Below are 224677 nucleotides of genomic sequence, written 5' to 3'. Positions count from 1 at the left end.
TACCAATATGTCAATGAACTTGTTTACTTTTCTTCTCGTCTAAGAGCACTTACTGTCTCTCAAAGCGGGTGCAAATATACAACCGTTTTTCTCTCCGCCAAACCTTTTTGAAAAAATATTTTTTTTTCTTTTTGTCTGACCTCAATAAGCTTCAAAGAACGCGGCATCTCTGCCTTCACTACCCGACAACCTTCGTTGTTAGGGGCTGCAAATCTACAACCATTTTTTTCGTTCCGCCAAACCTTTTGGGAAATAAATTTTTCCCTTCAGTGCGACTTCAATAATGATTCAATGAACGTAGCATTGCTGCCTTTAATTCCCACAACCTTTCGTTGTAACGGGCTGCAAAACTACAACCCTTTTTCATTTCTCAAGCAATTTTTTGCAAGGTTTTTTTCAAATAAAACCCATGAAATTTTTAATTCGCTAAGAGTGAGATTATTGCCTTAAAGGCTTAACCGAAAAAGGAAGGAAAAGATAAGTGATTTTCCCAGAACCAGCAAATTAATTTTCCGACTTTTTTACTGAAGTCCATTTGTTGGTGAGGGTAGAAAAGTCGTAATCCACTTTTGCCTCCTGCCTTTCCAGGTGGCGGGCAGCAAACGCCCGTTGCAAAATATCCTCTATAAGGTAATCTTCGTGTACCTGGTCCGGGTGATATTCCTCCTTCAGGCTGATGTCAAAAAGACTGGCGGTAGTGTTATACCAAAAAGCCCTCCACCCATTCCTGAGTTCCTTTACCAGGTCAAAGGCGGTGATCCCGGTCTGCCGGTAGATGAGTTTTACCAGGATCTGCCCCTCGGTCCGGGTCAGCTTCTTCAGCTCTTCAGAGAACTCCTGTTCAATGAACTTCTGTACCTCCCGGGTATATCTTCTGCGCTTCCGCTTGGATTGCAACTCTCCTAACCGGCTGTTGAGTTCCACAAGCCGATCCGACGCCAGCTTGGCATAAGGATACACCTTGTGCGTTTTGCGTCTTAATATATAGTACCGCAACTTATCTTCGTAAGACTTGAATTCCAGCGGACTGAAAACCACCACTTCTTCTAATGCGATCGATTCCCGGAACGTACTGTCACCTTCCATGATGATCAGCTTCTCTGCCAGGGAATCCAGTTCTATTTCTTCTACCTGGGCCGATACTGTGCTCCCAAGCATCATAATAAGAATAAATATACCTGTATATCTCATGCGCCTTCTTAAACAAAAGTCTTGCCAAAAGTAAAGATAAACCCCTGACAGCCCTATTAAATAAAAGTGAATTATACTTAGATTTGTACAAAACACAGATACATGACCGCAAAAAAGATCCTTACCAAAAAATCGATCGATTTTTTTGAAAAATACCTCAATAACGCCTCCCCTACCGGTTACGAGTGGGAAGGTCAGAAAATATGGATGAATTACCTGAAGCCTTATGTGGATACCTTTATTACGGACACCTACGGTACCGCCGTCGGGGTGATTAACCCGGACGCTAAATACAAAGTAGTCATTGAAGGACATTCTGACGAAATTTCATGGTATGTTAATTACATCACGGACAACGGACTCATCTACGTGATCCGCAACGGGGGGAGCGACCACCAGATCGCACCTTCAAAATGGGTAAACATCCACACTAAGAACGGTATAGTTAAAGGAATATTTGGCTGGCCGGCCATTCATACCCGTGATAAAAGCAAGGAAGAAGCACCCAAAATTGAGAACATCTTTATAGATATAGGAGCTAAAGACAAAGCTGAAGTGGAAAAAATGGGTGTGCACGTTGGTTGTGTCATCACTTACCCGGACACCTTCCACATCCTTAACGAGGATAAATTTGTCTGCCGCGCGATCGATAACCGTGCCGGCGGATTTATGATCGCCGAAGTTGCGAGATTATTACACGAAAATAAAGTAGAACTTCCGTTTGGACTATACATTACGAATTCCGTCCAGGAAGAGATCGGGCTCAGGGGAGCTGAAATGATCACCCAGAGGATCAAACCAAACGCCGCCATCGTCACCGATGTCTGCCACGATACCACTACCCCGATGATCGACAAGAAAAAACAAGGTCATACAGAGATCGGTGCAGGACCGGTGATCTCTTACGCGCCTGCCGTTCAGAATAAGTTACGGGAACGGATCATTGAAACAGCCGAGAAGAAGAAGATCCCATTCCAGCGGATGGCTGCTTCCCGCTCTACAGGAACAGATACAGATGCTTTTGCATACAGTAACGGGGGCGTTGCATCCGCATTGATCTCCCTCCCCCTGCGCTATATGCACACTACCGTTGAAACGGTGCATAAGGATGATGTGGAAAACGTGATCCGGCTCATTTACGAGACCCTGCTAACTATTAAGGAAGGCGAAACCTTCAGTTATTTTGACTAATATTATAATCCCCCGTTCTTGCGGGGGATTTCTTTATATTACATAATGGATGAGCGCGTAGCAATTTGGGATGAGAATGGACAACCGACCGGACGTGAGGCTTTAAAATCTGAAGCCCATAAAAATGGTTGGTTCCATCCCACCGTACATATCTGGTTTTACACCCAGGATGGTCGGATACTTTTACAGCAGCGAAGCGCAAAAAAGTTGACCTACCCCCTGCTCTGGGATGTCTCTGTAGCAGGTCATATCAGTGCCGGTGAAAGTATCGAAGAGGCTGCGGTAAGGGAAACCGCAGAAGAGATCGGCCTGGATATCAATTTCAGCGAACTGGAGTCGATCGGGGTCTTTAAATCTGTCAGGAAACATCACGAAGAACTGATCGACTGTGAATTCCACCATACCTTCCTTTGCCTGTTACGCAAGCCTCCCGGTGAACTTAAGAAGCAGGATGAGGAAGTAGCTGCCCTGAAACTGGTTCCACTGATCACTTTTGCGGAAGAACTCTGGGGCCTTGCTAACCCCGGTAAATACGTTCCCCATGAGCCGGCTTATTACAAGACCGTGATCCGGCAGGTTCAGAAAAGACTATAAGCTTTTTATGAAAGCTTCCGGGTTTTCCAGGGTGTAGGACTGCTGGGTACCGCTTTTCATGTCTTTTACTACAAACTCACCTTGCTGCAGCTCTTGCTCCCCAATAAGAATTACATAAGGAACATTCCTGTTATCCGCATACTTGAATTGCTTCTGGATCTTGGCTGAAGATGGATAGACCTCGGATTTCATGCCCGCCCTTCTTAGTTGCTGAACTAATTTGGTAGCGGCCAGCGCTTCTTTATCGCCAAAATTGATACAGAGCACATCAAGGGCCCGATCTAAGGTTTCAGGGAAAAGTCCCAGCTCTTCCATCACCAGGTAGATCCTGTCAAGGCCAAAAGAAACTCCAACTCCGCTGATATCCTTAAGTCCGAAGATTCCGGTAAGATCATCGTAACGGCCTCCGCCTCCTATGGATCCCATAGACACCTGTTCCGGGGCAGCTACTTCCAGGATAGCCCCGGTGTAATAATTGAGCCCTCGCGCCAGGGTAACATCCAAACGCAAGGTACAACTCGCTAACCCCAGGTCATCGAGCGCTTCGGTTATGTACCGCAGCTCCTCCACTCCTTTGGTTCCCTCTTCAGATGTGGTGAGGAAATCACTTAGCTGGTCCAGAATCTCAGCATTAGATCCTTTTAAAGCAAACAGGGGTTGTGCCTTATCGATTGATTCCTGCGGAATGCCTTTCACCCACATATCATTTCGAACTCCTTCTTCGCCGATCTTGTCCATTTTATCCAGGGCCACGGTGAAATCTACGAGCTTATCTCCCGCACCGATAACCTCGGCTATACCCGCCAGGATCTTACGGTTGTTCAGCTTAATGGTGACTCCTTCCAATTTCAGATCGGTAAATACAGTATCGTACAACTGCACCAACTCCACTTCCTGCAGAAGGGAATCGGAACCTACAACATCCGCGTCGCACTGGTAAAATTCTCTGAATCGACCTTTTTGCGGACGGTCTGCTCTCCAGACCGGCTGAACCTGGTATCTCTTAAAGGGGAATTGCAGCTCGTTCTGATGCATTACCACGAAGCGGGCAAAGGGCACAGTCAGATCATACCTAAGTGCCTTCTCGCTTATATGTGGATACAGCGATTTGGAATCCTGCTGTTCGTAAATGGCCTTGTCTACCTTTTCGGCAAAATCACCCGAATTCAGGATCTTGAAGATCAGGCGGTCGCCTTCCTCCCCGTATTTCCCCATCAGGGTGTCCAGGTTCTCAAAAGACGGGGTTTCTATGGGCTGGTAACCATAGTGTTCAAAATGCTTTTGAATAATGCCGATGATATAGTTCCTCCGGGCTACTTCTGATGGTAAAAAATCTCTTGTGCCTTTAGGTATTGAGGGTTTCTGTGCCATAACTGCTGTTAATGCTGCAAATATACTTGATTGATAATTTCTTCTGAAAAAGCCTTATGCTTTATTCCCCTATGATCTGGTCGAACCAACGGTAAAGATCTCCACGGGTGATCACCGCTCCTTCCTTGATCAGCTCAAACTTATCCATGTGCGGGTCATCTGTATAAGCCTTCGAAGCCACGAGGTATTCCACGAAATCTGACTGCCAGTTCTTTTTAAACCAGCTGAAACCTTCATCGGTCCTCAGGTCGACCTCGGGATTCATCACCTTTACAGAGATCAGTTTCATTTCTTTTTCGGCCATATGGAAAAGATGCATCTGCTGCTCCGAAATATTCTCCAGGTAATCTACTTTTTTCAGGACCCCTTCCCAGACCAGGTCACTGAAAACATCCAGTTCTTCTTCTGCCACCTGTGGCTTCTCCTTTTTGATACTCTCCCATTCGTCTGCCGTAATAGATTGCGTGGCCAGGAAATTTATAAATTCGGGATGAAGTTCTTCTAATTGTTCTTTTGTGAGTCTCGCGTATTTCATATGCAAAAAAAGCCGCCCTGTAAGAGGCGGCTTGGTATTAAAAATTACTGTTTAATTAAAGATATACCGCACTCCAAACTGTGCTCTCCACCTGGACCTTACATCCGTAGCTGCAGTAAAGGTGCTGGTACGGTCAGGATCAAAGGTGTAAGTCGGGTTGTTGCCGGCGTCTACGGACACCCCTAACAACTGGTTAAAGGCCGGCTCCTCGACAATTCCCCAGTTCGAGTTTATCAGGTTACCAACATTCAGTACATCAACACTTAACTGAAGTACGTTGTTCTCTGCCAGTTTAAAATCGTGCAGGGCTTTCAGGTCCCAGCGGCCTTTCCAGGGAGCCTGGGCGCCATAACGCTCTGCGTAAGAACCCCGGTTTTCGCTCAGGTAATCATCCTGCTGGATAAAAGCCTCAAACGCTTCTGCCTGGCCAGCACCACTGAAATTCATCTGTCCGACTTCCGAGGATGTAGGGATGTATAATAGGTCATTGATACTGGAGCCATCATTATTGATATCGCCCCCGTAAATATAATTGAAGCGGTTACCACTGGTATATTCAAAGAAGGTAGATATGGTAGTACCAAAATCGAAGGCTTTTGAAAGTACCCCGATAAAACGGTGAGTATCACCATAACGAGAGAAAGCCAAAACATCTTCATTGGCATTCCCTACGATCGCGTTCCCTACAAAGGCATCCCCTGTGATCTCCGCTTCAATTGAGTTCACCTCTTTTGAGTTCAGGTAACTGTATGCCAACAGGGTATACAAGCCATTATCAAAGTTCTTCTGGGCTTTGAAAGAGGCGTTCCATACACGTCCTTTATCTGAATTAGTAAACACAAATGCACTGGTTGGTCCGCCAAAGATCTGGGACTTATCATCATTAGTGTATACCGCCCTGTTATCTACCCCGTTCAATGTGGCAGAAGGAGTGTCAAGCCCCCAGTTCTGTACGTGGGCAGCATTCAGGTCTTTGGTATAGGCCAGGTCAGCAGTCAGCACTATCCCGTTCTCAAGACTCTTGTCAAGACCGATATTGGTTCTCCAAACCTGTGGGAATTTGAAATCAGGATCCACTAACTGGTAGAAGAAGAAATCCACTCCTTGTACCTGGTTACCCAGCCATACAAATGGGAATCGTCCTGTAAACACCCCTGAACCACCGCGGATCTGGAGGGTGTTATCATCATGTACATCCCAGTTGAAACCTACCCTTGGAGAGATCAGCCAATCATTGGTCGGCATCTTTTCAGAATCCAGGAATACGGCCTCCCCTGTCTCAGGATCCGTGTACTCAATTGATGGGATATAGGTTCCGTTGGCTCCTCCTTTACGATCAATATTCTCACGCACTTTAGCAGCAGTGTCAAAGTACAGCGGTTTGTCAAAACGCAGGCCATAGGTCAGCTTAAAGTTCTCCGCGATATTCCATTCGTCCTGTGCATAAAAAGCCATCTGGCCTACATTGGTTTCAGCCAGAGACCAGCCTCCGGGATTACCTACACCATTTGCTTCCAGGCTCCTTTCAGCACTGATGGCTGCATCAAAAGCTGCCTGCAGGTCACCGGAGCTGGCAAAGTTCGGGAAATCAGCAATAGTTGTTGTCGGGAAGAATACTCCCTGCGCCCCGTAAGCCCCAAGGTTGAACGAGTTGTCGAACTGGAATTTCTCAAAAGAGAAACCTACGGTATATGTATGGTCTCCTTTAAAGAAGCTCAGGTTGTTGGTCAGCTGGAAAACTTTCTGATCCAGGGTATTGTTGATAGAGAATGGCTCGTGCCCGGCGATAATGTAATTAGAACTACCACTTGCATCCAGGATAGTAATTGTCGGTGCAGGTGTGGACAGAGGATTTCGGAAATCATCGAAATGCGTGTACCCGACCTGCAGCTTGTTAGTTGCGTTATCCGAAAGGGTACTGTTTAATTCGATCTGTACAGAGCGGATATTGTTATTGATCTCGTATCCTGTATTCTCAAATTGTAAAGTACTCTGGTTTGGCCCCCTGAATCCAAGTGCCGAAGGGTGTGCAGGCTTTTCCTTGGAAGCATTCAGGAAATTATAAATAACCGCCAGACGGTTCTTGTCATTGATGTTCCAGTCGATCTTAAAGATTCCTTTAGTCGATTGCTGGTCAAAGTTGAATCCTTCAAACCTTCCCGGATTGTAAAATATATCATTACCCTGCTCATCCTGCCCGATCACCACCTGGCTCAATAGGTCCTGTACCAGCTGGAAATCAGAAGCAGATACCCTGGACTCATTAATAGCACCTGTTCCGCGGTTCGGTACAAATCCGTTTGTACCCAGGGAAGTCAGGTCGTCTTTTTCAAAGTTTACGAAGAAGAACAATTTGTTCTTGATGATAGGACCCCCTATACTGGCACCATATTGTACCTGCTCCAGTCCTGTTTTGAAGACATCATCCCCGTTGATCTTGCCACCGGTGAGATCATCATTCCTGAAGAACCCGTAAGCGGTTCCGTAAAATTCATTGGTACCACTTTTGGTTACCGCGTTAACGGATGCTCCTGTAAACCCTGACTGGGTCACATCGTAAGGAGCTGTAGTTACCTGGATCTGGTCTATCGCATCCAGGGAGATCGGCTGGGCACTGGTCTGCCCTCCGGGGGTTGCAGCATCCAGTCCGAAAGGGTTATTAAAGATGGCCCCATCCAGTGAAAAGTTGTTATACTGGTCATTCCGTCCCCCGAAAGAAATTCCCGAAGCACCAGAAGATGCCGTTGGCTCCAGCCTGGCAAAATCTTCGGCCGATCGCGAGATGGTGGGTAACCTTGTCAGTTCCCTGCGCCCTACACTGGTCTCAGCCCCGGTACGGTCACTCCCGAAGGTTCCGGTTCGGTCCGATACGACGACTACTTCATCAAGTGCCTGACTTTCCTCTACCAGTTCCAGGTCAAGGTTAAAGGTTTTACCCAGGGTCAGGAAAATATCATCAACAGTCTGGGTTTTGAATCCAACGTAGGAAGCTGTCAGTACATAGGGACCGCCAACCCTAAGGTTCAAAAGGTTAAAACGTCCGTCTTCATTGGTAATAGCACCGTACTTGGTGCCGGTAGGCGTGTGAACGGCAACAATGTTAGCACCGAACAAAACTTCACCTTGTCCATCCGCTACGGTCCCACGGATGTTAGATGTCGTAACCTGCGCAATGGCAGCATACCCTGTGAAAAGTAGGGTCACAACCAGTAATAATCTGGATTTCATAAGTGTTAATTTAAGTTAGCTAGAGGATAAATATAAAATAAAAAAGGAGCTATGCGCACATAACTCCTTTGTATATTCAGGGGACATATAGACTGTAAACTATTGTTTATCAGCCACAACCTCGAACGGAAACTCCACGATCACCTCGCGGTGCAGTCGGATCTCGGCCTCGTATGGCCCAGCCCTTTTAATGGCGCCTCCTTTGATCATAATATATTTCTTGTCGATCTCGTGTCCTTCCTTTTCCAAAGCCGCAGCCAGGTCCATATTTGTAACGGAACCGAATAATTTATCGGCCGCTCCAACTTTTGCAGGAATTTTGATCTCCAATGTCTTTAATGCTTCAGCCGTTTTGTTGGCAGCATCAATAACCTTCTTTTCTTTATGTGCCTTTTGCTTTAAGTTCTCTGCCAACACTTTCTTTGCAGAAGGAGTTGCGAGGGTGGCAAGGCCGTTAGGAATAAGGTAGTTTCTACCGTATCCATTCTTAACATTAACCACATCGTCCTTAAAGCCAAGGTTCTGTACGTCTTCTCTTAAAATAAGTTCCATGATCCTTTTCTTTATTACTTTAATAAATCACCAACATAAGGCATCAGAGCCAAATGACGAGCACGCTTAACAGCTTGTGCTACTTTACGCTGGTACTTTAATGAGGTTCCTGTTAGTCTTCTAGGTAATAACTTACCTTGTTCGTTTACCAATTTCATGAGGAAATCCGGATCCTTGTAGTCGATATATTTAATACCAGACTTCTTAAACCTGCAATATTTCTTCTGCGTGTTGGTCTCAATATTCAATGGGGTCAGATACCTGATCTCCCCATCTTTTTTACCTTTCGCCTGTTGTTGTAACGTTGCCATAATCCTTACGCTTTAGCTTTTAACTTTGTTCTTCTTTTTTCTGCCCATGCGATTGCATGTTTATCCAGCTTAACGGTCAGAAAGCGCATAATGCGCTCATCTCTCCTGAACTCCTGCTCAAAAGGACCAATGGCCTCTCCTGGAGCTTGGAATTCGAATAAGTGATAAAAGCCACTTTTCTTGTGTTGGATCGGGTACGCCAATTTTTTCAGGCCCCAGTTCTCTTTAGAGACCATCTTGGCCTCAAATTTGCTTAAGAAATCCTCGAATTTCTTAACTGTTTCCTCTATCTGTGTGTCAGATAGAACGGGATTCAGAATGAAAACAGTTTCGTAATGGTTCATATTAATTTACATTTTTAAGGAGCGCAAAAGTAATAATTATTCAGTCGATTCACAAGAAATAGTAAAAATGTTCGTTATAAACAGAAGAACCGTCAAATTAAACTTAACCTAAAACCCAAATTCAGATCATGACAAGATACCGTATGGGGATACAATGTTTAAAACTTTTATTGCCGTATCCGTCGAATTTTCAGTAATTTGTCTATGATTTAACCCCACAAATCAACCCATTTATGAAACTAAGAAGCATTGTCGTTGATGATTCATCAATGCAGCGTATGGCAGTTGCCAAGTTGGTGAACAATCATCCAAACCTAGCCCTTGTTGCCGAGTACAGTAATGCTATTGAAGCTAAAAACGGACTCAAAAACAACGAAATAGACCTTATTTTCCTGGATGTTGAAATGCCCATCATCAGCGGATTCGACCTACTCGAGTCCCTGGAGAACAGACCACAGGTAATTCTTATCACAGGGAAACCCGATTATGCCTTAAAGGCTTTTGACTACGACGTCACCGATTACCTGCACAAACCCATCACCATGGCGAGGTTTGATGCCTCCGTGAAAAGAGCTGTTGCTAAATTTGAGCAGTTACACCAGGTAAACGAAGATGAAGAGCACATTTTTGTAAAGAGTAATCTTAAGAAACGTAAAGTCATTTTAAATGACATCAAATGGATCGAAGCTCTTGGAGACTATATTAAACTGGTAACAGACGAAGCCAACATCGTTATCCTATCTACCATGAAGGCTTTTGAAAAGCAATTACCGGAAGATAAATTCCTGAGAATCCACAAATCTTACATTGTGAACCTTGAGAAAATCGAGAAGTTCAACAGTAAGAATGTTGAAGTGGGGGGAAGATCTATTCCACTAAGCCGAAATAAAAAATCGGAACTTGCAGAAGCTTTGAGCAACGTTTAACTAAAATCATACATAGTCGACATTATAAATTACTCTGACCGATCTGAATTTAGAAATAGCATTAAAGGAACGTTCAATTCTTTTAATGCTTTTTTTTGTTTGAGCAAGTGACTGGCCACCCGGGATCTTCAGTAAGACATTCTTAATGTACTGGTTCCTGATTCGGGATACCGGGGGGAATTCCGGGCCGAGAACCTGGGAGCGAAACGCATTTCGCAACCCCTGGGAGAACCATTCGGCCGCTTCATTCACTTGGTCGTAATTCTTATGCTTAAAGGTGATCTTGATGATCCGGTTCACCGGGGGGTACTTATATTGTTCCCTCTCGTATAACTGTTCTTTATACATCGCCTCGTAATCCCCTGAACTCACCTGTTGCAGGATCTGGTGGTAGGGATTATAGGTCTGTATCAGAACTCTTCCGCGATCCTTAGTTCTGCCGGCTCTCCCTGCCACCTGGGTCAACAACTGGAAACTGCGTTCGTGCGCCCTGAAGTCAGGAAAATTCAGCAATGCATCAGCATTCATGATACCCACGAGTCGAACATTCCGGAAATCGAGCCCCTTGGTGACCATCTGGGTCCCCACAAGGATATCCAGTTCCTGCTCTTCAAAGGCGTGGATGATCTTGGCGTATGAATGCTTTCCGCGCGTAGTGTCCAGGTCCATCCGGGCCACCTTGGCTTCCGGGAAAAGTTCCTTCACTTCTGCCTCCACCTGTTCTGTCCCGAAACCTTTGGTGTCCAGGGTTGCGTTTCCACAGGCCTCGCAGGCCTCCGGCAATCCGTAGTGGTGCCCACAATAATGACAGCGAAGTTGTTTACTGTATTGATGAAAGGTCAGGCTGACATCACAATTAGGGCATTGGGGAGAATGTCCGCATGTGGTACATTCCACGATGGGGGCAAACCCTCTCCTGTTCTGGAAAAGGATGATCTGCCCGGAGTGCTCCAGGGCATCGGCCATCTCCTCTACCAGGCGTTCGGAAAAATGTCCTTTCATTCGCTTTTTACGATACTGTTCGGAAATATCCACCAGTTCAATTTCCGGCATCAGCACCTCACCATAGCGACGGTCTATCCTGGCATAGCCGTATTTTCCTGTCCGGGCGTTGTGAAAACTCTCTACGCTGGGGGTAGCAGAACCCAGCAAGATAGCTGCTTTGTGAAGATGTCCAAGCACGATAGCCGCATCCCGGGCATGGTACCGGGGCGCCGGGTCATACTGTTTAAATGAATTCTCATGTTCCTCGTCAACGATCACCAGTCCTAGGTCCTTGAAAGGAAGGAACATGGCCGAACGTGCCCCCATGACAATACTCGCTTTTTCCCTGCACTGCAGTACATTGTTCCAGGCCTCTACCCGCTCCTGTAAATTATAACGTGAATGGTATACCGTGATCCGGTGACCGAAATAGGATTGTAACCTTTCGATCAACTGGGTGGTGAGTGCAATCTCAGGTAATAAATATAAAACCTGCTTCCCCTGCTCCAGGGTCTCTTCTATTAATTTGACATATACTTCGGTCTTGCCCGAAGAGGTTACCCCATGCAGAAGAGTCACCTTATCCTGGTTAAACTGCTGCTTTATATTCTCAAGGGCATTCGATTGTATAGGATTAAGGTCTTTACTGCTTTCTGTGCCCGAATCCTTATCATAACTTACCCGGTCCTTACGCAATTGGTATTCTTCCAGTACTCCCTTCTTCACCAGGGAGCGAATTACAGTGCGGGACACCCCGCTTTCCTTCTCCAGTTTTTCTAACGAGACCGGCTTCTCTGTGGTACCCTGCAGCTGGAACAAAGAAAGAACCGCCACGCGCTGCTTCGGGGCCCGGGACAATTCTCCTATCAACGCTTCCAGGGCATTTTCTTCACCATAGGCTGCATCCAGCCTGATGTAGGAAACCATTTTGGGGCTGTACTGTTCCTGCAGGGTCTCGTGCACCTGTATCACCTCTTTGTCTATCAGGCGGTTCAGCAACTGCAATACATTCTTTTTTTCCACTATGGCCATGATATCCTGTACCCTCAGTGAAGACTGGTGCTGAAGGGCTTCAAATACCAGGAATTCATCATCCCTCAGCGCTTCCTCATCCACCTCTGCCTCCTTGTTGGCCGTGATCACGGTTTCACTCTCCAGCAAGAATGCACCGGGCAAAGCTGCCCTAACCACTTCGCCTAAAGTGCACATATAGTAAGAGGCTATCCATTCCCAATGCTTTAGTTGGGTTTCGTTGACCGTTGGCACCTCGTCCAGTACCAAATCTATTTCTTTTGCCTCGTAGGCTGTAGGAGCAGTTACTCCAAGGGTATAAACAAGGCCGGTGTAGTGTTTGGACTTTCCAAAAGGGACAGCAACGCGCATGCCTACCCGAAGCCGTGCGGCGTACGCAGGGTTTATTTTATAAGTGAATGCTTTCTCTATGGGTATAGGAAGTACAACTTCGATATACTCGTCCATACTGAGTTAAGGATATTGGCTGTTGTCAGTTATATTCAGCCCTGACCCAGGTTTGGGTGCGGTACAAGAAGGCCATATACCCCCGGACCTTCAATTTATCAGGATCTTCCGGGTCTAACCAAATCTTGCAGCGAAAGGTCATTGCTTTTTCAGGATCAAAGATAGTACTCCCGGACCATTCTCCATCCCCATCCGGTTCAAGACCTTGTATTATCTGCATCCCTTCTATAGGTTGGTTCTTCTTTTTACCTTCACAGTTCTCACAGACAGCACCTTCACGACCTTCTTCCAGGATCTCCTGCACGCGGCCGTACATCCGGCCGTCTTCCTCGTAGATCTCTACCAGGGCTTTCGGTTTTCCTGTACGGTCATCGATGGTCTTCCAGAGTCCAAAGCAATTCTGGGCGCTGGCCATGTACACGGCAGCGAAAAATATTCCAACGGTCAGGATCAATTGCTTCTTCATGGGTTTCTATGCTGTTTCTTTAAATAATTCAGGGTTGCATTAAGTTCAAATCCCAACAACAATATGTTAGAATTCAGCCATATATAGACCATCAGTATTAATAATCCTCCAAGGGCTCCATATAATTCATTGTAACGGGAAAAACTGTCTACGTAGATCCCGAAAAGATACGAGGTAATAACGAACAAAATTGTGGTCATCAGTGCTCCGAACGAAAAAAATCTTGCCTTCTTCCCTTCAGCTGTCCCAAAATAATAGAGGATCGCAGTGGTGAGATAAGACAACAGGATGAAGAACAGCGCTTTACCAACCCTTGCCCCCACGATCTTATTTTCAGTGAGATCATATCCCCGGGTCCTGGCTGCCCAGACATTCAGCGAATCCAGGACATAGAATTCAACGTAAACGTAGACCACAGCTCCAAAGATCAGTAAGACTGATAGTATCAGGCCTACCATGAGTGCATAGGCGTACTGCTTAAAAAAGTTCCGGGTCAGTTCTATATGGTAAGAATTCTCAAATCCTCCAAAAATCGAATTAACTCCGTTTGCCATTAAGAATATGGACAAAAGGAAAGCGGATGACAGGACTCCCCCGCTCTTCTGGTCCTTGATCTGAAGGTAGATATCGGAAAAATATTCACTGGTGGCCGTCGGGAGGAAAGATTCCAGGAAATGCAGGAATTGGGTATCAAAGGTTGCCTCCCCTACATTGACCAGCGGGATCACGAAAGGGATCAGCGTTACCAGGAATATGAGTAAAGGAAAAAGAGCCAGGAAAAGGCTGAACGCAATAGAACTGGCCCTGGTTGACAGCGCTCCCTGGAAAATTCCCACGATGTACATTTCCATCAGGTCATATAGGGTAAGACCTTCAAAATCAGGTAGTTTTATGCGTTTAAGTCCCCGGGCTATGGTATTAAGAACAGGGATTTTATCAATTCGTTCTTCAATTTCCCTGGACATTTAAACGGCTTTTAAGCTGAAGTCCATATTATAAACCGAATGAGTAAGTGCTCCTGAAGAAATATAATCCACCCCACATAGGGCGTATCGCCTGATCGTATTTTCATTGATCCCCCCGGAAGACTCAGACTGACTTTTATCCCCTATCATCTTCACGGCCTTTTCGGTCTCCTGGAAATTAAAATTGTCGAGCAGGATACGGTGAATACCTCCTGCTTTCAAAATTTCTGCAACCTCGTCCAGGTTACGTGCCTCAACAATGATCTTCAGGTCACGGCCGGTATCTTTCAGGTATTGCTTGGTTTTCTCAATGGCCGCGGTTATACCCCCTGCAAAATCGATATGGTTATCTTTTAACATGATCATATCGTACAATGCAAAGCGGTGGTTCTGCCCCCCGCCAATTTGGACTGCCCATTTCTCCAGTGCCCTGATCCCGGGGGTAGTCTTCCGGGTATCGAGGATCCGGGTATTGGTCCCTTCTAATAACCGGACGTATTTACGTGTCTTGGTAGCAATGGCACTCATTCGCTGCATCCCGTTAAGGACCAGTCGTTCTGCTTTAAGAATACTTTGTGAGCGTCCGCTGACATAAAAAACGATATCCCCGAACTCTACGGGGGATCCATCAGGGATCAGGGTCTCCATTTCCAGCTCTGGATCCACGTAGGCGAATACTTCCCGGGCAAATTCAACCCCGGCAACTATACCTTTATCTTTTACCAGCAACTGGGCCTTCCCGACGGCATCTGCAGGGATACAGGCCAAGGAGCTGTGATCCCCGTCACCGACATCTTCCCGCACCGCGTTGGCGATTATACCTGCAATCTCTTCCCTGAATTGTTCTTCTGATATCATATAATCTGGATTGTTCCTCGCTAAATTAGTAAAAACTAATACCACCGCGGAAATTGAATTTACCTAAAATTCTATATTTGCCCTATGACCATAAAGCTGCTTGCCGTCGGAAAAACGGACCGGAACGAACTTTCAGAGCTGATCGCGGAATACGAAAAAAGGTTGCAACATTATGTGCGGTTTGAAACTGAGATCATCCCGGACCTTAAGAATACAAAGAATATCAGTCCCCAACAACAAAAAGAGAAAGAAGGCGAGGCTATCCTGAAGCGGTTAAAGCCCACCGATGTACTGGTGTTACTGGATGAGAACGGTAAACAGTTCACTTCTGTAAATTTCGCAGGATACCTGCAAAAACAAATGAATGCCGGAATCAAAACCTGGGTATTGTGTATAGGAGGCGCCTACGGTTTCAGCGAGGCCGTGTACAGTGCTGCCAGGGGCAAGATCAGCCTCTCTAAAATGACCTTCTCTCACCAGATGGTGCGGCTATTTGCCGTAGAACAGCTTTATCGTGCTTTTACTATCCTGAGAAATGAACCCTACCACCACGAATAAATTAGTAGAGCACGCGGAATTTAATGGTATTCTCTACCTTTTTTAAAGCCTGTATCACTTCCTTGTTGTATTCCTTGTTCAGGTCAGAGATCACGTACCCCACATCGCTGTCCGTAGACAGGTATTGCCCTGTAATATTCATCTCGTACCTGGCCAGCACTTCGTTGATCTTTGCCATAACTCCCGGCACATTCTTATGAATGTGAAGGAACCTGTGCGCATTGTCTTGTTTTGGCAGGCGTATATTCGGGAAATTCACGGCATCGACCGTATTCCCTGAATTAATATATCCCATGATCTTATTGGGTACAAAATCGGCAATATCACGCTGGGCTTCTTCCGTACTTCCCCCAATATGCGGGGTAAGGATCACATTATTCAAACCGCGTAATTCCGTTTCAAACGGGCCGTTACTCCTGGGTTCTTCCGGATATACATCAACAGCTGCACCGGCAAGTTTACCTGACTTCAACGCCTGAACAAGGGCAGGAATGTCTACCACGAAGCCACGTGACAGGTTCAGCAGTACTGCCCCCTCGCGCATCTGACGGAACTCGCGTTCCCCTATAAAATTCTTATTGGCCTTATTGTCATCAATATGCAGGGAGACGACGTCAGAAACATTCAGCAGGTCTTCCAGCGTAGCACACGACTTGGCATTTCCAAGGGCCAGTTTTTCTTCGATATCATAGAAGTAAACTCGCATTCCCATAGCTTCTGCCAGTACCGACAATTGTTTCCCGATATTACCATACCCCACGATCCCCAGGTTCTTGCCCCTGACTTCCCTGGAATTCTCGGCGGTCTTGTTCCACTGCCCTCCATGTATCTCGGTGCTCCTTGGAAAAATGCTGCGCATCAGCATAATGATCTGCCCTATGGCAAGTTCCACAACCGAGCGGGTGTTACTGTAGGGTGCGTTGAAAACTACCACGCCCTTCTTCTTGCAGTAATCGAGATCAATTTGCGTGGTACCGATACAAAAAGCACCCACCACCAATAATTTATTAGCAGCATCGAGTACTTTTTTTGTTACCTGTGTCTTGGAGCGGATCCCCAGCACATGAACCCCTCTTATTTTTTCAATAAGTTCCTCTTCGGAAAGACTGTGCTTTACCAATTCAACAGAAAAACCATCTTCTGCCAGGTTATCAAAGGCAGCGGGGTGCACATTCTCCAGTAACAGGATCTTAATACGGTTCTTAGGGTACGAGATATTTCTGGGCAAATCGTTCACAAATAAAAATTCATCAAGGTTAGGAGCCACGTGATCTGCAGCCTGGGTAGCTTTTTCACGGTGCACATTTTCTGTATAAGCAAAGAATTTATCAGCGATGCCGGCTTCACGCATAACATAATCACTGTATCCATCACCTATAACCTGCACTTCCCCATCCAGGTCCAGATCCTTTAGACATTGAATCTTCCCGTTGTGGCTCGCCAGCACGTTACCTTTGTCGAAACCAACAATCCGGCCATCTTCATCGAATTCGAATGTATTGGCAAAAACCCGTTCTGATGGTATATTATATTCAGCTACGATAGGATCTATAAATTCTTTGAACCCACAGGAGATCACATAGATATCCTCCGAGAATTTATCGAAGAATTCTTTATTAGACGCGATACTTTTGGAGATCTTCTGTCTCAATTCCTCTACCAGCCTGGGCAGGTCGTCCCTGTGCGCTTCCAGTAGGCGGATACGCCGCTCCAGTGACTCTGTAAACGAGATATCCCCGTCTATCCCAAGGTTGGTGATCTTCTGGATCTCCCTGATCACTTCGTCCCGGTTAGATCTGTCTTTCAAGCTCATTTCCGCCAGCACGTCCAGGGCCTCAACCCGGGTAAGGGTGCTGTCAAAATCAAACACGTATTTTCTTCCCGCTTCTATCATGGATCCAACTTTTATTAAGGGCTAAAAGTAAAAATTAAATTGGACGGAAATGAACTTAAAACATTAAAACTATGTTTGATCCAAGCGATGATGCAGATTTGTGCAGGATTCATTTTTTATGCCTGCCTAAATTCAGAATTCCTCAATCGCGGCTATTTTTTATCAGGCAAAATTATAGATGAAGTAGTTATATAACAGGCCTGTAAGAATAGCGAATCCAAAACTCAGCAAGGTTCCTATTAGGATATACTCGGTAAGTTTACGGCTGTTACTTTCTTTGAGATCATTAAAACGGAAGACGGATTTGGCCGTGATTAACAAACCGATAGCATCCCATCGCCCGATCACAATGAAAACCAGCACAAACAAACGCTCCAGGATCCCTATATAGCGCCCGGCGTTAGGCAGGGATTTATGATCGGTCTCTATCTGGTCAGACATTCCTTCCAGTAAGTAAGCCATCAGTACGGCTACTGGCTGGGTCACAAAGACAAGGGCCGTCAGTAATGCCCAGTTAAATCCGGAGAATAAGTCCCCGAATACCACCCGGGGAGTGGCCATGTAATATGCTACTAACCCAAGTACAGCTACATGCAATAACTGGCCCAGCATAAAAGGAATACGGCGGTATTGGAACTTTCCCTGGATATACAGGCGCAGCAGGTCTATCAGGTAGTGACTGACAGCTATCGCTGCTGCCAGGTACCAAAGTGAGAGGTCCCAGAGGACCAGCCATACCAGTACAAAATGGAGGAATATATGCAGGTAAAGGTATTTGGAAGTGATTTTATTGGCGTCCTGGTGGATGGTCCATCGCTGTGGCTGCAGCAAAAAATCCCCCAGCAAATGGGCGAGCAGCAGTTTAAGGAATAGCATCATTGAATAAGATCTTTTAAGGTGGAATTATAATGGCGGAGGACTGACAGGACCAGGTCTTTCCGGGCTCGTTTGAATCGCTGGCTTACTGCAGACTGCTTGATCCCTAACTCTTCGGCAATCTGGTTCTGGGGGGCGTGAGGGTCCTTCAGGAGAAGCACCATTATCTCAGCAGAAACCTGGCTCCAGTCGTTCATAAAGTCGAGCGCCAGCAGCAGGATAAGGTTTAACGTCCTGTCTTGCCTTGCATTACCACTGGATATAGCCAAGTGTACCTTCTCATCTTTAAGGCGTTCAAAGGTCCGTCCGGATCTCTGGTAGGCTGTTCCATTAGATTCACTAACCTTCGGGCCCCTGTAGGTTTCGTCTCCAAGTCCGATCCCCATCCTCACATCCAGGTTTTTAAACATTTTTATCCGAGCCTTTATAGCAATTGCAGTTTTTAAAGCACGCTCTGCCGGGAGTCGAATCTGGAACTCATCACCCCGGTAAAACTCCCAGTCGGCCGGGGAGTTGCCCAATTCCAGAAAATAATTTTTCAGCACCTCCATCCATTCCGAGGCACGGTATTCTTCAGAATTAATAATATCACCGGTGATAATGGCGATCATACTGGTCTTTATTAATGATAACGCTAATGTAGTAAAATATTACCTAAATCGATAATAAAATAAATTATTACTGGATTAGCTTATCATCTATCAGAACCATCTCCGGACAGCCATACAATAGGTACGATACACCTGGCCGAATTCCTTTTCCAGGCTCTCTTCTTCAGGAAGGATCTGGAACCGGTTCATATACGCGACAAATAGCGCTGCGAGTAAGGTATTGAATGCATTACCGAGGTAGAGCCCCCAGGCAAGTAGTAAAAGAAGCAACGCAAGGTACATGGGATTCCGTGTGTAATTATAGATACCCGTTGTTACCAGCACCTTAGATTTAGCGGGATCCCTGGGATCGATTGTGGTACCGGCTCGTGAGAATTGCAAAAGGGCTACCAGGCTTACCAATATAGCGATCCCTGTTAAGGCGTATATCATCCATTTCCTGCCAAAGAATTCGAACTCCCCTACCGGCAACCAAAAATCCAAGAGGTACATCAGGATCGCAAAAGACAGGAAGACAAGTGCAGGCGGAATTTTCAGTTTCATAGTCATGCCTCAAAATTACTATTTTTGGACCACTAATACCCCGGCCCATTTAATTCATAAATATGATCAACCTGGTATTTGCCACGCATAATCCCAAGAAACTGGAGGAGATACAGCGTATGCTTCCCGAAAACATTCACTTACAATCCCTCGACGATATCGGTTGCCTGGAAGAGATCCCGGAAACCGCCGAAACGCTGCAGGGTAATGCTATTCTTAAGGCCAACCATGTCAGTCATAATTATGGCCTCCCATGCTTTGCCGATGATACAGGACTACTGGTCGCTGCCCTGGATGGAGCCCCAGGGGTATACTCCGCACGCTACGCCGGGCCGGGTAAGAATTCTACTGATAATATCCACCGGCTTTTAAAGGAATTAGAAGGGAAAGAGGATCGTTCTGCCCATTTCAGGACCGTGATCGCCCTTAACCTGGATGAGGAACAACACCTGTTCAGCGGCGAAGTACACGGGGTGATCACCGGCGAACTCGCCGGGGAAGGAGGATTTGGTTATGACCCGGTTTTCCGTCCTGATGGATACCAGAAGACATTTGCCGAATTACCTGCAGATGTTAAAAACAGTATCAGTCACCGCGGGAAAGCATTCCGGAAATTGGTCGAATTCCTCGATTCCCGGAGCACAACTCGGATAAAAAACTGATAATCGTACCCAGGCGTGGCAAACACAAAGGCCCGGAGGCCCCTGAGTCATTAGGTATAATGTTGATTAACAATAAGATAACACAATATACCTGTTGTATGGATAATTAACAGTACCTTTGCGGCCGAATTAACGCCGCCGGTAGCGCAGGTGTTGTAACGGGCAAACAGGTTCTTATAAGAAGATCGCTCTAGACAACACAACTATTTGCGATTTATAAGAATTACCTATTATGACAAAATTTGAAGCACTGGGGCTGGATATGCCCCTGTTGAATGCTATTGCAGACCTTGGATTTGAATCACCTTCCGAGGTTCAGGAAAAAGCCATCCCAATTCTTTTACAGAACGAGACCGACCTGGTAGCCCTTGCGCAGACCGGGACGGGAAAAACTGCGGCCTTTGGTTTCCCGCTGATCCAGAAGATTGATGCGGCCAGCCGGACTACCCAGGGACTTATCCTTTCCCCTACCCGGGAACTCTGTTTGCAGATCACCAATGAAATGCAACTCTACTCCAAGTACGTAAAAGGTCTTAACACCGTAGCTATCTATGGTGGAGCAAGTATTACGGAGCAGGCAAAGCAGGTGAAACGCGGCGCACAGATCGTGGTAGCCACTCCCGGAAGGATGAAAGATATGATCAGCCGCGGGATGGTTGATATCTCTAAAATTGAATACTGTATCCTGGATGAGGCAGATGAAATGCTGAACATGGGATTCTACGAGGATATCAAGGATATTCTTTCCAATACCCCTGAAGATAAATCTACCTGGTTGTTTTCGGCAACCATGCCTAAAGAGGTGGCTACCATCTCTAAGAAGTTCATGCATAAACCCAAGGAGATCACCGTGGGTACCAAGAACTCGGGTACAGACAATGTACAGCACGAATATTACGTAGTCGGTGGTCGCGATCGTTACCCTGCCCTGAAAAGGCTTGCAGACGCTAACCCGGACATTTTCTCGGTTGTCTTCTGCCGTACCAAGAGGGATACTCAGAAAGTTGCGGAAAAACTGATCGAAGACGGTTATAATGCAGGCGCACTGCATGGCGATCTCAGCCAGAACCAGAGGGATATGGTCATGAACGCCTTCCGTAAGAAGCAGATACAGATGCTTGTCGCTACAGATGTTGCTGCGAGAGGTATTGATGTGGATGATATCACCCACGTGATCAATTACCAGCTTCCTGACGAAATAGAGACCTATACTCACCGTAGCGGGAGAACGGGCCGTGCCGGGAAATCAGGGATCTCTATGGTGATCATCACCCGCAGCGAGATGCGGAAGATCAGCGCCATCGAGAAAAAGATACAGCAGAAATTCATCGCCAAACCGATTCCTTCGGGAATGGAAATCTGCGAGATACAATTGTACCACCTGGCCAGCAAGATCAGGGATACGAAAGTGAACAAGGAAGTTGAAAGTTACCTACCTGCTATCTACGATGTGTTCGAAGGACTGGACAGGGAAGAACTTATTAAAAAAATGATCTCGGTAGAATTTACCAGGTTCTTTAACTACTATAACAAATCCAAGGACCTCAATACCGATGCCGGTAAGCGGGATGGTGCCGCCGGAAACGGGCAGATCCCAAGTGATGGCTCTGTACGCTACTTCATTAATGTTGGGGAGCGTGACGGGTACGACTGGATGTCTCTTAAAGATTTCCTGAGAGATACCCTGGGTCTGGAAAAAGACGATATCTATAAAGTAGATGTAAAAGATAGTTTCTCTTTCTTTAATACAGAAGCACAGCTAACCGAATTTATCCTGAGTCATTTTACCGACTTTAAGGTGAAAGGTCGTTTTGTAAACGTCGAGATCTCAGGTGCCCCGGAACAAGGCGGTGGACGCAAGAAAAAGAAGGGTGGCCGCAGGATGAAGGATCGCGATCGCGGACCTAAATCCAAAAAGAGCTTCAGCAAGAGTGATTCCGGCAAGCCTGGAAAAAGGAGAAGTAAGAAACGCGACGGTTACTTTTAGTTAATTGTATTCTAAAATATACCAGAAGGGCTAAAATTTTGTTTTATTCGTAGTTGATTACCATTCATGAAAAAAACGATCGCCTTACTGTTTACCTGTATCGGCCTGGTTGCCTTTTCCCAGGAAAAGGCCCAGGATCCACAGGAAATTGAAGCTATAATTGTCAATGCCCAGACCGATGAACCACTGGAAAGCGTGCACGTCATCAACCTTAACCAGGTAAAGGGAACCATCTCTGATTCTAAGGGGAAATTCAGGATCCCGGCAGCCGTAAACGACACGCTCTACCTTACCTACCTCGGCTTTAAACCTCAAAAAGTCCGGGTGACCAATGATATGTTCAAGTTTGCAGATACCCGTATCGCGCTGACAGAACTTGCCTATGCTTTGGAAGAGGTGATCATCAGGCCCTACCAACTCACAGGTTTCCTCGAGATCGACGTAAAGAACCTCCCGATCAATACGGCTTACCAGTACAGCATTTCTGGTCTCTCCAAGAGTTATGAAGCCGGGAACAAGAATCCCAGCGCAGTCACCAAGGTATTAGGAGCTATCCTGAATCCTGCCGACCTGCTTCGCAACCTTTTCGGGAAAAGACCCCGTCAGATGCGTAAACTGCGGCAGATGAAAGAAGACGACCAGATCCGTGACCTCCTGGCATCCAAATTTGACAGGGAAACCCTTACCGAACTCCTCCAACTGGAAAAAGTGGATATAGAGGACATCCTTTCTAATTGTAATTACTCCGAATCTTTTATCCAGACAGCAAACGATCTGCAGATCCTCGACGCTATCAGCAGTTGTTATGAAGAATACAAGGTCCTGAACCGGGGAAATTAAAAACTGCTCTTTCCGGCAATTCACTCAATTTTACGATCTTACAGCAGGGCAACCACCCTTGCCTGGAGACCCTATTTAAAGGGAAATATATTTTATAGTTCTCTTAACATTTTATAGTTTTAGACAAAATCTGGAATTATGAAGAATCTGTTTATTGCCGTGGCAATTTCCTGTTTCCTTTTTAGCTGCAAACAAGAAAAGAAAACGACGGAAAATGATACGACCATGGTCATGGACAGTGTCGAGCAAATAAAGGAAAACAATGCTCCTTTCACCTGGGAAGGCGCCAATGTCTACTTCCTCCTCACCGACCGTTTCTTCAATGCCAATCCGGAAAACGACATCAATTTTGACCGGAACAAGGAAACCGGGAAACTACGCGGTTTTATGGGCGGGGATATAGCCGGGATAACCCACAAGATAGAACAAGGATATTTTGATAAACTGGGCGTTAATGCCATTTGGTTTACCCCTGTCGTAGAACAGATCCATGGAGCAACTGATGAAGGCACCGGGAACACCTACGGTTACCACGGATACTGGGCAAAAGACTGGACAGCCCTGGATCCTAATTTCGGAACCAGGAAAGAACTGGCGAAGCTGGTAGAGACTGCCCACGATCATGGGATTCGTATCCTGATGGACGTGGTGATCAACCACACCGGCCCGGTTACCGAAGAAGACCCGGTATGGCCGGATGAGTGGGTCAGGACAGGTCCTCCCTGCCAGTTTACCACTTACGAGAATACTACAGAATGTACGCTGGTCGAAAACCTGCCGGACATTTACACGGAATCTGATGAGCCTGTTGTACTTCCGGATGCGCTTTTAGCTAAATGGAAGGAAGAAGGCCGGCTGAGCACGGAACTCGATGAACTGAACACCTTCTTTGACAGGACAGGGCATCCGAGGGCGCCGCGTTTTTACCTCATCAAATGGCTTACCGATTACGTGAACGATATGGGTATAGACGGTTTCCGGGTGGATACCGTAAAACATGTGAACGAAGAATCATGGCAGGATCTTTATGAAGAGGCATCCTACGCTTTCCAGAACTGGAAGAACAAGCACCCGGATGAAGTCCTGGATGATGAACCTTTCTTTATGGTTGGGGAAGTGTACAACTACGGTGTCTCCGGCGGGCGCGAATTTGACCTGGGAGATAAAAAAGTGGATTACTTTGATCACGGTTTTAAAAGCCTGATCAACTTTGAACTGAAGTCCGACGCCGATAAAGATTACGAAACCATCTTTAGCAAGTACAGTGACCTTCTCCACACCAAGTTCAAGGACAAAGGCTTTATGAACTACCTCTCCTCACATGATGATGGCAACCCCTGGGACAAGGAGCGGGAAAAACCTTTTAAAGCAGCTAACGTCTTGTTACTGACCCCTGGTGCCTCGCAGATCTATTACGGGGACGAGACCAGCAGGGACCTTACGATTGAAGGCACCGAAGGGGATGCTACCCTCAGGTCTTTTATGAACTGGGAAGATATAGACAGCACAGCCACCAAAGAAATATTAACCCATTGGCAGAAACTGGGGCAGTTCCGCCGCAACCACCCTGCCGTGGGAGCAGGCAAGCACAAACGATTAGGCAAATCGCCTTATGTGTTCAGCCGAACTTACACTGATAGTGATTTCAAGGATAAAGTAGTGATCGGTCTAGATCTTCCGAAAGGTAAAAAGTCACTTTGGGTAAAAGGTTTCTTTGGGGATGGCACCACCTTATACGACGCTTATTCCAACACCGAGGTAGTGGTGAAGAATGGTAAGGTTATCCTGGATAACCCTTACGATACAGCCCTGCTCGAAGTGCCTTCCAGCTAAGACCTATTTCCGAGAATGCAGGGCGATCCTGTTGCCCTCCGTATCCCTGAAGACCGCCATATACCCCACATCTTCTTTGATCAGGGTTTTGGGGTTCATGATCTTCCCCCCGGCGCGTTCCACCCGATCCAGTTCTTGTTGTACATCGGCCGAAGAGAAATAGACCAGTGGCCCATGCGAATCACTCGGTTTATACCAATCCTTGTGCAACACCAGGGAACCGGTAGAGCCGGGTTTATCCTCGGCAAAAGGAAACCAACCCATCACCAGGGGGCCCAAATTATGTACCTGTATATCTATCTGGAAAACGGTATCGTAGAATTTCTTGGCGCGGTCCATATCGGTTACGGGAATCTCTACCCAGCCTATCATATTATTTTTCATAGGTGGCGCTTGTTTTAACCGTGGGCGATCTTTTTATCCGTCCTGGGCCTGGATGGTTCTTTCTCCAGCCTGGCCTTTAAACTGCTGAGCCCTTCTTCAAAATCCTTCCCGACGGCTTTATCCATATTCATGAACAACATCATGATACTCATGGGAAATTTGTTCTTACCACTGAACCCCCAGGTCACCTTCGTACTGTCTTTCCCTGCATCTTCCGTGATCAGGTAGCAGGCAGACTGTGATTTCCATGGTTTAAAGAAGCGCAGCTCCCCGTCTACCCGTTCTCCTTCATGGATAGCAGTAATCTCCTGCTCCCCTTCTCCCACATCTTTATTTCCTTTCCAGGAACTGATGGCTCCCACTGTACCGTCCGTACCGGTAAATTTCTTTTCCATGTTGGGGTCTTTTTTTTCCCAGGGAGACCATTCGGCCTGGTTCTTCAGGTATTTCAGGTATTCAAAGACGTCCTTGCGGGGACGCTTTACCGTGATACTCCGGTTTACATCATAACTTTTTGGAGCGATTACTGCCAGGACGATGACTAACAGTACGATCCCGCCGAGAATATATAGTGCTGTGATCATGAGGAATAAGGTGTTGGTTAGACTATTAAAGATAAGAAAATATGCGGTTGACCTCTCAGCACTACTACTAAATTGTTCAGGTACTGGCTCCCATCTCTTCCGTGCTGATCATCCACTGGGTACCAAATCTGTCTTTCACCATCCCGAACTTCCCACCCCAGAAAACATCTTTGAACGGCATATTGATCTCTCCGCCCTCAGCCAGCCCGTTAAAAACCGCCGCAGCTTCCTCGGCATCGAGAATATTAAGACTTAGGTGCAGGTCATTTCCCCGAACCAGGTTGGGTTGCATGGTGTCACAGGCATAGATCTTCTGGTCCCCGAATTGCAATTGGGCGTGCATGACCTTTTGCATCATAAAATCAGGGGTCTCCATGGTCTCCGGCGCATCTGCAAACTTCTTTACGTCCAGGGTTCCGTTCAACAGCTCTTTATAATATTCCATAGCCTCCTGGCAATTGCCGTCAAAGGCGAGGTAAGGGGTAAGTTTCATGATTTGTTCATTAATGGGTTAATGAACTAAAATTAACGGAAATCCAAGTCTTTACCTAGGGCAGGAAATAAAATTATTTGTCGCTTTTTGAATCCCGTTCCCGCTGGAATCGTGCTTCTATAGCCTCCAGGCTTTTAATTGATTTGCGGGTCCAGTCCATCCGTTTTTCAAGCTTTTCTGCATCGCTGAGTTGCCAGGGTAGATCTGATGATCGCAGCCGGTTAGTCAGCTCGTGCAGGATAATAGCAGCGGAGACAGAGATATTAAGGCTTTCTGTGAATCCGGCCATCGGGATGGCGAGATAGGCATCTGCATTCTGCATTACCTCCTGGCTTAATCCCTCTTTTTCCGTACCGAAGAAAAAAGCGGTGGGTCGATCCAGCTGAAAATCGGCCAGGGAAGATGAAGTGGCATGGGGTGAGGTTGCCACGATCCTGTACCCCGATGATCGTAAATGCTGCATGCAGGACGTGGAATCCTCATGCCGGTAAACATCGACCCATTTCTGTGCACCCCTGGCGATCTTTCGGTCCAGCTTATCCCCGAACTTGCCTTCGATCAGGTGGGCCTGCTGAACACCGAAAGCCTCACAGCTGCGGATCACTGCGCTTGCATTGTGCATCTGCCAGACATCCTCGGTAGCCACGGTGATAAAACGGGTTCTCTTCTCCAGGATCTCCTCGAATCTCGCACGGCGCTCCGGGGACAGGAAGTCTTCCAGGTATGTTAACAATTCCATATCGACCATAGGCCGAAATTAAGAAAAACGTATCTTTAATTATGATGAAAAAGAGAGTGATTGCATTAACAGGCGCCGGGATCAGTGCGGAAAGCGGACTTAAAACATTCCGGGATGCCAATGGGCTTTGGGAGGGCCACGACGTCATGGAAGTCGCTTCTCCCTCCGGCTTTGCCAGGAACCCCGAGCTGGTGCTCGATTTTTACAACCAGCGACGACGGCAGTTACTGCAGGTACAGCCAAATGCCGCGCATAAAGCACTGGTAGCCTTAGAAGAATACTACGAAGTACATATCATCACCCAGAACGTGGATGACCTGCACGAAAGAGCGGGCAGCAGCAACGTGCTGCATCTTCATGGAGAACTACTCAAGGCACGCAGTACCGGGCCCGGGTCAGAACCGTTCCACTGGGCAAAAGATATATGCTGGGGAGACCGGTGTGAACGGGGGCACCAGCTTCGGCCACATATTGTCTGGTTCGGGGAAGAAGTACCCCTGATGCCCGAAGCTGCGAGGCTCACCAGCGAGGCGGACATTCTTATTATCGTTGGTACTTCCATGCAGGTATACCCCGCCGCCGGGTTGGTACATTATGCCCCGGACGATACACCTATCTACTTTGTAGACCCAAAACCCAGCGTGTCTGAAAGGGATTTCAGGAACCTGGAGATCTATGCAGAAAGTGCCGTCAGTGGGGTTCCCAAGATCTTGGATGCCCTTGCAGATCGTTGAAAATATTTCTACAGCAATGAGCAACCATGACACTATCCCGGAAGACCTGCAGGCCTGGGTTGCCGGCACCCTGGTTTCCAAAACCAACCGCTTACAAAAGGCAGGGGTGATCTTTAGCAACCCCGGGATGGTAGCTCCTCTTTTTAACCTGGCTTTTAGCCCTGAAAAATTAATGAGCTACAAAGCTCTTCTGATCCTTGAACAGGTCGCGGTAAAAAAACCGGAATACCTGCTGGAATCCTACCATGCCTTCCTGGACCAGCTGGATACTATTACTGAACAGCGGGCCATCAGGCCGCTGGCCAAGATCACGGAGCTTATGTTGTTGCAATGTTTTAAGAAGAAAGACCCGCTGTTCCTGGAATGGTTCCGGGAAGAAGACCTCGGGAAACTGACCAGCCAGTGCTTTAGTTGGTTACTTGGCCCGAATAAACCGGCAGCAAAAGCCTTTGCCATGAGCAGCCTCTACCTGCTCGGAATTCGTTTTCCCTGGATCCATACGGAACTTAAGGCGCTTATAGAAAACCGCTATGCCGGAGAATCCCCGGCCTTCAGGGCCAGGGCGCGCCATATCCTCCCCAGGCTATCTGACAGCTAAATCCTATATCCTTTTTGAACTGAGACCGGAATGGTTATCTTTGCCTTTTTCCTGTAAAACACAACCTAAAAGTACCGATAATGGGCCTTAGTCAATTGAATGCCATCTCCCCGCTGGACGGGCGCTACCGTAACAAGGTAGCCCAACTGGAAAATTATTTTTCCGAATACGCACTGATCAAATACAGGGTCCGGGTAGAGATCGAGTATTTTATCGCTTTATGCGAACTTCCCCTGCCACAACTGAACGGGGTAGATAAAGGCACATTCCCTTCTTTGCGGGCCATCTACCAGGATTTCAATACCGCTGATGCGGAGCAGATAAAAGAAATTGAAAGGACTACCAACCACGACGTAAAGGCGGTGGAATATTTTATCAAACAAAAGTTTGATGTCCTGGGCCTTTCCGAGAGTAAGGAATTTATCCATTTTGGCCTTACCTCCCAGGATATAAACAATACCGCTATCCCATTGTCTATAAAAGAAGCCCTGAACGAGGTTTACGTGCCACTTTACCAGGAACTGGAGGCGTTGCTTGCAGAAATGGCAGAACGATGGGCAGAGGTACCCATGCTGGCCCGAACCCATGGGCAGCCCGCTTCCCCTACCCGCCTGGGTAAGGAGATCGCGGTATATGTCACCCGGCTGAAGGAACAATTTAACCTATTGAACGATATCCCGTCTGCAGCCAAATTCGGTGGCGCAACCGGGAACTACAACGCCCATAAGGTGGCTTACCCGCAGACGGACTGGCAGGCATTCGGACGGAATTTCGTGCAAGACCGCCTGGGACTGCACCACTCCTTCCCTACCACCCAGATTGAACATTACGATCATATGGCTGCTCTTTTTGACGCCATGAAGCGGATAAATACCATCGTCATAGATATGGACAGGGATTTTTGGACCTATGTCTCCATGGACTACTTTAAACAAAAGATCGTCGCCGGGGAAGTTGGTTCTTCTGCCATGCCACACAAGGTGAACCCGATCGACTTTGAAAATTCCGAGGGTAACCTGGGGATTGCCAATGCGCTGTTTGAGCACCTGGCTGCCAAATTACCCGTATCCAGGCTGCAACGCGACCTGACCGACAGTACTGTACTCCGAAATGTGGGTGTGCCTTTTGCACATACCGTGATCGCTTTTAAAGCCAGTATGAAGGGCCTGAACAAATTATTGCTGAACGAGGAGAAAGTAGACCAGGACCTGGAAAATAACTGGGCCGTGGTCGCAGAAGCCATACAAACGATCCTGAGAAGAGAAGGGTATGCTAACCCTTACGAGGCCCTGAAAGGCCTGACCCGGACCAACCAGGCGATCACCAAGCAGGTGATGGCGGACTTTATCGATACCCTGGAGGTGGAGGATTCGGTTAAAGCTGATCTCAAAAAAATATCCCCGCAGAATTATACAGGGATATAAGAATAAGTGTATCTATCTGGCAGTTTAATCAGAAATAAAATCCTTCAGGGCGCCTAGCTGCTCTCCCTGGAAATCCGATTTCTGAATGGCTTTGACCAGGTTCATCAGGTGTGCCGGGTTCATATCTTCTCCCAGTACGCGTACCAGGGCAAAACCTTTTTCATTGTTATTCCCGTAGATGACCACTTCGTCTATGGCGTCGTCATCCCCCTGGTACTTCACCATGCCCTTCATTTCCGGTGAATTGATCTTCATCAGGTCTTTATAGCGACTCCCTTTCAGGATCTCGCTCACCTTCCCTTTCTCCAGTTCAAATTCGGCCTGGTTACTGCCGGTTCTTTTAAAAGCAAGGATGTTTAGTTTTCTCAGGGAACGCAGTGCTTCCCGCTGCTCCTCCGGTAATTCGGCTTCTTCGATATTCAACAGGCTGGCCGGCAGGTCTATCGCAATGAAATTGGGATTTTCAGAATTGTCCACGTAATACTCCTGCAGGCTCGGCGATGAATCGCAGGACACTACGCTCAGTAACAGGGCCATGCCCAGAAATGCGGTTATAATTTTCATCTTAATCAGGGTTAGGTTATAGTTGTAATAGCCTGCCCCCGTTGAAGCGGGAGCAGGCACTCTAATTACTTGTTACTCTTCTGTGCTTTATTAAGCTCCTGGGGCAGGTCCATCTTCTTGGTCAGGGCCCCGATCTTGGTAAGGTCGATATCACCGGTCAGGGAGAGCAATACGGTCTCGATCTCGCGATCCTCGATCTTGACTCCCGTGTTGTTGATCCCGGTGACGAACATCAGCAGTTCACTGACATGATCTTCGTCCTTGCCCTGTTTAATGTAGAACTTAACGTTCGCATCCTTATCCTTTACCCGCATCAGTTCTTCCAGGGAAGAAGACTTGAGGTATTTGTCCACGGTGGTCTTCATATCCGTGCTTACCTTCGGACTCTGGGTCACGAAGACCTTCAGCCCGCTCAGGCTTTTGGCGATGTCCATGAATTCTTTGGCTTCAGGATCATCGACATCCACGTCCATCTTTACCAACAGGTTGAACATATTCTTGTTCACGACCACCGAGGTGACCCCGTCTATATCTTCAAACCTGTCAAAGACAGACTGTGCTTGCATGGCCAGGGGGGCAACGGCCAACATTACTACCAATACTAATTTTCTCATGATTGCATTTTTAAGGGTTGTTATAAATTTTTTCAGTGGCTATTTCAAATTCTTGCAGGTAAGCGACCTTCTCTGTACCTCTTTCCAGGTTACTGGCCAGTAATTGCAGTGCTTTCCTGGTCTGCTGGTAGGCATATTCTGCCTGTTCCTGTTCCTGTTCCTGTTGCTGTTCACTGTACCGGTTCTCGAGGAAGAGCCCAAGTCCTAACCCGATAACAGCCGCAACCGATAACCAGGAATATATCTTCTTCCTGGACCTCCGGGGCATACTGCCGGTATAGGTCTCTTCTTTAGCCTGGGCGAAGTGATCAAACATCGGGCCGTATTTCTGCAGCTCGGGGGCTACTTCACCTTTCCGGAAATACTCCCGGATCTCCTGCTCTTCAGCTATCGTGGTCTCTGCCTCGAAATAGCTGTCGATTAATTTTTTTATTTTATCCGATTCCATAGCTGTGTTTTTCTAATAATTTCTCTCTGACTGCTTTACGCGCCCTTGACAGGGCCACTCGTACGGCGGTGGGGTTCATTCCCAGCATTTCGCCGATCTCTTCAAATTCATATTCCTCTACATCTCTTAACTGTAATACCAGTTTCTGTTGTTCGGGTAACTCTTCCATGATCCGGCTTACCCACCCGGCACTGTCCCTGGCCTCTACCTGCTGCTGCAGGGATGGGGACGAGTCCGTGTAATTGGTATGCACCAGTTTCAGGTTGCCGGCCGACTTTGATTTCAGCCGGTCAAGGCAGAAATTCTTGGTCATGGTCATGGCAAAGGCCTCTACACTGCGGTAATTAGACATATTCTTCTTACCGGCCCATAATTTCATCAGCACCTCCTGGGTGGCGTCCTCGGCTTCTTCTTTGGACACCAGCAGCCGTTTGGCTAATCGGTAGAGCTTGTCCTTGACAGGCATTACCGCTTGAAGGAATTCTGATTGGTTCATTTCAGGTTGATTCGCTATCGTAACCATCTTCAGGTGGTTTTACACTAGGATGACGAAGATGGACGAATTTTGTTACAAAATATTTTTTTTTATTCAGGATGTGAGTAAATTGGGGGACTTTATTCAATTTAAAAGGCATCGATATACGTTCAGAATTTTACTTTCCCCATTTTGGAACGATAATTGAATTAAATTGCAAAAAAAACCGGAACCGGGAAAATGCCCCTTTTTAAACCTTTTTAGACTTTAATATAAATTAAACCTTATGGCAAGAACCGCGGTTCCCCCAAAAAAAACAATTGTGAAAAAGATGAACTATTTAACCGGGTTCCTGTTGGGGTTCGGGTTGCTCCTCTCAGGATGCAACAAAGACGATGACGGTGTCACCAAACCGGATGGTCCGGATCCGAATGCCGCTAACCTGGATGTACAGGATTTTATGTACAAGGCCATGAACCTATGGTATTTCTGGCAGGGGGAAGTAGATATACTGGCCGATGACGCATTTGCGACGGACGCTGAATACACCGACTTCCTGGAAGCTAATCCAAATCCGGAAACTTTCTATTTTGATGTGCTGTTATTTTCAGATGATCGATTTAGTTTTCTCAGTGAAGATTATAAAGAACTTACCCAGAATTTATCAGGTATCTCCCAAAATAACGGGATGGAATTCGGCTTAGTGGCTTTTTCTAATAGTGATGACATATTTGGTTATGTAAGATATATCATCCCGAATTCTGATGCTTCTACCAAGAATATTGAGAGAGGTGATATTTTTATAGGGGTTGATGGTGTTACCCTGACCAGGAATAATTATACCGAATTACTATTTGGTGATAATGCTACGTATACGCTGACCATGGCCAATATTACCGATGGACAGATCAGTGCGAACGGCGAAGAAGTGACCCTTACCAAGGAAGAAGGTTTCCAGGAGAATCCCGTCTTTATAACTAAAACCTTTGACGTTAGTGGCACCAAGATCGGTTACCTGATGTACAATGGCTTTACCAATGAATTCGACGAACAGCTGAATGAAGCCTTTGGTCAGCTGAAGGCCGATGGAGCTACCGAGCTGGTAATAGATTTCCGTTATAACGGCGGAGGTTCAGTGAATTCCTCCAGGCTGCTCTCCAGCATGATCTACGGTACCAATACCAATGAATTATATATCCGCCAGCGCTGGAACGATAAGATCCAGGCAGCTTTCAGTCCTTCAGACCTGGAAGACTATTTCGCGGCCACTACAGGGAGCGGCACCCCCATAAACACCCTTAACCTTAGCAGGGTTTATGTACTGACGACCAGTAGCACAGCGTCTGCAAGCGAATTGGTGATCAATGGATTAGATCCGTACATTAACGTGATACAGGTAGGTACTACCACCAGGGGAAAGAACGAATTCTCCCTGACCATGGTGGATGACCCTAACAGGCAAGGAGCACCATATATCTATACCCCATCACGGGAGAACAATATCAACCCGGACAATAGCTGGGCGATCCAGCCATTGGTAGGAAGAAACGAGAACTCGGTCGGATTCTCGGATTACACCGGGGGATTTGCTCCGGAGATCGAATTACAGGAAGACCTGGAGAACCTGGGCGTACTTGGGGAGCTCGATGAACCCCTGCTGGCCAGGGCTATCCAGGAGATCACCGGTGCCGGTGCCAAGTTTGATTTCACGGTAGAGATGCCTGCAGAGGCTTTCACCTCCAGCAAAATGTTCAGCCCGCTTAAGGACAACATGGTACTGGACAAGGACTTTTACCTGCCCGAGATACAATAATTACTATCGAGCAACAGAATTAAGACGGCCCGCAATTGCGGGCCGTTCCATTTTTAAAGGTCCAGGATAAACCCGAGCCGGAGATTCCGTCCCCGGGTACTGAATCCCAGGACTTCTGTATAATCCTCATTCAGGATATTCTCGGCATTCAGGAAAACTTTCAGCCTGCCGGGGATCAGCTCCTTTGAAGCATAAAGATGCAGCAGGGAAAAAGGTTGCAGTTCAACATCGGTAAAAGTGCTGAAATCCGTGTCCCTCCTGCTCCCGGTGTAGGCATAACGAAGCGACAGCACTCCCTCCTCCCCGAAGCTGTAATCTATACTGGCATTCAGCTTATGTTTTGGGATCCGGATGGCACTGTCCCCGCTGCGTTCGGTGAATGTATAATTACCGCTGACCGACCACTTTTCCGAAGCAAGCCAGGAAACCTCCAGTTCCACCCCCTCGGCTTTGACCGTATTGGCAGCATTGTTATACACAAAAGCTACGTTGTCAAAGAACACGAAGTTCTCTTCTTCCCGGTTAAAGTAAAGTACCGAAGTACGGAATCGGTCTGATGCTGCCCATTCCAGCCCCCCTTCAAGGGTCCGGTCGGTTTCCGGCTCCAGCTCCGGGTTGGCACCAAAGGCCCCGAAAAGCTGTGATAAGGAGGGCGTAATATAAGAGGTGGCCCAGGAGGCCAGTACTTTTACATATCCTTCCCCTGCAGCGATGGAATAAGAAGGATTTAGGTTGTATACCATTTGCTCCCCGTATTCCGAATGCGTATTTAGACGAAGACCCGCGTTCAGGTTCAGTCCTGTGCCGGATACATACACCGCGTTCACATAAGGATCCAGCAGGGTAAAAGACTGATCACCTTCCAGCACTGCCTTCTCCTTGTTATAGTTGATCCCGAACAGCGTATAGAACTTATCGTTAAATGTGTACTTATTAAAAGCATCGACTACCCAGGTCTGCCCCCTGAAGGTTCCCGGGAAAGCACTGATGTTCTCAGATTCAAATTCGGATACCGCGGCATTGATATTTATGTCTCCATTCCTGTAGCCGATTATCCCGGCCAGGCCGGCTCTTTTCTGTTCACTGCGAAACTGGTAAGGTGCATCCTGTAAGCCAAAGGACTCATCGTAATCTGATCGCAATTTGCTCTGGTTACCATATACCCTCAGGCTGCTCTTAGGGGAAAACCGGTACCCCAGGCTAAGGTTGGCCTGGAAACGTGAGAACTCATCTTCCTCGTCTCCCGGGGTGACCAGCGATGAAAGGTTGTCCGAATAGGCGCTAGAGAAACTGGTCTTGTAGCTGAAATCACCAAGGGTACCATCTACCCGGGCATTACTGCTAAACTCTGCCAGCTTGTATTGCTGTTTGTCATGCGACTGGTTGGTGCCCATGCTGCTCTCAAAGTTCCCGCTGGCAGTCTCCCCCGAGGCTTTCCTGGTGGTGATACTGATCACTGCCGTGGCAGCATTGGAACCGTATAAGGTACTGGCAGCTCCCTTGATGATCTCTATGGACTCGATATTATCGGTACCCAGGTAGCGCAGGTCGTATTCCTGTGCAAAAGAAGAGGGGTCTGTAACCCTCACCCCGTCGATCAGGACGAGGACCTGACGCCCGCGCCCTCCCCGGGCATAAACGCCCAGCACCTCGCCGGGCCTGCCCCTGCTGCCTGCAATCTCCAGCCCGCTGCGGGTATTGATCACCTCGGCCACAGAACGGCCTGAATATTTTTGTAATTCTTCCGGACCGATACTGATCACGGTCTTTCCGGAATACTCCCTTTTCAGGGCAAAGCGGCTGTCACTGACAACAACCTCATCCAGGATCTCTACCTTGGCAGAGTCCCCGGGGATCTCCTGTGCATATACACAGGCGTACGCCAACAAGGCGCTACAAAAGATAATTGGTCTTTTGTTCATTTGGTGTTTGATTTAACGGGAGTATGGGTGTATGACCATACCTAAACTTTTTCCCGAAGTTTAATGATGATTTGTTTGAACAAGGCAGGTCTCCTGGCTTGCGTCCTGTCTGCATACCTTCCCGCCATTATCACGGCAGTGGTGTTGAAGTTGCAGCAGGCATCCCCTTAACAGGGGACTGAGCTTACAGTTGCGGGAACAGCTCCGGATTTTACAAGGCATTACGCCTGGTATCACCGGATTCCCTTTTAATCCCAATACTCAGAAAAGCATTGCGAACCAATATTCGGCAGCCAAGGTAAACAATTTTGTTCAACTTTTATTTAATATTACTTTTGGTACCGATCCACAAACAACGCTTTGAAAAGACTCCTAATCCTCTTTGTTCTCGTCAGCATTATTTCCTGTAAACCGGAAAAGAAGCAGGAAAGTATAGCATCCCCCTCCTTGCAGGATACCACTGTTGTGACCTATGCCGATGGCTTATCCATCAGCCGGGAAGCCAACGGGATAAGCCTGGTGGAAGTAAGATCTCCCTGGCCAGGGGCGGAGAAACCATTTCGTTACCTGCTGGTCCCACGGGAACAACTGGCCTTTACCACCTTTGACAAGGACGCCTATGACGCTATTATCGCAACCCCGGTGGAGCGTATTGTTGTAACTTCTACTACCCATATCCCTGCCCTGGAATCCCTGGGTGTGGAAATTAAATTGGTGGGTTTCCCGGAAACAAGGTACATCTCTTCAGAGAAGACCCGGAAACGTATCGAGGCGGGACAAATAACCGATGTGGGTAGCAACGAGGCCGTAAACACAGAAAAACTGCTGGCCCTGCAGCCCGACCTGGTGGTAGGATTCTCTATCGACAACAGGAACCAGGCTTACGATGTGATCCAGCGATCCGGGATTCCGGTAGTCTACAACGGGGACTGGACCGAAAGTTCCCCCCTTGGAAAAGCTGAATGGATCAAATTCTTTGCCCCATTTTTCGGTAAGGAACAGGAAGCTGACAGCATCTTCAGCCAGATAGAACAGGATTACCTGGCAGCCAGGAAACTTGCTGCCGATGCCCCGGAAAGACCCACAGTGCTCTGTGGTGCACTATATAAGGATATCTGGTACCTGCCAGGGGGTAACAGCTGGATGGCGCGCTTCCTTGAAGATGCCAATGCCAATTACCTCTGGAGTGATAACGAGGATAGCGGCAGCCTCTCACTGAGCGTTGAAAGTGTGCTGGAAACTGCCAAAAATGCAGACAGCTGGGTTTCCCCATCACAGTACACAAGCTATAAAGAAATGGGTGCCGCCAACCGGCATTACAGCCAGTTCCGGGCTTTCCGGGAAAGGCAGGTATATACCTTTGCACGTACAACCGGGGAGACAGGCGGTCTCCTGTATTATGAACTGGCCCCCAACCGTCCGGACCTGGTGCTGAAAGACCTGGTGTCCCTGCTACACCCCGGCTTACTGCCAGATCACCAACCCTTTTTCTTTAAACCCCTGGCCGATTGAAACCCGTAAGATCATACCGAATCCCGTTCCTTTTACTGCTGTTGCTTTTGGTCGCAGCCTTTCTCCTTAATACGGGTTTAGGTTCGGTGGCCATACCTCTGAAAGATACATTTAACGCCATCCTGGGGAGGGCGGTGGAAGAAGAATCCTGGCGTTACATCATCTGGAATTACCGTTTACCAAAAGCATTTACAGCCATCCTTGTAGGCAGTGGCCTCTCCCTGAGCGGGCTGCTGATGCAGACCCTGTTCCGCAATCCCCTGGCCGGGCCTTTTGTACTCGGGATAAGTTCAGGGGCCAGCCTGGGTGTAGCCCTGCTCATCATGGGATCGGGGCTGATCTCCGGGTGGGTAGGCAGCCTGTTGATCAATGATGTTACCCTGGCCCTGGCTGCCAGCGCAGGAAGTTTCCTGGTTTTGCTTGCCGTGATAGGCGTTGCAGCCCGGATCAAAGACACTATGGCCCTGCTAATTATTGGGCTGATGTTCGGAAGTGTTACCACCGCCGTAGTTACCGTACTCTCTTACTTTTCTAATGCAGAGAAATTGCGTCAGTATATTTTCTGGTCCTATGGCAGCCTGGGGAACCTCTCCTGGCCGCAATTGGGCTTATTAGGCCTCATCCTGCTGGTGGGCACCGGGCTGAGTATCCTCTCCATAAAACCGCTAAATGCGCTGTTGTTAGGCGAACATTACGCCCGTAGTATGGGAACCTCTCTTCAGCGTTCACGGTATATCATTATAGGTGCCACCGGGTTATTAGCTGGTGCGATCACTGCCTTTGCAGGTCCAGTTGCCTTTATTGGCCTTGCCGTGCCTCACCTGACCCGGCAGATCTTTGATACTACGGATCATAAGGTCCTGGTCCCCGCCGTCATCCTGTATGGTGCTATTCTGTTATTGCTCTGTGATACCCTGGCGCAGGTACCTTCATCTTCTTACGTATTGCCCATAAATGCCATCACCTCGGTCATCGGTGCCCCGGTAGTCATCTGGCTGCTGGTCCGCAAACGGAAAATGATTTTTTAATGCCACAAACACAGCCCTCTTACTTCCCGACATTAAACCGTATTTTTGTCTCGTACCATGAACACAGAACAGAAAGAATTTGCCCTTGAAGCCGCACAATTAGCGGTAGGGTACCCGGCAAAACAGGGTGCCAGGATCGTAGCGGACAAGATTTCCTTCGGGCTGCAGGCCGGAGATTTTGCAGCTATCGTGGGGGTAAACGGGATCGGGAAATCTACCCTGCTCAGAACGCTGGGGCAGGTCCAATCCCCGCTGTCCGGACAAGTAAGCCTTATCGGCCGGAACCTCGATTCTTTTAAGAACCGCGAACTGGCAGAAACCGTCAGCCTTGTACTTACGGAACCCCTGGCCACCAAAAACCTGGCGGTCTGGGAATTGGTGCAATTAGGCAGGCAACCCTATACCAACTGGATCGGCAAACTGGAAGCTGCAGATAAGGAAAAGATCGCCGAGGCACTGGCCATGGTCGGCCTGCAGAATTCGCACTCCAAGAAATGCTATGAACTCAGTGATGGGCAGATGCAGAAAGTACTGATCGCCAGGGCCCTCGCACAGGACACCCCGCTGATGCTGCTCGATGAACCCACCACCCACCTGGACCTCTACCACAAGGTGCAGATCCTTAAATTACTGCAGCGCATCTCGCACGAAATGAAGAAGACCATCCTCTTTACCACCCACGAGATCGGCCTGGCTATACAGTTGTGCGACCGGATGCTGATCCTCGATAACCAGGAGAACCCCTTTGGGGCTCCCTGCGAACTGATCGAACAGAAACGCTTTGAGTCCCTGTTCCCGGGAGATATCATCTCTTTTGATTCACAAACCGGGAATTTTAAGATCGTATCCTAGCGAAATGGCCCGCAATTTTAGCGGCAAACTCCTATCTTTACCCATACCAAACAACCCGCTGATGGACCCGACTACAATTTATATCCTTATCGCCTTTATCACCCTGCTCCTGGGCTTTTTCCTGGGGAACTATATCCGTGCCCTGAAAGTAAAAAGCAGCCAGAGTGCCCTGGTAGAGCGCGAACAGCAATTGAGGTATGCCCTGGGAGAGGCTGAAAAACGAGCAGAACAACAACTGAACGAGATCAGGGAACTCCGTTTGCAGAAAGAACAACTGAGCATACAAAATACCAGGTACGAATCAGACCTGGTCAACCTGGAACGCAAAAACCAGGAACAACAGCAGGAAGTTGCCAAGCTGCAGGAGAAATTTACCAAAGAATTTGAGAACCTGGCCAATAAAATCCTGGACGAAAAGAGTTCCAAGTTCACAGAACAGAACAAGGAGAACATTAAAAATATCCTGAGCCCTCTGCAGGAAAAGATCCTGCATTTTGAAAAGAAGGTAGAGGACAGCCAGAAGGAGAATATCAGCATTCATTCAGCACTTAAAGAACAACTGCTCAACCTGCAGAGCCAGAACCTGAAGATCACCCAGGAGGCCGAGAACCTGACCAAGGCCCTCAAAGGAGACAGCAAAATGCAGGGGAACTGGGGAGAGCTGGTACTGGAACGGGTCCTCGAAAAATCCGGCCTGGAAAAAGACCGGGAATACACCGTGCAACAAAGTTTCCAGAACGAAGATGGCAGGCGTGTACTGCCCGATGTGATTATCCACCTGCCCGATGGTAAGAAGATGGTAGTGGATTCCAAAGTGTCCCTGACCGACTACGAGCGTTTTGTCAATGCCGAAGAAGATGAGGACAGGGAGCGTTTCCTCAAGGCTCACATCAATTCCCTCACAAGGCATGTGGACCAGCTTTCCGCCAAGAAATACGAGGACCTCTACGAGATGGAGAGCCCGGATTTCGTGTTGCTGTTTGTTCCTATAGAAACTGCTTTTTCTATTGCCATCAACCGTGACACCTCGATCTACAATAAGGCATTCGAGAGGAATATCGTGATCGTAACCCCTTCTACCCTGTTGGCTACTTTAAGGACCATAGACAGTATGTGGAGCAATGAAAAACAACGCCGGAATGCCATCGAGATCGCCCGGCAGGCCGGAGCACTCTACGACAAGTTTGAAGGCTTTGTCACAGACCTGACCAAGGTGGGCAAAAAAATGGAAGATGCCCGTACGGAGTATCGTGGTGCAATGAACAAACTGGTGGAAGGTCGTGGGAATATCGTTACGACCATCGAAAAGCTGAAAAGAATGGGCGCGAAAGCCAAAAAGTCCCTTCCTGAAAACCTGTTAAAACGAGCCGGGGAGCAGGAAGAGGATGAAGAACAACAAGAGGTCCGTAAACTCAATTTATGAAAAAAGCCCTGGGAATTTTCCTCATAGTGGTATTTGCCCTGATGGCAGCCATATACGCCTTCGTTTATTTTGTACCCTACAGTGAAGGTGTACGCTCCGGGGAACTGATCAAGATCAGTCGCAAAGGAGTGATCGCCAAGACCTGGGAAGGGCAGATCAGCCAGGGGATCTCCGGGGCGCAGATCTTCAGTTTCTCCGTACTGGACAAGGACCAGGAAGTGATCGAAAAATTAAAGGAATACCAGGGAGAATATGTAAAGCTGCAATATACAGAGCGCTATGCCACGTTTTTCTGGCTTGGCGACACCAAATACTTTATCACCGCGGTAGAGCCCGACAGTTCACCCCATTTCAGAAGATAATAATGAAAGATTTTAAGACCGTTAAAGAGACCAGGGTCTCCCTTACAGAACTGATGCTCCCCTCCCATTCCAATTTCGGGGGCAAGGTGCACGGGGGGTATATTCTGAACCTGATGGACCAGATCGCTTTTGCCTGTGCATCCAAACATTCCCAGAGCTATTGCGTTACGGCTTCAGTAAACCGGGTAAATTTCCTGAACCCAATAGAAGTTGGAGAACTGGTTACCCTTAAAGCTTCGATCAACTATACCGGGAAGACTTCGATGGTAGTCGGAGTCCGGGTAGAGTCAGAAAATATCACTACCGGCAAAAAGAAGCATTGCAACTCCTCGTATTTCACCATGGTGGCCAAAGACGCGGATGGAAACAACATCAAAGTGCCGGGGCTGCTGATCGAGGATGCAGACAGTGTGCGCCGTTTTGCCCGGAGTAAATACTACAAGGAACAGGCCCATGACCGGGGCAATAAATTTGAACGCAAAGGATTTGATATCTCAGAATACCTGCCGCTTATCGAGGGTGAGAATGTCAGTGTCAATCTTCGTTGACCCCTTTGGCTGCTGCCTTATCCAGGAACCAGAATAATTCCCCGTCTACAGGTTGTACCCTGTTGGCGGGATACGCTTTGTAATTACCTTTTTTCTCCAGGATCTCTTCTACTTTTTCTGCTTTGTTTGCCCCTGTGACCAGGAAGGCTACGATCGCGGCATTGTTGATGATCTTTCCGCTCAGGCTGACACGGTTCTGCCCGGTTTCCGGGTGATCGGCCACCACGCATGGCTCTTCTGCATCCCAGAGTTCCATCTGGTGAGGGAATACAGAAGCGGTATGCCCGTCATCCCCCATGCCCAGCATCAGCAGGTCAAATCTTGGCAGCTGGTTAGCCTGTGGTAATTTTTCCTCAAGGAAACGGCTGTACCTCCAGGCCTCCTGGCTGGGAATATCTTCCCCCCGGATGCGGTGAACATTCTCTGCCGGGATATTGATCCCGGACAACAGGTGCTCCTTGGTCATCCTGTAATTACTTTGCTCATCGATGGGAGGCACACAGCGTTCGTCGCCCCAGTAAAGGTGTACCCCGGACCAGTCTATATCTTTGTATTTATCCGTTGCCAGCAGGTCAAAGACCCCCTGTGGTGTGCTCCCTCCGGAAAGGGCGATATGATACATTTTCTTCTGGCTGAGTTCCTCCTGCAGAAAATCGCAGAAAGCGGCCGCAACATCGGCCTTTGATTCGTATATCTTTACTTCCATAAAATCTATTTTATCACGCAGAAACCGGGGTCATCCGCAAGGTGTTCTCCCGGGTTCCGCCACATGTATAATCCGTCTATCAGTTCATCTGCATTCTTGGGGCCCCATACTCCTGCTGAATAGCCGTATGTGACCACGTCCTCGCCATTCTGCCAGTAGTCCAGGATAGGATCCACGAACTCCCAGGCTGCCTCTACTTCATCCGCCCGGGCGTACAGCGTAGCATCGCCCTGCATGGCGTCCAGCAAGAGACGTTCATAAGCCGTCATCAGGTTGGTATCGCTGAGGCTGGAATAGTAAAAGTCCAGGTTAGTGCGCTCTACCTTGAACCCCTGCCCGGGAACTTTGACCCCGAACTTGATAAGGATACCTTCATCAGGCTGAATTCTTATGATCAGCTGGTTATCCTTATTTGTGATCCCGGCAGAATCAGTAAATATCTGGTGGTGGGTCGATTTAAAATGGATGACGATCTCCGTTACCTTGGTCGGCATACGTTTTGCCGTCCGTACGTAAAAAGGAACATCTTTCCATCGCCAGTTATCGACGAAGAACTTAATGGCCGCATAAGTCTCGGTGGTAGAATCTGGATCTACTCCCTCCTCTTCACGGTAACCTTTCACTTTCTCTCCATTGATCTCGGCCGCCAGGTACTGCCCTCGGATGGTATGATCGTGGATTGTTTTGTGGTCCTTCATGATCCGCAGGGATTTGAGCGCTTTCACCTTCTCGTTGCGGATCTCCTCTGCCTCGTCCCCGATCGGGGGTTCCATGGCTACCAGGGAAACGATCTGCAGCAGGTGGTTCTGGAACATATCACGCAGGGCCCCTGATTTATCGTAATACCCGCCGCGTTTCTCTACGCCTACGCTTTCCGCGTTCGTAATCTCAATATGGTGGATATAGTTCCGGTTCCATAAAGGTTCAAAGATACTGTTCGCAAAACGGGTCACGAGCAGGTTCTGTACCGTTTCTTTCCCCAGGTAATGATCTATACGATAGATCTGGTTTTCTTTGAAATACTGGTGTAGTGCATTATTAAGTTCCCGGGCAGATTTCAGGTCGTAACCAAAAGGTTTTTCCACAATAAAGCGTTTCCACCCGTTTGATTCCTCCGTCAGGCCTTGTTTATGGAGGTTCTTGGCTACCGTCTCATAAATATTGGGTGGTGTGGAAAGGTAATAGATGTAATTATTCTCTGTGCCGTACTTGGTATTCAGATCCGAGATGCGGTGCGCCAGGTTGGTATAATCGGTGTCATAGGATTTACCGAGGTCCTCGTAAAAGATCTTGTCTGCAAATTTATCCACATACTCCTTCTCTTCCTTCCCCAGATCCTCTTCCAGGTAACTGCTTTCGGTTACCACCTTCTTACGGAAGGAAACATCCGTAAGATCACTCCTGCTCACCCCCAGCACCACGAATTTTTCAGGGAGGTGATCGTCCTTGTACAGGTTGAACAGGGCCGGGATCAGTTTCCTGGCAGTCAGGTCTCCCGATGCCCCGAAGATGATTAACATTTGATTGGAAGTTTTATTCATGCAGTGCTCTTTTTTTATTGACTGTAAACCGGTGCTCCCGAAATAGGAAAGTAGGCCGAAAGGAACAGATAAATTGGTTACTTTTGATATTCGCCAGACTAAGATAAAGTTATTTTAGTTTCTTTAGGGATTGTTCCCGGGCAAAGCGGCAAAAATGTATTGAAACAAGAACATTATGAAGGAAAACACGTATGATTTTGGATTGATTGGACTGGGTGTGATGGGCAGGAACTTTATCCTGAATGTTGCAGACAACGGATTTACTGCCTTTGGGTACGACCTGGACGCTGGCCAGGTACAGGCCCTGCAGGAAGAAGGCGGGGACAGGTCTAAGGTAGATGCTACTACAGACCTGCCTACTTTTGTAAAGTCGCTCAGTACTCCAAGAAAGATCATGCTGCTGGTTCCTGCCGGGAAGATCGTGGATGCCGTTATCGATAACCTTCTTCCCCACCTGGACAAAGGCGATATCATCATTGACGGTGGAAATTCCTTTTTTACCGATACAGACAGGCGCGAGGCCTACCTGAGCGAGAAAGGCATTAATTTCTTTGGCGCCGGGGTTTCAGGGGGTGCTAAGGGAGCCCGACGCGGGCCGAGCATTATGCCTGGGGGTTCTAAACAGGGATACAGCGAAGTAAAACCTATTTTCGAGGCCGTTGCCGCCAAATTTGAAGGAGAACCCTGCGTAGCTTACCTGGGGCCCAAATCGGCCGGAAACTACGTGAAAATGGTACACAACGGGATAGAATACGGCCTGATGCAGCTCACCTCGGAAATTTATGACCTGCTTAAGAAATCGGGGGGACTGAGCAACGAGCAACTTCACCAGACCTTTTCCGAATGGAACCGGGGAAGGCTGCAGTCTTTTCTCGTGGAGATCACGGCCCAGATCTTTGATCAGAAAGATGATTTAGGAGAAGGATCGCTGGTTGATAAGATCCTGGATAAGGCAAAACAGAAGGGAACAGGAAAATGGACTTCCCAGAATGCCATGGACCTGGGTATCCCCATCCCGACTATCGATATAGCCGTGAGCATGCGTGAGATCTCTGCCCTGAAAGACGATCGCGTTGCTGCCGATCAGGTCTATGACCGCCCGGAGATCCAGCCTATGACCGAAGGCGCCCTGGAAGAACTGGCCGAAAATGCACTTTATTTTGCTTTTATTATAACCTACGCCCAGGGAATGCACCAATTAGCAGAGGCTTCCAAAGAATACGGGTACGAATTAGACATGACCACCATTGCTAAGATATGGCGGGCCGGATGTATCATCAGGGCAGGCCTGCTCGAAGATATTGCCAGCGCTTACTCCCAGGATAAGAAGCTGGTAAACCTGTTGATGTCTCCCGAGTTCACAGGGAAGGTTCAATCTACCGTAAACGCTGCCAGGACCCTGGTAAGTTACGGCGCGTTGAATGGTATCCCGTTGCCGGGACTATCCAATGCCCTGACGTATTTTGATGCATTTACCTCCTCCAGGTTGCCGCTCAACCTCATCCAGGCACAGCGCGATCACTTCGGTTCCCACACTTACGAACGTACGGACCGGGAAGGTATATTCCATACAAACTGGGAAGTCTGAATCAAAAATTAAAGACCCGGCTCAGGTTAAATCCGAAGTAGATATCCCCTGAACCCCAGTCCCCGACTGCATTACCGAGGAACCCGCTCTCAAAAGTGGGCTGGGCGTTGGTAAAATGCAGCTGGAATACGTGGCCGCCCGTCTCTATGTCGACCCCGATGGAAAGCGGGTTCACGAAGGGCGAACCATCGGCCCGGTTAAGGTGCCAGCCATAGTCTACGTTAACGCTCCATCGTTTCCCTAACTTATACCGCCCCCCTAGCCCCAGGGCGTATTGCGAATTTTCCTGTGGCGCATAAGCGGTGTATCCCTCGTGGAAATACGTAGGCATTAATTCCAGCGAAAGCTTATCATTGAATTTCCTGGAGATCAGCAACTGTTGTGTAAACGACAGGCGGTCCGAGAAATCGACCGGTCGGAGGATCAGGGCCTCTTCCAGCAGCGTATTAACGGCTAGCTGGCTGTAACCTACAAGGGTGACCGGACTTTCGCCAGCTCTTTGGTTCAGCAGGCGGTACTTTAACGAAGTATCATAGGTCTTGTTAAATGAACTCCTCGCTATTGAAATATTGAGCCCGTCACTGATCCCATACAGGAAATGAAGGCGGGTATTTGCAAAATCGAGCCCGAAAAAATCGTCGAACCCATTCTTTATACTACCAAACCGGTGCGCTACGATGAAATAGAATTCACGTTTGCTGAGCATCTTGGTCGACTCAAAGTTGACGATCTTTAAACCCTTAAATGCCGCCTCGGCCACCATATCATTGTCCTTCTTGTCTATTTCAGCGAGCAGATCATCCTGCGACCATAAAAACACAGGGAAGAATAACATTAAAAACCAGGCATATCTTTTCATCGTATATAAGCTTTTACAGTGATCCTATTTACTATTAAACATACGAAATATTTTAGTCGGCCAGGTATGCAGGGTAACCGCCAACTGGAAACCTTCCTTTAAGGATCCTGAACAAGCAACCTTTCCTGTTAGCGCCCATCTTGTTATAGACCTCATACTTTTCACTATCTTTAATAGTGAACTGCGGAAGCTACACTCTAAGAAGTGTTTTAATACGCCTAACCCATCTAAATGTTCCGATCATGATACGATATCTGACCAGGCCCGCCATTCTTTTCCTTGGGGCAATCACTATAGGCTGTTCCAGCAGCGATAACTCCGATGGGGTGATACCCCCGGACGACCCGGATAATGAAAGCGTCACTTACACCGCAAATATCCGACCTATAATCCAGTCAAATTGTACAAGTTGCCACGGCAACCCGCCAACCCAAAATGCTCCTATGTCTCTCACTACCTTGCAACAGGTGAGAAGTGCAGTGCAAAGCAGGAACCTGTTGGGCAGGATCAACAGTACAACCAACCCTATGCCTCCGGACGGGCGATTACCGGTTTCAGCCAGGAATGCCATACAGGCATGGGTAGATGCAGGATTCCCGGAATGACGAGGCAACTCACCATAATCTGGTATCTCCTGGCTGTACTTTGTGTACAAGCCCAGGCTACCTACACCACGCGTACAGGGGAGATTCGCTTTAATGCATCAACCCCCCTGGAGGACATCAATGCAATAAATTCCGAGGTCAATGGCATTTTCAAAAAGGATAATGGTGATATTGGAGCAGTGTTACTGATCCGGGATTTCCGGTTCCGGAAAAAACTGATGGAAGAACATTTTAATGAGAATTACATCGAATCCGGGAAATTTCCAAAAGCCACTTTCAGGGGAACATTAGCAGGCTTCCGTAATGATAGTATACTGCGGGAAGAGTACCCTTTAAATGGTGTACTGACGATCCGGGAGATCGAAAGGGAGATCAGTACCGTGGCCGCTATACGGCAGCGAGGCGAGAACCTCGTCCTGGAAACTGAATTTATAGCCAGGCCCGAAGATTTTGATATCAGGGTCCCCCGGTTATTGTTTAAAAAGATTGCACAGGAAGTGAAGGTGTCAGTCAGCATGGAGCTGCAGCCTTCAGAAAAATAATACCCCTTGCTCACTGGGAACAAGGGGTTGTATATTTTAAGAGTATTGCTCTTATTTACTCAGGTACATCTTCCTCCTGGTATAGAGATTATAGAATTCGTCGTCCTTCAGGTTATCGATGAACAGGATACTTTCCCCTGTACTCTTCATTTCAGGCCCCAGGTTCTTGTTCACATTAGGGAACTTGTTAAAGGAGAATACAGGCTGCTTGATCGCGAACCCTTCCAGTTGTGGATTAAATTTAAAATCCTTTACCTTCTTATCACCCAGCATCACCTTGGTCGCATAGTTTACATATGGCTCCCCGTAGGCTTTGGCAATGAACGGTACTGTTCTCGAAGCCCTTGGATTGGCTTCAATGATAAACACCTTGTCATCTTTGATGGCAAACTGGATATTAATAAGTCCAACGGTTTTAAGTGCCAGGGCTATCTTACGGGTATGGTCCTTGATCTGTTGCATCACGAACTCTCCAAGGTTAAAAGGTGGGAGGGTCGCATTAGAATCCCCGGAGTGGATCCCACAAGGCTCTATGTGTTCCATGATACCGATAATGTAAACATCCTCCCCGTCACAGATAGCATCTGCTTCGGCCTCGATAGCTCCATCCAGATAATGATCCAGTAATAGCTTGTTGTTCGGGATCTTGCGCAGTAGGTCAACTACGTGTTCTTCCAGTTCTTCCTTATTGATAACGATCTTCATTCCCTGTCCTCCCAGTACATAAGACGGGCGAACCAATAATGGGAATTTCAGTTTATCGGCCAGCTCAAGAGCTTCATCCGCATTTTCGGCTACACCAAATTCCGGGTAAGGAATATCATTTTCCTGTAATAACCTGGAGAAACTTCCACGGTCTTCGGCCAGGTCCAGCGAATCAAAACTGGTACCGATGATCTTGATCCCGTATTTATCCAGTTTTTCTGCCAGTTTAAGAGCAGTTTGCCCTCCCAGCTGTACAATAACACCCTCCGGTTTCTCGTGCAGGATAATATCGTAGATATGTTCCCAGAACACCGGCTCAAAATAAAGCTTGTCTGCCGTATCAAAATCGGTGGACACAGTTTCCGGGTTACAGTTGATCATAATGGTCTCGTAACCGCATTCGGCCGCTGCAAGTACCCCGTGAACACAGCAGTAATCAAATTCGATCCCCTGCCCTATCCTGTTTGGCCCGGAGCCCAGGACGACGATCTTCTTCCTGTCGGAAACATCGCTGTCATTTGCTACATAACGCTTCCCGTCTGCAGTTTCTATCTCTTCTTCGAAAGTCGAGTAGTAATAGGGAGTTACCGCTTTAAATTCGGCCGCACAGGTATCAACAAGTTTGTACACCCGCTTTATGTCCTGCGACATCCTTTTTTTATGTACCTCGCTCTCGTAACAGTCGAGCATATGGGCGATCTGCCGATCGGCAAAACCTTTTTGTTTAGCTTCCAGTAGTAGCTCTCTTGGCAGGCTTTCTACCGTGTACTTGGTTATCTCTTTCTCCAGGCAATGGAGTTCTTCATACTGCTTCAGGAACCACATATCTATCTTGGTGATATCGTGGATACGGCTCAGCGGGATGCCCAGCTGTATTGCGTCGTAGATCACGAATACCCTGTCCCAGCTGGGAACGGTGAGTTTCTGGATGATGGTCTCGTAATCGGTATATCCTTTACCATCAGCCCCAAGGCCATTTCTTTTGATCTCCAGGGACTGGGTCGCTTTATGGAGTGCTTCCTGGAATGAGCGTCCGATTCCCATCACCTCGCCCACCGACTTCATCTGTAAGCCCAGGGTCCTGTCAGAGCCTTCAAACTTATCGAAATTCCAGCGTGGGATTTTCACGATCACGTAATCCACAGATGGTTCAAAGAGCGCAGAGGTCGACTTGGTGATTTGGTTATCCAGTTCATTCAGGTGGTAGCCCACGGCCAGTTTCGTAGCCACTTTTGCAATAGGATACCCGGTCGCCTTGGAAGCCAGTGCGGAAGACCTGGAAACCCGCGGGTTGATCTCGATTGCGATGATATCCTCTTCATCATCAGGACTTACGGCAAACTGAACATTACATCCCCCGGCAAAATCACCGATACTCCGCATCATTTTGATCGCCATATCCCGCATCCGCTGGAAAGTACGATCCGAAAGTGTCATGGCCGGTGCCACAGTGATAGAATCCCCTGTGTGGATCCCCATAGGATCCATATTCTCAATAGTACAGATGATCACTACGTTGTCATTGGCATCGCGCAGTAATTCGAGCTCGTATTCCTTCCACCCGATAAGGGCTTTGTCGATCATCACCTCGTGGATGGGTGATACTTCCAGTCCGATACTGAGCAGTTCGTCAAAATCTTCCTGCCGGTGCACTATAGAAGCCCCTGCACCACCCAGGGTGTAGGAAGCCCTGATCACCAGGGGAAACCCGAATTCCTGGGCGATCTCTTTACCTTTCAGGAAAGAGGTAGCCGAAGCCTGTGGCGGTACCCCGATCCCGATCTTCTCCATCAGTTCACGGAACTTCTCACGATCCTCGGTAATATTGATGGCGTCGATATCCACACCGATGATCTCGGTATCAAAATCTTCCCAGATTCCTTTTTCTGCGGCTTCAATACAGAGGTTCAAGGCTGTCTGCCCTCCCATGGTAGGGAGCACAGCATCGATATTAGGGTGCTTTTTCAGCACCTTTATAATAGACTTGGTTGTCAGGGGCAACAGGTAGACATGATCTGCCATGGAAGGGTCTGTCATGATGGTCGCCGGGTTACTGTTGATCAGGATGGTTTCGATACCATCTTCTCTCAGGGAACGAAGCGCCTGGGATCCGGAGTAATCAAATTCGCAGGCCTGGCCGATGATAATTGGGCCGGAACCTATAATCAATACACTTTTTAATTCTTTTCTTTTTGGCATAGTACGGGATTATTCTGGGGGTAACTACAAAACAAAAAAAAAGGTGCTACTTTTAAAAAGTAACACCTCTTTATTTATGAATATTTATTCATTATTTCTTGTGTCTCGGCTCAGAGGATACAGAAAGCTTCTTTCTTCCTTTGGCTCTTCTACTAGCCAGCACCTTTCTTCCATTAACGGTTGCCATGCGTTCTCTAAAACCATGTTTATTCCTTCTCTTCCTTTTTGAGGGCTGATATGTTCTTTTCATTCTGGAAAAATTTTGATGCTGCTGTTATGTCGAGGAGACTTCACGCTCCTCAAAATCTGGGCGCAAATATACGAAGACTTTTCGCTTTGCCAAATGGAATTAGAAAATATTTCCGATAGTTTTTATTACTTTTGCGGCTGCATTCCTGCAGTACCCGGAACCCATGATCAGATCAGTCTCCATATGCCTTCTTTTATGCCTTGCCAGCCTGGGATTTGGTCAGACAACCCTGCGGTATTCCCTGGAGAAAGGCGATGAGTTTATCATCCGGCAGGAAGCCCGGCAGCAGATCGTGCAGGAAATGCCACAGGGGCCACACGTAGTCACCAATACCATGGAGAGCGTGATGAAATTCACAGTGACCGGCATGCAGCAGGATCACTACCAGATCACCGTTACTTTCAAGGAGCTCAATATTGCCTTATCTTCTAACCTGCAAGGCAGCCTTTTAGAGGTCAATGCAGGCAATCCCGCAGAAGACGACCAGGATTCAAAGGTATTTCATTCCCTGCTGGAATCCCCCATAAAAATACTGATGTCACGCAACGGGAACGTGCTGGAAGTCAGTGGCGGGGATGCCCTAACTCAAAAAATGGTCGATGCATCCGGCCTGGAAGACGAATATTCGAGGATGCTGATGCAGGCCTCCCTGGAGCGGGATTTCGGCTCCCAGGCGCTGGCCAATAGCTTTAAACAACTGACTTACTTTTATCCCGATCATGAGGTTAAGGTCGGTGATCACTGGTCTAACCAGTACCAGGGAAAATTGTCGGCCAGGAATGACTGGACCCTGGAAGAACTACAGCCTTCAAAGGCCACAATCCTGGGTAAAGCCCGGATAAAAATAAAAATTGACCAACCGGACAGCCCCATTGAACTGGAGGGGCTACAGCATACCAGGCTGGTTACCCTGCGCGAATCGGGCTTTGTACGTTCCATGAACGTGGAAAGCAATTCCAAAGGCTACTCCTCCCCCATGGCCCTGGGCGAGGTTGCCGTACCTACATCTATAAAATCAACAATAACCTATACATTAATACAAGACTAACATGTTCAACAAAAACATCAAACTCGTTATAGCCGCCCTTATCATCGCTTTTGCCGTATACCAGTTCATTGAAGGTGAAATCGGTAACGGGATCTTCCTTATCCTTTTTTCCCTGATCTTCATATTTCTTTATTTCAGGAACGAGTTCTTATTGTTGGCTTTCCTGAGGATGCGGAAACAAGACCTTGCCGGTACCGAGAAGTGGCTTGGGCGGATCAAAAATCCTTCTGCAGCCCTTACCGAGAAACAAGAAGGATACTACAATTATCTTTTTGGCATCATCTACTCACAAAAGAACCTTACGCAAGCAGAAAAGTATTTCAGAAAGGCTTTGAAACTGGGACTTAATATGGACTATGACCTGGCCATGGCCAAACTGAGCCTGGCGGGAATTGCAATGCAGAAAAGGCGCAAGAGAGAAGCCCAGACCCTTTTATCAGAAGCGAAGAAACTGGACAAGAATAACATGCTGAACGAGCAGATAAAGATGATGCAGCAGCAGATGAAGAAGATCTGATCAGAGCAAAGGTGCCCATAAGCGGTTAAAGGATTCCTGCAGCTTCCTGCGGATCCCCCTCTCTAACCACCTGTCAAGGTCTACCACGTCACAGTCTTCCAGGTCTTTTTCAAAGAGTTCTTTCATTTCTAATGCCTTGTTACGGTTGTAAAGCAGGGCGTTGATCTCAAAGTTGATGGAAAAGCTGCGGTAATCGAGGTTTGCGGTCCCAATACTGGAAAAGATATCGTCTAAGACCATGGTCTTGGAATGTATAAATCCCTTGGTATACCTGAATATTTTCACCTTTGATCTCAGCAATTCCTCTATGTAGGAATCTGTAGCGTACTGTGCTGCCCAGGAATCCGATTCGTAGGGAATTATGATCCTGACATCCACCCCGCTGCGACCCGCCGTGGATAAGGCTGTGAGCATGGCGTTATTGGGTATAAGATAAGGCGTTGTAATGTATATATATTCCCTCGCAGTATTGATCGCAGTGAACATAGCCTCCATGATATTGGCCCAGTCGGTGTCCGGTCCGCTGGCCGCGATCTGCACCCCTACCGGGTCGCTGCATTCCGGTTTGTGCTCCGGGAAAAACTCGTTGATGAGTTCTTCTTCCTCATTGTTACAAAAATCCCAGCTCAGCAAAAATGACGCCTGCAGTGAACCTACTGCCGGCCCTTCTATCCGCAGGTGGGTATCTCTCCAGTACCTGGGGTTATCATAGCTGTTATCGTATTTCTTATTGACGTTGATCCCGCCCACATAGCCAACAGAACCATCTATCACCACGATCTTTCGATGATCCCTGTAATTGAGCTTACTGGCAAATTTGGGGAGGTGTACGGGCATAAAGGGAAAATGGGCAATCCCACTTTCGTTCATTTTTTTCTTTGTAGCCGCAGCGAATTTACTTCCTACATCGTCATAGAGCAGGCGAACTTTTACACCATCTGCAGCCTTTTCTACCAGGATATCTATCAGGTCTCTCCCTAGTTCATCATCGAGGAATACAAAGTATTCCATGTGAATATGTTTTTTAGCCTTTCTAAGATCTTGCCGAAGGCGTTCAAATTTCACTTCCCCATTCACCAGGATATCTACCTCGTTATCAAAGGTAAGTACAGATCTCTCGTTATAACGCAGCAACCTGTGGATCTTGGCCAGTCCTTCCCCAAATTCCTCTTCAAAGTCTTCCCGTTCATCCCTGTCCAGCTTAAATCGCTCCCGCCAGCTTTTAAGCTTGGCATCGTCCAGGAAATATTTCTTTTCAAAGATCTTGTTCTTCCTGTAATCCTGTCCGACAAAATAATAGACCAGCAGCCCCAGGAATGGGAGCGTTGCTAGGGCAAAAATATAAGAGAGTGTTTTTACCGGGTTGCTGTTCCGCAATACAATGAGAATGGAAAATACGATCACCAGCAGGTAGTTCAGCACTAACAACAACTTCCACCAGTGATCTTGAATGTATTGCACCATCAGGGCTTCATATTGTAGTAACCTTCCTTGGGGATCTCGATACTGTATTTCTTCCTTGAGCTGTTATTCAGGTGTGGTTCCCTGAGCCAGGGGTTGTGTCTTTTAAGTATTTTATAATTGATCCCGTACATCTTCGCAAATTTTGCAAAATTGCTGACAGGTTCATCTACCTCTACTTCATAGGTGGGAACCTGGGTATAATAATCGTCCTGCTCCAGTTTAAAACCATATTTTTCAGGGTTGCTGAGAATTTCCTTGATCGCCATGATCCGGAAAACGTAACGCCCGGTCTCTTCACCCAGTAAGAGGTCGTAATAATCATCTACTTCCTGTATTCCCATGAATTTATCAATAGACCCTGTCCCTGCATTATATGCAGCCGCAGACAGGGTCCACGTACCGTACTTATTCTTATACTTCTGCAGGTACTTACATGCAGCTTCGGTAGCCTTGGCAAGATGGTACCGCTCATCAACGTTATCGTTGATCTCCAGCCCGTATTCGCGACCTGTCGCCTTCATGATCTGCCAGAACCCGGTAGCTCCTGCCGGGGAAACCACGTTCTGCAGCCCGCTTTCTGCCACCGCCAGGTATTTAAAATCGTCAGGAATACCGTTGCGGGCAAGGATAGGTTCTATAACGGGGAAATACTTATGTGCCCTTTTCATCAGCAAGAGGGCATTAGACTGCCAGTAGGTATTCACCAGGAATTCCCTGTCTACTCTTTCCATGATCTCCGGGTCCTCCTGGGGCACAGGCTCTCCTGCAAAATTCAGGTCTTCGGGAATATCGATCGGGGTGATCGTATAACTCTTGGCAACATTCTTATCTACAGTTTGCTGCACCTCGTTTTCCGAACGCATTTCCATGGGATCCTGCTGTTGAACTGCAAACACCAGGGTGCTTATCACCATCACTATTCCCATTCCCATCAGTATATTTTTCAGTAAGCGCATTTTTTATTTTATTTTGTCTTTCAAAGGTATTAAATAGTCCTTCCCTATTTCAAAATAATTTCAGGCAGGTTCTCATTGAACCAACGTGCACGATGCAATATCATTGTGTGTGTCCCGCCTTTTACCGTGATACATTCCCCGATATGTTCCTTAGGGAAAACAGCATCCTGGTCCCCATGGATATGAACTACCCCCGGCATACAATCTTTCTGCTGCCAGTTCACGATCTTATCAATAGACCAATCTATATAATACTTATCCCTCAGGGAAAGGTATTGTTCATAAAGTTTCAGCCGCTTGGTCACGGTCTCCCCAAAAGCATATTTTGCAAGTAGTTCTACATTATTGATCAGGCCGGTCGGTAATAATTTATGGATATGGGTGTAGCGAGCGAATATCAATCGCCTGGGAAGCTCTCCCTTGTTTTTGACACTGGAGACTATGATCACTTTCCGGGGATCAAGGAAGCGCGCCATCTCCTGGACGAGCAGCCCCCCGAAGGAAACTCCGAGCAGTACAGGATGTTCTCCCTTTACCTGTTCGGCCATTTTTTCTGCATACTGCTGCAGGCTCATTCCCCGCTCCGGGACAAACCACTCCAGCCGATGTATTTCGAAGGTATCATCCGGTAGCCGGATATTTTCAAAAATACTGGGATTAGCTGCCAGGCCAGGCATCAGATAAACCGGGATACGCGTTTGGGGTATATCGCTCAATATCTTGATTTTACTAGGAAATTAGCATTTTTTTGATTACTTTTGTGCTGGATTTGTAAAAAGATTCGGCTAAAAATATAAATACACCACACCCCTTACCAATACCAAAGTTACGATACTTTTCGATCGTAATTTTTTTTCTGAGGATACACTAAAAATAAACCATATGAATGAAGTAGCAATTAAGGACAACAGCTTCCTGCGTCAATTTGAAACAACAGTTGATGGTCACTTGGCTAAGATTGAATATTCTTCACAAGAGAGGAAAGTATTTCTTACCAAACTGGTAGTTCCGGAAGAGATTACGAAAGAAGGGTTTACAGAAGATTTTATCAAATCAGTACTGCACCATATCCAGGAGGAGAATTTAAGAGTAGTTCCAACTAGTCCTGAGATTGCAGGCTTTGTTCGAAAGAACAGACAATACAAAGAGATGCTGCCCGTTGGCATCAGGATATGATCCTATCAACCTCCCAATCGGGAGGTTTTTTTTTATACTACCCTGGCGTGTTCCCGCGCAAATTCAAATCGCACCAACCCGTCTTCATCTATACGATCCAGGACAACCTCGTGCAGGGTATTGACAAGGGCAGGATCCCAGGGCGCCTTCACCTTAACGTAATTCTCGGTAAAGCCATGGATATACCCCTGCTTATTCTCACCTTCAAAAAGTACGGTCTGACGGCTTCCCAACTGGCTTTCGTAAAATGCACGGCGCTTTTTCACAGATAACCCTCTCAGCATCTTACTTCTTTTTGCCCTGACCCTTTTAGGAACCGGGTTCTCCATATTCGCTGCAAGAGTATTGTCCCTTTCAGAATACGTGAAGACGTGGAGGTAAGAAATATCCAGTTCATTCAGGAAATGGTAGGTCTCGAGAAAATGTTCGTCTGTTTCGCCGGGAAAGCCCACAATAACATCCACTCCTATACATGCATCCGGCATCACCTGCCGGATCCGGGCAACCCTGTCTGAATAAAGATCAGTCAGGTAGCGCCGGCGCATCTTTTTTAGGATGTCGTCACTCCCACTCTGCAGCGGGATATGGAAATGAGGCACAAAGGTGTCGCTTTCCGCGACGAAGTCGATCGTCTCGTTCTTCAGAAGGTTGGGCTCTATGGATGAGATGCGCAGCCTGTGAATTCCCTCAACGGTATCCAGGGCCTTGACCAGGTCAAGAAAGGTATGGTCATGTTTTTTGTTACCGAATTCTCCTTTTCCGTAATCGCCAATATTTACACCGGTCAGCACTATCTCCTTGATCCCCTGCGAAGCGATCTCCGAGGCGTTCTTCAATACATTGGGTAATGCATCACTACGCGAGATTCCACGGGCAAGCGGGATAGTACAGTAGGTACATTTATAATCACAGCCGTCCTGTACCTTCAGGAATGCCCGGGTCCTGTCTCCTATGGCATAACTCCCTATATACTGGTCCACATCCTCGATCTCGCAGGCGTGGATCTCGCCAAAATCATTCTTACTGAGATCGTTGATGTAATCGGTAAGCTTGAATTTCTCTGAAGCGCCCAGTACCAGGTCTACCCCGTTCACAGCGATCAGTTCCTCGGGTTTCAATTGGGCATAACAGCCAATTGCCGCAATAAATGCATCCGGGTTCGCCTGCTGGGCCTGCTTCACGATAGTTTTAAATCGCTTGTCAGCATTCTCTGTAACGGAACAGGTATTGATCACGTACATATCTGCCGGGTCTGCAAAAGAGACTTTCTCAAATCCCTCTTCCTCGAAACCACGAGCAATGGTCGACGTCTCTGAGAAGTTCAGTTTGCAACCCAGGGTATAAAAAGCGACTTTCTTTTTCAATTTCTGATGCTTTTCCGATTAAAGGACTGCAAATATACCACCTTTGATCCGAAGGACGAAGACAGAGGTGGTCTTAAAAATTCCTAATAAACAGGCTGGCAGGACTTAAGACTCGTCTTTCCTGTATTTACGTGTCTGCTCAAACACAGCTTGCAGGATCCGCGCTTCCATGTCTGAGAAATCTATATTCCTCCTGGCCATCACTACCTTGGCGGTCTCAAAAGCCTTGGAAGTCTGGTATGTCGTAAATCCAGAGGCTCCTCCCCAGCTAAAGCTTGGTACAAAATTCCTGGGGAAACCGGCAGAGAAAATGTTGGTACTCACCCCCACTACAGTTCCTGTATTGAACATGGTATCGATGGCGGATTTACTGTGATCCCCCATCATCAGGCCGCAGAATTGCAGCCCGGTCTGTTCAAACCGCCCCGTATTATAGTTCCAGAGTTTTACTTTGGCGTAATTGTTCTTCAGGTTAGAGGTGTTTGAGTCGGCCCCTATATTGCACCATTCTCCCAGTACGGAGTTTCCAAGGTAACCATCATGACCTTTGCTGGAGTAGCCAAAGAGTACGGAGTTACTGATCTCCCCCCCTATCTTGCAGTAAGGTCCTGCCGTTGTGGGGCCGTAGATCTTGGCTCCCATCTTCACCACGCCGTGTTCGCCCAGGGCAAAGCCCCCACGGATATTACAGCCTTCCATCACCTCGGCATCCCTGCCAATATAGATAGGTCCCTCTGTAGCATTCAGGATACAGTATTCTACCCTGGCTCCTTCTTCAAGGAAGATGCGTTCAGGATTGATCAGTCCGTTGGTTGATGAAATTGCTGCACTTTTACGGCCTTTGGTCAGCATTTCAAAATCGGCTTCGAGGGCGATCCCGTTCAGGGAAAAAATATCCCAGGTATTCCTGATCCTCGTGTATTCAGAACTGAACTCGATGGTTTCCAGTTTTTCCAGTTCTTCCTCCGGCATAATACCCTCGGCACGGTAAGCGATCCGTTCTCCATCACGACTTAAAGCCTGGCCTGTTTCAAGATCTTCCAGGGCCTTCAGGAGTTGGTCATCGGGCAGCACGCCACCATTGATAAAAAGGTTGTCTTTTTGCAGTTTCAGGGGAAATTTCTCAGCAAGGTATTCTTCTGTATGGCAGGAGACCCCGGTCTTCAACCGGTGTTCCCATTTTTCACGGATGGTGAGGATCCCGATCCGTACATCACATACCGGGCGGGTAAATGTAAAAGGAAGCAAGGAGCCGCGTTCCGGCCCGTCGTAAAGAATACAGTTCATGGAAGAATTTTGGGATAAAATTAAAAAAATAACGCCCCCGATGTTCTATCGGGGGCGTACATTCTTTCAGGAATGAAGAATTATTCCCTTATTTCTTCTCAGATTTAGCGTCAGCTTCTGGAGCTTTAGCCTCTTCTTTCTTGAATTTCTTGTACTTGCTCTTGAACTTATCAATTCGTCCAGCGGTATCAATAAGTTTAGACTTACCGGTGTAGAAAGGATGCGATGTTCTTGAGATCTCTAATTTCACCAGAGGATATTCAACACCATCAACCGTCAATGTCTCTTTGGTTTCCGCAGTAGATTTCGTAATAAAAACATCCTCGTTAGACATGTCTTTAAACGCTACTAATCTATAATTTTCTGGGTGTATACCTTTTTTCATCGCAAATCTGCTTTAATCTATCTAAAATTTAAGGCTGCAAATGTAATCTTTTTTTGAGGAAACAACAATCTTTATCAAAAAAAAGAACACAAAAAAAATGTACCTTTAATCTGTAACAAATGTAAAGGTTCAAATACTAACTAACCAACTGATCAACCTAATTTAATTATGGAAACTAAACCACCAACCACCGGAAAATTCTCATTAACCTATGGCGCCATCCTCGGCGGCCTGAGTATCATTTTTGCACTCATGCTCTTTTCCATGGATGCTCATACCTCCCGTGAACCCCTTAACCAGGTAATTTCCGTAGTGATGTCTGCCGCGGTGATCGTCTTTGGTATCCATGCGTATAAGAAAGCGAATGAAGGATACCTGACGTTGAGTGAAGCCCTGAAACTGGGTGCAGGAATTTCCCTGGTCTCCGCCCTGATCTTTATTGTGTACCAGCTTATCCTGACCAATTTCCTGGATCCTGATTTTGCCTCCAAGGTAATGGATATCCAAATGGCAGAACTGGTAGAATCCGGCCAGCTCACCGCTGACCAGGCTGCGCAACAAAAGGAAATGGGAATGAAATTCTTCTGGATCGGTTACCCGGTGATCCTTATTATCAGCATCATTTCCGGACTGATCATAGGTCTTATCGCAGGCCTGGTCATGAAGAAATCCCGGCCCGCCTATTAAGAAGTAATATTGTACTTTTGGGGAGAAATAGGCGAAATACATTATGAACATATCGGTAGTTATTCCCCTGCTCAATGAAGAGGAGTCCTTAGAGGAATTACACGATTGGATCGTCCGGGTGATGAAATCCAATCAGTACTCATACGAGATCTTATTTATTGACGACGGTAGTAACGACGGTTCCTGGGACCGGATAGTTTCCCTGGCGCGCAAGAATCCCTGTGTAAAAGGGATTCGTTTTTCCAAGAATTTCGGAAAATCGCAGGCCTTGCACGCCGGGTTCCTTCAGGCCCGCGGTGAAGTGGTCATCACCATGGATGCCGATCTGCAGGATAACCCCGAGGAGATCCCCGAGCTTTTCGAAATGATCAGCAGGGACTCTTTTGACCTGGTTTCCGGCTGGAAAAAAGTACGCTACGATTCTGTTTTTAGTAAAAACCTGCCGTCGAAGCTTTTCAACTGGGCTGCACGTCGTACCTCCGGGGTGCGGTTGCACGACTTTAACTGCGGGCTGAAAGCGTTCCGTTCTGATGTGGTTAAGAACATCGAGGTCTCGGGCGAAATGCATCGCTATATCCCGGTATTGGTCAAAAATGCCGGCTACCCGAGGATTGGCGAAAAAATAGTACAGCACCAGGCCCGTAAATACGGCAGGACAAAATTTGGTATGGAACGATTTATCAACGGTTTCCTGGACCTGATCACCATCTGGTTTGTGTCCAAATTTGGGCGCAGGCCCATGCACCTCTTCGGCGCCCTGGGTGTTCTCATGTTTATTATCGGCTTTGGATTTGCCCTTTACCTGGGCATAGACAAGCTTTTTATCAATCCTTATGACAGGCTGATTACGGATCGCCCACAATTTTTCGTGGCCCTTACCGCAATGATCATCGGGACACAGTTTTTCCTCGCCGGTTTTCTTGGGGAGATCATATTGAGGAACAAGAAGCAGGGCCCTAGTTACAAGATCATCGATCGCCTTAACGAATAACCGGGCTGGCCCTGCCCAGCCGATGAATATCGGGGGAAGCCCCGTAAATTCAATTTTCTAACGTAATTTTATACTGTTCAACTCCAAAGTATATCCATGAATTCAGTAATAGATACCGCAAAGACCTGGCTCACCGATTTTTTTGATCCGCAGGTAAAGAAAGAAATACAGGACCTCATTGAGAAGGACCACGAAGAACTCAAGGAACGTTTCTATAAGAATCTCGAATTTGGTACCGGCGGTATGCGCGGTATCATGGGAGTAGGTACCAACCGCATCAATAAATATACTCTTGGCAAAAGCACCCAGGGACTCAGTAATTACCTGGAAAGAGTATACCCCGATCAAGAACTGAAGGTGGTCATCGCATACGATTGCCGACACAATAGCGATACCCTTGCCAAGACCGTAGCCGAGGTACTATCGGCTAACGGGATAAAAGTATACCTGTTCTCGGAACTGCGTACTACGCCCGAATTATCCTTTGCCGTAAGGCACCTGGACTGCCAGGCCGGAATTGTGTTGACTGCTTCACACAATCCGCCGGAATATAATGGCTACAAGGTGTACTGGACCGATGGAGGGCAGATCGTCCCGCCACAGGATAAGGAGATCATCGAAGAAATAGACAGCCTGCGATATGAAGATATCAACTTTAAGGCGAAGGAAGAGCTGATCCAGCTTATCAGCAGCGAGGTTGATGATGCCTTTATCAAGGCCTCTGTAAAGAATGGGGATTTCAATGCCCCCGGGAAAGACGATTTTAAGATCGTTTTTACTTCCTTGCACGGCACATCCATAACCGTCATTCCCGAAGTGTTGAAACAAGCCGGTTACAAGCATGTTACCGTCATAGAGGAACAGGCCAAACCCGACGGCAACTTCCCCACGGTTAAATCACCCAATCCCGAGGAACCCGAAGCTTTGGAAATGGCGCTGGCTAAAGCCAGGGAGTTGCAGGCTGATATTGTCATCGGTACTGATCCCGATAGCGACAGGCTGGGAATCGCTGTGCGTAACCTTGAAGGCGAAATGCAGTTACTGAACGGGAACCAGACTATGATCCTGATGACCGAGTTCCTGCTCGAGGAAAGAAAAAAACAAGGTTTTGAAGGCAATGAATTCATCGCCTCCACCATCGTTTCCACCCCGATGATGCACTCCCTTGCAGACGCCTACAAAGTAGAATGCAAGACCGGGCTCACCGGCTTTAAATGGATCGCTAAAATGATCAAGGACCACCCGGATCAGCACTTTATCGGTGGCGGTGAGGAAAGTTTTGGATTTATGGTGGGCGATTTTGTCCGCGATAAGGATGCCGTTACTTCTACCCTGCTTGCTTGCGAGATCGGGGCTATGGCCAAGGCCAACGGAAGTTCTTTTTACGAAGCACTTATCCAGGCCTATGTGAAATACGGGTTCTATAAAGAGAAACTTGTTTCCCTGACCAAGAAGGGAATCAGCGGAGCTGAAGAGATCAAACAAATGATGGTAGACCTGCGCGAATCCCCTTTCAAATCCATAGACGGATCAGAAGTAGTGCGAATAGAGGACTACAACAGTGGGGAAGCCAGGAACCTTAAAACCGGGGAGACCGAGAAACTGGACCTGCCAAAGTCTAATGTACTGATCTACGTGGCCGCAGACGGAACACGGGTGGCAGCCAGGCCCAGTGGTACAGAGCCTAAGATCAAATTCTATATCAGCATCAACGCGCCCCTGCAAAGGGCGAAAGATTTTGAGAAGGTAAGTGCAGAACTGGATGCCAAGATCGACAGGATCATCGCGGAAATGAAAATCAGTTAATGGAGTATTTTAAAAAGATCCTTCGCTTTGCGAAGCCATACAGTACTTACGGGTACCTCAATATTTTCTTTAACGTGCTCTATGCCTTGTTCAGTGCGCTTTCCTTTGCCGCCCTGATCCCGATGCTGGATGTACTGTTCGACAAATCCAGGAAAGTTTATGAAGCTCCCGTATATACGGGGATCGGGGATTTAAAGACCTTCGTACAGGACTACCTGAATTACCAGGTTACGGGCTATTCCGGTGATGACGAAATGAAAGGGCTGGTGCTGGTGATCGGGCTGGTACTTTTCCTGTTCCTGCTCAAGAACCTGTTCAATTACCTGGCGATGTATTACATCACCTTCCTGAGGAACGGGGTCCTGAAAGATGTCCGGAATGCTATGTACCGTAAGATCGTGGACCTGCCGGTTTCTTTCTATTCAGAGAAGAGGAAGGGCGATGTCATTGCCAGGATCACTTCAGATGTGCTGGAGATACAGCATAGCTTCCTCTCAATACTTGAGCTGATCGTGCGGGAACCGCTGACCATCTTGTTTACTATCATCGTGATGTTCTTTATCAGTGTAAAGCTTACAATATTCGTATTTATCTTTATTCCCCTGGCCGGGATGATCATTTCAGCCATCGGGAAATCACTGAAGAAGAAATCGGACCGGGTGCAGAAAGAACAGGGTAATTTCCTCTCTATCGTAGAAGAAACCCTGGGTGGACTAAGGGTCATCAAGGCTTTTAATGCCGAAGATCGCTTTTACCAGATGTTCAAAGCATCCACTACCCGCTTCTTCCGTTTTTCCAACACTTTGCTGAACCGGCAGAACCTGGCTTCACCAACGGGTGAATTCCTGGGTATCCTTGTCATAGGGGTATTACTGTGGTTCGGAGGTAAGATGGTATTGGTAGACCAGACCCTGGACGCTTCTTCCTTTATCGCATACATGGGCCTCGCCTACAATATTCTTACCCCGGCTAAGTCGATCAGCAAGGCCTCCTACGGGGTGAAAAAAGGAAATGCTGCCGCAGAACGGGTCCTGGAGATCTTGGAGACCGAAAATCCCATCAGGGACCAGCCTGCAGCCATCCGAAAAGAGAGCTTTGAACACGGCCTTAACCTGGAAAATGTTTCCTTCAAATACGAAGACGAATACGTCCTGAAAGATTTCAGCCTGGAAGTGCCTAAAGGCAGTATGGTTGCCCTTGTGGGGCAGTCCGGGAGTGGTAAAAGTACCATTGCCAACCTGCTAACCCGTTTTTACGACGTTAACGAGGGGAGTATCAGGATTGACGGAACTGATATACGGAGTATAGAAAAAATATCACTACGCCACCTGATGGGCCTGGTTACCCAGGATTCCATACTTTTTAATGATACGGTGAGGAACAACATCGGCCTGGGAAAAGAAAATGCGACAGAAGAAGAGATCATCGAAGCCGCCAAGATCGCGAACGCCCATGAATTCATCACTTCGCTTCCCAAAGGATATGACACTAATATCGGGGACAGTGGAAACAAACTGAGCGGGGGTCAGAAACAAAGACTTTCTATTGCCAGGGCAGTACTGAAAAATCCGCCGATAATGATCCTGGATGAAGCTACCTCTGCATTGGACACCGAAAGCGAACGACTTGTACAGGATGCGCTGGAGAAAATGATGCAGAACAGGACCTCCGTGGTGATCGCCCACCGGTTATCGACCATACAGAACGCGCATAAGATCATCGTAATGCAAAAGGGAAAGATCGCCGAACAGGGCACCCACAATGAATTACTGGCTAAGAACGGGGTGTATAAGAACCTGGTGGAGATGCAATCCCTCAGGGGATGATCATAAATCACTGGTTGCAGGCATAATAGATTTTTCCTGGTACACGAAATAAAAAATTAAGCCGTTTTAAGATCACCGGATTAAACCTTTTCAGAAAGGAGTTGTCTCATTAGTATAACAAACCAGGATTTGATCGCCGAAAAGACCTTAGTAGACCAACTACAGAATAAGGATACCCAGCCGCAGGCTTTTGAAGTACTTGTAACGACCTACAAGGAACGACTGTACTGGCATATCCGGAAAATTGTCATGGACCATGACGATGCTGATGATGTACTGCAAAATACCTTTATAAAAGTCTTTAAAAATATTGAAGGGTTCAAGGGCGAAAGCAAACTGTTTTCCTGGATGTACAGGATCGCCACCAACGAAGCCCTGATGTTCCTCAAGACCAAATCAAGGAAACTTGGAGTCACAGGAAATGAGCTGCAGGAGCAACTGGCAGAAAACCTGAAAGCAGATGTATATTTTGAGGGAGACGAGATTCAACTGAAACTTCAGAAGGCCATTGCCACCCTGCCGGAGAAACAAAAGCTGGTGTTCAACATGAAATATTTCGAGGAGCTGAAATACGAAGAGATCTCGGAAATCCTGGAAACTTCTGTTGGAGGACTAAAAGCCTCTTACCACCTGGCTACCAAAAAAATAGAAGCATTCCTGAAGGAAGATTAAACCTTTTGTTCTAAATGGCATCAAAGTAATACACATGAAGAAAAAACCTGAAAATAGCGGGTTCAAAGTTCCTCACAACTACTTTGAATCATTTGAAGCCAGGCTGAAAGCCCGTATGGAAGAATCCGGGGGAAACCTCCCGGCTGAGACCGGTATGGCTGTTCCCGACGGATATTTTGAATCCTTTGAAGAACGGCTGAAGGCGAAAATGCAAAAGCCCGAACCTAAGGTGATACAATTAAAAAGCTATCGCAAGTATTGGGTAAGTGCCGTTTCGGCAGCAGCCATTCTCCTCCTTACTTTCTCCCTCTTCGGACCCGGGAATAACGAACTTGGTTTTGATGACCTGGCCAAAGGAGAGATTGAAGCCTATTTTGAGAACAAGGATATAGAACTAAATGAATACGAGATCGCCCAGGTAATTCCTGTGGACGAACTGGAGGTACAAGACCTGTTGGATGATAATATTGACAGGGAACAGCTTATGGATTACCTCGATGAATCTCTTGAAGATATAGACGATTTAAATTTTAGTATTGATGAATAAGATATTATACATAGGGCTGTTCTTGCTGATGCTAATGACATCAACGGTCTTTTACGGGCAGAATAAACCTGACCGCAGCAAGCTGAAAGCGCTGAAAGTGGCTTTTTTCACTGAGCGTTTATCTTTGTCTGCGAAGGAAGCTGAAGTATTCTGGCCGCTCTATAACGAGTACGAGGAGAAGAAAGAAGCGCTCCGGGAAACGGAAAAGAAGGAGATCTATGAAAGACTGAGAAGCGCTGAATCTATTGGCGAATCAGAAGCCCAGAAGTTGCTGGAGCGATACCTGGAACTGGAGGAACAACAGGAAGAACTGGACAAGGAATACTTTAGCCGGATCGCCAGGACGATCTCGGCCAGGAAGACCCTGATGATGTTCCGTGCAGAATATGAATTCCGTCGTCAACTGATCAAACGATACAGTGAGAAGCAAGCCGGCAGGAGGAATTAACGCTAATTCGATGAACTGCATAAAAAAGAAGCCCTCGGGCTTCTTTTTTGTTAAACCCTTCTGCTTTAATCGAATCAAAGAAACAGTAACCATTAAATCTTAAGTTATGAAAAAGCTCACTTTAGTATGGATCATCAGTTTGTTCTTTGTTTCAATAATGTCATTACAGGCCCAGCGGGTTGTGAAAGTTTATCCCAAGCAGGGTGTTGTCGTGACGAAAATCCATAAGCCGAAGCTTGTGCATCATCAGGGAAAGGCATTCCATTTTTCAAAAGGCGTATGGTATGCCAGGCACAACCGGGGATACGTGGTTGTCGCTGCTCCCAAGGGGATCAGGATCAAAAGATTACCACGGGGCTACACCAAAGTGGTAGTGAACGGGAAGAAATTCTATCGGTTTAACAATATTCTCTACAAAAAGCACCGGGGGTATTATATCGTAGCCTAACGGAGACATCATAAGGGAAGCCTGACAGGCTTCCTTTTTTTATGGCCACCTCTTTTACAATTTCAATAATTTTATAAAGCCTTCAGTTCTAAAACGGTACCTTTGCGGCCTAAATTAAAAAAGCATGCGCCTGCACAGAAACCTGGTATTTGCCGTAATAGATGGACTCCACCTGATCTTTAACGAAGGGGAATACGCCGATAAAGTGGTACAGAAACTTTTAAAACGCGATTCGCGATGGGGATCAAGGGACCGCGGATTTATTGCGGAAACCACCTACGATATTGTCCGATGGAAACGGCTCTATGCCGAAATAGCAGAGATCAAGGAACCCTTTGACAGGCCGAAACTCTTCCGTATGTTTTCTGTATGGGCCGTACTGAGGGGAATTCCCATCCCGGACTGGAACCAGTTTGAACCCACCCCGGCCAGGCGGATAAAAGGAAGGTTCGATGCCCTTTCCAAGGAAAGAAAATTCCGGGAATCCGTTCCGGACTGGCTGGATGAACTGGGAGTTGCTTCCCTTGGGGAAAAGGTCTGGACCAAAGAGTTAGCGGCATTGAATGAACAAGCCGATGTTATCCTTCGCGTCAACACCTTGAAAACCACCACCCCGCAATTAAAACAATTCCTGACCGGCGAAGGGGTGGCCACACAAACCATTCCCGGCTATCCCCACGCCCTGAAATTAGTGGAAAGAGGTAATGTATTCGTGACCCAAGCCTTTAAAGATGGCTTGTTCGAGGTGCAGGATGCCTCCTCCCAGCTGGTAGCACCATACCTGGAAGTTTCCCCGGGGATGAGGGTGGTAGACGCCTGTGCAGGAGCCGGGGGTAAATCCCTTCATCTTGCAGCTCTTATGGAAAATAAAGGCCAGGTGATCGCCCTGGATATCTATTCCGGGAAACTAAAAGAATTAAAAAGAAGGGCAAGGCGTAACGGTGCCCACAACATCGAGACCAGGGTCATAGACAGCTCTAAAGTCATCAAGAAACTACATGGCTCTGCCGACCGGGTCCTGATCGATGCTCCCTGTACCGGGTTGGGCATACTGAGACGAAACCCGGACGCAAAATGGAAGATGGAACCGGGCTTCCTGGAGAAAATCACCAGGACACAGCAGGAATTACTGGCCGATTATTCTCAAATGGTCAAGACTGGTGGGAAGATGGTCTATGCTACTTGCTCTATCCTGCCACAAGAGAACAGGCAGCAGGTGCAGGAATTCCTCGCCTCCGAAAGAGGATCCGAATTTACCCTGCTGCGTGAACAGCAGATCTACGCTCATAAAAGCGGGTTCGACGGATTTTATATGGCAGAACTTGAGCGTAAGTAATTAACAATACAGGGGCAAGGCTGTTAACTTTTAGCACTATGAAATACGTTTTAAAGGTGTAAATTTGTGCTTTCTTAAAAGCAGCCTTGTCATGATCCATTTTTTCGGGGACCCTCAATCAAAGATATTCGCAGTTCAGACCAAGCAACCGCTAAGCGCAGAAGACACTGCTAAACTGGTTTGGCTTTTTGGTAATCAACCCAGTATGGACAGGGCGTCAATTGACGCCTTTTTTATTGGGCCCAGGGCAGCCATGATCACTCCCTGGAGTACCAACGCCACCGAGATCACCCAGAATATGGGCATCAGCGGGATCATAAGGATAGAAGAATTCCATGCTTCGAGCGCAGATGACAAGAAGTTTGATCCCATGCTTTCCCAGAAATACGAGGCCCTCACACAGGATATATTCACTGTAGATCTTAGCCCGGAGCCCGTAAAAGATATTGAAGATATTGCTGCTTACAACCAGCAGGAAGGACTGGCACTGAACGAAGAAGAGGTATCCTACCTGGAACAACTTTCCGAAAAACTGGGTCGCCCCCTTACTGATTCTGAAGTATTTGGTTTCAGCCAGGTGAATTCAGAACATTGCAGGCACAAGATCTTTAACGGCACATTTGTCATTGACGGGAAGGAAAAACCCAGTTCTCTTTTTAAGATGATCCGTAAGACATCTGAAAAGAACCCGAACAGCATCGTTTCGGCTTACAAAGATAATGTGGCTTTTGTCAAGGGGCCCGTTGTAACCCAGTTTGCACCCAGCCGTGCAGACCAACCCGATTATTACACCGAGGAACCCTTTGAATCGGTATTATCCCTGAAAGCGGAGACTCACAATTTCCCTACGACGGTAGAACCCTTCAACGGGGCAGCGACAGGATCCGGGGGAGAAATCCGTGACCGCCTCGCAGGTGGAAAAGGCTCCCTGCCCCTGGCAGGAACAGCAGTTTACATGACCTCCTACCCCAGGCTTGCAGAAGGCCGGTCCTGGGAAAACGGGATGGAGGAACGGCCGTGGCTGTACCAGACACCACTGGATATCCTGATCAAAGCTTCGAACGGGGCTTCTGATTTCGGGAATAAGTTCGGGCAGCCCCTAATTGCCGGTTCGCTATTTACTTTTGAACATGAAGAAGACAACAGGAAACTCGGTTTTGACAAGGTCATTATGCTCGCCGGGGGTATCGGCTATGGGAAAGCCGACCAGGCCCTGAAAGATGTCCCTGCGAAGGGAGACAAGATCGTGATCCTTGGGGGTGATAATTACCGTATCGGGATGGGCGGGGCCGCCGTTTCCAGCGCCGATACAGGAGCTTTCAGCTCTGCAATCACCCTGAACGCGGTTCAGCGATCCAACCCCGAAATGCAGAAAAGAGCAGCTAATGCCATCCGCGGTATGGTTGAAGGGAAAGATAATCCAATAGTATCCATTCACGACCACGGAGCCGGGGGACACCTGAATTGCCTTTCTGAACTCGTAGAAGAGACCGGGGGCGCCATTGAACTGGATAAACTCCCGGTGGGAGACCCTACCCTCTCTGCCAAAGAGATCATCGGGAACGAATCCCAGGAACGGATGGGACTGGTACTGGGCGAAAAAGACCTGGACCTGCTGCAACGCATCTCTGAGAGGGAACGTGCACCGATGTACGTGGTGGGCGATGTAACCGGGGATCACCGTTTTACCTTTAAGGCCGGGGATGGCATTAAGTCTCCAATGGATTTAGAACTGTCTGAAATGTTCGGCAGCTCACCTAAGATGGTCATGACAGACCAGAGCGTGGAACGAAATTATAAAGCCCCGGAGTACCAGTCGGAAAAATTACACCAGTACCTGGAACAGCTGCTGCAGATGGAAGCGGTGGCCTGCAAGGACTGGCTGACCAATAAAGTAGATCGATGTGTGGGCGGTCGGGTAGCAAAACAACAATGTGTTGGTCCTCTGCAGTTACCCCTCAATAATTGCGGGGTAATGGCGCTCGATTTCAGGAACGATGCCGGGATAGCGACCTCTATCGGCCATTCGCCCGTATCTGCACTGATCGATCCTGCAGCCGGTAGTCGCAACAGTATTGCAGAGGCACTGACCAATATCGTCTGGGCTCCCCTGGAGGAAGGCCTCAGGTCCGTTTCCCTGTCTGCCAACTGGATGTGGCCCTGCAATAATGAGGGAGAAGATGCCCGCCTGTATGAGGCGGTGGAAGCCGTATCTGACTTCGCTATAGAACTGGGTATAAATGTACCTACAGGAAAGGATTCCCTTTCCATGAAACAAAAATATAAGGATGGGGAAGTACTATCCCCGGGAACGGTGATCATCTCTGCAAGCGGGCATTGCAGTGATATCAACAAGGTGACCGAACCCATGTTGCAGAAAGATGGGGGCGCCCTCTATTACTTCAACCTCTCTGCGGATGACTTTAAACTTGGAGGTTCTTCCTTTGCCCAGCTACTGAACAGCGTGGGTGACCAGGCTCCTACCATAAAAGACAGTGCACATTTTTCCAAGGCATTTAACGCTATACAGGCAGCTATCCGAGCGGGTCATGTACAGGCCGGGCATGATGTAGCTTCTGGCGGACTTATCACTACCCTGCTCGAAATGTGTTTCCCTGACACCGGAACCGGGGCTGAAATAGACCTGAGCTCCCTGGGTGAAAAAGACAGTATACGCGTACTTTTCGCGGAAAATTCCGGGGTAGTCCTGCAAAGTGACCAACCCGACCTTGAGAAGTCTATGCAGGATGCCGGGATAAAGTGTTACCACATAGGTAAAGCAACCACCACCCCGGTATTAAAGGTAAGGAACCAGGATTCTGAATACGAGTTTGACATAGCACAGCTGCGAGATAAATGGTACAGGACCAGCTACCTCTTAGACAATCAGCAGACAGCTAACGGGCTCGCTGCTGACCGGTACAAGAATTACAAACACCAACCCTTAAATTATACTTTTCCCGAGGTATTTACCGGGGAATTACCCAAGAGACCTGCAGAAGGAAAAAGGCCAAAGGCAGCCATCCTCCGGGAAAAAGGGAGTAATTCTGAAAGGGAAATGGCCAATGCGATGTACCTGGCAGGCTTTGATGTGAAGGATGTGCATATGACAGACCTTATCAGTGGCAGGGAAACCCTGGAGGATATACAATTTATAGGAGCTGTAGGCGGCTTCTCTAACAGTGATGTACTGGGAAGTGCCAAAGGATGGGCAGGTGCCTTTAAATACAATGAGAAGGCCAGGAAGGCCCTGGATAATTTCTTCGCCAGGCCGGATACATTATCTGTAGGTATCTGTAACGGCTGCCAGTTGTTCATGGAACTGGAATTGCTGTACCCGGAACATGAAACCCACGGAAAAATGACCTATAACGATTCCCACAAGCACGAAAGCGCTTTTACCTCGGTCACCATACAGGAGAATAATTCCGTGATGTTATCAGACATGGCCGGCACCACCCTGGGTGTCTGGATATCACATGGTGAAGGTAAATTCCGCTTGCCTGAAGACAGGGACAAATATAATATTGTCGCCGGGTACGGGTATACAGAATATCCCGCCAACCCCAATGGCAGTGATTACAATACAGCTATGTTGTGCGATGCCAGCGGAAGACACCTGGTTACCATGCCTCATATAGAACGGTCTGTCTTCCCCTGGAACTGGGCCTATTACCCGGGCAGGGAAAATGATAAGGTAAGTCCGTGGCTACGGGCATTCGAAAATGCCCGCAAGTGGCTGGAAGCCTTATAATTTCAAGTGACCACTAGAACCCGGAGGATTGCTCTTCCGGGTTACCATCTTTTTTTAATATGCCGTTGGCATTTTAAAATTCAGGTTCTTTTCCTATTTTGCAGGGATTATCTTTTACTACCCTATGCAAACCATAAGCCGACTCTTTGATTTCCCGTATTACCAACTGGAACGTTATAATATGGATAAGTCCCTGGTTACCAAATACAACGGTAACTGGGTAGCAACATCAACCCGGGAATATATAGACAAAGCCAATACGATTAGCAGGGCTTTGCTGAAGATGGGCGTAAGAGCTGATGACAAGGTTGCCATCATATCCCTTACCAACAGGACGGAATGGAATATCATGGATATCGGGGTATTACAACTCGGTGCCCAAACCGTTCCGATCTACCCCACCATTTCCGAAGAGGATTACGCCTATGTGCTAAACCATTCAGAGGCAAGACATTGCTTTGTATCCTGCGGAGAGGTATTTGAAAAGGTCCAAAGCGTACGGGACCAGGTACCGGGGCTAAAAGAAATTTACTCTTTTGATGACATACCTGGCTGCAAAAGCTGGGAAGAGGTACTGCAGCTCGGTGCCGATACCGAAAACCAGGAAGATGTAGAAGCTTGCAAGAAAGCTGTTAAACCCGGAGATGTAGCTACCCTGATCTATACTTCCGGAACCACCGGTAAACCGAAGGGAGTGATGCTTTCGCATGACAACATCGTCTCTAACGTGCTCGCGAGTGAAAAACGGGTACCTTTTGAAGCGGGAGCCACTTCGCTTAGTTTTTTACCTGTGTGCCATATATTTGAACGGATGATCCTCTACCTCTACCAATACTGCGGGATCACCATTTATTTTGCAGAAGGTATAGAAGCGATCAGCGATAACCTTAAGGAAGTAAAGCCTAACGTAATGACGGTCGTTCCCCGCCTGCTGGAGAAGGTCTATGACAAGATCATTGCAAAAGGCGCAGACCTCACTGGTATCAAGAAAAAACTATTTTTCTGGGCCGTAGAACTCGGACTGCAGTACGAGCCTTACGGGGCCAACGGCTGGTGGTACGAATTCCGGCTGAAAATTGCCAGGAAACTCATCTTCAGTAAATGGCAGGCAGGCCTCGGCGGAAACCTAGAAACCATGGTATCCGGAAGTGCTGCCCTGCAGCCCAGGCTGAGCAGGATCTTTGGTGCCGCCGGAATCCCTGTAATGGAAGGCTATGGATTAACGGAAACTTCCCCAGTTATTTCTGTAAACGACCAACGCAACAAGGGTTGGAAAATAGGCACAGTAGGCAAGACTATAGGAAAAGTGGAAGTCAGGATCGCCAAGGACGGTGAGATCCTTTGCAAGGGGCCAAACGTAATGCTTGGTTATTATAAAGATCCTGAGAAGACCGCAGAAGTGCTCAAAGACGGCTATTTCCATACCGGTGATATCGGGGAGCTGGATGATGAAGGTTTCCTGAAGATCACAGACCGGAAGAAGGAAATGTTTAAAACTTCCGGAGGAAAGTATGTTGCCCCTCAGCTTTTGGAAAACCGCATGAAGCAATCGCGCTTCATAGAACAGGTTATGGTGGTGGGTGAAGGTGAAAAAATGCCTGCTGCCCTGATCCAGCCGAATTTCGAATTCCTGGAGGACTGGGCAAAAATTCACGAACTTAACTTTAACGGTACCGAGCAGATGGTTAATGACCAGCGTGTCATAGACCGTATACAGGAAGAAGTGGACCTGGCCAACGAGAATTTCGCCAAATGGGAAAAAGTAAAGCAATTCCGGCTGACTCCGGATGCGTGGACGGTAGACAATGGTTTGCTTACCCCTACTATGAAACTGAAAAGAGCCCAGATCAAACAGAAGTACTTCGGTCTTTATGAAGATATCTACGGCAGGTAAGCAGTGATCAACTCCCTTTCCCCTGGCCTTAACCGGGCATAAAACCTACATAAACAGGACCTTACCAAAATAATTGCAATTTATTATGCATGCATAATAAATTTTCCTATATTTGGTTTCCATCAAACCATTATGAAGGAAATCACCATTGATTACGCCCTCAGGGCTACCTGGCAAGCCGTCGCCAGGATGTATAATGAAGAGGCTAAAGAATTCGGGTCGACCATGGCGGTAGGTTTTACACTACTGAGCCTGGACCCTAAAAAAGGAACCCCGTCTACGGCCCTCGGTCCAAGGATGGGAATGGAAGCGACAAGCCTTTCCCGTATCCTGAAGAGCATGGAAGAGAAAGGCCTGATCACCCGTCAGCCAAACCCTGAAGATGGTCGCGGGGTCCTGTTATTCCTGACCGAGTTTGGACTTGAAAAACGGAAAGATTCTAAAGACGCCGTACTGCGGTTCAATGAAGCCGTCAGGGCGCAAACCTCCCCCGAAAAGTTAGATCACTTCTTTGAAGTGATGGAGATCATCAATAAAGTGGTCACTCAAAAGAAAATATACCATAACAACACTAAATAATCCAAAGCTGCAATGAACAGACACATCAATAAAGTAGCCGTAATCGGTTCAGGGATCATGGGAAGCGGTATCGCCTGCCATTTTGCCAATATAGGAGTAGAAGTTCTTCTGCTCGATATCGTTCCGAGGGAGCTCACCGATGCAGAAAAGTCAAAGGGACTCAGCCTGGAAGATAAAGTGGTTCGCAACAGGATCGTAAATACCTCGTTGGCCACCGCTTTAAAATCCAGTCCCTCCCCTATCTATCACAAGAAATTCGCAGACCGTATTACCACTGGGAACCTGGAAGATGACATTTCCAAGGTCGCGGATACAGACTGGATCATAGAGGTGGTCGTTGAACGACTGGATATTAAGAAACAGGTATTTGAGAAGCTGGAGAAACACCGGACCCCGGGTACCCTGATCACGACCAATACCTCCGGGATACCCATTGCTTTTATGAGTGAAGGACGGAGTGAAGATTTCCAGCAGCATTTCTGCGGAACCCATTTCTTTAACCCGGCCCGGTACCTGAAACTGTTCGAGATCATTCCCGGTCCGAAAACGAAACCTGAGATCCTTGCCTTCCTTGAAGGATATGGCGAGAAATTCCTGGGTAAGACCTCGGTGCTGGCAAAAGATACCCCGGCCTTCATCGGCAACCGGATCGGAACATTTGGCATACAAAGCCTTTTCCACCTGGTGCGGGACCTTGGTCTAACCGTTGAGGAAGTGGATAAGCTGACAGGCCCGGTGATAGGCAGGCCTAAATCGGCCACCTTCCGGACCGTGGACGTGGTGGGGCTGGATACGCTGGCCCACGTTGCCCAGGGAGTTTACGAGAACTGTCCGGACGATGAGCGCCGCGAGGTTTTCCAGCAGCCCGATTTCATCAATGCCATGTTAGAGAAGAAAATGTACGGCAGTAAGACCGGGCAAGGTTTTTATAAAAAGGAAAAAGGTAAAGACGGGAAGAGCACTATCCTCACACTGGACCTGGATACCCTGGAATACCGGGAGAATAAGAAAGCAAGCTTTGCCTCTCTGGAACGAACCAAGCCGATAGACAAGGTAATCGACCGTTTCCCTGTACTGATCGATGGGGACGATAAAGCCAGTAAATTCTACCGCCTGAGTTTTGGTGCCCTCTTTGCATACGTGACGCACAGGGTTCCCGAGATCTCTGATGAGCTCTACAAGATAGACGATGCAATGAAAGCCGGTTACGGCTGGGAGCACGGACCTTTCCAGGTCTGGGATGCCATAGGGTTTGAAAAAGGATTAGAGCTGATCAAAGAATCGGGGCAGGAAGCTGCTTCCTGGGTCGGCGATATGAAAAAGGCAGGCATCGGGTCTTTCTACTCCGTAAAAGATGGTGCCACCTATTATTATGACCTCGATAAAAAAGATATGATCGCGGTCCCGGGACAGGATGCATTTATCATCCTTGACAATATCCGGGAATCCAAAGCTGTCTTCAGGAATAAAGGAGTGGTGGTGGAAGATCTGGGAGACGGGATCCTGAACGTTGAATTCCAATCTAAAATGAACACCATCGGCAGCGATGTCCTTTCAGGCCTGAACAAGGCTATAGACCTTGCCGAAAAGGATTTCCAGGGACTGGTGGTAGGCAACCAGGCGGCTAATTTTTCGGTGGGTGCGAATATTGGAATGATCTTTATGATGGCGGTGGAACAGGAATATGACGAACTGAACTACTCTATAAAAGCCTTCCAGGATACCATGATGAGGATGCGGTATTCATCTATCCCCACCATTGCGGCGCCCCACGGAATGACCCTGGGGGGAGGTTGCGAACTGAGCCTGCACGCCGATAAAGTGGTTGCAGCCGCTGAAACTTATATCGGCCTCGTGGAATTCGGTGTCGGTGTGATTCCCGGCGGAGGCGGATCCAAGGAGATGGCGCTAAGAGCCTCGGATACCTTCCGCAAGAACGATGTGGAGCTGAATGTGTTGCAGGAGTACTTCCTGGCCATCGGGATGGCCAAGGTGTCAACCTCGGCCTACGAAGCATACGACCTTGGGCTGTTACAGAAAGGAAAAGATATCGTAGTGGTCAACAAGGACCGGCAGATCGCCACAGCCAAGGCCCACGCCCTGCTGATGGCCGAGAGCGGGTATACCATGCCCCCTAGACGTAAAGACGTCAAGGTACTAGGGAAACAGGCCCTGGGGATGTTCCTTGTAGGAACAGATTCCATGGAAGCGGGCCACTACATTTCTGATCACGATAAGAAGATCGCCAATAAACTGGCCTACGTAATGGCCGGTGGGGATCTTTCCGAAGCCAGCTATGTCAGCGAACAATACCTGCTGGACCTGGAAAGGGAAGCCTTCCTCTCCCTGGCAACCGAGCGAAAAACACTGGAACGAATTCAACATATGTTAAAAACGGGTAAACCCCTAAGAAACTAAGACATGAAAACCGCATATATAGTAAAAGCATACAGGACTGCTGTCGGGAAAGCCCCAAGGGGATTGTTCCGCTTTAAACGCCCCGATGAACTGGCTGCAGAAACCATCAGTTACATGATGGAGCAATTGCCCCAACTGGATAAAAAACGTATTGACGATGTCATGGTCGGTAACGCCATGCCTGAGGCTGAACAAGGTCTGAACATGGCCAGGCTGATTTCGCTCATGGGTCTCGAGATCGAGGATGTCCCCGGGGTAACCGTAAACCGCTACTGCGCTTCGGGCCTGGAAACTATTGGTATCGCCACCGCAAAGATACAGACCGGCATGGCCGACTGCATTATAGCCGGGGGAGCCGAGAGCATGAGTTTTATTCCCATGGGAGGGTATAAGCCTACCCCGGATTATGAAACAGCGAAAGAAGGTCATGAGGATTACTACTGGGGAATGGGACTCACAGCAGAAGCTGTAGCCCAGCAGTACAAAGTATCAAGAGAGGACCAGGATTCCTTTGCGTATAATTCTCACCAGAAAGCGCTTAAAGCCCAGGCAGAAGGCCGCTTCCAGGACCAGATCGTTCCTATCGAGGTTAAAGAGAATTACGTAGATGATTCCGGCAAAAAAGCAACCCGGACCTATACCGTCAATAAGGATGAAGGACCTCGTGCCGATACTTCCCTGGAGGTACTGGCTAAGCTGAGACCCGTTTTTGCTGCCGGCGGAAGTGTCACTGCGGGGAACTCTTCCCAGATGAGTGATGGGGCCGCTTTTGTCATGGTGATGAGTGAAGAAATGGTCAAGGAACTGAAACTGGAGCCTATCGCCAGGCTGGTAAGCTATGCCGCAGCCGGGGTACCCCCGCGCATCATGGGGATCGGCCCGGTAAAAGCCATCCCAAAGGCCTTGAAACAAGCCGGGTTAAAACAGGAGGATATCGGACTTATCGAACTGAACGAGGCTTTCGCATCCCAGTCACTTGCCGTGATCAGGGAACTGGACCTCAACCCCGAGATCATCAATGTAAACGGGGGCGCCATCTCTATGGGTCATCCCCTGGGATGTACAGGAGCTAAATTATCCGTGCAGGTATTTGATGAAATGCGTAAGCGGGATATGAAAGGTAAATACGGCATGGTGACCATGTGCGTCGGGACCGGGCAGGGAGCTGCCGGAATCTATGAATTTTTAAACTAACCGAAATGAGTACGGAAACAGAAAAGAAATCAATTTTAAGAGGCGGGCAGTTCCTAGTTAAGGAAACAGCCTGCGAGGAGATCTTCACCCTGGAAGACCTGAGTGAAGAACAGCGCATGATGCGCGACAGCACCAATGAGTTTGCCGACCGTGAGCTATGGGCCAACTGGGAACGGTTTGAAAAGAAAGATTATGCATTTACCGAGGCCTGTATGAAAAAAGCAGGGGAACTGGGCTTATTGAGCGTCGCCGTACCCGAAGCTTTCGGGGGTATGGGAATGGGTTTTGTATCTACCATGCTGGTCTGTGATTATATTTCCGGGGTAACCGGCTCTTTCAGTACGGCATTCGGAGCGCATACAGGTATTGGTACCATGCCGATCACACTTTACGGCACCGAGGAACAGAAGCAGAAATACGTGCCTAAGCTGGCTACGGGCGAATGGTTCGGGGCTTATTGCCTTACCGAACCGGGAGCAGGTTCTGACGCCAATTCGGGCAAGACCAAAGCTGTGCTATCCGAGGATGGAAAATACTACAGCATCACCGGGCAGAAAATGTGGATATCGAACGCGGGGTTCTGCCAGCTATTCATCGTGTTTGCAAGGATCGGGGATGACAAGAATATTACCGGTTTCATCGTAGAGAACGATCCTGAAAACGGTATCACCCTCGGGGAAGAAGAAAAGAAATTAGGGATCCACTCCTCTTCTACCCGCCAGGTATTCTTTAACGAGACCAAGGTGCCGGTAGAAAATATGTTATCTGAGCGTGGCAATGGTTTTAAGATCGCTATGAACGCCCTGAATATTGGCCGTATTAAGCTGGCAGCTGCATGTCTCGAAGCCCAGAGAAGGGTGGCCGACGAGGCGGTTAAATACGCCAAGGAGAGGGTGCAGTTTAAAACTCCTATCATCAATTTCGGGGCAGTAAAAGCCAAGATCGCCAGGATTGCCGTGAATGCCTATGCCGGGGAATCCGCTTCTTACCGTGCTGCCAAGAATATTGAAGACCGTATCCATTTACGCCTTGCAGATGGGAATAGCCTGCAGGAAGCAGAACTTAAGGGTGTGGAAGAATACGCTATAGAATGCTCCCTGTTAAAAGTTGCCGTGTCCGAGGATCTGCAGATCAGTGCGGATGAAGGATTACAGGTTTTTGGGGGGATGGGATTCAGTGCAGAGGCACCGATGGAATCGGCCTGGCGTGATGCGAGGATCTCCAGGATCTACGAAGGAACCAACGAGATCAACAGGATGCTCGCCGTGGGTATGCTGGTCAAAAAAGCCATGAAAGGTCATGTAGACCTGCTGGGACCGGCTACAGCCGTGGGCGAAGAACTGATGGGTATCCCTTCTTTTGATACCCCGGACTTTTCAGAAACCCTGGCCCAGGAAAAAGATCTCATCAAAAGGATGAAAAAAGTATTCCTCATGGTGACTGGGAGTGCCGTCAAGAAATATGGGCCGGAACTGGAGAAGCACCAGCAACTGTTGCTAGCTGCCGCAGATATCCTGATCGAGATCTATATGGCAGAATCTACGGTTCTCCGTACCGAGAAGAATGTTAAGCGTTTTGGCGAGGATAAGCAGGCCATACAGATCGCGATGGCCCAGGTTTATGTGTACGAAGCCGTTGACATCATTATCCAGAAAGCCAAAGAAGCCATCCTGGTTTTTGCTGAAGGGGACGAGCAGAAAATGCTGCTGATGGGGCTTAAGCGTTTCACTAAATACCAGGAATACCCCAACGTGGCGAAACTGCGGGAGCAGATCGCAGACAACGTAGCAGCTGAGAATGGGTATTACTTTGATACTATCTAATTACTTATTCACGGTATTTATCAAGAACCGCTTTTCACAGGCGGTTTTTTTATGCCGCTGCCGTATCTTGTCAGCCATGTCTTAACTGGGAATACCTATGAGCACAAGCCTTCTGAAAAAAGCATATGATCCCGAGAATTTTCGCCGGGAAGGACATCAATTGATCGACCTGCTGGGCGACCATTTAAAGGAAGTTTTTCAAGAAGAAAAGGAAAAGGTTATCGATCATGCTACTCCGACGGAAGAATTGCAATACTGGAAAAATTACCTGGAAGAAGGGGTAGCCGGAGCCTGGCCGGAAAAATTACTGGAGCACAGCATCCATCTCCATAACCCCCGCTATATGGGCCACCAGATAAGTCCGCCTGTCCCCCTTACCGGCCTGACAGGCCTTGCCAGTGCCCTGCTCAACAATGGTATGGGAGTCTATGAAATGGGTGCAGGACCCACAATAATGGAACGATTGGTAACGGATACCTTGTGTGAAACCCTGGGATATCCCGGGGAAGCCGCCGGTTTCCTAACCTCCGGGGGAACTCTTGCCACACTTACCGCACTGCTCAGCGCGAGGAAGCGGAAAGTAGGGCATAATGTATGGGAAAATGGTTCCGGGCCCGCCCTGGCGATCATGGTCTCTGAAGAAGCACACTATTGCGTGGACCGTGCAGCCAGGATCATGGGGCTGGGCACCAGGGGAATATTGAAAGTGCCGGCGGGTAAGGATTTCAGAATCCGGACCAATCTACTCCAGGAAGTGTATGATAAGGCAAAGGCAGATGGCCTGCAGGTATTTGCCCTGGTAGGCAGCGCACCCTCCACGGCAACCGGGATCTACGATGACCTTGAGATCCTGCAGAATTTTGCCGCGGATAAGAACCTTTGGTTCCATGTAGATGGAGCCCACGGGGGAGCCGCCATGTTTTCGGGCAAATACCGACAGCTTCTCAAGGGAGCCGATTTATCAGATTCTATCGCTATAGACGGTCACAAGATGATGATGATGCCCGCCATCACTACTGCCCTATTATTCCGGGATAAACGCGACTCGCACAATACCTTTGTTCAGAAAGCCGATTACCTGCTGCAGGACTCATCTGATGAGGACTGGTACAACCTGGCAAAGCGCACCTTTGAATGTACCAAGTATATGATGAGCCTTCACTGGTTTGTCCTTCTTAAAACCTATGGGAAAGGCTTATTCGATGAATTTGTTACCACGCTCTATGACCTTGGGCATACCCTTGGTGAAATGGTTGCCGCTGAGCCTATGCTGGAACTTGCGGTAAAACCCATGTCTAATATCGTTTGTTTCCGCTACGTGGCAGGGGAAAGTGATGCGGCTACATTAAATAAACTGAATTCGGACATCCGCAAAAAGCTATTGGAATCAGGAGAATATTATGTCGTACAGACCACCCTGGGTGGTACCTTTTACCTGCGTACCACCCTGATGAATCCTTTTACTACGAAAGAGCACCTGCAAGGTATGCTTAACAGGGTTAAACACCTCGGATCAGGGTTCCTTGGAAAATAATCCTTTTATTCTTCCATATTAGCGCGAACCTGCTCTTCACTTGCTTTCCTGGAGAAGTTGATAGCGCATTCGATCAAAGCTAGGTGCGAGTAGGCCTGAGGGAAATTCCCCAACAGCCTCTTGGTCTTAAAATCGATATCTTCGCTGAACAATCCCAGGTGGTTGCTGTAACCCAGCAACTGGTCGAAGAGTTTCCGTGCCTTGTCCACTTCGCCGATCTTGAATAAACTGTTGATGAACCAGAAGGTACAAATAGTGAACGAGGAAGAAGGCAGTCCAAAATCATCTTCATTCTTGTACCGGTATAACAATCCGTCATTGCTGAGTTCCCGTTCCACGGCATGTACCGTACTGACGTATTTGGGATCTTTCGCGTCGATAAACCCGTAGGATTCCATCAGCAGAACCGAGGCATCCAGGAATTCAGAACCATAGGACTGCGTAAAGGCCTGGGCCTTCTCACTCCAGGCATTTTCATGAATGTCTGCCCTGATCTCCTGTTCAAGCAGTTTCCATTTATCGATCTTGTGGGTCTTGCCAAAGATCCTGGCCACCTTTATCGCCCGGTCCACTGCCACCCAGCACAACATCTTGGAGAAGGTAAAGTGACGGTCCTCCGTACGAAACTCCCAGATCCCCTTATCGGGCTCCTGCCAGTGTTTCCCTACGATCCATACGATCCCCTTGGTAATGGTCCATAATTCCTCCCCGTTTTCGATATCGGTCTGGAACCGAACCAGTTGTGCGTGGATCACGTCCATCAGGATTCCGTATATATCGTTCTGTCGCTGCGCATATGCGGCATTCCCGATGCGGACAGGTTTAGAACCTTTATAACCACTGAGATGGTCCAGTGTCTCTTCGGTCAGCTTCTTTTCCTTGTTGATCCCGTACATGATCTGTAGTTTTTCGTCCTTATCGGGAATAAGGTCGATAATAAACTTCAGGTATCTTTTGGCAATGTTCTTATGACCCAGATCTGATACCACCTTCACCACCATGGAAGCATCCCTGATCCAACAGAAGCGGTAATCCCAGTTCCGGACCTCCCCTATCGTTTCGGGCAGGGACGTAGTCGCTGCGGCCAATACAGCCCCCGACCGGTCGTAACTGAGCATCTTGAGGGTTATCGCACTCCGGTTGATCTGCTGTGTATATTCTGTATAGCGGGAGGTGCGGCTGCTCCAGTTGAGCCAGTACACCTTGGTCCGCTCCATATCCAGGTAGGCCGAATTAACCGTGGATTTGAAAATCTTTTCGTTATAAGCCATTGAAAAATAACCGTCTTCTGTCAGTTCGATCTCCCGTCCTTCAATTACGGCATTCTTGTTAAAGCTTGTATAGAGAAAAACCGTATCGAACTTCTCCCCGTAGGTCAGGCTGGCCACAAAATTCCGTTTCACATAAGTTTCAGTTTCCCCCATGGCATATTCCAGTTTGGGATCGTATTTCACCCTGAACTTAGGTCTCCCTGAGAGCGGTATAAAGTACCGGATCAGTTCCGGGGGTGCATGGTAGCCTCCGCCCTCCTTGTGGTACCGGGGCATAAAATCATATACTTCGAAACTGTCCTCCCCGTTAGAAAAAGTGGTGATCAGTAAAGCCGTCCGCTTTAAATATTTCTGGCTGATAGAATAATCGTCCCCTACCAGGATTTCGAAACTGCCGCCTATCTCCTCGTCCAGTAATTTTGCAAAGACCGAAGAGGAATCAAATTCGGGTAAACAGCACCAGTCTATGGAGCCGGTCTTTGATACCAGTGCCGCACTCCTGCAATTCCCTATTATTCCATAATCCAGATTGTCCATATCGTTTTAAAATTATCTTTATCGGTGTCATTAATTGTTATTACCTCTGATTTTACCGAAATTTAGAGAAATTTCAAAAGGAATCACCGGAAAATAAAGGGCTTTATGGGTAAAACTATCATAATATCAAACAGACTCCCCGTCCAGTTAGAAATCAGCAACGGGACGATTAATGCTATCCCGAGTGTAGGAGGGCTGGCCACGGGTATGAAATCCGTGCATTCTGACGGTGACAGTCTCTGGATCGGATGGAGCGGACTGGTCGAGGAAGATATTTCTGAAGAATTGGAACCCAAAATAGACCAGGCACTTGCAGAACACGGATCCTCAAAAGTACAGCTGACCAAGGAAGATATCGATGGATTCTACTATGGTTTCAGTAACCGTACTATCTGGCCACTATTCCATTATTTTATGGAGTATACCGAGTTTGAGTGGGACAGCTGGGAGTCCTACCAGGCCGTAAACCAGAAGTTTGCGGATGCCATCGTTGAAAAAGCGGATCCGGATGACACCATCTGGGTTCACGATTACCAGCTGATGCTGGTGCCCCAGCTGGTCCGGGAACAATTACCGGATATCTCTATCGGGTTCTTCCTGCATATCCCCTTTCCTTCCTACGAGATATTCCGGACTCTGCCCTGGAGGAAAGAGATCCTTGAAGGTTTGCTGGGCTCAGATCTCATCGGCTTTCACACCTATGATTACGAAAGGCACTTTCTCAGTTCTGTACGCCGTTTATTAGGCCTGGAAGTGAGTTTTAACGATATCTATTACGAAGACCGCATGGTAGAAGTAGACTCCTTTCCGATGGGCATCGATTATAAAAAGTTCAGTGAGACTGCTGCCAAACATGCCAACAGGAAAGAGGAGGAACTCTCTGAACTCCAGAAAAGGCTGAATCTCCATAAGAACCTAAGTCCGGATGCTAAGTTTCTGCTTTCCATAGACCGGCTGGATTATACCAAAGGGATAGCGAAAAGGCTGAATGCCTTTGAATATTTCCTGAACAAATATCCCCAGTACAAGGAAAAGGTCCGGCTTATTATCCTCGCTGTACCTTCCCGTTCTAACGTACCCCAATACCAACTACTTAAAAGAGAGGTAGATGAGCTCGTAGGCCGTATTAACGGGGAATTCGCTACGGTGAACTGGACCCCCATCTGGTATTTCTATCGCTCTATGCCTTTTGAGAACTTAATTGATCTGTATACGACCTGCGATATTGCCTGGCTGACACCCATCAGGGACGGGATGAACCTGGTTGCCAAAGAGTACATTGCTACCCGGACAGACCGGAGCGGTGTGCTTATCCTGAGTGAAATGGCAGGTTCTGCCAACGAGATGAACGAAGCCCTGCTGATCAACCCCAACAATTTTGAAGAGATTGCCGATACACTGGACCGCGCCATAAACATGCCCCTGGAGGAACAAAAGTCCAGGAATGCCGTACTTCAGAAACGCCTGGAGCGTTACAACGTGGAGAACTGGGCAAAGGATTTCATGGGATCCCTCACCGAGCAGGGCCAGAAAGAGAAATCTTACGTAGCCCGGAGGTTATCGGTAGACCTGATGAATATTGTACTGAACGATTTCCAGGATGCCGAGAGGCGCCTGTTGTTCCTGGATTATGACGGAACCCTGGCCGGGTTCCATAACGATCCCCAGAAAGCAGGGCCCGATGATGAATTATACGATTTACTGGATTCCCTGAATGCACTCCCGAATACTGATCTTTACCTGGTCAGCGGAAGGGACAAAGAAACCTTCTCCAAGTGGTTCCAGCCTAAAGGGTACAACATGATCGTTGAACACGGGGTGTGGATCTCCAGGGATGGAGAAGACTTTAAAATGCTGGAAAACGTAAAGAAAGACTGGATGTCTAAAATCCGTCCCGTCCTGGAATCCTTTGTTGACCGTACCCCGGGAAGTTTTATCGAAGAAAAAAATTATTCCCTGGCCTGGCATTACCGCAAAACGGACCCCGACTTTGGACAGAAGAGGGCAGCAGAACTCAATACGGTGCTCCGCAGCCTGATAGCAAATGATGACCTCAGCGTACTGAACGGGAACAAGGTGATGGAGATCAAAAGCAGTAACGTGAATAAAGGCCGGGCGACAATGCGGGTTTTTGCAGAAAAAGAATACGATTTTGTATTCGCCATTGGAGACGACTGGACCGATGAGTTCATGTTCCAGGAACTCCCGCCTTCCGCTGTAACCGTCAAAGTAGGCAGGCAAAAAACCCAGGCGAGGTACTTCTTAGACAGTATAAAGAATGTCCGTGGTTTACTGAGCAGGTTTGTAATGAATACATAAAGCGAAAGAGGAGCCATCTCAAAACCTTAGCCTTATAATCAGTACTGCAATCCACTCTTTTGGAGAATTTGATTATTCGTTATCTTTAGCGAATGAGAAAAATTATACTATCCCTATTTCTCCTGGTTGGAATGCACACTTATGCTCAATCAGAGGCAGACATCTACGACATTATCAATAATGTATCAGCAGAACGCATCGGGAACGATGTGGCGAAACTCGCCAACTTCGGAACCCGGCATACCCTGAGTGACACCGTATCTGACACCAGGGGAATCGGGGCTGCCCGGCGCTGGATCAAAAGCGAGTTCGAACAGATCTCTTCAGATTGCCAGGGTTGCCTGGAAGTGTTCTACCAGAAAGAACTAATAAAGAAAGGCACCAATGCCCGCATCGTAAAAGATGTGGAAGTGGTGAACGTAGTAGCCGTTAAACGCGGGAAGAAATATCCCAACCGTTACGTGATCATGAGCGGGGATATTGACAGCAGGGTAAGCGACCCCACGGACTTCACCTCGGAGTCTCCCGGGGCCAATGACAATGCCAGCGGTATGGCCGGCACCATCGAGGCCGCTAGAGTCCTTTCTAAATACGATTTTGAGAGCAGCATCATCTTTGTCGGTCTGTCCGGGGAAGAACAGGGACTCTTTGGTGGAAAGAGCCTAGCCGCCTACGCTAAAGAGAAAGGCTGGGAGATCATCGGGATCCTCAATAATGATATGATCGGGAATATAACCGGGGTAGACGGGGTGGTGAGTAACAGGGATTTCAGGATCTTTTCTGAACCTGTACCACCTAACGAAACCGAGGAAGAGCGCAGGGCCCGCAGGTTTTACGGGGGTGAAGTAGACGGTATCTCCAGGCAACTGGCGCGCTATGTTCATAAAACCACCCGGCGTTTTATGCCGGAGATGAACCCGACGATGATCTACCGGCTGGATCGGTTTGGCCGGGGTGGGCATCACAGACCTTTTAACGATGCAGGGTTCGCCGGGATCCGGATCATGGAATCCCATGAGAATTATACCCAGCAACACCAGGATATACGGACAGAGAACGGGATAGCCTACGGGGATGTGCTGGAACATGTCAATTTTGATTATGCCGCCAAGCTCACCGCTGTAAATGCCATAAACCTGGCGTCCCTGGCCTGGGCACCCCCGGCACCGGAAACTGTGAAGATAGGCGGGATCGTAGAGCCATCGGCAAAGCTGGCCTGGAACGAAGTGGAAGGAGCTTCCGGGTATAAGATCTATTGGAGAGACACCACCTCTCCTACCTGGGATCACAGCAGGCCTGTTTCCAATGCTACCTCGCACACGCTGGAAGGCATAGTAATCGACAATTACTTCTTTGGTGTTGCAGCAGTAGGTGCCAATGGATTCGAAAGCCTGGTGGTCTTCCCCAACCAGATCATGAGAGACTGAACCCGGGCCGGGCAGCGAATGGAACATGACAAAGAATAAAGCCAAGATGGCTGCCGGGCACTAAATCTATATATGATGAAAAAGCTAAGTTTTATTATTCTTATCGGATTTCTGGTCTTTGGATGCAAGCAAGAGAAGAAGAATACCGTGATGGCCCAGCAGGAAGAAACGGCTGACCAACTGTCGGCATCTGTCCGCCATCATGAATGGGTAAGCCTGGAAAGGGAAGATGGCTCCGTTCTCAAAGCATTCCTGGTATTTCCTGAGCGCAAGGATAACGCAGATGCGGTGATCGTCATCCACGAGAACAGGGGGTTGAACGACTGGGCCCGGAGCTTTGCTGATTCCCTGGCCGCACAGGGATTCCTGGTAATTGCACCGGATCTCATCTCGAATACTGTAGAAGGTGTTGAACGCACTACAGACTTCGAAAATTCGGACAAAGCAAGGGAAGCGTTATATAACCTGGATCCGGACGGGGTAACCAGGGACCTGGACAGAGTTTTTCAACATGTAAGAGGATTACCATCTTCTACCGGCACGGTGTCGGTCATGGGATTCTGCTGGGGAGGATCGCAGACGTTTCGCTATGCAACCAACAACAAGGAATTAGAGAGGGCCTTGGTTTTTTACGGGACCGCACCGGAGGACAAATCTGTATTACAGACCATACAGTGCCCGGTATACGGCTTTTATGGGGGCGATGACAACCGCGTAAATGCAACCATCCCCGAAACCAAAGAAGCCATGGAAAAATATGGCAAGGTTTATGAAACCGTTATATATGAAGGTGCCGGGCATGCATTTATGAGAAGGGGTGCGGAAGAGACATCCGGACCAAACAAAGAGGCACATGTTGCAGCCTGGAAATCGCTGTTAGAAAAATTACAATGAGAAAACTTTACATCGCACTGCTGGCTTTAAGCATAGCAGCTGCCGGCCATTCCCAGGAATTTACCATGCAGGATACCCTGAGGGGCAGTATCACCCCGGAAAGAGCCTGGTGGGACCTGGATTATTACGACCTGCAGGTAGCCGTAGACCCTGAAAATAAATTTATCTCGGGGAGTAACCTGGTACAATATAGAGTGCTGGAGGAAAATGACAGGCTGCAGATCGACCTGCAGCCCCCGATGAAGATCACCCGGGTGGTACAGGAAGGAAAGGAACTCGAGGTTGACACCAGGGGAAATGCCCATTTTATAACCCTGCAAGATCCTCAGGAAAAAGGGGCATTGAAACAGCTTACCGTTTACTTTGAAGGAAAACCCCGGGCAGCCAGGAGGGCTCCCTGGGACGGGGGATTCTCCTGGAAGACAGATGCCAACGGGAAGCCCTTCGTGGCCACCTCGAACCAGGGGCTGGGTGCCAGTGTCTGGTGGCCCAATAAAGATCATATGTATGACGAAGTAGATAGCATGGCTATCAGGATTACCACTCCCAAAGAACTGGTAGGAGTGGGTAATGGTCGACTGCGTAAAACCGAGGTGAAGGGGGAGCAGAAAACCTACCACTGGTATGTAGACAACCCTATCAACAATTACGGGGTAAATGTAAATATGGCGGATTATGTACATTTTGGCGACACTTACCAGGGCGAAAAAGGCAAACTTGACCTGGACTATTACGTCCTTCCGTATAACAAGGAAAAGGCCAAAGAACAGTTCAGGCAGGTACCCATGATGCTCGACGCCTTTGAACACTGGTTTGGCCCCTACCCTTTTTATGAAGACAGTTTTAAACTGGTAGAGGTACCTTACCTGGGAATGGAGCACCAGAGCTCTGTGACTTACGGGAATGAATATAAGAATGGCTACCTCGGCAGAGACCTCTCCGGTACCGGCTGGGGATTGAAATTCGATTTTATCATCATCCACGAAGCCGGACACGAGTGGTTTGCCAATAATATCACCTACAAGGATATCGCTGATATGTGGATTCACGAAAGCTTTACCGCCTATTCAGAAAATCTCTACCTGGACTATCATTACGGGAAAGAGGCTGCGGCCGAATATGTTGTCGGGACACGGGCTAACGTACAGAATGACAGACCCATTATCGGTCCTTACGGTGTAAATGCAGAGGGATCCGGGGACATGTACTACAAAGGAGCTAATATGCTGCACACGCTCCGGCAGCTACTGGAAGACGATGAACTGTGGAGGTCTGTCTTAAGGGGCCTGAACGAGGAATTCTATCACCAGACCGTCACCACGCAGCAAATAGAGAACTACCTCAGCAATAGGACAGGGAAAGACCTTTCTGCATTCTTTGATCAATACCTGAGAACGACAGATATCCCCGTGTTACAGTACGAATTAAAAGGCAACAACATCCGGTACCGCTATACCGATATAGTGGAAGGTTTTGATATGCCAATCCGAATTTTTCTCGGGGAAAAAGAGTATTGGTTATTTCCTTCCGCTGAATGGAAATCAGAAGAATTACCAGGCACAGGAGAACTGCAGTGGGATCCTAATTTTTACATTGAACGGGAGGAACTCTGATACGACCGGCCTAAAAAAAAGGGTAGCCATGTGCTACCCTTTTCTATTTACTGGAAGATGATCCTGGCGAAGACCAACGGACTTTCCGGGGCTTCATCCATGCTGAAGGTGACAAAGAGGGATTGTTTTCCGTCTGCAGGTCTGGACAGTACCAGGGGCACAGCAGTTCCTTCCCCTGCCTGCGGCATCTGCAGTGTACCTGCAGCCAGCACCTCTCCATCCGGGGATCCCTTTCTTAGCTTTAGTTCCATTGCTCTTACAGGTGCTTCCTGCCATCCCAGGGCAAGGATCACGGCCTTGACACCGATAAGATCTGCATCCTTGAGCTGGAACCATCCTTCTTTACCCTCGATCAGCAGAAGATCGGCACCGCCATATTTTACAAATGTCAGGCCTTCCCCTGCCATATTTTCCTGCATGTTCATGCTGTTGTCCGGGATCGCTACGGAACTAACTCCCGTAAGAGGTAAGGCATTCCCGTTGCCCGGATCCGTGTAACTGGCCGTGATCACCATATGGTGTCCGGGTTCTTTGCGCTCCGGGATAATAGTACCTTTTGCCGGCAAGGATCTTTTCCTTTCTTCGCCTGAAAGCGACATGATATAAGATGCGATCTGCCGGGTCTCCTCCGAAGTGAGTTTAGGGTGTGCAGGCATCATCACTTCGCCCCATACCCCGGAACCTCCTTCAACTACTTTTTTCTGCAGGTAGACCATAGCATTGGAATCCCCTTTATACTTCGCAGCGATCTCGCTGTATGAAGGTCCGATAGACTTCTCCTGCTCCTTATGACATGCCCTGCAATCCATACCTTGCGTCAAAGCTTTCCCGGTGATCGCGGCTGAGACCTGCTGGTGACCGAGCGACTTGTTTACCTGGTCCATCCCCTGCATATAATCTACGGAAACATAGATGTCTCCCGGGTTCACCGGCTGATCCTTATCCGGGTCGGTCACATGGACCTCGTATTCCAGGGCTCGTCCCGGCAGGTAAAATGCCGGCATACCACCTTTGAAGGTAATATTAACTTCGGGCATGGTATTACCGGCCACCACTTTAATACTTTCACTTGCCGTTTCTCCTCCATTCCCGTCAGAAACCTGTACACTGATTTTATAGGTACCTGCAGTCTCGTATGTATATTCCAGGAAAGGTGAAGCGGTTTGCTGTTGCTCACCGTTCCCAAGGTCCCACAGGTAGCTGAGTTCCTGCCCTTCCCCATCGCTGGCAGTAACCTCTGCCCTGACCTGCAGGGGTAATTGACCGGATATTTTATCTACCTCCAGGCTGCTGATCTCCGGGGCAAGGTTGCCCGCATTATACGCGATATAACTGAGCGCTGAATTATCGTTTCTTGTGAACCAACCGGTACCGTATTCAAGAAGATAAATAGTCCCGTCCGGCCCGACCTCCATATCGATAAGGTTATTCAATTGTATGTTCGGTGCAAAAGGCTCCATTTTATTAAAGGTGTCGTCCTTAAACAAGGAGACAGCCTTCATCCAGCCCCTCATCCATTCATAAATGATCACCTTCCCGTCGTAGTATTCAGGTAGGGCATTTTCTCCCTGGTACAGATCGCTGTAATACACAGGACCGGCCATCGCATTTCGCCCGCCGGAGCCCACTTCCGGGAAGGTTCCAAATTCCCCGTACGGGTAATAGACATAGGCAGGCTGCGCTGGCGGGAGAACTTCCAGTCCGGTATTGTTCCTGGAAGTGTTCACAGGCCTGGCTGGATCAAAGGATTTTCCGCTTTCCCCGGTGGCGTAATTGTATTCCACGTAGGGCTGATTATCGGCAATAAAAAATGGCCAACCGAAGTTCCCTGCCTTCCTTGCCTGGTTCATTTCATCATAGCCCATAGGCCCCCTGGTCACCAGGCTGTCAACCCGGGCATCCGGCCCAACATCGCCCCAGTACAGGTAGCCATTCTTAGGATCCACAGAGATGCGGTAAGGGTTCCGGTGCCCCATGGTGTAAATTTCCGGCCGGGTCTTTTCTGTCCCTTCCGGGAAGAGGTTACCCTCGGGAATGGTATAGCTTCCGTCTTCCTCCACCCTGATGCGTAAGATCTTGCCCCGGAGGTCGTTGGTATTCCCTGAACTCCTGCGGGCATCGTATTGTTCATGCCCCGGTTCATCATTCAGTGGGGCATAACCATTATTGACATAGGCAGCGCCTTTTTCATTGAAAGGGGTGGAATTGTCCCCGGTGGATAGGTATAGCAATCCATCAGGACCAAAGGCGATTGAACCACCCGTATGGCAGCAGATCTCTCTCTGACTTTCCACTTCAAGGATCACTTGTTCTGTATCCAGCCTGAATTCCCCGTTCTCGAACTTAAAGCGAGACAGCCGGTTAACCCACTTATCCCCGGTGGGAGCATAGTAAAGGTAAACCCAGTGATTCTTTTCAAACTGTGGGTCTTTTTGCAGCCCCATCAGTCCTTCTTCTGCATTAACTCCCGGGGTTTCCAGGGTCTTGTGGTATACATCCAGCAATGCTACCTGGGAGAGCTTCCCACTGGCGCGATCATAATGCATAACCTCTCCCCTGCGCTGGGCTACCAGTACATCCCCATCCGGGAGTACGGCCATCTCCGTAGGCTCAAAAAATTCCCCGTTAACAAGGGGCACTTTTGTAAAACGCTCTTCCTTGGGGGGAAAAGAACTTGTAACATGCTCCATGTCTGGCTCCAGGTTCTCCCCTATGGCATACTGTATACCCCCGAGAAGATGCTTCAGGAATAACGGATCTTCAAAACTTTCTTCTGTATGCCCCAGGGCTGTGTAAAAAGATCTCCCGCCATCATATTCATGGTACCAGCTCATGGGATGAAAATCCCCGTTGGTGCCTCCTTTATAAGTACTTTCATCCACAGTCATCAGGATGTTTACATCCGGGTTGAGTTTCTTGAAATTATAAAGTTCGTCGGTCCTGGTCCAGGTACTGTCTTTGAAAAAGTCGGTGGCTGCAAAATCGCGGTTCTTAATGATAAAATCGGCCGTTGGCGTTCCGCTGGGATGACTTTCAAAATATCCGCCCACCAGGCGGCCATACCAGTTCCAGTCGTATTCGGTATCGGCAGCAGCGTGTACCCCGACAAAACCCCCACCTGACTGTATGTACCGCTCAAAGCCGGCTTCCTGCCGGTAATCGAGAACATTCCCGGTGGTACTCAGGAACACCACGGCCGCATATTGGTTTAAAGAATCTGATTCAAAGACCGCGGCATTGGTGGTGGTATCCACCGCGAAAGTATTCTCCTTTCCTAATTTATATATAGCCGAAATTCCTTGGGGAATAGAGGAATGTTTAAAACCCATGGTTTTTGAAAATACCAGGACCTTCGGGTTACCCGGGCGTTGACGATCACAGGAATTCAATATCAAAAGCCCCGCCAGGCCTATAAGGAACGACTTAAATTTCATTGTATTTACTGTTTTTGAAGAAGCCTTAAAGATACAAGAATACGTGCCTAGGGAAGGCACCGATTTTTTCAATTTAACATGCTTTTTTTTGAAAACACCTTTATTACCAAGAATCATTATCGCTCGCCAATTTCAAACTCGTAGTGCTTTGTACTAAATAATCAACCGGGTTTTGGGCTTGAATTCCCATACAGGCAGATCACCCGGAATGCCATAAAACAATTAGCGGTTTGTTTGACAACGCTTCTTAAATTGTTTAACTTTAAATTTCTAACAAAACCTGAAAAAATGAAGACACTAAGAGTACTGATAGCAGGATTATTCCTGTTTTTGACCTATCAATGTAAAGACGCTAAAAAAGAGAATGATGCGTCTGCGGATGATATGGAAATGAAAAAAGAAAAAGTAATCAAAGAAGTTAAAGTGGTGAAGTTTACCATGGAGGCAAAAAGTGACAGTGATGTAAAAGGAGATGTCACTTTCCGGGAAGAAGACGGGAAGGTTATGATGACCGCAAACCTGAGCGGGCTGTCGGAGGGGGAACATGCTATTCACATCCATGAAAATGCAGATTGTTCTGCAGCAGACGGTACATCTGCCGGGGGACATTGGAACCCGACCGCAGAACCACATGGTAAATGGGGAGCTGAAGAAGGGTTTCACCGTGGTGATATAGGTAATTTCACCGCCGATGCTGAAGGTAATGCCACGGTAGAGTTCTCTACAGATATGTGGTGCCTGGGTTGCGAGGATGAAACCAAGAACCTGATGGGCAAAGCCGTTATCGTACACCAGGGAGCTGATGACTTTACTTCTCAGCCAAGTGGTGCTGCCGGTGCCCGGGTAAGTTGTACCGGGATCATCCAGTAAAAACACAGATCACAATAGTATTAAAGCTGCCATACAGGCAGCTTTTTTTATATATTTAATGAAAATTTGCTAATGGAATTAGATCTGCTGGTACAGCGATTCCAGGAAAAGGATCGCAGGGCTTTTGAGAAGCTGTACGAAATGTACCACGTCAATATACACGGTGTGATCCACACCATCGTCCGTGACAGGGAACTCGCAGAGGAACTGGCACAGGATGTCTTCATAAAGATCTGGAACAATGCTGCGAGTTACAACTCTTCTAAGGGCAGGTTCTTTACCTGGATCCTTAATATAGCTCGCAATACTGCGATCGATGAACTGCGTTCCAGGAACTATAAGAACTTAAAAAAGAACCTTTCCGCCGATTACTTCGTAGGTATTTTGGAAAGGGCAGATTCCGAGGATACTGAAACCCCGGACACAAAAGGTTTGAAGAAACTTGTCAACGGACTTAAAGAAAAATGTATCGAACTCCTGGAGTTGTTATATTTTAAAGGTTTCACCCAGAAAGATGCCTCTGAAGAACTGAAAATACCCTTAGGGACTGTTAAAACAAGGAACAGGAACTGCATCTCTAAACTGAGAGATAATATTGATTTGGAATGGATATAGAAAAATACATTTCGTCCGGAATACTGGAGCTCTATGTTGCCGGCCTTCTTACAGAGGCTGAGAACAGGGAGGTGTCCGAATACGCCAAATCTCACCCTGAAATTGAAAAAGAAATCAGGGCAATAGAAGCCGGTGTACTGGCACTGAGCAAAGCAGCTTCTCCCGGCATTACCGAAAAAAGTAGAATAGAACAACTATGGGCAACCATGGATGAACGGGAAAACAAGCCGGTAATTAAAATGGAGAAACCGCGCACCAATTGGTTTGCCTATACCGGGTGGGCCGCAGCTCTTGTACTGCTTGCAGGCCTTTGGTGGGTATATAATCAAAACCAGGAGCTCCGCACAGATATGCAGACCAGGGTGAATGAAGTCCAGCAACTGGAAAGCCAGATCGAGGCGGCCCGTAACTCCCTCGTTCAAACCCGAGAACTGTTTAACCAGTTACGGGATAAGGATGTCACTATCGTGCCCCTGAGCGGGCAGCAAGTTGCACCTGACGCATATGCCCGGGCTTACTGGAAAAAAGATACACAGGAGGTCTATATAGATGCACAGGGATTACCTGAACCCCCTCCGGGGATGGTTTACCAGGTGTGGTCCTTAAAGCTGTCGCCTCTTACGCCGACCAGCATTGGTTTGCTGGAGTCGTTTGCCACAGATGACAACAAGGTTTTTGTGCTGCCAAACGCCAACGAGACAGAAGCCTTCGGTATTACACTGGAACCCGCGGGAGGAAGTGAATCCCCAACCCTGGAACAATTGTATACCCTGGGAGCAGTAGCCACATCCTGATCTTTTACCGACTTACTCGGGCTTTGAGGCGTTCCTTTAATTTTGCATGGGACGCCCAAGGGTCATTTTTCCTGATCAGCCTAATGGTTTCTGGTATTCCGTTTTGAGCATAAAATCATGTATCCCTTTCAACCTCCTGGCGGGGGCTCCCATACGGAACATGACGACCAGTAGAAGATTGGTCAGGTTGATCCTCAGGTATGAGTTCAGCTCGTATTTACGCGCAGACACCAGGAGGTCATTCTTAATTATGGTATAAGAGACCCGATTCTTCTTCATTCGTTCAAAAAATTCAAAATCCTCCATCAGTACCTGCCGGGAATCAAATTTGCCAAGCGCCTGGAAACAAGCTTTCAGGATAAAGAGACACTGATCCCCACCCCCGGTAAAAAACCCGTCTTTCCCTGTAAAACTGGCATTCACCCTTAGCAGTGGGCTATTTGAATCAAATCGGTAGGAAAAGAAACCCGCATCGTATCCATTATCCATGGCATCCCGGATATTGACGAGGAAATCTGACGGGGGACGCACATCGGCATGCATGAAAGCGAGGATTTCTCCCTTCGCTACCTCCGCACCTTCATTCATCTGCAGGGCCCTGCCGTTGGCAGAACAGCGGATGACACTGAAATTACTTTCCAGCTGATCCCTTGTCTCGTACCCGGCAGATGTGGCCGATAAGGCTACAACGACCTCCATCAACCCGGTAGAATTATTTAAACGGTCCAGGCATGGCAAAAGTTCATCCAGGTTCGCAGTTTCGTTATGAGCGGGAATTATTATACTGATCATCGAGGTGCAGGAAAGAGAGTATTTTGGTTATCCAGAGCGAAGGCCGGAGATTTACACGTATTTTTAAAACATAAAGTAACTATAAGCATTACTTCACGACCAAGTATGTGTATGACCGTTTAAGCCTGCCTTAATATACCATAAAAGTGAATAGCTATGAACCTTGATCTTGTAAAATATTCGGTATTCCTGACAGTAATCGTAATGCTCATGAATCCATCCCCCCCTCTACCCCCCGTACAGAAAGAGGTTGATTTCAACCAGCTCTCAGAGACCTTTCTAAAACGGATTAAAGCCGGGCAGGACACCGGGGAAATCCGGGAAGCGTTAGAGAATACAAGCCTGGAGGCCCTCGAAAAGGGTTTAAGTACAGATGCGGAAAAACTGGCTTTCTGGATCAATATCTACAATGGATATATCCAGGTGATCCTCTCTGAGAATCCGGAACGCTACGAGGACAGGGGAAGCTTTTTCGCTGCCGATCAGATTCCCATCGCGGGGAGAAAGATCTCATTTGCAAAAATTGAGCACGGTATCATCCGGAAGTCCCAGTGGGAATACGGGTTGGGATATATCCGGAAATGGTTTCCCGGTAAATTTGAAAGAAAGCTGCGGGTAGAAGAGCGGGATTTCCGCATCCATTTTGCACTGAATTGCGGGGCCAGGGATTGTCCCCCGGTAGCTATCTACGAGCCGGAAAGGCTGGAAGCACAGCTGGATAAAAGTACAGCACGCTACCTGGAGAGAACTACGGAATACCAGCCGGAAACCAAAACCGCCAGGGTCACTTCACTCTTTAATTGGTTCAGGGGGGATTTCAACTGTAAAAAAGGAGTCAAAGAGATCCTCGTAGACTACGGGATCATACCCACAAGCAAAGGAGTTGATCTTAGTTATAAAAATTACGACTGGACCCTGGATCTCGATAATTTCATCGATATCTGATACATTTTTAGCCCGCGGAAAGGTGCTGCCGCAGGCTATATTGTTGAAGATCGATCAGGGGTTAAGTAAAATCAGGCTATAGGCTCATGTTTTTTAAGAGAATTTTGTAATGCTTTGTGTGCCGCCCAGATCTTGTAGATCACAAAACCCATTGCGGCCGTCCAGATAAAAAATAATAAATACGCCATACACGTTGACTTGGGGGTTACTTCTTTATAAATCAGAACATTAGGACAATAGACCCGCTTTTAAAGGCAAGAATCACATAGTCCCACTATGTATTTAAACGTAAAAATTAGGCATTTCATCTATGAAAGCCTAAAAAAAGGTTAAATACTCGATGAACTGAAAGCGCCGGAACATCCCTGTTCCGGCGCCAACCAAAAAAACAACAAACCTCAATTGTCAGGCAGCCCCCTGAGGGCAAGCCTTTTATGCTAAAGCCTCCGGATCTCCTGTTCCGTTACAGGGCCTAATTCATAGGTTGCCTCTAAAAGCTCCTCTTTCAATGTTCTGACCTCTTCTTCCTGTCCGTTAGCTTTATATATCGCTGCGGTCTGCAATAAGATACCCGGTTCAAAGGTCTTCCCTTTAACGTGGTCTTCCACTATCCGCCTCGCAATCTTTTCTTCACCGGCTTTCAGGTGGGCATAGGCTAATAACCCATAGGTTTCAGGAGTAGGCCGGTTGTTGACTTCCCGCCTGGCTATATCCAGAGCCTCGGCAATTTCGTCGGTTTCGTCAAGGTACAGTTTAATGTTATAAGCATTGTACATCTCGCCGTAAGCATCATTCCGGACAAGGCTCATATATTTCTCCAGGTTTTTTAATTGTTTCTGCCGGTCATCCATGTAGTTGGCAATTTCAGATTTAAGCAGGAAGTAATCCGGGGACTGGTGAGTCCTGGTCACCGAGTCCAGTATCCTCATGGCTTCCTCAGCATCCTTTTCATAGGAGAAAACGATCCAGGCAATTCCCTTCTTGGCATAACTGCTACCGGGGTTCAGGTTCAGGGATTTCAGGTAATAAGTATAGGAATCTGAAATTCGTCCCGCATGCCCGTAATAATCGGCCAGGTTGGTATAGGACCATTCCATCAGGGAAACATTTTTAGCATCTTCTGCTTTGGCAGCAGCCTGTTCCATCAACCGGATGGTGGTGTCCAGGTCGCCTTTATAATCGTTCCATTTTGCCAGGCGGATGAGATACCCGTAATCTGACATATTCTTTATACTGTCCAGGTAGACCTCAGCACGCTCATAGTTCCCCAGCTCCATGTGGATGTCAAAAAGTAATGATTGGGATTCCCTTACCCCACTGCCTTCTGCCCTTGCTTTCCCGGCCAGCTGCAGCGCTTCTTTAAAACGGTGTTGTGAAATGTAATTCCTGGCCAGGGCACGGTAATATCCGGATCTGCCCACATGAGCAATTTCCACGGCTTTTTCCAATGCTTGTTCGGCTTTCTTGAGATAGGTGATATCCCCGGTTTCTTTAAAGTACTTATCGTACTGTTGGGCAACGATCCCGAAGCTCATCAGCTGTAAGCTGTCCGGTTTTATTTTGGAATTCCAGAGTTCAAAATACTTGGAAGTTGTAGGAGCAGGCGCAGATCCTAAAAAGGATTCGTAGTCTGCAGGGTTTGTTATGGTCTCCTTCTGCTCCGAGGTACACGAAGCCAGCAGGAATAATACCATTGCGGATAGTAATAAATTTTTCATTGTTGTTGTTTTTTAATAGTTAATGACAGAATAAGTGCGGGGCCGTGGTAACAGGCCCCGACTTACTTTCTTCAACTAGCAATTCTTTCCCACCAGTCATGGGATTGAAAAATGAGTCCCCGGGTCTTCAGGACCCGGGAACAGCATTTTATTATTGAGGGTTACTCACGTAAGGGAACTCAGCATCTATGGTAGCGGTTAAGCTTACGCCATCAGAGGTCAGTCTTGGAAGATCGGCCATGCCGTCGTTATCGGTATCCTGTCCACTGAAGCGGTCACCGGTTTCTCCTCCGAACAACAGGATCAGGGAGATATCAATGACATCATCCGTTAGCGCACGGCCGGTAAGGCCCACAGTCCCATTGTAATAGGTAGTTACTTCATCCGGTGCTACCTGTAAAACATCTGCAGCAAGAACAGTAGTCAGCGTGGTGGCATCCAGGTTCAGGATGTTATTCTGGTAATTCACATCAGCGGGGTCCAGTCCCAGTTTGATAGCATATACATCGTGGTATTGCTCTAAGCGGGCTTCAAATCCAGCCTGGAATTCGGCGACCATCTGTGATGGTACTGTAACGTTGAATGCATCCTTAACACTTGGCATTCCTTCCATATCAGCACTTAATACCGTATTGATCCCCGGGCGCCCCATATGGTCTACCTGGGCGTAAGTGCCGCTAAAATCGGGTGCCATAGCCTCCCCGTCATCACAAGGTGCACAGGTGCCCCCACAGTCTACCCCGGTTTCATCACCGTTCATGATCCCGTCATCACAGGTAGGCATAGCTATCTGCTCCGGATCCATTCCGTTATCGTCGTTGTTACAGGATGCCACTGCGAAGAGGAGCATACCTGATAAAAAGATATATTTTAAATTATAAAGTCTCATTTTATTATATTTTTTCTAAGGTTATTATTGTTTTCTGTTGGTAGTCACCCATGTATTATATACAGGGATATTAAAGGCATTTAGCGCTGTGGTGGTTCCTAACATTGCATTAGGCATTTCTACGACTATAGACATGGTGTTGGCACCTGCAAAAGTGTTCTCTGCTTCTGATGGTGGCAGAAATCCAAGGGGAGCGGACTCCGGGTCAGGATTGATCACAGCGTTAAACTGGAAGAAATCGAAGAAGAAAGGATCCTGCCTCGGCCCTGCGAAGATGCGGGCTCCGCTATCGGTGGTTTCCACTGTAGCTGTTTCTGCAGAGATAGCGACATCTCCCAGGGGAGCATTTACCAGCACTTGACTGTTTAATCCCAGGTCGGCTGCCTCTCCGTAAAAGAAATACATACGCCCGTCCCTTGGGATAGCTTGTATGACGAGATCCTCGACCAGGTCTCCATCGGTATCAATATTGATCTCCGTGAGGATATCTTCATCAAAAGTGCCGTAAGCAAGATCTGGCAGTACATTGGATTGCAAGTCTACCACGAAAGTGGTATTGGCAGAACCTGTCTCAGGTTCAAAAGCAAAGAAGTCCGCAATATCAGCAGTGGTTCCCCCGCTGCTTGGTGCGTCTAAATGGTCTGCGGCCACCAGGACAACTCCTGTCACTGCCAGTGCAGCCATACCCAGTAAAAGTTTTGATTTTTTCATGTTATGTTTTTTTAGAATTTAAGGATTAGTAACACCCTTACCTACGCACCTTTTATCGGGGGGTTTCCTTTTAAATGTTAAATTCTTGTTAACTGAATCTGCCGAATAAAGTGAGGGTAATCAAATATTGCGTTTCTTTGGATCGTAATATTCAATGGTATGAATCCTTCAGCAACAGGCTGGATCGATAAATTCGGGCACCTTGTTAAAGAGCGCCCACCCGGCTACCCGGATTTCCCTGCGCTTTATGAAAAACTGAAGAGGACAGGGTTTATCTATGGTTTCAATATCGGGATCCCGGATTTTATCAAACCCGAACACAAGTTGTCCGAGGATGAGAAAGCTAAAATAAACCTGCTGACTGCTTTATATTTCACCTATCGTTTTAAGAACCCGGATGAATCCTTCAATGCTTTCCTGGATTGTATATTTAATTTTTACCAGAAGCTGGATGTTGCGAGCATCTCTTTCCTGAATAAAATACTGACAGGTAAAAAGACCTCTTCCCAGCTCGAGAAACTAATCGATTCCAGGGTTTACCTGGAAGATAATGTCATCAGTAAGACCTTTAACCGGGTCATTACCAATTCGCTGCTGGTCATTGACGTGCTAACCTTTAGGCGCTACCTGGAAAATGCCACGGATATCAGGCAACACGCCCAGGACCTGGAATATATCACCATCAATCTCACTTACCACGCCTTTACCGCGAAGGAGAAGAAGAGGAAGAACAAGAAACTGGAACAGCTCTTTGCCACCTCCCTCTCCTTTATAGAAAGTGACCAGGAACAATACGACGCATCTTACCGGGAAAAACTGGTGGCCCAGTTTCACCCGGAAGAGAACCAGTATTTTCTGGATGTGGCCTGCCTCACGGTCTGGGAAGACCATACCCTGGAATATATTGAGTCCGAATTCATCTACAAGGCAGGAAGGGACCTGGGCATGGAAGAAGAGCAGATCGTAAAATCCCTGGTGGATGTAACCCGGTTTTTTAACCAGCACCTTTCCAAAATTCCGCAACTCAAAGACCAGCACCTGGCAGGACAATTCTACGACAGCATGTCCAAGGTGGTGAACAAACTCATCCTGAGAAACAGCAAGCGGCTGCAGAAGGAACTTTCGGAGAGCAAGGAACTGGTATACCTCTTATCCAAATCCACGGTAAAAGACCTGAGCCCTGAAGAAAAAAAGAAAGTTCAGAACCAGCTTATCGATATCTTCAAAAGCATTCCTTCCCTCGCCATTTTTATCTTACCAGGTGGCGCTGTCCTGCTTCCTATCTTTATAAAACTTATCCCGAAGTTGCTCCCGTCAGCTTTTGACGAAAACCGGGTCGATTAAAAAGAAAAAAGTGGCTAAAAAGCCACTATAAGAAATATTTATACTCAGTTATTGATTAATTTATCTAATTTTAAATCAGACATTTAAATAATTCTATTCCAACCAAAGCTTAAAGTCTTTAACCCGCTCCCTGCTGACGATCACATCTTGTTCCTTGAAACGATTTAACTTGATCTGAAGTCGCGAATTGGTGTAAGAAATGATGTCCTGTATATGTTTTACATTGACATAGAACTTCCTGCTGACCCTGAAAAAAGTTTCGGGCTCCAGTTCTTTTTCCAGTAACTCAAGGGTAGTGTCCAGCAGATAATTCCTGCCCTCAATAGTCGCCGCATAGGTACCCTTGTTTTCACTGTAAAAACATTCGATCTCATCTGCGTTCAGGATCTTCAGGTGTTGCCCAACCCTGGCCACGAAACGTTTTTTATATTCTCTTTCCAACGGGTTGACCAACAGTTTCCTGATATCCTCGAAGTGCACAGCAAGCTGCCCCGTACCGGGCCGCATCTCCTCGTATTTCATGACAGCCTTCTTCAATTCCTCCTCGTCGATCGGCTTAAGGAGGTAGTCAATGCTGTTCAGTTTAAAAGCCTGCAAGGCATATTCGTCATAAGCTGTCGTAAAGATGATGGCACTCTTAACAGTGACCAGGTCAAATATCTCGAAGCACAAGCCATCAGACAATTGTATATCCAGGAATATCAGGTCGGGATGTGGATTTGAGTTGAACCAGTTGACCGCTTCTTCAACGGAGTGCAGCATAGCCGAAGCTTCCAGGTCAAGATCCCCCAGCATGCGGGAGAGTCTTCGTGCTGCGGGCTTCTCATCTTCAATAATAATTACGTTCATGATTGGTGTTAAGCGGTTGGTTTACTGATATTTCTTTGATTCTTCTTTATCCTCTTCCATGAATTTACTGATCTTTTTCTCCTCCCAGTCCTTTCCGAAAAAAGGGTTGAACTCAAAGGTGTAAGCCGCGTGGAATAGAATACCAATTCCCCAGAAGAACAGGGTAAAGAAATGTCCTGCCTGCCAGAAGCTCTGATCTGAATCCCGCACTTCCAGGTAGATATTGGCCAGGATAAAAATATTAACCCCGAGGTAAACCAAAAGGTGGATATAGAAGCCTTTTAATTCATCGACCTTCTTCTTTGCTTTAAGATACTTTTCGTGATTCTTGTGTTCCATGCTGTTATATTTTATAAAGTTTACTCCCACCGGCCTTCCTGCCGATCCTTTTCCATGAATTCCCTGATCTTACGTTCCTCCCAGCCGGGCCCGAAAAAGGGATTCAGGTGGAACACACCGATGGCATGAAATATAACTCCTATTCCCCAGCCGAACGCTGCCCAGAGAAACCACATATACCTCCATTCGTTACTCCAGTAGTTGATAATCGCCAGGAAGGAGATCACCAGGATGTACGAGGTGAGATTATTATAGAACTTTCGCAGGTGCTCTACCCGCTCCTTTGCGCGCAGGTATTTGTTCTCTTTATTAAAATCTTCCATGATATTATTTTTAAAGTTTTAGTTGAAGCTGTTTATTATAAAATATTATAATTCAATATTTAATGATTTTTACAATGCATCGTTCTCCATGAATTCGCGCATTTTCCTCTCCTCCCATTCCCTGCCGAGGATGGGATGAAAATTAAAGGCATTCATTCCCTGGAAAATCAACCCTATACCCCATCCTATTGCAGGAAAGATTGCCCAGGTAATACTGGTGGTTCTCCAATTGATATAGGCCAGTAAGGGAATTACGATGCAGTAGGCCAGCAGGCTGGCATAAAAGTCCTTGATATCCTTTACTCGCCTGGTCGCCCTTTGGTACCGTACATCCTGATCTTGATTTTTCATGCTCATTATTTTTGATTAGTGATGTAAATTTCTGCTCTTTTAGACAATCCCCATAAAGAAGGAGACCCAATTGTCAATTCTGCAAGATGAACTGTATTCTACTAAAGCATATCTTCCGTCAGGATTTATCTTTCTGTATGAACTCCTGTATCTTTCGCTCCTCCCACTTCTTACCTAATACCAGGCCCCGGCCGAAAGCTTCTGAGGCATGGAATACCAGTCCTATCCCCCATCCTACGGCAGAAAACAGGGACCAGGGAATATCGGTAGTGGTTTTATAATTGATAAAGACAAGAAAAGGTATCACCAGGCAATACGCCGTAAGATTACCGTAGAAGCCCTTTATCGCCTCTACCCGTTCCTTGGCCTTCAGATATCTTTTGCTTTCTATATAGGTCTCCTGAGACACCGCATCGGTGACTTTCCGGGTAAGCAATGGCAGCCTCACTTCAAAACTATCAGCGGTCTGCCGGATCTCCATTTTCCGGGAACTCAGGATCTCGTATCGCTGACGGATGTTACGAAGCCCCACTCCACTGCTTTTCTTGATTACCTGTTTAGGCTGCAGGTTGTTGGCAATGACCAGCACCCCATCCTCTTCATATACCCTGATCAGCAACGGCCTCGAAGCCGTAACGACGTTGTGCTTAACAGCGTTCTCCAACAGGAGTTGCAGGGAGAGGGGAACCAGTTTTGCATCGGGGTTCTTTACCTCCTCGGGCATCTCAAAAACAATACTGTCTTCGAATCTCATTTTGAGCAGGGATACATACGTCTTCGCAAACTGCAACTCTTCACTCAGGCTGACGACATCCTTATGTTTTTGTTCAAGTATATAGCGGTAAACCTTTGATAGTGAAGTGGTGAAATTCTGGGCCTGTTTCGGATCTTCCTCGATCAGGCTGGTGAGCACATTAAGACTATTGAAAAGAAAATGCGGATCCAGTTGATTTTTCAGGGCATCAAATTTGGCCGATGCCGTACCGGCGATGATCTGTTGTTCCTTTACTTTACTTTCCTGCCAGTGCTTATAGAAATAGAAGGTATGAAAGATCATGGAAGCAACCAGGGTAATGATCAGGGCTATGACGTAATGTATTCTTTTCTCCGTAGCGACGAACTCGCTCCAGGTCTCTCCACCCATAGTCATTTCTACCGCAACCCTTATCATGAAAATACCCCCCATGGTCAGCAGTATACTCCCCAATATTCCTATCCACAGGCGGAACCGTTTGTATTTGCCCCATTTGACCTTATGATTCAGGTAATTAAAGAAAGAAGCATTAATAAATGTCAATACCACCGAGTAGAGGAAATTATAACCAACCCCGGTCCAGAAGCTGTCATTGAGCTCAATGGCCCTGCCCATGATCAACTCGATCCCCATGAAGACCAGGGTGATCAGGAAACCTATCAACAGGCCCGCTCTGAAGATTTTACCAATAGAATCCATATATCGTTATTGTGAGATCGATTGAGCATCCATACCGCCAGAGATTAAAGGTAGCAAAAAGCAGCTTTCCAGTTTCCGGCACGAGTTATTGCTCTTGGATCTCATTTTTCCGGTAAAGATGGTACCAGGGATTTACAACTAAAAGAACTTCTTGCCCAGTTGTCACATTTTGAAGATGAATTGCGGCAGGAAATTAAATTTTGCCCTGGGGAACCCAGGATTCACATAGTCCTGTCCTTGCCCGCAGATTATTGAATATTATGCTTTAGCTTTGTTCAGCAGTAACTCTAGCTTTCAGATCCGGTAATGTATATACCCGCTCACTACAAAAACGAAAACCTGGATGAGGTCAGGCAATTCCTCCGGGAGAATGCTTTCGGGATTCTCGTCAACCAGGTTTATGATAAGCCCTGGGCCACACACCTTCCCCTGGAACTCTTTACAGATCCACAAGGTAAGGATTGGCTGGTAGGCCATGTTGCCAAAGCCAACCCCCAGTGGAAATCGTTTTCAGAAGAGAAAAAGGTGCTTTGTATCTTCAACGGTCCCCACTCCTACATTTCATCATCCTGGTACAAAGAGGAAGAAGTCCCCACCTGGAACTATATCGCGGTTCATGTATATGGGCGTATATTCCAGCTTACTGAAGAGGAGCTGCTGCACAGCCTTGAGAGGTTGATCGACAAATACGAACAGGATTCTGCCAACCCGGTCGTCATGAGCGACCTGTCTGCCCGAACTATGAAACAAATAAAAGGTATTGTCGGATTTAAAGTAGCCATAGAAGATATCCAGGCTGCCTATAAACTTTCCCAGACAAGAAAAGAAGATCATCCCAGTATCACCAGTGAACTGGAAAATCGTGGAACCGCTGCACATTGTGCTATGGCGGACCTGATCCGGAAGCATTCCGAATAAAATGCGATACTGGGTTAAATGGTGTGTAACCTGCCGACCAGGGATTCCCGGTGCGACCTGCTTACGGGAATAACTTTCCGCGAGATCTCCAGGTGTCCTTCAGCCAGCACATCCAGTTTGGAGATATTTACCACATAAGAGCGATGAACCCTGAGAAAATGGGAGGAGGGTAATTCCTTCTCCAGGGTTTTCAGGGTACTCACAACAAGGAAACGCCCGTTATCTGTTACAATGTTGCAGTAATTCCTTTCTGCCTCGATATACAGTATATCCTGTAACATTAACTTGACCATTCTCCCGTGATGCCGAATAAATATCCTGTCTTCAAGGAAACGTAGCCCGCTCGGAACAACGTTTTCCGGAATTGTCCGGCCTTTTATCTGCTCGGTCACGAGCGCCACCGTCCTTTCTAAATTCAGCTTTCCGAAAGGCTTGGATACGAAAGCATGGGGATGGGTAATACGAGCCCGGTTAAAAGTCACTTCGTCATTATTCGCGGTGAGATAGATAATGGGAATGTCCTGCTCTTCCTGAATCAGTAGGGCCGTTTCTATACCGTCCAACTCCCCTTTCAGATGGATATCCATCAGGATGATATCCGGGGCATTGCGCCTGGCATGCAGTACCGCCTCTTCCCCCCTGGATTCTATCCCGGTGATCTCGTAACCAAGCCGGCTGAGTTGTAGGGAGATATTGGCAGCGATGATCATATCATCTTCTACGATCAGTACTCGTGTTGTTTCTTTCATGATTAAGCTGCTTTTGGTGGGTTGAATTCGAATGTAAATGAGGTTCCCGGCCTTTGGTTAAGCCGCATTTTTCCATCCAGTTGCCGGGTGAGTAACTCGATCAGCTGGGTACCAAATCCCGTTCCTGTATTCGGGGTATGGGTGCTTTTACCTATTCCGTTATCAGAAATCTCCAGGTAGACGATTCCTTCTATCTGTTGCAGGGATATCACTATGATTCCGGGCCTGTTACCCGGAAATGCATATTTTAATGAGTTTGTCAGTAATTCATTAACGATCAGACCTATAGGGATTGCCAGGTCTATATGAAGTTCATGTGGTTCCATCTTGCACATGACACGCACCCTGCCATCTGCCCCGTGGGTGTTCACAATATGCTCGCCCAGGTTTTCAAAATACTCTTTCATTTCTATGGAGGAAAGACTTTTCCCTTTATAAAGTTTTTGATGGATCAGACTCATGCTGTGCACCCGTTGCTGACTTTTATCCATAGCTTCAGCGATCTTAGGATCGTTTATTTTGGCCGATTGCAGGGAAAGAAGACTGGAGATGATCTCGAGGTTATTTTTGACCCGGTGATGGATTTCCTTGAGTAAAAATTCCTTTTCCCGGTTCTGTTGCTGCAGTAAGCGATTTTTCCGGCTGTTGCTCTTGACCGATTTGTAAAGTAACAACAGGAATAAAAACAACAGTATTGCCACGATGATGATCAGGGTCTGGCGTGCCTGTTGCCTCTGCAACCTGTATTGTTGTTCCTGGATGGTCGACTCTTTCTCGGCAAGTTTATATTCAGTTTGCAGCACAGAGGTCCTGTTATCCGCTTCGGCCGTGAATACTTCGTTCTTGTACTTGTCATACATCTCCAGTGCAGCATAGGCTTCCTGGTACTGGTGATTACCCGCATAAGACCTCCCGAGAGCCTCATAAGCGTGGGAGAGGTAGTAAGAATCGTGAAAGTCTATGGTGGCTACCTGTATGCATTTTTCCAGGCTTTCTATGGCGGAAATATATTTTCCCTGTAAATTCTGCATCTTCCCTATTGCGAGGTAGCAGCGCATCACCATAAAATTGTTGTCTAGCAGGTTGGCATATTCCAGCGCCTTTACACCTGAGAGCTCAGCTTGCTCGTAATTATTGGAGAGGGAATAGAGATCGACCATGGAAATATATACATCACTCAGGTTGTTAAAGAACCCGTATCGTTCCCCGATGGCTATGGCATGCTCGTAATAATTGCGTGCCTGTTCGCGGTCACCAAGCGCCAGATAACTATTACCGACCACGTACAGGGTAAAATCGTAATCGAGGTCCTGCAGTCCCCTGGATTCAAACAGGCTGACCGATTCCAGCCCGTACCGGAGTGCCTGTTCATATTTCTGTTGTTTCCAAAAAATATTGCTGAGATCGCTGTAGGCGACTGCCATAGCGCGTTCATCCCCTAGCTGATTTCCCAGTTCAAGAGTTTTTAAAGCGTAATCCGTCGCCAGGTCTAACTTACCTTTTCGCTCGTAGACGTAGCCCATCTGGGTATAGAGGAATGGTTTTTCGGACTCTGGTAACACCTGGGCTGCTTCTCTCAATATGATCATAGCCTCGTCCAGGGCTTCCATCCTGAGAAGAACAGCAGCCATTACCCCCTGGAATTTAGCTTTCCATACCGTATCCTTTTGCCGGATGGAACGGCTGATTCCCAATTCTGAAAATTGCAAAGCCTTCTTCAGGTTCCTGCTGTGCCAGTAATAAGCGAGGTCGTAAAGGATAAGGGTACGGACAGAGTCGGTGATCGGCGCAGACAGCGCAGCTTCAAGGCTTTCAAGGTAAGAAGGACCAAAATTATCCGTTTCGGTGAACACTCTTTGGTATACCGGTTTCCGGTCCGGATCTACAAGCTGAGCCATTCCCTGAATACCGATTATAAGGCCCAGGAATAACAGGATACAACGATTTACAGTAAGTGTTCTCATTTCGGTTGATTGCTCACCGGGGGAAATGAGGATAAGTAAGATACAAAATATCTTGATTCCTCCGGCCCCGATAAGTTTTTTAAATGCTTCGGACATAATTAGATACGGTTCGTCCAATGCATCTTTAAGCAGAGTTATGAATGTTATTGCTTAGCGGTGCGGGAAGGCTCAGAACGATACATATAACCGTTTACAATGAAAATCGCCAGAGGATTAGCTATTTGGATGGGCTGTTTCCTGTATTGCTGTGGTTCAGGGGAAAATAACCGCGATGAATTCGCAAGTGAGCAGCCACAGGACAGTATTGTGCAACATACGTTGAGGGCCTATGTGGAAAAAAGCTGGAATCTTAAGGATACACTGCTCCTGAAAGAATTGACCAGTTCCGGTTTTAAAAGAAGTATGAATGGCATCAGGGTGAGCTCAACCCAGCGGGAACTGCAGTCTAATATGCAGGTCTTTTTTAAAGGCTTTCCAGACCTGGAAATAAAGATCACCGGCCTGGCCGGCAAAGACCGGGACAGGATCGTAGAATGGAAAGCAGAAGGAACCAATACCGGAGTATTCGGGGAAACACCTGCGACCGGCAAAAAGATCAATGTATCCGGCATTTCCTGGATACGATTTGACCCTAATGGGAGAATGACAGAAGAACAGGTCTATTACAATGAATTAGAATTACTGCAGCAACTGGGGTATACCCTTACCCCGCCAATGCTGGAATAAATACCAATAATAACAGATAACTAATTAATAAACATTCAAGATCATGAGAACACCATTCAGACTTTTATTAGCCCTCCTTTTTCTCTCCTCAACATTAATGCAGGGGCAATCAGATGCCGATTACCAGAGTTTCTGGGTTCACGAAGACCATGTAAAACCAGCCATGGTGAACAAGTATGAAAATGTTAATAAGAAACTTGTCAGCGAGCTCAAAGCTCATAATATCCAGGACGAGCAGTGGATCACAACCCAGACCGATGATTACCGTTATCTCTATGTGGGACAAATAGACAATATGGCTTCCCTGGACCGGCCCGTATTTGCCTCCCTGGCAGAGAAGATGGGTTCAGACAAGATGGGCAGTCTCTTCAGCGAGATGAACGACTATTACGACAAGCATTTTGATTACGTCATCCACCTGGATAAAAAACTCACCTATATGCCAGAAGGAATCAACCAGACCCCCGAGGGGCAGGATTTCCGGAAGTTCTATTATGTCTATACTACTCCTGCTAATCGTGGGAAATTAGCCGAAAACTTCAAAAAAATCAAGAAGCTCTACCAGGATAAAGGATCTAAGGTAAGCTACCGGGTTTACCGGAGTGGTTTTGGTGCGCCGGAAGACTATTTCCTGGTTGCCATTGCCGCCAAGGATGCCCTGAGCTACGAACAACAGGCCGTAGCCAATCGCAGCTTGTTGGGAGAAGAGGCCAAACCCTTGTTTGACGAGATGAGCCAGTATATGAGCGGAATGGAAGTTGTAACCGGAACAATGCGTTCAGACCTGGCCTATAGTCCTAAACAATAAGTCAGACCTCTTTATTTACCTGGAGAAGCAAATCACCTGGGAATAGCTTGAGCTGCCGACCATGGCTCTGCTATCCCGGGAAGGTTTTCCAGGTGAAATAAAGTGTAATGCTCACTATTTAATTTTTAATCAAACTACACTATGAGAACATTAAAATTCGCACTGCCGGGTGTGTTGCTGTGCTTAATCGGATTCTGGACACCGGAAATACAGGCACAGGATGCGGTAGAGGCAGATCCTGAGCACTACTCTGTAGAATTCGAGAACGACCAGGTCCGGGTACTGAGGATAAAATATGGCCCGGGCGAGAAATCGGTCATGCACCAGCATCCGGATGCAGTAGCCGTAATGCTTACGGAAAGCAATGGGATGATGACCTTACCTGATGGGAGTATGATAGAGGACAAGAATAAAGCGGGGACGGCCATGTTCACACCGGAAGCCACCCACCTTCCCCAGAACAATGGCAGTGAACCCATGGAGCTTATCCTGGTGGAACTGAAATCCTGTGACCATAAAATGCACAAACCTAAAAACTAAACATATGAAAACTTTAAGTGTTCTAGTATTATCGCTTCTCCTTTTATGGGGTTGCAAGGAAGAAAAGCCTGATCGTTATTTTTCTTCCTCACCTGAAATAGACCAGACCAAAGCCCTGATCGGGGATTATGAGAAAGGCGATTGGAAGGCCATGCAAGCCCATTACGCCGATACGGCAAAGATCTACCACAATAGTACCCGTGCCATCTCGGCTTCTGACTTCGTTAAAAGTTTTCAGGAAGGCACTGCCGGTTACCAGAGTTACGGCTTCCAGGATAACGATCAGTATTATGAAATGATCATTGATGATAAAGATGAGAGATGGGTGAATTTCTGGGGTAATTGGGAAGCCACTTTTAAAGAGAAGGATACTTCCCTGGTGGTTCCTGTACATGTTACGCTCGAATTCAAAGACGGGAAGGTCGTGGAAGAACACGCCTACTATGACACCGCGGGGCTCATAAGGATCATGAACAAGATCGCAGCCGACAAAGCTGCCGCAGAAGAAATGAACAATTAATCGCTGCTGTTCCGATGAAGGTACTTACCAAAAAAAAAGCCGAAACAAGGCAGGCGCCCAACCCGGCAAAGATCATGGAGACAGGGATGGCTTTCTGGGCCTCCAAAGTATTGCTTACCGCGGTAAAACTGGAACTATTTACCTATCTCTCTAAGGGGAAAGTCCCTGCGCATAAGATCCAGAAGAAATTACATCTGCATCCCAGGGCAGTCTACGACTTCCTGGATGCTCTGGTGTCACTCGGATTTCTTGAAAGAGAAGGTTTAAAGGAAAATGCCCTTTACAGTAATACGGCAGATACAGACGCCTTCCTGGATAAACATAAAAGGAGTTATATCGGCGGAATGCTGGAGATGGCAAATAACCGGTTATATCCTTTCTGGGTGCACCTGGAGCAGGCGCTTAAAACCGGGGATCCGCAGAATGAAACTGCCCAGGGTGAAAAACCATTCTTTGAAACGCTCTACGAAGACGAAGACCGTTTGCGTGAATTCGTCAGTGCTATGGGAGGCTTCCAGATGGGTAATTTCATGGCATTTTGTAACCGGTTCGATTTTTCGAACTACAATACCTTTTGTGATATCGGTGGAGCCGGGGGATTCTTGTCGGCTCAGGTCGCTATTCAGCATCCCCATATGAAATGCATCACTTTTGACCTGCCAAAGGTAGCCCGTATAGCGAAAGAGAACATGGAAAGGATAGACTGCCTGCCACGGGTAGAAGTGCGGGCAGGGGACTTCTTTAAGGACGATTTCCCAAAGGCTGATATCATCGCCATGGGTAACATCCTGCACGACTGGGGTATTGCCGATAAAAAACTCCTGATCCGCAAAGCCTATGATGCTTTGCCGGAAGGGGGGGCATTCGTGGCGATAGAGAACGTTATCGACAACCAGCGCCGAAAAAACAGCTTTGGGTTATTAATGTCCCTGAACATGTTGATCGAGACCGCTGATGGTGCAGATTACACCGAAGAAGATTTTACGCGCTGGACCAGGGAAGCCGGTTTCCGGAAAACTACCCTGATACCCCTGACCGGTCCCAGCAGTGCAGCGATTGCCTATAAATAACATTTAACTAAAAGATACCAATTATGAAAAATCTTATCTTTCTACTATTCCTTTTGCCGCTTATGGCAGTTTCCCAGGGAAGCACGGATTATCCTGTGATCACCAACCTGCAACTGACCCCGTTACCAGGGAAGATCGTGCAATTTGAGCAGGGGCTGGCCGAACACAATAAGAAATTTCACGCTGATGGAGGGAACGGCGCACGGGTGTACTGGGTTTCTAGCGGTAAGAATGCTGGTCGTTATATGTGGGTAATGGGACCCACCACCTGGTCTGCAATGGATACCCCCATTCAACCGGAAAAAGAGCACAATGATCACTGGAACCAGAAGATCGCACCCTTTGCGGAAACTGTAGGTCGTGTGGATTACTGGCGCTTTCACCCTGAATACTCCAACTTTCCGGCAGACTTTGATATAGACAACCTCCTTGTGTTTGTTATGGATATAAAGCCTTTTAAAGGGATGCAGGCTATTGAAATCGTCAAAAAGGTCCAGAAACTTTATATGGAGAAGTACCCGGATGAACCATACGGTGTATATGTAAATGAACTTTCTAACCTGGAAGGCCAGGACCTGGCATGGGTAGATTTTTTTGGGAATATGAATTACATGTCCAGGCCGGATACTTTCCCACAGGATTTTGAGACTGTACATGGAGAAGGTAGTTTTATGAAGTTCCTGAAAGAGGTAGAAGACTCGGTAGAAGGCACCCACGAAGAATTGTGGGTTTATCGACCGGACCTGAGCGGTCTTGGCCCCAAGGTCACTGCAGCCAGCAGGCAGTAGAACGTATACTTATAATATTCAGACCAACCTTCCTTTGCCTTCCCGCTCGGGAAGGTACCCGATGCCCCGGCCAGCCCGGGGCATCGGTCATTCAGGAATAATTTGTCCGGCAAAACGTCGATATCTCCTATCCCTTTTTCTGATTTCTTTAATATCTTAGGCAGGAATTCAAAAACCTGAACATGAGAAATATTTACCTGCTCCTATTCCTGGCCGTGACACTATCCGGCTGGTCCCAAAAAAAGAGCCCCATGGAGCTGCTCGACATCTTTGACCTGGAATACATTTCTGATCCCCAGGTTTCCCCGGATGGAGAACGGATCATTTACGTCCGAAATTTCAAGGATATTATGACCGACAAAAACCTGTCTAACCTCTGGATGGTGAATGCTGACGGTAGTCAGAACCGGCCGCTGACCACTGGAAACCAACGCGATTTTGCGCCTCGCTGGTCGCATGACGGTAAAAAGATCGTTTTCCGTTCCAATATGAAAGACGATAAGACCAAACTTTACCTGATGTGGCTCGATACACGCGAAATTCACACCCTGCTGAATCCTCCCAGGAGCGCATCGGGTGTGAGTTGGTCTCACGATGACAAACAACTGGCATTTACCATGTTTGTCCCGAAAAAATCAAAATCGATCATCACCATGCCCGAAAAACCGGAAGGTGCCAGCTGGGCAGACGCTCCAAAGTATATCGACGAGATGAATTACCGCGGCGATGGCCAGGGTTATCTGAAAGGAGGAAATGACCAGATCTTTGTCATCTCTGCTGACGGTGGCTCGCCCCGGCAGCTGACCGATTCTGAATATGACCATGGCAGCCCGGTCTGGTCAAAAGACGGTTCCAAATTATACTTCTCGGCCAACCTGCATGAAGAGCATGAAGAAGAACCCCTGAACAGTGAGATCTATGAACTAACCCTTAACGATGGAAGTGTTAAGGCGATTACCAGCAGGAAAGGACCGGATCGTTCCCCTGCACTCTCTCCCGACGGAAAAACCCTTGCATTTACAGGTTTCGATGACCGCTACCAGGGGTACCAGCTCAGCCAGCTCTATACGATGAGCGCGGAGGGAGGTGAACCCCGTTTACTCACAGCAGATTTTGACAGGGATATTGAAGATATCCAGTGGGCGGCTAATGGGAAAGGCCTGTATTTTCAATATACAGACCGGGGCATTACCAAGGTAGGACATATCACCCTTGATGGAAAGGTCAGTACCCTTGTGGAGAATCTTGGCGGAATGTCTATAGGAAGACCTTACAGCTCCGGTAGTTTCTCCGGAGCCGAAGACGGCACCCTGGCTTATACCCTTGGCGGGAGCGAACATCCTGCAGACCTGGCAGTATTTAATGGTAAAAACACCCGCAGGATCACCCGGGTCAACGAAGATCTTTTCTCTTACCGCAACCTGGGAAAAGTAGAAGAACTTACCTGGAAATCTTCCTTTGATCAAAGAGAGGTCCAGGGCTGGTTGATATACCCGCCGGACTATGACCCCGCTAAAAAATACCCGCTTATCCTGGAGATCCACGGCGGACCTTTTGCCAGTTACGGACCGGAATTTACCGCAGAATTGCAGTTGTTCGCAGCTTCAGGGTACATGGTGCTCTATACCAACCCCAGGGGAAGTACCAGCTATGGCGAAGAATTTGGTAACCTGATCCACCACGATTATCCTAACCATGACTACGAGGATCTTATCTCCGGTGTAGATGCCGTGATCGCGAAAGGAAATGTGGATGAAGAACAACTCTTTGTCACCGGTGGAAGCGGCGGTGGAGTACTTACCGCCTGGATTGTTGGTAAGACAGACCGTTTCAGGGCAGCGGTAGTGGCCAAACCGGTGATCAATTGGTACAGTTTCGTATTATATGCAGATAACCCTGCATATTTCAGTAAATATTGGTTCCCTTCCAAACCCTGGGAAGATCCCGAGCACTACATGAAGCGTTCGCCTCTCTCCTATGTAGGGAATGTTACGACCCCTACGATGCTGCTTACCGGGGAAGAAGATTACAGGACCCCGATCGCGGAATCTGAGCAATACTATGCTGCTCTGAAATTACAAGGTGTAGAAAGCGCTATGGTCCGTATACCCGGGGCCTCGCATGGTATTGCGGGTAAACCAAGCCAACTGATCGCCAAAGTGGCGGCCATCCTTGCCTGGTTTGATAAGTATAAAAAAGAGTAATCAGTTAATACTGAACACTTGAAAAGGCCTGCTGAGAAGCAGGCTTTTTTTAGTTAGATGAGCTGCGTACAGATCCAAACCTGCTCGCAAACAGATTTTTAGTACATTTATAAAAACCAACCAATTATGCTCAACAATAAATTCTGGCAAGGCTTTTTTGCCCTGGCTCCCCTGGTATCTTTAATACTGCTGATCTTCGGTTATTTATTCTTTGTTATCCTGGCTATAGGGGGAGACATAGGAGATAACGGGCACATGGATGAAGTCCACGGGCTTCTTATGGGCGGGATTGCTTTCTTTATTATAGTGGTTCTGCTGGTGGTGCTGATCTCCTTCGCGAGCCTGGTCTTTTACATTGTGCACGCGGCAAAGAACCCGAACATGCAGGGCAATAATATGCTGGTAGTATGGATACTGCTCTTCTTATTTGCCAATGGCCTGGGACAACTTATTTACTGGATCATCGAGATCCTGAACAAAAAGGAAGGCGAAGAAGTTAAGGTTTAAAAAAAGCCGGAACATCACGTTCAATCCATGGCATCATGAACGCTGTTTCCGGCTTTTGGCACAAATCAAACTAACATCTTTAAAGGGATTTCCCTTCTTTCTTTAATCTTCAAATTCGAGTTTAGCCATATTGGCATAAGGATCTTCTACATGCATGATCCATGTCTGCTCTTTGTACTTGCCCCCTATCCCTGTCAGGTAGGCTGTGCGGGCCTGTATATCGTTTTCATAATGCGCCAGGTACACATAATGCATCCCGTTCTCAGGGTTTTTGAAATAAGCAGGCTCTAAGCCCTGCTCCTCCAGTTGCTGCATAAATTGTTTCAGGTATTTTTCTGTCTGAAATACATTGGCGACTACATAGTGCCCGTTTTTAATCCCGTCGATTGCGGGCATTGTACGAACCACCAATTTCCTGGGATCCGCAAATTCGTTTTTCCTTTTATAACCCGCCTGGACCTCCTTTACCGGCGCATCGTTAGTGTTATTCGCTGCCAGGTCTTGCCCTGGGTCATTATCTACCGTTTTGATTTCGCTCTTTACCGATCGCATCACCAGGTTAAACCTTCTTTCCTCATCCCTGACACGGGCCAGTTCGATGGAATCCTGTCGGAATATCAATTCGTTAAGCAGGGCGTTGTTTTCTTCGTACTTGGCTTCCAGTGCCATATATTTATCCAGCAGGCGATCGTATGAATCATCGGTGGGTTCATTCATCACAAAGGCTCCCGTATCTTCGGCTATCTCCTGGTATACCATATTTTCCGTCAGGTTAGGTACAAATGAAAAGGCAAGGGAGATCTCGTGGGTAGTACCCAGGTGATCGGTACTCTCGGAAAGTCCTTTTTCTATAGTGTACCCCAGGGAAAGTCTCCTGCTTAGGTTGAAGCCGGTACCTACAGAGGCGCCAAAGAAACTGTCATACCCACCTTGCAACCATCCAAGCCGTGGCAGGTCAAGGATCATTCCTCCCCCGTAATCCAGGGCATCCTGCCCTGTCTTTCGCACCCTCAACAAGGGTAAGAGTCGCGCATCCGAGAATACTCCGCCTGCAGCGTTGAATTCATAGGTATACTGTAAATGCCCGGAAAATGTCTTTTCGGGGAAAGCAGTCATTAACTCACCTGATCTCAGGTTATAATCCAGTAGGTTTTCCGCAAAGACCCCTACATCGAACTGCCCGTATGAAAGATTAAAGCCCGGTTGAAAAGCGATAATGGCATTCTCTTCTAACTGCCCCAATAAAGGGTCTTCCTCGGTTGTTACAGCCCTGCCGCGATCAAAACTGCTGTGGTAGTAAGGGATATTGAATCCAAAGGTTAAATTGCTCTTATCAGTAAGGCGTACCCCGTAAGCATAGTTGGCCATTGCTCCAATATTGGTAATGACCCCTTCCTGCTGGTTATATACACTTAGCCCGAGTCCACTTCGGTCATCGATTCTCCCGCTGTAACTCAGGAAGTAATCCTGTTGATTATCCTGGTAATTCGCTGCCTGGCTGCGATGGAAAAAATTGAGATAGGATTTATTTTCGCGAACCGTGGAAAAGGTCGGGTTCACCAGGAACCGGTTAAATTTTAAAAGGTTCTGGAACGGCACCTCGTAAGATACATACGGGTTAGATTCCTGCTGTTGGGCATGGCAGTGGCTGCCCGTCAGGGGCAGCACCACCAGCACAAGTAAAGATAAGGATTGGGTAATTTTTAAGGGCATAGGCAAAAAGGTTTTAGAGACACGGGATTGCAGCCGATCGTAGAGACCGCCAGGCAGATCCGAATATTAAAAAGTGGCTATAAAACCGGTTTTGCGATTATACCGGTTAAGGGAATATATTGGTTCATCAGTCAGTAGGTTTTTAGGCTTTGGGAAGGACTAATGTAGAGTCATTTGGGATGATAAGCTAATTTATTCGACCAAATGCAAGGCCCTAAAGTGCTATACACAGGCGCTTTACGTCGATCAGCGACTAAGTGGCGGGCAGCGATCGATGACTGACGTTGGTGAAAAAAATCCTGAGATTTTGTCTAGCGCATCGAATACATTGACCCTTGGTTGATGAAAAGAACCCGGGAGGAGTTAATAATAATTTCATGACCATATTTGATACAATTAGCAGGTTTATGCTAGTACCCTTTCATCCCGGCTGCAAAAGCAATATTACCCAAAGTTGACCGTTGTAGTCAAAAAATAAGATGATGGTTGTGAACGGCAATAAACAATTGAACATGAGCTTTTCCCATATTTGGAAGTTAACACTATTACTTCCTGTTTTTATATTTCTCTTCTCCTGTAGTGATGATGATGATGATTCTTTTGCAAGAGTCAGTGTCAACGGCACTGTCCTTTTTGAAGATGTTTCGGATTTTAACGGGGATATTGATGCCAGTTTTACCGGAAATGGAGGATCAGTTACCCGCTCTTTCAAGTGGAATAATAACCTGAACAGGGCAGATTATAATGCCGATATAACAGCTACCGCTGCAGGAAGCTTCCAGATGATCGTTTCAGATGCAGAAGGGACAGTAGTATTGGATAAGACCATTTTAGGTAACCAGGAGCCCGATTCCATTGATGGAGTAACCGCTGCCGGCAGCCCTGGAATATGGACAGTAACAATAGTCCTGGTTGATTTTTCAGGGGATGGAAGTTTTTCCCTGAGTGAGGGAGATTAGTATTAAAACCCTTTAAAAGTTCAAAGCCCTGCCGTTATCCCGGCAGGGCTTTTATTTTAAGAGGTTAGAAGTAAATTATTAACCTCATTAGTTACTGTTATATTTCTTCAGCAAGCCACGCTTTCATCATCCATACGGTCTTCTCCTGTTCCGTGATAAAATCACTCATCATGGCATTGGTCCCTTCATCATCTGCCGCTGCTGAATCGTCCAGGATCTTCCGTTCAATGACCAGTAATTCTTTCAGGGAATCCACGATCAGCCTGATAGCCTCTTCATCCTTGGTGACATTCTTACCTACGGGTACTTTGGAATGCTCGCTGTAATCCTCGAAAGTATGCAAGGGAACGGCTCCAAGGGTAAGGATTCGTTCGGCAATCATATCCACCTTCAGGTTCGCATCGTTGTACAGTTCCTCGAACTTAGGATGCAGTTCAAAAAAACGCTTTCCTTTTATATTCCAATGTATTCCCCGCAGATTCTGGTAGTAGCGCTGAAAGTTGGCCAGCAGCGTATTGAGATCGTTGCTTAATGCCTTGGATTTCTTTTCATCAAGGCCTATACTGTTTAGTTTCATGTGTTCTTATTTTTACATAAAATTATCAAATATAAAGGACAATAGTGATAAGTTTCATTGATGGTTTTTATACTTTTATTGCTTTAAATGATCACCTATGACCATTACGCAATTACAATATGTTCTGGCCGTTGCAGAATACCAGAATTTCACCCTCGCGGCCGAGAAAAGCTTCGTTACCCAGCCCACCCTGAGCATGCAGGTACAAAAGCTGGAAGATGAACTCGGCGTACTGATCTTTGACCGCAGTAAGAAACCCATTTCTATTACTGAAGCCGGTAAAAAGATCGTGGCACAGGCTAAGAACATCGTTAATGAAGCGAACAGGATCAAGGATATTGTAGACCAGGAGAAAGGATATATAGGCGGAGAATACGTACTGGGTGTGATCCCCACTATTATGCCTACCCTGCTCCCAATGTTCCTCCGGAATTTCATTAAGAAATATCCCAAGGTACAGCTGATCATTAAAGAACAGAATACCGAAGAACTGATCCGCAATATACAGGACGGGCACCTGGATGCAGGGATCGCAGCCACCCCGCTTGAGATCGAATACATCAAGGAAAGACCCCTTTATTATGAGCCTTTTGTAGGGTATATCCCCGAGAATCACCGGCTGGGATCTATGGACAAGATCTCTCCAAAAGACCTGGATATCCAGGATATCCTCCTGCTCCAGGACGGTCATTGCTTCCGCGACGGGATCATAAACTTATGTAAGTCGGACCGGGCGGAAAATAATGGCCCGTTCCGGATAGAGAGCGGCAGCTTTGAGACCCTGCTGAACCTCTCTGATGAGGGGATGGGAATGACTTTGTTACCCTATCTGCATACCCTGGAACTGGGAGAATCCAAGAAATCGAACTTAAAGTACTTCAACGAACCTGTCCCTGCACGGGAAGTGAGTCTCATCTACCATAAAAGCGAGTTGAAAATACAGATCACGGAGGCGCTGAGAGATGTGATCTCGGGAATAGTCAGGGGTGCGATCGCCTTCCAGGACGTAAAGATCATCAGTCCTTTAAACAAAAAATAAAGCCACCCGGTAAGGTGGCTTAAGATTTATGCTTTTAAGTATGCCAAACTCTGGTGGAGTTGTGGCTTATCCATTATAAATAATTGTAACCAGTGTCGCAATTCTTCAATTTCGTAAGGGAGTAATCTCTCTAATGCTTTTTTAAGTTCCTTACTAAATAATTTCGCGTCAAAACTTACTTTCTGAAGCACAGTCTTAGTGTACTCCAACATAGCTCTTGCCATATTTTTTCAGGATTTTAGTTGGACTGTTGATCAAATTTAACTAAAAAAAGGTATTGATTATTATTTTTTTATAGTTAAAAATAGGATAATTTCCCTGAATATTCGACCAAACTATTGAAATCACTTCACAATTAAATGTTGACAAATCATTTAAAATCAATTGTTTACTTCATGCTGACTGTGCTGATCGTTTCCTGTGCAGGGAGTAAACAACGGGTGACGAAAAAACATCTAGATAAGCAGTTAAATGAGAATATATACGTTAATATGTTTAACGGGATACTCATTTTTGACCCGATTTCCGGGGATACCCTGTACCAAAAGAATGCCCGCAAATATTTCACCCCGGCCAGCAATACCAAAATCTTTACGCTCTATGCCGGATTAAAATACCTGCCGGAAAAAATGCCTGCCCTGGAGTACATTCACTGGCAGGACACCCTCTATTTCAGCGGAATGGCAGACCCTTCCCAGTTGCATCCGCAGTTCAATGACAGCACTGTGATAAAGTTCCTGCAGCAACAGAACTCCCCGGTACTGGTACCACGATCAAGCATGGATGAGCCATGGGCCCCTGGCTGGGCATGGGAGGACTATGACAGTTATTACTCCCCGGATCGACATAGTTTACCCCTGTATGGGAATGTAGCCAAAATATGGTATAGTGATTCTCTCCGGGTTATACCCAAAGTTTTTAAGGATGACCTGGTCCCCACGACTGGTCGCGAAAAAAGGTTGCAGGATAAGAACACTTTCTTTTACCCCCTAGGCTCTGCTGATACCTTGGTGATTCCTTATAAAACATCGGATAGTCTTACACTTCAACTCCTGGAAAAGGCTGTCGGGAAGAAAATCGGGACAGCAGCGAATTTCCCGGTAGCAGATAAGAAAAAATTGTTCAGTATCCCCACGGATAGTATTTACCGGGAAATGATGATAGAGAGCGATAATTTCCTGGCCGAACAACTGTTACTGGCCGCTTCGCTCACTGTAGGAGATACATTGAACAGCGATGTGTTGCGTAAAAAATTACTGGAAGAGGAGCTGGCAGAACTCAGGGATCCGCCAAGGTGGGTTGATGGTTCCGGCTTATCCCGGTACAACCTCTTTACACCGGAATCCATGGTGAGGGTACTTCACCGGATGTACCGGGAAGTGCCCCGGGAACGATTACTGAGCTGGTTTCCTGCCGGGGGTGTTTCAGGAACTTTAGAGGACTGGTTTGGGACGGATAACGCACCTTACATCTATGCCAAGACCGGCAGCCTGGGCAATAATTTCTGTCTCAGTGGATACCTGATAACGAAGTCCGGAAAAGTACTGATCTTCAGCTACATGAACAATCATTTCAAAACACCTTCCTCCGAAGTAAAGACAGCGATGCAGGCGGTACTGGCCTATATTCGCGATACTTACTAAACCAACAGCTGTCAGTCCAGAATACCATTCAGGGCTGCATACTGTAACAGGATCAAGGTTTTCGCGTCCCTGATCTCTCCATTGGCCAACATGGCGAGTGCTTCTTCGTAAGAGTATTCCAGAACCTGGATATGTTCCGTTTCGGAATCGGCACCTCCACCCTCGCTAACCCTTTGAGTATCGCGGTATTCGCCCAGGTAGAAGTGTAATATTTCTGTGACCGAACCGGGAGACATATAGGATTCCAGCACTTTCTGCACTTTTTCAATACGGAAACCTGTCTCTTCTTCAACTTCCCGGATAATGGTTGCCTCGGGATCATTTTCTTCGAGCACTCCGGCACAGGCTTCAGTCAGCATCCCATCTTCATCTCCCCTGCTGAAAACAGGCATCCGGAACTGCCTCGTCAGGATGACCCGGCGTTTAGCGCTATTATAAAGCAGGATGACTGCCCCGTCCCCCCGGTCGTAGACTTCGCGTTTCTGTTCTTCCCACTGCCCGTCATCCTTCAGGTATTCAAAGGTAAACCGACTAAGCCGGGACCAGCCGTCCGACAGTATTTCCGTTTGTACATTGCGCACAGGACCCTTTTTCAATTTCCCGATATTTTGGTTAATACTTTGGATTAGAATCGGTTATCCCCGTCCAGGATGTCACCCAGGCCTCCGAGTATGCTTCCCTCTCCCCTGTCTTTGCCCTGACCCTGCGGGGCAGCAGCCCAGATCCGGCCGGCAAGCCGGCTGAAGGGAAGGGACTGTATATATACTGTTCCGGGTCCTTTCAGGGTAGCAAAGAAAAGACCTTCACCCCCGAAAACCGTATTCCTGATCCCCCCTATAAAAGATATGTCGTAATCGATAGTATGTGTAAAACCAATGATACAGCCTGTATCCACTTTGAGCACTTCGCCCGGGGCGAGTACTTTTTTCGCGGTGGTACCACCAGAATGCACAAAAGCCATCCCGTCTCCTTCAAGCTTCTGCATAATAAAGCCTTCCCCCCCGAAGAGACCACGACCCAGCCTTTTAGAAAATTCGATCCCCACGGATACGCCCTGGGCGGCACATAAGAAAGCATCTTTCTGGCAGATGAATTTTCCATCCTTCTCGGAAAGGTCTATTGGGATGATCTTCCCCGGGTAAGGTGAGGCAAAGCTCAGTTTTCGTTTTCCCTGCCCGATATTCAGGAATGCGGTCATAAACAGGCTTTCCCCTGTCAGTAAACGTTTCCCTGCCGAGAACAGCTTGCCAAGGACACCTTTGTCTTGGTTAGAGCCATCACCAAAAATAGTATCCATCTGTATATCGGATTCCATCATCATGAAACTTCCGGCCTCGGCAATGACAGCTTCACGCGGATCCAGTTCGATCTCGACATATTGCATTTCTTCACCGTGAATCTCGTAGTCTATTTCATGTGCGTTCATTATAACTGGGTTTTATGGTTTGACTATAGGTATCCGGACTAAAAGAATTGTTACAGACCATTGTGGGTTAATTCCTCCGGGCACGGATAGTCCACTCAAATTCGAAAGTCGCCACTGTATCCCCTGCTTCATCTTTTCCCACGGACCGCATCCAAAACGTCTGTCCTTCCCCGGTTTCCAGGGTGCGGGCAACTGCAGGCGCTACAAGCTCGCCGTCATCACAGCTGAAAGTGATCTGGCCCTTCGCTTTTTTGGAGAAACTGGCTTTATTATTCGCCACCAGCATGGATATACCCTGCTCACTTTTGGTAATTCCCTGCATAACTAGAACCCCGGTACTGAGTTCGGCCGCCATACCCTGTACCGCCCAGAACAAGGATCCGAAAGGATTTTGATTGAACCAGCGGTGTCGTACCCGCGTTTCTGCGCTGTGCTGATCTATCTTATGTACCCGGACTCCGCACCACCAGGCCGAGGGAAGTTTAAAAAAAAGAAAAGAATTGAGTTTACTGCTGTTCATGGCCGGTTCTGCTTGGATTGAAGCCTAAAAGTATTGAAAATAATCAACTTTAAATATGTTAATAAAAAGTTAATATTTAGTACTATGTTTTGCATAATACCTTTTTTTGGATATATATTTGCATAAGAAACTAATATGCCTTAACAATGACCATTACCAAACATCAACGTAACCTCTCGGCTTTAGTACATGCCTCGACCTTCAGCCGCTACCTGATCCCTTTCGGGAACATCATTGCTCCCCTGGTGATCTGGCTGGCAAATAAAGAAGAACACGAATTCGTGGATTACAACGGGAAACAAGCACTTAACTTCCAGATCAGCCTGCTGTTATACTCCGTGGTCCTGGGCATTATCCTCATCCCTTTTGCGATGGGGGTACTACCTGAGATCTTTGAAGTGGGGTTCTGGAACCTGGCCGAGTACAACAATTTTGAAGGAGTGGACATTGAATTCGATAACTTGGATTTCGGCAAAGGAATCTTTTGGTGGCCAGTAGGTCTTATCGGATTAATGCAGCTGGGCCTCAGCCTGGTGAATATCGTGTTTACGATCATCGCGACCATCAGGACCCATGAAGGGCAGTTTTATGAATACCCGGCCACGATCAGGTTTATCAAATAACATGAAACAAATTGAAACATTTAATAACGAAGATAGCTTTTACCCCCGGGGGTCCTCATCAAACCCCCTGCTATCGACAAACACTGACCAACAATAATGAATCATCAAAAAACGAACAGTCAAACTTATAGAATCATGAAATTATGAATATAGAAAACACAAAAGCGCAGATGCGTAAAGGGGTGTTGGAGTATTGTATCCTTTCTATCCTGGAGGGAGAAGACAAGTATGCTTCAGAAATTCTGGATACCCTGAAAGATGCCAAAATGCTGGTAGTGGAGGGTACTATTTATCCCTTGCTGACTCGACTCAAGAATGCGGGCCTCCTCAATTACCGCTGGGAAGAATCTACATCAGGTCCGCCCAGGAAATACTACGGGCTGACCGAAACCGGCAAAATCTTCCTCACCGAGTTGAATACCACCTGGGATGAGCTCAGGAACGCGGTGAACCTGGTAACAAATGATAAAAATAACTAACGATGAATAAGACAGTAAATATAAACCTCGCCAATATACTTTTTCACATAGATGAAGAAGCCTTTATAAAATTACAGCACTACCTGGAGGCTATCCGCCGCTCTTTTTCCGGCACCCCTGGCAGTGACGAGATCATCGCGGATATCGAGGCGCGTATCGCGGAGTTGTTCCAGGAAAAAATGGAAAACGACAGGCAGGTGATCACTATGAAAGAGGTAGAAGCCGTGATCGCCGTAATGGGCCAGCCGGAAGATTATATGGTAGATGAGGATATCTTCGAGGATGTGCCAAGAGCTGAGAAAACCAGACCCGGAAGGATCAAGCGTCTTTACAGGGATACCGATAATAAATATATAGGAGGAGTCTGTGCCGGGCTGGAATACTACCTGGGTATTGACAAACTCTGGATCCGGCTGCTGTTCTTGTTACTGGCCGTTTTCACTGGATTTGGTTTCATCGCTTACATTTTGCTGTGGATCCTGGTTCCGGAAGCGAAAACGACCTCCCAAAAGCTGGATATGACCGGCGAACCGGTAAACATTTCCAATATCGAGCGCAAGGTGAAAGAAGGATTTGAGGATGTGAGCGAACGCGTAAAAAACGTGGACTATGAAAAGGTTGGTACTAAGGTAAAAAATGGTACCCGGTCTTTTTTTGACTCCCTGGGCGACCTGATCCTGTTCGTCTTTAAGGTGATCGGGAAATTTATCGGGATCCTGTTGATCATTATTGGCGCAACAGCATTGATAGGCCTCTTTATCGGCATGTTCACCGTAGGGATTGCTGATATCATCCATATTCCCGGGGTAGATTTCTTTGACATGCTGAATTCTACAGTGGCACCGTTCTGGTTGGTTAGCCTTATGATCTTCCTGGCATTCGGGATTCCGTTCTTTTTCCTGCTGTACCTGGGTCTGAAGATCCTGGTCAATAACCTGAATTCTATGGGCAGGGTAGCTAAATTCTCTTTGCTCGGACTTTGGCTGATCTCCCTGATCACCCTGATGGTATTAGGCATACAGCAAGCTTCCTCTCACGCTTTCAGCAGCAGTTCCAGTACCATGGAGGAATTATTTACCATGAACTCCCCGGATACCCTGCAGATCCAGATGCGTTCTAATGAACTGTATGACAGGAACGCTCAGCGTATGGGAATAGACCGGATGAAGATGATCTATGATGAAGCCGGTGATCCTTTACTCTACTCCGACGATGTACAGTTTAACCTGAAAGTCTCTGAAGATTCACTGTTCCGCATCCACGTAAGAAAAGATGCCGACGGCAATTCAGTACCGGACGCCCGCAGCAGGGCCGAAGCGATCCAATACTCTTACGAGCAGAAAGACGGGTTGTTGCTGTTAGACGATCACCTGGTTACGGATCCTTCCAATAAGGTCAGGGACCAGGAAGTAACAGCTGTGCTCTATATCCCTGAAGGCACAGTCGTTCGTCTGGACCGCAGTACGCAGGGTCATATAGGACGCGGTACCCGGTATGACCGAGATTTCTACCGGAATAAAATGATAGGACAACACTGGCAGATGAAAGCTGACGGAGAATTACAATGCCTGGATTGCCCGGAAGAGGAGTTACCGGCAGGTAAGGAAGACGGAGAGAACAACCGGATCAGTATTGATAATGAAGGTATCGATATCAAGATCAAGGATGAAACAGACAGTTTTGAACTCAAGATCAATGAAGAAGGGGTACGGATGCGTACGAACGAATTATAATCCCGCAATTCAGTCCCTTGTATTGACAACTCAGTCTTTAAGACTGTGAATTAAAGATATAGTAAGCGAATTTAGTATCGCTGTCCCGTGGGTGGATTTATGACCCCGGATTAACCTGATAACCATTACATATTAAAACAACTAACATGACAACACTAGCAAGAATTACCCTCGGATTATTATTGGCATTATTTGCCTGTTCGTGCGGATTCGATATCAGTTTCGCAGAAGGCAAGAGTGGAAATGGCAATGTCGTTGAAGACAGGAGAGAAATTACCGAACCTTTTACAGAGATCCAGGCTTCAGAAGGAATTGAAGTCTACGTCACCCAGGCTGATGACTTTGAAATAACTGTAGAAGGAGATGAGAATATTATTGACCTCATCGGAACGGATATCCGGAAGGGTGAACTAAAAGTTCATGCCATAGAAAATATTGGGAGGGCAACCAAGAAAGTATACGTATCCCTTCCTGCCATCACGGCCTTAAGGGGTTCCAGTGGATCCAGCCTGGTTACCACAGAAGGACTCAACGGGGACCGGATCGACATAAATGCCAGCAGCGGTGCAGACCTTGACCTGGAATTATACGCGGATGAAATTGATCTTGATAGCAGCAGCGGATCCGTGGTAAACCTGAAAGGAGAATCCAATATGCTGCACGTAGACAGCAGCAGTGGTTCTAATGTCCGTGCAGCCGACATGCGGAGCAAAAGATGTAATGCCGATGCGAGCAGCGGTTCCAACGTACATGTCAATGTTTCCGACGATCTTACAGCTGATGCCAGTTCAGGGGCCAACATCAGTTACAGCGGGGAAGCAGCTGTTCATAAGAATAAGTCTGTTTCAGGCAACATCTCCAGGGACTGATCTATCCATTTGTTTCTGACCAACCATGATGTCCCGGGATCTCTCCCGGGATTTTCTTTTCTATGTGGATTCATTATGTATCTTAGTGTGTAAAGTCAAACATACGCCTGTGCAATTATCTTTAGCTACCTACAAATTACCCCTTAAACATACATTCAGAATTTCCCGGGAATCCATTACCCACCAGGATACCCTGATCGTGTCTCTCAGTAAGGACGGACACACCGGTTTCGGGGAGGCTACCACTAATTCTTATTATAATGCCTCTGTCGGGCAAATGACGGCTGAGATAGAGGCCCAGAGAGATACCATCTGTTCCTACCAGTTTGAATACCCGGAGGCATTTCATGCTTTTCTCAAGGAACTACCGATCAGCAATTTTTCCCGTTGTGCGCTTGATATTGCTGCCCACGACCTTTACGGGAAGATCAAGGGAGAACCTCTGTACAGCCTGTGGGGCACTGATCCTTCACAATACCCGCTGACCAATTATACTATCGGGATAGACAGTATTGAGAACATGGTCGCGAAAATGAAGGAGAAGCCCTGGCCATTGTACAAGATCAAACTGGGTACGGCGGACGATGTGGCCATTGTCCGGGAATTAAGAAAACATACGGATTCCGTTTTCCGGATCGATGCCAACGGGGCATGGAGCGCAAAGGAAACCATCAGCAATGCCCCTGTATTAAAGGAACTGGGGGTTGAATTCCTGGAACAACCGCTGGCGGCAGGTGACTGGGAGGGTATGGAAAAAGTAATGCACTACAGCGTTTTACCTGTAATTGCAGATGAAAGCTGTATCGTGGAAACAGACGTGGAAAGATGTGCATTGCATTACCACGGAATCAATATTAAACTGGTAAAGTGCGGTGGCCTGACCCCTGCGCTACGGATGATCAAAAGGGGTAAGGAATTAGGGCTGAAGATCATGGTAGGCTGTATGACGGAATCTACAGTGGGAATCTCTGCTGTAGCCCAGTTGTTACCTCAATTGGATTACGTGGATATGGATGGTGCCATGCTGCTTGCAGAAGACATCGCCCACGGGGTCAGTATCGCCAGCAGCGGAAAAGTGATCTTCCCGGAGAAACCCGGTACCGGCGTAACTTTGTTGTCGTGAAATTTCATGTTGATCATATAGACGGTCGCCTGGCCTATATAAAACAACGTCCCTACCACTATTTTGGAGGCACGTCCTACCTGGGTATCCCCTATTTAAAAGAGTTTAAGGAGATCCTTAAAGATAAACTCGATCATTACGGGACCAGTTATGGATCTTCCAGGCACAGCAATTTCAGGCTCAGTATCTACGAGGAGGCCGAAGCTTACCTTTCCCGGTGGTCAGGGAGCGAAACCTGCCTGACCGTGTCTTCCGGGTATCTGGCCGGGCAGATGCTAAGTACTAGCCTACAGGAAGAGGGCCATCCCTTATATTACGCACCGCAGGCGCATACAGCCATGTACCGGGCCCAGGCGAAACCTTTTACGTCGTGGAAACAACTGCAGGAGGAGTTGCAGGATTACCTGTCTAGGAAGCAAGCCAAAGCTCCCGTGTTATTTATGGACAGTCTGGACAATACAGGAGCTGGTTATCCGGACTTCCCCAACCTGGAGAAATTACCCATGGATAAGATCATCCTGGTCCTGGATGATTCGCATGGTATAGGCGTGATCGGGGAAGGGGGCAAAGGAATATACAACACTGCTGCATCCTTAAACCCGCTTGAACTGATCAGCTGTGCTTCCCTGAATAAAGCCATGGGAATTCCCGGGGGTATTATTCTCGGAAACCGGGCACGAACTGAAAAACTAAGGAATACCCCTTTCTTTTCGGGCGCCAGCCCTATACCCCCGGCTTATCTGGCTGCCTACCTGTCTGCTCCTGCCCTCTACCAACAACAGTATTTGAAATTACAGGAGCAGATTTCTTATTTTGAATCCCTGTTACCTCCGGGTCACCCTTTTACCAGGATTGCCGGCCATCCTGTATATACCTTTGAAGCAGGCGCCCTGGCGGAACACTTATTCCTGGCCGGGATCCTGACAACTTATTTTCCTTACAGCGGGTCTGGCGGGGGGCAAAACGGGCGACTTGTCCTCAATGCAAATCATACCCCCGGGGATATTGACCAACTCATTGTGGCTCTCCAAAACTACAGTAAATAAGGCGCTTTCGACCAACTGACGATTATTCAATACATCTGGGATATTCTTGTTATTCTTTTAAAAAAAAATCGTAACTTTTATGATATCAATGAGTAACCAATAAAACCCTTACCTATGAAGAAATTACTGTTATTAGTTTTTTTGATGCTGATTCTAATCTCCGCAGCTACCATCAGCACATCAAAACCGGATGCAATGCATACCATGGAGGGCACCTGGGAACTACAAAGTTTTTACAATTACGATGGAGATAAAGTAGACACCGTAAAACTTATCGATGGTTATCGGCAGGTTAAGATGTATTATAACGGCAGCGTCATGTGGTCGAGGACAGATCCTAACGATACTGTAGGGCGGTTTGGCTATGGCCGGTACCATATTACAGACCGGGACCTGGTTGAAGATATAGAATACGGGGATTACAGTATGATGAGAGCACTGCAGACATTGCGGAACTTCAGGTTTGAACTGATCCTCACCGACAGTACTTACAGCCAGATCACACTTGATGAAGACGGGAACAGGACCTTTTCGGAAAACTATTTAAGAATCGATTAGGTACAAACTAACAACTAAAAAAACCGGGATTCTCCCGGTTTTTTTATGTTATAATACCTAAGATAATTAATTAATTCACCTCCTGCGGCGCTTTGATCGCAGCCAGGTAACGTTCGGCATCCAGGGCTGCCATACAACCGGTTCCGGCCGCTGTGACCGCCTGGCGGTATTCCTTATCCTGGACATCCCCACTGGCAAAAACGCCTGGTTTATTAGTTTTGGTAGATTTACCCTTGGTTATAATATAACCGGTAGAATCCATTTCTATTTGTCCTTTAAATATATCGGTGTTAGGCTTGTGTCCTATAGCCACGAAAAATCCTGTAATAGCGATCTCTTCTTTCTCCCCGGTCTGGTTATTGACCATGCGAAGTCCTTCTACCACCTGGTCTCCCAGGATCTCATCTACTTCGGTATTATATCGAAGGTCGATATTCTCAGTGGAATTAACCCTGTGCTGCATAGCTTTAGAGGCCCGCATATGATCTTTTCGCACCAGCATAGTTACCTTATTACAGATATTGGCCAGGTAAGTAGCCTCTTCGGCCGCGGTATCACCCCCGCCTACGATGGCAACATCCTGTCCTTTATAGAAAAAGCCGTCACACACAGCGCATGCAGATACTCCTCCCCCTCTCAGGCGTTGCTCACTCGGTAGATTCAGGTATTTTGCAGATGCCCCGGTTGAGATGATCACCACTTCGGCCTCTACTACTTTGTCGTTATCTATAGTCACTTCATGGATACCACCTTCCTCATCGCTGAACTTCACAGCCGTAGCCATCCCGATGCGAACTTCGGTACCAAAGCGCTCGGCCTGCTTCTGGAAATCAACCATCATACTGGGACCATCTACTCCATCTGGGTAGCCAGGAAAGTTATCAACTTCCGTGGTAGTGGTCAACTGTCCACCTGGTTCCATCCCCGTATACATAACGGGTTTCATATCCGCACGCGCGGCATAAATAGCTGCTGTATATCCGGCAGGACCTGATCCTAAAATCAATGTTTTCAGTCGTTCTCTTTTCTCTGTCATGATCCAGTTCTTCTCTTTATTAATAGATCGTAAAATTAAGGCTTTCTCTATGAAGCACGGGGCCAAAGATATCAAAAGTTATGATAGTTCTATAATGGAATCCATGGAGGAATTAACTCCTTAAACGTACGTTCAACATCTCCCTAATCACTACATTTTTAAACCTTTATAATTCATAATTACAATTAATAAGGTGAGTTGTTTTGTGAACTGCAGCAAAGATAATACCTTGAATACCTTAAATGACCCGGAACCCAGGGGTACTTAACCATAAAACCAACCACATGATCCCGATACTCCTGTTATTGCTCAGTGTGATCCTGATTATCGTACTGACCGCAAAACTCAACGTACATCCCTTTTTAGCCCTGTTGGGGGCTGCCCTGTTCTTCGCCCTGTTCTCAGGAATGAACCTGGATACCATTGTTCAATCTATCAATGATGGTTTTGGTATTACCCTGGGGAAGATCGGGGTTGTCATTATCCTGGGAGTTATCATCGGAGCATTCCTGGAGCATTCCGGGGGTGCATTTAAACTTGCGGAGAAAGTTCTGAAGCTTATTGGTGCAAAAAGAGTGCACGAAGCCATGGGTATTGTCGGGTTTATAGTGTCTATCCCTGTATTCGCAGACAGCGGTTTCATCATTCTGAATCCATTGAATAAAAGCCTTTCCAAAAAAGCCGGGCTTTCTATTGTCGGTACTGCCGTGGCCCTGATGCTTGGGTTAATGATCACCCACGTCCTGGTTCCCCCCACCCCCGGTCCTATCGCTGCAGCAGGTATTCTTGACGCTGATGTGGGACTGGTCATGCTGGTCGGCCTGGTTGTAGGGATCCTGTCCCTGATCCCTGCCATTATCTACTGCAAGAAAATAGCTTCTAAACACTATATAGATCCTAACCCGGATATCACCGAAGAATTCATCCGGGATAAAATGAAAACCGCACCCTCCGCTTTTCGCTCCTTCCTGCCAATCCTGATCCCCATTATCCTGATAGTCGGGAAATCGCTGGTCGACTTCAATTACGGGAAGACCGATCCAGAAGCGGGATGGGTTCAACTGGTTTCCTTTGTCGGGTCACCTGTTATCGCACTGATCATTGGAATGTTCCTCGCGTTTACACTTCCCCGGAAATGGGATAATGAAATTCTTTCTACTACCGGCTGGGTTGGGAAATCCCTGGGGGATGCTTCTAATATCATCCTGATCACAGGGGCCGGTGGGATATTCGGAACCATTTTGCAGAACAGCGGTATTGCCGCCATCCTGGCCGATACCCTGGCCAGTGCTAACCTGGGCATCTGGTTACCTTTCCTGCTCTGTGCGGCTATAAAAACAGCACAGGGTTCTTCGACCGTTGCCCTGATCACCACCGCCTCTATCGTGGCTCCCCTGTTGCAGACCATGGGTATTGAAACAGACCTGGATAAGGCCCTGATCGTATCCGCCATCGGTGCCGGGGCCATGGTGGTCTCTCACGCCAATGACAGCGGGTTCTGGATCCTGACACAGTTTTCGGGAATCGATATAAAGACCGGTTACAAGACCTATACCCTCGGAACATTCCTCGTAGGGTGTTTCGCAGCCCTGCTCATCTTTACCGCAACCTTTATCTTTTAGTACAGTGAGCTCATGAATCATCATTACCATGTAACGATATCCTGGACCGGGAATTCTGGTACAGGTACCAGTGCTTATACCGCTTATGAAAGGGATCACAGCATCAAAGCCCAGGGAAAGCCGGTGCTGCTCGGATCCTCGGACCCTGCATTCCGAGGCGACGCGACGAGATACAACCCGGAAGAGCTCTTCCTGGCTTCCCTTTCCTCCTGTCATATGCTCTGGTACCTGCATTTTTGTGCTGAAGCAAATATCATTGTATTGGAGTATGGTGACCAGGCTGCAGGGACGCTGACCGTGGATGAAAGCGGCAGCGGGCATTTTACAGAAGTAATTCTGAAACCTGAAGTGGTCGTCGCAAAGAGCAGTATGAAGGACAAGGCTTTAGAATTGCATAAAAAGGCTCATAAATTTTGTTTTATTGCCAATTCATGCAATTTCCCTGTTAAACATGAACCACTGATCCGGGTTATATAGTTTCCTGCCCTGACGAGATAAAAAGTGAAGAGGATCGATTACAGCTTTTCTGTCTCGTCGTAAAGCTCGGTGATCTGGCTGTTCCCCCCGGCGCCTGAATGTTCACTTTGCATCTGATCAAGCCAATTGGCAACCATTATCTTGCTGGTAGCATTACATGCCTGCAGGCCATAGGAATAAGGTCGTACACCCAGTGCGTGTGAAAAAGCGATATCACAAATGGCATCGACCACTTCTCCTTTTACGTTTATCACGCGGTAAGACGGATCGATATCGATACCCCCTATATAATAGTGCTGCTCCTCTCCTTCCCTGAAAATGTTCCCGCTTAACGATTCGTCTCCTTTATGGTGGGTCTCTGAATACTCTTTAAACCTGGCCCTGGCCTTTCTTACATGCCCTGCTTCCGCAAGGGCTCGGAAAGGAAACTCTTCCAGTTCTACGAGATCCTGCCCGGCGCAATTGATAAACAGCGGGTACGTTATTTCCTCTTGCCCCCCGTTCTCCTTCTCTACAATAACTTTGGTCTTATCTCCCTTACCGCAATCCCCGGGAATTTCCACTTTCCCGGTCACCAACTCGATACACCCGGCTTTATACAATGCCAGTAATATTCTTGCGGAGGATAATGGCAAGGCGGATATTACATTCAACAGGAAAGGCATGATCTTCTTATGTAATAAGATATGATCTTCTGCCGGCAACATCTCTGCATGGAAATTAAGGCTGTACATCAGGTCATCCAAAGTTTCTTTCCAGTGCGCCGGCTGATCGTTTGCAAATGATCTTTCGGCCTGTGCCAGCTCATGTTTCATCCCTTCAAAGGCCTCCTGATATTCATGTTCCCCTGACATCAGGTCTACAAAGTCCTCTATCCCGAACCCCGGTTGATCCAGGATATCGATATCCGTGGTCTTCTGGTCTTTCCGGAATGCTTCCCTCAGGGCGGGCTTACAGATCTCCCGGAAATAGGTTTCAAGCCTGATAAATCCATCCTCATCCCTGAGCGACAGCAATTTTTCGCGGTCCGTATGCCGGTATATCTCCCGCATAGGTTCTTCCTGGAGATATTGCAAATGGGGCAACCAACCTTCTGCAGAATGCATTTGGATCCTGAAATCCGCCGCTCCTTCAACAAGGGTGAATTTGAGCTCTCCATTATTTTCTGTAAAGGAACCGTGCCGGTGAGCGAGGGAAGTGACCACGTCAAATGCGCTCAAAGAGGCCCCCAGGGTACCGATGGTAAAATTGTGAAAGGATCCCTCAGGGGGGAACAGTTTCTGGATGGGCCATGGGGAGGCATAATAACCATTGTCGGGTTGATCTCCTTCGATCCATGCATGACCCGTAGCTATGACCACTTTGGAAAAATCATACTTCTCCCCCCGCTCATCAATGACCTTTACCGGGGTGCTGGGCTTGTCATAAACCACATCTGCCACCTTGGTATTGTTCAGTTCCCTGACAGCAACACCCCGGGATTCCAGTCTATTCACCAGGCTATTATACTGGGCGTGCAGGTAATGCCCGAGGGCCACCCGGCTGTATACTTCGGAGTCATCGATGTCCCTGTCCTTTATATTCAGGGCTTTAAGCGTTTCATTGTCCTGCTTCCTGAGCCAGTTACCAAAGGTTTCAGGAAGTTCAGGAATTTCATCTGAAGAAATATTGGCAAGGTTATAGATATCCGTGGTCCTGGGGCTGTAGGGCATCCCCATGGCCATCTTGTCCTCCTTTTCAAAAATAGTGACTTCAAGGAGAGTATCCCTGAATACCTCCAGCTGATCCGAAACGTGTTTCAGGAAAAATAAGGCAGTGGCACCACTGCCGATAACACCTACTTTAATGGATCTACTCATATTTGGAAAATTAGGATCAGCCCTGCTTATCAACCCCTTCAAAAACCACAGACTCCAATTTGATCGGAGCTTTTTCTACCGCTTTGGCTAACTGTTTGTTAGATCTGAAAGATGCCTTTTGAAGGAGCCTGGTCTCATAGTGCAATTCAAACCTGGATTCCTGGAAAGGCCAGGGTTCAATACTCACCTTCCCGGGTTCGCCATGAATAAAATAGCGGTGATGTTCCAGTCCTTTATTGATCTCCAGTTTCCGGTCCCGGGCAGGCAGCTGACGCTGGCAGAGGATCAGGGAAGCGCGGTCACAAAATCGCATTAGCCCATAGGCCTCCTCGAGGTTATCTTTGCTCCAACCGTATAATTTCAATTGTTTCTTTCTCTCGGTCAATACCATATTGAAAAAGCTCTTAAAGCCTTTGTGTGCGGCTATTTTATCACCATAAAGGAATTCGAGATGAGCCCCGATCAGCAATGCCACCATTTGTGATTTCTGGGCTGCATTTTCAATTACAAGTTCAGCATGGGCCAGGGCATCCGAATCAGATCGTTTATCCTGGGTGAAATCCATGGGGGTGCCGATATCTGTGAGGTAATTCTTTTTATCAAAATCTAACAGGTAATCGTCATGCTCAATGATAGCCGTAAGCACATCTTCCCAATAGGCAGGTCTGAATGAAGGCTTTACCTGCATAGCTATTTTGCCGGCTAATAAGCCATGGGTATAGTGAGAGATAACTTCCCAGCCTTCCAAAAGATGATTCACTATCATGATCTCCAGGTATCGTTATACAATATTAGAACAGGCACGGGATAAACATGTTACCAGACACCCTAAAGATTAACGCTATTCAATTTATATCTGACTATTTCAGCAGACGGGAATAACCCGGTTATCACCGACAAGTAATTTTGCTTCTACTTTGCTGCTCTTAAAGCTATTATATTATCGAATAGAGCCTTCTCCACGATCTTCTATCAGCTAATTTAACCACACCTAGAGCTGAACATAAAAACAACGATTATGGCTAAGAAAGAATCTAACACTCAAAAAATAGAGCAGTTACAAAAGAATATGGTCGATCCTGAAGGCAAGGCCCTCACCACCCGTCAGGGGGTTAAGGTGAACGATACCAATAATTCCCTTAAAGCAGGCCCAAGAGGTTCTACCTTGCTTGAAGATTTTCTGCTCCGTGAGAAGATCACCAGTTTTGACCACGAAAGGATCCCGGAACGGATCGTACATGCCCGGGGAAGTGGGGCGCATGGTTATTTTGAATTGCATGACAGTATTGCCGAATTTTCCAAGGCCGGTATTTTTACCGATACCAAACGAAAGACCCCGGTCTTTGTCCGGTTTTCCACTGTTGCGGGATCTAAAGGTTCCCCGGACCTGGCTCGTGATGTCCGTGGGTTCGCCGTCAAATTCTATACGGAGGAAGGCACCTGGGATCTCGTCGGGAACAATATGCCGATTTTCTTTATACAAGACGCCATGAAATTCCCGGACCTCATCCATTCTGTAAAGCCGGAACCCAATAAGGAGATCCCGCAGGCAGCATCGGCCCATGACACCTTTTACGACTTTATTTCCCTGACTACCGAAACACTGCACAACCATATCTGGGTAATGAGTGACAGGGCGATCCCCAGGAGTTTGCGGATGATGGAAGGGTTTGGGATCCACACCTATCGCCTTATCAACGATAAGGGGGAAGCTCATTTTGTAAAATTCCATTGGAAACCTGTGTTAGGCGTTCACTCGGTCACCTGGGATGAAGCGGTACGCATCAATGGCGCAGACCCGGATTTCCACAGGCGAGATCTCTGGGATGCTATTGAATCCGGACAATACCCTGAATGGGAACTGGGGATGCAGATAATCCCGGAAAAAGATGAACACTCTTTTGAATTTGACCTGTTGGATCCGACGAAGCTTGTGCCGGAAGAAATGGTACCTGTCAAGATCATAGGGAAAATGACCCTCAACCGGAACCCTGAGAACTTTTTTGCCGAAACCGAACAGGTGGCCTTCCTGCCCGGAAACATAGTACCGGGAATCGACTTTACCAACGACCCTTTGTTACAGGGAAGACTTTTTTCTTACCGGGATACACAGCTTTCCAGGCTGGGCAGTCCTAACTTTCACCAGATCCCTATCAACCAACCCGTGACCCCGACTTTCCATAACCAGCGAGACGGACACATGCAAACCCAGATCCCAAAGGGACAGACCGCGTACTTCCCCAATACCCTGGGCGGGGGTTGCCCCCATTTGTCTAAAATAGCTGAAGGAGCTTTCCATTCCTATGAAGAGCGAATTGACGCAAAGAAAATACGGACTAGAAGCAAAAGTTTCAGCGACCATTTCTCCCAACCTGCATTGTTCTACCGCAGCCTGGCTCCTTGGGAGCAGGAGCATGTAGCGGATGCGTATTCCTTTGAATTGGGGAAATGTATGCACGACCATATAAAAGAAAGAATGTTGTGGCTTATCCAACAGATAAACAAGGATTTGGCCAGGAAGGTGGCAGGGAACCTGGGGATGGAGATTCCGGGTAAGATAGAACAACCCGTAAACCAGGCTATTGGTGCAGACAGCAACCCGGAAGATTTTCAACCCGGACCGGCTAAGAATTACCTGGATAAATCCTCCGCCCTGAGCCAGGCAAATACCCGGTTTGATAGTATCGCAACCAGGCAAATTGCCTTTTTGGCAGCAGAAGGTTTTTCCGAAGAACAATTCAGCGAGATGAAAAATACCCTTGAAAAAAGGAAGGCAGTCGTACAGGTTGTGGCTCCCCACGGTGGTAGTATAAAATCGGATAAAGGAAATAAATTCGCTGTCGATGCTGCCATTGCCACCACGGAAAGTGTCTTGTTCGATGCAGTTTATATTCCCGGCGGCGCAGCTTCTGCAAAGGCGCTGCTGAAAGAGAAGAAATTCCTAAAGTTTGTGAACGAGGCTTTTAAACATTGCAAAGCCATTGCCGTGTCCGGTGAAGGAAAACAACTGCTGGATGAAACCTTTGCTAAAGATCACAAAAAAGACAAGGCATTGTTTATCGATGCGGATAACGATAAGTTCTGCGATGCCATTGCTCAGCACAGGAACTGGGACCGGATGGAAGTTGCGAAGGCTGTTGCGGTCTGATAAGAACCGATCCATACAGGCAGTAAGGGCTTCCCTGAACCTGTGGTATCAAAAAAAAACGGGAACTTTTATAGTTCCCGTTCTTGTTTAGCACAAGTAATACTAACCTGAATTTCTGCTTTAACCTACCGGTTCAATCTTCCGAGGCATCAGCAATAGTGCGTACCAGGGCGGTATTAAAGCGGTAGCGAAGGAACAATTCATGGGTGTTTCCCGCATTGGCGATAACCTGTTTACCGAACTGGGTTTCATAGGCATAACCGAGATCGAACTGGTTCCAGAGATTAAGTTTGACCAGGCCCGCCATAGCTTTATCCGTGCGGTAGCTGAGTCCGAACTTCAGGATCTGCTTATAATCTGTCATAGCTGTTAATTCGAGAGAAGCCGGCGCTCCCGAAACGTAGCGCAGAAGGGTTGATGGTTCTAAGGTCCATTCGCCCGAAAGGTCAATATCATACCCACCACTGAGATAGAGATGAGGCCTGTCTGTTACTGTGGATGCCATCCCGTCCTCGGCCTTTACTTTTTCACTGCTCAGCAGCCTTGGTGCAGAAAGTGAAATGTAATATCCTTCAGCGGCCCAGTAAGCCCCCACCCCGATATTCGGGGAAAAGTTACTGATATCCTGGAGGGAGGGATCCGAATTAATATTATAAGTCTCAAGTCCACTGGCGTTTACACTGTAAAAATTACCCCCGGCCTTTAAACCCAGGTACAAGGTAGAACCAGCTGAGAAGGGAAGTTCGTATGAAGCATCCACTGTTGCAAAGGTTTGTTTTTCCACGAAGGAACTTTCATTGATCATAGAAACCCCTAATCCTAAACGATTGGCAACCGGGGTCCCGAAGGAAACGATCTGGGTTTCGGGAGCATCCTGGATATTGGTCCACTGCCGTCGTATACTACTGGCCAGGAAAGTCTCTCCCTGGGCTCCTGCGTAGGCGGGGTTGATCACATTCATGTGGTACCGGTAGAGATTAAAATTTGGATCCTGTTGCCCACTGGCTACCATGGATACCAAGCCTATAAATAGGAGGAGCAGGGCTTTTGATTTTTTTACACACTTCATGTTCTGGATTATTGATGACATAATTGGTCTCAAGGGTAATACTGTAATATTTTGTTATTATTCGGTTACGAATAACCATCCTTCTTTATCGATCTTCCCATCGGAATCCAGGTCGATCTGGTAATAGTAGGTCGCTCCTTCGGGAAGAATGCGCCCGCTTTTCTTAAATGACCCATCCCAGTCGTTGGCGTAAGCACGGGTACTGTAAACCACCTGCCCGTAACGATTGTAAACGTAGACCGTTGCCGTAGGGTACATCTCAAGGTTTACGATATTCCAGGTATCATTGATCCCGTCTCCGTTAGGCGTAAAGGTTTCCGGGATCTTGACCTGGTCCATGGGATCACTGACCGTGTCTTCCTGCCCGGCTGAGGAGTCCGGAGCTGTAATTTCAGGATCGCAATTGTCCGGGATACCATCTTCATCCAGGTCTTCATGATCATTGATCACCGTTACGGAAACAGCTATTTCAGCAAAATTGCCAGCTGCATCTGTCGCCATAAACATAAGTTGCTGTTCTCCCACGTCTTCACAACTGAATAATTGTCTGTCCACCTCCAGGGAGGCAATTCCACAATTATCCGTAGTACCTGCATCGATGTCTTCCGGGGTTACTAAGGCTTCCCCATTCGCATCCAGGTAGACGATGAGATCCCTTCCAACAATATCTGGTGCCATTGTATCGATAACCGTCACCTGGGCGGTGGCAGTTGATCGGTTGCCTGCGCTGTCGGAGACCGTCAGGATCACCTGGGTAATACCGAGGTCCTCGCAGCTGAAAATTTCCTGGCTTGCTGTGAAAGATACAATGCCACAATTATCGGTAGATCCGGCACCCAGTTGTTCCGCAGCCAAAGAGACTGTCCCTTCTTCTCTTAATTCCAGGGTCAGGTCACTGACCATTATCACCGGAGCAGAGGTGTCAACAACTTCTACCGTGGCCGGCAAGGACGAGCTATTGCCACTTGCATCGGTAGCAGTGATCAATACTTCCCTGCTCCCCAGGTCTGCACAACTGAACGTATTCCGGTTCAGTGCAATAGTAAGATCAGAACAATTATCCACACTTGACAATACCAGGTCAGCAGCTTGTATTTTCACTTCCCCCATTGCATCCAGAGTTGCTTCTATATTCCTTACTTCCAAAAGCGGAGCCATATCGTCCTGGACCGTCAGAGAAGTGGTGCAACTACTGCTGTTCATATAATTATCCCATACAGTAAGTTCGATCTCATGAGTTCCTTTATAACTGCAATCCAGGATAGGTTCCATATTGATCTCCATCGTGCTGATTCCGGATTCATCAGTAGAACCATCATCGAACATAGCTGCCTCGATACTTGCATTCCCATTCGCATCCAGGCTCAGGACTACTTCACGACAGTTGATCAACGGTGCGGTGGTATCTTTAAAAACAGTTAGTGCTACCGTATCACCTTGCTGGCCGTGTGGATCGGTCAGCCAGAATGAAATAATTATTTCACCATCAGGCAATTGGGAAAGATCCAGGGGTCCTGATGCTTCGTTCTGTTGTATCACCTGGCCGGACCCTGTAAGCTCCCCGTCTTCAGAAGTATGCCGGATACTGTATCCCCAGCTGCTCCCAATTTCTGCATCATTCCAGTTAAATACAAAACCGGCAACATTGGCAGAATTAATGAACTCAATCCCGGAACTGATCGAATACCCGGAAGGTGGCTGTGTATCTTTCAGGCTGGTGGCAATCTCTGCAGCACCGGTTAGACCTTCCCCGTCAGTCAGGGTAAAAGTAAGCTCCAGTAAACCATCCGCCAGGGTAGACAGGTCAATCCCGTCGACCTCGAAATATACCCCGGGAACATTCCCGGATCCGGAAATTTCATTACCCGCGGTGTCTGTAAAGACGTAATTGAATGTCGTTCCCGGTTCTGCCATATCCACAGCAAAGTGAACCGCCGTGGAATTACCCGCCAAAACAGGGTTTGTTAAGTTACTGAGCAGGTATCCCGAGGGGGTTGTGCTTTTCTGAAGTGCGGAAGTTTTTAGTTCTCCCTGGTTTCCGCTGGAGTCAACCAGGTAGAGTTCCAGTTCCAGGGCGCCGTCCGGAAGATCAGTAAGATCAAAGTCACCTGCCTCCTGGGGGTTGTTCTCTACTGTGCCGGAAAAAGTTTTGATAGCACCAGATGCACTGTGGCGGAACTCTACATAATAATTGCTGCCGATCTCTCCCCCGGCGAAAGAAAAACTGTAAGACGATACGTTCTCGTCTGTTATATCTGCTGGCACATCTATCTCGTATCCGGATGGAGCCACACGGTCCAGCCGGTAAAAATAACCCGATCCTATCCGGTCAACATAAGCCGGGTCGGGCCATGCACTGATAGAGACCCTTGCAGATCCTACCAGGACCTCATTTCCCGACAGGGCCACCGCCTCCCCGTAGTTCCAGTATGTCCCACGCTGTGGTGCAACCAGCTTGCGCTTCAGGGTCCAGTTCCCTTCCTGGTCCTGTTCATATAAGTATGCGGATCCTGCCTCCTGCAGGAAATTACCATTTTCTATATCGTAAGAATCGCGGTATGCCCCGATGACAGCCAGGTTTCCATCCAGCCCGATAGAATACCCGAACCTGTCATTGACCAGGACAGGTGCCTGTAGTTTGGAACGTTCTGTATAACTTCCGTCTGTATTTTTTTCAAAAACATAAACCGCCCCCGGATCCGAGTAAGGCATAATGTTCGCCATGATATGCTTTTCAGAAACGGCTACACTCCAGCCGAAATTTGAACTGGTCGGGAAATCTGCAGGAGCTATAATTTGTTGTTCCTCGTACACTCCTTCCGCATTCCTCTCAAAGACATAGACCGCTCCCTTATATTGTGGACCGGCGCTGGGTGCACCGACCACCAGGGTCTCTGCATACAGATCGACTCCCCGGCTGAATTCCCTGTAAGCGGAACGATCAGAGGCTACTATTTTCTGGGATTGTCTCCAGACGCCATCGCCATCCCTGTGAAAGACATATGCAGACCCTGCCCTGTCCATAGTATTGAGACCATCTGCATCTTCGTCTTCCCAAATTGCATTGGCTACCAGCCAATCTCCCTCCAGGTCGATCTGGTGCCCGAAGAGGTCGTTTTCCACACCATCCTGGGCTTCGAGTATCTGTTTCTCCTCCCAGACTCCGGAGGTATTACGTTCAAATATATAGATCGCTCCTTTGTTGTTATTCCTGTACATGGTAGAAACTACAGCATAATCTCCTGAGATAGCTACACTTTGGCTGAACCTGTCCCCTGCAGTCCGGTCAGAAGCAATAAGTTTCTGTTTCTCTACCCACTCTCCTTCGGAATTCAGTTCATATATATAAGCCGCACCGGAGCCGGTCATATAATTCTGGTTATCGAGGTCATAGGTATCTCTCAGCGAACCGATGATGGCACGATCTGCCTTAACATCTACCGCATAACCGAAATTTTCCGCGCTGTTCTTATCGGATGGAAATACCTGTTGCAGGTCTTCCTGTTGCGCCAGCAGCACGCCAATGGAGCAGTAAGAAAGTAAAAATGCAACACCTGCCTTTAATATGGCTGTTGCAAAAGAAGAGGGAAGAGATTTCATTGAAAAGGATTAACAGTTGATTGTTGCGATTGTTCCGATTGAATCGTCGATGAAATGCAAATTTCTTCGATGAGTGTAACCAACTGCGAATAAACTCTCTATAGCTATAAACCTCAAATTTATGTTGTGAACTGCTGGTTTCCTGCAGTCTGCAGCGTTAAATTTAATGTGGGGAGGAGGGGCTTTTGCCCCCGCCATTAACGCTGGAGGTCCACGCACTGATACCTGAGGCTTACCTGATTATTGATAAACCAAATAATTACCGGATCGCAGGATGTACTATTGATCCCGGGCTATCCCGAAGACAACACTATTAAGAAGCTATGTCCCTGAAACTGTTTTATTACTGGCATACCGAAGCCAGCTGATCGCCAGGATGGCAGAAATCGCAGACCCGGCCAGCACCCCTATTTTGGCAATAGCCAGCATATCGGGCTCTTTGAACACGATCCCGGCTATGAAGAGTGACATGGTAAAACCAATCCCTGCCAGGGAGGAAAGTCCGGCCAGGATTTTCCAGTTCATGCCTTCGGGTAATTGACTTAATCCCAGCTTACTGGCGAAATAATTAGCTGTCAGGATCCCAAATAGTTTCCCGAACACCAGCCCTGCCATTATTCCCAGGCTGAGAGGGTGAGTAATCATCTTCAGCAGGTTACCTTCCAGACTGATCCCGGAATTGGCAAGGGCAAAAACAGGGAGAACCAGGAAATTCACAAACGGTTTAATATCTTTTTCTATGCGTTGCAAAGGGGTCAGGGCTCTTTTACTGTCCCGGATCACCCCCTGTATGATCTTAACCTGTTCTGCAGTAAGCAGCCCTGTGGGGGTTACACTGGCCGAGGCAAATTGCTCTGACCTGGATACCAGCACTTCTTTATAAGACTCCTCGGTTATCTTGGTCCTTGCCGGGATACATAAAGCTGCCAGGATCCCGGCCAGCGTGGCATGTACTCCTGATAAGAGCAATGCTACCCAAAGTCCAAATATCCCGACGATCAAATAGAACCAGGTATTTCGGATTCCCATGAAATTACCGCCCAACATGATCAGGAAATACACCAAGGCTGCCAGTAGATTACCCATATCGATCCCGGTTGTGAGAAAGAATGCGATTACCAGGATGGCCCCGATATCATCAGCCGCCGCAAGGGCCGTCAGGAATGGTTTCCCGCTTCGTTTAACAATACCACTGGCCAGGGATAGAAATCCTACCGCGAAAGCGATATCTGTTGCCATAGGAATACCCCATCCTGCCACTGCCGGGGTGCCCCATGTGATTGCCAGGAAGATCAACGCAGGGAGGATCATCCCCCCCAGGGCGCCGATCAAAGGCCCCGAAGCCCGTCGAATGGTGGACAAATGCCCATCAATAAACTCTCTTTTGATCTCTAATCCTACTAGGAAGAAAAAATAGGCCATCAGGAAATCATTGATCCAGTGTCTCAAAGTCTCTTCGATCCTGAATCCTTCGTAACCAATAGCGATCTTGGTTTCGAATAACTGGTGATAGGTTGTAGTCCAGGGAGAATTGGCCCAGAACATGGCGATGATTACCATGATCATCAACAGGGTGCCCAGGGTGGTACCGCTGTCAAAGAAAAACCGGACATACCGGTAGAATCGATCTATAGGTTGTTCTTTCAGTTTTATTTTGTCCTGCACATCAAAAAGGTATTAGCTGCAGAAGTTTACAAAAAAATCGGTTTTATAAAAATGCTATCCCATTAAATCAGAACGGTATACATACCATTATAACAACCCCATCCTCCTAAGAGCCGACCATTAAAGCTATCCCTTGGTTGCTCCTGTAGGATTCTGAACATCTTAAATTCCTGTTTTCCAGCCATCAACCTGCTTAAACTAATTTTATCGGAATAGGGTAGAATTATTCCCTGAAACTTTATTAATTTTGCGACCTGCTTACGGGATGTGGCGCAGTCTGGTAGCGTACGCGCATGGGGTGCGCGTGGTCGCTGGTTCGAATCCAGTCATCCCGACCAAAAAAGCCGGGTATTATACCCGGCTTTTTTTTATTCTCCAGTTTTATTACCCGCGCTTTTTAAGTGCAGCGAATAGTTGAAACAGTTGCGTTAATTACCAAACTGCGCTAACTGCTGTCCGGCTCCTTTTACCCTTAGGGTGAGCACATACTTTTTTTCGCTTTGCGTGGGTAGACCGTAATTATCATAAAATGTGGCTTTGAGGTAACTCTGGGTAGATGCCCTGTTCCCCAGATATTTTACATTGATCATCCAGGCTCCGCCCAGGGTATCATCGAGGAAAAAATCTTTGGAAGACCAGCCGTATACCTGTTCGTTCAGGATAAGATCCCGGTCGGCTGCTGTACTATGAATCCAATCATATACCTGTTTATTCGGGTTTACAAACTGCACAATGAACTCCGCTTCACTGTCATTCCATTCCAAAACTATTCTTTTTCCCCCCAGGTAGGATGCATTCTCCTCTCTTAATTTTTTTCTTAGTTCAGCCCCAAGAGATACTTTATCATTGATGCCCTCGAACGAAAGTAATTCTCTTTCATAATACGGACCGAATTCCAGGGTATCTGTCTTGATCATTCCCTCTTCGAAGAGTGTTCCCAACCTGAATAAGAGCGCAGCTGCCTTTCCCGCTTCTCCTGTGTTCTGATAACTGTGAGCCAGGTCCAGGTAAGATTGGGGATAGCTTGTGCGGAGGCTGTAGATCTTCTTGTACAGTTCCCTGGCGTCATCCTCTAACCCGTGTTTTTCATATAGATAAGCTACAGCTTTAAGCAGTACGGGATTTTCTGAGAAAAGATGGGCATTCTCCAGGATCAGTCCTGAGGCAAAATCAGTTTTATTCCACTTCGTCATAAAATAATCCATAGCATCGAGGTAGAAATACGGGTATTGCCTGTAAACCTCCCGGAAAGATTCCAGCGTAGCTTCTGCTTCCGTGAAAGAATTGCTCCGGTGAAGGGCCTTCAGGTATTCCGGTGCATTCCTGAGCATTGCTTCCTCATCCAATACATCACCATCATAGCGCCTGGGATTAAACCGCATGGGGTCCGGACGTTTAAGCATTCCCGGGGTGACCCCGCTGACATTGGTATTGATCACGATGACTCCGCCATTCCCGGCAGCGCCATAGGGGATGGTCATGTTCAGGTTATTCAGCACCGCGATCCTCTTAATGTTATTGGGGTTGATCCATACCGGCGTATCAGTAAACACCTGCCCGTCTACATCAAATATGGCCGGGGTATCATTGCTGATAGAGCTGCCCCCGCGAATCTGCACACTGCCGCCACTGGAACAATTTCCCCTGATAGAAACACCGGGGAACTGGTTACGGAGAATATCCAGTACACAGAGTGCAGCACTGGTCATCTGGTCATCATACAGAAACCTGACGTTTCCGCTAAAAGCCCTTTGGTCCTTATAACCAAATGCGGTCCATAGCATCTCTTTATCATAATAATAATCCTCCTTGGTGTTCTGGGATTTCTTACGATTACTTCCCGTAATCGTCACTTCTCCGAGTTCTTTGTATTCTACCAATAAAGTCACATTGACGATCCGGGTAACATCCTCAACAAAGACCCTTCGCGATTCAAAGCCGGTATAGCTGAAGTTAAGGATATCCCCCACTTCAGCTTTGATCTGGTAATAGCCTTTTTCATCGGTTACGGCCAGTACTTCAGAATTCTCTACCTGTACCTCGGCACCGGCCAGGGCAGAGATCCCGTCTGTCACCCTTCCTTTTATGAGCCGCTCATCCCCCGCTGCAGAACCGAGCTGCACCAGGAGAAATAATAACACGCTTAGATAAACTGGTTTCATCACAATTTTTATTTAAAAATACGGAAAAAAACAGCAACCCGGAATACCATAACAGTCCATGTTACAGCCTCTTAAATAATTGGCAATACATTAAGAAACAAAACATTAGCCACAGCGTCTCTATGAAAACCCGATCGCTATGCCGGGTGCATTATTAACCTTAATCAGAACATAATGAAAACAACAAAATTTATCAGGCTTCTTCTTTACTTCCCCATCCTTGTATTAGTATTAGTAACCAGTTGTACTACTGAAGACAGCGACTCCGAGATTCCCCAGGGTACAATATCCCTGATCTCCTTAGAAGACAATGAATACCTGTTAGATGAGAATGCAGATTCTTTGGTGCTTCGCTTAAAGATCGCCCCTAAGGCGACCACTGAAGGCACCGTACATTTAAATTTCTCTGGGAATGCCCACTACAACCAGGATTACACCACTATCCCTCCTTCAGCGGGGAACCAGATAGCCATTCCCTTCTCCCCTGCCCAGGAATTCGTCAACCTGGTTCTTCACAGGAAATTTTCTGAAGAGGAAACAGAGAAGGAACTTCAGGTACGGCTTGTTGCTGTTCCCGGAGGTTTCAAAATTGAGGAACCTGCCAGCGCGACAGTCATGATAGCTCCACGGCTAAAAGAAATTAACCCGGTCAACTTTGAATATACCAGTTTAAAAGTCCGGGAAAATGAAACAGGCGGATTAAATGTGCTCTTAAACTGGTCACAGCCCACAAGCAAATCGGAGCAGATCACCCTTAAAATGATTACCACAGATCAGAACCAGTACGGTGAGCGGTTTACAACAACTCCCCAACCGGTACTGGGCGAAATAAAGATCGATGTCCTTCCAGGTGCGACATCTGCCTCTTTCAGTTTTAAACCGGTGAACGACCAGGTATTAAAGGAAAATGCTGTGGTGAAATTCCAGATCAACGCTCTTTCTTCCGGGCTGCATGCCGGTGAAAGTAACACTCTGGAAATAACCCTGGAGGATGATGATCGGCAAACCGGAACAGTACATAAACTAGCAGAAGTGAGAGAACTCTTTGAGGGTCGAACCGGTGACTGGTATTTCCCTGAAGACTATGTCGTGGAGGGAGTGATCACTTCTGACCAGAACGTCCTGGATGACAAGACGGTCTACTTACAGGACGAAACTGCCGGCATAATGATACGGTTCTTCCTTGCTCGCAATTTCAAAATCGGGGATAAGATCAGGTTAAACCTGAAATCTGCAACGGGGACCCACTTTAACGGGCAGAAAAGTATTGACCAGGTAAACCCGGAGGGATCAGTATTAATCAGTGAAAACATGATCGTACAAGCCGAGGAGATTACCCTGGATCAGTTCTTGAGCGGTGATTACGAAGGTAAGAGGGTGCTGGTCAGGAACGTTTCTTTTGTCAACGCTGATGGAAATATTACTTTCCTGGGCAGCCGTACCATCACCGATGATGTCCGGGTAGCCTCTGTAATTACCTATGCGAGTGCAGCTTTCAGTAATACGGTGTTACCTGCCGGACAGTTATCGATCTCAGGGATCGTGGGCGATTGGGGACGAATTATGCCACAGCAGTATTCTCAGGACATCATTAAACTATAGGGTATGAAGACATTATTATGAAGACCTGATTCGCTCCTCATCATTCTGGAATACCTTTAAGATATCAGTAATATGCATCCGGGATAGTCAGATGGTACAAATAAATCCAACCAGATCTGTCCCGGTTGGATTATTACAATAAAGTATGTGAGATTCTTAACTTACATTTTCTTCTACCTTCCTGCTGCTGAAAGCATCGTCTACTTCTGTATGGAAAATATGGTTAGAATAATTACTTATGGTCTTAACAGATTGCGCCAGGATAATAGCCAGGATCTGTTTCTCATCGAAGCCAGCATCCAGAAATTCCCGGGCTTCCGCGGGACTCGGATTACCCTTGCTCCGATTCATGATCTTAGTAAATTTTACCAGCGCTGCATATTTTTCACCGGGAACTTCTTTGCCTTCCCGAATAGCCTCAGTTACTGCCTCCGGGGTTTTTGACATCTTATCTGCGAAAAACTATGTGCCGCTGTGCAGTAATTACACCCGTTATCCACACTCAGAGTGAGAAAAACGACTTCCTGTTCGGCTGGAGAAAAGCCACTTTCACTCCTGAATTTTTGGTAACCTAAGTCATATGTCTCCTGTAAGCCGGGCAGGTTTACCATGTTCCTGTACATATTAGGGATCATCCCATTGGCTTTCTGAGCTTTTTCCAGTATGGCCTTCTGCTTCTCATTTGCAGTTTCTGAGGTCACGGGTTGTAACCCGATGCTATAAGTGTTATTTGACATTGTTTTGATTTAAGGTTTATGCTTAAGTCGCTTTAAACTACGCTGAATTACGACTTTAACAAAGGTTTGTGAACCAGGCAAAAAAAAGCCGGAACCAATGGGGTCCGGCATTTATTGCTTAAAAGGATAATGATCCTTTCCTCATGAGCCTTTAGGCGGTATCGGGCTAGGAACTACGTTATCTATAGGTTTAATGGTCTTCAGGTATTTGAAGATAGATTTAAGGTCATCATCCGTCAGCATACGGTACTGCTGCCATGGCATCGGGGGTAGTAAAGGCCTGCCGTTCACCATCCCTTTGTACTTACCTTCTTTTATTGCGACCAGGAACTGTTCCTCGGTCCAGCTACCAATCCCCGTTTCGTCGGGGGTAAGGTTTGCGGCAAAGGAAGTCCCCCAGGGTCCGATAGCAGCTGTGAGCCCCATATTGAAAACCAGGTATCCCTGCACCTGGGAGGGATCCAGCGGTGGCAATTGCTCTCCGGACGGGTGACCGGACAGGAATAAGTCCGGATCGGGTTCTGGCCCGTGGTCAGTCATCTTTTTCGGGGTATGGCAATCCGTGCATCCCATGGCGTTGACGAGATATTTACCTCTTTCTGCAGAAACAGCCGCTTCTGTTGCCATCGCTATCTCTTTTTTTTCATTCAGGGGTTCTTCCTTGGATTTAGGTTCGTTACAGGCTCCCATCAGGGACAGGATACCTAAGGTTAAGATTGCTTTTTTCATATAATGGAATTTAGTTCTCTACTTTAGTTCAACACACCCATAAGCATCTCACAAGGGTCTGCAGATGTATTTATATACACTTTAAGGATAGCCTGTAAGACCATCCCGATTAATATGGGGGATAAATCGAGGGAACGTTCCCGGGGGAGAAAAATCATGTACGGGACTGGACCAGGTTCCAGGTGCCATCAACACCTCACTGCCACAGTCCGTAACAAACTGTATTTCAATGTTAAATATAGAAAAAATCAGGATATGATTTCCGTAAATTTTCTAAAGTTAAAACAAAAAAAGACCGTGGGCATCCACAGTCTTTTCAGGTTTTAATATTCTTAGTGATCTACCTGTATAAGGTAAAGTGACCTACATATTGCTGCATGCTTTTATCATTTGCATTGACCACGTACCAGTAGTCACCGGTAGGAACTTCATCCCCTTCATATGTACCGTCCCATTCCGATACCTGGTCCAGGATGGCCACTACCCTTCCGTAGCGGTCAAAGATCTTCACCTCCAGGTTAGGGAACAGTTCCCGGTTCATCGGGGACCAGACATCATTCATCAGGTCTCCGTCTGGCGTAAAGTGTTTAGGCATTTGCAGAACGCCGGTAAAATCAAAAGCCATAGTTACAAGCGCCTCACAGCCGCGTGCATCAACCACCCTGATAGTAACATTAGTATCCTCATTAGAATAAAAGATATTATCGGCACCATACGCTTCGCCCTGGAAATAATAGCTATAATTACCAAATCCTCCCCGGGCTGTTGCAGTAATTTCATTGACGCCGGTCTTTTCGGCCTCGAGGGTAAGCGGTTCGTAAGACTCGATCTCGAATTCTGTGTAGGTCGAACAACCATTCTCATGATATACATACACAATATGCTCTCCTGGCGCCAGGTCACCCCAGGTATTTTCAGTGCCCGCCTCTGCAGTCACTGCGTCTGTTGGATCTTCAGGGTCCAGGGCAAAGAGCAGTTGTGACCAGTCTGAGTCATCCTCCATACTGATCGTGACCGTGGAATTCGGGAAAATACCTTCACAGCCGTATTCTACCAACGGCACAGGGTTCAGGTCTACTCCAACCTCAACCGGTACAATTACATTGGTCTCACAACCCATAGAATCTCTCACAAAGATCACATAGGTTTCTCCCCCGTTGAGATCACCCCAGTATTGCTGGGGATTTGGAGCAAAATCGCCGGGATCTGATGAATTCAACGCGAATTCATACGGGGGAGTTCCACCTGTAACGTCAAGGGTAACACTCCCGTCGCCGTCACCTAAACAGGTCTCAGGTTCAGAGGCGGCAATAGCTACCAAAATAGCCTCCGGTTCGGTCACCTGTATGGTCCTGGTGATAGTACATCCCAGGTCGTCCTGTATAATTACTTCATACGTTCTTGGTGCAAGGTCCGTAAACGTTTTCCTGTTCGGGAAGGCGGGGTCATCTCCTTCAAAGAATTCGCTCAGCTGGTCAGCGATAGAATACCGGATCTTACCCGTTCCCCCGCTGGCTTCTATAGTGATCTGCCCGTCTACATCACCCGAACAACTTACCGGGACCACTTCCAGCGATTCCAGTACCAATGGCGGTGGTTCACTGATGGTAATCGGGGTAGAAATGGCAGAACAACCGCCACTCTGTGCATAAACATAATAGGTTCCCGGTCCGAGTTCCCTGAAAATACCTGATGCCTGGGCCGATCGTTCCGTATTAAGCGCTGTGGGCGAAGGCGGGGTATTGGAATTCAGCAGGGTATATACGTAGTTCCCTATTCCTCCAAAAGCTTCGGACCTGATGATTCCCGTCGCTTCCCCTGCACAATTAATAGTGGCATTAGTAAGGTCTAAGGAAATCACCAACGGTGCAGCCGGATCCAGTGATATCTGGTTAGATTTCTCAAAAGGACACCCGTTGGAGTTCTGCACATCGTACTGGAATGGTCCGGGGTCTACCGTGATATCCTCGGAGATCTGCACGGAAGTAGCGGTAGGATCCAGCGGATCCAGGGGCAGGAATGGATCTGTTGTTCCGGAACGCCTGTAAAAGTAACTCACTCCCGCTTCCGGGTTTGCCACCGTCAACTCCATGAGTCCATCATCCCCACAACCGGGAGGCTGCAGTTCCACCAGTTCAGCTATCACTACTTCGGGATCTTGAATCGTAATAACAGCAGTGGTAAACTGGCAATCCCAGCCGTCGAATAAAGTAATGGTATAATCCCCGGAAGACAGGTTGTTGAAGCTGGTTGTAGTCTGCAGACCACTGTTGGTACCCTCGGTCAGCCTGTTCAGCTGGTAAAGATAATTCCCTGCTCCCTGTCCGCCGGTAATATCAAAGGCCTCGATAACACCGTTATTGTCATTATTACACTGCAACGGGGCCACAACCCTGATGTCTGCATAAATTGGAGCCGGGGGTAAAAGCTCAATGGTGCTGGTGGCAATACAACCTTCTGCATCACGAACATCAACGGTGTATATTCCTGCTGAAAGCCCGGTAAAACTGACATTAGTACTGGGGAAGTCCTGTACGATACTGCCATCAGGGGCCTGTACCCTGAATTCATAGAATTCCCATCCACCCGTTCCCGAGGCAAAGATCTCGCCATGACCGGGGTCAGCACAGGTAACCTCAGCGGTTTGCTGCAGGTTAACAGCCAACGGGGCATCCGGTTGCCTTACCGTGGTACTGTTACTTACCACATCACAATAAGGGGCATCCAGGGCTTCCACGTATACCACCAGGTTCCCGGCGGGCAGACCTGTAATTATTTCCGGGTTTGCCACGGGGTTATTGGTGTCAAAAGAGCCCGTTACTCCTGTCGAGGTTTCCACCCCGCTGTTATCCCGGGTAAATACTTCGTAATTATAGATACCGGAATAATTATCGACCTGCAGGCTGATAGCCCCGTCTGTTCCGTTAAAACAGGTTACGGGCTCGGCCTCGGCAATTGTCGCAACGATATTATTATATTCAGGTACGTTGACCACCGGGGTAAGATAGGTACAACCTCCACTGCCCACATCGGTCACGGCGAAGATGTAATCTCCCGGGGTACTGATATCCCAGACTACGCGGTCTGAACCTCCAGAGCTCTGGATGGGTTCTGAGCCTATCGGCAGGATCTCAACATCGTAATTTCCTGGTCCCTGGGCTATGATAATTTCAATATTTCCCGGGTTCACTCCACTCCCACTGGCGTCACAGCTGATAGGGTTCACGTTAAAACTGAAGTCGAGCCCGGAAGGCGGATCCAGGGTTATAGTTTCTGTTTGTTCACAGCCATTCTGATCCCTTGCCGTAATGATTATGGTCTGGGAGGAGCCATTATCTACAACTTCGAACTGGTTACTGGTCTGGAAATTGGAACCGTCAAATTCAGGGGTACCGTCATTCATACTATAAGTATACGGAGCCGTACCCGTATTGATACCGCTGCCATCCCCGTTTGTATCTGTAAAGGCCGTGATGGTCGCTGTACTGAAGCGGTTACTGCTCGGATCACAGGTAAAATCGGTATGCTCAGTATTCAGCTGTAAGATACTGGGCTCACTGATGGTGACATCCGCAGAACGGTCTGTACATCCCCGGTCAGAGATCACCTCTACCTGGTATGTTCCGGGTGAGAGATTGTCAAACAGGGAAGACGACTGTGATCCCCGAATAATATTTGTGGTCGATCCGTCATATAGGACATAACTGAAGGGTCCGTCTGTGGCCGTGGCCGGTAAAAGCTCCACGTTAATGTACCCATCATTCGCTCCAAAGCAACTGATATCTCCCTTGGGAGTTGCACCTATTTCCGGGGAATCCACGATAGTGACCTCTACGGAAGTAGTATCGGAGCAAAGTGGCGTGGTATTGGAATCCAGGTCAGTTACCAGGATATTATAGGTTCCGGGACTGATATTGGTAAATACGTTATCGTTAAGCTGTACCACGGTAGGATTAATTCCGTCGTCCAGTTCAAACCTGAAGTTACCACTACCCCCACTCGTATTCACTGTGATGATCCCGTCTCCCGCGTTACAGGTCGGTTCGGTTGAGGCATTGGCGCTGATCGCAAAGAAATCGAATACCTGTGCGATAACCGTATTGGTACAGCCATTGCCATCCCTGACGACAATGGTATAGTCGCCGGGGTTGGGTACCAGGAAATTAGGACTATCCTGGAAACCACCCCCTATATCGTATTGATAAGTTTCTTCCGGCAAGCCGCTTCCCGTAGATAATGGGGAAGTTACGTTCACCGTATAATTACTCTGGGCAGAACACTGGTTCACAACATCTACCTGAGGGTCAGGAACTCCTGCCGTTTCTGTAACCTGTACAGTGGTATAGCTTACACAACCTGAAGCATCCTGGACGTAAAAATTGTAATCTGCCGGGAAAGGACCTGCTATTTCGAAGGTGGTATCGGTGGTGAAGACCACGGGAGCAGGATCACCTGCGGGTACGTATGCAAAGCTGTAAGGCCCGTTTCCTCCATTCCCACGGACAGTTACCAGGGCACCCACATTACAGTTAGCGGGCTCATTGTTATCTACTACCAGTGCAGGAATATTCTGTGTAATAGAGACCAGGGTACTGGCATTACACTGGGTATTATTATCCTGTACCAGGATCTGGTAATTCCCCGGAGGCAGGTTACTGAATGAGTCAGTATAAGGTATAGCAACATTATTCACTACCGTCGGACCACTGACAATTGCACCGGTATCCGTATCCTGCAACTGCAGGGTGAGGTCTGCCGGCGAAGGGAGACCGTCAATCTCAAAGCTTATGCTTCCATTCCCCCCCGGTTCACAGGACGCCGTGGTGGCTGTTGCAGTCACTGCAATAGGAGAAGGACCATCTATCGGGTCTATCTGCTCTATATAGACACAACCCAAAGCATCGTGTACTTCCACAAAATATGTAACTCCATAGTCGATCTGCCCGGTAAAATCATGTGTGTCGGCATCGACATTCGGGGCAGTTTGCGGCTGGCCTACGAGACCGATGGTGTAAGGTGCGGTTCCTCCTACAATATCTACTTCATAGGTAAAGGTCATTGTACAATCCTGTGGGTCTGTGGTATTCACAGGGATAAGGTCTATCTGGTTCTGGCTCACACTCACCATGTCCCTGTCTTCACAACCGCTGGCATCAGTTGTAATCACTGTATAGGTACCCGGGGCCACATTGGGGAAATTCACGTTATCCGCTGCCATAGGACCGGCAACTGCTACGGTATTTCCGTTGATATCGGTAAGGGTAAATGTATACTGTGCATTTCCGTTCAGCACGTTATTAACATCAATAGAACCTTCCACACTACCCGCGGAACAAACCGCATCATTTGCAGTTACATTCGCATCGATCGGGCTGCTGCTACTGACGGTAGCACTTAGCAGCGGGCTGGCGCACCCCCTGCTGTCACGTATCATGAAATCATTATAGGTTCCCGGGGCATAACCCGAAAAAATAGGCTGTGAGCCAAAGGTTACCCCACCGTCAGAACTATATTCATAAGGCGGAACACCCTGGCTGGTATCAGGAATCAGTTCTACAATCCCGTTGTTCTGCCCGCAACTCGTATCGGTTACCAGGGTGCTACCGGCAATGGATTCGGGCGGCGAGATAGTTACCACGTTGGTCTCCGTCGTACATCCCCTGGTATCGGTAACCTCGAACTGGAAAGTAGTATCGCTAAGGATGCTTCCGTCATTAGGAATGTCATAGACGAAGGAATTTCCACTTATAGGGAAGGCACTGGCGGAATAAGCACCACCGTCAATTCGTACCTCGTAGCTCACGTAATCATTTCCGGAATGGTAGCCGTTACTGATGTTGACCCTGATCTGGGCCGAGGGGCCTCCACAGGTCAATTCTCTGATCGTAGTGGCACTGGCGGTCATTTCCGGGGCAATCGTGACCCAAACCAGGTCCTGGCAATCATTGGTGTCACTTACTTCGAACCGGTAGGTACCCGGAGTTAAACCAGTAAAGGTACTGGCCGCGTCCCATGCACCACCGTTCACACGGAATTCGTACGGCCCTGCCCCACCCGTAGCGTCCAGAGCAATGCTGGCCGCATCAAAATTGTCATAACAATAATCAGAACCGGCGGCATTCACACTCAGAACCGGTGCCGCCAGGGCAGTCAGGGAAAAACTATCTGTCTGGGTACAACCATTAGCATCTGTTACGCTTACCTGGTAAACCCCGCTCTGGCTCAGGTCAGAGAAGGTATTACTGTTTTGTGGGCCCCGCACGGATCCGTTGGGTTGGGTTACCGTATATTTATTACCACCCCATCCCCCGGAGGTATTAATGCTTACCCCTCCCCGGTTATTATTCTGGCAGTTCATCGGGCTCACGTTAAGATTTGTGATGGTAAAGGCCGAGGCGGGCTCCTGGATCACCAGGGTAGCGGTATCGGTACAATTGGTATCCTCATCGGTCACCAATATATCGTAGCTCCCGGCGCTTAAACCGGTAACGGTGATAATTCCACCGCTCTCACCAACAACCGGGAGTCCTCCATCAATAACATAGCTGTAAGTGCCGTCAAAACCATCGACTAAGAACCTTCCTTCACCGTCCGCATCGCCAACGCAGGTAACCACCTTGGTGGCCTGGGCCTGGACAGATATGGAGCTGATGTCGGTAATAGCATAAGCTTCGGTATAAGAACAGCCCTCGTCATCGGTCACCCGGAAGGTATACGTTCCCAGTCCAAGTCCGCTGAATACATTGTTATTGCCATTATTCGTGGCATTCGCAGCAGGTGCGATGATCTCGTAGGTAAAGGGAGAAGTACCACCGGTAACAGCAACATTTACTGATGCCGTATTTGTAATACAATCAATATTGGATATGGAAAAGGCCATATCCGTCGGTTTATCCAGGTTATTGAAGGTAATAGGACTTAAACTTCGTACGCAACCATTGGCATCCCTGATCCTGGGGGTATAGCTTCCTGTACCCAGGTTGCTGAAGACAGGGTTGCTGCTGAAGCCTGCCCCAACACTAAACTGGTAAGGTGAAGTTCCACCGCTAACTCCTGAAAACGATATCTGGCCTCCATTTTCATCCAGGCAGCTGGGTTCGGAATCGGCGCTGGCTGTCCCGTTGATGGCGGTTGGAGCACTGATCACTTCGGTACTCACCGGAGTGGTACAGCTAAATGCTCCCTGCTGGTAACGGATAAGCACCAGGTAAGAGCCAGGTGCAAGTCCGTTAAATATATTGTTGTTCTGGTACGATGCCCCGTTGTTGATACTATAGGTCATCTGATAACCATAACCGTTACTGACATTAAAACTGATCCGTCCGTCATTACTGCTGCCACAGGTAGCGTCATCGGAAGATACCGTATAGACGGGCGGAGGAAGGTCTTCTACGTCTATATTCGCAGTCTTGCTACACCCGTTGGAATCTTCTACCAATATATTATAGGTGCCGGCCGAGGTAACCGTGAAGACCGTACTGTTATTATACGTGGAACTGAAACTGCTGCCTCCGTCCAGGCTGTAGCGGTAAGGAGCTGTCCCTCCCGAGGTCTCAATACTGACGTCAACGGAAGAAGCACCACAGCCAAAACTGTCAGACGCGGTCGCAGATACGGCTAACGGACTTATCCCGTTCCCGATCCGGATGGGATCATTATTAACATCCGTGGTGATCAGCTCGTTACATTTATTGGTCACGATCCTTACGCTGTAAGTACCCGGGCTTACATTATCAAAACTGTAAGAAGAGGCAGAATTAGGACCAAAGGTGTCCACTGTAACCCCGTTCTTGATCAGCCTGTAGGTAAAGAACCCTGGCACCCCGGAGACATTCACATCTATACTGCCCAACTCCCCGCTGCACAGAATATCATTTGCAGTAACGGAAGCACTCATGTCAAGACTTGCCACCGTTACCGTATTAGATGGAAATAAACATGCAGTACTTGAAACATTCTTTAACCGCACCCATACCTTATAGTCTCCGGCTGAGGTAATATCAAAATAAGGGGTGTCCTGGTAAGGTCCGGCACTGTCATTCAGGCTGTATTCATATCCTGCCGGCACATTGGTGACCTCTACTCTCCCGGGATTTCCGCATATAATATCTTCTTTGATCAACTGGGGATCAAGAGGGTTCAGGGTGGATTTAAAATAATAATATTGTCCTCCGTCTACGCGGACCCGGAATTCCCCGGAAGAATCCAGGTTGTAGGTAGACCCGTTTCCGACAGTATCGTAACAGCTGCTGTCTGTATTAGCACAATCGGCCATGACAGAAGTGGCACAGCGGTTACTATCCAGTTTCTGCCATTCGTAGCTGCTTCCGCTCTGGTTAAGGCTGATGGTCCTGACATCACTGGTACCGCAAAGGAAGAATTTGGCCAGGGTGCTACCATCATTGGGGCAATTGACCTCTTCATCCGCGTTCTGGATGATCGTGGCGTAAAAGGAAGGCAGAAGTGTTTCTGTATTCTCGGATCCAGCAAGATCCGGTGAGTGGGCAGAACTACTGCTGGCATGGGCAGTAAGCTCTGTGTAGGCATTCCGGTCCCCGATTATGGGATCCGGGTTACCTGGATGGTTTCCGGCAAAAGCAAATGCCAATGACATCAGAGTCAGTACAATGGCAATTACGTCCCGTTTTGAGTTACTTGGGAGCATAGGTTAGTAGGTGTTTTCAAAGAATAGGCAGATTTGGGATCAGGTTATTCTTCAGAGTATTATTTTAAACTTATATTTTCGTTAGTTTTATGCCATTCATCTCTATTATTATATATTTTAACGATTCGCTATGAAAAAAAGTATCCACATAATGTGCCTTTTCGTTGTACTGACACAAATTTCTTGTGGTCAGGATCCTGAAAACGAGGTAAATAATGCGAAAATAACTCCGTTTGAAGCAGAGCTGTTGGTCGATGGCCTACAGATTCCATGGGGCCTGGCGTTTCTGCCGGACGGCGCTATGCTGATCACTGAAAAATCGGGAGAGCTGATCCATTTTAAAAATGGAAAGAAAACCATGGTCTCTAACGTGCCCCCGGTCTACAATCGGGGTCAAGGAGGATTGCTGGATGTGGCAGTACACCCGGATTATATACAGAACGGGTGGTTATATCTCTCCTTTGCCTCGGAAGAAGGACCTGAAAAAGGAGGGAATACAGCGATCATAAGAGCAAAACTTGATAATATGGCTCTTGTCAATATTGAAAAATTATACAAAGCCACTCCTAATACAACCAAAGGACAACATTTTGGATCGCGTTTCGCATTCGATAAAGAGGGATACTTATATTTTTCTATCGGAGAACGGGGAGACAGGGATACCAATCCACAGGATCTTAGCAGGGATGGCGGAAAAATTTACCGTATTCATGACGACGGAAGGATTCCGGAAGACAACCCTTTTATCGGACAGGAAGACGCGGTAAAAGCCGCCTATACCTACGGCAACAGGAATCCCCAGGGAATGGCAAGACATCCGCAGACCGGGGAGATCTGGATACACGAACACGGCCCGAGAGGCGGAGACGAGATCAATATCGTAAAGAAGGGAAATAACTATGGCTGGCCTGTAATTACCTACGGGATCAACTACAGCGGCACCCCAATAACGGATAAAACTGAAATGGAAGGTATGACCCAACCCATCCATTACTGGGTACCTTCTATAGCCCCAAGCGGGATGACTTTTGTAACCAGCGACAAATACCGTGGCTGGAAGGGTAGCCTGTTAGTAGGGTCGCTCTCCTTCCAGTACCTTGAGCGACTGGCCCTGGACGGGACGAAGGTAACCCAGCGCGAAAAATTGATGACCGACATCGGCAGGGTTAGAAATGTAGTAGAAGGCCCAGACGGAATCATCTATGTAGCGGTGGAAGGGAAAGGTATTTACCGTTTAAACCCGGTTAAATAATCCATGAAAATATTTCTGCCCATCTATATATTCCTGGTGGGTGCTATTGCGTTGCACCTATTCCAGGATAAGGAATTACAAGCCAGTATGGAACGCGGAAAAGAGATCTACCAGGATTTCTGTGTTACCTGCCATTTACCATCCGGGGAAGGGGTGGCCAACACTTTTCCACCGCTCGCCGGTTCAGATTACCTCCTGGAAAAACGGGAATCCAGCATCCGGGCTGTCAAATTCGGGCAGCAGGGTGAGATCGTCGTCAATGGGGTAACCTACGACAACATGATGATGAACATGGGGCTGGAAGATGAAGAAGTGGCCGATGTCTTAAACTACATCCTGCACAGCTGGGGAAATGAAGGGGGTGCTATGGTAACCGTTGAAGAAGTCAGCGCGGTAAGCCAGTAAATTACTTACCGTAGGCTTCCATTGCTTTCTGAACCGAGCCGTATTTCTTTAGCACATCCTGGGCTTCCTGGTAATCCAGGTGCAGCCCTTCCATGAGATACCTGGTACCACGATCTACAAGTTTGTTATTGCTCAGCTGCATATTCACCATTTTGTTTCCTTTCACACGGCCTATCCTGATCATGAGCGCTGTAGAGATCATATTAAGGGCAAGCTTCTGGGAAGTTCCGCTTTTCATCCGTGTACTCCCGGTTACAAATTCGGGTCCCACGTTGATCTCAATAGGGATATCCACGGCCTGGGCCAAAGGAGAACCAGGGTTATTCGTAATCCCCGCGGTCAGCAGTCCTTTTTCCTTCGCTGATCTTACACCCCCAAGAACGTACGGTGTAGTACCTGAAGCCGCGATCCCCACCACGGTATCCAGTGCTGTGATCTCATGAGCCTCTAAATCTTTCCACGCCTGTTCTGTATCATCTTCTGCATTCTCCACTGCTTTCCTGATGGCCCCGTCACCGCCTGCGATCAGCCCGATCACACGGTTGTGCGGCATCCCATAGGTTGGTGGTATTTCTGATGCATCAAGGATTCCCAGTCTCCCACTGGTACCGGCCCCGATGTAAAATAATCTCCCCCCCTGGTAAAAGCGTTCTTCAAGGCCATCGACCAATTCGGTGATACGGGGTATGACCAGGGCAACGGCATCGGCTACTTTGCGGTCTTCCCGGTTCATGTTTGCAAGGATATCTGCAGTATCCATTTGTTCCAAATGCTCGTAATGAGACGGTGATTCGGTGATTTTTTGGTACTCTGACATATTAAAGCAGGTGTATTTCGTGTTTTCTGAACATATTGAGCAGGTTATTTTCCGGTTCCAGCTCAGTGATCATTGTGTTAATAGCATTTATATTGCAGGTCTTGTAGCGGTGTTGCGAATTCAGCTTTTCCGAGATGCATAAAAGTACCGTTTTTTTAGACGCTTGTATCACTCCTTTTTTGACCTGGACGATGTCCCAGTCAAACTCCGTCAGCCCATGCAGTGCATCCACGTACCCCGTCCCGATGAAACCATAATCCACCCGGATCTCGGACAACTGGTGTATAGCACTGGCGCCGACAGATATCTGGGCTTCACGGGAGATAGTTCCTCCCAGGAAGATCACTTCTATATTGGGCTTGGTCAACAGCTGTAAAGCCACCGGGAGACTCAGGGTGAAACAGGTGAGGTGCAGCTGCCTGGGGATCTGCCGGGCTAACTCCAGGCAGGTCGTTCCCCCATCGATAAAGATCACGGCCCCGTCTCTCAGTAATCCCGTGGCTTTCTGGGCAATAATACTTTTTTCATTGAGCGCGTAGATCTTGGAATGGTCTGCAGTTGGATCGGTAAATCCCATGGAGATCGCGCCGCCGTGAACCTTCCGCAACTTGTTCTCTGCATCGAGTTCCTTGACGTCCCTGCGGATCGTATCCACGGAGACATCCAGCATCTCTGCAATATCGGAAAGCAACACGCGGTTATGAAGCTCTACTTCGTTTAGGATCTTTAATTGTCTCTCTTCTTTCAGCATATCGGGGCAAAGATAACAAAATATTCATTCTGCCGTTTTTTGTCGCTTTAATATCTTTAAGACATAAATAGAGCAAGTTACTGCAATAAAAACAGCAAAAAGCTGCAACATTATCGAATTATTTTTATCTTTGCAGTTCACTTTAAACCCTTTACGTCATGGCCGATTTGCAAACCAGACCCCGTATTCCCGGGTATCCCACAGCTGAGGAATCCCGGAAATTTGAAAAGATAGACACCCATATCCACGACAATTCTCAAGAAGCTTCTTTCTACGTGGCTAATGAAATAGCCGAATTGATCCGCCAACGTCAGAAACAGGGCAAGAACGTGGTACTGGGACTGGCTACTGGCTCAACTCCTACTAAAATGTATGATTTCCTGGTGAAATTCCACAAAGAAGAAGGACTGAGCTTTAAGAATGTGATCACATTTAACCTGGATGAATACTATCCAATGGAGCCGGATTCTATCCACAGTTATGTCCGTTTTATGAACGAACATTTATTTGATCATATCGACATCAAGAAATCGAATGTTCATATCCCTGACGGCACCCTGGACAAGGAGGATGTGCGGGAGTTCTGCGAGGCATACGAGAAGAAGATCAAAGAGGCAGGCGGTATCGATATACAGGTGCTAGGGATAGGCCGGACAGGACATGTGGGATTCAACGAACCCGGGTCTTCCATTAACAGTAAGACACGGATGGTAAGACTGGACAGGGTGACGCGCCTGGATGCTGCCAGTGATTTCTTCGGGCTCGAAAATGTTCCCTCTAAAGCGATCACCATGGGGGTGGGCACTATTATGAGTGCAAAACGTATTGTCCTGATGGCCTGGGGAGAAGGTAAATCAGATATCATCAGGCAGGCCGTGGAAGGTGAGATCAGGGAATCGGTTCCGGCTACTTTCCTGCAACACCATAATAATTGTGATTTTATCCTGGATCACGCTGCCGCTTCCTCCCTGACCCGGCTGAGCACTCCATGGCTGGTCAGCGAGTGTGAGTGGGATGACAACCTGATCAAAAAGGCCACTATCTGGCTTTCTCATAAACTGGACAAGGCTATCCTGAAACTGACCAATGAAGATTATAATGAATACGGGATGGGGAACCTGGTTGCAGAGATCGGTTCTGCGGAAGATATCAACCTCAGGGTGTTTAACCAGTTACAAAGTACCATTACCGGGTGGCCGGGAGGTAAACCAAATGCGGACGACAGCAGGCGGCCCGAGCGCAAAGATCCGTACCCGAAACGGTCCCTGGTATTCAGTCCCCACCCGGATGACGATGTGATCTCTATGGGTGGAACCCTATTGCGGCTGGTAGACCAGGGACATGATGTCCATGTAGCCTACCAGACCTCCGGGAATATCGCGGTCTTTGACGATGAAGTGATCCGGTTCCTGGATTTCGCCACGGATATTCAGGAACAGAACGAAACCCTGAAGAAACAATTCAGGGAGGTCCGGGAATTCCTCAGCAGCAAGACCCCGGGACAGGTAGACAGTCCCGAGATCCAGAGGTTCAAAGGCCTGATCAGGAAAGGAGAAGCGCTGGCAGCCTGTCGTTATTGCGGTGTTAAAGAAGCCAATGCGCACTTCCAGAACCTGCCTTTCTACGAAACAGGTACCGTTAAGAAAAAACCACATTCGGAAGAAGACATCCAGATTACTTATGACCTGCTGCAAAAGATAAAACCTCACCAGATCTTTGCCGCCGGGGACCTCTCCGATCCCCATGGTACCCACCGGGTCTGCCTGCAGGTGATCTATGCAGCCCTGGACCGATTAGTTAAGGAAGAGGCCGACTGGATCTCTGATTGCTATGTCTGGCTCTACCGCGGGGCCTGGCAGGAATGGGATATTGCGGATATGGAAATGGCTATCCCAATTGGTCCAAAAGATATGGAGCGAAAAAAGAATGCCATCTTTAAGCACCAGTCCCAGAAAGACAGCGCCATGTTCCCCGGTAATGATGAACGCGAATTCTGGCAAAGAGCAGAACAGCGGAACAAGGAAACAGCGAGGAAATACAATGCCCTGGGACTTGCAGAATACGAAGCCATGGAAGGGTTTGTCAGGTATCATTTCCAATAATCCCTGATTAAAGAATAGAAGAATTAAATATCTTCACCACCCAAATCCATCCATTTTATGAGACCAACCATTGGCTTACTATTGGTATTCTTAGTGGCTTCTTGTGGAGTATTCCGGAACACCTCCCCTGCCCCCAAACGGGAATTCAGGGGAGTCTGGATTGCCACGGTGGCCAATATCGACTGGCCAAAAGATCCAAATGCCCCATGGGAAACCCAGCAAGAGGAATTTATCCGGATCCTTGATTTCTATAAAAACCTGAATTTCAACGCTGTCATTGTCCAGGTAAGGACAGCCGGGGATGCCTTTTACCCTACAGACCTGGCCCCCTGGTCTCGATACCTTACCGGTAAAGAAGGTAAGGCTCCTACTACCACGGATCCCCTTGAATGGATGGTAAAGACATCTCATGAAAAAGGGATGGAGTTCCATGCCTGGCTTAATCCCTACCGGGCAACAATGAGCCTGGATACCGTTTCCCTCGCGGAAGAGCACGACCTGAAGAAGCACCCGGAATGGATGCTGCCATATGGGAATAAATATTATTACAACCCGGGTTTACCTGAAGTACAGGAAAAACTAACTGCCATTATGGAAGAAATTGTACTGAATTACCCGGTAGATGCCATTCATTTTGACGACTATTTCTACCCTTACAAGATCAGCGGCGAAAAATTCAATGATTCTACGGCCTTCCGGGAGTACGCCAGGCCGGGCCAGTCTATCGATGACTGGCGGAGGAGTAACGTTGATTCATTGGTCAAAAAGATCCATGTGGCTATCAAGAAACACAAGCCATGGGTACAATTTGGAATCAGCCCGTTCGGGGTCTGGAAAAACAAAGACACTGACCCAAGGGGTTCGGATACCAAAGCCGGGCAGACAACTTACGAAGACCTGTATGCTGATCCCCTCTTGTGGATGGAACAAGGCTGGATAGACTACCTGATCCCCCAGGTTTACTGGAGTATGGATTATGAACCGGCCTCCCACAGGAAGATCGTCAGCTGGTGGTCAGAAAATAAAAGCACGGCCAACCTGTATATAGGTAACGGGGCCTATAAGGTTAAGAACAATCCTGACAAGGCATGGGATCAGAAAGATGAACTCCGGCAACAGGTAGAATTCGCCCGGAATAGCGGCGGGATTCAGGGTAATGCCTATTTCAGCGCCAAATCCCTTATGAATGCGGAAAAAGAGGTGGTAAACACATTTGAAAAAGGGTTATACCCCCTGCCTGCGCTGACGCCTGTCAGCCCCCTGTCTTCTTCCTTCCCGGCCGTCACTCCTGATCTGCTCGAGTACAGTATCTCCGGGGGTTCCGTAGATTTTACTATATCTCCCGCGGAGGCTGCCAACTGGGATTATGCCCTCGTCTACAAGGCCCGGAAAAAGAATGCAAAACTTCCTGCAGACCCCAAAAATCTCCTGGCGAAGATCAGGATAAATGAAGACAACCGCTTTCAACTGACCGGAGATCTTATCCGGAACAGGAAAAAGATTTTCGTCAGCTTTTTGGATCGCTATGGAAAAGAAAGCCATCCTATTTTTCTACATTTAGACCAAAGTCGACAACATGATTCAAAAAGATAAACGGGCATGGGCCTGGGTCCCAACCCTTTATTTCACCCAAGGCATCCCCTATATCCTGATCGTAACCGTATCGGTCACCATGTATAAACGCTTAGACATATCTAACGCGGATATAGGATTGTACACTAGCTGGCTGTACTTGCCATGGGTCCTCAAACCCCTATGGAGCCCCTTTGTTGACCTCAGGAGTACCAAACGAACCTGGTTCCTGGCTATGCAATTAGTCATTGCCCTTGCGTTGCTGGGGGTCGGCCTCACTCTTCCCACCAACCAGTTCTTTATCACCACCCTTGCCTGCTTCTGGGTTGCTGCATTTGCATCCGCCACTAATGATATTGCTGCTGACGGATATTATATGATCGGCCTGACCCAAAAGAAACAGTCTTTTTTTGTGGGGATCCGGAGTACTTTTTACAGGCTTGCCATGGTCACAGGGAGCGGACTGATCGTAGTCCTGGCAGGCTTCCTGGAAGAACAGCTAGGTGATAATACCCGTGCTTGGTCTATCACCATGGTGTCCGCATCGGTCCTTATGCTGCTGTTAACGATCACCAATTTCTTTGTCACGCCGAAATTTGAAGCGTCGGACCCCAACCGGGAAAAGCCGAAAGATTTCATGGAAGTGTTTGTTTCCTTCTTTAAAAAACCACAGATCGGGCTGGCCCTGGGCTTTATCCTGTGTTACCGCCTGGGGGAATCCCAATTGGTTAAAATGGCCCAGCCATTCTTGCTGGATGGCTCAGAGGACGGCGGACTGGGGCTATCTACCAAGGCCATCGGCATCATCTACGGGACAATCGGGGTTATCATGTTATCCCTCGGAGGAATTCTTGGAGGTATCCTTATCTCCAGGGATGGGTTGCGGAAATGGATGTTGCCCATGGTGCTATCCCTGAATGCCCCTAATATCCTATACGCCATACTTGCTGTCACACAGACCACGAACATGGGCGCTATCGTAGCAACGGTCGTCCTGGAACAATTTGGATACGGCTTTGGTTTCGCCGCATTCCTTATTTACCTGATCTATATAGCGGATGGCAACTCTAAAACTTCCCACTATGCCATTGCCACGGGATTTATGGCCCTGGGGATGATGCTACCCGGGATGATCAGCGGATATATACAGGAATGGTTAGGTTATGCGGGATTCTTTATCTGGGTGGTGATCGCAGCACTCCCTGCATTACTGATGCTCAGATTCCTGAAATATCCCGATGATTACGGGAAAAAATCCAACGAATAACTGCACTATGCCATACAATTCAGTATCCCCGGAACAATTAAGCACCACCCAGAAGGTCGGGCAATTATTTATGCCTGCCGCCTTTATCAATGATACGGAGGAAGAAATCCGGAAACTGGAGAATCTGATCCACAACCAGTACATTGGCGGGATCTGCTTTTTTCACAGCCGGGCCAGTGCCGCGACTAACTTTGAAGGAGCTAAAAAGATTGAATATAATAAAGAAAGCTTAGCTGTATTAAGACAGCTGATACTTCGCTACCAGGCTGCAGCGCCTGTCCCGCTCCTGATCAGCATAGACGCCGAATGGGGCCTGGCTATGCGAATAGAAGACACCCCCCAATACCCTTATGCCATTACCCTTGGAGCGATCCAGGGAAAGGAAGATCTTCTTTTCAGAGTCGGAAAGGCGGTTGGGGAAGATTGTATAAACCAGGGCATTCACTGGAATTTTGCACCGGTTGCGGATGTCAATTGCAATCCGGAGAATCCGGTTATCGGCTACCGGTCCTTCGGCGAGGATGCCGAACTGGTAGCCCGTAAGTCGGTCGCTTTTAACCAGGGCCTGCAAGCCGGTGGAGTTCTGACGTCAGCAAAGCATTTTCCCGGTCACGGGGATACTGCTACGGATTCCCACCTGGGCCTGCCCCTGATCACGGCCGACAGGGAACTGCTCGGGAAGCGAGAATTTCCGCCATTTCGCGCCCTGATCGAAGCCGGGGTAGATTCGGTTATGGTGGGCCACCTTTCGGTACCTGTCCTGGATCCGGCAGAAAAAACTCCGGCTACCATCTCACCCCTGATCATCAAAGATATTTTACGGGAGCAGCTGGGGTTTAAAGGAGTGGTTGTATCAGACGCCCTTAACATGCATGCGGTTTCAAGTCTTTTCCCGGAAAAAGGTGGCCTGGAATACGCTGCCTTTAACGCAGGTAATGATGTATTGTGTTTTACAGAGCATGTGCAAGAAGGTATAGAAATGATCCTGGAAAAAGCCGACACCGGGGTAATTGAGGAAGCATTTAACAGGGTATGGGAGCTTAAATCCCGTGCAATTGACAAACAGCCGGAATCTTTCTCGGAACCGGCAGATCCATACAGCCTGAACAAGGAATTAGCCCAGGCAAGTCTTACCTGCCTGTTCGAAGATCCCGGGTTAAAAAAAGAATTGCAGCAGGGAGATTTTGAGTGCTTTGCGATTTCAAAAATCGCTGCTCCTGCCTTTTTCACAGAGATCGGGGCTGATATGTCCGAAATAATGCATATTGACCCGACTACTAATAACCCGGATGCAAGACTTGGTAAAACGAAAAAACCATTGGTCATAGGGCTGTTTCCTCCCAAAGTTAAACCTGCCAATAATTTTGATATCAGCAGCGAAGTCCTGGCTTTGTTAGATCAACTGTTTCGCGATCGCGAGGTCGTGTTGTATCTATTCGGAAATCCCTACGTACTGGACCTACTGGATCTTCAGGCAGCAAAGACAGTAGTAGTAGCCTACCAGGATATGCTGCCTTTCCAGCAGCAAGCGGCCCTGTATTTCCTGGGAAAAACCCAGGCTCCCGGAAGGCTCCCGGTAACCTTGAAAAATCACAGCATATGACACAATATAAAGTACTTGGAATGATGTCCGGGACCTCCCTGGATGGCCTGGATCTTGCTTACTGCCATATCAGCAGGGAAGAGAATGGCTGGCAGCACCAGATAAAAGCACATAAAAGCATTCCCTATACGGCTGAGTGGCGACAAAGGTTAAAAGATTCCATCCAGTTACCGGCCACGGAACTGCTGAGACTGCACCATGAATACGGATCCTGGCTTGGAAAGAGAGCCAGGGAATTTGCCTCGGAAAATGGACTGGAGATCGATCTCATTGCCAGTCATGGGCATACCTCGCACCACCAGCCACAAGCTGGTTACACCTTCCAGTTAGGCTATGGCCAGAATGTAGCTCACGCCAGTGGTTTGAGAACTGTAGCTGATTTTCGTTCCCAGGATGTGGTGCTGGGGGGGCAAGGCGCGCCCCTGGTTCCTATAGGAGATAGGGTGTTCTTTGGCGATTACGAATTCTGCCTCAACCTTGGAGGCATCAGTAATATCTCCTTTGAGAAAAACGGGAAAAGGGTGGCTTACGATATCGGCCTTGCCAATATGGTACTTAACCATATCGTTGGGAAGATCGGAATGGACTACGATAAAGACGGTGCCCTGGCCCGAAAGGGTGTTTTACAAAAAGATCTATTGACAGCATTGAATAACCTGCCGTACTACAGCCAGCCCATGCCTAAATCCACGGGATACGAATGGTTCCTGGAGGAGGTTGTTCCCCTTATTGAAAACAACGATTACCCGGTGGAAGACCTGCTCCACACTTCGGTGCACCACATCTGCCAGCAGGTAGCTATAGCGATACAACAACACGCTGAAAAAACCAGCTCCCGGGTTCTTGTAACAGGCGGTGGAGCTTTTAATCCCTTTCTTACCGAAACGCTGAAGGAAATGCTGGCAGATCTGGCAGAAGTCGTCATCCCGGATCGTACCCTGGTCGAATTTAAGGAAGCTCTTGTTTTCGCCCTCATGGGCGCAATGCGTTGCGAGGGAGAGAAGAACGTGCTATGTTCCGTCACCGGCGCTCAAAAAGACTCGAGCAGCGGCGTAATCTATGAACCCTGATTAATTTACAGGCTATCGGCCCGGGTTTGTAAAAAGCATTTTAAGCACTATTCGTTTCGGCTCAAATCCTTATTTTTGGACCAAAATTATAGCAGATGCTGATCATTGGAATCGCGGGAGGAACAGGTTGCGGAAAGACAACCGTTGTCAATCAGATCATTGAAGAATTACCGGACAAGGAGGTCAGTGTAATATCCCAGGATTCTTACTATAACGATCTGTCACATCTTTCTTTCGAAGAACGGGGAAAGATCAATTTTGACCACCCCAAGGCAATCGACTTCAAATTACTGGGAGAGCACCTCACCCAGCTCCGTGCGGGAAAATCCATTCAACAACCGGTATATTCCTTTGCCTCGCATAACAGGACAGGTCAGACCGTGCATACCCCCCCGAGCAAGGTGATGATCGTGGAAGGGATTCTTATCCTGACCCACCCCGAGATCCGGGAAATGTTTGATATAAAGATTTTTGTTCATGCCGATTCTGATGAGCGTCTCATCAGGAGATTAAAAAGGGATATCAATGAACGCGGCAGGGATATAGACGAGGTCCTGTACCGGTACCAGACTACCCTGAAACCTATGCATGACCAGTTCATAGAACCCACTAAGGAACACGCCGATATTATTATACCGAATAATAAATACAACACGGTTGCCGTTGACATCGTGAGAACTATTATAATCGAAAAACTGCTGTGAAACTGAAAGATCTAAAAAAGAAGAAATGGTTTGGGATCGTAAGTAACATGTACGTTTTGATCCTCACTGTATTCTTGATCTGGATGCTTTTTTTCGACACCAATTCCCTGCTTATCCATTTAGAGCTGAGAAAGGAGATCCGCAAGCTCGAAAAGCAACAGGAATTCCTCAGGCAGGAAATTGCCAAGGATAAAGAGATCATCGAAAAACTTTCAGATCCCAAGGAAATTGAGAAATTCGCCCGGGAACAGTATTACCTCAAAAAGAAAAACGAGGAAATCTATCTTATAGAATACGAAGACAGCATTAAAGACCAACCCTAATGGAAAAGACAAAATTGCACTTTGACTTCGCCCCGGTTACTGCCAAGGAATGGAAGCAGAAGATCCAGGTAGACCTGAAAGGTGCAGATTATACCGAAACCCTGGTTTGGGAATCGCCGGAAGGTATTAAGGTAAAACCGTTTTACCATCATGAAGACACAGGTCACGAATCCTTTTCTGCGGCAAAGTGCCCCCAGCCCTGGTACCTTGGAGAATTAATCAACGCTGATGATGCCGGGACCGCAAATTCCAAAGCCTTAGACATACTTAAAAAGGGGACAGAGACGCTGATCTTCAAAGTTTCTTCTGAAGCTGTATCACCGGGAATCCTGCTTGCGGGGATTGACCTGGAAAGAGTTAAGGTTCATTTCTTCTTCGGATTCCTATCGAGAGCCTATCTGGATACTGTGGCAAAGGTGGCACCAGAAAACCCTGCGGGAATCTATTTTCATTCAGATATCATAGGGAACCTGGCCCGGACCGGGAACTGGTTTAAAGATCAGCAACAGGACCATGAAAGCTGGGATGAGATCCTGCAGCAATTCTCGGGGAAACAAAGTTTTCACACTTACAGTGTGGATATGGCGCTTTACCAGAATGCAGGAGCCAATAATGTGCAACAACTCGCTTACGGGCTGGCACATATTAGCGAGTACTTCAACCATAACGAGGGTAAAAACCTGGGGCAGGCAGTCTTTCGTGTGGCGGTAGGCTCTGATTATTTTTTCGAGATCGCTAAACTAAGGGCGTTACGATTATTGTATGCCACCCTGGCTAAAGAATTCGGGTTTAAGCCCGAGTGTCATATCCTTGCCGTACCAACCCGGAGAAATAAGACGCTCTATGACTATAATACGAATATGCTGCGTACCACGACCGAGTGCATGAGTGCCGTGCTCGGGAATGCCGATACCGTAGTGAATTTACCCTATGATAGCTTGTACCACGAACCCAATGAATTCGGGGATCGTATTGCCCGTAACCAGTTGCTTTTACTAAAAGAGGAAAGTCACCTGGACAAAGTATCCAATCCTGCTGAAGGCAGTTATTACATAGAAACGATCACCAGGCAACTGGCTGAAAAAGCCCTGCAACTCTTTAAACAGATCGAAGCCGGGGGCGGTTTCCTGGCTCAATTAAAAAATCATAATATCCAGAAAAAGATCAGGGAAAATGCTAAAAAAGAGCAGCTGGCTTTTGAGCGGGGAGAAAAAATACTGGTAGGAACCAATAAATACGAGAATCCTGAAGACAAGATGAAACATAACCTGGAAATTGACCCCTTCAGGAATCCCAGGCCAAGGAAAACGTGGATAGAACCGATATTAGAAAAGAGACTCGCAGCAGGATCCGAAAAAAAGCGACTGGAAGATGAGTAGAAGAGACATACAGCACCTGAGCATAGAACATAACCGCGAGAACAGCGCTGAAGCGGCTAAGTCGCAGCAGGCCTATATGTCTGCAGAAGGTATTGCCATTAAACCATGCTACAATGAAGCAGACCTGCAGGGCCTTCAGCATCTGGACTTCGCAGCGGGAATCCCTCCTTATCTAAGAGGACCTTACGCTACCATGTATGTTCAGCGTCCCTGGACCATTCGACAGTATGCAGGCTTCAGTACAGCGGAAGAAAGCAACGCGTTTTACCGCAGAAACATGGCTGCCGGCCAAAAAGGACTATCAGTGGCATTTGACCTGCCCACTCACAGGGGATATGACAGCGACCATCCCCGCGTAGTAGGAGACGTTGGGAAAGCTGGTGTAGCGATAGACACTGTCGAGGATATGAAAATCCTGTTTGAAGGATTGCCCCTGGATAAGATCTCTGTTTCCATGACCATGAACGGGGCCGTGATCCCGGTCATGGCCTTCTATATTGTTGCTGCCATGGAACAGGGGGTTTCTCCCGAACAGCTGGCAGGGACCATACAGAATGATATCCTCAAGGAATTCATGGTCAGGAATACCTATATCTACCCTCCCACCCCTTCCATGCAACTGGTTGCAGATATATTTGAATATACCAGTAAGGCGATGCCGCGATTTAACAGTATCAGTATATCCGGCTACCATATGCACGAAGCCGGTGCCCCGGCCGATATGGAACTGGCCTATACCCTGGCTGATGGGCTTGAGTACGTCAGGACAGGACTGGAAGCCGGCCTGGATATCGATAATTTTGCCCCACGATTATCCTTTTTCTGGGGTATTGGGATGCATCACTTTATGGAAGTTGCCAAACTCAGGGCTGCCAGGTTGCTCTGGGCACAGCAGATGCAACAGTTTAATCCTAAAAACCCAAAATCCCTGGCCTTGCGCACGCACAGCCAGACCAGCGGATGGAGTTTAACCGAACAGGATCCTTTTAATAATGTGGCACGGACCACTATTGAGGCTGCAGCGGCCGTATTTGGAGGAACCCAGAGCCTGCACACTAACGCACTTGATGAGGCCATTGCATTGCCCAGCGAGTTCTCGGCCCGTATTGCAAGGAATACCCAGATATTCCTGCAACAGGAGACCGGGATGACCAGGACAGTGGATCCCTGGGCGGGAAGTTATTTTGTTGAATCGCTCACGGATGAACTCTGTAAGAAAGCGAAAGTCCTGATGGACGAGGTAGCTGAACTCGGGGGAATGACCAAAGCCATTGAAGCAGGTATTCCGAAAATGAGAATAGAGGAAGCAGCGGCCCGGAAGCAGGCAAAGATTGACAGCAAACAGGAATGCATTGTAGGGGTCAATAAATACCGGCAGGCCGAGGAGGATGAACTACAGATCCTGGAGGTAGATAACCAGGAGGTGCGCAGGAAACAACTGCAGCGGTTAGATACTATCAAGAAGCAACGGAATAAGGAGGAAGTAAAAAAAGCTCTGGAACGGCTCACGGAGGCGGCACGACAAAAGCAGGAGCAACCCAAGGCATCAGCCACTGCGGACTGGAAATCTGTGAACCTGCTGGCACTTGCCGTAGAGGCTGCAAAAGCCCGGGCCACCCTCGGAGAGATCAGCGATGCGCTGGAAGCGGCCTATGGCCGTCATACCGCAGAAGTTAAAACGTTTACTGGAGTATATTCTAAAGAAATGGCAGAAGACGAAGGATTTAAAAAAGCCCGCGAATTATCGGATCGATTCGCCGAATCGGAAGGCCGCCGCCCGAGAATACTGGTCGCTAAGATGGGACAGGACGGACATGACAGGGGTGCAAAAGTAATTGCTACAGGTTACGCAGACCTGGGCTTCGACGTAGACATAGGCCCACTTTTCCAGACCCCTGCCGAAGTGGCGCGGCAAGCAGTTGAAAACGATGTGCATATCCTGGGAATTTCATCTCTCGCCGGGGGACACAAGACCCTGGTGCCGGAACTGATCGGGGAGTTGAAGAAATACGGCCGCGAGGATATCATGGTGATCGTAGGCGGTGTGATCCCGAAACAGGATTACCCATATCTTAAGGAAGCAGGTGCCATTTCCGTATTCGGACCGGGCACCAGGATAAGCGAAGCAGCCATAGAAATCCTTGAGAAATTACTTACACAACGGGATTGAGTCTGACCAGCTGCTTTTACTGCAGTAAGCATGCAGTTAAGGCCTTATGGCAGGTATAGTTATTCACTTACTGTTAACAAATTACATTTTTTGTCAAGCTAATTAATCGTATTTTTAACCCCTAACTTGTACGAACATGGGCAAGATCATTGCTATAGCCAACCAGAAAGGTGGAGTAGGTAAAACCACCACCACAGTGAACCTTGCAGCTTCGCTCGGGGTATTAGAACAGAAAGTATTGATCATCGATGCCGATCCCCAGGCAAATGCCACATCAGGACTAGGTATAGACGTAGATGAAGTAGAACTGGGCACCTACCAGTTGATGGAGCACACCAAAACTGCAGAAGAAACGATCATCCAGACCTCTTCTCCCAATGTAGACCTTATCCCGTCGCATATAGACCTGGTAGCGATTGAAATAGAATTGGTCGACAAGGATGACCGGGAGGATATGATGAAAAAGGCCATCGGCCAGCTGAGGGAACAATACGATTATATACTGATCGATTGTGCGCCTTCCCTGGGGTTACTAACCCTGAATGCACTTACAGCGGCAGACGCCGTGATCATCCCCATCCAATGCGAATATTTTGCCCTGGAAGGCCTCGGGAAACTGTTGAACACCATTAAAAGTGTGCAAAGGATCCATAACCCGGACCTCGATATTGAAGGCATGGTCCTGACGATGTACGATTCGCGCCTGCGCCTCTCTAACCAGGTAGTGGAAGAGGTGAAAAAGCATTTCGGGGACATGGTTTTTGATACCATCATCCAGAGGAATGTTAGATTGGGAGAGGCCCCAAGTTACGGGGAATCGATCATAAAGTATGATGCTGCCAGTAAAGGAGCGACGAATTACCTGAACATGGCCAGCGAACTCTTGAAGAAAAACAAGGAGAAAGTATAATGGCGAAGGCAATCAAGAAACAAGCGTTAGGCAGGGGACTTTCCGCACTGCTGAAAGACCCTGAAAACGACATAAAGTCAGTATCTGATAAGAATGCCGACCAGTTGGTTGGGAATATCGTGGAATTGGAATTGGACAGTATAGAGGTGAACCCTTTCCAGCCTCGTTCTAATTTCAACGATGAAGCCCTGGAAGAACTGGCTTCTTCTATCAAAGAGCTGGGACTTATACAACCGATCACGGTAAGGAAACTGGATTTTAACACTTACCAGCTGGTATCCGGGGAACGAAGGTACCGTGCCTCCAAAATGATAGGGCTGGAAACTATCCCTGCCTATATCAGGATAGCCAATGACCAGGAGTCCCTGGAAATGGCGCTGGTTGAAAACATCCAGCGACAGGACCTTGACCCTATCGAGATCGCACTCTCCTACCAGCGCCTTATGGAGGAGATACAGCTCACCCAGGAAAAATTGAGTGAAAGGGTGGGTAAAAAACGCTCTACCATTACTAATTACCTCAGACTACTTAGGCTAGACCCCATCATCCAAACCGGGATGCGCGATGGTTTTATTTCCATGGGTCACGGTCGTGCCCTGGTCAACGTAGAGAAGAAAGAGGACCAGATAGACATTTACGAAAAGATCGTTGGTCAAAACCTTTCCGTAAGGGATACAGAAAAACTGGTGCAGACCTATCACGAGGGAGGTACTAAAAAAGAATCGCCCTCTAAGGAACAAAAATCCCTTCCGGCCTTTGCCAAAGAAAGTGTAAAGGACTTACAAAATGCCCTGGAGACCGATGTACAGGTAAAAGCATCGGAGCGTGGTAAAGGTAAGATCACTATATCTTTTGGTTCTAAAGATGAATTTGAGCGATTAAAAAAATTACTCACAGGTGCCTAAGAATCTACTGTTTTTCTGCCTGGTGATGATTCTGGGGCTTCCCATGCACGCGCAGGAAGTACAACCCGGAGAGACCGAGCAGGACACTATAGTAGACAGAAGCAACCCGGAGGTAGTTGTGAAGGCAGACCGGGTTAAAAAGAAAGCTATAAATCCTCTGGCACCAAGTAAAGCAGCTTTTTATTCTGCTGTATTACCCGGACTGGGCCAGATCTACAACCAACGTTACTGGAAAGTACCGATCGTATTCGGAGCTATTGGTACGGGGGTTTACGCCTATATCTACAACGATGATCTATATGATCGTTTCCGTGATGCTTTCAAGCGAAGAAGAGCAGGCTTTACCGATGATGAGTTTTACGACATCAATAATTCCGGAGTCGTACCTGGGAGTCCGGACCTTTCCGATGAGGCCTTGCAGGATGCACAGGAACGTTACCAGAGAGACAGGGATCTGGCGCTGGTGATCACCATCGGACTCTATGCGCTGAACATCATCGATGCCAATGTTGATGCCCACCTGAAACAATTTAACGTGGATGAAGATCTGAGTCTTGAGCTCAAACCTTACCTGGAATATCATCCCATTAATTCCGACCCTAACTACGGGCTGGCTATTACCATCAAATTATAGACTATGAAGATCGCCTTGTTCGGCTACGGCAAAATGGGAAAAATGATCGAAGACATTGCTGTGGAACGCGGCCACGAGATTGTCGCCAGGGTAGACCAGGCAGGTCTCTCTATTGACTACAGTAATATGGATGTCGCCATTGATTTTAGCATGCCCGATGCAGCCTTTGATAACATTACCGGTTGTTTCAGGAATGGGGTGCCCGTAATTTCAGGTACCACAGGCTGGTTACAACGCTACGAGGAGGCCGTTCGGATCTGCAGGGAAACCAGGAGTGGATTCATCTATGCTTCTAACTTCAGCCTTGGAGTGAATATATTTTTCGAGCTTAATAAGTACCTGGCCGGAATGATGAGCCAGTTAGAGGAATACAAGGTAGAGATGGAGGAGATCCATCATACCCAGAAACTCGACGCCCCCAGTGGGACTGCTATCACCCTGGCCGAAGGGATCATTGAACAGGGCAACTACAAGGAGTGGAAACTTGATGAAGAAGGGAAAGCGATCGTTCCTATTTATTCCAAACGGGAAGGAACCGTGCCCGGAACACATACAGTAACTTACAAAAGTTCTGTAGATTCGCTGGAAATAAAACATACCGCCCATAACCGGGAAGGATTTGCGCTGGGTGCCGTGGTTGCTGCGGAATGGATCGTGGGAAAGACGGGTGTCTACAGCATGAAAGATGTACTGAACCTTAAATAATTTAATTATCTCAACGGACCTCACGCAGGACCGGCAGTAAATATATATCGGAAATATGGACGGAACAGCCTGGTTACTATTTATCCTCATCATCCAACTGATCCATTTTGCAGGAACATGGAAATTGTATGTAAAAGCAGGCAGGAAAGCCTGGGAAGCAGCAATTCCTGTATACAACGCTATTGTACTGATGAAGATCATCGGCAGGCCCGGCTGGTGGGTAATTCTCCTTTTTATACCGATTATCAACCTCCTGATGTTTCCTGTTATCTGGGTAGAGACCATCAGAAGTTTTGGCCGTACCAGCCTGCTGGAGACCTGGCTGGTTATCCTTACCCTTGGATTTTACATCTACTACGTGAATTATGCCCTGGATGTAACTTACGTTGAAGACAGGAGCCTTAAACCAAAGACCGCACTCGGGGAATGGGTGAGCTCTATTGTCTTTGCGATCGTAGCTGCAACCCTGGTACATACTTATTTTATTCAACCCTACGTGATCCCAACCGGTTCACTGGAGAAAACTCTGTTAGTAGGAGACTTCCTGTTCGTCAGCAAATTCCATTACGGCGCCCGGATCCCTATGACTACGGTTGCCGCTCCCATGGTACATGACACCTTACCCGTATTGGGTATCCGGTCTTATTTAAAGAAACCGCAGTTACCTTACATGAGGCTTCCCAAGCTGCAGGAGATCAAACGCAATGATATTGTAGTTTTCAGCTGGCCGGCCGATACCGTACGGGTATTCTTTAAAAAAGAGGAAGGGGTGGTAAAACCCATCGACAAAAAGAGTAATTATGTGAAGCGCTGTGTGGGCCTTCCGGGTGATTCCCTGTCCGTAGTTGATGGTTATGTTCATATTGATGGTAAAAGGACCCAGCTACCGGGAAGAGCCAAACCCCAGTACACCTATACCATCTATTCTGACAAGGGCGTCTCGTCCAGGTTACTGGCAGAAGTGGGAATAACTGAGTTTACTCGGAAATACTTATCAGGGCCATTAAACCAGGCCCAGGTTGTGGCTCTCAGCGATTACCTTATCGGAGCCAACCAGACCCAGAACGGGGAGGTAGAACTTTACACCAATCATTACGGGATCCCCGTATCGGTGATACGTAAGGCAAAGCTGAATTTGAGGGAAGTAACAGAGCGCGAACGCAGTGTTACCATGACCGAAAAGGAGGCCGCTGCCCTGGAAACCAATGCAGCGATCGATTCGGTAAAAAGACAATTGGAAGGACCCGGGAAAGCCGGCTATAATATCTTCCCGCAGGACAAGGCCTTTGCATGGAATAATGACAATTTCGGGCCAATCTATATTCCCGAGAAAGGAAAGACAATTAACCTGGACGTAGAGGTATTACCCCTGTACAAGAAGATCATTCGGGATTACGAACACAATACGGTTAGCGTCAATGGCAACCAGGTTTTGATCAATGGGAACCCGACCAATACCTATACTTTTAAACAGGACTATTACTGGATGATGGGAGATAACCGTCACCGCTCTGAAGACAGCAGGACCTGGGGTTATGTGCCAGCAGACCATATCGTAGGGAAACCTGTATTTATATGGATGAGCATCGAAGGCATCAACGAAGGAATCAGCAACTGGAAACCAAGATGGGACCGCTTCTTTACCACTGTAGGAGGAGATGGGGAACCACGCTCCTACTTCCGCTATTTCCTGATCGCTCTAGCGGGCTGGTTTGTGTTCGACTATTTCAGGAAAAGACGGAAAAAGAAACAATAGCCATAAGTTTAAACCCTTGCCTTCCCTGGCTTTAAGAACTGAATAAGCTTATAACTTCTTATCTTCCCTGCGATGAGCCGTATCCTGATGCATCCTACTTACTTCCCTGACATCATAAGTTTTGCGCACCTTGCGCAATACGAGGTGGTATGGGAGGTCCAGGATCATTATCAAAAACAGACCTACAGGAACAGGACCTATATCGCCACCGACCAGGGAAGGCAAATGCTTAACATCCCGATTAAACATGTAGGCGGTTCCCAGGGAAGGCAGGATTACAGAGCTGTTAGGCTGGAGAATTCCTACCCGTGGCAGAGACAGCACTGGCGTGGTCTGCAAACCGCCTATCGCACATCCCCTTTTTTTGAATTCTACGAGGATGACCTGCTACCTTTATTTGAAAAAGACTTCACTTACCTGATGGATCTTAACCTGGAGACCACCAGGGTACTCTGTGATTGTCTGCAGCTCGATTTTCCGGAAGAGAAGACTACCCGCTGGGAAGCGGCTCCGGAAGGTATCATTGACGGCAGGAAGCTGGTGAACGCAAAAGCTGCCTTCCCGGTTGAAATCCCTGAATACCGGCAGGTTTTTATGGAACGCCATGGATTTATACAAAATCTCAGCACGCTGGACCTGCTTTTTAACCTGGGGCCCGAAGCCCCGAGCTACCTGGACGAACTGAAGCTAAGTCATAGAGATGCTTAGATTTTTACTGCATTACGGTATTCATATCCTTGTGCCAATTGGTATAGCCCTGGCATTTTATCCCAGTCAAAGAATCAGGGCAGCCCTTATCCTCCTGGCAGGTTTCCTGCTGGATGTAGATCACCTCTGGGCAGACCCGGTATTTGATCCCGACCGCTGCAGTATTGGGTTCCATGTTCTGCACTCCTATATCGCGATCGCGCTGTATACAGCATTACTTTTCTCAAAAAAATTACGGATAATCGGGCTAGCCTGCCTGGTTCATATGGCAGCCGATGCAGTGGACTGCCTTTTTATTCTGAACGCAGCTTAAAGGAAGCCATTACAGGGAAATGATCGGATAACTTCACATTGAAGTTCTTGTGTGCCCGGACCTCGAAATGCTCGTCTGCCAGGATAAAATCGATACGCAAGGGAAAGTACCGGAAATTATAACTGCGTCCATAGCCGGTACCGGCCTCATCAAAGGTATCGGTCATATCCTTAGCCACGGTCCTGTAGACATTAGAGAATTGGGTGTTATTCAAGTCGCCGCTGATAATTACAGGATAAGACACTTCCCTGCTGTGTGCCTTGAGAAGTTCCGCCTGTTGCTGTTGCTTTGGAAAGGCATCACTTAGCTTACCCAGGGCACGGCCGGAATATTTGTAGGTCAGTAAACGACGGGAAGGGATCACCTGGAACGATTGGAAGTGCATATTATATACCCGGATCGTATCTTTTTTATAAAGTATGTCAGCATAGATTGCATTATTTCCGGTCTCCGGAAAATCCAGTGATCCGGTTTCTACAATCTGGTATTTGGAAAAAATTGCCTGTGCAGATCTGTAAGGCTCTAGGTAGACGTGTTTATAAGGATACTGCCGGAAATTTTCAGTCTGCCTCCTGTCATATTCCTGGAAGCAGACAATATCCGGACCCATGCTATTGACGAAATCTATAATTTCGAGATCTACATTCTCTCGTTTTATCTTCCTGTATCCATTATTGAATCCATGGGCATTAAATGTAAGAATACTGAGATCTTCTTCTGCTATAGGTTTTTCCTTAAACCGGAACTGGAAGAAACTTCCCAATAGAAAATACCCCAGGACCAGGGCAGTAAGGGGCATAATTAAAATGCGTTTCTTCCGCAATAACCATAAGAAGAAAAAAAGCAGGTTTGTCAATACCAGTAAAGGCACCCCGAGACTGACAAAGCCGAAAAAAGACAACAGGCCTCTAACGGGTACATAAGGTGTAAGACAAGACAACAGCAACAAGCTACTGATCACTATAGTGATGATGCGCAACAGCCCATCTGTAAGTTTCCTGACGCCCACAGCCCTAATCCTCTTTACCTGCTTTGAACAGGAAATCCTTTTCAGCTTGGGACAGACTTTCGTAACCCGACTTACTGATCTTATCCAGGATGCCGTCTATTTTACGTTGTGTTGCCTCCTTATCGTACTGTTCCTTTGTGGGTGACTTCTTCCCCGGTTTTCTTCTGTAGACCGTTCGCAGTGGCACTTTCTTCTCACGTTTGCTGAATAGGTTTCCCATACCGTCCAACGTATTTGAAAATCCTTCCCCGATATCTTTCCCATGCAGCAATTGCCGGGCATAGATATACCCCAACAACGCCCCGCCCAGGTGTGCTATATGCCCGCCTGCATTTCCCATAGGGATCTGTACCAGGTCCATCAACACGAAAAACACCCCGATATACCAGAGTTTGACATTAAAAAACAAGAGGCGTACTTCCTGGTTGGGGATATAGGTACAGACAAAGATCAGCACGGCTGTAACCCCTGCAGAGGCACCGATGAGGGATGAATTTATTCCACTGAATACCGGGAATACATTATAACTGAGCAGGAACATCAACCCCCCTGCAATCACCCCGAGGAAATATACATTGGTAAACCTGCGGGGGCCGAATAAGTTCAGGAAGATCCGGGCCGAGAAATACAGCATGATCATATTCCAGAATAAATGCCAGAGACCAGCATGGAAGAAGGAATAGGTGACCAGGGACCAGGGTTGCACTATAAAGTCAAAGAAATCCTTCGGAAGTTCAAACCAGCGCATTATCGCATCGGCCGGCATTCCCATCAGAAAAGTAACCAGGCTGTTTACCAGGAATATAGCAACATTGATCGCGATGAGTTTTTCAGCGATGCTAAGCCTGGCAAATTGATATTTCAGGTTTCCTGCGTCCATTTTAATCCCATCGGTTATTACTGAATTGATTCTTTTTCCAGTACCACATCATCAGGAATCCAAACAGTGCTCCCCCTACGTGCGCAAAATGGGCAATACCGCTTCCGAAAATAGAATAGCCGGTAACCCCTGAAAACAGATCAAGCGCGATCAGTACGGGAATGAAGAATTTGGCCTTGATAGGCACAGGCAGAAAGATAAGGAACAATTCGCTGTTAGGGAAAGACATCCCAAAAGCTACCAGGATTCCGTAGATAGCACCGGAGGCACCAACTGCGGGTGTATTATAAGCACTCAAAAAATTATCTATGGTAGACTGTGAAGCCAGGTTGTACCAATCCGGGCTGTATTTACCCTGGGAAATGATACTCATCACCTGAGACCTGTCTAATCCACTGTTCACCAGGGCTTCCATCCCCTCATTAAAATAATAATAATTAACTCCGGAATGTATCAGTGCCGCACCAAGACCAGCAGAAAAATAGAAGAACAGGAATTTATTTCGCCCCCACATCCTTTCCAAGGGCGTGCCAAACGCCCATAAGGCGTACATGTTAAAAAGAATGTGCGCAAATCCACCATGCATGAACATATGCGAAAGGATCTGCCAGAACTCAAAATTTTCATTTTCCGGGAACCAAAGAGAGAACCATTGGTACATTTGATCCGGGTAAAGAGAAGCCGCTATAAAGAACAGCACATTGATGATCAGTAAATGTTTTATAGCTTCAGTTAATCTACCCATTTATATAAATTTTTTATCAATGTCTGATTCAGTTAAAGTGACATATGTTTTTTTTCCAAACGGACTCAGGGAAGGCTCCTTGCAAGCAAAAAGGTCATCCACCAGTGCCATCTGTGACTCGGTATCCAGTACTTCTCCTGATTTAACGGCCAGGGATTTACACAAAGTCTTGGATAAGACATCGGTTTGCGAAAAGCTTTCACCCTCCTGCTCCGACTGGTAATCCGAGATAAGGTGATCTAACACCATTCCTACCTCGCTGCTGCTGACCATAAGCGGGACTCCTGTCACCTGCAGTTGCTCTTCTTCCATCTCGCCAAAGGCAAAACCAATGGCTACCAGGCTTTCCTTTATCTCCCGGATCATCTGCATCTCAGGCGGACTAAAGTGCAGGACCATCGGGAAAAGCAGTTGCTGGCTTACCGCGTTCTTCACGGTAATACTCTTCAGGAATTTTTCGTACAGAACCCGCTGGTGCGCCCGGCTCTGGTCTATGACCAGCATACCCGATTTAATGGTCGTGACTATATACTTCCTCCGTAACTGGAAACTGCTGCCTCTCTGCTCCTTTTCCCCGTCGGCATCAAAGATTGAACTGGTATAGGAATCAGATTCAACCGTCAGTGAGGAAAAAGTGTTTTCATTGCCCACCTGGGAATCGAGACCCACGTACATACTCTCCCAACTGCTTTCCTGCTTGGAACTAAAACGGCTCGGCGCAGATTTCCTGCTGCTGTCTTCTCTGAAGGGGTTAAATCCTGCATCCACGGTTACCCTGGGCAACTGGGCCCCTTTTTCTTTATAATCATAGGGTGTGTCCAGGTTCTGGTCCCTTTCAAAATCCAGGACGGGGGCAATATTGAATTGTCCCAGGCTGTGCTTTACAGAAGAACGAAGAATTGCATAGAGTGTCTGCTCATCGTCGAACTTGATCTCCGTCTTGGTCGGGTGGATATTGATATCGATAGATCCCGGGTCCACCTTCAGGTACAGGAAGTACCCCGGGTGAACATCAGACCGGATCAGTCCTTCAAAGGCAGCGGATACAGCATGATGTAAATACGGGCTTTTTATAAACCGGTCGTTGACGAAAAAAAACTGCTCTCCCCTGCTCTTTTTCGCAAATTCCGGTTTGCAGATGAAGCCTGAGATCTCCACTACCTGGGTTTCTTCCGATACTGGAACTAATTTTTCGTTAGTCTTCCCACCGAAGAGATGCACTATCCGTTGCCGGTGATTAGTTTCCGGCAGATTATACAATTCATTCCCATCGTGGAAATACTGGAAACCAATCGCCGGGTGGGCGAGGGCAACCCTGTGAAATTCGTCGGTAATATGCCGGAGTTCTACCTGTTTGGATTTTAAGAAATTACGTCGGGCCGGGATATTGAAAAAAAGATTTTTAACTGCAACAGAAGTTCCTACCGGGGTAGTAATAACTTCCTGGTCCGTAACGCGGCTCCCCTGGATGCAAAGCAGGGTGCCGAGTTCATCGGTACCGGGCCGGGTTTTCATTTCCACATGTGCAATGGCAGCGATTGAAGCCAGTGCTTCACCCCTGAACCCTTTTGTGCTAAGGTGAAACAGGTCATCTGCGTTGCGGATCTTTGAGGTAGCATGCCTTTCAAAGCTCAGCCTCGCATCGGTCACGCTCATGCCCATACCGTCATCTACGACCTGGATCAGGGTTTTACCCCCATCCTTGATGATCAGCTGGATATTCTTGGCCCCGGCATCTATGGCGTTCTCCAGCAGTTCTTTTACGACGGAGGCAGGTCGTTGTACGACTTCCCCGGCAGCGATCTGGTTGGCTACGTGATCCGGTAAGAGTTGAATTCTGTCTGGCATTATTGGGTATAGAAAATTGAAAGATCAAAGTCTATGATGTACAGGAAGATCAGGATGAGTATGGTCAGGATGATATAGAATCTCCATTTCAGGTTGCGGTCGCCGGCATTCTTCATATCAGACATAGCCTGGTTCCACCTGCCTCGTATACCTCCAGGTGAATCTACGGTAGTACGGTACTTATCCAGCCGGTGTTCAATTTTGAACGGACTTCCTTCACCCTTGTCGTCAAAGTAGCGTGGTGAGTAATCAAACTTTTTGTTCTTACGTAATTTTGTGAATCTTCCCATGATCTGTCACTTCAAAGTTACTTAAAAACAAAAAGAGTGCCGAAACTTCGCTGCCAAATTTTGTTAACAGCAAAGCCTCGAAAGCCCTTAAAAATCGTAGTTGTGAAAGTATTCGGGCGATCAGTTACCCAGAACAGCCATTTTTAATGCGACAACAGCAGCCTCTGTCCCTTTGTTACCGTGTTTGCCGCCACTCCTGTCTTTTGCCTGCTGCAGGTTATCATCCGTAAGAACACAGAAAATAACAGGGATATTATACTGAATATTAAGGTCTTTAATTCCCTGCGCCACAGCGCTGCAGACATAATCAAAATGCTGGGTTTCTCCTCTTATCACGGAACCGATGGCGATCACCGCATCAGGAGCGTGCTTTTCGATCATGCGTTTACATCCGAAAACCAGTTCAAAACTACCGGGGACATTCCATCGTAAGAAGTTTCCCGGGAGGATCCCTGCGTCCTGCAAAACCTCCTCAGCTCCGCTGAACAGGCTTTCCGTGATCTCGGAGTTCCACTCAGATACCACCACCCCGATCCGGAGGGAGGCAGCATCGGGGAGAGCCGACTTATCGTAATCAGAGAGATTCTTATTTTCAGTGGCCATTAGTTACCACTTTTTGCCATTCCCAGGAAAACGTCGATAGAACCTGCTTCGGCAGAATTAGGATACTCTTCTTTGATACGCTCAAAATATTCAGCCGCTTTGGACTGTTCTCCAAGTTCAAGTGCAGTGATCCCTGCTTTCTGTAAAAATTTAGGAGTAGTATACTGGTTCTCGTTGTGATTAAAAGCCTTTTCATAATACGAAAGCGCTTCCTCAGGCTGATCCAGTTGCATGAATGCATCCCCGATACCCCCTTTGGCCAGTGCACCCAGAATAGCGTCATCAGACGAAAAATCTTCAAGGTAATCTATGGCTTCCTGGTATTTCTGCATGTTCAGGTATGCCATTCCTGCAGAATAATGCGCCAGGTTGGCTGCCTTGGTTCCGCTGTATTCATCAATGATATCAAGGAATCCGTATTTTCCTTCTGCACCATTCAGTGCCAGGAGGTAAAGGCTGTCATTTTCTGTCCCGCTCAGTGCCTGGTCAAAATATTGCTGCGGATAATACATCTCGTTGGCTGCAGTAGCTTCACGCGGAGCCTGAACAAACTGGTTGTAAGCAAGGTATCCCAGTACCGCTATCGCGATGACCCCGATCACCCCCAGGATATAGTTCTGGTTGCGGTAAACCCACTGTTCAGATCTGGAAGCACTTTCATCCAGGGTACTGAAAACCTCGGCGGTAGTACTGTTATCAACTGATTGCTGTTGTTCTTCGGCTTTGTTCTTTGGCTTAAAGCCGCGCTTCTTGTATGTTGCCATGGTTCTTGTTATTGGTCGCGCAAAAATAAAGTTTTTATCAAAACCTCAACCCTATTAATTCGTTATTTTTCGATAATTTGCACCTCCTTTTTAATTAATTTCTCCAAAACACTGCATGTTTTTAAAAAAGATCTCGCTTGTTAATTACAAGAATTTTGACAGCCGGGAATTCGAGTTCGATTCAAAAATAAACGCTTTCGTGGGCGCCAACGGCATTGGAAAGACCAATGTCCTGGACGCGGTATACCACCTTTGTTTCGGTAAGAGTTATTTTAATCCAATCTCCAGCCAGAATATCCGCCACGGGGAGGACTTTTTTATGATAGAAGGGATATTCCAGAAGGAAGAACGGGAAGAACGGATTATATGCAGCCTGAAAAAAGGCAATAAAAAGGTAATTAAACGAAACGGGAAGGCCTATGAGCGGTTCTCTGACCATATAGGTCTGCTTCCTCTGGTTATGATATCCCCTGCAGACAGGGACCTGATCATTGAGGGAAGTGAGACCAGGCGTAAATTCATGGATGGGGTAATCGCCCAATCTGACAAGGATTATCTCCAGGCCCTCATCCATTACAATAAAGTGCTCATGCAGCGCAACTCCCTGTTAAAGTACTTTGCAGCGAACCATCGGTTTGACCCTGCTACCCTCGAGGTTTATAACGAGCAGTTATCGCACTACGGATCAATTATCCACGAGAGAAGGAAAAAGTTCATTGCCGAATTCATAGATACTTTCAGGGAACAGTACCGGGTGATTTCCGGGGGGAACGAAATCGTGGGACTGGAATACGACAGTAAACTTCACGAGGAAGACCTGCAAGTCCTCTTAAAGAATAACCTGGAAAAGGACCGTGCACTACAATACACTAGTGTAGGCACACATAAGGACGACCTGAAGTTTACTATAGCTGAGCATCCCATTAAAAAATTTGGGAGCCAGGGTCAGCAGAAAACTTTCCTGATCGCTTTAAAATTCGCCCAATTTCATTTTATTAAGGCACATGCGGCTACTACCCCGGTGCTCTTGCTGGATGATATCTTTGACAAACTGGATGAAAACCGGGTAAAGCATATTATTGCCCTGGTTGAAGATGATAATTTCGGGCAGATCTTTCTGAGTGACACCCACAGGGATCGCACGGAAGATATCGTTAAATCCATCCATCAATCCTATAAAATATTTACCTTGTAGTATGAAAAAGGCATGGCTCTTAATAGTGATTTTTTCAACTGTTTCCTGTGGGGATACGGTACAAAGCGAAGACCTGGAGTACCTGGATGGCTACTGGGAAATTTCCGAGGTAGAGATGCCGGATGGTCAGACCAGGGAATACAAGGCCAGCACCACGGTGGATTATATTTCACTGGATGGACGTGAGGGCTACCGCAAAAAAGTTCAGCCTTCCCTCAGTGGGACTTACACTACATCGGATGACGCTGTCAGCCTTACCATTACCGAAAAAGAAGGTGTTTTTTACATCAATTACCAGGAAGCCGGAAACAACTGGTCTGAACGTATTACCATACTGCAACCCGGCACCTTAGAAGTGGTAAACGAGGAACAGGTAGTATACCGCTACAAGCGATATGAACCCATTAACATTCAATGACCATGAAGAAAGACAAAGAGAAAGACCAATCCCTGGGGGGCATCTTAAAAGATTTCATCAAGGACAGTCGCCTGGAGGGAGGGATCAACCGGATCAATGCAGAAGACGCCTGGAAAAATACCATGGGTCCGGGGGTGAATAATTATACAACAGGTGTGGTCTTCAGGAATAACACCCTTTTTGTTTCGCTCAGTTCCTCTGTTTTAAGGGAAGAGCTCTCTCTCGGGAAGAGCAAGATCATCAGGATGCTCAATGAAGCTATGGGGCAGGACCTCATCAAGAAATTAGTACTGAGATAAAAAAAACCGGGGTGCATACCCCGGTTGAACTTTATATCGATAAGAACGGTAGCGTCTTAGTAGATTTCCCTCCCGGAAAAGTGGAATGCCCCTTCTATTTGCGCATTCTCGTCACTATCTGATCCGTGCACGGCATTTTCACCAATATCCTTGGCAAATAATTTGCGGATAGTTCCTTCTGCCGCTTCTTTCGGGTTGGTAGCTCCGATAAGTGCCCTGAAATCTTCAACCGCGTTTTCTTTTTCCAGAATAGCAGAAACGATAGGTCCCCTTGTCATGAACTCCACCAGTTCCCCGAAGAATGGTCTTTCCTTGTGAATTGCATAGAACTCCTCGGCATCCCTCTTACTCAGCTGCGTGTACTTCATAGCCACGATCTTAAAACCTGCAGAGGTTATTTTTTCTAAAATTGCTCCTATATGGCCATTCTCAACCGCATCAGGTTTGATCATGGTAAAGGTTCTGTTTCCTGTCATTTTTTAAAATTTTGCGCAAAAATAAGCTTTCTGATCGCAACCCGCAACATTTAGAGGCCAAGGAATTCCCGGAGAGGTCCATAAGGGTTTTCCCTCTTCAAATTAAACCATTCTCCTTCTGCCTTTCGCATTAAATTGTATATTTGGGCGAATGAATCCACACGAGGTAAATACGGTACGGGCCCTGTTGGCAGAGCCTCAGCAGGCCGTAATAATTCCACATAAAAATCCGGACGGTGACGCCATGGGCTCCTGCCTCGGACTATATCATTTTTTAACAAAGCTCGGTCATAATGCAAGGGTGGTAGCCCCTAACGATTATCCCAAATTCCTGAAATGGATGCCCGGGAATAATTCGGTACTCATCTATGAGAAACAGCATACGGAGGCGCAGGCCCTCCTGGATAAGGCTACGCTGGTCTTCACTTTAGATTTCAATGAACTCGGCAGGGTTGGTCCGCAAATGGAAGCAGCACTGAAACAAGTTACCGCGCCTATGGTCATGATAGACCACCACCAGGCCCCGGCTTCCTATGCCAAAGTTACTTATTCGGATACCTCGATGAGCTCTACCTGCGAGATGGTATACAGGTTTATAGAATCAATAGGGTCAACCTCGATCATTGGGGAAGACATTGCCAATTGTTTATATGCCGGGATTGTCACAGACACAGGTTCCTTTAAATTCCCCTCAACCAGCAGTGACACACACAGGATCGCAGCAGAACTGATAGACAAAGGAGCCCGCAACGCTGAGATCCACAATAAAATTTTTGATACCAATACCGCCAACCGGCTTCATCTACTGGGTTGTGCCCTGAAGAATATGGTTATCCGGGAAGAGATGAATACCGCGTATATCACTTTATCCCAGGAAGAATTAGACATGTATCAATATAAAAAGGGAGATACCGAAGGATTTGTGAACTACGGCTTAACCCTTGACGGAATTAAATTTGCAGTGATCTTTATAGAGAACCGGGAAGAAGGTATTATTAAGATTTCGTTCCGCTCTGTCGGAGAGTTTTCGGTTAATGAATTTGCCCGGAACTATTTCAATGGCGGCGGCCATAAAAATGCTGCCGGGGGACGAAGTGAACGATCAATGGAGGAAACTATCACCTACTTTGAATCGCTACTAGAAAAACATAAAATGGAACTGACCTCATGAGAATTTACCTGCTGACAGGACTTGTCCTAATTGCGTTGATCAGTTGCGGGGAACCCGAACCCAGGAAACCTGTAAAAGTGAAATCAGGCAGCTTTATGAAAACCTCGGTGGAGCGGAACAAAGACCTTCTATCCCAGGAGGAAGCCCGGATCAAGGCCATCATAGCCCGTGACAGCCTCCATACTTATTTATCAAGTTCAAGTGGATCATGGTACCGCTACCTGGTCAGGAATGAACAGGATGACTACCTGCCAAAACCGGATGACCTGGTTTACCTTACCTACGACCTGATGACCCTGGACAACGACACTATTTACTCTCATGACGAGGTAGGCACAGTGACCTACAGGGTAGATAAACAGGAACTATTCCCCGGTTTACGCAATAGTGTGAAATTACTGAAAGTAGGGGAAAGCGCAATCTTCCTCTACCCCTCTTCACTGGGGTATGGGTATATGGGGGATAAGAACAAGATTGGCCCTAATGTTCCTCTGAAAGTACAGCTGACCATATTAAAAATCGAAAAACAGAACGACAGTATTTAAACTTTATACAACCCATGAAAAACGCTATTTATTTTTTACTCCTTTTCACTGCTATCCTTACCAGTTGTAAATCCAGCCAGCATGCAGACCTGGGTGATGGCATCTTCGCTGACATAGAAACTTCGGAAGGCGATATCATCATCAGGCTCGAGTACCAAAAAACCCCGGTCACCGTAGCGAACTTTATTACCCTTGCAGAAGGCACCAGTCCCTTTGTGAGTGATGAATACAAGGATAAGAAGTACTACGACGGAGTAACCTTTCACCGGGTGATCAAAGATTTCATGATCCAGGGGGGAGACCCTACCGGGTCCGGTAATGGAAACCCTGGTTATAAATTCAAGAACGAGATACACGACTCTCTGTCGCATAATAAAGCAGGGATTCTATCCATGGCAAATGCAGGTCCCGGAACTAACGGCAGCCAGTTCTTTATCACGCATAAGGAAACTCCCTGGCTGGACGGAAGGCATACTGTTTTCGGGGAAGTTGTGTCAGGGATGAGCGTGGTTGATACCATTGCCCAGGTTAAGACAGGGGAGAAAGACAAGCCGGTCAAGGATGTGGTGATGAACAAAGTAGAAATCATCCGCAATGGGAAAGCAGCCAAAAATTTTGACGCTGTGCAGGTAATGTCCGATTATTTCGCCGAAGAAGAAGCAAAAGTGGCCGCTGCCCAAAAAGTTAAATCAGAGTTTATAGCGACCATTGCAGAGCAAAGGGCTAAAGCTGACTCCCTGCCTTCTGGCCTGAAGATACTGCGACTCGAAGAAGGAACAGGTGAAAAACCGGCCATCGGGAACCAGGTGATGGTAGATTACGCCGGTTGGCTTACAGACGGAACGCTCTTTGACACCAGCGAGGCAGAGATCGCGGAAAAATTTGGGCAATATGATAATCTTTATAAAATGCACCGTGGAAACTTCAGCCCGGTTCCCATGGATTACAGCCCGGATTCCAGGTTGGTGGCTGGGTTTAAGGAAGGTTTGCTCTCTATGAATATAGGCGATAAAGTACGCCTTTTTATACCCCCGCACCTGGGTTATGGTGCCCAGGGAGGAGGTCCTATCCCTCCCAATGCAGAACTGGTATTCGATGTAGAGATCGTCGAGGCCGCGAAATAAAAAATAAAGCCCCCTCTACAGGGGGTTTTTTTATGGCATAAAACAGTAGACTTTTAGTTGGATTCGATCAAAAATAGAAGTTAACAGATTCATAAAATCGTTACCACTTAATTACATTCGGGGGGAACTAATTAATGTACCAATGCGCACCCCGAACCTAGCCATACTTACCATTATTCCTCTATTCCTGCTGTCCTGTACTGATGACTCACTGGACGAGATCCTGGAGGTAAGAGCACAGGCTGAGTCCCAGGAGGTGGTCAATATCATCACTCTAGATTTTAATGATTTCGAAGGCGGATACCCGGTTTCATCTTTGGGAAAGGAAGGTTGTGAAGGCATGATTACCATAAGCGCCCTTCATCCCGGAGCCCCGGCCGTCAACAGCTGCCTCAGTTTTGATTCATCCCTTCCCAACCCCGGGAACGAGGACCTCGGGAGTCCTAACGAGTTATACGGGGGGCCTGGAAGATCTGTAAGCGGTGATGAACCCAGTAACGATATTCCGCTGGGCAAGGTCCTGGTCATTAATGAAAATCCAGATGCCGCTGCACCGCTAATCAGCACGGCAACAGGCGCAAAATTTCTGCTCAGTTTTGAAAACTACGGGTCCGGAACAGCTACTGTTTATGGCTTTGATATGCTCGATCTCAATAAGACAAACAACGAGGCCGTCCCGGCCCGGGTTAAGCTCTATGACGAACAGGGACAATTGGTACAGGAAGTTATAGTTCCCTTCGGAAATGACAATGGCAAGCAATATATCAACCTGGGAGCCATGCCCGGTATTGCCAGGATGGAGATCGAAATGAACAACAAAGGTGCCCTTGACAATCTCAGGATCAGTTGCCTGGAAGGCACATCCACCTACACTCCTCCTTCCACTGAAGAGGAAACAGAAAATGAAGAAGAGGAGACTGATAACACCGATACCGGGGAAGAAGAAACTGATAACGGCAACACCGGGGAAGAGGAAGAAGAAACTGATAACGGCGACACGGGAGAAGAGGAGGAAGAGGAATCAGACGATGAGGATACAGAAAATGAGGATGGTGACGAAAATGACGACGAGGGGGAGGATGATGACGAGGAGGATGATGACGAAGATGACGATGAGGATGATGACGAAGAAGACGAAGACGACGACGAGGATGATGACGAAGAAGACGAAGACGACGACGAGGATGATGACGAAGATGACGAAGACGACGATGAGGATGATGACGATGAGGATGATGACGAAGATGACGATGAGGATGATGACGAAGATGACGACGATGAGGATGATGACGATAAAGACGATGACAAAAAAGGTAATGGTCACCAGGAGGGAAACAACGGGAACCAAAACGGGAACGGTCACCAACAGGGAAATAACGGGAACCAGAACGGGAATGGGCACCAGGGAGATAAAAGACCTTCCAGTTAAAAATATGGATCTTAAAAGAGCTCCTTTACACGAGCAATACTTACAAAAAAACCCGGGGCTGTTAACCCCGGGTTTTTAGTTTAAATTCGGAAATAATTATTTCCAGTTCTGTGATTTCAGCTTTACAGTTGCTTTGAGAATATCCTTCTGCGAGATCTGGCCGGCCAGTTTGCCGTCTTCCAGGATTGGAAAACGCCTTCTCTTGGTCTCCAGGAACTTTTTGGCAGCATCAAAAATATTCATATTGCCATCTATGGTCTCTACATCCTGGACCATGTGCTGTGAAACCTTACTGTTATCCAGGGGCATATTGTAATACCGGCTTTCGCTGATATGTTTGATACAATCCCCTTCAGAGATGATCCCTACCAGTTCATTCTTATCATTGACCACGGGCCCACCTGAAATCTTATACCTTATCAGCTTCTGTATGACCTCTTCAACGGATTGATCCGGACTGAACGTAATCAGTTTACGCGTCATGTAGTCACTAACTTTCAAGGGAACATCCGCTTCCTGCAAGGGCTGTCTGCGCCCCATAAAACTTTTAATACCCATAATTCCGCGATTTGTTGTCTATTAAATATACTGAATTCCAGAGACTTTATTCAATATTTGACATTAAATCGACTGGGGTGTTAAAAGCACTGAATAACTTGAAACAGCCTTATTTCTTAGGAATATGGCGTAAGACATCAAGCAAGAATGTCCAGAATTTCTTTACACTCGCAATATGAACCCGCTCGTCCGGGGAATGTGCCCCCCGGATGGTTGGACCAAAACTGATCATATCGAGGTCCGGGAAAGTGTTCCCGATAATTCCGCATTCGAGCCCTGCATGGCAGGCCACAACCCTGGGTTGCTCTTCAAACAAAGCAGTGTATCGATCTTCCAGCACTTTGAGGATCCTGGAATCAGGGTCAGGGGTCCATCCCGGGTATTCCCCGGAGAAAGTCACATTACAGCCACCTAACTCAAAGACAGCTTTAAGGCTGTCAGCCAGGACAGTTTTTACAGATTCTACCGAGGACCGCGTCAGGCAACCTATTTCCAGCTTACCATTATTAACCTCGACCCTGGCGATATTATTAGAACTTTCAACCAGCCCTTCAAACGCAGCACTCATGGTATACACCCCGTTATGCGCTGCACTGATCATTTTTAATAGTTTTTCCTGGGTAGCGGCGTTCATCACTTTGACCGGACCCGGTAGCGGAGATACCTCAATTTTCAGCCCCGGTTCCGTCACGGTCAATTCTGTAGCGATTTCAGTGGTTATTTCATTTAACATGGCTTCCAACTGAGCTGCCTTAGGTCCCGGTACCGCAATTATAGCTTTGCTTTCCCTGGGAATGGCATTCCTCAGTCCGCCGCCCTGTATGTCACTGATTCGGATTTCCAGGGCTTTCCACAGTTGATTTAGCACCCTGTTCATGATCTTGTTCGCGTTGCCGAGACCTTTATCAATATCCATTCCGCTGTGACCTCCCTGTAAGCCACGGACGACCACCTGGAAGAACTTGTCATCCTCCCCGCTTTCCTCTTCCTCGTAACTACAGCTGGCGGTAATATCTACTCCCCCTGCGCAGCCTATATCGATCTCGTCGTCTTCTTCCGTATCCAGGTTCAGCAGAATTTCTCCTTCCAGCGTTCCTGCCTCCAAGCCCTTGGCCCCTGTCATCCCGGTTTCCTCATCAATGGTGAACAATGCCTCAAGAGGAGGATGGGGAATATCGGTACTTTCCAGCAATGCCATGATCGCGGCTACTCCCATCCCGTTATCAGCGCCCAGCGTAGTTCCTTCTGCCTTTACCCACTCTCCTGCTACTTTCATCCGTATTCCTTCCTTCTCAAAATCAAATCGGGTATCGGCATTCTTCTGGTGTACCATATCCAGGTGCGACTGCAGGATGACCATCGGACGGTCTTCCATTCCTTCAGTAGCCGGTTTACGTATGATAACATTCCCAACACTATCTTTAAATGTTTCCAGTTCCAGGGACCTGCCGAATTCCATCATAAAGGCGATCACCCTTTCCTCCTTCTTGGAAGGCCGGGGTACTTCATTCAGTTTTGCAAAATTCTTCCATACTCCAGCAGGTTCCAGGACTTTGATACTTTCGTTCATAATAAAATCAATTTGGACGTAAAATTACTGATAGAAACAACACTGTGGAACTGAAATGGTTAATTTTAGGGCCGTGAAAAGCAAGATTAAAAATTATATCGCCCTCTCCCTTATTCCCCAGGTACTGCTAGTGCGATATTTACATTCCAGCCCTGAAATGGTTGAGAATTATTACAGCCGCGGCATTTATCCATATATATCATCTTTCCTCAGGTCCCTATACGGATGGATCCCATTTTCTATCGGTGACCTGCTGTATACTGCGATCGGATCGCTGGCTATCGGGTACCTGTGGATCAACCGCAGCGAGATCCGTTATAATTTAACCGGCCTGCTCCGGGACACCTTTATGGTCCTCTCCGTGGCGTATTTTACTTTTCACCTGTTATGGGGTCTTAACTACCACCGCGTTCCGCTTGCGGAAAGGCTGGAATTAAACGATGTGGCAAGCACTGAAGAAGTTGAATTCTTCACCCGCGAGCTGATCAAGCGCACCAACCGGCAACAACTGTCGCTTACAGGAGACAGCCTTCTTAAAGTCCATATCCCCTACTCTAAAAAAGAGATCACGAAGCTGACGTTACAAGGATATAAAGACCTGGCTGAACAAATGGATTTTGCGTACTATTCGCCGGCCAGCATAAAAACGTCACTCTACAGCAGGATGTTAAGCTATATGGGCTACGGGGGCTACCTTAACCCCTTTACCAATGAAGGACAGGTGAATCGCCTGTTACCGGCCTTCAGGGCCCCGGTGGTTTATGGTCACGAGATAGGTCACCAGCTGGGTTATTCCGCCGAGAACGAGACCAATTTTATCGGGTACCTGGTTACCCTGAACAACAGGGATCCTTACCTGCAATATGCCGCCAATGCCTATGCCCTCAGTTACTGCCTGGCAGAATTAAAACGCAAAGACTCTCTGATCACAAAGACGTTATACGCCCGGTTAAACCCTGGGGTCCGTAAAAACTATGAAGAGCTGGATAAATTCTGGCGTTCTTTTGAGAATCCGGCCGAACCGGTTTTTAAATCTGTCTTTAATTCTTACCTCCATGCCAATCAACAGAAAGATGGCATCCTCAGTTATAACCGGGTGGTTTCATTGATAGTAGCCTACGACCTGAAGAACCGGAATTAGTAGTTGTTTATTCCTGCTTAACCACTTCAGCATCGGGCGGCCTGGCAAAGAAATCAGTATTAAGAGGGGTTGATCTCAAATTGACCTCTTCAAATATCACCCTGTTTCTCATTTCGGTAGGCTTCCCTTCCTCGTAATTATACCAGGCGACAGAAGCAGGAAGGTACACCCCGTTAACCAACTGCCAGTCGTCATAACGGATCCAGTGTACGTCATCAGAAGGTCCGTCTTTCCCATAAGTCACCGTGTACCCCAACCATTGCATCCGCATGGTATCGGGGTCGTAGTATAAATAATATTCATCTTCCGGGCTTACTCCAACTCCGGCTTCGTATTGTATCCTGAATCCTTTATATTCCTTATCCCCGAATTTCAAAGGTTCTGCCTCGCTGTATCGTATCCCTTCGTCAGCAAGGACATACGGCATCGCGTAGAAGTAGAACATCAGGTTGTGGTAAAAGACCGGGTCACCCTCGTATTTTCCCTCCGGGTCAAGCAACCAGACATTTTCACCGTCAGACCCCATGCTGTATTCCGGCGCATCCACCCTGTCTTTCCTGGACTGCAGGTCTATGGTATGCACCTCTTTATTTCCATTCCTGGTGATCGTAAACCTCAGGGTCCGCTGTAATTCCCACATATCCAGTCCCCCATGGGCTTCAAAAACCTGTTCCAATGCCTCGGGATAGCTTTTATCCACCCTGGTAACGGAATCCTGAGATGTCGCCCCTTCGTCCCTGGTCTGTTTATTACTATCCTTACAAGAGATGCCGAACAGCAACAAGATCACAAATGTGAATATCAGCCTCATATATTTTCTTTCGTTAGTCGTTAATATTCCGTCATGTTTACGCTTTATACTACTTTTGTTGCTATGATCAGAATCACAGAGGTCAGCAGCCCCCAGAATCCCATTGTAAAAAAGATCACTGCCCTGCAGGAAAAGTCCAGGGACCGGCGTAAAAGCGGACTTTTCGTCCTGGAAGGAATCCGTGAACTGAACCTGGCATTGGGCGCCGGATACAAGGTGGAATCCCTTCTACTCTGTCCTGAGCTGGTTCCTCCGGGGAAAAAAGAAGAGATTTTACGAAACCAGGGCATTCCGGATCACGTCATACATGTTTCCTTACAAATTTACCGCAAAATTGCGTACCGGGGCGGTACCGAAGGTGTAATGGCCATAATGCAGGCCGGGAAACACGACCTGGAGGACCTCAGTTTTAATCGAAAGAATCCGCTGGTTCTCGTAGCCGAAGCCCCCGAGAAACCGGGAAATATTGGCGCTCTATTACGAACTGCTGATGCCGCAGCATTAGACGCCGTACTGATCGCCAACCCCAGGACAGACCTTTACAACCCCAATATCATCCGCTCCAGTGTCGGTTGTCTTTTCAGCGTCCCTGTCGCAACAGGTACCACCCAGCAAATTATTGATTTCCTGAAACTGCAGAAGCTGCAGATCTGGTGTGCCGCTTTAAGTGCCTCCAAACCTTACCACGAAGTGGATCTTAGCGTGGGAGGAGCCATTGTCGTGGGAACAGAAGCCGCCGGGCTCAGCGAACAATGGCTGAGCAATTCCGATTCCAATATTATCATCCCCATGCAGGGAGCCATTGATTCGATGAATGTCTCCGTATCGGCCGCAATACTTATATTTGAGGCGATGCGCCAAAGAGGATTTCCACGTGTTTAATTTTCCTTACCTGCATACAGACCAAAACCAATACAACCAGCGGAATGAATCACCAACTCTTATTTATAATCATTATCAGTCTACTTGTCCTGCAATTTGCGTGGGAAACCTGGCTGAATTTTCTCAATGCACGGCACTTTTCTGACCCTGTCCCCGAGTCACTGTCGGATGTGTATGAAGAAGAACAGTATGCCAAAAGCCAGGCCTATAAATACATTAATTACCGTTTTGGCCTGGTCACTTCTGCATTCTCCTTAGTGCTGACCCTGCTTGTACTTTTCCTGGGTGGCTTTGAAATCATCGATCAATGGGTCAGGAGCATTACGGACAGAACCATCCCTATGGCACTATTGTTCTTCGGACTGATCTTTATAGGTACAGATTTACTCACATTACCTTTTTCTTATTACCACACCTTTGTGATAGAAGAACGTTTTGGTTTTAATAAGACTACTCCCCGGCTGTTTTTTATCGATAAGCTCAAAAGCTGGTTGCTTATGGCTATGATCGGTGGGGGGATTATGACGGCAGTCATTCTTCTTTACCAGCTTAGCGGTGCGTGGTTCTGGCTCTATGCCTGGTTGCTGATCGCTGTCTTTACGGTCTTTATGAACCTGTTTTACAGCAAACTGATCGTCCCTCTTTTCAATAAGCAAACCCCCTTGGAAAACGGATCCCTCCGGGATAAGATCGAAGCATATGCCAAGGGCGTAGGTTTTGAACTGAAGAACATCTTCATCATTGACGGATCAAAAAGGTCCACCAAGGCTAATGCCTATTTCTCGGGCTTCGGCAAAGAAAAGCGCGTAACCTTGTTCGATACCCTCGTAAACGACCTGGAGGAAGAAGAGATAGTTGCGGTTCTCGCACACGAGGTTGGCCATTACAAAAAGAACCATATCCTCATCAACCTCGCTGTAGCTATCCTGACCACCGGTCTTACCCTGTTCCTGTTGTCGCTCTTTATCAACAACCCGGAATTCTCATTGGCCATCGGGGTTTCCCAGCCCAGTTTCCATGCTGCTCTTGTAGGGTTCGGGCTGCTGTACAGCCCGGTTTCGGAATGTACCGGCCTGTTGATGAATTATATTTCCAGGAAGTTTGAATACCAGGCGGATCATTATGCGAAAAGCACATACAGTGCGGAACCCCTGATCAGCTCTCTCAAGAAATTATCCAAGAACAACCTGAGCAACCTCACCCCGCACAAAACCTATGTTTTTGTGCATTATTCACACCCCCCATTAAAGGACAGGATCAGGGAGCTTAGGGCATGATTTTTGTTGGTTACAAGTAAAGATTGTGGTATTTTTATTTTATGAGGACGGAAGCGGCTATAGAGAAAGAAAACAAGGAGATTGCGAAGCAGTATAAGGAATTGCTGCGAATCAGTTACCAGACCCTGAGCAAAGAGGATAAACAACTGATCCGCTCGGCCTTTGACGTTGCTGTGGATGCCCACAAGAACCAAAGGCGCAAGTCTGGGGAAGCTTATATTTTCCATCCTATCGCTGTGGCCAAGATCGTGGCGTCAGAGATCGGGCTGGATGCTGTTTCTATTGCCTCTGCCCTGCTTCACGACGTAGTTGAGGATACAGAGTATACCCTGGACGATATTGAACGTATGTTCGGGGAGACCATAGCCAGGATCGTGGACGGGCTGACCAAGATAGCGCACCTGAATAAGGACATGAACATCTCCCAGCAGGCGGAGAATTTCCGGAAGATGCTGCTGACCCTGAACGATGACGTTAGGGTGATCATCATCAAGATCGCTGATCGCTACCACAACCTGCTCACCATGGACGCGATGCCGGAACACAAACAGGTACAGATCGCTTCCGAGACGCTTTATATCTACGCCCCCGTAGCACACAGGATCGGACTCTACAATATCAAGACCGAACTTGAGGATCTCAGCCTTAAGTATACGGAACCGGAGGTTTATAACGATATCCTGGGCAAGATCGAAGAGACCAAGGAGGAGCAACAGAAATATATCGATGATTTCTCTGCCATAATCCATAATTCGCTGGACAAGGAAGGGCTGAATTACGCCATCAAAGGACGTACGAAATCCATCTATTCCATCCGGAAAAAAATGGTGACCCAGAATGTTTCCTTTGACGAGATCTACGACAAGTTTGCCATTCGTATCATTTATAAATCGGACAGGCAGAACGAAAAGTTCCTCGCCTGGAAGATCTATTCCGTGGTCACGGATCACTTTACCCCTAATCCGATCCGCCTAAGAGACTGGATCTCATCCCCTAAGTCGACCGGGTATGAAGCCCTGCACATCACCGTAATGGGCCCGCAGGGCAAATGGGTAGAGGTACAGATCAGGAGTGAACGGATGCACGAAATTGCTGAAAAGGGGTATGCCGCGCATTTTAAATATAAGCATGGGGACCAGAAAGAACAGGGAATCGAAGTCTGGCTGAACCGCTTACAGGACGCTTTGGAAAATTCCAACGGCAGCGCAGTTGATTTTGTCGAAGAGTTTAAGCTGAACCTCTATTCCAAGGAAATTTTTGTTTTTACACCCAAGGGAGACCTAAAATCCCTTCCCAAAGGTGCGACCCCGCTCGATTTCGCCTTCCATATCCATACCGAAGTGGGGATGAGAACCAGGGGCGCCAAGGTAAACGGCAAGCTGGTGCCACTGAACACCGTCCTGAACAGTGGAGACCAGGTAGATATTATTACTTCTGAACATGCCCAACCCAACCAGAACTGGCTCAACTACGCTACAACCGCACGCGCCAGGTCAAAGATCCGTTCTGTATTGCGGGAGGAAAAGAAGGAAGTTGCCATGGAAGGCAAAGAGATCCTCAGGCGAAAACTGAAATCCCAGAAGATCAATCTTTCTGAAGAAGTGATCAATAAAATGGTTGTTTTCTTTAAACTGAAAACAAGCCTGGACCTGTTTTACAGGGTAGCCATCGGGGCGATAGATAACCAGAAGATCAAAGATTTTGCTTCGTCCTACAACAACGCCTTCATCAGTTTCTTTAAGAACAAGATCCGGAAGCCGGCGACTCCCGTGGATATCGATAAAGACGAGATCACTACCAAGTACGACCTGCTCGTTTTCGGCAAAGAGGAGGAACGCCTCAATTACACCCTGTCTCAATGCTGTAAGCCCATCCCGGGAGATGATGTATTTGGCTTTGTCAGTGTTAATGAAGGGATCAAAGTTCACAAGAAGAACTGCCCCAACGCCATTTCCCTGCAGTCCAATTACGCCTACCGCATAATCAGTGCGAAATGGATCGATTCTACCCAGGAAGAATTTACTGCCGAGATCAAAATGACCGGTATTGATAACCTGGGGCTGATGAACGAGATCACCGAAATTATTTCGGATAATATGCACGTAAATATGCGCAACCTGAATTTCAGTACAGACGGCGGAACCTTTACGGGAAGGATCACTGTGGTAGTGAAGAACAAGAACATTCTCAAGAAGCTGATAGACCATCTGAAAGGCATCAATGGAATTGATAAAGTCTTCAGAATTTAATTTTTAACCCTACATTTGCACCTCGATACTGTAGACGGTACCATGGACATTAACAACCAGGAAATTGTAAAGAATGTATTCACCGCTTTCCTAGAAGAGAACGGCCACCGGAAGACTCCGGAACGCTACGCGATACTCCAGGAAATCTACGAAAGTGATGAACATTTTGATATAGAATCGCTCTATATCAACATGAAGAACAAGAATTACCGGGTGAGTCGTGCTACTTTATACAACACCATAGAGTTGCTGCTTGAATGTAAATTGGTCCGGAAACACCAGTTCGGGAAAAACCAGGCGCAATACGAAAAATCATATTTTGATCGTCAGCACGATCACGTTATCCTGACAGACACGGGGGAAGTGGTAGAGTTCTGTGATCCCCGGATCCAGTCTATCAAAAAAACCATCGAAGAGGTCTTTGATATTAAGATCAATAATCACTCGCTTTACTTCTACGGTACTCGTAATAAAGACGAAAAAGAAACAAAATAATCAGCTATTATTTATGGCAGTAGATTTGCTATTAGGTCTTCAATGGGGAGACGAAGGAAAGGGAAAAATTGTTGATGTACTTACCACGGATTATGACATTATAGCCCGTTTCCAGGGAGGTCCCAATGCGGGTCACACCCTCGAGTTTGACGGGATAAAGCACGTTCTCCATACCATCCCATCGGGAATCTTTCATAAAAATGCGATCAATGTTGTAGGGAACGGGGTGGTGATAGACCCGGTCATCTTCAGGAAGGAATTACAAAACCTGGAGCAGTTCAATATTGATATCGTTTCCAAATTGCTCATTTCCCGGAAGGCACACCTTATCCTACCGACCCACCGTTTACTGGATGCAGCTTCAGAAGCCGCCAAAGGTAAAGCCAAGATCGGATCTACGCTCAAAGGTATAGGTCCCACTTATATGGATAAGACCGGCCGTAATGGCCTGCGTGTAGGGGACCTTGAAATGGACGACTGGAAAGAGAAATACAGGGCCCTGGCGAATAAGCATGAAGCCATGATCCATTTTTACGATGTTGACATTCAGTACAACCTCCAGGAACTGGAAGCCGAGTTCTTTTCCGCGGTCAAGGAACTGAAGAAACTGAAATTCATCGATAGCGAAGAATACCTTTACCAGGCGTTTCGCTCCGGCAAGAAGATATTGGCTGAAGGCGCCCAGGGATCATTGCTCGATATTGATTTCGGAACTTATCCCTATGTGACTTCTTCCAACACAACAGCTGCAGGAGCCTGTACCGGGCTGGGGATCGCCCCTACCGCTATAGGAGAGGTCTTCGGGATATTTAAGGCTTATACAACCCGTGTAGGAAGCGGGCCATTCCCTACGGAACTCTTTGACGAAACGGGGAAAACCATTGCCACCGTTGGTCATGAATTTGGTGCGACCACCGGCAGACCAAGACGTTGTGGCTGGCTGGACCTTGTTGCCTTAAAATACGCGGTACAGGTAAACGGGGTAACCCAATTAATGATGATGAAAGCCGATGTTCTTAGCGGGATAGAAAAGATCAGGGTTTGTACTGCCTATAACTATAAGGGAAAAGAAATCAAGCATTTGCCTTTTAACATAGAGGCAGAGAATGTGACCCCGGTATATACGGAAATGGAAGGCTGGAAAGAAGACCTGACCAAGATGACAGAAGCCTCCCAATTGCCGGATGCATTAAACACTTATATTGATTTCCTGGAAAAAGAACTGGGCGTGCCGATCGCGATCGTTTCTGTCGGTCCGGACAGGACACAGACCATCAACCGGTAAAAACCTGACTTCCCAAGGAAATCCTAAATCGGGCCTTCGGGTGGTCAACTCCTTTAAAATGTTCTACTTTTGGACCAAATTCTCGGTTTGAAGCAACTGCTGATACTTATCTGTATACTATTAGCCCCCATTGCGGGGTCTGCCCAGGACCAACCCTCCGAAGGGCAGCAGATCAATATTGTCTACGGCGCAAATTTCACCAAGGACGAAAGCAAGTATCCGGGAGCCGCCATCTTCAGCAAGGACGACAGGCAAGTGCAGTTTGAACACCAGGGTGCGGATCTCTATTGTGATATTGCCATCTTCTACCAAAAAGAAAACCGGCTGAAAGCCCTTGGAAATATAGTTTTAAAACAAGGAGACTCGGTTCAGATGACCAGTGGGAAGATCGAATACAACGGGGACACCCGGCTGGCGAAGGCTTACGAAAGAGTTGTGCTGAAAAATGCTTCTATGACCCTGCGGACAGACACCCTCTATTTTGATCGTGAAAAGCAGGAATCTTTTTACCGTAGTTCCGGTACTGTGGTGGATTCTGTAAATACGCTGACCAGCGAGATCGGGCGCTATTTCATGGAGCAGAAGAAATACCAGTTCCTGGAGAGCGTTAAGATCAATAACCCGGAATATCAGCTCGAATCCAGTCAGCTGGACTATTACACTACCTCCAAGAATGCCTACATGTACGGTCCTTCGACCATTACCGGGGAGACCTATAAGATCTATTGTGAAAGAGGTTTTTACGATACCAAAGTAGAAAGCGGTTACGGCATCAAGAATACCCGGATAGATTACAACAACCGTATCATTGAAGGGGATAGTGTCTACTTTAATAAGATGGCCCAATTTGCTTCTGCCACCAACAATATTAAGGTCACCGATACCATTAATAAGGGAGTGATCCGGGCGCATTACGCGGAGGTGTACAAGGATAAGGACTCGGTTTTTGCCACTAAACGTGCCGTTTCCATAAGCCTGGTCGAAAAAGATTCGCTGTATATGCACGGCGATACCCTTATGGTTACCGGTAAACCCGAAGACCGTATCCTCCGGGCCTTCCGGAATGCAAAATTTTATAAGACAGACCTCAGCGGGAAATGTGATTCTATTCACTTTGAGCAGAGAACTGGAGTTACCCAGCTTATCCGCAACCCGGTAATATGGAACGTTGACAATCAAATGACCGGGGACAGTATTCACCTGGTCTCGGACCTGGTAACGGAAAAGCTCGATTCCCTGAAGGTCATCAATAATGCATTTATCATTTCGCAGGATAGTATAGGAAAAGTAGGATTTAACCAGGCAAAGGGCAAGGATCTCTACGGGAAGTTCAAGGACAACAGCCTGGACTACGTAGACCTGGTCAAGAATACCGAGGTCATTTATTACATGTATGATGACGATGAGAAACTGATGGGCATCAACAAGACGATCTGCAGTGCCATCCGGATGACACTGGAGAACAACGATATTGAAGACATCACCTTCTTTACCAATCCTGACGGCGATATCTTTCCTCCAAAGGACTTACCTGAGAACAGTCGGAAACTGAAAGGTTTCATCTGGAGGGGGGACGAACGTATCTATAGTAAGGACGGTATCTTTGATGAAGACGACAACAATATTGAACTGGTCAAGATACGCGGGGTTGATCACCCGATAGACCTGGAGGGCACACAGGAAGATCCTCTGGAAGAGGATCCCCGGAAAAAGGATCAACCCACCACCGCCAATAAAAAAGCAGTCTTACCCGCAGACAACAGCGGGGCTGGCAAAAAAAAGCCTTAGTACATGAAAGAAGATTTTTTCAGATACCAGGCACAAACTACCCCCCACCCACTTGCGCTTGAGATCTCTTATGCCAGTGGGAGCTATATCTATGACACGGATGGCAGGGCACACCTGGATTTTGTCGCCGGGGTATCTGCCTGCAGCCTGGGTCATTGTCACCCGGCGGTAGTAAAAGCGATTCAGGAGCAGGCAGCCCGCTACATGCACGTTATGGTATACGGGGAATATATCCAGGCCCCGGCCGTGGAATACAGTAAAAAACTTGCGTCCCTGCTCCCTGAACCGCTGGAGTCCACCTACCTGGTGAATTCGGGTACTGAAGCCATGGAAGGAGCGATTAAATTAGCTCGCCGTGCAACAGGCAGGACAGGGATCATTGCGGCGAGAAACGCTTATCACGGGAATACCATGGGCAGTCTCAGTCTCATGGACTACGAGGAGCGACTGGCCCCGTTCCGGCCGTTGGTTCCCGGGGTTTCCCATATCTCCTTCAACAACCCGGAGGATCTTGATCAGATTGATGAGAACACCGCTGCGGTAGTACTGGAGACCATCCAAGGGGGAGCAGGTTTTATCATGCCCGAAGGGGATTACCTGCAAAAGGTCAGGGAACGCTGTGACGAGACAGGAGCTTTGCTGGTGCTCGATGAGATCCAACCTGGTTTTGGCCGAACAGGAAAACTCTTTGCATTTGAACACTACAACTGTATTCCTGATATCCTGGTCCTGGGTAAGGGAATGGCTTCCGGCTTGCCGGTAGGTGCTTTTACCGCCTCTCACGAGCTGATGCAATTACTGAGCGACAAGCCAAAATTAGGGCATATAACCACCTTCGGGGGAAATCCTGTCATTGCTGCGGCAGCACTGGCAACCTTAAATGAGATAACCTCCGGGCAACTGATCGAACAGACCCTGGAAAAAGAGCAGGTTTTCAGGAAAAAGCTTCAGCATAAACTGATCACCGAGATACGCGGAAAGGGCCTGATGTTGGCAATGATGGTCAAAGATCCGGAAACAGCCAACAAGATTGTACTGGAATGTGCCCGCCGGGGACTGGTGTTATTCTGGTTATTATTTGAACCAAGGGCAGTGCGGATATCGCCGCCATTGCCTATATCTATTGAGGAAATCGAAGAAGGATGCGATATCATCCTAGAAGTTTTAACGGAAATTGAGCAATAAAGCTGTTAACAATATTGTTAATATAAACAGGAAGATAAGAAAATGCATGGTATCAAAAATGTTATTTTTAATTCCATAGTATAACCAACCTTAGTAACTATGGCGTTTAACTCCAACGGAAAACCCAGCAAGCCCATAGCCAAGTTCGAATCCATGCTCAAAACTGATGACGTCTATTTCTTTGACGCTGAAGACTTTGAGGACATCATTCATCATTACTTGAACAACGGGAAAATATCGCTGGCTAAGAAAGCAATCAGAATTGGACTTCAGCAGCATCCAGATGCCATTGAATTACGGTTACTGGACGTAGAAGTACTGGTTTTTGAGAACAACCTGGATGTGGCAGAACGTATCCTGGATGATCTTCAGCTGCTCGATAGTGGCAATGAAGAGATCTACATACAGCGCGCCAACATCTATTCAAAGAAAGACAACCACGAAGCTGCCGTGCTCTTACTGCACCAAGCCCTGGAAATGGCTGAAGAGAGCTTTGACATCTACTCCCTGCTTGGGATGGAGTACCTCTTTATGGATGATTTTCAGCAGGCTAAGATCAATTTCATGAAGTGTGTTGCTTTTGACGAGGAGGATTATTCTTCCCTTTACAACGTCATTTACTGCTTTGAGTTCCTGGAAGACTACGAGGGCGCAATTCAATACCTCAATAATTTCCTTGAGCGCAATCCATACTGCCAGGTGGCCTGGCATCAACTGGGGAAACAGTATTTTACCATAGGTATGTACCCTGAGGCCCTTACGGCATTTGATTTTGCGGTGATCTCTGACGACACCTTTATCGGTGCTTATTTTGAAAAAGGGAAGGTCCTGGAAAAACTGGGAAAATTTGAGGAGGCTATTGAAAGTTATGAAACCACCATCGCCATAGATGACCCCACCTCCCATGCCTACCTGCGTATCGGGAAATGTCATGAAAAACTCGGGAACGAGGACATGGCCAAATACTACTACTATAAAACCGTTCACGAGGACCCCTTACTGGATAAGGGATGGCTCGCCATCACCCAGTATTATTACCGGCATGCGGATTACGAAAAAGCGCTTTATTATATCAACAAAGCCATCAATATAGACGAGGAAAACCCATTATACTGGAAAAAGTGCGCGAAGATCCACGCTGCCCTCGGCAATCTTGATGAAGCGGATTTCTCTTTTAAGCAGACGGTAGACCTGGGTAACTATGAACTGGAAACCTGGATGTTATGGTCCAGGGTAGTAAGGAACAACCAGGAACCTGAAGCTGCGGTACAGATCCTGAAGCAAGGCCTGGAATTCTTCCCCGAGGCCACCGAACTGGAATATATGTTGGCAGGAGCCCTGTTACTTTCTGATCAACCCGCAAAAGCGCGAAAGCGATTTATCAAGTCTATACGGCACGATATCAGCAAACTGTCCTTTTTCCAGGCAGAATACCCGGAAATTTATCATTCGGATTGGGCACAAAACATAATTACTGATATTAAGAAAGCTTCCGAATAAAAAACTACTTTTGTTTTTTATTTTTTATGGGAGAACGAAACCGCATTCAGTATACCGTATTAATTCTTAAAGGAATGGCCATGGGGGCCGCCGATGTAGTACCCGGAGTTTCAGGGGGAACCATCGCCTTTATCTCCGGTATCTACGAAGAATTAATAACCTCTATCAACAATATCAACCTCTCTTTGTTCCGCACCTGGCGCAATGAAGGCTTTATGGCCTTTTGGCGCCAACTGAACGGAGGATTCCTCCTTGCACTTTTCTCCGGGATATTTATAAGTGTTGCCTCTTTGGCTAAGATGATCAGCTGGCTGCTGGAAAACCAACCTATACTTCTATGGTCCTTTTTCTTTGGCCTCGTTCTGGCCAGCGTACTGGTAGTTGCCAGGGCTATTGAGCGCTGGACGCTGGCAAAGATCCTCTTTCTAATTGCCGGGGCCGCACTAGCCTGGTATATCACCTCGCTGCCTCCTATAGAGGATACAACCAGCCTGCCATTTCTGTTCCTTTCCGGAGCCCTGGCGATCTGTGCAATGATCCTGCCGGGAATTTCAGGTGCATTTATCCTGGTACTTTTAGGTTCCTATAAGACCGTACTCGATGTCGTACATGAAAGAGAATTAGGCCTGATCGTGACCGTTGGTATTGGAGCAATCTTTGGCTTACTCAGCTTCGCCCGAATCCTGAAATGGATGTTCAGCAATTACAAGGACCTGACCCTGACTTTACTGACGGGCTTTATCCTCGGAAGCCTCAACAAGATCTGGCCCTGGAAAGAAGTCCTCGAGACCAAGGTGTATGGTGAGAAGGTCGTCGCTATTGCAGAACAGAATGTTTCTCCATTTAACTTCGGCGGGGACAATCAACTCCTTTTTGCCATCGTGCTGGCAATCCTTGGTTTTTCCCTTATTTTTATACTTGAAAAATTAGCTGCCCGAAATTAAGCCATCTGCCCCTATGTACGAACCCAGGACATTAACAGACCGTTTCTTCCTGTTCATTAAAGGACTATGTATGGGTGCGGCCAACAAGGTGCCCGGGGTTTCCGGTGGGATCGTAGCTTTTGTTGCAGGGTTCTATGAAGAATTCATCTACTCACTGCAAAAGATAAATCTCAAAGCATTTAAACTGTTATTAGGAGGGCGTTTCAGAAGTTTCTACCGCTATGTGAACGGGCCCTTTCTCAGCCTGATCATCTTTGGGATGCTGGTGAGTTATTTCAGCGTTTCCAAGTTACTCGACTATTTCCTGGAGACCAAAGAGCTCTTTGTCTGGGCCACCTTTTTCGGGATGATCATCGGTTCTATATATTTTATTTCCAAGGATTTTGAGCATTGGAACCGAACTACAGTGACCGCGGGAATCATTGGGTTGATCGTGGGGATTTCCATTAGTTTCCTTAGTCCTGCAACTGAGAACGATAATTTGCTGTTTATCTTCCTCTGTGGCATCATCAGTGTTTCAGGAATGACCCTGCCGGGCTTATCCGGGTCCTTTATTTTGATCCTTTTGGGCAATTACGTCTTACTCCTGGTAGATTCGGTCAATGCACTATATGACACCATAGCCGAAATGATACGGGGTGATTTCAGTTTTATAAACGAGGAGGAAAGACTTGATACCTTGCTCATCCTTGCCGTTTTTACTGCGGGGTCTGCTACGGGCCTTGTGTCCTTATCCCATTTACTCGGTTATGTTCTGAAACATTACAAGAATGTGACCACTGCGGTCATCATTGGGTTTATCACGGGATCACTAGGGGTAGTCTGGCCCTGGAAAAGAACGATAATCCAAACCGCTGCAGATGGAAGCGTGGTGTATGATTCTAACGGCGACCCCATAATCCTGAACTATGAAAGATACCTGCCGGACACCTCTCTTGGGGAGACGTGGTGGGCTTTACTTTTCATTATTTTTGGTATTCTTATCCTGTTAGGGTTAGACTGGTATGGGAAAAACAGGAAAGACAATGCATAAATTTGGCCTGGTAGGTAAAGACATTTCGTATTCCTTCTCCAGGAACTATTTTTCGGAGAAATTCTCCCGCTTGCAGTTAAGCGACCATTCGTATGTCAACTTTGATCTGTCTGACATTTCAGAGCTGGAATCGTTGTTACAGTCCCCCGGTGAGCTGCAGGGATTAAACGTGACCATCCCTTACAAGGAAGCCGTTTTACCATTGCTGACTACAATAGACCCCGAAGCCGCAAAGGTCGGGGCAGTCAATACCATTAAATTTACTCCGGGCGGCACTACGGGCTATAATACCGATATTTACGGATTCGAAACTTCGCTCCTGCCCTACCTGGAACCATCACACAAAAAAGCATTGATCCTTGGAACAGGCGGAGCCTCCAAAGCGGTAGCGTATGTATTGGAAAGACAGGGAATCAGTTACACATTTGTGTCCAGGAATCCCCTTGGCAGTCAATACCATTACGAAGATCTGAACTCCCGGATCATAGCGGAAAACACCCTCCTTGTGAATTGTACGCCCCTTGGTACTTTTCCGGATACCAAAAGGAAACCCGATATTCCCTACGACGGAATCGGAGCAGGCCATCTCCTGTACGATCTCATCTATAATCCCCCGCTTACCGCCTTCCTGGCTGAAGGACAAAGCCGGGGGGCCACAACCATGAATGGTCACGAGATGCTGAAGCAGCAGGCAGAAAAGTCCTGGCAGATCTGGAATTCCTGAGCATGGCGGCTTGCCTGTGCGATATGACCCCATAAAAAGTTCTTTCCATACCTTTGCAGTGTGCGCCCTTGTTATTATCTTAGATATGCAATCAGACTAATGAGGCGCTTTAAACATCCAGATCATGTTGGAAGAGCAGAAGGACAAACTACAGGATGCTGTAGGGGGAAATGAAAAATCAGGAACTACCGGGACGGATACCACCCAGGAGAAAAGCACTGAAAATATACCCGAAAAGGAGCATTCGCTAGACACCCAAGGCACTGAGAAGGAGGATATCCAGGAGACTCCGGGCGAAGCTGCAGCTAAGCAGGAAGCGCCGGTCGAGTCTGAAGTGAAAGGCGGGAAAGAAACTTCAGAAGATTCCGCTGAAAAAGAGCTGCAGGAAGAGATAGACGAATCTAATGCAGAGGACGCCGAGGACGAAGACAATCACCAAAGGCATCATATTCCCATGCTGGACTACCACGAGATGTCCATGGAAAATCTTGTTGGAGAACTGCAGCGCCTGGTGCGTAACGAAAAAGTACAGGCAATCCGCAGACATGTGGAAGGTATAAAAACAGAATTTGATCTTAAGTTCCAGGAATTTTTGGAGGAAAAGAAGGAAGATTTCATCAGCAAAGGTGGAAACGAGATCGATTTCAAATACAACTCCGTAACAAAACGACAGTTTAATGAGGTTTATGCTGATTACCGGGAGAAGCGCAACCAGTACTACAAAAATCTGGAACAGAACCTGAAGAGTAATCTTCACAACCGGCTGGAGATCATCGAAGAACTCAAAAGCCTGGTAAATGTTGAGGAAGACATTAATACCACCTATAAGAATTTTAAAGATCTGCAGGAGCGCTGGCGTAATGCCGGGCCGGTTCCCCGCAGCAGCTACAATGATGTGTGGCGGACTTACCACCACCACATCGAGATCTTTTATGATTTCCTGCACCTGAACAGGGAATTGCGGGATCTTGATTTTAAACATAACCTTGAGGAGAAACTCAAGCTTATCGAGCGAGCTGAAAAGCTGGCCGAAGAACCCGACCTGAACAAAGCTTTCAGGGAACTGCAGACCCTTCATAAGATCTGGAAAGAAGATATTGGCCCGGTAGACCAGGAACACAGGGAAAAGATCTGGGAACAGTTCAGCAATGCCACCAAGGCTATGCACCAGCGTAGACAGGAACATTACAAGGAGCTGGAAAAGAGCTACGAAAAGAACCTGGAGAAAAAAGAGGAGATCATCGCAAGGATTTCGGATATAGCAAATAACGTGGCAAATAACCACAGGGCTATACAGCAACAGATCAAAGAGGTGGAAGCCTTAAGGGAAGCTTTCTTTAAAGCAGGAAAAGTACCCCAGAAAGTGAACGAGGCCACCTGGTCCAAATTCAAGACCGCGGTACGCACCTTTAACAGGAACAAGAATGCGTATTATAAGAACCTTAAAAAGGAACAGCAGGAAAACCTGGATAAGAAGCGGGCACTGCTGGAACTTGCCGTAAAACTTAAGGACAGTGAGGACTGGGAACAAACTACCCCGGAGATGAAACGCATCCAGAACGAGTGGAAACAGATCGGCCATGTTCCCCGGAAATATTCAGATAGCATCTGGAAAGAATTTAAAACGGCCTGCAACCATTACTTTGATCGTTTACATGCCAGGAAGAATAAGGATCATAAAAAGGAAGCTGAGAACTACGAACATAAAAGTGCATGCCTGGATCGGTTAAAGGAGTTTAAACTTTCCGGTGACCGCGAAAAGGATATCGAGTCCATCAAGGGCTTTATCACCGAATGGAAATCTTACGGCAGGGTACCATTCAATAAGAAGGCAATTACCAACAAATTTAATAAGATCCTCGATGCTATCTTCAGGAAACTGGACATATCACAACAGGAAGCTGAGCTTTTGAAGTACGGAAACAAGATTCAGCAACTGGCTAAAACAGAGGATGAAGATGCCCTTTATAAGGAGCGCACTTTTATCCGGAGGAAGATCTCAGATGCCAAGGACGAAATTCGCCAGTTGGAGAATAACCTGCAGTTCTTTTCAGGCGCTACAGACAGCAATCCCCTGGTACAGGAGGTTGTACAGAATATTGAACGACACAAGGAGGCGCTGGCCACCTGGAAAACAAAACTTAAGAAACTTAATATACTACAGAACGACCTTCTCCGTGCTGCCGAATCCGAGGAGGAAGAGACCGATGACTCCGAGGAATAAAAATTAAGCAAGATTCAATGTAAATCCTTCTCTTAGCTCAGCCTGCTGCTTTGCTTACAAAAGGCCTTTTGCTTGAATTGGGTCAACATTTCCTGTAAAACCAAACAACTTTTTATCCCTTCTGTAATTATTTTTGTCTTTTAAATGCGAAACAAACCGCGTATGACCGAAAGCTCACTAGATAAATTCCCGAAAACCGCATCAGGTATTAATGGCCTGGACGAGATCATGCAGGGAGGATTTCCTACCGGGAGACCAGTACTGATATGTGGTGGCCCCGGATGCGGAAAAACTTTATTTTCCGTCCAATTCCTCGTAAATGGAATTATAGAGCACGATGAGCCGGGCGTTTTCATGAGTTTTGAAGAAACGGCTAAAGACCTTAGTCTGAATGTTAAGTCCCTGGGATTTGACCTTGAGGAATTACAGGAATCCGGTAAACTCAAGGTAGATCATGTCCATATTGAACGTTCCGAGATTGAAGAAACCGGGGAATTTGACCTGGAAGCCTTATTCATCCGGCTTAACCATGCCATAGATAGTATCGGTGCCAAAAGAGTTGTGCTCGATACAGTGGAAGCATTGTTTGGAGGGATCGATAATGACGGTATCTTAAGAGCAGAGCTGAGGCGACTGTTCAGCTGGCTGAAGAAAAAAGGGGTTACTACGGTAATCACAGGTGAGCGCGGCAAACAAAGCTTTACAAGGCAGGGGCTGGAGGAATATGTTTCCGATTGCGTAATCCTGCTCGACTTCAGGGTGATAGACCAGATAGCTACCCGGAGATTGCGAATTGTCAAATACCGTGGCTCCATGCACGGAACCAATGAATACCCCTTTCTCATCAACGAGAATGGTATTTCAGTGATACCGGTCACTTCGCTGAACCTTACCTACGGCTCCTCCACAGAGGTAGTATCTACCGGCCTGCAACAACTGGATGAATCCCTTGACCAGGGAGGCCTATATCGCGGCAGCAGTACGCTGATCACCGGGTCGGCCGGTACTTCTAAAACTATCCTGGCTGCACACTTTGCCATGGCCTCTATTAACAGGGAAGAGCCGGTGCTATTCTTCTCTTTTGAAGAATCCCCGGAACAGTTGATCCGCAACATGGATAGTATTGGGATAGATTTCAGAACACATTTAGAATCCGGACTTCTGCACATAAAGGCATCGAGACCTTCGCTGCAGGGCCTGGAAATGCATCTGATCAGGTTCTACAATGCCCTGGAAGAGCTGAAGCCGAAAACTGTGATCGTTGATCCCATTAGCAGTCTGATTACTATAGGGAGCAGCAGCGAGGTCCGCGCAATGCTCATCCGCTTGCTTGATACCCTGAAGAACAAACAGATCAATGCTGTTTTCACAGCGCTGACTCAAGCTAATTTCAAGGATAAAGGAGATCTTACGGTAGAAGCGATCTCTTCCTTATCAGATGCCTGGATCGATCTTAATAACAACCGCAAGAACCGTAGACAGAACCGTACAATGAGAATTGTTAAGGCCAGGGGTATGGGACATAACCCGGAGGCCCAGGAATTCAGGATCACCGATAAGGGATTCCATTTTAGCATGCCAACAGAACAGATGACCGATACGACCAATTAATTTAGGTAATCCATGAAAAAAGAAAAGAAATGGGAATTACGCCTTTACATTGCGGGGCAAACTCCTAAATCGGTGGTTGCTCTTGAGAATATCACAAAGTATTGCAAGAAGCATCTCATCGACAATTACAACATTGAAATTATAGACTTACTGGAAAATCCACAATTGGCGGAAGGAGACCAGATCTTTGCCATTCCAACTTTGGTGAGAAGGGTTCCCGAACCCCTGAGGAAAATTATAGGGGATCTTTCTAACGAAGAGAAAGTCCTTGTAGGTCTTAATATCCGACCAATTGATAAATGATAGTGATTCAGAAAATATGGAGGTTACGCCGGGCCATACGCAGCGTATCTGCTGCTGGTCAATTCCCGGAAATAACCTTTTTACCCCGGATCAAAGCCGTTTTGTTTAAAATCTCTTCCGATCAAAGTTACCTACTTCCCTGTTTTTGCAACTACCACCCAGCGTACCAAATCCCGTACAGCCGTTACACCTACCCTGCCAAGGCATTAAATGTTTTACAAATTTCTTCATACCGAGCTAAATGACGGAGAAAGGTGCATCCAGAGATCGACTAATTGAACGAATCCAGGAATTGGAAATTCGCCTGGAGGAGTCTAACCAATTGGTAAATGCCATAAAATCCGGAGAAGTTGATGCTTTTGCCATTAACAACAATTCCAATGCAGAATCCGAGATATTCACCTTGCAGAGTGGCGACCACGCCTTCCGTGTACTTATTGAAGAGATTGGTGAAGGTGCGCTCAATGTAACGGAAGAGGGAATTATCTCTTTTGCCAATCCCCACCTTATAAAGCTTTTTAACAAAAGCAGGGATAAGATCGTCGGGAATTCCCTGTTCGAATTTATACACCCGGATTCCCGTGAAAAGTTCCGGCATATGTTCAGGAATGCACTGAAGGGACAGGCAAAGGGAGAAGTTTTCCTTCGGGTAGGGGATGAAAAAAGACCTGCCCTGGTTTCTATGACCTCGCTCCAACCCAAGCTTTCGACCATAGGGATCATCATGACCGACCTGACGGATTTTAAGAATAAGGAAAAATTAATCCTCCAATACCAGCAGAATTTAAAACTAAAGAACAAGGAGCTGAGTACTACGAACAAGGAACTGGCTTCTTTCGTCTATATAGCCTCCCATGACCTGCAGGAACCCCTGCGAAAGATCCAGACCTTTATTTCCCGACTGGAAGACAAGGAAACTTCTAACCTGAGCAGCCGCGGAGAGGATTACTTTCAAAGGATTACCCAGGCGGCTACCAGGATGCAGAACCTGATAGAAGACCTGCTGGACTACTCCCGGGCTTCTAATGAGAATAAGGTATATGTGAAGACAGACATGAACGAAATTGTCAACGAGGTGTTGAATGACCTTCATGTTCTGATCGAAAAAGCCGGGGCCGAGATCGAGGTGGGAGAACTTTGTGAAGCGGAAGTGATCCCCTTCCAGTTTAAACAACTCATTCTTAACCTGGTCAGCAACTCACTGAAATTTACGGTTCCGGGCCGGAAGCCCCGGATCACCATCGAAAGTAAGATCTATTCCGAAAGACCAAATGGTCTGAGAAAACTACCGAAAAAAGATAATTACTGCCATCTCGTAATTTCCGATAATGGCGTAGGCTTTTCCCAGAAGTATAGTGACAAATTATTTGAATTATTCCAGCGCCTGCACAGCCGGGACGAATATGAAGGCACAGGGATAGGCCTTGCTATCGTCAAGAAAATTGTAGAGAACCACCATGGGATGGTCAGCGCAGAAGGCAAATTAGGGGAAGGTGCTACCTTTAATATCTGGTTCCCCACTAATTAATGTTATTCATCATATTTACTTCCTTCGTTTTCAATCGCTAAAAATTTGTAACATTGATAGGACTAAACCACTCCTATGAAAAATCAAATACTGCTGAGCATTTTACTGGGTACCCTGTCTTTTACATCTGCAGCGGCCCAGGATAAAATTTCTTCAAAAAAACAAGCGGTCCTGAATTCCGTGGAAAAACACCGGAAATCACTGATCCAAATGAGCGACTCTATCTGGAAGTATGCAGAAACGGCTATGAAAGAATACCAGTCTGCAGAGATCCTGGCCGATTATGCCGAACAGAATGGGTTTAAGGTAGAACGAGGAGTGGCTGAGATCCCTACAGCTTTCGTAGCCTCTTATGGCAGCGGGAGTCCGATAATCGGTATCCTGGGAGAATACGATGCCCTGCCGGGTCTTTCCCAGCAGGCTGAACCCCGGAAGGCTCCTTTGGAAGCCGGTGCTGCGGGCCATGGCTGCGGGCATAATATGTTTGGCCCGGGAAGCCTGGGAGCCGCTATAGCCATCAAAGAACTAATCGCAACCGGGGACCTGAAAGGAACCGTGAGGTTTTACGGTACTCCCGCCGAGGAAGACCTGGCCGGGAAGGTTTATATGGCTAGGGCAGGATTGTTCAATGATCTTGATGTCTGCCTCGACTGGCATCCTGATTATAAGAATAAAGCCGGCACGCAAAGTTCACAAGCGGTGACTGATTACACCGTTTCGTTTAAAGGTAAGAGTGCCCATGCAGCGGCAGACCCCTGGAATGGAAGAAGCGCACTGGATGCGGCCGAATTTTTCACTACCGGTATCAATGCACTGAGAGAGCATGTAAAGCCAACGGTACGGATGCACTACGTCTATTCCAAAGCCGGGGATGTACCTAACGTAATTCCCGAAGAGGCAGCGGTGTGGATCTGGATCAGGGATTACAAGAGAAGCGGGGTTGCCGAAGTTTCGGAACGCATGAAAGAGATTGCAGCGGGAGCTGCATTAATGGCCGGAGTGGAGCATAAAGTGACCCTGAACAATGGTCTTTACGAGATCCTGGTCAATGAGAGGGGGGCAAAAGTATTACAGAAAAACATGGAACTGGTCGGACCGATAACTTATACTGATGAAGAGCGCACTTTCGCGGATACCATCATGGAGTCATACGGCTTAACTTCCCAGGGGCTGCATGGGGATATTAAAGAACTGGAACCTCATAGGGAGCTACAGGGCGGTGGGTCTACAGATGTGGGTGATGTCAGTTACATTGTCCCTGAGATCTCGCTGCTCGCAACCACGGCGCCCTACAATGCCCCCTGGCATTCCTGGGTGGTGGTAGCCTGCGGGGGAATGAGTATTGGTCACAAAGGGATGCTTTTTGCTGCCAAGAGTTTAGGACTTACCATGGTAGATCTTTTTGAGAACGCCGGCCTGCGGAAAGAGATCCGCGAAGAATTTCTCCGGAGGAAAGGAGATGAGACCTGGGAGGCCATGTTACCCGAAGGGCCACCTCCGGTTCCTGCAGTGACTAACTAACCCAGGGGTAAATCCCCTGTAATTACTGATCCACCAGGTTAAAAGTAATTGGTATAGCACCCGTATTTCTCATGTAAATACTGTAGTATAGGGTCAAATTAATTCCGGGGCATGAAAAAATTTTTAGGAGCACTCCTGATCGCAATACTGTTATTTATTGGGTTGTTATATATATCTCTCCACAGCACTTCCGGGGAAGAAGCAAGAAGTGTGATCCTGGAGCCAGGTCCTTCAGATAACCTGAACCTGCGGGACTACGATTCGGTTAAGCTTATGGCTACAGACCTCTACCAGGCCAACGCTCTGAAGAAGCTGATGCAGGGGCGGCAGTACCGGGATGCCTGGGCCAGCCCTGTAACCGTTCCTATCGTCTTCCTTGACACCCTGATGGGTGGCATGAAGATCATCGAGGAAGGTGGGGGAAAGCAAACCCATTCCCTGGAGATCGAATCCCCAGCCGGGGTACGGTATTCCCTCCGGAGCATTACCAAAAACCCAAAACCCCTGGTTCCGGATATCGCGGAGAAACTCGCCCTGGAAAACATCATCATCGACGGTGTTAGTGCACAACACCCTTACGCCGCCATCGTGGTAGCGGATATGGCCGAGAAGGCCGGACTGATGCACACCCATCCAAAAGTAGTGTTTGTTCCCGAGCAGCCCCTGTTGGGATCGCTCAATGAGAAATACGGGAACAGGCTTTTTTTGCTGGAGTATGAAACCGAAGGAAAAACGAATTGGACAGCCATGGAAAATGTCCTGGAGATCATGGACACAGAAGACCTTCAGGAGCTGAAGGTAGAATCGGCTAGGCAGGTCTCTATCGATAAACACATCCTGGTCAGGAACCGTTTGTTCGACCTGTTGATAGGCGACTGGGACCGGCACGCCAAACAGTGGGGCTGGGTGATTCAGGATACGCCGGACGGTTACCTCGCTACGCCCCTGGCCGGCGACAGGGATAACGCTTTTTTCCACCTGGGGGGAATTGTCCCAACCCTTATCTCTAACCGCCGCTTTTTACCCAACGTGCAACCCCTGGAAAACGATATTGATTATATGACGGGGTTGGTGATGGATTTTGACCGGTTTTTCCTGCTGAAGGTTCCTGAAAGCATTTTTTTGGAAGAAGCGAAGTACCTGCAGGAGACACTAACCGACGAGGTTATCCGGGAAAGTTTTAATAAATGGCCTGAAAATATTTACCGGTTAGATGCCCCGGAAATTATTAAGAAGGTGATCTCCAGGCGGAATAAACTGCAGGAATCGGCCAAAGCGTTCTATGAAGCCATACAGGAACAAGGTCCCATAAACGAACCGCTTAAAGGTTCTGAAGACAGCAGGGCAGGTACCAAGCTACTCCCCTGTTTTGAATGTCATTAAAGCGATGGCCGGAATAAAAAACGAGCCCCGGAAGGCTCGTTAAATTCTGATTTATTAAACTTGTTATTTTGCGACATTTACCGCCCGGGTCTCGCGGATCACGGTGACTTTTACCTGTCCGGGGTAGGTCATATCGGTCTGGATCTTCTGGGAGATTTCAAAAGATAGCTGCGAGGCTTTCTCGTCACTCACCTTTTCACTCTCCACAATAACTCTTAACTCTCTACCCGCCTGTATTGCGTAGGCTTTCTGTACACCTCCAAATCCAAAGGCGATGTCTTCCAGGTCTTTCAGACGCTGGATATAAGAGTCCAGAACCTGTCTCCTTGCACCTGGTCTGGCACCGCTGATGGCGTCACAAACCTGTACGATCGGAGAGATCAGGGTCTTCATTTCAATTTCATCGTGGTGAGCACCAATGGCATTGCACACATCAGGTTTCTCCCCGTATTTTTCTGCCCACTGCATTCCCAGGATAGCATGGGGAATTTCAACCTCCGCTTCAGAATTCGGAACTTTCCCTATGTCGTGTAACAATCCCGCTCTTTTGGCCATTTTGGGGTTCAGCCCAAGTTCGGCAGCCATGATACCGCATAATTTTGCGACCTCACGGGAATGCTGTAAAAGGTTCTGACCGTAAGAAGAGCGATATTTCATTCGCCCTACGGCTTTGATCAGCTCCGGGTGGAGCCCATGGATCCCAAGATCGATCACAGTGCGTTTCCCGACCTCTGCGATCTCCTGCTCTATTTGTTTCTCGGTTTTTTGTACCACCTCTTCGATCCTGGCCGGGTGGATCCTTCCGTCGGTAACCAATTTATGCAGGGATAGCCTGGCAACCTCTCTCCGGACCGAATCAAAACACGACAGGATGATGGCTTCCGGGGTGTCATCAACGATGATCTCTACCCCTGTAGCAGCTTCCAGGGCACGGATGTTACGACCTTCACGACCGATGATCCTACCTTTGACATCGTCAGATTCCAGGTTAAAGACCGAGACACAGTTCTCGACCGCTTCCTCGGTACCAATTCTCTGGATGGTATTAATAATGATCTTTTTTGCTTCCTGCTGAGCAGTCAGTTTAGCCTCTTCCATGGTCGATTGCATAAAGGCCATGGCATCGGTCTTTGCAGTTTCCTTGAGGGATTCGAGCAGCTGGCTTTTGGCCTCTTCTGCAGAAAGCCCCGAGATCACTTCCAGTTGCTGAACCTGGCTCTTGTGAAGTTTATCAAGTTCTGCCTGTTTCTTTTCAATGAATTCTGTCTTGTGATCTACTTCCTTGATCTTCTGTTCTAACTGGTCGTTGAGTTTCCTGCTTTTAGCCAGTTCGTTACTGATCTGGGATTCCTTATCCCTAGTACGTTTTTCTGCTTCTGCGATCTTCTTATCCTTTGAGATGATCACCTTCTCATGCTCTGCCTTAAGCTCGAGGAACTTTTCTTTCGCCTGGAATATCTTATCTTTTTTAATACTTTCTCCCTGCTTGGCTGCATCTTTTAATATATCTGCAGCTTCTTTCTTAGCATTAGCTATTGTTTTGGAAGCCTTCCCTCTTTCTATCAATTTAGCCAGGAGAAACCCAAGGATCAGTCCTGCGACTACTCCGATAATAATTGTTGTAATGTCCATTTTAGTTTGTTTTGTTTGCCCCCGCCATTAGCCGGGGAATACTTTAGTACCGCATATTACCGGCATTTCCAATAGCAGTGATCCTTTCAGCTTTAAACAAAAAAAGCCCACATTGATGGAAGTTTTGTACAAACTCCGATAAACAGGTTTAGGGCTAACAGGCTGATCAAGGATCCTTTCAAAGAAGGCTTGCTTTTACAACCTAAACTCACCCTTTTTAAACTAATTAGTGTTGAGTTTGTCAAAAATAAATTACCAATGTGGGCAGTAACTTTACGTATGTAAAAGAACTTATTTTATGCTTAAGTGCGAATTCACGAGGTCGTTCAGGGCTTTAAGCCTCTCCGTTACGTCCTTTGTGTCTTCTTGTTTTTCTATCCCGCGCTGCTCTATTTTAGAGGCAAACTGCAAGGCACACATGGCCAGTACATCCTGTTTGTCTCTCACGGCGTAATTCTGCTCAAATTTTTTGGCGAGCTGCTCAATATTCTTAGCTGCCTTACGCAATCCTTCTTCCTGACTTGGATCAATGGTCAAAGGGTACACCCGGTCTGCTATAGAAAGCTTTATTTTAAGCTTTTCTGCCATATATTCGAGATCTCATCATTCAGCTAACTGTTCAATGCAATAGTCCAGCTCCCTGATCAATGAATTTATTTTGAGCTTAGCTTCAGTTTTGTTTGTATCACTGCCCAGCATAGAATTCGCGAGTTTAAGGGCTTTATACTTCTCCTCCCAGGCCATGACTGAGTTCTGGATAGTATCTCGCTCAGCGGCCAGATCATTTAATTCACCTTCCAATTTTTTATTGGCCTGGTTCAGCAACTCTATTTTATGTAGCAGTTTGCTGATCTTGTTTTCAAGAGAATCAACGATCTCAACCAATTCACTCATTTACAGAATTCCATGCGTTCAACACAAAGTTAACATACCTGCATCGGATGCGCAATACTTTTGGGAATTATTATTAGCCGCTCCACAGCCTGTGAAGGCCGTATATATCGCTGAAAGTTTAACCATGCCGTGACTGTCTGATCATCAGCCACCTGGACATTCATAAGGCACAACTACCTGCAGTGTCCCAGGCCAAACCATCCGCCGGAAAGAAGGTTGTTCCTTTCCGCAAAAGCAACCATGATGCACAACTGGTTTTAAAATTTTAAAATGGCACGATCTTAGAACATATTTTGATCGCTATTCTTTAATTTCGCAGCAATTCCCATACTATGAAACTGAAAATTGCATTTTTTCTTTTGTTTGGCTTCCTTGTACACGGACAGTCACCTTACCCACAGGACGCTTTTGAATCCCCTTTGGATATTCCCCTCATCCTGGCCGGAACATTCGGGGAATTACGCTCGAACCATTTTCATTCGGGCCTGGATATCAAAACACAATCCAGGGAAGGATTGTCTGTAAAATCAATAGGACCCGGTACGGTAACCAGGATCAAGATCAGTCACTGGGGATACGGGAAGGTGATCTATATAGCCCATCCGAACGGCTATACTTCGGTATACGCTCATTTGCAAAAATTTGCCCCTAAGATCGAAGAGTATATCAAGAAGAAACAATATGAGAAGCAGACCTATGAAATAGAGTTGTTTCCTGACTACGGAGAACTTACCGTGGATAAAGGGGAACTCATCGCCTATGGAGGCAATACCGGGGGATCATCCGGACCCCACCTGCATTTCGAGATCCGCAACAGCCTTAATGAAAAACCAATCAATCCCCTGCTCTTCGGTTATAGCATAAGAGACGCTACAGATCCTACACTTGTGGGCGCTTACGCGTACCCCCTTTCCGAGGATGCCCAGGTGAACCGTGCTAATACCAAGATCCAGCTGAATATTAAAAGACAGGCAGACGGCACCTTCGTGGCAGATACTCTCAACGCTGCGGGTACTATAGGATTTGGAATAGATACTTATGACCGCCAGGATATGGCTGCTAATAAGAACGGGCCGTATGCCATTACACAGAAGGTTAACGGGGAGGTTTACAGTGATCTTGATTTTGATTCCTTTTCTTTTGCAGAGACCCGGTACCTCAACACCCTGATAGACTATGAACACTTTGGCAAGACCTATCAGCGGGTACAGCGTTGCTTTAAAGTGCCCGGGAATAATCTGAGCATCTATAACACCCTCAAGAACGACGGGAAGCTGGAGATCGCGGAAGGCGAGACCTACGATGTAGACCTGCAGATAAAGGACCTGGCAGGTAATACCACCGTCCTCAAAGTTCCGGTAAAGGGTAAAAGGATGCCCCTGGAAATAAAAGAGTCCCCGAAGAAGACTGATTACTACCTGGTAGCCCAGAAACCCAATAATTATGACCTGGGAATTGCCAGGGTCTATTTCCCTGCCAACACTTTTTATAACGACTTTTATATTGATCTCAGTTCCGATGAGAAGACAGTGACCATACATCAGAACACCGTACCCGCACACCGGAATTTTACCATAAGCTTTGATGTTTCGCACATCCCGATGGAAGAGAGAAAACAATGGTTTATCGCGCGGCTGGACAGCAGGCTCAGGCCTGATTACAGCAACACTTATAAGCGCAATAATACTTTTACAACCCGGACAAGACAACTGGGAACTTATACCCTGGCGAAGGACACCATCGCCCCCAAGGTGAGAACCAAGAACTTTAAACCCAAACAGTGGCTCACCAATTACAGGTACCTCAGCTTACTCATCTCGGATGACCTGAGTGGGATAGACAGTTATTCGGCCACCAACAACGGAGAGTGGATTCTGATGGAGTACGAACCAAAGACTAACACCCTGACCTATAATTTTGACGATAAGATCCTTGATAAAACCGAATGCGAGTTAGAAGTGGTCGTAAAAGACAACGTGGGGAATACCACCACCTTTAAGAGTACCTTCTTCCGGAAGTAACTGGTGTGGTTATCCATCCACATCCCTCCTGGCTGAGCTCCAGCAGGGCCTTGTATGCTGATGGTTAGAGGGATATAATTTGGGGATAGATTAAGAGCTTTGCCGCTGGAAATCAGCATATTTTCCATTATTTTTGCAGCGGTTTAAACAATTCATATGAAGCTGAAGAAGTTACTTACCGGGATAGCAGTGCTGTTTGCCCTGTTCGCTCACGGTCAGAAAAATATTTATGAAAGTGCTCGCTTTGAAGAGTATAGTGGTGAGCATACCGTGTTGGCTATTATCCCTTTCTTTACCCATCTTGAACTCGATGAGGGTGTATCCAGGACAGAACTGCAAAGGCTTCAGGAAAAAGAAGGCTACGCGGTACAGCAAGCCCTGGAAACCTATTTTGGTAGGGGAAAGAAGAAGAAGAAATTCACCGTGGATTTTCAAAATACCGAGAACACCAATGCCATCCTCGCCAAGAATAATATCAATTACGATAATATAGACACCTACACCATTAAGGAACTCAGTAAGCTCCTGGAAGTTGATGGAATCATCAGCGGGAACCTGGATCTGAACATACTGCTCTCTGAAGGGGTCCCTGCAGAATCCAGTATTTTCGACTTTATTCTAGGGGATGCAGATTACGGTCGGGTAGGCATAAAGATCAGCGACGGAGATTCCGGGAAACTACTTTGGAAATACGAACAGAAGATCAATAAACGAACCGGCAAGAACACCGATGACCTGATCGACCGGATGATGAAACAGGCTACCCGGAAATTTCCCTACGATAAAGAGCGTCAGCGCTAAACCTATTCCTCAGCAAATTCTTTCAGGGTGGCAATTACATGATCCAGGTCTTCCTTTGTATTGTACTTGGAAAATGAAAACCGGATCGAAGGTCTTTTAAGATGCTCTTCGGTAAGTATTTCATTCAGTACGTGAGATCCCTGGTTACTTCCCGATTGGCAGGCACTACCCTTGGAACAGGCAATCCCTTTCAGATCCAAATGGAACAGCAACATCAGCGCCTTCTGCTCGTCAAACGGCAGGCAAACGTTGACCAGGGTATAGGTTCCCCTGTCAGCCGTACCCGATAATCCATTAAAGTGCACTTCGGGAAGTGCTTTCTTCAGTCCTTCTATAAAGTAGTGCTTTAATTCTGCCACATATGCCCTCTCCTCCTCCAGGGATTCATAGGCAGCTACCATCGCTGCTTCCAGCCCCACAATGTTGTGGAATGCTTCGGTACCGGCACGGTACCCCCTTTCCTGGGAACCTCCCAGGATCAGCGGCTGAATACCTGAATTCTTCCGGATATAGGCAAACCCGATCCCTTTGGGGCCATGGAATTTATGGGCCGCTGCTGCCAGGAAATCGACAGGAGCCTTTTGTACATCCCAATGAAAGTGACCAATAGACTGAACTGTATCCGAATGGAATAAGGCCCCATGCTCCCGGCATAGTTGCCCTACCTTATCAATATCAAGGATATTACCTATCTCGTTGTTGACATGCATCAGGCTGACCAGTTTTTTCTTATCATCCTGCTTCAGGGCAGCCTCGAGCTCTTCAATATCCGGGTTGCCTTCCCCGTCCAGGGGAATACACTGTAATTCTATTCCGTATTCTTCCGTAAGCGCTTCTGCCGTGTGCAGCACCGCGTGGTGTTCAATCCGTGAAGTGATAATTCGCTGTACGCCCAAATCTTTGACCGCACTTCTGAGGATCATATTATCCGCTTCTGTCCCCCCGGAAGTAAAGATGATCTCTGAGGGCTGAGCATTGAGGATCTTGGCAATTGTTTTCCTCGCTTGTTCTATGGCTGTTTTGGCGCTGCGTCCGAAGCCATGGGTAGAAGATGGATTTCCGTAAGTGTCGCGCAATGCTTCCTGCATTTTTTCAATGACTTCTTCCCTGACCTGGGTAGTGGCGGCATTATCGAGATATACTCTTTTCATGAAAGATGATCGGATTTTAATGGTGGAGCCAAAAATAGCTGAAATTTGTCGAAATCTCCATAAAAATTAAGTCAAAGCTATAGGGTAGTCAGCCTGGATTCTATTAAATTTGGGACATGCGAAGATTCCTGACACTCCTGTCTGCAGTCCTGATTACAGCCTGCAGCGACGGCGACTTACAGATAGAAACCATAGATTTTGACGACACCCCCGTACAGTTCTGCGACAGCCAGACCACCACGGACAGCAATTTTTTCTTCAAGATCAGCGGGGACCAGGCCCTGATCCTGGTATTGCAGGACGGTGTGCTGGCCAACGAGGTATCAGACGGTACTATTGTGAGCACCGTTCCCGGCCAGTCCAGGCTTATCTACAGGATCTTTACGGACGATGTCAGCAAGACTTATTTTTGCGACGAGCTACCTCCTGCAGAACCCTCCGTACTGGAAGAAGTAGAAGCTGCAGCCGGGGAAATCCTGGTCACAACACTTCAGAGTGAAAGTGACAGCACGGTATTTGAGCACAATATTGTATTGAGTAATATAAGCCTTGTGAATGACAAGGGGGAGCGGATCACGGACCTCAGGATCAACAATTT

General features: G+C 47.4%; 200 protein-coding genes, 1 tRNA gene, 1 other RNA gene and 1 riboswitch (1 of these 203 cut by a window edge). Of the genes, 119 read left to right on the top strand and 83 right to left on the bottom strand.

The genetic code is table 11. The annotated features are described in order from the left end of the window. Positions 1–504: 504 nt before the first annotated feature. Positions 505–1191 (bottom strand): DUF4294 domain-containing protein, encoded by a 687-nt coding sequence (locus CLV82_RS14495; protein WP_133645059.1) that lies wholly within the window; start codon positions 1189–1191, stop codon positions 505–507. A 102-nt stretch (positions 1192–1293) separates the two neighbouring features. Here CLV82_RS14495 and CLV82_RS14490 point away from each other — a divergent pair, with 102 nt between their 5' ends. Then, complete coding sequence (locus tag CLV82_RS14490; protein ID WP_133645058.1) at positions 1294–2382, top strand: M42 family metallopeptidase; 1089 nt, start codon at positions 1294–1296, stop codon at positions 2380–2382. A 45-nt stretch (positions 2383–2427) separates the two neighbouring features. After that, the gene (locus CLV82_RS14485; RefSeq protein WP_133645057.1) at positions 2428–2976 is read left to right on the top strand and encodes an NUDIX hydrolase; all 549 of its coding nucleotides are present in this window, start codon (positions 2428–2430) and stop codon (positions 2974–2976) included. Here the strand turns inward: CLV82_RS14485 and hisS are convergent. The 6 genes from hisS to rpsF form a co-directional block, all read right to left on the bottom strand. Then, positions 2971–4347: a histidine--tRNA ligase gene (gene hisS, locus CLV82_RS14480; protein WP_133645056.1), complete on the bottom strand. Its 1377-nt coding sequence runs from the start codon at positions 4345–4347 to the stop codon at positions 2971–2973. The two genes, CLV82_RS14485 and hisS, sit on opposite strands and share 6 nt — an antisense overlap. A gap of 61 nt (positions 4348–4408) precedes the next feature. Beyond that, positions 4409–4882: a DUF6495 family protein gene (locus CLV82_RS14475; RefSeq protein ID WP_133645055.1), complete on the bottom strand. Its 474-nt coding sequence runs from the start codon at positions 4880–4882 to the stop codon at positions 4409–4411. A 51-nt stretch (positions 4883–4933) separates the two neighbouring features. Next, positions 4934–8110: a TonB-dependent receptor gene (locus CLV82_RS14470; protein WP_133645054.1), complete on the bottom strand. Its 3177-nt coding sequence runs from the start codon at positions 8108–8110 to the stop codon at positions 4934–4936. Positions 8111–8209: 99 nt separating this feature from the next. Then, a complete protein-coding gene (gene rplI / locus CLV82_RS14465) occupies positions 8210–8662 on the bottom strand; it encodes a 50S ribosomal protein L9 (RefSeq protein ID WP_133645053.1) in 453 nt (150 codons plus the stop codon). Between the two features lie 14 nt (positions 8663–8676). Next, on the bottom strand, positions 8677–8973 hold the full coding sequence (gene rpsR, locus CLV82_RS14460; protein ID WP_133645052.1) for a 30S ribosomal protein S18: 297 nt from the start codon (positions 8971–8973) through the stop codon (positions 8677–8679). 5 nt (positions 8974–8978) lie between these two features. Further along, a complete protein-coding gene (gene rpsF / locus CLV82_RS14455; protein ID WP_133645051.1) occupies positions 8979–9317 on the bottom strand; it encodes a 30S ribosomal protein S6 in 339 nt (112 codons plus the stop codon). A gap of 233 nt (positions 9318–9550) precedes the next feature. Here rpsF and CLV82_RS14450 point away from each other — a divergent pair, with 233 nt between their 5' ends. Next, entirely contained in the window at positions 9551–10243 is a 693-nt protein-coding gene (locus CLV82_RS14450) for a LytR/AlgR family response regulator transcription factor (protein WP_133645050.1), read from the top strand. A 6-nt stretch (positions 10244–10249) separates the two neighbouring features. Here the strand turns inward: CLV82_RS14450 and priA are convergent, their stop codons facing one another. From priA to nadC, 4 genes are read right to left on the bottom strand one after another with little or no spacing between them, the layout of a single operon-like run. Further along, positions 10250–12706 (bottom strand): replication restart helicase PriA, encoded by a 2457-nt coding sequence (gene priA, locus CLV82_RS14445; protein WP_133645049.1) that lies wholly within the window; start codon positions 12704–12706, stop codon positions 10250–10252. 25 nt (positions 12707–12731) lie between these two features. After that, the gene (locus CLV82_RS14440) at positions 12732–13172 is read right to left on the bottom strand and encodes a DUF2147 domain-containing protein (protein ID WP_133645048.1); all 441 of its coding nucleotides are present in this window, start codon (positions 13170–13172) and stop codon (positions 12732–12734) included. After that, on the bottom strand, positions 13169–14137 hold the full coding sequence (locus CLV82_RS14435; RefSeq protein WP_133645047.1) for a YihY/virulence factor BrkB family protein: 969 nt from the start codon (positions 14135–14137) through the stop codon (positions 13169–13171). Before CLV82_RS14435 ends, CLV82_RS14440 begins: the two co-directional genes overlap by 4 nt. Beyond that, on the bottom strand, positions 14138–14995 hold the full coding sequence (nadC, locus tag CLV82_RS14430; protein ID WP_133645046.1) for a carboxylating nicotinate-nucleotide diphosphorylase: 858 nt from the start codon (positions 14993–14995) through the stop codon (positions 14138–14140). Positions 14996–15079: 84 nt separating this feature from the next. On the opposite strand from nadC, the gene rlmH reads away from it, so the two are divergent. Continuing rightward, positions 15080–15553 carry a 23S rRNA (pseudouridine(1915)-N(3))-methyltransferase RlmH gene (rlmH, locus tag CLV82_RS14425; RefSeq protein ID WP_133645045.1) on the top strand — a complete coding sequence of 158 codons (474 nt, stop codon included), beginning with the start codon at positions 15080–15082 and terminating at the stop codon, positions 15551–15553. A gap of 1 nt (position 15554) precedes the next feature. Here the strand turns inward: rlmH and serA are convergent, their stop codons facing one another. The 4 genes from serA to CLV82_RS14405 all read right to left on the bottom strand — a co-directional run bounded on the left by serA (position 15555) and on the right by CLV82_RS14405 (position 19483). Further along, positions 15555–17447: a phosphoglycerate dehydrogenase gene (gene serA / locus CLV82_RS14420; protein ID WP_133645044.1), complete on the bottom strand. Its 1893-nt coding sequence runs from the start codon at positions 17445–17447 to the stop codon at positions 15555–15557. Between the two features lie 162 nt (positions 17448–17609). Beyond that, entirely contained in the window at positions 17610–18326 is a 717-nt protein-coding gene (locus tag CLV82_RS14415; protein ID WP_133645043.1) for a DUF3307 domain-containing protein, read from the bottom strand. Further along, positions 18323–18934, bottom strand: a complete 612-nt coding sequence (locus CLV82_RS14410) for a SatD family protein (RefSeq protein WP_133645042.1) — start codon at positions 18932–18934, stop codon at positions 18323–18325. Before CLV82_RS14410 ends, CLV82_RS14415 begins: the two co-directional genes overlap by 4 nt. Before the next feature lie 90 nt (positions 18935–19024). Beyond that, complete coding sequence (locus CLV82_RS14405; protein ID WP_317128297.1) at positions 19025–19483, bottom strand: methyltransferase family protein; 459 nt, start codon at positions 19481–19483, stop codon at positions 19025–19027. Positions 19484–19542: 59 nt separating this feature from the next. Here CLV82_RS14405 and CLV82_RS14400 point away from each other — a divergent pair, with 59 nt between their 5' ends. From CLV82_RS14400 to CLV82_RS14385, 4 genes are all read left to right on the top strand, one after another. Then, complete coding sequence (locus CLV82_RS14400) at positions 19543–20139, top strand: non-canonical purine NTP diphosphatase (RefSeq protein WP_133645086.1); 597 nt, start codon at positions 19543–19545, stop codon at positions 20137–20139. Positions 20140–20371: 232 nt separating this feature from the next. Then, the gene (locus CLV82_RS14395) at positions 20372–22126 is read left to right on the top strand and encodes a DEAD/DEAH box helicase (protein WP_133645040.1); all 1755 of its coding nucleotides are present in this window, start codon (positions 20372–20374) and stop codon (positions 22124–22126) included. Between the two features lie 66 nt (positions 22127–22192). Next, on the top strand, positions 22193–22966 hold the full coding sequence (locus CLV82_RS14390) for a carboxypeptidase-like regulatory domain-containing protein (RefSeq protein WP_133645039.1): 774 nt from the start codon (positions 22193–22195) through the stop codon (positions 22964–22966). 138 nt (positions 22967–23104) lie between these two features. Continuing rightward, positions 23105–24799 (top strand): alpha-amylase family glycosyl hydrolase, encoded by a 1695-nt coding sequence (locus CLV82_RS14385; protein ID WP_133645038.1) that lies wholly within the window; start codon positions 23105–23107, stop codon positions 24797–24799. A gap of 3 nt (positions 24800–24802) precedes the next feature. Here the strand turns inward: CLV82_RS14385 and CLV82_RS14380 are convergent, their stop codons facing one another. The 4 genes from CLV82_RS14380 to CLV82_RS14365 form a co-directional block, all read right to left on the bottom strand. After that, entirely contained in the window at positions 24803–25183 is a 381-nt protein-coding gene (locus CLV82_RS14380; RefSeq protein ID WP_133645037.1) for a VOC family protein, read from the bottom strand. A gap of 14 nt (positions 25184–25197) precedes the next feature. Then, positions 25198–25767, bottom strand: coding sequence for an SRPBCC family protein (locus tag CLV82_RS14375; RefSeq protein ID WP_133645036.1), 570 nt, complete (start codon positions 25765–25767; stop codon positions 25198–25200). 76 nt (positions 25768–25843) lie between these two features. Continuing rightward, entirely contained in the window at positions 25844–26260 is a 417-nt protein-coding gene (locus CLV82_RS14370) for a VOC family protein (RefSeq protein ID WP_133645035.1), read from the bottom strand. Positions 26261–26333: 73 nt separating this feature from the next. Then, positions 26334–27008: a TrmH family RNA methyltransferase gene (locus CLV82_RS14365; RefSeq protein ID WP_133645034.1), complete on the bottom strand. Its 675-nt coding sequence runs from the start codon at positions 27006–27008 to the stop codon at positions 26334–26336. Between the two features lie 32 nt (positions 27009–27040). Here CLV82_RS14365 and CLV82_RS14360 point away from each other — a divergent pair, with 32 nt between their 5' ends. From CLV82_RS14360 to purB, 3 genes are all read left to right on the top strand, one after another. Next, the gene (locus CLV82_RS14360) at positions 27041–27733 is read left to right on the top strand and encodes an SIR2 family NAD-dependent protein deacylase (RefSeq protein WP_394346163.1); all 693 of its coding nucleotides are present in this window, start codon (positions 27041–27043) and stop codon (positions 27731–27733) included. A 16-nt stretch (positions 27734–27749) separates the two neighbouring features. Continuing rightward, positions 27750–28331, top strand: a complete 582-nt coding sequence (locus CLV82_RS14355; RefSeq protein ID WP_133645033.1) for a hypothetical protein — start codon at positions 27750–27752, stop codon at positions 28329–28331. Positions 28332–28411: 80 nt separating this feature from the next. Beyond that, entirely contained in the window at positions 28412–29755 is a 1344-nt protein-coding gene (purB, locus tag CLV82_RS14350; RefSeq protein WP_133645032.1) for an adenylosuccinate lyase, read from the top strand. A 24-nt stretch (positions 29756–29779) separates the two neighbouring features. Here purB and CLV82_RS14345 read toward each other — a convergent pair whose 3' ends face one another. The 4 genes from CLV82_RS14345 to CLV82_RS14330 form a co-directional block, all read right to left on the bottom strand. Beyond that, positions 29780–30319 carry a DUF4252 domain-containing protein gene (locus tag CLV82_RS14345; RefSeq protein ID WP_133645031.1) on the bottom strand — a complete coding sequence of 180 codons (540 nt, stop codon included), beginning with the start codon at positions 30317–30319 and terminating at the stop codon, positions 29780–29782. Between the two features lie 65 nt (positions 30320–30384). Then, positions 30385–30933: a DUF4252 domain-containing protein gene (locus CLV82_RS14340; protein ID WP_133645030.1), complete on the bottom strand. Its 549-nt coding sequence runs from the start codon at positions 30931–30933 to the stop codon at positions 30385–30387. Positions 30934–30943: 10 nt separating this feature from the next. Continuing rightward, a complete protein-coding gene (locus CLV82_RS14335; RefSeq protein ID WP_133645029.1) occupies positions 30944–31381 on the bottom strand; it encodes a hypothetical protein in 438 nt (145 codons plus the stop codon). Further along, a complete protein-coding gene (locus CLV82_RS14330; RefSeq protein ID WP_133645084.1) occupies positions 31368–31877 on the bottom strand; it encodes an RNA polymerase sigma factor in 510 nt (169 codons plus the stop codon). The genes CLV82_RS14335 and CLV82_RS14330 overlap by 14 nt, the downstream gene beginning before the upstream one ends. Before the next feature lie 310 nt (positions 31878–32187). Here CLV82_RS14330 and CLV82_RS14325 point away from each other — a divergent pair, with 310 nt between their 5' ends. After that, positions 32188–33669: a S41 family peptidase gene (locus CLV82_RS14325; protein WP_133645028.1), complete on the top strand. Its 1482-nt coding sequence runs from the start codon at positions 32188–32190 to the stop codon at positions 33667–33669. 53 nt (positions 33670–33722) lie between these two features. Here CLV82_RS14325 and CLV82_RS14320 read toward each other — a convergent pair whose 3' ends face one another. After that, positions 33723–35591 carry a TonB-dependent receptor plug domain-containing protein gene (locus CLV82_RS14320; RefSeq protein ID WP_133645027.1) on the bottom strand — a complete coding sequence of 623 codons (1869 nt, stop codon included), beginning with the start codon at positions 35589–35591 and terminating at the stop codon, positions 33723–33725. Positions 35592–35657: 66 nt separating this feature from the next. Further along, positions 35658–35890: riboswitch (cobalamin riboswitch) on the bottom strand. 61 nt (positions 35891–35951) lie between these two features. Here CLV82_RS14320 and CLV82_RS14315 point away from each other — a divergent pair. The 6 genes from CLV82_RS14315 (at position 35952) to CLV82_RS14290 (ending at position 41316) form a co-directional block, all read left to right on the top strand. Continuing rightward, positions 35952–37103, top strand: coding sequence for an ABC transporter substrate-binding protein (locus CLV82_RS14315; RefSeq protein ID WP_133645026.1), 1152 nt, complete (start codon positions 35952–35954; stop codon positions 37101–37103). Beyond that, positions 37100–38131, top strand: coding sequence for a FecCD family ABC transporter permease (locus CLV82_RS14310; protein WP_133645025.1), 1032 nt, complete (start codon positions 37100–37102; stop codon positions 38129–38131). Before CLV82_RS14315 ends, CLV82_RS14310 begins: the two co-directional genes overlap by 4 nt. A gap of 45 nt (positions 38132–38176) precedes the next feature. Continuing rightward, positions 38177–38983 (top strand): ABC transporter ATP-binding protein, encoded by an 807-nt coding sequence (locus CLV82_RS14305; RefSeq protein ID WP_317128296.1) that lies wholly within the window; start codon positions 38177–38179, stop codon positions 38981–38983. Positions 38984–39044: 61 nt separating this feature from the next. Next, on the top strand, positions 39045–40406 hold the full coding sequence (gene rmuC, locus CLV82_RS14300) for a DNA recombination protein RmuC (RefSeq protein WP_133645024.1): 1362 nt from the start codon (positions 39045–39047) through the stop codon (positions 40404–40406). Then, positions 40403–40768, top strand: coding sequence for a 6-phosphogluconate dehydrogenase (locus CLV82_RS14295; RefSeq protein ID WP_133645023.1), 366 nt, complete (start codon positions 40403–40405; stop codon positions 40766–40768). Before rmuC ends, CLV82_RS14295 begins: the two co-directional genes overlap by 4 nt. A gap of 2 nt (positions 40769–40770) precedes the next feature. Beyond that, positions 40771–41316, top strand: coding sequence for an acyl-CoA thioesterase (locus tag CLV82_RS14290; protein ID WP_208107997.1), 546 nt, complete (start codon positions 40771–40773; stop codon positions 41314–41316). Here CLV82_RS14290 and pgl read toward each other — a convergent pair. Then, positions 41303–42022 (bottom strand): 6-phosphogluconolactonase, encoded by a 720-nt coding sequence (gene pgl, locus CLV82_RS14285; protein ID WP_133645021.1) that lies wholly within the window; start codon positions 42020–42022, stop codon positions 41303–41305. The two genes, CLV82_RS14290 and pgl, sit on opposite strands and share 14 nt — an antisense overlap. A 5-nt stretch (positions 42023–42027) precedes the next feature. Next, positions 42028–43563: a glucose-6-phosphate dehydrogenase gene (gene zwf / locus CLV82_RS14280; protein ID WP_133645020.1), complete on the bottom strand. Its 1536-nt coding sequence runs from the start codon at positions 43561–43563 to the stop codon at positions 42028–42030. 175 nt (positions 43564–43738) lie between these two features. Between zwf and gndA the strand changes: the two genes are divergently transcribed. Next, on the top strand, positions 43739–45151 hold the full coding sequence (gndA, locus tag CLV82_RS14275; protein WP_133645019.1) for an NADP-dependent phosphogluconate dehydrogenase: 1413 nt from the start codon (positions 43739–43741) through the stop codon (positions 45149–45151). A 1-nt stretch (position 45152) separates the two neighbouring features. Here gndA and CLV82_RS14270 read toward each other — a convergent pair whose 3' ends face one another. After that, complete coding sequence (locus CLV82_RS14270; RefSeq protein ID WP_133645018.1) at positions 45153–46010, bottom strand: DUF5777 family beta-barrel protein; 858 nt, start codon at positions 46008–46010, stop codon at positions 45153–45155. 242 nt (positions 46011–46252) lie between these two features. On the opposite strand from CLV82_RS14270, the gene CLV82_RS14265 reads away from it, so the two are divergent. Together CLV82_RS14265 and CLV82_RS14260 are read left to right on the top strand one after the other, a co-directional pair. Next, positions 46253–46615: a hypothetical protein gene (locus CLV82_RS14265; RefSeq protein ID WP_133645017.1), complete on the top strand. Its 363-nt coding sequence runs from the start codon at positions 46253–46255 to the stop codon at positions 46613–46615. Further along, the gene (locus CLV82_RS14260) at positions 46588–47157 is read left to right on the top strand and encodes a YceI family protein (RefSeq protein ID WP_133645016.1); all 570 of its coding nucleotides are present in this window, start codon (positions 46588–46590) and stop codon (positions 47155–47157) included. Before CLV82_RS14265 ends, CLV82_RS14260 begins: the two co-directional genes overlap by 28 nt. 51 nt (positions 47158–47208) lie before the next feature. On the opposite strand, the gene carB is transcribed toward CLV82_RS14260, so the two are convergent. Then, a complete protein-coding gene (carB, locus tag CLV82_RS14255) occupies positions 47209–50061 on the bottom strand; it encodes a carbamoyl-phosphate synthase large subunit (RefSeq protein WP_133645015.1) in 2853 nt (950 codons plus the stop codon). A gap of 91 nt (positions 50062–50152) precedes the next feature. Further along, positions 50153–50311, bottom strand: coding sequence for a 50S ribosomal protein L34 (gene rpmH, locus CLV82_RS14250; protein ID WP_133645014.1), 159 nt, complete (start codon positions 50309–50311; stop codon positions 50153–50155). Positions 50312–50474: 163 nt separating this feature from the next. On the opposite strand from rpmH, the gene CLV82_RS14245 reads away from it, so the two are divergent. Beyond that, positions 50475–51359, top strand: coding sequence for a DUF6263 family protein (locus CLV82_RS14245; RefSeq protein ID WP_133645013.1), 885 nt, complete (start codon positions 50475–50477; stop codon positions 51357–51359). Position 51360: 1 nt separating this feature from the next. Then, complete coding sequence (locus tag CLV82_RS14240) at positions 51361–51876, top strand: DUF2892 domain-containing protein (protein ID WP_133645012.1); 516 nt, start codon at positions 51361–51363, stop codon at positions 51874–51876. Here CLV82_RS14240 and cls read toward each other — a convergent pair whose 3' ends face one another. The 3 genes from cls to CLV82_RS14225 are packed head-to-tail and all read right to left on the bottom strand — an operon-like array spanning position 51877 to position 54973. Then, complete coding sequence (gene cls / locus CLV82_RS14235) at positions 51877–53340, bottom strand: cardiolipin synthase (RefSeq protein ID WP_133645011.1); 1464 nt, start codon at positions 53338–53340, stop codon at positions 51877–51879. It abuts the gene before it with no gap. Then, a complete protein-coding gene (locus tag CLV82_RS14230; protein WP_133645010.1) occupies positions 53340–54296 on the bottom strand; it encodes a lytic transglycosylase domain-containing protein in 957 nt (318 codons plus the stop codon). Before CLV82_RS14230 ends, cls begins: the two co-directional genes overlap by 1 nt. Positions 54297–54340: 44 nt before the next feature. Next, positions 54341–54973: an alpha/beta hydrolase gene (locus tag CLV82_RS14225; RefSeq protein ID WP_394346164.1), complete on the bottom strand. Its 633-nt coding sequence runs from the start codon at positions 54971–54973 to the stop codon at positions 54341–54343. 205 nt (positions 54974–55178) lie between these two features. On the opposite strand from CLV82_RS14225, the gene CLV82_RS14220 reads away from it, so the two are divergent. Continuing rightward, positions 55179–55472, top strand: a complete 294-nt coding sequence (locus tag CLV82_RS14220) for a GNAT family N-acetyltransferase (protein WP_133645009.1) — start codon at positions 55179–55181, stop codon at positions 55470–55472. Between the two features lie 32 nt (positions 55473–55504). Here the strand turns inward: CLV82_RS14220 and mtaB are convergent, their stop codons facing one another. The 3 genes from mtaB to CLV82_RS14205 form a co-directional block, all read right to left on the bottom strand. Next, complete coding sequence (gene mtaB / locus CLV82_RS14215) at positions 55505–56836, bottom strand: tRNA (N(6)-L-threonylcarbamoyladenosine(37)-C(2))-methylthiotransferase MtaB (RefSeq protein WP_133645008.1); 1332 nt, start codon at positions 56834–56836, stop codon at positions 55505–55507. 105 nt (positions 56837–56941) lie between these two features. Continuing rightward, positions 56942–58123, bottom strand: a complete 1182-nt coding sequence (locus CLV82_RS14210) for a GlmU family protein (RefSeq protein WP_133645007.1) — start codon at positions 58121–58123, stop codon at positions 56942–56944. A gap of 88 nt (positions 58124–58211) precedes the next feature. Next, positions 58212–58508 carry a type B 50S ribosomal protein L31 gene (locus tag CLV82_RS14205; protein ID WP_133645006.1) on the bottom strand — a complete coding sequence of 99 codons (297 nt, stop codon included), beginning with the start codon at positions 58506–58508 and terminating at the stop codon, positions 58212–58214. A 168-nt stretch (positions 58509–58676) separates the two neighbouring features. Between CLV82_RS14205 and CLV82_RS14200 the strand changes: the two genes are divergently transcribed. The 16 genes from CLV82_RS14200 (at position 58677) to CLV82_RS14125 (ending at position 80465) form a co-directional block, all read left to right on the top strand. Then, the gene (locus CLV82_RS14200) at positions 58677–59195 is read left to right on the top strand and encodes a DUF4199 domain-containing protein (RefSeq protein WP_133645005.1); all 519 of its coding nucleotides are present in this window, start codon (positions 58677–58679) and stop codon (positions 59193–59195) included. 43 nt (positions 59196–59238) lie between these two features. Then, a complete protein-coding gene (locus CLV82_RS14195) occupies positions 59239–60186 on the top strand; it encodes a glycosyltransferase family 2 protein (protein ID WP_133645004.1) in 948 nt (315 codons plus the stop codon). Positions 60187–60282: 96 nt separating this feature from the next. Then, positions 60283–61992: a phospho-sugar mutase gene (locus CLV82_RS14190; protein ID WP_133645003.1), complete on the top strand. Its 1710-nt coding sequence runs from the start codon at positions 60283–60285 to the stop codon at positions 61990–61992. Next, positions 61992–63818, top strand: a complete 1827-nt coding sequence (locus tag CLV82_RS14185) for an ABC transporter ATP-binding protein (protein WP_133645002.1) — start codon at positions 61992–61994, stop codon at positions 63816–63818. Before CLV82_RS14190 ends, CLV82_RS14185 begins: the two co-directional genes overlap by 1 nt. Positions 63819–63947: 129 nt before the next feature. Further along, a complete protein-coding gene (locus CLV82_RS14180; protein WP_133645001.1) occupies positions 63948–64490 on the top strand; it encodes an RNA polymerase sigma factor in 543 nt (180 codons plus the stop codon). Positions 64491–64524: 34 nt separating this feature from the next. Then, on the top strand, positions 64525–65037 hold the full coding sequence (locus tag CLV82_RS14175; RefSeq protein ID WP_133645000.1) for a hypothetical protein: 513 nt from the start codon (positions 64525–64527) through the stop codon (positions 65035–65037). Beyond that, positions 65030–65485, top strand: coding sequence for a hypothetical protein (locus tag CLV82_RS14170; protein ID WP_133644999.1), 456 nt, complete (start codon positions 65030–65032; stop codon positions 65483–65485). Before CLV82_RS14175 ends, CLV82_RS14170 begins: the two co-directional genes overlap by 8 nt. Before the next feature lie 106 nt (positions 65486–65591). Next, positions 65592–65933, top strand: a complete 342-nt coding sequence (locus CLV82_RS14165; protein WP_133644998.1) for a DUF6515 family protein — start codon at positions 65592–65594, stop codon at positions 65931–65933. A 124-nt stretch (positions 65934–66057) separates the two neighbouring features. After that, the gene (locus CLV82_RS14160) at positions 66058–67269 is read left to right on the top strand and encodes an RsmB/NOP family class I SAM-dependent RNA methyltransferase (RefSeq protein WP_133644997.1); all 1212 of its coding nucleotides are present in this window, start codon (positions 66058–66060) and stop codon (positions 67267–67269) included. Positions 67270–67360: 91 nt separating this feature from the next. Further along, positions 67361–71023 (top strand): phosphoribosylformylglycinamidine synthase, encoded by a 3663-nt coding sequence (purL, locus tag CLV82_RS14155; RefSeq protein WP_133644996.1) that lies wholly within the window; start codon positions 67361–67363, stop codon positions 71021–71023. 124 nt (positions 71024–71147) lie between these two features. After that, positions 71148–72917, top strand: a complete 1770-nt coding sequence (locus CLV82_RS14150) for an AMP-dependent synthetase/ligase (RefSeq protein WP_133644995.1) — start codon at positions 71148–71150, stop codon at positions 72915–72917. Positions 72918–73049: 132 nt separating this feature from the next. Beyond that, the gene (locus tag CLV82_RS14145) at positions 73050–73496 is read left to right on the top strand and encodes a MarR family winged helix-turn-helix transcriptional regulator (protein WP_133644994.1); all 447 of its coding nucleotides are present in this window, start codon (positions 73050–73052) and stop codon (positions 73494–73496) included. Positions 73497–73508: 12 nt separating this feature from the next. Then, on the top strand, positions 73509–75914 hold the full coding sequence (locus CLV82_RS14140; RefSeq protein ID WP_133644993.1) for a 3-hydroxyacyl-CoA dehydrogenase/enoyl-CoA hydratase family protein: 2406 nt from the start codon (positions 73509–73511) through the stop codon (positions 75912–75914). Between the two features lie 3 nt (positions 75915–75917). Continuing rightward, on the top strand, positions 75918–77108 hold the full coding sequence (locus tag CLV82_RS14135; RefSeq protein ID WP_133644992.1) for an acetyl-CoA C-acyltransferase: 1191 nt from the start codon (positions 75918–75920) through the stop codon (positions 77106–77108). 5 nt (positions 77109–77113) lie between these two features. Then, positions 77114–78931, top strand: a complete 1818-nt coding sequence (locus CLV82_RS14130; protein WP_133644991.1) for an acyl-CoA dehydrogenase family protein — start codon at positions 77114–77116, stop codon at positions 78929–78931. Positions 78932–79028: 97 nt separating this feature from the next. Next, positions 79029–80465, top strand: coding sequence for a pyridoxal phosphate-dependent decarboxylase family protein (locus CLV82_RS14125; RefSeq protein WP_133644990.1), 1437 nt, complete (start codon positions 79029–79031; stop codon positions 80463–80465). 5 nt (positions 80466–80470) lie between these two features. Here CLV82_RS14125 and CLV82_RS14120 read toward each other — a convergent pair whose 3' ends face one another. Then, positions 80471–82273 carry a glycoside hydrolase family 15 protein gene (locus CLV82_RS14120; RefSeq protein WP_133644989.1) on the bottom strand — a complete coding sequence of 601 codons (1803 nt, stop codon included), beginning with the start codon at positions 82271–82273 and terminating at the stop codon, positions 80471–80473. 105 nt (positions 82274–82378) lie between these two features. Here CLV82_RS14120 and CLV82_RS14115 point away from each other — a divergent pair, with 105 nt between their 5' ends. From CLV82_RS14115 to CLV82_RS14100, 4 genes are all read left to right on the top strand, one after another. Beyond that, positions 82379–84592, top strand: a complete 2214-nt coding sequence (locus CLV82_RS14115) for a bifunctional alpha,alpha-trehalose-phosphate synthase (UDP-forming)/trehalose-phosphatase (protein ID WP_133644988.1) — start codon at positions 82379–82381, stop codon at positions 84590–84592. Between the two features lie 92 nt (positions 84593–84684). Then, positions 84685–86019: a M28 family metallopeptidase gene (locus CLV82_RS14110; protein WP_133644987.1), complete on the top strand. Its 1335-nt coding sequence runs from the start codon at positions 84685–84687 to the stop codon at positions 86017–86019. A 72-nt stretch (positions 86020–86091) separates the two neighbouring features. Next, entirely contained in the window at positions 86092–86913 is an 822-nt protein-coding gene (locus CLV82_RS14105) for a dienelactone hydrolase family protein (protein WP_243744228.1), read from the top strand. Continuing rightward, positions 86910–88526 (top strand): M1 family metallopeptidase, encoded by a 1617-nt coding sequence (locus CLV82_RS14100; protein ID WP_133644986.1) that lies wholly within the window; start codon positions 86910–86912, stop codon positions 88524–88526. The genes CLV82_RS14105 and CLV82_RS14100 overlap by 4 nt, the downstream gene beginning before the upstream one ends. A 47-nt stretch (positions 88527–88573) precedes the next feature. Here CLV82_RS14100 and CLV82_RS14095 read toward each other — a convergent pair whose 3' ends face one another. Further along, positions 88574–91960, bottom strand: coding sequence for a ThuA domain-containing protein (locus CLV82_RS14095; protein ID WP_133644985.1), 3387 nt, complete (start codon positions 91958–91960; stop codon positions 88574–88576). 288 nt (positions 91961–92248) lie between these two features. Here CLV82_RS14095 and CLV82_RS14090 point away from each other — a divergent pair, with 288 nt between their 5' ends. The 3 genes from CLV82_RS14090 (at position 92249) to CLV82_RS14080 (ending at position 94239) form a co-directional block, all read left to right on the top strand. Then, positions 92249–92830 (top strand): superoxide dismutase family protein, encoded by a 582-nt coding sequence (locus CLV82_RS14090; RefSeq protein WP_133644984.1) that lies wholly within the window; start codon positions 92249–92251, stop codon positions 92828–92830. Positions 92831–92902: 72 nt separating this feature from the next. Next, on the top strand, positions 92903–93445 hold the full coding sequence (locus CLV82_RS14085; RefSeq protein ID WP_133644983.1) for an RNA polymerase sigma factor: 543 nt from the start codon (positions 92903–92905) through the stop codon (positions 93443–93445). Further along, entirely contained in the window at positions 93436–94239 is an 804-nt protein-coding gene (locus CLV82_RS14080) for an anti-sigma factor (RefSeq protein ID WP_133644982.1), read from the top strand. Before CLV82_RS14085 ends, CLV82_RS14080 begins: the two co-directional genes overlap by 10 nt. Positions 94240–94314: 75 nt before the next feature. Here the strand turns inward: CLV82_RS14080 and CLV82_RS14075 are convergent, their stop codons facing one another. Then, a complete protein-coding gene (locus tag CLV82_RS14075) occupies positions 94315–95031 on the bottom strand; it encodes a TIGR04283 family arsenosugar biosynthesis glycosyltransferase (protein ID WP_133644981.1) in 717 nt (238 codons plus the stop codon). A 156-nt stretch (positions 95032–95187) separates the two neighbouring features. Here CLV82_RS14075 and CLV82_RS14070 point away from each other — a divergent pair, with 156 nt between their 5' ends. Then, positions 95188–95976 carry a DUF547 domain-containing protein gene (locus tag CLV82_RS14070; protein WP_243744227.1) on the top strand — a complete coding sequence of 263 codons (789 nt, stop codon included), beginning with the start codon at positions 95188–95190 and terminating at the stop codon, positions 95974–95976. Between the two features lie 437 nt (positions 95977–96413). On the opposite strand, the gene CLV82_RS14065 is transcribed toward CLV82_RS14070, so the two are convergent. The 3 genes from CLV82_RS14065 to CLV82_RS14055 all read right to left on the bottom strand — a co-directional run bounded on the left by CLV82_RS14065 (position 96414) and on the right by CLV82_RS14055 (position 99294). Next, positions 96414–97694, bottom strand: coding sequence for a tetratricopeptide repeat protein (locus CLV82_RS14065; protein ID WP_133644980.1), 1281 nt, complete (start codon positions 97692–97694; stop codon positions 96414–96416). 151 nt (positions 97695–97845) lie between these two features. After that, the gene (locus CLV82_RS14060) at positions 97846–98583 is read right to left on the bottom strand and encodes a DUF4331 family protein (protein ID WP_133644979.1); all 738 of its coding nucleotides are present in this window, start codon (positions 98581–98583) and stop codon (positions 97846–97848) included. 24 nt (positions 98584–98607) lie between these two features. Further along, positions 98608–99294 (bottom strand): DUF4331 family protein, encoded by a 687-nt coding sequence (locus CLV82_RS14055; protein WP_133644978.1) that lies wholly within the window; start codon positions 99292–99294, stop codon positions 98608–98610. 159 nt (positions 99295–99453) lie between these two features. Here CLV82_RS14055 and CLV82_RS14050 point away from each other — a divergent pair, with 159 nt between their 5' ends. Beyond that, positions 99454–100638 (top strand): LETM1-related biofilm-associated protein, encoded by a 1185-nt coding sequence (locus tag CLV82_RS14050; RefSeq protein WP_133644977.1) that lies wholly within the window; start codon positions 99454–99456, stop codon positions 100636–100638. A 93-nt stretch (positions 100639–100731) separates the two neighbouring features. On the opposite strand, the gene CLV82_RS14045 is transcribed toward CLV82_RS14050, so the two are convergent. The 5 genes from CLV82_RS14045 to CLV82_RS14025 form a co-directional block, all read right to left on the bottom strand. Then, positions 100732–101487 (bottom strand): LytR/AlgR family response regulator transcription factor, encoded by a 756-nt coding sequence (locus CLV82_RS14045; RefSeq protein ID WP_133644976.1) that lies wholly within the window; start codon positions 101485–101487, stop codon positions 100732–100734. 21 nt (positions 101488–101508) lie between these two features. Beyond that, positions 101509–101826, bottom strand: coding sequence for a 2TM domain-containing protein (locus CLV82_RS14040; RefSeq protein ID WP_133644975.1), 318 nt, complete (start codon positions 101824–101826; stop codon positions 101509–101511). A 20-nt stretch (positions 101827–101846) separates the two neighbouring features. Next, positions 101847–102149 (bottom strand): 2TM domain-containing protein, encoded by a 303-nt coding sequence (locus CLV82_RS14035; RefSeq protein ID WP_133644974.1) that lies wholly within the window; start codon positions 102147–102149, stop codon positions 101847–101849. A gap of 69 nt (positions 102150–102218) precedes the next feature. Continuing rightward, positions 102219–102500: a 2TM domain-containing protein gene (locus CLV82_RS14030; RefSeq protein ID WP_133644973.1), complete on the bottom strand. Its 282-nt coding sequence runs from the start codon at positions 102498–102500 to the stop codon at positions 102219–102221. Positions 102501–102618: 118 nt separating this feature from the next. Next, complete coding sequence (locus CLV82_RS14025) at positions 102619–103953, bottom strand: 2TM domain-containing protein (RefSeq protein ID WP_133644972.1); 1335 nt, start codon at positions 103951–103953, stop codon at positions 102619–102621. 306 nt (positions 103954–104259) lie between these two features. On the opposite strand from CLV82_RS14025, the gene CLV82_RS14020 reads away from it, so the two are divergent. Continuing rightward, positions 104260–104871, top strand: a complete 612-nt coding sequence (locus tag CLV82_RS14020) for an FMN-binding negative transcriptional regulator (RefSeq protein ID WP_133644971.1) — start codon at positions 104260–104262, stop codon at positions 104869–104871. A gap of 14 nt (positions 104872–104885) precedes the next feature. Here CLV82_RS14020 and CLV82_RS14015 read toward each other — a convergent pair whose 3' ends face one another. Then, on the bottom strand, positions 104886–105620 hold the full coding sequence (locus tag CLV82_RS14015) for a LytR/AlgR family response regulator transcription factor (protein WP_133644970.1): 735 nt from the start codon (positions 105618–105620) through the stop codon (positions 104886–104888). 2 nt (positions 105621–105622) lie between these two features. Then, a complete protein-coding gene (locus CLV82_RS14010; RefSeq protein WP_133644969.1) occupies positions 105623–107584 on the bottom strand; it encodes a tetratricopeptide repeat-containing sensor histidine kinase in 1962 nt (653 codons plus the stop codon). A 195-nt stretch (positions 107585–107779) separates the two neighbouring features. Here CLV82_RS14010 and CLV82_RS14005 point away from each other — a divergent pair, with 195 nt between their 5' ends. The 8 genes from CLV82_RS14005 to CLV82_RS13970 all read left to right on the top strand — a co-directional run bounded on the left by CLV82_RS14005 (position 107780) and on the right by CLV82_RS13970 (position 114747). After that, the gene (locus CLV82_RS14005; protein ID WP_133644968.1) at positions 107780–108310 is read left to right on the top strand and encodes an ester cyclase; all 531 of its coding nucleotides are present in this window, start codon (positions 107780–107782) and stop codon (positions 108308–108310) included. 43 nt (positions 108311–108353) lie between these two features. Further along, entirely contained in the window at positions 108354–109118 is a 765-nt protein-coding gene (locus CLV82_RS14000; RefSeq protein ID WP_133644967.1) for a hypothetical protein, read from the top strand. Positions 109119–109259: 141 nt separating this feature from the next. Beyond that, entirely contained in the window at positions 109260–109658 is a 399-nt protein-coding gene (locus CLV82_RS13995) for a cupin domain-containing protein (RefSeq protein ID WP_133644966.1), read from the top strand. A 4-nt stretch (positions 109659–109662) separates the two neighbouring features. Further along, entirely contained in the window at positions 109663–110178 is a 516-nt protein-coding gene (locus CLV82_RS13990) for a nuclear transport factor 2 family protein (RefSeq protein ID WP_133644965.1), read from the top strand. A 14-nt stretch (positions 110179–110192) separates the two neighbouring features. Continuing rightward, entirely contained in the window at positions 110193–111248 is a 1056-nt protein-coding gene (locus tag CLV82_RS13985; protein ID WP_133644964.1) for a methyltransferase, read from the top strand. A gap of 23 nt (positions 111249–111271) precedes the next feature. Next, positions 111272–112036, top strand: a complete 765-nt coding sequence (locus CLV82_RS13980; RefSeq protein WP_133644963.1) for a hypothetical protein — start codon at positions 111272–111274, stop codon at positions 112034–112036. Positions 112037–112218: 182 nt separating this feature from the next. After that, on the top strand, positions 112219–114240 hold the full coding sequence (locus CLV82_RS13975) for a S9 family peptidase (RefSeq protein WP_133644962.1): 2022 nt from the start codon (positions 112219–112221) through the stop codon (positions 114238–114240). Positions 114241–114366: 126 nt separating this feature from the next. After that, positions 114367–114747 carry a hypothetical protein gene (locus CLV82_RS13970; RefSeq protein WP_133644961.1) on the top strand — a complete coding sequence of 127 codons (381 nt, stop codon included), beginning with the start codon at positions 114367–114369 and terminating at the stop codon, positions 114745–114747. A 102-nt stretch (positions 114748–114849) separates the two neighbouring features. Here the strand turns inward: CLV82_RS13970 and CLV82_RS13965 are convergent, their stop codons facing one another. Next, the gene (locus CLV82_RS13965) at positions 114850–116460 is read right to left on the bottom strand and encodes a PorP/SprF family type IX secretion system membrane protein (RefSeq protein WP_133644960.1); all 1611 of its coding nucleotides are present in this window, start codon (positions 116458–116460) and stop codon (positions 114850–114852) included. Between the two features lie 512 nt (positions 116461–116972). On the opposite strand from CLV82_RS13965, the gene CLV82_RS13960 reads away from it, so the two are divergent. Next, positions 116973–117419 carry a hypothetical protein gene (locus tag CLV82_RS13960; RefSeq protein WP_133644959.1) on the top strand — a complete coding sequence of 149 codons (447 nt, stop codon included), beginning with the start codon at positions 116973–116975 and terminating at the stop codon, positions 117417–117419. Positions 117420–117516: 97 nt separating this feature from the next. Here CLV82_RS13960 and CLV82_RS13955 read toward each other — a convergent pair whose 3' ends face one another. Further along, positions 117517–117996: a Dps family protein gene (locus tag CLV82_RS13955; RefSeq protein WP_133644958.1), complete on the bottom strand. Its 480-nt coding sequence runs from the start codon at positions 117994–117996 to the stop codon at positions 117517–117519. A 97-nt stretch (positions 117997–118093) separates the two neighbouring features. Here CLV82_RS13955 and CLV82_RS13950 point away from each other — a divergent pair, with 97 nt between their 5' ends. Then, positions 118094–119035 carry a LysR substrate-binding domain-containing protein gene (locus CLV82_RS13950; RefSeq protein WP_133644957.1) on the top strand — a complete coding sequence of 314 codons (942 nt, stop codon included), beginning with the start codon at positions 118094–118096 and terminating at the stop codon, positions 119033–119035. Positions 119036–119061: 26 nt separating this feature from the next. Here the strand turns inward: CLV82_RS13950 and CLV82_RS13945 are convergent, their stop codons facing one another. Next, positions 119062–119259 (bottom strand): hypothetical protein, encoded by a 198-nt coding sequence (locus CLV82_RS13945; RefSeq protein WP_133644956.1) that lies wholly within the window; start codon positions 119257–119259, stop codon positions 119062–119064. A 171-nt stretch (positions 119260–119430) separates the two neighbouring features. On the opposite strand from CLV82_RS13945, the gene CLV82_RS13940 reads away from it, so the two are divergent. Continuing rightward, on the top strand, positions 119431–120678 hold the full coding sequence (locus tag CLV82_RS13940; protein ID WP_243744226.1) for a D-alanyl-D-alanine carboxypeptidase: 1248 nt from the start codon (positions 119431–119433) through the stop codon (positions 120676–120678). Between the two features lie 11 nt (positions 120679–120689). Here the strand turns inward: CLV82_RS13940 and CLV82_RS13935 are convergent, their stop codons facing one another. From CLV82_RS13935 to CLV82_RS13925, 3 genes are all read right to left on the bottom strand, one after another. Next, entirely contained in the window at positions 120690–121259 is a 570-nt protein-coding gene (locus tag CLV82_RS13935) for an NUDIX domain-containing protein (RefSeq protein WP_317128295.1), read from the bottom strand. Between the two features lie 44 nt (positions 121260–121303). After that, on the bottom strand, positions 121304–122104 hold the full coding sequence (locus tag CLV82_RS13930; RefSeq protein WP_133644953.1) for a TIGR00266 family protein: 801 nt from the start codon (positions 122102–122104) through the stop codon (positions 121304–121306). Positions 122105–122171: 67 nt separating this feature from the next. After that, positions 122172–122624, bottom strand: coding sequence for a DUF4442 domain-containing protein (locus CLV82_RS13925; RefSeq protein ID WP_133644952.1), 453 nt, complete (start codon positions 122622–122624; stop codon positions 122172–122174). Between the two features lie 146 nt (positions 122625–122770). Between CLV82_RS13925 and CLV82_RS13920 the strand changes: the two genes are divergently transcribed. The 7 genes from CLV82_RS13920 (at position 122771) to CLV82_RS13890 (ending at position 129055) form a co-directional block, all read left to right on the top strand. Continuing rightward, a complete protein-coding gene (locus CLV82_RS13920; protein ID WP_133644951.1) occupies positions 122771–123247 on the top strand; it encodes a DUF4870 domain-containing protein in 477 nt (158 codons plus the stop codon). Positions 123248–123390: 143 nt separating this feature from the next. Then, positions 123391–123726, top strand: coding sequence for a PadR family transcriptional regulator (locus CLV82_RS13915; protein ID WP_133644950.1), 336 nt, complete (start codon positions 123391–123393; stop codon positions 123724–123726). Positions 123727–123728: 2 nt separating this feature from the next. Next, the gene (locus tag CLV82_RS13910; RefSeq protein ID WP_133644949.1) at positions 123729–125459 is read left to right on the top strand and encodes a PspC domain-containing protein; all 1731 of its coding nucleotides are present in this window, start codon (positions 123729–123731) and stop codon (positions 125457–125459) included. A gap of 146 nt (positions 125460–125605) precedes the next feature. Then, positions 125606–126328, top strand: a complete 723-nt coding sequence (locus CLV82_RS13905; protein ID WP_133644948.1) for a head GIN domain-containing protein — start codon at positions 125606–125608, stop codon at positions 126326–126328. A gap of 109 nt (positions 126329–126437) precedes the next feature. Beyond that, a complete protein-coding gene (locus CLV82_RS13900) occupies positions 126438–127451 on the top strand; it encodes a dipeptide epimerase (RefSeq protein WP_133644947.1) in 1014 nt (337 codons plus the stop codon). Continuing rightward, positions 127448–128497: an aminotransferase class I/II-fold pyridoxal phosphate-dependent enzyme gene (locus tag CLV82_RS13895; RefSeq protein ID WP_133644946.1), complete on the top strand. Its 1050-nt coding sequence runs from the start codon at positions 127448–127450 to the stop codon at positions 128495–128497. Before CLV82_RS13900 ends, CLV82_RS13895 begins: the two co-directional genes overlap by 4 nt. A 114-nt stretch (positions 128498–128611) precedes the next feature. Beyond that, complete coding sequence (locus tag CLV82_RS13890; protein WP_133644945.1) at positions 128612–129055, top strand: hypothetical protein; 444 nt, start codon at positions 128612–128614, stop codon at positions 129053–129055. Between the two features lie 70 nt (positions 129056–129125). Here the strand turns inward: CLV82_RS13890 and trxB are convergent, their stop codons facing one another. Then, on the bottom strand, positions 129126–130091 hold the full coding sequence (gene trxB / locus CLV82_RS13885; RefSeq protein WP_133644944.1) for a thioredoxin-disulfide reductase: 966 nt from the start codon (positions 130089–130091) through the stop codon (positions 129126–129128). Positions 130092–130375: 284 nt separating this feature from the next. Here trxB and CLV82_RS13880 point away from each other — a divergent pair, with 284 nt between their 5' ends. Beyond that, on the top strand, positions 130376–131713 hold the full coding sequence (locus CLV82_RS13880) for a GntP family permease (RefSeq protein WP_133644943.1): 1338 nt from the start codon (positions 130376–130378) through the stop codon (positions 131711–131713). A 12-nt stretch (positions 131714–131725) separates the two neighbouring features. After that, positions 131726–132190, top strand: coding sequence for an OsmC family protein (locus CLV82_RS13875; RefSeq protein WP_133644942.1), 465 nt, complete (start codon positions 131726–131728; stop codon positions 132188–132190). Between the two features lie 38 nt (positions 132191–132228). On the opposite strand, the gene CLV82_RS13870 is transcribed toward CLV82_RS13875, so the two are convergent. After that, positions 132229–134049, bottom strand: a complete 1821-nt coding sequence (locus tag CLV82_RS13870; RefSeq protein WP_133644941.1) for an FAD/NAD(P)-binding protein — start codon at positions 134047–134049, stop codon at positions 132229–132231. Positions 134050–134065: 16 nt separating this feature from the next. After that, positions 134066–134815 (bottom strand): DUF3891 family protein, encoded by a 750-nt coding sequence (locus CLV82_RS13865; protein WP_133644940.1) that lies wholly within the window; start codon positions 134813–134815, stop codon positions 134066–134068. 252 nt (positions 134816–135067) lie between these two features. Between CLV82_RS13865 and CLV82_RS13860 the strand changes: the two genes are divergently transcribed. Beyond that, positions 135068–137197 carry a catalase gene (locus CLV82_RS13860; protein ID WP_133644939.1) on the top strand — a complete coding sequence of 710 codons (2130 nt, stop codon included), beginning with the start codon at positions 135068–135070 and terminating at the stop codon, positions 137195–137197. A gap of 133 nt (positions 137198–137330) precedes the next feature. Here CLV82_RS13860 and CLV82_RS13855 read toward each other — a convergent pair whose 3' ends face one another. The 3 genes from CLV82_RS13855 to nhaA form a co-directional block, all read right to left on the bottom strand. Beyond that, on the bottom strand, positions 137331–138266 hold the full coding sequence (locus CLV82_RS13855; protein ID WP_166636718.1) for a PorP/SprF family type IX secretion system membrane protein: 936 nt from the start codon (positions 138264–138266) through the stop codon (positions 137331–137333). Positions 138267–138323: 57 nt separating this feature from the next. Beyond that, the gene (locus CLV82_RS13850) at positions 138324–141866 is read right to left on the bottom strand and encodes a T9SS type B sorting domain-containing protein (protein ID WP_133644937.1); all 3543 of its coding nucleotides are present in this window, start codon (positions 141864–141866) and stop codon (positions 138324–138326) included. Positions 141867–142187: 321 nt separating this feature from the next. Then, positions 142188–143531: a Na+/H+ antiporter NhaA gene (gene nhaA / locus CLV82_RS13845; protein WP_133644936.1), complete on the bottom strand. Its 1344-nt coding sequence runs from the start codon at positions 143529–143531 to the stop codon at positions 142188–142190. A 261-nt stretch (positions 143532–143792) separates the two neighbouring features. Here nhaA and CLV82_RS13840 point away from each other — a divergent pair. Continuing rightward, positions 143793–143869, top strand: a tRNA-Pro gene (locus tag CLV82_RS13840). Positions 143870–143959: 90 nt separating this feature from the next. Here CLV82_RS13840 and CLV82_RS13835 read toward each other — a convergent pair. Continuing rightward, on the bottom strand, positions 143960–145693 hold the full coding sequence (locus CLV82_RS13835; RefSeq protein WP_133644935.1) for a carboxypeptidase-like regulatory domain-containing protein: 1734 nt from the start codon (positions 145691–145693) through the stop codon (positions 143960–143962). A gap of 174 nt (positions 145694–145867) precedes the next feature. Here CLV82_RS13835 and CLV82_RS13830 point away from each other — a divergent pair, with 174 nt between their 5' ends. Then, positions 145868–147295, top strand: a complete 1428-nt coding sequence (locus tag CLV82_RS13830; RefSeq protein WP_133644934.1) for a DUF5689 domain-containing protein — start codon at positions 145868–145870, stop codon at positions 147293–147295. A 156-nt stretch (positions 147296–147451) separates the two neighbouring features. Here CLV82_RS13830 and CLV82_RS14935 read toward each other — a convergent pair whose 3' ends face one another. From CLV82_RS14935 to CLV82_RS13815, 4 genes are all read right to left on the bottom strand, one after another. After that, entirely contained in the window at positions 147452–147646 is a 195-nt protein-coding gene (locus tag CLV82_RS14935) for a carboxymuconolactone decarboxylase family protein (protein ID WP_243744225.1), read from the bottom strand. A gap of 71 nt (positions 147647–147717) precedes the next feature. Then, entirely contained in the window at positions 147718–148032 is a 315-nt protein-coding gene (locus tag CLV82_RS14930) for a carboxymuconolactone decarboxylase family protein (protein ID WP_243744224.1), read from the bottom strand. Between the two features lie 141 nt (positions 148033–148173). After that, a complete protein-coding gene (locus tag CLV82_RS13820) occupies positions 148174–148761 on the bottom strand; it encodes a c-type cytochrome (RefSeq protein ID WP_133644933.1) in 588 nt (195 codons plus the stop codon). Between the two features lie 340 nt (positions 148762–149101). Then, entirely contained in the window at positions 149102–157426 is an 8325-nt protein-coding gene (locus tag CLV82_RS13815) for a T9SS type B sorting domain-containing protein (RefSeq protein WP_133644932.1), read from the bottom strand. 130 nt (positions 157427–157556) lie between these two features. Here CLV82_RS13815 and CLV82_RS13810 point away from each other — a divergent pair, with 130 nt between their 5' ends. Together CLV82_RS13810 and CLV82_RS13805 are read left to right on the top strand one after the other, a co-directional pair. Beyond that, a complete protein-coding gene (locus tag CLV82_RS13810) occupies positions 157557–158678 on the top strand; it encodes a PQQ-dependent sugar dehydrogenase (protein ID WP_133644931.1) in 1122 nt (373 codons plus the stop codon). Positions 158679–158681: 3 nt separating this feature from the next. Next, a complete protein-coding gene (locus CLV82_RS13805; protein ID WP_208107996.1) occupies positions 158682–159083 on the top strand; it encodes a c-type cytochrome in 402 nt (133 codons plus the stop codon). Between the two features lies 1 nt (position 159084). Here CLV82_RS13805 and CLV82_RS13800 read toward each other — a convergent pair whose 3' ends face one another. Further along, on the bottom strand, positions 159085–159900 hold the full coding sequence (locus CLV82_RS13800) for an N-acetylmuramic acid 6-phosphate etherase (protein ID WP_133644930.1): 816 nt from the start codon (positions 159898–159900) through the stop codon (positions 159085–159087). A gap of 1 nt (position 159901) precedes the next feature. Then, on the bottom strand, positions 159902–160651 hold the full coding sequence (locus CLV82_RS13795; protein WP_133644929.1) for a DeoR/GlpR family DNA-binding transcription regulator: 750 nt from the start codon (positions 160649–160651) through the stop codon (positions 159902–159904). Positions 160652–160809: 158 nt separating this feature from the next. Between CLV82_RS13795 and nagB the strand changes: the two genes are divergently transcribed. The 16 genes from nagB to CLV82_RS13715 all read left to right on the top strand — a co-directional run bounded on the left by nagB (position 160810) and on the right by CLV82_RS13715 (position 178772). Further along, the gene (gene nagB / locus CLV82_RS13790; protein WP_133644928.1) at positions 160810–162753 is read left to right on the top strand and encodes a glucosamine-6-phosphate deaminase; all 1944 of its coding nucleotides are present in this window, start codon (positions 160810–160812) and stop codon (positions 162751–162753) included. Positions 162754–162810: 57 nt separating this feature from the next. Further along, a complete protein-coding gene (locus CLV82_RS13785) occupies positions 162811–164346 on the top strand; it encodes a glycoside hydrolase family 10 protein (protein WP_133644927.1) in 1536 nt (511 codons plus the stop codon). Beyond that, on the top strand, positions 164330–165592 hold the full coding sequence (locus CLV82_RS13780; protein ID WP_133644926.1) for an MFS transporter: 1263 nt from the start codon (positions 164330–164332) through the stop codon (positions 165590–165592). The genes CLV82_RS13785 and CLV82_RS13780 overlap by 17 nt, the downstream gene beginning before the upstream one ends. A gap of 7 nt (positions 165593–165599) precedes the next feature. Further along, complete coding sequence (locus CLV82_RS13775; protein WP_133644925.1) at positions 165600–167195, top strand: glycoside hydrolase family 3 protein; 1596 nt, start codon at positions 165600–165602, stop codon at positions 167193–167195. Next, a complete protein-coding gene (locus tag CLV82_RS13770; protein ID WP_133644924.1) occupies positions 167192–168265 on the top strand; it encodes an anhydro-N-acetylmuramic acid kinase in 1074 nt (357 codons plus the stop codon). Before CLV82_RS13775 ends, CLV82_RS13770 begins: the two co-directional genes overlap by 4 nt. 95 nt (positions 168266–168360) lie before the next feature. After that, positions 168361–168969 carry a uridine kinase gene (udk, locus tag CLV82_RS13765; RefSeq protein WP_133644923.1) on the top strand — a complete coding sequence of 203 codons (609 nt, stop codon included), beginning with the start codon at positions 168361–168363 and terminating at the stop codon, positions 168967–168969. After that, entirely contained in the window at positions 168966–169292 is a 327-nt protein-coding gene (locus CLV82_RS13760) for an FtsB family cell division protein (protein WP_133644922.1), read from the top strand. Before udk ends, CLV82_RS13760 begins: the two co-directional genes overlap by 4 nt. Further along, entirely contained in the window at positions 169292–170671 is a 1380-nt protein-coding gene (locus CLV82_RS13755; protein WP_133644921.1) for a methylmalonyl-CoA mutase subunit beta, read from the top strand. Before CLV82_RS13760 ends, CLV82_RS13755 begins: the two co-directional genes overlap by 1 nt. After that, positions 170664–172841 carry a methylmalonyl-CoA mutase gene (gene scpA, locus CLV82_RS13750; protein WP_133644920.1) on the top strand — a complete coding sequence of 726 codons (2178 nt, stop codon included), beginning with the start codon at positions 170664–170666 and terminating at the stop codon, positions 172839–172841. Before CLV82_RS13755 ends, scpA begins: the two co-directional genes overlap by 8 nt. Positions 172842–172977: 136 nt before the next feature. After that, positions 172978–173751 carry a ParA family protein gene (locus tag CLV82_RS13745; protein WP_133644919.1) on the top strand — a complete coding sequence of 258 codons (774 nt, stop codon included), beginning with the start codon at positions 172978–172980 and terminating at the stop codon, positions 173749–173751. Beyond that, positions 173751–174656, top strand: coding sequence for a ParB/RepB/Spo0J family partition protein (locus CLV82_RS13740; RefSeq protein ID WP_133644918.1), 906 nt, complete (start codon positions 173751–173753; stop codon positions 174654–174656). Before CLV82_RS13745 ends, CLV82_RS13740 begins: the two co-directional genes overlap by 1 nt. Continuing rightward, on the top strand, positions 174649–175290 hold the full coding sequence (locus CLV82_RS13735) for a DUF5683 domain-containing protein (RefSeq protein WP_373073568.1): 642 nt from the start codon (positions 174649–174651) through the stop codon (positions 175288–175290). The genes CLV82_RS13740 and CLV82_RS13735 overlap by 8 nt, the downstream gene beginning before the upstream one ends. 3 nt (positions 175291–175293) lie before the next feature. Next, positions 175294–175995, top strand: a complete 702-nt coding sequence (gene dapB, locus CLV82_RS13730; RefSeq protein ID WP_133644917.1) for a 4-hydroxy-tetrahydrodipicolinate reductase — start codon at positions 175294–175296, stop codon at positions 175993–175995. A gap of 55 nt (positions 175996–176050) precedes the next feature. Next, the gene (lepB, locus tag CLV82_RS13725) at positions 176051–177751 is read left to right on the top strand and encodes a signal peptidase I (RefSeq protein ID WP_133644916.1); all 1701 of its coding nucleotides are present in this window, start codon (positions 176051–176053) and stop codon (positions 177749–177751) included. 72 nt (positions 177752–177823) lie between these two features. After that, entirely contained in the window at positions 177824–178459 is a 636-nt protein-coding gene (locus CLV82_RS13720) for a WbqC family protein (RefSeq protein ID WP_133644915.1), read from the top strand. Further along, a complete protein-coding gene (locus CLV82_RS13715; protein ID WP_133644914.1) occupies positions 178452–178772 on the top strand; it encodes a DUF6122 family protein in 321 nt (106 codons plus the stop codon). Before CLV82_RS13720 ends, CLV82_RS13715 begins: the two co-directional genes overlap by 8 nt. On the opposite strand, the gene CLV82_RS13710 is transcribed toward CLV82_RS13715, so the two are convergent. The 7 genes from CLV82_RS13710 to CLV82_RS13680 form a co-directional block, all read right to left on the bottom strand. Then, on the bottom strand, positions 178753–179781 hold the full coding sequence (locus tag CLV82_RS13710) for an endonuclease/exonuclease/phosphatase family protein (protein WP_133644913.1): 1029 nt from the start codon (positions 179779–179781) through the stop codon (positions 178753–178755). The genes CLV82_RS13715 and CLV82_RS13710 overlap by 20 nt on opposite strands. A gap of 4 nt (positions 179782–179785) precedes the next feature. Then, a complete protein-coding gene (locus tag CLV82_RS13705; RefSeq protein WP_133644912.1) occupies positions 179786–180661 on the bottom strand; it encodes a rhomboid family protein in 876 nt (291 codons plus the stop codon). 1 nt (position 180662) lies between these two features. After that, the gene (locus CLV82_RS13700) at positions 180663–181406 is read right to left on the bottom strand and encodes a rhomboid family intramembrane serine protease (protein WP_133644911.1); all 744 of its coding nucleotides are present in this window, start codon (positions 181404–181406) and stop codon (positions 180663–180665) included. Further along, positions 181407–183254: a DNA mismatch repair endonuclease MutL gene (gene mutL / locus CLV82_RS13695; RefSeq protein WP_133644910.1), complete on the bottom strand. Its 1848-nt coding sequence runs from the start codon at positions 183252–183254 to the stop codon at positions 181407–181409. Continuing rightward, positions 183254–183544, bottom strand: coding sequence for a riboflavin synthase subunit beta (locus tag CLV82_RS13690; RefSeq protein ID WP_133644909.1), 291 nt, complete (start codon positions 183542–183544; stop codon positions 183254–183256). The genes mutL and CLV82_RS13690 overlap by 1 nt, the downstream gene beginning before the upstream one ends. Positions 183545–183664: 120 nt before the next feature. Continuing rightward, on the bottom strand, positions 183665–184147 hold the full coding sequence (gene ribH, locus CLV82_RS13685) for a 6,7-dimethyl-8-ribityllumazine synthase (protein ID WP_133644908.1): 483 nt from the start codon (positions 184145–184147) through the stop codon (positions 183665–183667). Continuing rightward, positions 184147–184911, bottom strand: coding sequence for a tetratricopeptide repeat protein (locus CLV82_RS13680; RefSeq protein WP_133644907.1), 765 nt, complete (start codon positions 184909–184911; stop codon positions 184147–184149). The genes ribH and CLV82_RS13680 overlap by 1 nt, the downstream gene beginning before the upstream one ends. A 115-nt stretch (positions 184912–185026) precedes the next feature. Here CLV82_RS13680 and recF point away from each other — a divergent pair, with 115 nt between their 5' ends. The 3 genes from recF to CLV82_RS13665 are packed head-to-tail and all read left to right on the top strand — an operon-like array spanning position 185027 to position 186823. Beyond that, positions 185027–186106, top strand: coding sequence for a DNA replication/repair protein RecF (gene recF / locus CLV82_RS13675; protein WP_133644906.1), 1080 nt, complete (start codon positions 185027–185029; stop codon positions 186104–186106). A gap of 1 nt (position 186107) precedes the next feature. Continuing rightward, positions 186108–186524 (top strand): lipocalin family protein, encoded by a 417-nt coding sequence (locus tag CLV82_RS13670; protein ID WP_133644905.1) that lies wholly within the window; start codon positions 186108–186110, stop codon positions 186522–186524. 2 nt (positions 186525–186526) lie between these two features. Beyond that, positions 186527–186823 (top strand): DUF721 domain-containing protein, encoded by a 297-nt coding sequence (locus CLV82_RS13665; protein WP_133644904.1) that lies wholly within the window; start codon positions 186527–186529, stop codon positions 186821–186823. Between the two features lie 56 nt (positions 186824–186879). Here the strand turns inward: CLV82_RS13665 and CLV82_RS13660 are convergent, their stop codons facing one another. Next, positions 186880–187299, bottom strand: a complete 420-nt coding sequence (locus tag CLV82_RS13660; RefSeq protein WP_133644903.1) for a nucleoside-diphosphate kinase — start codon at positions 187297–187299, stop codon at positions 186880–186882. 151 nt (positions 187300–187450) lie between these two features. On the opposite strand from CLV82_RS13660, the gene CLV82_RS13655 reads away from it, so the two are divergent. The 4 genes from CLV82_RS13655 (at position 187451) to CLV82_RS14860 (ending at position 191568) form a co-directional block, all read left to right on the top strand. Then, positions 187451–188470 (top strand): DHH family phosphoesterase, encoded by a 1020-nt coding sequence (locus CLV82_RS13655; RefSeq protein WP_133644902.1) that lies wholly within the window; start codon positions 187451–187453, stop codon positions 188468–188470. After that, positions 188467–189015, top strand: a complete 549-nt coding sequence (gene gldI, locus CLV82_RS13650; protein ID WP_133644901.1) for a gliding motility-associated peptidyl-prolyl isomerase GldI — start codon at positions 188467–188469, stop codon at positions 189013–189015. Before CLV82_RS13655 ends, gldI begins: the two co-directional genes overlap by 4 nt. Positions 189016–189029: 14 nt before the next feature. After that, entirely contained in the window at positions 189030–190139 is a 1110-nt protein-coding gene (locus CLV82_RS13645) for a peptidylprolyl isomerase (RefSeq protein WP_133644900.1), read from the top strand. Between the two features lie 142 nt (positions 190140–190281). Next, on the top strand, positions 190282–191568 hold the full coding sequence (locus tag CLV82_RS14860; protein ID WP_208107995.1) for a hypothetical protein: 1287 nt from the start codon (positions 190282–190284) through the stop codon (positions 191566–191568). A gap of 96 nt (positions 191569–191664) precedes the next feature. Here CLV82_RS14860 and CLV82_RS13635 read toward each other — a convergent pair whose 3' ends face one another. Both CLV82_RS13635 and CLV82_RS13630 read right to left on the bottom strand, forming a co-directional pair. Continuing rightward, positions 191665–192126 (bottom strand): CBS domain-containing protein, encoded by a 462-nt coding sequence (locus tag CLV82_RS13635; protein WP_133644899.1) that lies wholly within the window; start codon positions 192124–192126, stop codon positions 191665–191667. A gap of 109 nt (positions 192127–192235) precedes the next feature. Next, a complete protein-coding gene (locus tag CLV82_RS13630; RefSeq protein WP_133644898.1) occupies positions 192236–193696 on the bottom strand; it encodes an aminoacyl-histidine dipeptidase in 1461 nt (486 codons plus the stop codon). Between the two features lie 73 nt (positions 193697–193769). On the opposite strand from CLV82_RS13630, the gene CLV82_RS13625 reads away from it, so the two are divergent. After that, on the top strand, positions 193770–194837 hold the full coding sequence (locus CLV82_RS13625) for a DUF3810 domain-containing protein (protein WP_133644897.1): 1068 nt from the start codon (positions 193770–193772) through the stop codon (positions 194835–194837). Between the two features lie 7 nt (positions 194838–194844). On the opposite strand, the gene CLV82_RS13620 is transcribed toward CLV82_RS13625, so the two are convergent. Then, positions 194845–195648: a DUF6503 family protein gene (locus CLV82_RS13620; RefSeq protein WP_133644896.1), complete on the bottom strand. Its 804-nt coding sequence runs from the start codon at positions 195646–195648 to the stop codon at positions 194845–194847. A gap of 63 nt (positions 195649–195711) precedes the next feature. Here CLV82_RS13620 and CLV82_RS13615 point away from each other — a divergent pair, with 63 nt between their 5' ends. From CLV82_RS13615 to CLV82_RS13535, 17 genes are all read left to right on the top strand, one after another. Continuing rightward, positions 195712–196530, top strand: a complete 819-nt coding sequence (locus CLV82_RS13615) for a TrmH family RNA methyltransferase (protein ID WP_133644895.1) — start codon at positions 195712–195714, stop codon at positions 196528–196530. Between the two features lie 44 nt (positions 196531–196574). Next, a complete protein-coding gene (locus CLV82_RS13610; RefSeq protein WP_133644894.1) occupies positions 196575–197807 on the top strand; it encodes a M48 family metallopeptidase in 1233 nt (410 codons plus the stop codon). 41 nt (positions 197808–197848) lie between these two features. Then, the gene (locus CLV82_RS13605; protein ID WP_133644893.1) at positions 197849–200056 is read left to right on the top strand and encodes a RelA/SpoT family protein; all 2208 of its coding nucleotides are present in this window, start codon (positions 197849–197851) and stop codon (positions 200054–200056) included. Between the two features lie 42 nt (positions 200057–200098). Then, positions 200099–200551 (top strand): Fur family transcriptional regulator, encoded by a 453-nt coding sequence (locus CLV82_RS13600; protein ID WP_133645077.1) that lies wholly within the window; start codon positions 200099–200101, stop codon positions 200549–200551. Between the two features lie 13 nt (positions 200552–200564). After that, positions 200565–201836 carry an adenylosuccinate synthase gene (locus CLV82_RS13595; RefSeq protein WP_133644892.1) on the top strand — a complete coding sequence of 424 codons (1272 nt, stop codon included), beginning with the start codon at positions 200565–200567 and terminating at the stop codon, positions 201834–201836. A gap of 87 nt (positions 201837–201923) precedes the next feature. Then, on the top strand, positions 201924–203624 hold the full coding sequence (locus tag CLV82_RS13590) for an OstA-like protein (protein WP_243744223.1): 1701 nt from the start codon (positions 201924–201926) through the stop codon (positions 203622–203624). Positions 203625–203627: 3 nt separating this feature from the next. Beyond that, entirely contained in the window at positions 203628–204809 is a 1182-nt protein-coding gene (locus tag CLV82_RS13585; protein WP_133644890.1) for an aspartate aminotransferase family protein, read from the top strand. A 99-nt stretch (positions 204810–204908) separates the two neighbouring features. After that, entirely contained in the window at positions 204909–206309 is a 1401-nt protein-coding gene (locus CLV82_RS13580) for a tetratricopeptide repeat protein (RefSeq protein ID WP_133644889.1), read from the top strand. 26 nt (positions 206310–206335) lie between these two features. Further along, the gene (locus CLV82_RS13575; protein ID WP_133644888.1) at positions 206336–207253 is read left to right on the top strand and encodes a DUF368 domain-containing protein; all 918 of its coding nucleotides are present in this window, start codon (positions 206336–206338) and stop codon (positions 207251–207253) included. 13 nt (positions 207254–207266) lie between these two features. Then, positions 207267–208286, top strand: a complete 1020-nt coding sequence (locus CLV82_RS13570) for a DUF368 domain-containing protein (RefSeq protein WP_133644887.1) — start codon at positions 207267–207269, stop codon at positions 208284–208286. Next, positions 208279–209010: a shikimate dehydrogenase family protein gene (locus CLV82_RS13565; protein WP_243744222.1), complete on the top strand. Its 732-nt coding sequence runs from the start codon at positions 208279–208281 to the stop codon at positions 209008–209010. The genes CLV82_RS13570 and CLV82_RS13565 overlap by 8 nt, the downstream gene beginning before the upstream one ends. Positions 209011–209134: 124 nt before the next feature. Beyond that, entirely contained in the window at positions 209135–211234 is a 2100-nt protein-coding gene (locus CLV82_RS13560; RefSeq protein ID WP_133644885.1) for a DUF349 domain-containing protein, read from the top strand. Between the two features lie 162 nt (positions 211235–211396). Continuing rightward, on the top strand, positions 211397–212845 hold the full coding sequence (kaiC, locus tag CLV82_RS13555) for a circadian clock protein KaiC (RefSeq protein ID WP_133644884.1): 1449 nt from the start codon (positions 211397–211399) through the stop codon (positions 212843–212845). Positions 212846–212857: 12 nt separating this feature from the next. Then, positions 212858–213148 carry a circadian clock KaiB family protein gene (locus CLV82_RS13550; protein ID WP_133644883.1) on the top strand — a complete coding sequence of 97 codons (291 nt, stop codon included), beginning with the start codon at positions 212858–212860 and terminating at the stop codon, positions 213146–213148. 241 nt (positions 213149–213389) lie between these two features. Beyond that, positions 213390–214676, top strand: a complete 1287-nt coding sequence (locus CLV82_RS13545; RefSeq protein WP_133644882.1) for a sensor histidine kinase — start codon at positions 213390–213392, stop codon at positions 214674–214676. 75 nt (positions 214677–214751) lie between these two features. After that, complete coding sequence (locus CLV82_RS13540; RefSeq protein ID WP_133644881.1) at positions 214752–216197, top strand: amidohydrolase; 1446 nt, start codon at positions 214752–214754, stop codon at positions 216195–216197. A 111-nt stretch (positions 216198–216308) separates the two neighbouring features. Then, positions 216309–217580, top strand: a complete 1272-nt coding sequence (locus CLV82_RS13535; RefSeq protein WP_133644880.1) for a hypothetical protein — start codon at positions 216309–216311, stop codon at positions 217578–217580. Between the two features lie 63 nt (positions 217581–217643). On the opposite strand, the gene rny is transcribed toward CLV82_RS13535, so the two are convergent. The 4 genes from rny to CLV82_RS13515 form a co-directional block, all read right to left on the bottom strand. Then, on the bottom strand, positions 217644–219212 hold the full coding sequence (gene rny / locus CLV82_RS13530) for a ribonuclease Y (RefSeq protein ID WP_133644879.1): 1569 nt from the start codon (positions 219210–219212) through the stop codon (positions 217644–217646). Between the two features lie 130 nt (positions 219213–219342). Beyond that, positions 219343–219450, bottom strand: a non-coding RNA gene (gene ssrS / locus CLV82_RS13525) — 6S RNA. A 53-nt stretch (positions 219451–219503) separates the two neighbouring features. Next, the gene (locus CLV82_RS13520) at positions 219504–219800 is read right to left on the bottom strand and encodes a cell division protein ZapA (protein WP_133644878.1); all 297 of its coding nucleotides are present in this window, start codon (positions 219798–219800) and stop codon (positions 219504–219506) included. A 15-nt stretch (positions 219801–219815) separates the two neighbouring features. Then, a complete protein-coding gene (locus CLV82_RS13515) occupies positions 219816–220106 on the bottom strand; it encodes a hypothetical protein (protein ID WP_133644877.1) in 291 nt (96 codons plus the stop codon). A 332-nt stretch (positions 220107–220438) separates the two neighbouring features. On the opposite strand from CLV82_RS13515, the gene CLV82_RS13510 reads away from it, so the two are divergent. Next, complete coding sequence (locus CLV82_RS13510) at positions 220439–222127, top strand: M23 family metallopeptidase (protein WP_133644876.1); 1689 nt, start codon at positions 220439–220441, stop codon at positions 222125–222127. 156 nt (positions 222128–222283) lie between these two features. Next, positions 222284–222928 carry a hypothetical protein gene (locus tag CLV82_RS13505; protein WP_133644875.1) on the top strand — a complete coding sequence of 215 codons (645 nt, stop codon included), beginning with the start codon at positions 222284–222286 and terminating at the stop codon, positions 222926–222928. A 2-nt stretch (positions 222929–222930) separates the two neighbouring features. Here CLV82_RS13505 and CLV82_RS13500 read toward each other — a convergent pair whose 3' ends face one another. Further along, entirely contained in the window at positions 222931–224079 is a 1149-nt protein-coding gene (locus CLV82_RS13500; RefSeq protein WP_133644874.1) for a cysteine desulfurase family protein, read from the bottom strand. Positions 224080–224195: 116 nt separating this feature from the next. On the opposite strand from CLV82_RS13500, the gene CLV82_RS13495 reads away from it, so the two are divergent. Next, positions 224196–224677: the 5' portion of a hypothetical protein gene (locus tag CLV82_RS13495; protein WP_133644873.1), read on the top strand. 25 nt of this gene lie beyond the right edge of the window; only the first 482 of its 507 coding nucleotides appear in the window; the start codon lies at positions 224196–224198; its stop codon lies off the right edge, out of view.

The organism is Zeaxanthinibacter enoshimensis (genome assembly GCF_004362865.1).
GTDB lineage: Bacteria > Bacteroidota > Bacteroidia > Flavobacteriales > Flavobacteriaceae > Zeaxanthinibacter > Zeaxanthinibacter enoshimensis.
Note: the sequence above shows the minus strand (reverse complement) of the source record. Positions and strands in the feature narration are given on the sequence as shown.

Excerpts from the sequence above, each read along its gene's own strand:
- CLV82_RS13740 (WP_133644918.1), top strand. The coding sequence starts at position 173,751 with ATGGCGAAGGCAATCAAGAAACAAGCGTTAGGCAGGGGACTTTCCGCA.
- CLV82_RS14100 (WP_133644986.1), top strand. The coding sequence starts at position 86,910 with ATGAGAAAACTTTACATCGCACTGCTGGCTTTAAGCATAGCAGCTGCC.
- CLV82_RS14245 (WP_133645013.1), top strand. The coding sequence starts at position 50,475 with ATGATCAGATCAGTCTCCATATGCCTTCTTTTATGCCTTGCCAGCCTG.
- CLV82_RS14110 (WP_133644987.1), top strand. The coding sequence starts at position 84,685 with ATGAGAAAAATTATACTATCCCTATTTCTCCTGGTTGGAATGCACACT.
- CLV82_RS13705 (WP_133644912.1), bottom strand. The coding sequence starts at position 180,661 with ATGGACGCAGGAAACCTGAAATATCAATTTGCCAGGCTTAGCATCGCT.
- gndA (WP_133645019.1), top strand. The coding sequence starts at position 43,739 with ATGAAGGAAAACACGTATGATTTTGGATTGATTGGACTGGGTGTGATG.
- CLV82_RS13535 (WP_133644880.1), top strand. The coding sequence starts at position 216,309 with ATGAAAAAATTTTTAGGAGCACTCCTGATCGCAATACTGTTATTTATT.
- CLV82_RS14265 (WP_133645017.1), top strand. The coding sequence starts at position 46,253 with ATGATACGATATCTGACCAGGCCCGCCATTCTTTTCCTTGGGGCAATC.
- CLV82_RS13700 (WP_133644911.1), bottom strand. The coding sequence starts at position 181,406 with ATGGGTAGATTAACTGAAGCTATAAAACATTTACTGATCATCAATGTG.
- CLV82_RS13635 (WP_133644899.1), bottom strand. The coding sequence starts at position 192,126 with ATGGGTATTAAAAGTTTTATGGGGCGCAGACAGCCCTTGCAGGAAGCG.
- CLV82_RS13720 (WP_133644915.1), top strand. The coding sequence starts at position 177,824 with ATGAGCCGTATCCTGATGCATCCTACTTACTTCCCTGACATCATAAGT.
- CLV82_RS14160 (WP_133644997.1), top strand. The coding sequence starts at position 66,058 with ATGCGCCTGCACAGAAACCTGGTATTTGCCGTAATAGATGGACTCCAC.
- dapB (WP_133644917.1), top strand. The coding sequence starts at position 175,294 with ATGAAGATCGCCTTGTTCGGCTACGGCAAAATGGGAAAAATGATCGAA.
- rlmH (WP_133645045.1), top strand. The coding sequence starts at position 15,080 with ATGACCATAAAGCTGCTTGCCGTCGGAAAAACGGACCGGAACGAACTT.
- purL (WP_133644996.1), top strand. The coding sequence starts at position 67,361 with ATGATCCATTTTTTCGGGGACCCTCAATCAAAGATATTCGCAGTTCAG.
- CLV82_RS14070 (WP_243744227.1), top strand. The coding sequence starts at position 95,188 with ATGAACCTTGATCTTGTAAAATATTCGGTATTCCTGACAGTAATCGTA.
- CLV82_RS14450 (WP_133645050.1), top strand. The coding sequence starts at position 9,551 with ATGAAACTAAGAAGCATTGTCGTTGATGATTCATCAATGCAGCGTATG.
- CLV82_RS14165 (WP_133644998.1), top strand. The coding sequence starts at position 65,592 with ATGAAAAAGCTCACTTTAGTATGGATCATCAGTTTGTTCTTTGTTTCA.
- CLV82_RS14145 (WP_133644994.1), top strand. The coding sequence starts at position 73,050 with ATGAAGGAAATCACCATTGATTACGCCCTCAGGGCTACCTGGCAAGCC.
- CLV82_RS14390 (WP_133645039.1), top strand. The coding sequence starts at position 22,193 with ATGAAAAAAACGATCGCCTTACTGTTTACCTGTATCGGCCTGGTTGCC.
- CLV82_RS14360 (WP_394346163.1), top strand. The coding sequence starts at position 27,041 with ATGATGAAAAAGAGAGTGATTGCATTAACAGGCGCCGGGATCAGTGCG.
- CLV82_RS14230 (WP_133645010.1), bottom strand. The coding sequence starts at position 54,296 with ATGCGCTTACTGAAAAATATACTGATGGGAATGGGAATAGTGATGGTG.
- CLV82_RS13920 (WP_133644951.1), top strand. The coding sequence starts at position 122,771 with ATGACCATTACCAAACATCAACGTAACCTCTCGGCTTTAGTACATGCC.
- CLV82_RS14195 (WP_133645004.1), top strand. The coding sequence starts at position 59,239 with ATGAACATATCGGTAGTTATTCCCCTGCTCAATGAAGAGGAGTCCTTA.
- CLV82_RS13550 (WP_133644883.1), top strand. The coding sequence starts at position 212,858 with ATGAAAAAAGAAAAGAAATGGGAATTACGCCTTTACATTGCGGGGCAA.
- CLV82_RS13880 (WP_133644943.1), top strand. The coding sequence starts at position 130,376 with ATGATCCCGATACTCCTGTTATTGCTCAGTGTGATCCTGATTATCGTA.
- CLV82_RS13620 (WP_133644896.1), bottom strand. The coding sequence starts at position 195,648 with ATGAGGCTGATATTCACATTTGTGATCTTGTTGCTGTTCGGCATCTCT.
- CLV82_RS14130 (WP_133644991.1), top strand. The coding sequence starts at position 77,114 with ATGAGTACGGAAACAGAAAAGAAATCAATTTTAAGAGGCGGGCAGTTC.
- CLV82_RS13815 (WP_133644932.1), bottom strand. The coding sequence starts at position 157,426 with ATGCTCCCAAGTAACTCAAAACGGGACGTAATTGCCATTGTACTGACT.
- CLV82_RS14375 (WP_133645036.1), bottom strand. The coding sequence starts at position 25,767 with ATGATCACAGCACTATATATTCTCGGCGGGATCGTACTGTTAGTCATC.
- CLV82_RS13580 (WP_133644889.1), top strand. The coding sequence starts at position 204,909 with ATGGCGTTTAACTCCAACGGAAAACCCAGCAAGCCCATAGCCAAGTTC.
- CLV82_RS13545 (WP_133644882.1), top strand. The coding sequence starts at position 213,390 with ATGACGGAGAAAGGTGCATCCAGAGATCGACTAATTGAACGAATCCAG.
- CLV82_RS13965 (WP_133644960.1), bottom strand. The coding sequence starts at position 116,460 with ATGCCCTTAAAAATTACCCAATCCTTATCTTTACTTGTGCTGGTGGTG.
- CLV82_RS13585 (WP_133644890.1), top strand. The coding sequence starts at position 203,628 with ATGAAAGAAGATTTTTTCAGATACCAGGCACAAACTACCCCCCACCCA.
- nagB (WP_133644928.1), top strand. The coding sequence starts at position 160,810 with ATGGCCGATTTGCAAACCAGACCCCGTATTCCCGGGTATCCCACAGCT.
- CLV82_RS13835 (WP_133644935.1), bottom strand. The coding sequence starts at position 145,693 with ATGAAACCAGTTTATCTAAGCGTGTTATTATTTCTCCTGGTGCAGCTC.
- gldI (WP_133644901.1), top strand. The coding sequence starts at position 188,467 with ATGAGAATTTACCTGCTGACAGGACTTGTCCTAATTGCGTTGATCAGT.
- CLV82_RS13875 (WP_133644942.1), top strand. The coding sequence starts at position 131,726 with ATGAATCATCATTACCATGTAACGATATCCTGGACCGGGAATTCTGGT.
- CLV82_RS13605 (WP_133644893.1), top strand. The coding sequence starts at position 197,849 with ATGAGGACGGAAGCGGCTATAGAGAAAGAAAACAAGGAGATTGCGAAG.
- CLV82_RS14935 (WP_243744225.1), bottom strand. The coding sequence starts at position 147,646 with ATGAATCGGAGCAAGGGTAATCCGAGTCCCGCGGAAGCCCGGGAATTT.
- CLV82_RS13985 (WP_133644964.1), top strand. The coding sequence starts at position 110,193 with ATGAAGGTACTTACCAAAAAAAAAGCCGAAACAAGGCAGGCGCCCAAC.
- CLV82_RS13970 (WP_133644961.1), top strand. The coding sequence starts at position 114,367 with ATGCTCAACAATAAATTCTGGCAAGGCTTTTTTGCCCTGGCTCCCCTG.
- CLV82_RS13800 (WP_133644930.1), bottom strand. The coding sequence starts at position 159,900 with ATGTCAGAGTACCAAAAAATCACCGAATCACCGTCTCATTACGAGCAT.
- hisS (WP_133645056.1), bottom strand. The coding sequence starts at position 4,347 with ATGGCACAGAAACCCTCAATACCTAAAGGCACAAGAGATTTTTTACCA.
- CLV82_RS13655 (WP_133644902.1), top strand. The coding sequence starts at position 187,451 with ATGAATCCACACGAGGTAAATACGGTACGGGCCCTGTTGGCAGAGCCT.
- CLV82_RS14270 (WP_133645018.1), bottom strand. The coding sequence starts at position 46,010 with ATGAAAAGATATGCCTGGTTTTTAATGTTATTCTTCCCTGTGTTTTTA.
- CLV82_RS13645 (WP_133644900.1), top strand. The coding sequence starts at position 189,030 with ATGAAAAACGCTATTTATTTTTTACTCCTTTTCACTGCTATCCTTACC.
- CLV82_RS13910 (WP_133644949.1), top strand. The coding sequence starts at position 123,729 with ATGAATAAGACAGTAAATATAAACCTCGCCAATATACTTTTTCACATA.
- CLV82_RS14365 (WP_133645034.1), bottom strand. The coding sequence starts at position 27,008 with ATGGTCGATATGGAATTGTTAACATACCTGGAAGACTTCCTGTCCCCG.
- CLV82_RS13565 (WP_243744222.1), top strand. The coding sequence starts at position 208,279 with ATGCATAAATTTGGCCTGGTAGGTAAAGACATTTCGTATTCCTTCTCC.
- CLV82_RS13960 (WP_133644959.1), top strand. The coding sequence starts at position 116,973 with ATGAGCTTTTCCCATATTTGGAAGTTAACACTATTACTTCCTGTTTTT.
- CLV82_RS13560 (WP_133644885.1), top strand. The coding sequence starts at position 209,135 with ATGTTGGAAGAGCAGAAGGACAAACTACAGGATGCTGTAGGGGGAAAT.
- CLV82_RS14335 (WP_133645029.1), bottom strand. The coding sequence starts at position 31,381 with ATGGAATCGGATAAAATAAAAAAATTAATCGACAGCTATTTCGAGGCA.
- CLV82_RS13925 (WP_133644952.1), bottom strand. The coding sequence starts at position 122,624 with ATGAACAGCAGTAAACTCAATTCTTTTCTTTTTTTTAAACTTCCCTCG.
- CLV82_RS13775 (WP_133644925.1), top strand. The coding sequence starts at position 165,600 with ATGCCATACAATTCAGTATCCCCGGAACAATTAAGCACCACCCAGAAG.
- CLV82_RS14105 (WP_243744228.1), top strand. The coding sequence starts at position 86,092 with ATGATGAAAAAGCTAAGTTTTATTATTCTTATCGGATTTCTGGTCTTT.
- CLV82_RS13680 (WP_133644907.1), bottom strand. The coding sequence starts at position 184,911 with ATGGCAACATACAAGAAGCGCGGCTTTAAGCCAAAGAACAAAGCCGAA.
- CLV82_RS14395 (WP_133645040.1), top strand. The coding sequence starts at position 20,372 with ATGACAAAATTTGAAGCACTGGGGCTGGATATGCCCCTGTTGAATGCT.
- CLV82_RS13615 (WP_133644895.1), top strand. The coding sequence starts at position 195,712 with ATGATCAGAATCACAGAGGTCAGCAGCCCCCAGAATCCCATTGTAAAA.
- recF (WP_133644906.1), top strand. The coding sequence starts at position 185,027 with ATGTTTTTAAAAAAGATCTCGCTTGTTAATTACAAGAATTTTGACAGC.
- CLV82_RS14240 (WP_133645012.1), top strand. The coding sequence starts at position 51,361 with ATGTTCAACAAAAACATCAAACTCGTTATAGCCGCCCTTATCATCGCT.
- CLV82_RS13595 (WP_133644892.1), top strand. The coding sequence starts at position 200,565 with ATGGCAGTAGATTTGCTATTAGGTCTTCAATGGGGAGACGAAGGAAAG.
- CLV82_RS14205 (WP_133645006.1), bottom strand. The coding sequence starts at position 58,508 with ATGAAAAAAGGTATACACCCAGAAAATTATAGATTAGTAGCGTTTAAA.
- CLV82_RS14150 (WP_133644995.1), top strand. The coding sequence starts at position 71,148 with ATGCAAACCATAAGCCGACTCTTTGATTTCCCGTATTACCAACTGGAA.
- CLV82_RS14200 (WP_133645005.1), top strand. The coding sequence starts at position 58,677 with ATGGAAACTAAACCACCAACCACCGGAAAATTCTCATTAACCTATGGC.
- CLV82_RS13515 (WP_133644877.1), bottom strand. The coding sequence starts at position 220,106 with ATGAGTGAATTGGTTGAGATCGTTGATTCTCTTGAAAACAAGATCAGC.
- CLV82_RS14495 (WP_133645059.1), bottom strand. The coding sequence starts at position 1,191 with ATGAGATATACAGGTATATTTATTCTTATTATGATGCTTGGGAGCACA.
- CLV82_RS13785 (WP_133644927.1), top strand. The coding sequence starts at position 162,811 with ATGAGACCAACCATTGGCTTACTATTGGTATTCTTAGTGGCTTCTTGT.
- CLV82_RS14050 (WP_133644977.1), top strand. The coding sequence starts at position 99,454 with ATGAATCCTTCAGCAACAGGCTGGATCGATAAATTCGGGCACCTTGTT.
- CLV82_RS14120 (WP_133644989.1), bottom strand. The coding sequence starts at position 82,273 with ATGGACAATCTGGATTATGGAATAATAGGGAATTGCAGGAGTGCGGCA.
- CLV82_RS14340 (WP_133645030.1), bottom strand. The coding sequence starts at position 30,933 with ATGAGAAAATTAGTATTGGTAGTAATGTTGGCCGTTGCCCCCCTGGCC.
- CLV82_RS14260 (WP_133645016.1), top strand. The coding sequence starts at position 46,588 with ATGGGTAGATGCAGGATTCCCGGAATGACGAGGCAACTCACCATAATC.
- CLV82_RS13510 (WP_133644876.1), top strand. The coding sequence starts at position 220,439 with ATGAAACTGAAAATTGCATTTTTTCTTTTGTTTGGCTTCCTTGTACAC.
- CLV82_RS14440 (WP_133645048.1), bottom strand. The coding sequence starts at position 13,172 with ATGAAGAAGCAATTGATCCTGACCGTTGGAATATTTTTCGCTGCCGTG.
- CLV82_RS13860 (WP_133644939.1), top strand. The coding sequence starts at position 135,068 with ATGGCTAAGAAAGAATCTAACACTCAAAAAATAGAGCAGTTACAAAAG.
- CLV82_RS14930 (WP_243744224.1), bottom strand. The coding sequence starts at position 148,032 with ATGTCAAATAACACTTATAGCATCGGGTTACAACCCGTGACCTCAGAA.
- CLV82_RS14060 (WP_133644979.1), bottom strand. The coding sequence starts at position 98,583 with ATGAGACTTTATAATTTAAAATATATCTTTTTATCAGGTATGCTCCTC.
- scpA (WP_133644920.1), top strand. The coding sequence starts at position 170,664 with ATGAGTAGAAGAGACATACAGCACCTGAGCATAGAACATAACCGCGAG.
- CLV82_RS14490 (WP_133645058.1), top strand. The coding sequence starts at position 1,294 with ATGACCGCAAAAAAGATCCTTACCAAAAAATCGATCGATTTTTTTGAA.
- CLV82_RS14010 (WP_133644969.1), bottom strand. The coding sequence starts at position 107,584 with ATGAGAACACTTACTGTAAATCGTTGTATCCTGTTATTCCTGGGCCTT.
- CLV82_RS13755 (WP_133644921.1), top strand. The coding sequence starts at position 169,292 with ATGGAAAAGACAAAATTGCACTTTGACTTCGCCCCGGTTACTGCCAAG.
- CLV82_RS14220 (WP_133645009.1), top strand. The coding sequence starts at position 55,179 with ATGAATGAAGTAGCAATTAAGGACAACAGCTTCCTGCGTCAATTTGAA.
- CLV82_RS13505 (WP_133644875.1), top strand. The coding sequence starts at position 222,284 with ATGAAGCTGAAGAAGTTACTTACCGGGATAGCAGTGCTGTTTGCCCTG.
- CLV82_RS13995 (WP_133644966.1), top strand. The coding sequence starts at position 109,260 with ATGAGAACATTAAAATTCGCACTGCCGGGTGTGTTGCTGTGCTTAATC.
- rmuC (WP_133645024.1), top strand. The coding sequence starts at position 39,045 with ATGGACCCGACTACAATTTATATCCTTATCGCCTTTATCACCCTGCTC.
- CLV82_RS13575 (WP_133644888.1), top strand. The coding sequence starts at position 206,336 with ATGGGAGAACGAAACCGCATTCAGTATACCGTATTAATTCTTAAAGGA.
- CLV82_RS14170 (WP_133644999.1), top strand. The coding sequence starts at position 65,030 with ATGAATAAGATATTATACATAGGGCTGTTCTTGCTGATGCTAATGACA.
- CLV82_RS14030 (WP_133644973.1), bottom strand. The coding sequence starts at position 102,500 with ATGAAAAATCAAGATCAGGATGTACGGTACCAAAGGGCGACCAGGCGA.
- CLV82_RS13690 (WP_133644909.1), bottom strand. The coding sequence starts at position 183,544 with ATGGGAAGATTCACAAAATTACGTAAGAACAAAAAGTTTGATTACTCA.
- CLV82_RS14115 (WP_133644988.1), top strand. The coding sequence starts at position 82,379 with ATGGGTAAAACTATCATAATATCAAACAGACTCCCCGTCCAGTTAGAA.
- CLV82_RS14355 (WP_133645033.1), top strand. The coding sequence starts at position 27,750 with ATGAGCAACCATGACACTATCCCGGAAGACCTGCAGGCCTGGGTTGCC.
- CLV82_RS14435 (WP_133645047.1), bottom strand. The coding sequence starts at position 14,137 with ATGTCCAGGGAAATTGAAGAACGAATTGATAAAATCCCTGTTCTTAAT.
- CLV82_RS14185 (WP_133645002.1), top strand. The coding sequence starts at position 61,992 with ATGGAGTATTTTAAAAAGATCCTTCGCTTTGCGAAGCCATACAGTACT.
- CLV82_RS13990 (WP_133644965.1), top strand. The coding sequence starts at position 109,663 with ATGAAAACTTTAAGTGTTCTAGTATTATCGCTTCTCCTTTTATGGGGT.
- CLV82_RS13865 (WP_133644940.1), bottom strand. The coding sequence starts at position 134,815 with ATGATAGTGAATCATCTTTTGGAAGGCTGGGAAGTTATCTCTCACTAT.
- CLV82_RS13715 (WP_133644914.1), top strand. The coding sequence starts at position 178,452 with ATGCTTAGATTTTTACTGCATTACGGTATTCATATCCTTGTGCCAATT.
- CLV82_RS13940 (WP_243744226.1), top strand. The coding sequence starts at position 119,431 with ATGCTGACTGTGCTGATCGTTTCCTGTGCAGGGAGTAAACAACGGGTG.
- CLV82_RS14190 (WP_133645003.1), top strand. The coding sequence starts at position 60,283 with ATGAATTCAGTAATAGATACCGCAAAGACCTGGCTCACCGATTTTTTT.
- CLV82_RS13810 (WP_133644931.1), top strand. The coding sequence starts at position 157,557 with ATGAAAAAAAGTATCCACATAATGTGCCTTTTCGTTGTACTGACACAA.
- rpmH (WP_133645014.1), bottom strand. The coding sequence starts at position 50,311 with ATGAAAAGAACATATCAGCCCTCAAAAAGGAAGAGAAGGAATAAACAT.
- lepB (WP_133644916.1), top strand. The coding sequence starts at position 176,051 with ATGGACGGAACAGCCTGGTTACTATTTATCCTCATCATCCAACTGATC.
- CLV82_RS14125 (WP_133644990.1), top strand. The coding sequence starts at position 79,029 with ATGAGCACAAGCCTTCTGAAAAAAGCATATGATCCCGAGAATTTTCGC.
- CLV82_RS14095 (WP_133644985.1), bottom strand. The coding sequence starts at position 91,960 with ATGAAATTTAAGTCGTTCCTTATAGGCCTGGCGGGGCTTTTGATATTG.
- kaiC (WP_133644884.1), top strand. The coding sequence starts at position 211,397 with ATGACCGAAAGCTCACTAGATAAATTCCCGAAAACCGCATCAGGTATT.
- CLV82_RS14470 (WP_133645054.1), bottom strand. The coding sequence starts at position 8,110 with ATGAAATCCAGATTATTACTGGTTGTGACCCTACTTTTCACAGGGTAT.
- trxB (WP_133644944.1), bottom strand. The coding sequence starts at position 130,091 with ATGACAGAGAAAAGAGAACGACTGAAAACATTGATTTTAGGATCAGGT.
- CLV82_RS13975 (WP_133644962.1), top strand. The coding sequence starts at position 112,219 with ATGAGAAATATTTACCTGCTCCTATTCCTGGCCGTGACACTATCCGGC.
- CLV82_RS14225 (WP_394346164.1), bottom strand. The coding sequence starts at position 54,973 with ATGCCTGGCCTGGCAGCTAATCCCAGTATTTTTGAAAATATCCGGCTA.
- pgl (WP_133645021.1), bottom strand. The coding sequence starts at position 42,022 with ATGGAAGTAAAGATATACGAATCAAAGGCCGATGTTGCGGCCGCTTTC.
- serA (WP_133645044.1), bottom strand. The coding sequence starts at position 17,447 with ATGATAGAAGCGGGAAGAAAATACGTGTTTGATTTTGACAGCACCCTT.
- CLV82_RS14140 (WP_133644993.1), top strand. The coding sequence starts at position 73,509 with ATGAACAGACACATCAATAAAGTAGCCGTAATCGGTTCAGGGATCATG.
- CLV82_RS14320 (WP_133645027.1), bottom strand. The coding sequence starts at position 35,591 with ATGAACAAAAGACCAATTATCTTTTGTAGCGCCTTGTTGGCGTACGCC.
- CLV82_RS13660 (WP_133644903.1), bottom strand. The coding sequence starts at position 187,299 with ATGACAGGAAACAGAACCTTTACCATGATCAAACCTGATGCGGTTGAG.
- CLV82_RS14075 (WP_133644981.1), bottom strand. The coding sequence starts at position 95,031 with ATGATCAGTATAATAATTCCCGCTCATAACGAAACTGCGAACCTGGAT.
- CLV82_RS14020 (WP_133644971.1), top strand. The coding sequence starts at position 104,260 with ATGTATATACCCGCTCACTACAAAAACGAAAACCTGGATGAGGTCAGG.
- CLV82_RS14210 (WP_133645007.1), bottom strand. The coding sequence starts at position 58,123 with ATGAACTGTATTCTTTACGACGGGCCGGAACGCGGCTCCTTGCTTCCT.
- CLV82_RS13610 (WP_133644894.1), top strand. The coding sequence starts at position 196,575 with ATGAATCACCAACTCTTATTTATAATCATTATCAGTCTACTTGTCCTG.
- CLV82_RS14410 (WP_133645042.1), bottom strand. The coding sequence starts at position 18,934 with ATGATCGCCATTATCACCGGTGATATTATTAATTCTGAAGAATACCGT.
- CLV82_RS13665 (WP_133644904.1), top strand. The coding sequence starts at position 186,527 with ATGAAGAAAGACAAAGAGAAAGACCAATCCCTGGGGGGCATCTTAAAA.
- CLV82_RS14385 (WP_133645038.1), top strand. The coding sequence starts at position 23,105 with ATGAAGAATCTGTTTATTGCCGTGGCAATTTCCTGTTTCCTTTTTAGC.
- CLV82_RS14295 (WP_133645023.1), top strand. The coding sequence starts at position 40,403 with ATGAAAAAAGCCCTGGGAATTTTCCTCATAGTGGTATTTGCCCTGATG.
- rpsF (WP_133645051.1), bottom strand. The coding sequence starts at position 9,317 with ATGAACCATTACGAAACTGTTTTCATTCTGAATCCCGTTCTATCTGAC.
- CLV82_RS14055 (WP_133644978.1), bottom strand. The coding sequence starts at position 99,294 with ATGAAAAAATCAAAACTTTTACTGGGTATGGCTGCACTGGCAGTGACA.
- CLV82_RS13780 (WP_133644926.1), top strand. The coding sequence starts at position 164,330 with ATGATTCAAAAAGATAAACGGGCATGGGCCTGGGTCCCAACCCTTTAT.
- CLV82_RS13930 (WP_133644953.1), bottom strand. The coding sequence starts at position 122,104 with ATGAACGCACATGAAATAGACTACGAGATTCACGGTGAAGAAATGCAA.
- CLV82_RS14080 (WP_133644982.1), top strand. The coding sequence starts at position 93,436 with ATGGATATAGAAAAATACATTTCGTCCGGAATACTGGAGCTCTATGTT.
- CLV82_RS13905 (WP_133644948.1), top strand. The coding sequence starts at position 125,606 with ATGACAACACTAGCAAGAATTACCCTCGGATTATTATTGGCATTATTT.
- CLV82_RS14290 (WP_208107997.1), top strand. The coding sequence starts at position 40,771 with ATGAAAGATTTTAAGACCGTTAAAGAGACCAGGGTCTCCCTTACAGAA.
- nadC (WP_133645046.1), bottom strand. The coding sequence starts at position 14,995 with ATGATATCAGAAGAACAATTCAGGGAAGAGATTGCAGGTATAATCGCC.
- CLV82_RS13870 (WP_133644941.1), bottom strand. The coding sequence starts at position 134,049 with ATGAGTAGATCCATTAAAGTAGGTGTTATCGGCAGTGGTGCCACTGCC.
- CLV82_RS14330 (WP_133645084.1), bottom strand. The coding sequence starts at position 31,877 with ATGAACCAATCAGAATTCCTTCAAGCGGTAATGCCTGTCAAGGACAAG.
- CLV82_RS13955 (WP_133644958.1), bottom strand. The coding sequence starts at position 117,996 with ATGAAACTAAACAGTATAGGCCTTGATGAAAAGAAATCCAAGGCATTA.
- CLV82_RS14015 (WP_133644970.1), bottom strand. The coding sequence starts at position 105,620 with ATGAAAGAAACAACACGAGTACTGATCGTAGAAGATGATATGATCATC.
- CLV82_RS13980 (WP_133644963.1), top strand. The coding sequence starts at position 111,272 with ATGAAAAATCTTATCTTTCTACTATTCCTTTTGCCGCTTATGGCAGTT.
- CLV82_RS14345 (WP_133645031.1), bottom strand. The coding sequence starts at position 30,319 with ATGAAAATTATAACCGCATTTCTGGGCATGGCCCTGTTACTGAGCGTA.
- CLV82_RS14370 (WP_133645035.1), bottom strand. The coding sequence starts at position 26,260 with ATGAAACTTACCCCTTACCTCGCCTTTGACGGCAATTGCCAGGAGGCT.
- CLV82_RS14380 (WP_133645037.1), bottom strand. The coding sequence starts at position 25,183 with ATGAAAAATAATATGATAGGCTGGGTAGAGATTCCCGTAACCGATATG.
- cls (WP_133645011.1), bottom strand. The coding sequence starts at position 53,340 with ATGGTGCAATACATTCAAGATCACTGGTGGAAGTTGTTGTTAGTGCTG.
- CLV82_RS14065 (WP_133644980.1), bottom strand. The coding sequence starts at position 97,694 with ATGAAAAATTTATTACTATCCGCAATGGTATTATTCCTGCTGGCTTCG.
- CLV82_RS14860 (WP_208107995.1), top strand. The coding sequence starts at position 190,282 with ATGCGCACCCCGAACCTAGCCATACTTACCATTATTCCTCTATTCCTG.
- CLV82_RS14000 (WP_133644967.1), top strand. The coding sequence starts at position 108,354 with ATGAGAACACCATTCAGACTTTTATTAGCCCTCCTTTTTCTCTCCTCA.
- CLV82_RS14485 (WP_133645057.1), top strand. The coding sequence starts at position 2,428 with ATGGATGAGCGCGTAGCAATTTGGGATGAGAATGGACAACCGACCGGA.
- CLV82_RS13890 (WP_133644945.1), top strand. The coding sequence starts at position 128,612 with ATGAAGAAATTACTGTTATTAGTTTTTTTGATGCTGATTCTAATCTCC.
- udk (WP_133644923.1), top strand. The coding sequence starts at position 168,361 with ATGCTGATCATTGGAATCGCGGGAGGAACAGGTTGCGGAAAGACAACC.
- ribH (WP_133644908.1), bottom strand. The coding sequence starts at position 184,147 with ATGGCCACTGAAAATAAGAATCTCTCTGATTACGATAAGTCGGCTCTC.
- CLV82_RS13805 (WP_208107996.1), top strand. The coding sequence starts at position 158,682 with ATGAAAATATTTCTGCCCATCTATATATTCCTGGTGGGTGCTATTGCG.
- CLV82_RS13770 (WP_133644924.1), top strand. The coding sequence starts at position 167,192 with ATGACACAATATAAAGTACTTGGAATGATGTCCGGGACCTCCCTGGAT.
- rpsR (WP_133645052.1), bottom strand. The coding sequence starts at position 8,973 with ATGGCAACGTTACAACAACAGGCGAAAGGTAAAAAAGATGGGGAGATC.
- CLV82_RS14035 (WP_133644974.1), bottom strand. The coding sequence starts at position 102,149 with ATGGAAGATTTTAATAAAGAGAACAAATACCTGCGCGCAAAGGAGCGG.
- CLV82_RS14135 (WP_133644992.1), top strand. The coding sequence starts at position 75,918 with ATGAAAACCGCATATATAGTAAAAGCATACAGGACTGCTGTCGGGAAA.
- CLV82_RS14325 (WP_133645028.1), top strand. The coding sequence starts at position 32,188 with ATGAACTATTTAACCGGGTTCCTGTTGGGGTTCGGGTTGCTCCTCTCA.
- CLV82_RS13745 (WP_133644919.1), top strand. The coding sequence starts at position 172,978 with ATGGGCAAGATCATTGCTATAGCCAACCAGAAAGGTGGAGTAGGTAAA.
- CLV82_RS13520 (WP_133644878.1), bottom strand. The coding sequence starts at position 219,800 with ATGGCAGAAAAGCTTAAAATAAAGCTTTCTATAGCAGACCGGGTGTAC.
- CLV82_RS13500 (WP_133644874.1), bottom strand. The coding sequence starts at position 224,079 with ATGAAAAGAGTATATCTCGATAATGCCGCCACTACCCAGGTCAGGGAA.
- CLV82_RS14045 (WP_133644976.1), bottom strand. The coding sequence starts at position 101,487 with ATGAACGTAATTATTATTGAAGATGAGAAGCCCGCAGCACGAAGACTC.
- CLV82_RS14475 (WP_133645055.1), bottom strand. The coding sequence starts at position 4,882 with ATGAAATACGCGAGACTCACAAAAGAACAATTAGAAGAACTTCATCCC.
- rplI (WP_133645053.1), bottom strand. The coding sequence starts at position 8,662 with ATGGAACTTATTTTAAGAGAAGACGTACAGAACCTTGGCTTTAAGGAC.
- CLV82_RS14025 (WP_133644972.1), bottom strand. The coding sequence starts at position 103,953 with ATGGATTCTATTGGTAAAATCTTCAGAGCGGGCCTGTTGATAGGTTTC.
- CLV82_RS14085 (WP_133644983.1), top strand. The coding sequence starts at position 92,903 with ATGGAATTAGATCTGCTGGTACAGCGATTCCAGGAAAAGGATCGCAGG.
- CLV82_RS13830 (WP_133644934.1), top strand. The coding sequence starts at position 145,868 with ATGAAAACAACAAAATTTATCAGGCTTCTTCTTTACTTCCCCATCCTT.
- priA (WP_133645049.1), bottom strand. The coding sequence starts at position 12,706 with ATGGACGAGTATATCGAAGTTGTACTTCCTATACCCATAGAGAAAGCA.
- CLV82_RS14040 (WP_133644975.1), bottom strand. The coding sequence starts at position 101,826 with ATGGAACACAAGAATCACGAAAAGTATCTTAAAGCAAAGAAGAAGGTC.
- purB (WP_133645032.1), top strand. The coding sequence starts at position 28,412 with ATGGGCCTTAGTCAATTGAATGCCATCTCCCCGCTGGACGGGCGCTAC.
- mutL (WP_133644910.1), bottom strand. The coding sequence starts at position 183,254 with ATGCCAGACAGAATTCAACTCTTACCGGATCACGTAGCCAACCAGATC.
- CLV82_RS13945 (WP_133644956.1), bottom strand. The coding sequence starts at position 119,259 with ATGGCAAGAGCTATGTTGGAGTACACTAAGACTGTGCTTCAGAAAGTA.
- CLV82_RS13795 (WP_133644929.1), bottom strand. The coding sequence starts at position 160,651 with ATGCTGAAAGAAGAGAGACAATTAAAGATCCTAAACGAAGTAGAGCTT.
- CLV82_RS14405 (WP_317128297.1), bottom strand. The coding sequence starts at position 19,483 with ATGACTATGAAACTGAAAATTCCGCCTGCACTTGTCTTCCTGTCTTTT.
- zwf (WP_133645020.1), bottom strand. The coding sequence starts at position 43,563 with ATGAATAAAACTTCCAATCAAATGTTAATCATCTTCGGGGCATCGGGA.
- CLV82_RS13950 (WP_133644957.1), top strand. The coding sequence starts at position 118,094 with ATGACCATTACGCAATTACAATATGTTCTGGCCGTTGCAGAATACCAG.
- CLV82_RS14005 (WP_133644968.1), top strand. The coding sequence starts at position 107,780 with ATGAAAATCGCCAGAGGATTAGCTATTTGGATGGGCTGTTTCCTGTAT.
- CLV82_RS14090 (WP_133644984.1), top strand. The coding sequence starts at position 92,249 with ATGAAGACACTAAGAGTACTGATAGCAGGATTATTCCTGTTTTTGACC.
- CLV82_RS13630 (WP_133644898.1), bottom strand. The coding sequence starts at position 193,696 with ATGAACGAAAGTATCAAAGTCCTGGAACCTGCTGGAGTATGGAAGAAT.
- CLV82_RS13570 (WP_133644887.1), top strand. The coding sequence starts at position 207,267 with ATGTACGAACCCAGGACATTAACAGACCGTTTCTTCCTGTTCATTAAA.
- CLV82_RS13600 (WP_133645077.1), top strand. The coding sequence starts at position 200,099 with ATGGACATTAACAACCAGGAAATTGTAAAGAATGTATTCACCGCTTTC.
- CLV82_RS13915 (WP_133644950.1), top strand. The coding sequence starts at position 123,391 with ATGAATATAGAAAACACAAAAGCGCAGATGCGTAAAGGGGTGTTGGAG.
- CLV82_RS13540 (WP_133644881.1), top strand. The coding sequence starts at position 214,752 with ATGAAAAATCAAATACTGCTGAGCATTTTACTGGGTACCCTGTCTTTT.
- CLV82_RS14415 (WP_133645043.1), bottom strand. The coding sequence starts at position 18,326 with ATGATGCTATTCCTTAAACTGCTGCTCGCCCATTTGCTGGGGGATTTT.
- carB (WP_133645015.1), bottom strand. The coding sequence starts at position 50,061 with ATGCCAAAAAGAAAAGAATTAAAAAGTGTATTGATTATAGGTTCCGGC.
- rny (WP_133644879.1), bottom strand. The coding sequence starts at position 219,212 with ATGGACATTACAACAATTATTATCGGAGTAGTCGCAGGACTGATCCTT.
- CLV82_RS13850 (WP_133644937.1), bottom strand. The coding sequence starts at position 141,866 with ATGAAATCTCTTCCCTCTTCTTTTGCAACAGCCATATTAAAGGCAGGT.
- CLV82_RS13855 (WP_166636718.1), bottom strand. The coding sequence starts at position 138,266 with ATGAAGTGTGTAAAAAAATCAAAAGCCCTGCTCCTCCTATTTATAGGC.
- CLV82_RS14175 (WP_133645000.1), top strand. The coding sequence starts at position 64,525 with ATGAAGAAAAAACCTGAAAATAGCGGGTTCAAAGTTCCTCACAACTAC.
- CLV82_RS13670 (WP_133644905.1), top strand. The coding sequence starts at position 186,108 with ATGAAAAAGGCATGGCTCTTAATAGTGATTTTTTCAACTGTTTCCTGT.
- CLV82_RS13820 (WP_133644933.1), bottom strand. The coding sequence starts at position 148,761 with ATGAAAAAAGCAATCTTAACCTTAGGTATCCTGTCCCTGATGGGAGCC.